The 191,573-nt window shown below is 67.5% G+C and carries 173 protein-coding genes and 1 pseudogene; 108 read left to right on the top strand and 66 right to left on the bottom strand.

The genetic code is table 11. From position 1 onward, the window contains the following. Positions 1–448: 448 nt before the first annotated feature. The 4 genes from AAIL17_RS02770 to AAIL17_RS02755 all read left to right on the top strand — a co-directional run bounded on the left by AAIL17_RS02770 (position 449) and on the right by AAIL17_RS02755 (position 8,461). Positions 449–4,003, top strand: a complete 3,555-nt coding sequence (locus AAIL17_RS02770; protein ID WP_424681283.1) for a methylmalonyl-CoA mutase family protein — start codon at positions 449–451, stop codon at positions 4,001–4,003. 68 nt (positions 4,004–4,071) lie between these two features. Beyond that, on the top strand, positions 4,072–4,848 hold the full coding sequence (locus AAIL17_RS02765; RefSeq protein WP_424681282.1) for a hypothetical protein: 777 nt from the start codon (positions 4,072–4,074) through the stop codon (positions 4,846–4,848). Beyond that, positions 4,848–6,977, top strand: coding sequence for a UvrD-helicase domain-containing protein (locus AAIL17_RS02760; RefSeq protein ID WP_424681281.1), 2,130 nt, complete (start codon positions 4,848–4,850; stop codon positions 6,975–6,977). Before AAIL17_RS02765 ends, AAIL17_RS02760 begins: the two co-directional genes overlap by 1 nt. A 140-nt stretch (positions 6,978–7,117) precedes the next feature. After that, positions 7,118–8,461 (top strand): hypothetical protein, encoded by a 1,344-nt coding sequence (locus AAIL17_RS02755; protein ID WP_424681280.1) that lies wholly within the window; start codon positions 7,118–7,120, stop codon positions 8,459–8,461. A gap of 453 nt (positions 8,462–8,914) precedes the next feature. Here the strand turns inward: AAIL17_RS02755 and AAIL17_RS02750 are convergent, their stop codons facing one another. From AAIL17_RS02750 to AAIL17_RS02740, 3 genes are all read right to left on the bottom strand, one after another. Beyond that, positions 8,915–9,463: a hypothetical protein gene (locus tag AAIL17_RS02750; RefSeq protein WP_424681279.1), complete on the bottom strand. Its 549-nt coding sequence runs from the start codon at positions 9,461–9,463 to the stop codon at positions 8,915–8,917. An 11-nt stretch (positions 9,464–9,474) separates the two neighbouring features. After that, positions 9,475–9,867: an AHH domain-containing protein gene (locus AAIL17_RS02745; RefSeq protein ID WP_424681278.1), complete on the bottom strand. Its 393-nt coding sequence runs from the start codon at positions 9,865–9,867 to the stop codon at positions 9,475–9,477. Positions 9,868–9,929: 62 nt separating this feature from the next. Next, positions 9,930–10,430, bottom strand: coding sequence for a hypothetical protein (locus AAIL17_RS02740; RefSeq protein ID WP_424681277.1), 501 nt, complete (start codon positions 10,428–10,430; stop codon positions 9,930–9,932). Between the two features lie 327 nt (positions 10,431–10,757). Between AAIL17_RS02740 and AAIL17_RS02735 the strand changes: the two genes are divergently transcribed. Then, positions 10,758–11,849, top strand: coding sequence for a diguanylate cyclase domain-containing protein (locus AAIL17_RS02735; RefSeq protein WP_424681276.1), 1,092 nt, complete (start codon positions 10,758–10,760; stop codon positions 11,847–11,849). Between the two features lie 474 nt (positions 11,850–12,323). Next, positions 12,324–13,823 carry a hypothetical protein gene (locus tag AAIL17_RS02730; protein WP_424681275.1) on the top strand — a complete coding sequence of 500 codons (1,500 nt, stop codon included), beginning with the start codon at positions 12,324–12,326 and terminating at the stop codon, positions 13,821–13,823. A gap of 240 nt (positions 13,824–14,063) precedes the next feature. Here the strand turns inward: AAIL17_RS02730 and AAIL17_RS02725 are convergent, their stop codons facing one another. After that, entirely contained in the window at positions 14,064–14,906 is an 843-nt protein-coding gene (locus AAIL17_RS02725; RefSeq protein WP_424681274.1) for an energy transducer TonB, read from the bottom strand. 453 nt (positions 14,907–15,359) lie between these two features. On the opposite strand from AAIL17_RS02725, the gene AAIL17_RS02720 reads away from it, so the two are divergent. The 4 genes from AAIL17_RS02720 to AAIL17_RS02705 all read left to right on the top strand — a co-directional run bounded on the left by AAIL17_RS02720 (position 15,360) and on the right by AAIL17_RS02705 (position 19,898). Further along, positions 15,360–17,441, top strand: coding sequence for an alkaline phosphatase D family protein (locus AAIL17_RS02720; protein ID WP_424681273.1), 2,082 nt, complete (start codon positions 15,360–15,362; stop codon positions 17,439–17,441). Between the two features lie 169 nt (positions 17,442–17,610). Next, positions 17,611–18,873 carry a glycoside hydrolase family 2 gene (locus tag AAIL17_RS02715; RefSeq protein WP_424681272.1) on the top strand — a complete coding sequence of 421 codons (1,263 nt, stop codon included), beginning with the start codon at positions 17,611–17,613 and terminating at the stop codon, positions 18,871–18,873. 219 nt (positions 18,874–19,092) lie between these two features. Then, positions 19,093–19,422: an ArsR/SmtB family transcription factor gene (locus AAIL17_RS02710; RefSeq protein WP_424681271.1), complete on the top strand. Its 330-nt coding sequence runs from the start codon at positions 19,093–19,095 to the stop codon at positions 19,420–19,422. Next, complete coding sequence (locus AAIL17_RS02705) at positions 19,419–19,898, top strand: SRPBCC family protein (protein WP_424681270.1); 480 nt, start codon at positions 19,419–19,421, stop codon at positions 19,896–19,898. The genes AAIL17_RS02710 and AAIL17_RS02705 overlap by 4 nt, the downstream gene beginning before the upstream one ends. Before the next feature lie 190 nt (positions 19,899–20,088). Here the strand turns inward: AAIL17_RS02705 and AAIL17_RS02700 are convergent, their stop codons facing one another. The 4 genes from AAIL17_RS02700 to AAIL17_RS02685 all read right to left on the bottom strand — a co-directional run bounded on the left by AAIL17_RS02700 (position 20,089) and on the right by AAIL17_RS02685 (position 26,908). Then, a complete protein-coding gene (locus AAIL17_RS02700) occupies positions 20,089–21,555 on the bottom strand; it encodes a serine hydrolase (protein ID WP_424681269.1) in 1,467 nt (488 codons plus the stop codon). A 626-nt stretch (positions 21,556–22,181) separates the two neighbouring features. Beyond that, the gene (locus tag AAIL17_RS02695; RefSeq protein WP_424681268.1) at positions 22,182–22,592 is read right to left on the bottom strand and encodes an ExbD/TolR family protein; all 411 of its coding nucleotides are present in this window, start codon (positions 22,590–22,592) and stop codon (positions 22,182–22,184) included. A 203-nt stretch (positions 22,593–22,795) separates the two neighbouring features. Then, entirely contained in the window at positions 22,796–24,595 is a 1,800-nt protein-coding gene (locus AAIL17_RS02690) for a phosphoethanolamine transferase (protein ID WP_424681267.1), read from the bottom strand. A 621-nt stretch (positions 24,596–25,216) separates the two neighbouring features. Beyond that, positions 25,217–26,908, bottom strand: coding sequence for a TPR end-of-group domain-containing protein (locus AAIL17_RS02685; protein ID WP_424681266.1), 1,692 nt, complete (start codon positions 26,906–26,908; stop codon positions 25,217–25,219). Positions 26,909–27,283: 375 nt separating this feature from the next. Between AAIL17_RS02685 and AAIL17_RS02680 the strand changes: the two genes are divergently transcribed. Further along, entirely contained in the window at positions 27,284–27,790 is a 507-nt protein-coding gene (locus AAIL17_RS02680) for a hypothetical protein (protein WP_424681265.1), read from the top strand. A 216-nt stretch (positions 27,791–28,006) separates the two neighbouring features. Here the strand turns inward: AAIL17_RS02680 and AAIL17_RS02675 are convergent, their stop codons facing one another. After that, a complete protein-coding gene (locus tag AAIL17_RS02675; RefSeq protein ID WP_424681264.1) occupies positions 28,007–28,891 on the bottom strand; it encodes an AraC family transcriptional regulator in 885 nt (294 codons plus the stop codon). 104 nt (positions 28,892–28,995) lie between these two features. Then, the gene (locus tag AAIL17_RS02670) at positions 28,996–29,901 is read right to left on the bottom strand and encodes a hypothetical protein (protein ID WP_424681263.1); all 906 of its coding nucleotides are present in this window, start codon (positions 29,899–29,901) and stop codon (positions 28,996–28,998) included. 215 nt (positions 29,902–30,116) lie between these two features. Here AAIL17_RS02670 and AAIL17_RS02665 point away from each other — a divergent pair, with 215 nt between their 5' ends. Both AAIL17_RS02665 and AAIL17_RS02660 read left to right on the top strand, forming a co-directional pair. Then, positions 30,117–30,620: a hypothetical protein gene (locus tag AAIL17_RS02665; RefSeq protein WP_424681262.1), complete on the top strand. Its 504-nt coding sequence runs from the start codon at positions 30,117–30,119 to the stop codon at positions 30,618–30,620. Between the two features lie 185 nt (positions 30,621–30,805). Beyond that, positions 30,806–33,310: a TIM-barrel domain-containing protein gene (locus AAIL17_RS02660; protein ID WP_424681261.1), complete on the top strand. Its 2,505-nt coding sequence runs from the start codon at positions 30,806–30,808 to the stop codon at positions 33,308–33,310. Positions 33,311–33,451: 141 nt separating this feature from the next. On the opposite strand, the gene AAIL17_RS02655 is transcribed toward AAIL17_RS02660, so the two are convergent. Continuing rightward, positions 33,452–33,973 carry a lipocalin-like domain-containing protein gene (locus AAIL17_RS02655; protein ID WP_424681260.1) on the bottom strand — a complete coding sequence of 174 codons (522 nt, stop codon included), beginning with the start codon at positions 33,971–33,973 and terminating at the stop codon, positions 33,452–33,454. 119 nt (positions 33,974–34,092) lie between these two features. Here AAIL17_RS02655 and AAIL17_RS02650 point away from each other — a divergent pair, with 119 nt between their 5' ends. Together AAIL17_RS02650 and AAIL17_RS02645 are read left to right on the top strand one after the other, a co-directional pair. Further along, positions 34,093–34,983, top strand: coding sequence for a LysR substrate-binding domain-containing protein (locus tag AAIL17_RS02650; protein WP_424681259.1), 891 nt, complete (start codon positions 34,093–34,095; stop codon positions 34,981–34,983). 167 nt (positions 34,984–35,150) lie between these two features. Further along, the gene (locus AAIL17_RS02645; protein ID WP_424681258.1) at positions 35,151–35,498 is read left to right on the top strand and encodes a zinc ribbon domain-containing protein YjdM; all 348 of its coding nucleotides are present in this window, start codon (positions 35,151–35,153) and stop codon (positions 35,496–35,498) included. A gap of 223 nt (positions 35,499–35,721) precedes the next feature. Here the strand turns inward: AAIL17_RS02645 and AAIL17_RS02640 are convergent, their stop codons facing one another. Further along, positions 35,722–37,611, bottom strand: a complete 1,890-nt coding sequence (locus AAIL17_RS02640) for a glycoside hydrolase family 76 protein (protein WP_424681257.1) — start codon at positions 37,609–37,611, stop codon at positions 35,722–35,724. Between the two features lie 468 nt (positions 37,612–38,079). Here AAIL17_RS02640 and AAIL17_RS02635 point away from each other — a divergent pair, with 468 nt between their 5' ends. From AAIL17_RS02635 to AAIL17_RS02625, 3 genes are all read left to right on the top strand, one after another. Further along, on the top strand, positions 38,080–39,012 hold the full coding sequence (locus AAIL17_RS02635) for a GlxA family transcriptional regulator (protein ID WP_424681256.1): 933 nt from the start codon (positions 38,080–38,082) through the stop codon (positions 39,010–39,012). 164 nt (positions 39,013–39,176) lie between these two features. Next, entirely contained in the window at positions 39,177–40,274 is a 1,098-nt protein-coding gene (locus tag AAIL17_RS02630) for an alpha/beta fold hydrolase (RefSeq protein ID WP_424681255.1), read from the top strand. A 124-nt stretch (positions 40,275–40,398) separates the two neighbouring features. Further along, positions 40,399–41,424 carry a VOC family protein gene (locus AAIL17_RS02625; protein WP_424681254.1) on the top strand — a complete coding sequence of 342 codons (1,026 nt, stop codon included), beginning with the start codon at positions 40,399–40,401 and terminating at the stop codon, positions 41,422–41,424. Positions 41,425–41,488: 64 nt separating this feature from the next. Here AAIL17_RS02625 and AAIL17_RS02620 read toward each other — a convergent pair whose 3' ends face one another. Together AAIL17_RS02620 and AAIL17_RS02615 are read right to left on the bottom strand one after the other, a co-directional pair. Next, on the bottom strand, positions 41,489–42,265 hold the full coding sequence (locus tag AAIL17_RS02620; RefSeq protein ID WP_424681253.1) for a LytR/AlgR family response regulator transcription factor: 777 nt from the start codon (positions 42,263–42,265) through the stop codon (positions 41,489–41,491). Beyond that, positions 42,262–43,374: a sensor histidine kinase gene (locus AAIL17_RS02615; protein WP_424681252.1), complete on the bottom strand. Its 1,113-nt coding sequence runs from the start codon at positions 43,372–43,374 to the stop codon at positions 42,262–42,264. Before AAIL17_RS02615 ends, AAIL17_RS02620 begins: the two co-directional genes overlap by 4 nt. A 207-nt stretch (positions 43,375–43,581) precedes the next feature. Here AAIL17_RS02615 and AAIL17_RS02610 point away from each other — a divergent pair, with 207 nt between their 5' ends. The 4 genes from AAIL17_RS02610 to AAIL17_RS02595 all read left to right on the top strand — a co-directional run bounded on the left by AAIL17_RS02610 (position 43,582) and on the right by AAIL17_RS02595 (position 45,457). Continuing rightward, positions 43,582–43,935 (top strand): hypothetical protein, encoded by a 354-nt coding sequence (locus tag AAIL17_RS02610; protein ID WP_424681251.1) that lies wholly within the window; start codon positions 43,582–43,584, stop codon positions 43,933–43,935. 232 nt (positions 43,936–44,167) lie between these two features. After that, positions 44,168–44,377: a hypothetical protein gene (locus tag AAIL17_RS02605; RefSeq protein ID WP_424681250.1), complete on the top strand. Its 210-nt coding sequence runs from the start codon at positions 44,168–44,170 to the stop codon at positions 44,375–44,377. Positions 44,378–44,492: 115 nt separating this feature from the next. Continuing rightward, positions 44,493–44,903, top strand: a complete 411-nt coding sequence (locus AAIL17_RS02600; protein WP_424681287.1) for a DUF120 domain-containing protein — start codon at positions 44,493–44,495, stop codon at positions 44,901–44,903. Between the two features lie 113 nt (positions 44,904–45,016). Beyond that, complete coding sequence (locus AAIL17_RS02595; protein ID WP_424681249.1) at positions 45,017–45,457, top strand: barstar family protein; 441 nt, start codon at positions 45,017–45,019, stop codon at positions 45,455–45,457. A gap of 21 nt (positions 45,458–45,478) precedes the next feature. On the opposite strand, the gene AAIL17_RS02590 is transcribed toward AAIL17_RS02595, so the two are convergent. Further along, positions 45,479–47,332: a family 43 glycosylhydrolase gene (locus AAIL17_RS02590; RefSeq protein ID WP_424681248.1), complete on the bottom strand. Its 1,854-nt coding sequence runs from the start codon at positions 47,330–47,332 to the stop codon at positions 45,479–45,481. Positions 47,333–47,593: 261 nt separating this feature from the next. Here AAIL17_RS02590 and AAIL17_RS02585 point away from each other — a divergent pair, with 261 nt between their 5' ends. Next, positions 47,594–49,867 carry a glycoside hydrolase family 3 N-terminal domain-containing protein gene (locus tag AAIL17_RS02585; RefSeq protein ID WP_424681247.1) on the top strand — a complete coding sequence of 758 codons (2,274 nt, stop codon included), beginning with the start codon at positions 47,594–47,596 and terminating at the stop codon, positions 49,865–49,867. 59 nt (positions 49,868–49,926) lie between these two features. Here the strand turns inward: AAIL17_RS02585 and AAIL17_RS02580 are convergent, their stop codons facing one another. After that, complete coding sequence (locus AAIL17_RS02580; RefSeq protein WP_424681246.1) at positions 49,927–50,412, bottom strand: hypothetical protein; 486 nt, start codon at positions 50,410–50,412, stop codon at positions 49,927–49,929. Between the two features lie 131 nt (positions 50,413–50,543). Here AAIL17_RS02580 and AAIL17_RS02575 point away from each other — a divergent pair, with 131 nt between their 5' ends. The 5 genes from AAIL17_RS02575 (at position 50,544) to AAIL17_RS02555 (ending at position 54,861) form a co-directional block, all read left to right on the top strand. Beyond that, positions 50,544–51,143 (top strand): glycine zipper 2TM domain-containing protein, encoded by a 600-nt coding sequence (locus AAIL17_RS02575; RefSeq protein ID WP_424681245.1) that lies wholly within the window; start codon positions 50,544–50,546, stop codon positions 51,141–51,143. A 61-nt stretch (positions 51,144–51,204) separates the two neighbouring features. Next, complete coding sequence (locus tag AAIL17_RS02570) at positions 51,205–51,846, top strand: DUF3313 family protein (RefSeq protein WP_424681286.1); 642 nt, start codon at positions 51,205–51,207, stop codon at positions 51,844–51,846. A gap of 99 nt (positions 51,847–51,945) precedes the next feature. After that, a complete protein-coding gene (locus AAIL17_RS02565) occupies positions 51,946–52,230 on the top strand; it encodes a hypothetical protein (RefSeq protein WP_424681244.1) in 285 nt (94 codons plus the stop codon). An 88-nt stretch (positions 52,231–52,318) separates the two neighbouring features. Beyond that, positions 52,319–53,098, top strand: a complete 780-nt coding sequence (locus AAIL17_RS02560; protein ID WP_424681243.1) for a sterol desaturase family protein — start codon at positions 52,319–52,321, stop codon at positions 53,096–53,098. Positions 53,099–53,568: 470 nt separating this feature from the next. Then, a complete protein-coding gene (locus AAIL17_RS02555; protein ID WP_424681242.1) occupies positions 53,569–54,861 on the top strand; it encodes an MFS transporter in 1,293 nt (430 codons plus the stop codon). 12 nt (positions 54,862–54,873) lie between these two features. On the opposite strand, the gene AAIL17_RS02550 is transcribed toward AAIL17_RS02555, so the two are convergent. Continuing rightward, positions 54,874–55,761 carry an endonuclease/exonuclease/phosphatase family protein gene (locus AAIL17_RS02550; RefSeq protein WP_424681241.1) on the bottom strand — a complete coding sequence of 296 codons (888 nt, stop codon included), beginning with the start codon at positions 55,759–55,761 and terminating at the stop codon, positions 54,874–54,876. Positions 55,762–56,036: 275 nt separating this feature from the next. On the opposite strand from AAIL17_RS02550, the gene AAIL17_RS02545 reads away from it, so the two are divergent. Beyond that, positions 56,037–56,876 carry a hypothetical protein gene (locus AAIL17_RS02545; protein ID WP_424681240.1) on the top strand — a complete coding sequence of 280 codons (840 nt, stop codon included), beginning with the start codon at positions 56,037–56,039 and terminating at the stop codon, positions 56,874–56,876. A gap of 78 nt (positions 56,877–56,954) precedes the next feature. Here AAIL17_RS02545 and AAIL17_RS02540 read toward each other — a convergent pair whose 3' ends face one another. Further along, a complete protein-coding gene (locus tag AAIL17_RS02540) occupies positions 56,955–57,629 on the bottom strand; it encodes a LuxR C-terminal-related transcriptional regulator (RefSeq protein ID WP_424681239.1) in 675 nt (224 codons plus the stop codon). Between the two features lie 180 nt (positions 57,630–57,809). Between AAIL17_RS02540 and AAIL17_RS02535 the strand changes: the two genes are divergently transcribed. Further along, entirely contained in the window at positions 57,810–58,613 is an 804-nt protein-coding gene (locus AAIL17_RS02535; RefSeq protein ID WP_424681238.1) for a hypothetical protein, read from the top strand. Between the two features lie 439 nt (positions 58,614–59,052). Next, positions 59,053–60,912, top strand: coding sequence for a hypothetical protein (locus AAIL17_RS02530; RefSeq protein ID WP_424681237.1), 1,860 nt, complete (start codon positions 59,053–59,055; stop codon positions 60,910–60,912). Between the two features lie 64 nt (positions 60,913–60,976). Here the strand turns inward: AAIL17_RS02530 and pyrC are convergent, their stop codons facing one another. After that, on the bottom strand, positions 60,977–62,017 hold the full coding sequence (gene pyrC, locus AAIL17_RS02525; protein ID WP_424681236.1) for a dihydroorotase: 1,041 nt from the start codon (positions 62,015–62,017) through the stop codon (positions 60,977–60,979). Positions 62,018–62,265: 248 nt separating this feature from the next. Between pyrC and AAIL17_RS02520 the strand changes: the two genes are divergently transcribed. Continuing rightward, complete coding sequence (locus tag AAIL17_RS02520) at positions 62,266–63,108, top strand: hypothetical protein (protein WP_424681235.1); 843 nt, start codon at positions 62,266–62,268, stop codon at positions 63,106–63,108. A gap of 51 nt (positions 63,109–63,159) precedes the next feature. Here AAIL17_RS02520 and AAIL17_RS02515 read toward each other — a convergent pair whose 3' ends face one another. Beyond that, complete coding sequence (locus AAIL17_RS02515; RefSeq protein ID WP_424681234.1) at positions 63,160–63,915, bottom strand: zinc-dependent peptidase; 756 nt, start codon at positions 63,913–63,915, stop codon at positions 63,160–63,162. Positions 63,916–64,098: 183 nt separating this feature from the next. Here AAIL17_RS02515 and AAIL17_RS02510 point away from each other — a divergent pair, with 183 nt between their 5' ends. The 6 genes from AAIL17_RS02510 (at position 64,099) to AAIL17_RS02485 (ending at position 73,741) form a co-directional block, all read left to right on the top strand. Beyond that, positions 64,099–65,406: a M24 family metallopeptidase gene (locus AAIL17_RS02510; protein ID WP_424681233.1), complete on the top strand. Its 1,308-nt coding sequence runs from the start codon at positions 64,099–64,101 to the stop codon at positions 65,404–65,406. 829 nt (positions 65,407–66,235) lie between these two features. Further along, the gene (locus AAIL17_RS02505) at positions 66,236–69,490 is read left to right on the top strand and encodes a TonB-dependent receptor (RefSeq protein ID WP_424681232.1); all 3,255 of its coding nucleotides are present in this window, start codon (positions 66,236–66,238) and stop codon (positions 69,488–69,490) included. 132 nt (positions 69,491–69,622) lie between these two features. Then, complete coding sequence (locus AAIL17_RS02500; protein ID WP_424681231.1) at positions 69,623–70,375, top strand: SapC family protein; 753 nt, start codon at positions 69,623–69,625, stop codon at positions 70,373–70,375. 6 nt (positions 70,376–70,381) lie between these two features. Continuing rightward, complete coding sequence (locus tag AAIL17_RS02495; RefSeq protein ID WP_424681230.1) at positions 70,382–71,404, top strand: cupin-like domain-containing protein; 1,023 nt, start codon at positions 70,382–70,384, stop codon at positions 71,402–71,404. A gap of 113 nt (positions 71,405–71,517) precedes the next feature. Continuing rightward, positions 71,518–73,035 carry a tryptophan halogenase family protein gene (locus AAIL17_RS02490; protein ID WP_424681229.1) on the top strand — a complete coding sequence of 506 codons (1,518 nt, stop codon included), beginning with the start codon at positions 71,518–71,520 and terminating at the stop codon, positions 73,033–73,035. Between the two features lie 10 nt (positions 73,036–73,045). Next, complete coding sequence (locus AAIL17_RS02485; protein WP_424681228.1) at positions 73,046–73,741, top strand: DUF6445 family protein; 696 nt, start codon at positions 73,046–73,048, stop codon at positions 73,739–73,741. Between the two features lie 111 nt (positions 73,742–73,852). Here AAIL17_RS02485 and AAIL17_RS02480 read toward each other — a convergent pair whose 3' ends face one another. Then, entirely contained in the window at positions 73,853–75,055 is a 1,203-nt protein-coding gene (locus tag AAIL17_RS02480; RefSeq protein ID WP_424681227.1) for an HD-GYP domain-containing protein, read from the bottom strand. 242 nt (positions 75,056–75,297) lie between these two features. Here AAIL17_RS02480 and AAIL17_RS02475 point away from each other — a divergent pair, with 242 nt between their 5' ends. The 7 genes from AAIL17_RS02475 (at position 75,298) to AAIL17_RS02445 (ending at position 83,238) form a co-directional block, all read left to right on the top strand. Beyond that, positions 75,298–75,855, top strand: a complete 558-nt coding sequence (locus AAIL17_RS02475; RefSeq protein WP_424681226.1) for a DUF3228 family protein — start codon at positions 75,298–75,300, stop codon at positions 75,853–75,855. 85 nt (positions 75,856–75,940) lie between these two features. Further along, positions 75,941–76,801: an alpha/beta fold hydrolase gene (locus AAIL17_RS02470; RefSeq protein ID WP_424681225.1), complete on the top strand. Its 861-nt coding sequence runs from the start codon at positions 75,941–75,943 to the stop codon at positions 76,799–76,801. A 367-nt stretch (positions 76,802–77,168) separates the two neighbouring features. Next, positions 77,169–78,332 (top strand): ScyD/ScyE family protein, encoded by a 1,164-nt coding sequence (locus tag AAIL17_RS02465; protein ID WP_424681224.1) that lies wholly within the window; start codon positions 77,169–77,171, stop codon positions 78,330–78,332. 235 nt (positions 78,333–78,567) lie between these two features. Then, positions 78,568–79,680 carry an ABC transporter substrate-binding protein gene (locus AAIL17_RS02460; RefSeq protein WP_424681223.1) on the top strand — a complete coding sequence of 371 codons (1,113 nt, stop codon included), beginning with the start codon at positions 78,568–78,570 and terminating at the stop codon, positions 79,678–79,680. A gap of 100 nt (positions 79,681–79,780) precedes the next feature. Continuing rightward, positions 79,781–80,431 carry a YdeI/OmpD-associated family protein gene (locus AAIL17_RS02455; RefSeq protein ID WP_424681222.1) on the top strand — a complete coding sequence of 217 codons (651 nt, stop codon included), beginning with the start codon at positions 79,781–79,783 and terminating at the stop codon, positions 80,429–80,431. A gap of 187 nt (positions 80,432–80,618) precedes the next feature. After that, positions 80,619–82,229, top strand: coding sequence for a S53 family peptidase (locus tag AAIL17_RS02450; protein ID WP_424681221.1), 1,611 nt, complete (start codon positions 80,619–80,621; stop codon positions 82,227–82,229). A 190-nt stretch (positions 82,230–82,419) separates the two neighbouring features. Then, a complete protein-coding gene (locus AAIL17_RS02445; protein ID WP_424681220.1) occupies positions 82,420–83,238 on the top strand; it encodes a class I SAM-dependent methyltransferase in 819 nt (272 codons plus the stop codon). 9 nt (positions 83,239–83,247) lie between these two features. Here AAIL17_RS02445 and AAIL17_RS02440 read toward each other — a convergent pair whose 3' ends face one another. The 3 genes from AAIL17_RS02440 to AAIL17_RS02430 all read right to left on the bottom strand — a co-directional run bounded on the left by AAIL17_RS02440 (position 83,248) and on the right by AAIL17_RS02430 (position 86,883). After that, positions 83,248–85,191: a CocE/NonD family hydrolase gene (locus tag AAIL17_RS02440; RefSeq protein WP_424681219.1), complete on the bottom strand. Its 1,944-nt coding sequence runs from the start codon at positions 85,189–85,191 to the stop codon at positions 83,248–83,250. A 91-nt stretch (positions 85,192–85,282) separates the two neighbouring features. Further along, positions 85,283–86,533, bottom strand: coding sequence for an RNA polymerase sigma factor (locus tag AAIL17_RS02435; RefSeq protein ID WP_424681218.1), 1,251 nt, complete (start codon positions 86,531–86,533; stop codon positions 85,283–85,285). Positions 86,534–86,535: 2 nt separating this feature from the next. After that, positions 86,536–86,883, bottom strand: a complete 348-nt coding sequence (locus tag AAIL17_RS02430) for a YciI family protein (protein WP_424681217.1) — start codon at positions 86,881–86,883, stop codon at positions 86,536–86,538. Positions 86,884–87,072: 189 nt separating this feature from the next. On the opposite strand from AAIL17_RS02430, the gene AAIL17_RS02425 reads away from it, so the two are divergent. Together AAIL17_RS02425 and AAIL17_RS02420 are read left to right on the top strand one after the other, a co-directional pair. Continuing rightward, positions 87,073–87,972, top strand: coding sequence for a bifunctional helix-turn-helix transcriptional regulator/GNAT family N-acetyltransferase (locus AAIL17_RS02425; protein ID WP_424681216.1), 900 nt, complete (start codon positions 87,073–87,075; stop codon positions 87,970–87,972). 206 nt (positions 87,973–88,178) lie between these two features. Continuing rightward, positions 88,179–88,658, top strand: coding sequence for a hypothetical protein (locus AAIL17_RS02420; RefSeq protein WP_424681215.1), 480 nt, complete (start codon positions 88,179–88,181; stop codon positions 88,656–88,658). A gap of 47 nt (positions 88,659–88,705) precedes the next feature. On the opposite strand, the gene AAIL17_RS02415 is transcribed toward AAIL17_RS02420, so the two are convergent. The 3 genes from AAIL17_RS02415 to AAIL17_RS02405 form a co-directional block, all read right to left on the bottom strand. Continuing rightward, the gene (locus tag AAIL17_RS02415) at positions 88,706–89,641 is read right to left on the bottom strand and encodes an alpha/beta hydrolase (protein ID WP_424681214.1); all 936 of its coding nucleotides are present in this window, start codon (positions 89,639–89,641) and stop codon (positions 88,706–88,708) included. 114 nt (positions 89,642–89,755) lie between these two features. Beyond that, on the bottom strand, positions 89,756–90,517 hold the full coding sequence (locus AAIL17_RS02410) for a TerC family protein (RefSeq protein WP_424681213.1): 762 nt from the start codon (positions 90,515–90,517) through the stop codon (positions 89,756–89,758). Positions 90,518–90,592: 75 nt separating this feature from the next. After that, the gene (locus AAIL17_RS02405; RefSeq protein ID WP_424681212.1) at positions 90,593–90,877 is read right to left on the bottom strand and encodes a zf-TFIIB domain-containing protein; all 285 of its coding nucleotides are present in this window, start codon (positions 90,875–90,877) and stop codon (positions 90,593–90,595) included. Between the two features lie 453 nt (positions 90,878–91,330). Between AAIL17_RS02405 and AAIL17_RS02400 the strand changes: the two genes are divergently transcribed. From AAIL17_RS02400 to AAIL17_RS02380, 5 genes are all read left to right on the top strand, one after another. Beyond that, positions 91,331–92,035 (top strand): GNAT family N-acetyltransferase, encoded by a 705-nt coding sequence (locus AAIL17_RS02400; protein WP_424681211.1) that lies wholly within the window; start codon positions 91,331–91,333, stop codon positions 92,033–92,035. 172 nt (positions 92,036–92,207) lie between these two features. Next, positions 92,208–94,964: a Calx-beta domain-containing protein gene (locus tag AAIL17_RS02395; protein WP_424681210.1), complete on the top strand. Its 2,757-nt coding sequence runs from the start codon at positions 92,208–92,210 to the stop codon at positions 94,962–94,964. Between the two features lie 210 nt (positions 94,965–95,174). After that, positions 95,175–95,618: a lysozyme inhibitor LprI family protein gene (locus tag AAIL17_RS02390; protein ID WP_424681209.1), complete on the top strand. Its 444-nt coding sequence runs from the start codon at positions 95,175–95,177 to the stop codon at positions 95,616–95,618. A 38-nt stretch (positions 95,619–95,656) separates the two neighbouring features. Further along, the gene (locus AAIL17_RS02385) at positions 95,657–97,183 is read left to right on the top strand and encodes an XVIPCD domain-containing protein (protein WP_424681208.1); all 1,527 of its coding nucleotides are present in this window, start codon (positions 95,657–95,659) and stop codon (positions 97,181–97,183) included. Positions 97,184–97,281: 98 nt separating this feature from the next. Further along, complete coding sequence (locus AAIL17_RS02380; RefSeq protein WP_424681207.1) at positions 97,282–97,494, top strand: DUF2945 domain-containing protein; 213 nt, start codon at positions 97,282–97,284, stop codon at positions 97,492–97,494. A gap of 112 nt (positions 97,495–97,606) precedes the next feature. Here the strand turns inward: AAIL17_RS02380 and AAIL17_RS02375 are convergent, their stop codons facing one another. After that, positions 97,607–98,233, bottom strand: coding sequence for a hypothetical protein (locus AAIL17_RS02375; protein WP_424681206.1), 627 nt, complete (start codon positions 98,231–98,233; stop codon positions 97,607–97,609). Between the two features lie 294 nt (positions 98,234–98,527). Here AAIL17_RS02375 and AAIL17_RS02370 point away from each other — a divergent pair, with 294 nt between their 5' ends. After that, entirely contained in the window at positions 98,528–100,477 is a 1,950-nt protein-coding gene (locus AAIL17_RS02370) for a M61 family metallopeptidase (protein ID WP_424681205.1), read from the top strand. Positions 100,478–100,746: 269 nt separating this feature from the next. Here AAIL17_RS02370 and AAIL17_RS02365 read toward each other — a convergent pair whose 3' ends face one another. Genes AAIL17_RS02365 through AAIL17_RS02355 form a run of 3 tightly spaced genes read right to left on the bottom strand, consistent with a single transcriptional unit; the run spans position 100,747 to position 103,011 of the window. Then, complete coding sequence (locus AAIL17_RS02365) at positions 100,747–101,247, bottom strand: hypothetical protein (RefSeq protein ID WP_424681204.1); 501 nt, start codon at positions 101,245–101,247, stop codon at positions 100,747–100,749. Then, positions 101,247–101,708 carry a hypothetical protein gene (locus AAIL17_RS02360; RefSeq protein WP_424681203.1) on the bottom strand — a complete coding sequence of 154 codons (462 nt, stop codon included), beginning with the start codon at positions 101,706–101,708 and terminating at the stop codon, positions 101,247–101,249. The genes AAIL17_RS02365 and AAIL17_RS02360 overlap by 1 nt, the downstream gene beginning before the upstream one ends. Position 101,709: 1 nt before the next feature. Then, entirely contained in the window at positions 101,710–103,011 is a 1,302-nt protein-coding gene (locus AAIL17_RS02355; protein WP_424681202.1) for a DUF6861 domain-containing protein, read from the bottom strand. A 195-nt stretch (positions 103,012–103,206) separates the two neighbouring features. On the opposite strand from AAIL17_RS02355, the gene AAIL17_RS02350 reads away from it, so the two are divergent. The 4 genes from AAIL17_RS02350 (at position 103,207) to AAIL17_RS02335 (ending at position 108,426) form a co-directional block, all read left to right on the top strand. Further along, positions 103,207–103,584 carry a PadR family transcriptional regulator gene (locus AAIL17_RS02350; RefSeq protein WP_424681201.1) on the top strand — a complete coding sequence of 126 codons (378 nt, stop codon included), beginning with the start codon at positions 103,207–103,209 and terminating at the stop codon, positions 103,582–103,584. Then, the gene (locus AAIL17_RS02345) at positions 103,581–104,948 is read left to right on the top strand and encodes a permease prefix domain 1-containing protein (RefSeq protein ID WP_424681200.1); all 1,368 of its coding nucleotides are present in this window, start codon (positions 103,581–103,583) and stop codon (positions 104,946–104,948) included. The genes AAIL17_RS02350 and AAIL17_RS02345 overlap by 4 nt, the downstream gene beginning before the upstream one ends. Before the next feature lie 100 nt (positions 104,949–105,048). Next, on the top strand, positions 105,049–107,712 hold the full coding sequence (locus tag AAIL17_RS02340; protein WP_424681199.1) for a DUF3857 domain-containing protein: 2,664 nt from the start codon (positions 105,049–105,051) through the stop codon (positions 107,710–107,712). A gap of 135 nt (positions 107,713–107,847) precedes the next feature. Then, positions 107,848–108,426 (top strand): redoxin domain-containing protein, encoded by a 579-nt coding sequence (locus AAIL17_RS02335; protein ID WP_424681198.1) that lies wholly within the window; start codon positions 107,848–107,850, stop codon positions 108,424–108,426. Between the two features lie 56 nt (positions 108,427–108,482). Here the strand turns inward: AAIL17_RS02335 and AAIL17_RS02330 are convergent, their stop codons facing one another. Next, positions 108,483–109,283 (bottom strand): DUF2884 family protein, encoded by an 801-nt coding sequence (locus AAIL17_RS02330; RefSeq protein WP_424681197.1) that lies wholly within the window; start codon positions 109,281–109,283, stop codon positions 108,483–108,485. Between the two features lie 243 nt (positions 109,284–109,526). On the opposite strand from AAIL17_RS02330, the gene AAIL17_RS02325 reads away from it, so the two are divergent. The 4 genes from AAIL17_RS02325 (at position 109,527) to AAIL17_RS02310 (ending at position 112,841) form a co-directional block, all read left to right on the top strand. After that, positions 109,527–110,363, top strand: a complete 837-nt coding sequence (locus AAIL17_RS02325) for an SAM-dependent methyltransferase (RefSeq protein WP_424681196.1) — start codon at positions 109,527–109,529, stop codon at positions 110,361–110,363. Positions 110,364–110,470: 107 nt separating this feature from the next. Next, positions 110,471–110,743: a hypothetical protein gene (locus tag AAIL17_RS02320; RefSeq protein ID WP_424681195.1), complete on the top strand. Its 273-nt coding sequence runs from the start codon at positions 110,471–110,473 to the stop codon at positions 110,741–110,743. 19 nt (positions 110,744–110,762) lie between these two features. Continuing rightward, positions 110,763–112,541, top strand: a complete 1,779-nt coding sequence (locus tag AAIL17_RS02315; RefSeq protein WP_424681194.1) for a GGDEF domain-containing protein — start codon at positions 110,763–110,765, stop codon at positions 112,539–112,541. 90 nt (positions 112,542–112,631) lie between these two features. Then, the gene (locus tag AAIL17_RS02310) at positions 112,632–112,841 is read left to right on the top strand and encodes a DUF4287 domain-containing protein (protein ID WP_424681193.1); all 210 of its coding nucleotides are present in this window, start codon (positions 112,632–112,634) and stop codon (positions 112,839–112,841) included. Between the two features lie 86 nt (positions 112,842–112,927). Here AAIL17_RS02310 and AAIL17_RS02305 read toward each other — a convergent pair whose 3' ends face one another. From AAIL17_RS02305 to AAIL17_RS02280, 6 genes are all read right to left on the bottom strand, one after another. Further along, entirely contained in the window at positions 112,928–113,764 is an 837-nt protein-coding gene (locus AAIL17_RS02305; RefSeq protein ID WP_424681192.1) for a class I SAM-dependent methyltransferase, read from the bottom strand. Positions 113,765–113,914: 150 nt separating this feature from the next. Then, positions 113,915–116,473 (bottom strand): DNA ligase D, encoded by a 2,559-nt coding sequence (ligD, locus tag AAIL17_RS02300; protein WP_424681191.1) that lies wholly within the window; start codon positions 116,471–116,473, stop codon positions 113,915–113,917. 79 nt (positions 116,474–116,552) lie between these two features. Then, complete coding sequence (locus AAIL17_RS02295; RefSeq protein WP_424681190.1) at positions 116,553–117,230, bottom strand: class I SAM-dependent methyltransferase; 678 nt, start codon at positions 117,228–117,230, stop codon at positions 116,553–116,555. An 81-nt stretch (positions 117,231–117,311) separates the two neighbouring features. Beyond that, positions 117,312–117,497, bottom strand: a complete 186-nt coding sequence (locus tag AAIL17_RS02290; RefSeq protein ID WP_424681189.1) for a hypothetical protein — start codon at positions 117,495–117,497, stop codon at positions 117,312–117,314. Positions 117,498–117,685: 188 nt separating this feature from the next. Continuing rightward, positions 117,686–118,438, bottom strand: a complete 753-nt coding sequence (locus tag AAIL17_RS02285; RefSeq protein WP_424681188.1) for a siderophore-interacting protein — start codon at positions 118,436–118,438, stop codon at positions 117,686–117,688. Between the two features lie 89 nt (positions 118,439–118,527). Beyond that, positions 118,528–119,175, bottom strand: coding sequence for a PadR family transcriptional regulator (locus AAIL17_RS02280; RefSeq protein WP_424681187.1), 648 nt, complete (start codon positions 119,173–119,175; stop codon positions 118,528–118,530). A gap of 196 nt (positions 119,176–119,371) precedes the next feature. Between AAIL17_RS02280 and AAIL17_RS02275 the strand changes: the two genes are divergently transcribed. Both AAIL17_RS02275 and AAIL17_RS02270 read left to right on the top strand, forming a co-directional pair. Then, positions 119,372–120,424, top strand: coding sequence for a sensor histidine kinase (locus tag AAIL17_RS02275; protein WP_424681186.1), 1,053 nt, complete (start codon positions 119,372–119,374; stop codon positions 120,422–120,424). A gap of 201 nt (positions 120,425–120,625) precedes the next feature. After that, the gene (locus AAIL17_RS02270) at positions 120,626–120,805 is read left to right on the top strand and encodes a hypothetical protein (RefSeq protein ID WP_424681185.1); all 180 of its coding nucleotides are present in this window, start codon (positions 120,626–120,628) and stop codon (positions 120,803–120,805) included. 90 nt (positions 120,806–120,895) lie between these two features. On the opposite strand, the gene AAIL17_RS02265 is transcribed toward AAIL17_RS02270, so the two are convergent. Together AAIL17_RS02265 and AAIL17_RS02260 are read right to left on the bottom strand one after the other, a co-directional pair. Next, positions 120,896–121,609, bottom strand: coding sequence for a DUF899 family protein (locus AAIL17_RS02265; RefSeq protein ID WP_424681184.1), 714 nt, complete (start codon positions 121,607–121,609; stop codon positions 120,896–120,898). Between the two features lie 36 nt (positions 121,610–121,645). After that, entirely contained in the window at positions 121,646–122,308 is a 663-nt protein-coding gene (locus tag AAIL17_RS02260; RefSeq protein ID WP_424681183.1) for a glutathione S-transferase family protein, read from the bottom strand. 145 nt (positions 122,309–122,453) lie between these two features. Here AAIL17_RS02260 and AAIL17_RS02255 point away from each other — a divergent pair, with 145 nt between their 5' ends. The 4 genes from AAIL17_RS02255 to AAIL17_RS02240 all read left to right on the top strand — a co-directional run bounded on the left by AAIL17_RS02255 (position 122,454) and on the right by AAIL17_RS02240 (position 125,176). Further along, on the top strand, positions 122,454–123,002 hold the full coding sequence (locus AAIL17_RS02255) for a hypothetical protein (protein WP_424681182.1): 549 nt from the start codon (positions 122,454–122,456) through the stop codon (positions 123,000–123,002). Between the two features lie 283 nt (positions 123,003–123,285). Beyond that, on the top strand, positions 123,286–123,678 hold the full coding sequence (locus AAIL17_RS02250; protein WP_424681181.1) for a YciI family protein: 393 nt from the start codon (positions 123,286–123,288) through the stop codon (positions 123,676–123,678). Between the two features lie 61 nt (positions 123,679–123,739). Then, positions 123,740–124,378 (top strand): glutathione S-transferase N-terminal domain-containing protein, encoded by a 639-nt coding sequence (locus tag AAIL17_RS02245; protein ID WP_424681180.1) that lies wholly within the window; start codon positions 123,740–123,742, stop codon positions 124,376–124,378. Between the two features lie 72 nt (positions 124,379–124,450). After that, positions 124,451–125,176 carry a glutathione S-transferase family protein gene (locus AAIL17_RS02240; protein ID WP_424681179.1) on the top strand — a complete coding sequence of 242 codons (726 nt, stop codon included), beginning with the start codon at positions 124,451–124,453 and terminating at the stop codon, positions 125,174–125,176. A gap of 21 nt (positions 125,177–125,197) precedes the next feature. Here the strand turns inward: AAIL17_RS02240 and AAIL17_RS02235 are convergent, their stop codons facing one another. The 3 genes from AAIL17_RS02235 to AAIL17_RS02225 all read right to left on the bottom strand — a co-directional run bounded on the left by AAIL17_RS02235 (position 125,198) and on the right by AAIL17_RS02225 (position 126,618). Further along, the gene (locus AAIL17_RS02235) at positions 125,198–125,746 is read right to left on the bottom strand and encodes a sugar O-acetyltransferase (protein ID WP_424681178.1); all 549 of its coding nucleotides are present in this window, start codon (positions 125,744–125,746) and stop codon (positions 125,198–125,200) included. 7 nt (positions 125,747–125,753) lie between these two features. After that, positions 125,754–126,050, bottom strand: a complete 297-nt coding sequence (locus tag AAIL17_RS02230) for a hypothetical protein (protein ID WP_424681177.1) — start codon at positions 126,048–126,050, stop codon at positions 125,754–125,756. Between the two features lie 64 nt (positions 126,051–126,114). Beyond that, on the bottom strand, positions 126,115–126,618 hold the full coding sequence (locus tag AAIL17_RS02225) for a hypothetical protein (RefSeq protein WP_424681176.1): 504 nt from the start codon (positions 126,616–126,618) through the stop codon (positions 126,115–126,117). A gap of 111 nt (positions 126,619–126,729) precedes the next feature. Between AAIL17_RS02225 and AAIL17_RS02220 the strand changes: the two genes are divergently transcribed. After that, complete coding sequence (locus AAIL17_RS02220) at positions 126,730–128,019, top strand: nucleotide sugar dehydrogenase (RefSeq protein ID WP_424681175.1); 1,290 nt, start codon at positions 126,730–126,732, stop codon at positions 128,017–128,019. A gap of 4 nt (positions 128,020–128,023) precedes the next feature. Here the strand turns inward: AAIL17_RS02220 and AAIL17_RS02215 are convergent, their stop codons facing one another. Together AAIL17_RS02215 and AAIL17_RS02210 are read right to left on the bottom strand one after the other, a co-directional pair. Continuing rightward, complete coding sequence (locus AAIL17_RS02215; protein WP_424681174.1) at positions 128,024–129,364, bottom strand: ammonium transporter; 1,341 nt, start codon at positions 129,362–129,364, stop codon at positions 128,024–128,026. After that, a complete protein-coding gene (locus AAIL17_RS02210) occupies positions 129,354–129,692 on the bottom strand; it encodes a P-II family nitrogen regulator (RefSeq protein WP_424681173.1) in 339 nt (112 codons plus the stop codon). Before AAIL17_RS02210 ends, AAIL17_RS02215 begins: the two co-directional genes overlap by 11 nt. 213 nt (positions 129,693–129,905) lie before the next feature. Between AAIL17_RS02210 and AAIL17_RS02205 the strand changes: the two genes are divergently transcribed. The 6 genes from AAIL17_RS02205 (at position 129,906) to AAIL17_RS02180 (ending at position 135,708) form a co-directional block, all read left to right on the top strand. Beyond that, positions 129,906–130,361: an SUF system Fe-S cluster assembly regulator gene (locus AAIL17_RS02205; protein ID WP_424681172.1), complete on the top strand. Its 456-nt coding sequence runs from the start codon at positions 129,906–129,908 to the stop codon at positions 130,359–130,361. Continuing rightward, positions 130,358–131,818: a Fe-S cluster assembly protein SufB gene (gene sufB / locus AAIL17_RS02200; protein ID WP_424681171.1), complete on the top strand. Its 1,461-nt coding sequence runs from the start codon at positions 130,358–130,360 to the stop codon at positions 131,816–131,818. Before AAIL17_RS02205 ends, sufB begins: the two co-directional genes overlap by 4 nt. Then, a complete protein-coding gene (locus AAIL17_RS02195; protein ID WP_424681170.1) occupies positions 131,815–132,234 on the top strand; it encodes an ACT domain-containing protein in 420 nt (139 codons plus the stop codon). The genes sufB and AAIL17_RS02195 overlap by 4 nt, the downstream gene beginning before the upstream one ends. An 11-nt stretch (positions 132,235–132,245) precedes the next feature. Further along, a complete protein-coding gene (gene sufC / locus AAIL17_RS02190) occupies positions 132,246–133,013 on the top strand; it encodes a Fe-S cluster assembly ATPase SufC (protein ID WP_424681169.1) in 768 nt (255 codons plus the stop codon). Next, the gene (gene sufD / locus AAIL17_RS02185; protein ID WP_424681168.1) at positions 133,010–134,314 is read left to right on the top strand and encodes a Fe-S cluster assembly protein SufD; all 1,305 of its coding nucleotides are present in this window, start codon (positions 133,010–133,012) and stop codon (positions 134,312–134,314) included. The genes sufC and sufD overlap by 4 nt, the downstream gene beginning before the upstream one ends. A gap of 140 nt (positions 134,315–134,454) precedes the next feature. Next, the gene (locus AAIL17_RS02180; protein WP_424681167.1) at positions 134,455–135,708 is read left to right on the top strand and encodes a cysteine desulfurase; all 1,254 of its coding nucleotides are present in this window, start codon (positions 134,455–134,457) and stop codon (positions 135,706–135,708) included. Between the two features lie 33 nt (positions 135,709–135,741). On the opposite strand, the gene AAIL17_RS02175 is transcribed toward AAIL17_RS02180, so the two are convergent. Beyond that, positions 135,742–137,058 (bottom strand): PQQ-dependent sugar dehydrogenase, encoded by a 1,317-nt coding sequence (locus AAIL17_RS02175; protein WP_424681166.1) that lies wholly within the window; start codon positions 137,056–137,058, stop codon positions 135,742–135,744. Between the two features lie 119 nt (positions 137,059–137,177). Between AAIL17_RS02175 and AAIL17_RS02170 the strand changes: the two genes are divergently transcribed. From AAIL17_RS02170 to AAIL17_RS02155, 4 genes are all read left to right on the top strand, one after another. Next, entirely contained in the window at positions 137,178–137,726 is a 549-nt protein-coding gene (locus AAIL17_RS02170; protein WP_424681165.1) for a GNAT family N-acetyltransferase, read from the top strand. After that, complete coding sequence (locus tag AAIL17_RS02165) at positions 137,723–138,049, top strand: non-heme iron oxygenase ferredoxin subunit (RefSeq protein ID WP_424681164.1); 327 nt, start codon at positions 137,723–137,725, stop codon at positions 138,047–138,049. Before AAIL17_RS02170 ends, AAIL17_RS02165 begins: the two co-directional genes overlap by 4 nt. Before the next feature lie 543 nt (positions 138,050–138,592). Continuing rightward, a complete protein-coding gene (locus tag AAIL17_RS02160; RefSeq protein ID WP_424681163.1) occupies positions 138,593–140,815 on the top strand; it encodes a M1 family metallopeptidase in 2,223 nt (740 codons plus the stop codon). Continuing rightward, positions 140,815–141,723, top strand: a complete 909-nt coding sequence (locus AAIL17_RS02155) for a hypothetical protein (RefSeq protein ID WP_424681162.1) — start codon at positions 140,815–140,817, stop codon at positions 141,721–141,723. The genes AAIL17_RS02160 and AAIL17_RS02155 overlap by 1 nt, the downstream gene beginning before the upstream one ends. Positions 141,724–142,033: 310 nt before the next feature. Here the strand turns inward: AAIL17_RS02155 and AAIL17_RS02150 are convergent, their stop codons facing one another. The 3 genes from AAIL17_RS02150 to AAIL17_RS02140 all read right to left on the bottom strand — a co-directional run bounded on the left by AAIL17_RS02150 (position 142,034) and on the right by AAIL17_RS02140 (position 143,616). Further along, positions 142,034–142,573, bottom strand: a complete 540-nt coding sequence (locus AAIL17_RS02150) for a GNAT family N-acetyltransferase (protein WP_424681161.1) — start codon at positions 142,571–142,573, stop codon at positions 142,034–142,036. Positions 142,574–142,595: 22 nt separating this feature from the next. After that, on the bottom strand, positions 142,596–143,048 hold the full coding sequence (locus AAIL17_RS02145; RefSeq protein WP_424681160.1) for an SET domain-containing protein-lysine N-methyltransferase: 453 nt from the start codon (positions 143,046–143,048) through the stop codon (positions 142,596–142,598). A 220-nt stretch (positions 143,049–143,268) separates the two neighbouring features. Further along, entirely contained in the window at positions 143,269–143,616 is a 348-nt protein-coding gene (locus AAIL17_RS02140) for a ComEA family DNA-binding protein (RefSeq protein ID WP_424681159.1), read from the bottom strand. A 214-nt stretch (positions 143,617–143,830) separates the two neighbouring features. Here AAIL17_RS02140 and AAIL17_RS02135 point away from each other — a divergent pair, with 214 nt between their 5' ends. The 5 genes from AAIL17_RS02135 to AAIL17_RS02115 all read left to right on the top strand — a co-directional run bounded on the left by AAIL17_RS02135 (position 143,831) and on the right by AAIL17_RS02115 (position 149,026). Further along, positions 143,831–145,264: a M20 family metallopeptidase gene (locus AAIL17_RS02135; RefSeq protein WP_424681158.1), complete on the top strand. Its 1,434-nt coding sequence runs from the start codon at positions 143,831–143,833 to the stop codon at positions 145,262–145,264. A gap of 4 nt (positions 145,265–145,268) precedes the next feature. Next, complete coding sequence (locus AAIL17_RS02130) at positions 145,269–145,961, top strand: YggS family pyridoxal phosphate-dependent enzyme (protein ID WP_424681157.1); 693 nt, start codon at positions 145,269–145,271, stop codon at positions 145,959–145,961. 230 nt (positions 145,962–146,191) lie between these two features. Next, entirely contained in the window at positions 146,192–146,821 is a 630-nt protein-coding gene (locus AAIL17_RS02125; protein ID WP_424681156.1) for a C40 family peptidase, read from the top strand. A 166-nt stretch (positions 146,822–146,987) separates the two neighbouring features. Continuing rightward, positions 146,988–147,638 carry a rhomboid family intramembrane serine protease gene (locus AAIL17_RS02120; RefSeq protein WP_424681155.1) on the top strand — a complete coding sequence of 217 codons (651 nt, stop codon included), beginning with the start codon at positions 146,988–146,990 and terminating at the stop codon, positions 147,636–147,638. A 26-nt stretch (positions 147,639–147,664) separates the two neighbouring features. Beyond that, positions 147,665–149,026: an amino acid permease gene (locus AAIL17_RS02115; protein ID WP_424681154.1), complete on the top strand. Its 1,362-nt coding sequence runs from the start codon at positions 147,665–147,667 to the stop codon at positions 149,024–149,026. Between the two features lie 92 nt (positions 149,027–149,118). Here the strand turns inward: AAIL17_RS02115 and AAIL17_RS02110 are convergent, their stop codons facing one another. The 6 genes from AAIL17_RS02110 to AAIL17_RS02085 all read right to left on the bottom strand — a co-directional run bounded on the left by AAIL17_RS02110 (position 149,119) and on the right by AAIL17_RS02085 (position 159,604). Beyond that, the gene (locus tag AAIL17_RS02110; RefSeq protein ID WP_424681153.1) at positions 149,119–149,811 is read right to left on the bottom strand and encodes an aspartate/glutamate racemase family protein; all 693 of its coding nucleotides are present in this window, start codon (positions 149,809–149,811) and stop codon (positions 149,119–149,121) included. Positions 149,812–150,318: 507 nt separating this feature from the next. Further along, positions 150,319–153,159 carry an RNA polymerase-associated protein RapA gene (rapA, locus tag AAIL17_RS02105; protein WP_424681152.1) on the bottom strand — a complete coding sequence of 947 codons (2,841 nt, stop codon included), beginning with the start codon at positions 153,157–153,159 and terminating at the stop codon, positions 150,319–150,321. A gap of 160 nt (positions 153,160–153,319) precedes the next feature. After that, positions 153,320–153,997, bottom strand: coding sequence for a Fe2+-dependent dioxygenase (locus AAIL17_RS02100; RefSeq protein WP_424681151.1), 678 nt, complete (start codon positions 153,995–153,997; stop codon positions 153,320–153,322). A gap of 43 nt (positions 153,998–154,040) precedes the next feature. Further along, the gene (locus AAIL17_RS02095) at positions 154,041–156,350 is read right to left on the bottom strand and encodes a catecholate siderophore receptor Fiu (RefSeq protein WP_424681150.1); all 2,310 of its coding nucleotides are present in this window, start codon (positions 156,348–156,350) and stop codon (positions 154,041–154,043) included. A gap of 209 nt (positions 156,351–156,559) precedes the next feature. Then, positions 156,560–158,683 carry a M13 family metallopeptidase gene (locus AAIL17_RS02090; protein ID WP_424681149.1) on the bottom strand — a complete coding sequence of 708 codons (2,124 nt, stop codon included), beginning with the start codon at positions 158,681–158,683 and terminating at the stop codon, positions 156,560–156,562. 267 nt (positions 158,684–158,950) lie between these two features. Further along, positions 158,951–159,604, bottom strand: a complete 654-nt coding sequence (locus AAIL17_RS02085) for a DUF502 domain-containing protein (RefSeq protein ID WP_424681148.1) — start codon at positions 159,602–159,604, stop codon at positions 158,951–158,953. A 130-nt stretch (positions 159,605–159,734) separates the two neighbouring features. Between AAIL17_RS02085 and AAIL17_RS02080 the strand changes: the two genes are divergently transcribed. Together AAIL17_RS02080 and AAIL17_RS02075 are read left to right on the top strand one after the other, a co-directional pair. Continuing rightward, positions 159,735–160,253 (top strand): RNA polymerase sigma factor, encoded by a 519-nt coding sequence (locus tag AAIL17_RS02080; RefSeq protein WP_424681147.1) that lies wholly within the window; start codon positions 159,735–159,737, stop codon positions 160,251–160,253. Positions 160,254–160,255: 2 nt separating this feature from the next. Continuing rightward, positions 160,256–160,912: a hypothetical protein gene (locus tag AAIL17_RS02075; RefSeq protein WP_424681146.1), complete on the top strand. Its 657-nt coding sequence runs from the start codon at positions 160,256–160,258 to the stop codon at positions 160,910–160,912. Positions 160,913–160,917: 5 nt separating this feature from the next. Here the strand turns inward: AAIL17_RS02075 and AAIL17_RS02070 are convergent, their stop codons facing one another. Together AAIL17_RS02070 and trxA are read right to left on the bottom strand one after the other, a co-directional pair. Further along, positions 160,918–161,376: a DUF4442 domain-containing protein gene (locus AAIL17_RS02070; RefSeq protein ID WP_424681145.1), complete on the bottom strand. Its 459-nt coding sequence runs from the start codon at positions 161,374–161,376 to the stop codon at positions 160,918–160,920. 131 nt (positions 161,377–161,507) lie between these two features. Beyond that, positions 161,508–162,371 (bottom strand): thioredoxin, encoded by an 864-nt coding sequence (gene trxA / locus AAIL17_RS02065; RefSeq protein WP_424681144.1) that lies wholly within the window; start codon positions 162,369–162,371, stop codon positions 161,508–161,510. A 264-nt stretch (positions 162,372–162,635) separates the two neighbouring features. Between trxA and AAIL17_RS02060 the strand changes: the two genes are divergently transcribed. From AAIL17_RS02060 to nadD, 8 genes are all read left to right on the top strand, one after another. Next, positions 162,636–163,310: a paraquat-inducible protein A gene (locus AAIL17_RS02060; protein WP_424681143.1), complete on the top strand. Its 675-nt coding sequence runs from the start codon at positions 162,636–162,638 to the stop codon at positions 163,308–163,310. Next, positions 163,307–163,927, top strand: coding sequence for a paraquat-inducible protein A (locus tag AAIL17_RS02055; protein WP_424681142.1), 621 nt, complete (start codon positions 163,307–163,309; stop codon positions 163,925–163,927). Before AAIL17_RS02060 ends, AAIL17_RS02055 begins: the two co-directional genes overlap by 4 nt. After that, positions 163,920–165,587 carry an intermembrane transport protein PqiB gene (locus AAIL17_RS02050; protein ID WP_424681141.1) on the top strand — a complete coding sequence of 556 codons (1,668 nt, stop codon included), beginning with the start codon at positions 163,920–163,922 and terminating at the stop codon, positions 165,585–165,587. The genes AAIL17_RS02055 and AAIL17_RS02050 overlap by 8 nt, the downstream gene beginning before the upstream one ends. Continuing rightward, on the top strand, positions 165,584–166,186 hold the full coding sequence (locus AAIL17_RS02045; protein ID WP_424681140.1) for a PqiC family protein: 603 nt from the start codon (positions 165,584–165,586) through the stop codon (positions 166,184–166,186). Before AAIL17_RS02050 ends, AAIL17_RS02045 begins: the two co-directional genes overlap by 4 nt. A gap of 190 nt (positions 166,187–166,376) precedes the next feature. Further along, positions 166,377–169,124 (top strand): leucine--tRNA ligase, encoded by a 2,748-nt coding sequence (gene leuS / locus AAIL17_RS02040; protein WP_424681139.1) that lies wholly within the window; start codon positions 166,377–166,379, stop codon positions 169,122–169,124. 4 nt (positions 169,125–169,128) lie between these two features. Beyond that, positions 169,129–169,659, top strand: a complete 531-nt coding sequence (gene lptE, locus AAIL17_RS02035; protein WP_424681138.1) for an LPS assembly lipoprotein LptE — start codon at positions 169,129–169,131, stop codon at positions 169,657–169,659. 1 nt (position 169,660) lies between these two features. Continuing rightward, the gene (holA, locus tag AAIL17_RS02030) at positions 169,661–170,671 is read left to right on the top strand and encodes a DNA polymerase III subunit delta (RefSeq protein WP_424681137.1); all 1,011 of its coding nucleotides are present in this window, start codon (positions 169,661–169,663) and stop codon (positions 170,669–170,671) included. 201 nt (positions 170,672–170,872) lie between these two features. After that, the gene (gene nadD, locus AAIL17_RS02025) at positions 170,873–171,505 is read left to right on the top strand and encodes a nicotinate-nucleotide adenylyltransferase (RefSeq protein ID WP_424681136.1); all 633 of its coding nucleotides are present in this window, start codon (positions 170,873–170,875) and stop codon (positions 171,503–171,505) included. A gap of 128 nt (positions 171,506–171,633) precedes the next feature. Here nadD and msrB read toward each other — a convergent pair whose 3' ends face one another. Both msrB and AAIL17_RS02015 read right to left on the bottom strand, forming a co-directional pair. Continuing rightward, the gene (gene msrB / locus AAIL17_RS02020) at positions 171,634–172,242 is read right to left on the bottom strand and encodes a peptide-methionine (R)-S-oxide reductase MsrB (protein WP_424681135.1); all 609 of its coding nucleotides are present in this window, start codon (positions 172,240–172,242) and stop codon (positions 171,634–171,636) included. An 18-nt stretch (positions 172,243–172,260) separates the two neighbouring features. After that, positions 172,261–173,979, bottom strand: coding sequence for a cytochrome c biogenesis protein DipZ (locus AAIL17_RS02015; protein WP_424681134.1), 1,719 nt, complete (start codon positions 173,977–173,979; stop codon positions 172,261–172,263). Positions 173,980–174,433: 454 nt separating this feature from the next. Between AAIL17_RS02015 and AAIL17_RS02010 the strand changes: the two genes are divergently transcribed. The 6 genes from AAIL17_RS02010 (at position 174,434) to rlmH (ending at position 178,698) form a co-directional block, all read left to right on the top strand. Beyond that, positions 174,434–174,958 (top strand): RNA polymerase sigma factor, encoded by a 525-nt coding sequence (locus AAIL17_RS02010; RefSeq protein WP_424681285.1) that lies wholly within the window; start codon positions 174,434–174,436, stop codon positions 174,956–174,958. Positions 174,959–174,962: 4 nt separating this feature from the next. Next, the gene (locus AAIL17_RS02005; RefSeq protein ID WP_424681133.1) at positions 174,963–175,631 is read left to right on the top strand and encodes an NrsF family protein; all 669 of its coding nucleotides are present in this window, start codon (positions 174,963–174,965) and stop codon (positions 175,629–175,631) included. A 44-nt stretch (positions 175,632–175,675) separates the two neighbouring features. Next, positions 175,676–176,287 (top strand): HD domain-containing protein, encoded by a 612-nt coding sequence (locus AAIL17_RS02000; protein WP_424681132.1) that lies wholly within the window; start codon positions 175,676–175,678, stop codon positions 176,285–176,287. Positions 176,288–176,326: 39 nt separating this feature from the next. Next, a complete protein-coding gene (locus AAIL17_RS01995; protein WP_424681131.1) occupies positions 176,327–177,391 on the top strand; it encodes an NAD(P)H-dependent flavin oxidoreductase in 1,065 nt (354 codons plus the stop codon). Between the two features lie 105 nt (positions 177,392–177,496). Further along, positions 177,497–177,874 carry a ribosome silencing factor gene (rsfS, locus tag AAIL17_RS01990; RefSeq protein ID WP_424681284.1) on the top strand — a complete coding sequence of 126 codons (378 nt, stop codon included), beginning with the start codon at positions 177,497–177,499 and terminating at the stop codon, positions 177,872–177,874. Positions 177,875–178,227: 353 nt separating this feature from the next. After that, positions 178,228–178,698: a 23S rRNA (pseudouridine(1915)-N(3))-methyltransferase RlmH gene (rlmH, locus tag AAIL17_RS01985; RefSeq protein WP_424681130.1), complete on the top strand. Its 471-nt coding sequence runs from the start codon at positions 178,228–178,230 to the stop codon at positions 178,696–178,698. Positions 178,699–178,707: 9 nt separating this feature from the next. On the opposite strand, the gene AAIL17_RS01980 is transcribed toward rlmH, so the two are convergent. Together AAIL17_RS01980 and AAIL17_RS01975 are read right to left on the bottom strand one after the other, a co-directional pair. Next, complete coding sequence (locus AAIL17_RS01980; protein WP_424681129.1) at positions 178,708–179,223, bottom strand: hypothetical protein; 516 nt, start codon at positions 179,221–179,223, stop codon at positions 178,708–178,710. Positions 179,224–179,370: 147 nt separating this feature from the next. Continuing rightward, positions 179,371–179,550 carry a CsbD family protein gene (locus AAIL17_RS01975; RefSeq protein WP_424681128.1) on the bottom strand — a complete coding sequence of 60 codons (180 nt, stop codon included), beginning with the start codon at positions 179,548–179,550 and terminating at the stop codon, positions 179,371–179,373. A gap of 225 nt (positions 179,551–179,775) precedes the next feature. On the opposite strand from AAIL17_RS01975, the gene AAIL17_RS01970 reads away from it, so the two are divergent. Both AAIL17_RS01970 and AAIL17_RS01965 read left to right on the top strand, forming a co-directional pair. After that, on the top strand, positions 179,776–180,978 hold the full coding sequence (locus AAIL17_RS01970; RefSeq protein ID WP_424681127.1) for a zinc-dependent alcohol dehydrogenase: 1,203 nt from the start codon (positions 179,776–179,778) through the stop codon (positions 180,976–180,978). Between the two features lie 13 nt (positions 180,979–180,991). Further along, positions 180,992–181,414 carry a hypothetical protein gene (locus AAIL17_RS01965; protein ID WP_424681126.1) on the top strand — a complete coding sequence of 141 codons (423 nt, stop codon included), beginning with the start codon at positions 180,992–180,994 and terminating at the stop codon, positions 181,412–181,414. 49 nt (positions 181,415–181,463) lie between these two features. Here the strand turns inward: AAIL17_RS01965 and AAIL17_RS01960 are convergent, their stop codons facing one another. Beyond that, a complete protein-coding gene (locus AAIL17_RS01960) occupies positions 181,464–181,718 on the bottom strand; it encodes a hypothetical protein (RefSeq protein ID WP_424681125.1) in 255 nt (84 codons plus the stop codon). Positions 181,719–181,842: 124 nt separating this feature from the next. Further along, a complete protein-coding gene (locus AAIL17_RS01955) occupies positions 181,843–182,367 on the bottom strand; it encodes a hemerythrin domain-containing protein (protein WP_424681124.1) in 525 nt (174 codons plus the stop codon). A 380-nt stretch (positions 182,368–182,747) separates the two neighbouring features. Between AAIL17_RS01955 and AAIL17_RS01950 the strand changes: the two genes are divergently transcribed. From AAIL17_RS01950 to AAIL17_RS01935, 4 genes are all read left to right on the top strand, one after another. After that, positions 182,748–184,061, top strand: coding sequence for a DUF418 domain-containing protein (locus tag AAIL17_RS01950; protein WP_424681123.1), 1,314 nt, complete (start codon positions 182,748–182,750; stop codon positions 184,059–184,061). A gap of 96 nt (positions 184,062–184,157) precedes the next feature. Beyond that, positions 184,158–184,970, top strand: a complete 813-nt coding sequence (locus AAIL17_RS01945; protein WP_424681122.1) for an SAM-dependent methyltransferase — start codon at positions 184,158–184,160, stop codon at positions 184,968–184,970. Positions 184,971–185,090: 120 nt separating this feature from the next. Then, entirely contained in the window at positions 185,091–185,360 is a 270-nt protein-coding gene (locus AAIL17_RS01940) for a hypothetical protein (RefSeq protein WP_424681121.1), read from the top strand. A 151-nt stretch (positions 185,361–185,511) separates the two neighbouring features. Beyond that, positions 185,512–187,173: a diguanylate cyclase gene (locus tag AAIL17_RS01935; RefSeq protein ID WP_424681120.1), complete on the top strand. Its 1,662-nt coding sequence runs from the start codon at positions 185,512–185,514 to the stop codon at positions 187,171–187,173. 3 nt (positions 187,174–187,176) lie between these two features. Here AAIL17_RS01935 and AAIL17_RS01930 read toward each other — a convergent pair whose 3' ends face one another. The 3 genes and pseudogenes from AAIL17_RS01930 to AAIL17_RS01920 form a co-directional block, all read right to left on the bottom strand. Beyond that, entirely contained in the window at positions 187,177–187,554 is a 378-nt protein-coding gene (locus AAIL17_RS01930) for a Mut7-C RNAse domain-containing protein (RefSeq protein ID WP_424681119.1), read from the bottom strand. A gap of 32 nt (positions 187,555–187,586) precedes the next feature. Continuing rightward, positions 187,587–187,676, bottom strand: a pseudogene (locus AAIL17_RS01925) (Mut7-C RNAse domain-containing protein); the annotation flags it as partial. A gap of 139 nt (positions 187,677–187,815) precedes the next feature. Beyond that, on the bottom strand, positions 187,816–188,280 hold the full coding sequence (locus tag AAIL17_RS01920; RefSeq protein WP_424681118.1) for an NUDIX domain-containing protein: 465 nt from the start codon (positions 188,278–188,280) through the stop codon (positions 187,816–187,818). 79 nt (positions 188,281–188,359) lie between these two features. On the opposite strand from AAIL17_RS01920, the gene AAIL17_RS01915 reads away from it, so the two are divergent. The 3 genes from AAIL17_RS01915 (at position 188,360) to AAIL17_RS01905 (ending at position 191,395) form a co-directional block, all read left to right on the top strand. Beyond that, positions 188,360–188,626, top strand: coding sequence for a DksA/TraR family C4-type zinc finger protein (locus AAIL17_RS01915; RefSeq protein ID WP_424681117.1), 267 nt, complete (start codon positions 188,360–188,362; stop codon positions 188,624–188,626). 157 nt (positions 188,627–188,783) lie between these two features. Next, positions 188,784–189,647, top strand: coding sequence for an aldo/keto reductase (locus AAIL17_RS01910; protein WP_424681116.1), 864 nt, complete (start codon positions 188,784–188,786; stop codon positions 189,645–189,647). Between the two features lie 350 nt (positions 189,648–189,997). Further along, positions 189,998–191,395 (top strand): replicative DNA helicase, encoded by a 1,398-nt coding sequence (locus AAIL17_RS01905; RefSeq protein ID WP_424681115.1) that lies wholly within the window; start codon positions 189,998–190,000, stop codon positions 191,393–191,395. Positions 191,396–191,573 lie beyond the last annotated feature (178 nt).

The following is a 191,573-nucleotide window of genomic DNA, read 5'->3' as shown; positions in this document are numbered from 1 at the left end:
CCGAAGCGCGTCGCTTCGCTCCCTCTCCCCGCCGGGGAGAGGGCTGGGGTGAGGGGCCAAGGCTTGCGGGCAAACCCGGCCGAAGCGCGTCGCTTCGCTCCCTCTCCCCGCCGGGGAGAGGGCTGGGGTGAGGGGCCAAGGCTTGCGGGTAAACCCAGCCGAAGCGCGTAGCTTTGCTCCCTCTCCCCGTCGGGGAGAGGGCTGGGGTGAGGGGCCAAGGCTTGCGGGCAAACCCAGCCGAAGCGAGTCGTAAAGAATCAAGTCGCGGTAATTCCCCACGCGAACCGCGCCCGCCTCACGTCCTGACCCATCCGCTGCTCGAACGTTGCGCCCCTGGCCCCGCCAGCACACCGCTGCCCGAGCCACCAGCACACCCACCCCGACTCCCGCGCCCTTAACCCCGATCCACTAGAATCGAGAGGTTCAGAGCACCGATGTCGGAGTCCCCATGAGTTCCCCCGCCAGCCACGTCCCCGCCACCGCCGCGCAGGCCGAAACCACCCCGCTGCGTTTCGTCACCGCCGCCAGCCTGTTCGATGGCCACGACGCGGCGATCAACATCATGCGCCGCATCATCCAGAGCCAGGGTGCCGAAGTGATCCACCTGGGCCACAACCGCTCGGTGGAAGACGTCGTGCGCGCCGCGCTGCAGGAAGACGCCGACGCCATCGCGCTGTCCTCCTACCAGGGCGGCCACGTCGAGTACTTCAAGTACATGGTGGACATGCTGCGCGAGCGCGGCGCCTCGCACATCCGCGTGTTCGGCGGCGGCGGCGGCACCATCACCCCGGAAGAAATCCGCGAGCTGCAGGCCTATGGCGTCGAGCGCATCTACCACCCCAACGACGGGATGAAGATGGGCCTGACCGAGATGATCGAGGACGTCATGCAGCGCACCCGCGCCGCCCAGGCGCAGCGCCTGAAGGCCGAGCAGCCGGGCGTGCCGCAGGTCGACATCGACGACGAAATCTCCGTCGGCCACATGCTCACCGACATCGAGGAAAGCCGCCTCGGCGAGCCCGAGCTCGCCCGCCTGCGCAAGGAATGGGATTTGGCCGGCCGCAAGACCCCGGTGCTCGGCCTCACTGGCACCGGCGGCGCCGGCAAGTCCTCCGTGGTGGACGAACTGCTGCTGCGCTTCCTGCACGCCTTCCCCGGGATGCGCATCGCCGTGCTCGCCGTCGACCCGACCCGCCGTCGCTCCGGCGGCGCGCTGCTGGGCGACCGCATCCGCATGAACTCTCTGCGCTCGCACCGCGTGTACATGCGCTCCATGGCCACCCGCCGCCAGCACATGGCCACCAACGAGGTGCTCAAGGACTGCATCGCCTTCCTCAAGAGCCAGCCCTACGACCTGGTCATCGTGGAAACCGCCGGCATCGGCCAGAGCGACTCGGAGATCGTCGACTTGGTCGACTTCCCGATGTACGTGATGACGTCCGACTACGGCGCCGCCAGCCAGCTCGAGAAGATCGACATGATCGACTTCGCCGAGCTGATCGTGCTCAACAAGTTCGACAAGCGCGGCGCCGAAGACGCCCTGCGCGACGTGCGCAAGCAGTGGAAGCGCAACCGCACCGCCTTCGCCCTGAAGGACGAGGACGTGCCGGTCTACCCGACCATCGCCAGCCAGTTCAACGACCCGGGCGTGACCTGGATGTTCTCCAACCTGTGCCGCCTGCTGCAGGAAAAGGTGAGCGCCAAACACGGCCAGCCCATCGGCAGCCCGCACTGCGATTTCGCGCCGGAAGTGAACACCTCGCTCAAGGAACCGCGCGCCACCGTGCTCATCCCCGGCAGCCGCGTGCGCTACCTCGCCGAGATCGCCGAGCAGGGCAGGGGCATCAACGGCTCCATCGCCCGCCAGGCCGAAGCCGCCAGCAAGGCGCAGCACTACTACGAATCGCTCAAGGAACTAGGCGACGAGTCCCTCCCGCGCCCGTTGGACGTCTACGACCACGCCCAGCTCCACCCGTCACATCCGGCCCAGATCCTTCCCCCGCCCGCGGGGGAAGGTGCCCGAAGGGCGGATGGGGGAAGCCTTGCCCCAGACCGCACCCTCCTGCTCCTCCGCCAGCGCTACAACGAAGCGATCAAGGAACTCTCCAACGAGTCCCTCCACCTCCTGCGCGACTGGCCCAAGCTCCGCGAATCCGTCACCAAGGACGTCAACGAATACCAGGTCCGCGGCAAGACCATCCGTGTGGAGAACTACCGCGAATCCCTGAGCCACCAGAAGATCCCCAAAGTCGCCCCGCCCAAGACCAACAACTGGGGCGACCAGCTCCTCTTCCTCGGCAAGGAAAACCTCCCCGGCCACTACCCCTACACCGGCGGCGTCTACCCCTACCGCCGCACCGGCGAAGACCCCACCCGCATGTTCGCCGGCGAGGGCACCCCGGAGCGCACCAACCGCCGCTTCCACTACCTGAGCCAGGGCGGCGCCGCCACGCGCCTGTCCACCGCGTTCGACTCGGTCACCCTGTACGGCGAGGACCCGGCCCCGCGCCCGGACATCTACGGCAAGATCGGCAACTCCGGCGTCAACATCGCCACCCTGGACGACATGAAGAAGCTCTACTCGGGCTTCGACCTGTCCGCGCCGACCACCTCGGTGTCCATGACCATCAACGGCCCGGCGCCGATCATCCTCGCGATGTTCATGAACACCGCGATCGACCAGAACGTGGAGAAGCACCTCAAGGCCGACGAAGCCCGCTGGGCCCAGGCGCAAGAGAAGATCGCCAAACTCTACGAAGGCCGCGAGCGCCCGCGCTACTCGGGTGATCTACCGAAGGGCAACGACGGCTTGGGCCTCGGCCTGCTCGGCATCACCGGCAACCAGCTCGTCGACGAGGAAACCTACGCCAGGATCAAGGCCGACACCCTCGCCGCCGTGCGCGGCACCGTGCAGGCCGACATCCTCAAGGAAGACCAGGCGCAGAACACCTGCATCTTCTCCACCGAATTCGCCCTGCGCATGATGGGCGACATCCAGCAGTACTTCGTCGACCACAAGGTCCGCAACTTCTACTCGGTGTCCATCTCCGGCTACCACATCGCCGAAGCCGGCGCGAACCCGATCAGCCAGCTCGCCTTCACCCTCTCCAACGGCTTCACCATCGTCGAGTACTACCTCGCCCGGGGCATGCACATCGACGACTTCGCGCCGAACCTGAGCTTCTTCTTCAGCAATGGCATGGACCCGGAGTACACCGTCATCGGCCGCGTCGCCCGCCGCATCTGGGCTCGCGCCATGCGCGAGCGCTACGGCGCCAGCGCGCGCAGCCAGATGATGAAGTACCACATCCAGACCTCCGGCCGGTCACTGCACGCGCAGGAGATCCAGTTCAACGACATCCGCACCACGCTGCAGGCGCTCTACGCGCTTTTCGACAACTGCAACAGCCTGCACACCAACGCCTACGACGAAGCCATCACCACGCCGACCGAAGAGTCCGTGCGCCGCGCCGTGGCGATCCAGATGATCATCAACAAGGAACTGGGCCTCAACTTCAACGAGAACCCCTGGCAGGGCAGCTACGTGGTCGAGGGGCTGACCGACCTGGTGGAAGAGGCCGTCTACAAGGAGTTCGAGGCGATCAGCGAGCGCGGTGGCGTGCTGGGCGCCATGGACACGATGTACCAGCGCGGCAAGATCCAGGAAGAGTCGCTGTATTACGAGCACAAGAAGCATGATGGGTCGCTGCCGTTGATCGGGGTGAACACGTTCCTGCCGAAGGAGCATGGTGGCGAAGTGGCGACCGAGATCGAGCTCATTCGCTCCACGGAGGAGGAGAAAGGGCAGCAGATTGCGAACGTGCGGGCGTTTGGGGAGGCGCGGAATGGGTTGGCGCCGGAGAGCCTGAAGCGGTTGCAGCAGACGGCGCGGGAGCGGAAGAATGTGTTCGAGCAGTTGGTTGAGGCGGTGAAGTACAACTCGTTGGGGCAGATTAGCCACGCGTTGTATGACGTGGGTGGGGAGTATCGGCGGAATATGTAGCTCGCGCCGAGACAAGGGAGCGTTTGCGATAGTGCTTGCTCGTCGCAGATGGAGGGGAGGGAGAGAGCATGACAGTCGCTACAGAAGTTGAGCCAACTAGCATATGGGCGCTTTATGAATCAGTCGCGCCTGGCGATTGGCTTCAACAAGGTGACCTCATAAGGTTTAAAGAAGAAGATAGGCCCGCTTACTACGGTGTTGTAGTGACGGCGGATTGTGACCTAGGGAATCGTAAGCACTCAAGGTTGGTGACGCTAGTTCCCCTGTTATCCATCGAAGAGATAATCTGCAAATGTTTGGCGTATGACGCTTTTGAGAATTACAAAGACGCTCTTCATCAATACTGCAAAAGACAACTATCTATAGATGATGTCCCCCTGACGCCTGCTTTCCTAGGAAAGGTAAAGGCGCTCGTCCGTGAGGGGAATATCAGTGACGAAGTGGTAGAGACAGCTGCCAAAGCGATCACGCATGAAGATTGGGTGATCTGCGTGCCTAAGTTGCGTGCGATGTTCACGGCTGCAGGAATTTCCTGGCCGAAAGCCTTGGATCGCTTTGCAAAACAAATTGATTCTAGGGGGGACATCCTCCGTTTATTGGCGCCGCCGCTAACCCCGGACAGGGTTTCGGTGGTGTGGTTGCGAGCGATGTGGCAGGCACGCGTATCGGACATTGCAATCAGGACATCGGAAGCGCAGGAACGAAGTGGTATTCGAGTTGCAAGGCTCAATTCCCCATTTCGTTACCGCTTAACTCAGATGCTCGGGCAAGTGTTTGCTGATATCGGTCTGCCGGATGTGCCCGCTGCGGTACTTACTAGAGATATTCAGGAGTTTGTGCGCTAATGGAAAACTATCTTTTGGTTAGCGAGTCCGCTGCGGATATGCTCGCCAGTAGTCGTCATGGGCGCGTATCCAAGGTTCCGTCCGATTCGCTGCCAGGGTTGCACTCCAAAACTTTGGTGGAGGACCTAAAGGCATATGCAACTGGCCTCGAGCGAGCGGATGAATACCGAGCAGTTATTTGCGTAAAGGCACTAAGTGAACTGCACGGCGATGCCGATACTGTATATGCGCGCATTGCGAGGGTGCTTAAAGCTGCATCAATGCCACCCGTGCATCTTCCGCGCAGTTGGTCCGAATATCATTACAAAAACCGGCTAGCATTCTTCGCCGTCGGTGAGAATGATGGTGACCAACGCTGGCTCGCCGAAATAGACGGGGCGTCCCGCACCGTCCGGTTCTTGGAGATTTCAGACTCGAATAAGCGAATCTTGCTCCAAGATTGGCTACCTCCCGCCGTTCCTGATTCATCCAAGTATATGCAGTGGGCCGCGACCATATCTGCAAAGGTAGAGCGGGAGCGCGAGGGAGAAAGTTTTTCCGATCAGGTTGATCTCAAGGCTATTGGTAGTGAAGCAGTAGTTCAAGGGTATTCTTACGACTACTGGCGTACGCTTCTTAAACCAGAGCAGCTCCAAATCGTGGATGCACCCCTCAACTCATCAGTGCGTGTAATAGGCCCTGCGGGAAGCGGAAAGACACTGGCCTTATGCATGCGTGCAATCCGGCTATCCAGAGATGAGAACGTCGTGGGCGGACGGAAGAAGATTTTGATCGTTACTCACAGCTGGGCGATGGCTGAGCGTATTGATGGAATCCTTCTGTCCCTGAATGACGGTCGGCCATTGGCGAACATCTCCGTGTTGCCTTTGTTATATGTACTTCAATATCACGCAGGTAACGTGGGGCAGGGTGCTAGTGCTGTACTTGGAGAAGATAGTTCGGATGGACAGCGCCGTGTTATTGAACTACTTGATCGATTTATTGCAGATGTCGAGCCGCGCCTAAGTTCTGCTGCTAAGTCAGATATGTCGCCTGGCATCGTGCGGGCCCTAAATGCTCCATCTGGATCTCATGCCAGAAACGAGCTAGTCCTCGATTTGTACGAAGAAATTATCGGTGTCCTCTCCCCTCAGGGAGTGATGCCGGGAGATAGTGATAAGGTTGCTGATTACTTGAGTGAGGCTCGAGACCAAACGATGCCTCCGTTTGTCACAAGAGCGGATCGCGAGTTTTGTTTGCGTGTTTTCGAGCGCTTTTTGGAACAGCTGATAGATCTTGGCGTAATTACAACCGATCAGCTGGTTCTCGATAGCATACGTATCTTCGAGACATTCACGTGGAATGTGAGGCGCGAAACTGACGGATATGACTTTATATTAGTGGATGAATTGCAGCTATTTGACTCCCAGGAGCGTTTAGCGGTTTCCCTATTGTCGCGCGCTAAACCTGGCATGGTTTTCCTGTCGGTGGAGGATCCCTCTCAGGGGCTGTTTTCGGCGGTTAACGCTCGTTCGGAAGCGCTTAAAACTCAAAGTAGTGTGTATTTGAGCGAAACGCACAGGTTCCGCGCTGGCCTCTTTGAGCTGATTAGCTTCCTCTATGGACGGTTTCCCTTAAATGCGGCAGCAATTCGCGTGGCGAAGTCGGAAGCGAAAGCACGAAAACCAAGGTTGGTTCAGCTGTCCAGTGTTGATAGCGTCGCCGACTATTGCGTGGCTAAAGCACAAGAAGTTGCTGCGTCTAAGGAGAGAGGCCGTAGGTTGTGCGTAGTGTGCATTAGCGAAACGGAGCGGCAGATCTTCGCCGCTATCAAACAGGCCGGCATAGCTGCCGTCCGGCTCACTAGCTTTGATGATGTGGAGCTTCTTACCTATCAGCGGAGGGCCGCGGTCGTTGCATCGTGGCAGTTTGTGGGTGGAACGCAGTTTTCGGATGTAGTGCTGGTGGTCTCCGGGTTGCCTCGGGCAAGCAGTGCATATGCTCAGCTAAGGGAGTTGACTGCGATATATCTCGGTGCTAGCCGAGCTAGTTCTGCGTTGGACATCGTTTGCGATTCGCGCATTCCAGACGCATTGCAGGCAGCACATAAATCCAAGCTGCTGACGAAAGCCGCGTTGAAGGCGTTGTAGGTGCGGCCGTTGGTCAGGGCAAAGGTGACGATGGGAATTAGCTGGGGTTAATTTCCTTCGTCCCACCTGTCGCGTTCGTCGGTCTGATGAACTGGTCAAGTTGGCTGCCTGACTTCCACAACCCAAAGTCAAGGAGCGGCATGAGTGACGAGCCAAAAATTCCGGAGAAAATTGAACGGCGTCTTAGGCTTAAGACGCTTCGGCCCGACCTTGAACCCTTGGCCCGCGAGTTGGTGGAACTCGCTTGTACAGGCAGTCGCGAACTGTGGGGTGAGCTAACTCCCGACCGGCTCAAGCAAGACACGCAGCTTCGGCGCAGGTTTTATGAGCTGGCGCACGAGGGGATGTTTGCGGCCCAAGAGAAGATGGCTGGCCGTGTTGGCACCGGCGAGCGCTGGGATGTATCTGAGCAGCTGCTATTTCGTGCAGTGGCCGACACCATCGCCTGGGCCATGCTGGGTGGGCAGCTCTGCTACGCCCGCAGAATCTATCGGTTCCAGAAGCAGCCAGACTTGTCCGCGTCCAACTTTGCGTCGGTGCTGCGGGCGTGTCAGGAACTTCGGGAGAGGGCCCCCGGCTGCATGCCGCTCATCTCCGATCTCACATCTTTTGTCCAGGTGGGTGACATCATCAGCGTCTCCGCAGAAAGGCGTATATCGATCATCGAAGTGAAAGAAGGTGAGCACAACAAGCACGTGCTGGACTTGGCGATGTTCTACGCGGCGTCTGGCTGCGAAACATTCCGCGAGGTCGTCGAGCGGACCGAGAGCCGCAAGACCGTAAAGCAGATGGGGCGCGTCCTGCGCCAGAAGGCGCGGATGACCCACGTTAGCGAGGTCATGTCGCAGGGCTCAGCGCTGGACCCAGATACGGGAGAGTTGGTGAGGATCCCGGAGCCCTTTTTCCCAATCGAAACGTGGGATGAGGCGTTAGCGGACCTGACCGAGCAGGCAAAGGAAAGGAACTGGGCGTATAACGTGCAAGGCCCAATCTTCTTGGGCGCATACGCAGGCGATATCGCGCCTCGCGGGCACCTGATGTTCCTCATGGCGCTGAGCCTTCAAGGGGATGTGGAGCAGGACTATCACATCATTCGCTTGGCGGACTGTATGCAGATCCCCTTGGCGCCGCCAGTGTTCTCAAGAACTCTGGCTGATGATGTCAAGATGGACATACTTTTCGGGCGCATGAATGTCTGTATCGCGGTCTCAATACCTGCGCTGATCGAAGCGTGTGAAATGGCGGGCATGGACGTCCGTCACGCGACACGGAAGGAGTTGGGCCGAGCCAAGGTCGCCGGTGCCCGTCCCGTCGTTCACCAGGGAAAGGGTCTGATGTTTTCGCTCGAAGGCAGGGAGATGATGCTCCTGGAAGGGGTGATCTTCCGGGCCCTCTTCCACGGTCAGCAACCCGAGTCCGTCTTATGGCATTACCTCAAGAACGGCGAACTTGGCCTAGCGAAAAAAGGGGACGTGGCTAATTAAGTCCCCTCCCGTTCGCCCGCTTGGCGGGTCGGCCGCGCGCGCGGCAGGTGGCGGGCCGTCCCAGCGTGGTTTCGACCATGCGCTGGGAAAAACCCAGGTCAGAGTGCACTTTCCTTACGCGCTCCAAGACGGGGTGGGTGGGACGGAAAAAGGGGTCAGGTTCATATTCCCTCGGGGGGCGAGGGCTTTTCGTGGCCGACCTCAAGGGTAACTAACCAACCAAAACGGGGTCAGGTTCACTTACCGGGTGAGGTGAGCTTGGGTGGGCGGTGGGCTGGGCGGGTGCCGGCGAAGCGCCGGGTCTTCGCAACTAACGGAACTAACGGGGTCAGAGCCCCTTCCTGACACGGGGTGGGGCGGCAACCGAGAGGTGCGTTCGGTGAGGCGCGACACGCTGGAGTGAATCCGCCAAGCATTCGAATGCGGTTTGGTCGGAGGCGCGATTCTAGAGGCTCACAGCGGCCCAGGCTCCCCACACTCAATCCCGGTTAAGCCCGCGTTTGCGGCCGCGCGTTCGATCACGGCCTTGCCTGCATCGTTGACGTACATCCGAACCGACGCAGTGCGCGGATCCTTGAACACGAGAGGCTCGCTGGGAACGGCGGATTCGTCGAAGGCCTCGCGCGCAATGCCGCCGTCTTCGAAGGTTTCGGAGCGCCGCGCGTCCACGCAGGCAATCATGCGCGTCACGTTGTAGAACCAGCGCGGTTCGCCCTCGCAATCGAGTTCAAGCAGTTGGCCGAAGCGCAGCAGGAATTCACCCAGGGTGGCCCGTGCTTTCTCGTCCAGGACCAAGGCTCCCGGAACGAGCAGGCTGACGTTGGCACGCGGCTTCTGCACCTTGCGGCGCTTTTCCACATGGAATGCGACCCGCGGCCGGTCGACCCATTGCTTGGGCGCGCCCGTGGCGTCGAATAGGTCCTCTTCGAGGTCGTCGCGATCGATCGGCACCAACATGGCGAAGTCGTTGGGCGCCGCGCACCTCAGTTCCCAGATGGCCATCCGTTGTCTTCTCAGCGAGGGAAGGTATCGACGAGCAGCTGTTGCCGGATGGAACGAAGGCGCTGTCTACCTGCCGCTGGATCGTTGGCACCCGCGCCGCGCAGCCTTGCGTAGACGGCGGCGTGGTACACGGGAGTGTGCAACTCGATCCCGTGGTGTGGGGCCTGAGGGTGAGCGGGCAATGGCCGGGACGTGTAGCGCGGCAGAAACACCCCGTTGTCGGCATCGTTGATGGCAATGAGCCAGCCAAACAGGCGCCGGCGCGAAAGTGCTGCCCGGTCGTCATTGAGCGCGACGATGTGGTGGGCGCATGCATCCTGTGGCCTGCTTTGCCCGCTCGCTCGGACGCAATCCGTTCGCGTGATCGGGCGCGGCAAAACGGGATGCGGCTCACTTGCGGCCATTTCATTGGCTGCGCGATGGGCGGGCGGCAGGTCGTATGCCTGCGACTTGCCGCGTTGTGCCGCTAGATCAACGTGCAGCCGCAGCCTTTCTTGAGCGTCTCGGCTTTGCGGGTCTCGGCGCTTGCGCTGCCCCTGCTTCGCCGCAAGTCGTTCTGATCCGTAGCCGACAAATCGTTTAAGGTGTCGAGAACGTCGTACAAACCACCGAAGTCCGCATCGACACGCTCCACGTGATCCGTGTGGGTCAGCCGCTGCAGGCGAGCTACCCATTCGTCGTAACTGCCCACGAAAACCCGTTCGTCGCCGCCGAATTGCTGGATCGTGGCGTCCACGAGCACCTCGTCGCCGGTGGCGTGCCAGCGCAGGAGCAGGCCCACGTGGGAGGTCTTTTCCCGCAGCGGGATGCGGACGGCCTTCTTTGTCCGCTCGTCCGGCTCCTCGCCGGCGTAGCCTGCGAAGGGCGCTTTCTTAAGCTGCTTGGTCACGCCGAAGCAGTCGCCTTTTTCGTGGGTGGAATACGGCAGGGCCCAGGACTTCAACTGCTCATTGGTCAATCGGGGCATGGCACGCTCCGCGGCTTTGGGGGCGATCCGGCAACGCAACGTGCCACAGCTTACTCCCTGGAAACCGGGGCGGAGCAGGCGATGCCGTGCGTACGAAGATGCCGTGTGTACTCCGCGACCGCGAGGTTTGCTGCGCTGCCCTGTGAGTTGCCCGATCCACTGATCTGGGGAGAAGGGGCCCTGACCCGCTTTTGTGTGGGCCTTTTTTGCGACCAGCACTTCATTTGCCGCCCCGCTCGCCGATAACGCGGAGACCCCGTTCTCGCCAGCGACCGGATCGTGGTGAAAGCGGCCTCGACTGACTCAGTCGCCCCTCAGGTTTTCCGGATGTCCGCGCAAGATCCGAACGATCGTTACGTCCGCGTCGCGGTGCTGGCCCTGCTTTCGCTGGCCCTGCTCGCGGGCGTCTGCGCGACGGCCATCCATTGGCTCGGCCGGGTCCATCGCCCCATGGATCTTGTCGTTCCGCCCACCGCCAGCGTGCTGTTCGCCGGCCTGATCGTCGCACTGCTGCGGCGGCCGGCGTGGGTGCTCGGCATCACGTGGACCGCGCTGGGCGCCTCGGCCCTGGCACTGATCGCGCCCGCGTGGCTCTACACCACGCAGGCAAGCCTGTCGCCGGACGTACGGCTGATCGACACCCTGCCGCCAGTCTCGTCGCTGTTCGTGGTGTTCCTGGTGATGCTGATGATCTTCATCCCTGGGCGGCGCGCCTTCCTCGCCGCCGCGCTGGGCTGGGTGCTGATCGCGTTGCCGGTGTTGCTCTATCTGCTGGGCCATCGCCAAGAGCTTTGGACGCCACGGGGCAAGGACCTGCTGATGGCATATGGCCCGGTCAGCATCATGGTCGTCGTCCTGTTGCCAGTGCAGCGCGGCTTGACGGGCAAGATCCGGCGACTTTCCTCCGAGCGCGACGTCATGGAAGTCATGTTGCACAGGGATCCGTTGACTGGCGTGCAGAGTCGCCTGCTCGGCGAGCGGGTGTTGCGCCAGGTGCTGGCGAGCGAGGCTCCTGCCGGGGTAATCATGCTCGACCTCGACCGCTTCAAGGCGATCAACGACACGCACGGCCATCCGGTCGGCGACACCGTCCTGCAGGCGGTAGCGGATGGCTGCAAGGGGCTCCTGCGCGCCAATGAATGCCTCGCGCGCTGGGGCGGCGAAGAGTTTCTGGTGATCGTGCCCGGCGTCGACGCGGCGGGCCTGCAGCGCGTAGCCGAGCGTCTACGGGCGGTAATCTCCGCCGTGCCGGTGGCCCCGGTTCCGCAGGTCACCGCCTCGCTCGGCACCACCCTATTGCGAGCCGGTGACACCTTGGACACGGTGCTTCAGCGCGCTGACGTGGCGCTTTATCGCGCCAAGGAGCTTGGCGGCAATTGCGTATGTTCCGCCGCTGGCACGGCCACGGACATGATCTAGAGCGACGGAGGTAGTTGAGTCCCCTCGGCGCGCAATAAGGGGACGGCGGGAATTAGATATCGTCCGATGGACTGTCCGGTCGCTTTCGCCTGCTGCGGAGTCTTACGTGGCGGGTGTCCGAAAGCCTTTTCGATCATGGCCCGAAACTTGGACTCGCCCAGCGTGCGCTTTTGTTCGAGGTGCGCACTGATGCTGAGCTGGAAGCGCGGACGGCGAGGCATGCAGGAAGTTTGGCGCGGGCGATTAGTCACGCAGTCGGCTAAGGGCGCTATCGCGATACGCCGCCTGTGTACGAGGTCTCATGTTCCTTCCGCCCTCTTTTGAGCGGTATGCACTGTCGGGAAGTAGCCTCAGGAACCGTCGCTGGTACTCTGGAAGCCAGGAATGTTTCCCGCTCCAGCCTTCGACGAATGGCGAATTTCGGCGGACGCTTCTCGTCAAACTTTCATTCTTGTGGCATCCAGAGGACGGATCATGAATAAGTTTTGGCTCATTGCATTGCTCTTTTTGTCGGCGGCTACGGCGAGCTGCCATAGGGCGGACGATGATCCATTGGACAACGTGTCATCGGTTCCCGCAGCAGACCGGCCGGCATTGCAGTCTTGTCTCGCTGAATCGGACCTGCCGGGCAATCATTGGCCTGCGCGCGCAGGCAAGGCCCGGTGCTGGCTTTCGCTGCCACAGAGTCCAAGCCTTGGCGAAATTGCGACATTGCTCAAAGAGCCGCACGGCGCCGTGGAGCTGGAACGCCGGTACAGGGAAATCCTTGCCGAGCATTACGCCGATCCAATGCATCGCGATGCACTTTTCCGCGCCTATAGTGACTTCCAGACCGCGCGCGGCCAGCAGCTTGCCGACATCTGGCTCAGCAAGTCGCCTGGGAGCGCCTTCGCCAAGTTGGCCAAGGGTGATGCTGCGCTCGGGGCTGCGTGGACCGCCCGGGGTGGGGCATACGCGGCCCAGACAACGGACGCGCAGTTCGCTGCAATGACGGAACACCTCAAGGTCGCCGTCGCGTTCCTGCGGGCAGCATCGGAAGCGGAACCGAAGTTGAGCCCTGCGTGCGTCGATCTCATGGATATCGGAAACATGGCTGGTGATCCATCACTGAGAGATTCGGCGGAACAGGACTGCATGAAGGCCGATCCCTTGTCCTTGCATGTCAACGACATGCGGCTCACCGCGCGGGATCCGCGTTGGGGTGGTTCCTTTGACGAGCTGGACCGTACGGTGGACGAAATACGTTCACACGTGGCGGAGAGCCCGATGCTTGCGTCTCTGTTGTCGAAGGGGATCGGGCGCAGGGCTTACATGCAGCTCGAGGATCAATCCACTCTTCTGCCAATCAGGTCGGCACTGGAAAGCGCCGCTTCGACCGCGCCGGACGTCTTCTACCTCGACAAGGCTGGCGTCGTCGCCATGCAGGCAGACGATTATGCAAAGGCGGGAAACTACCTGTCGCAGGCGATCAGATTTGCCCCGGATGATGTCGATGTCCTGATAAATCATGCCGAATGGGCCGTGCGAACGGGTAACCGAGAGCAGGCGCTGTCGGACCTTCATCACGCTCAAGCGCAGCCCGATGATTGCGGATGCGAAGACCATGCAGGTATTGCATCTGCATTGTTGGAACTGGGGCAGGTCAGGGATGGCCGGCTGGAGTTGCAGAGAGCTACGCGGAATCCAGATCAGCGGCTTTGGGCGATGACCAGCCTGTGCCAGAGCTACTTCATGGGTGGCTTCGAGCGCGAAGGCGCCCTGTCGTGCACAAGCCAGTTTGCAGCCCAATTTCCGGATAATTCGGAGGCCTTGTATCTGCGGGCACTCGCGCTGTACATCGTCCATGATCCTGCAGCGAAGGAGTTTGACTCCCGCTTTCGCCTGAGAGCGGATAGGAACGATCCAGGGCAGCAAAAAGAGATACAGCAACTGGATCAGTTCGCTCAGCCTGGTGTGCGCCCTGGGAAAAAATGAGGACGGAGGGAATTAAGCCTCACCGGCGAGCGGCCGGGGCGACACGGTCGACCGCGGTGTCGTACTCGAGCGGGGCGGCCCAAGGCTTTTTCGACCAAAGCCTGGAACTTCGCATTTCCCAGCGCACGCTCTTGTTCGAGGTGCGCGCGGGTGCTTCGAATGGACGCCTACGCCTGTCGGTCGGCAAGCGCACCCTTGAGCAGCGTGTAAAACCCGGGTCAGAGTGCACTTTCTGTGCGTTCACCCTCGGTGAGACGGGAGAAGCCGCATGGGGTCGGCGCCCTCGGTTCGCAGGCCGTCGTTGGCCACGGCATCGACCGCATCCATGTCGGGCTTGTCGCTCCAGGGCGCCTGTGTGTAAGGGCCGGGGACATAGGTGCGCCATACGCGTCCGGTATTGGGCGCGTGCATATCATTCAGGTTGTAGGTGACCGGGACGCGAGCCGTCCAGCTGTCCCGGCCGGCCAGCGGTCCGGTCGTGGGAATTTCGTAGGTCCAGCGTTTCGCCACTTCAATCGTCGCCTTGGCCATCAGGTCCCGGTATTGCCTGAGGACGCTGTCCGGACCGATGTTGACGAGGTTGACCTGCTCGGCGACGGCGTCGGTCACGTGGCCGCTGCGGTCGACACGCAGGGCGAGGTACACCGTTCCCTGTACGTGGGCGCGGATCGCATCCATCGGATACCTGGGAGCGATCCTCTTGTTAGCCTCGGTATTGCGCAGCGCGTCGGTGGATTTCCTGTCCATGTCGCCGAAGGTGGCGCCCTTGATGTATGCGCTGTAATTGCCGTCCGCTGTCTTGTGCAGCACGACGCGGACGTGCATGTCGACCTTGGCAGGAACGGGTTTGCCTTCCCTTCGCACAGGATAGAAAAGCCACTGCAGTGCGGCCTTGCGCACCATGTCCGCGATCGGTTTGCCGTATTTGGCTTCGTCCTTGACCTCTGCGGACTGCACCGTGCCTTCTGTGGACAACACGATAGTCCCGTCGACGACGGCAGACGATTCGAGATCGCTGGAAGTGCTGCCGTGGGTCGCCATCGCAAACGTGGCGAGAAGCGCTACCAATGTTGCCCTTTTCATGCGTGCTTTCCTTGAGTGTGCGCAAGGCGCAGGTGGACAGTCCGGATTCCATCCGCCGGGTAAATCGGCCCCGGTAGTCTATGCACAAAAAGGGGTGTGGCGGACACCGCGGTGCGCAGGGCCGCGAAATCAGGCGAAGGCTGCGGAAAGCGCACTCTGACCCGCCTTTGGCCCCTACCGAATTTTGTCCCAAGTTGAAGATGCGCTGGCCAAGTGGTCCTCGTGCGGCTAAATGGGAGCCTCGCTCGTGGCTCCGGCCGCCGTCGCCGAGTACTTGGCCAAAGTAGTAAACAACCTCGGTTGAAGGCTCCCGACATTCAAACCGCAACGCGGTCAGAGGGCTAGCTCGGCCTCACCCGTCGCTCTCGGTACTTCCGGCACACTCCCCAGCACGACATCAGGTCCAGCATTCTCCCGCATCGGTCATCGCGATCCGCCGCGAAAGGGGACCTCATGCCAACCATGGGCCGCCGACAGTTCCTCAAGCTCTCCGCCACGCTGGGCGCGGCGCTGGCTTTGGGTTGCACGCCCGTGCGCCCGTCGTCGAGCGGCTGGCGCGAGCGGCGGGATCTGTTCCCGCAGGGTGTCGCCTCGGGCGATCCGGATGACAACAGTGTGCTGCTCTGGACGCGGCGCCCGTATGCGGACGCGCGCACGAGCGCCACGCTGCGGGTCGAGGTGGCGGAGGATCCGGACTTCACCAGGGTGATCGCGACCACGGCGGCGAAAGTTTCGGCCGCGTCCGACTGGACCTGCCGGGTGCTGGTCGGCCATCTGTCGTCGGCCCGCGAATACTGGTACCGCTTCGTGGACGAGGAGGGCAACGGCAGCCGGATCGGCCGCACGATGACCGCGCCCGGTCCCGACGATCCGCGACCGGCGCGCTTCGCCTTCGTCAGTTGCCAGGACGTCTGCGAGGGCGCCCTGAACGCCTATCGGCGCATGATCTTCGAGGACGAGCGCGCCGCGCCCGAGGACCGGATCGGCTTCGTGCTGCACCTGGGCGACTTCGTCTACGAGGTCGTGCAATACCCTGACCAGGTCAAGAACGGCCATCGCTACGACCGCCGCATCACGTTCCCGGTCCGCTACCCGACCGGCAAGACGGTCGCCAACGACCGTTACTGGGTGCCGGCCTCGCTCGAGGATTACCGTGCCCTCTACCACGGCTACCTGCAGGATCCGGATCTGCAGGATGCGCGCGCGCGTTGGCCGTTCGTGGCGGTCTGGGACAACCACGAATTCTCCTGGCTGGGCTGGCAGTCGATCCAGGAATTTCCCGGCGCGAAGGGCTCGGTGCCCGCGCAGACGCTCAAGGTCGCGGCCAACCAGGCCTGGTTCGAATACCAGCCGGCGCGGGTCGCGGCGCCGGGTGCCCGCCTGGACACCTTCGACGCGCCACACGTCGTCGATACTCCGGTCACGCACTTCGATGACGATGGGCTTGGGCGCGAAGCCAACAACCTCGCCGCCATCGACAGCCTGATCGTGTATCGCGCCCTGCGCTGGGGCCGGCACATCGACCTGATCCTCACCGACCAGCACAGCTTCCGCTCGCGCGACCCCGGTTCGCGCGAGGAGCTCAACCCGCTGTTCGAAGGCGACGCCCTGGGCTGGGTGCCGGAGGAGCTGGCGATGCAGTTCGACGCCGGCCGCGACTACGCCGATGGCCATCCGCCGGCGACGCTCTCTTTCCGCGGCAAGAGCGTGGCCAACTTCCGCGCCCATGAATCCGCGCAGACCCTGCTGGGCGCGAAGCAGAAGGCCTGGTTCCTCGAGCGCCTGCGCGGTGCGCAAGCCACCTGGAAGATCTGGGGCAATTCGCTGGGCACGCCCGACTGGCGCGTGGACCCGCAGCACCTTCCGTCCGCGCTGGGTCCATGGTCCGGCGCGGGCTATGCCGTCCTGGGCACCAGCGACTGGGGCGGCGCGTACCACGAACGCGCCGAGATCTTCGACACCGTGCGCGATGCCGGCATCACCGGTTTCGCGATCGTCTCGGGCGACCGCCACAGCTTCTGGGCCGGCTACGCGGCCAAGGCCCTGCCGCCCGCCGCGTTCGAGCCCGTGGGCGTCACCTTCGTGGGCGGCTCGCTCATTTCCCCGGGCATGCTGGAAGCCTCCGAGCACAACCTGAAAAAGGACGATCCACTGCGCCCGTTGTACGTCGCCAACCCGGGCGGCGGACCGGCGCAACCCACCGTCAACCTGCTGCTGCACCACGGCGTGCGCTCGGCCCTGGAATTCGCAAAGAGCGGCGACCTCGAGAAGGCGCACGCCGCCAGCAATCCCGACCTCGCCCCGCACCTGACCTTCGTCGACATGGGCGGCCACGGCTACGCGACCGTCCGCGTCGACGCCAGCACGATGGTCACCGATTTCGTCTGCATCCCGCGCCCGATCGAGCGAAGTTCGAGTCCGGATGGCGGCCCGCTGCGCTACCGCGTCCGCCACGAAGTGCCCCTGTGGAAGGCCGGCGAGCGGCCGCGGATGCGGCAGACAGTGGTGGAGGGCGATCCGGGCCTGGCGGTGTGAAACCGAAAAAGCGGCCGGGGCGCGGGGTGGAATCTCTTGATTCCATCCGGCTATTTTTGCAGTGATAGCCTGCTCGACGACATCGCTATTTCGACGACGAGACCATTGCACGATGCCCCTATCGACCCTATCGACGGCACCATCGACCGACACCACGCAGCGCAGATGGATGGCCGGCATCGCTATCGTGACGCTGCTCATCCTTGCCATCATGATCGCGGACCTGGCAAGCGGCGGCCGTCCCGATCCGGCGCCGTTGCGCGCTGCGTCCACCCTGCTCGACGGCCCGTGGCGATTCCACACCGGCGATGACCCGCACTGGGCACGTGCGGACGCAGACGACAGTGGCTGGGAAACCATGGACATGACCGCCCCGCCTGGCAGCCACGACGGCGACGTGGGGCTGCCCGATTACGTGGGCGGGTGGATGGCGCACGGCCATCCCGGCTATCACGGCTACGCCTGGTACCGGCGGGCGGTGGTCGTGCCGGCCGGAAGCGAGGCGTGGGACATCCTCGGGCCGACCCTCGTCGAGGACGGCTACGAACTGTATTGGAACGGTCAACTGCTGGGCGGCTCGGGCAGGCTCGGCCCCGAACCGCGGCTCGTCGGCACGCGGCCGCTGCGGTTCGCGCTTCCCGCCGGCGCGGCGGGCAGGACCGGCATGCTCGCCATCCGCACCTACATGCTCCCCAGCTCCGGCGCCAGCGCGGACGGTGGCGGCATGCACACCCCGCCCATCCTCGCTCCGCGGCCGGTGAGCGATGCGCTGCACCGCGCGCAATGGCAACGAACCATCGCCGGCTACATCCTCGATGCGGTCGAGCCGGCGGCCATGCTGGCACTCGTCGGTTTGGTGCTCGTGGTCGGATCGCGCAGCAGCCGCAAAGGTTTCCTGGTGTTTGCCTGCATCGCGCTCGCGCTCACGGCAGCCAGGCGGCTCAACAATGCGATCGTTGCGTGGACCGACCTGCAGGACCTGGTCACCTATGCGTGGCTGGCGTCGGTGATGTGGATACCGACGATGACCGCCTGGGTGCTGGCCTGGAACCGCTGGTGCCTGCCCGCGTGGCGGAGCATCGACGTGCTGGCCGTCGCGCTGGGCGCCGCCGGCATCGTTGGCGCCTTGGCACACCTGCCGATCTGGACGAACGTCAGCCGGCTCGGCTCGATCGCGCTCTTCGTCGTGATCGCCGCACGCATCGTCCGTGGTGGCCCGATGCGGATTCTGGCGCTCGTCACGCTGGCCTCGGTCCTTGCCTCGTTGTTCGGCCCCGAGCTGCTCGACACGATCGGCGTGCCGGGCATCTGGTTCCCGTTCAATATCGGCGTGGCGCGAACCCAGTACATCTACGCGATCAGCATCCCACTGCTGGCCTTCCTGATCGTGCGGACCCTGCAGCCGAGGACCGTGCCGCAAAAAGGGGCGTAGCTGATCAAGCCCGCGTACTGGGCCGCTGGGCGCTCGCGTGGACAGACGCACGTTGAATCGCGCCGGGCATCACGGGCCGCCAGGATGGCGGGCTACCTCCCGCCGCGGGCACCGTCCGCATCCCCTTGCCAGGAAGTGAGCCTGCTCCGATCGATTGGTTCCGTTCGGTCCGGCCACGCTTGACCTTGGGATATGGTAAGTAATAACTTACCGTAAGCCATGACGAACGCAATCGACCCCTGGGCCGCCCTTGGTGACGCGACGAGACGCTCGATCTTCGAGCGGATCGCGCTTCGCCCACGCGCAGTCGGCGAGCTGGCGGCAGAACTCCCGGTCAGCCGCCCGGCGGTCTCCCAGCACCTGAAGGTGCTGAAGGCTGCAGGCCTGGTGACCGAGCGCGCGGCCGGCACCCGGCGCATTTATCAAGTCGATCCGACGGGGGTGGACGCCCTCCGCGGAGAACTTGACCGGTTCTGGAGCAAAGCCTTGGCGAACTTCAAGCAGCTCGCCGAACACCCCGACGAAAACCCCGACGGAGGAAACTCATGACCACCCAAGCGCAGGACACGTCGATTCGGACGCAGATCGTTGTCGAAGTTCCGGTTGAGCGGGCATTCCGCGTTTTCACCGAGCAGTTCGACCGCATCAAGCCCCGCGAGCACAACCTGCTCGGCGTCGAGATTGCCGAGACCGTGCTGGAGACGCGCGTGGGCGGCCATGTCTACGACCGCGGCGTGGACGGGAGCGAATGTCGCTGGGCGCGCGTCCTGGCTTACGAACCACCCCATCGGCTCGTGATCAGCTGGGACATCAATCCGCGCTGGCAGTTGGAGACGAATCGCGAGAAGACCAGCGAGGTCGAGATCCGGTTCATTGCCGAGGGTTCCGAACGCACGCGTGTCGAGATTGAACACCGCCATTTCGAGCGCCACGGCGAGGGCTGGGAAGGTGTGCGTGAAAGCGTTCGCGGGGAAGGCGGCTGGCCGCTCTACCTGCAGCGCTATGCCCGTCTGTTCGGGGATTGAGAGCGGCTCGCGCTGGGTCATGCATGGCCCCGTGCGCGACTGTAAAAAAGGGATCAGTCGAGCCCGCCGGGTTCGAGGAACGCCTTTGAACGGGACCATCCGCCGACGCGAGCCAGATGCGTGCGCACGCCACGCCGGCGGTAGTCTTCCGGTGCGTCGACCATGGCAGCGCACGCATCGGTGGCGCGGGTTAATGGACCACGCCGCCTTTGCGGGCACTTGCCGCTTTCATCAACGCCGGAAGAACGATCTTTGCCATGATCATATTCGGCGGCGTGGACTGCGCGTTGTAACCGCCGCCGGTGAAAACGGCGACCAGGTCGTACTGCGGCACGAGATAGATCTTCTGGCCGCCATTGCCCTGGGCAGCGATCACGTCGACGTGCTGCGGGCCCGTGGGCGTTTCCACGTTCAGCCAGGGGCGCCACCAGAAGTAGCCGTAGCTGACATTGTCCACGTGGCTGTGTTCGGCCAACGACGCACGTACCCACGCTGCGGAGATGATCTGGCGGCCCCGCCAGCGACCGCCGTCCGCAAACAGGATTCCGAGCTTGAGCATGTCGCGCGGTCGCAGGTGGATCTGCGAATACTCCTTGTCGGCGTTGGTCAGGTCGTAGTTCCATTTCCAATCGGACGGCGCGATTCCCAACGGCCCGAACAAATGGGCCTGCGCGAACTCCGGAAGTGACATGTGAACCGCGTTCTCGATGAGCCTGCCCACGACGGCCACGCCGCCCGAGCAGTAATAGGCCCTGGTTCCGGGCTTGTTGATCATGGGCAGGTCGAGCGTGGCTTTCACCCAATCGGGCTTGTCGTCGATGATCGTCTCGCGCCCCGGCGAGTGCGAGCTATGGTCATTGCAATCCAATCCGGGGCTCATCGCAAGAAAATCGCCCAGCGTCATCGAGGCCTTGCGCGGATCGGGATGGTCATAGGCCGGGTAGCGCATCTGCGCCAGCACTCTCCCGTTCACCCCGGAAAGCGCGCCGCGATCGATCGCGATCCCCGCAAGCGCGCTCACGACGGATTTGGTCGCGGATCGAAGTTGATGCGGACGCTGCACGCCGTAGCCGTAGAAATATTCTTCCAACACCAGCTTGCCATGCTGGTAGAGCAGCACGCTGTGCACGTCCTTGTAGGTGCCTGCGAGGATGCCGCCAACGATGGCATGAGCGGTGGCGACGCCGAGGTCCGAGCCGGCAATATTCCCGACGTCAATGCCGTCATGCAGGTCGGCCGGCGGACGGTAGCGATAGTCGGAAGGCGAGTCCTGGCCTTCCGGACGCGGCCGCGCCAGGGCGGCCGATGCAGCCGTGATGATCGCCGACACGCGGGGATGGAACTCGCCGTCCTGCTCGTAGCCCGTCACCTTGCCGCTTGCGTCGCGCGGGAACGTGACCACCTGGCCGCCGATGGTGGTGAACCGGTCCGCGCCTGCGGCGCGAAGCGGGTACTTGGCTTCGTCCACGACGGCGAAGAGCCCGTCGCCATCTGCGATTTCAAGCGTATGGCCAGGCGCGTCCGCGTAGGTGCCGACGTAGTCGCCCAGCAGTGAACCAGGAGATTTCTGTGCTTCGGCTCCGTTCGCCAGCGCGACCAGAACGACGCCGAGCATCGCTCCACGCAGGCACCTCCTCAAACCATCGCGCAGTGGCACGTTTGCCTCCTGGTCGCCCGATCGATTTCGTGTTGAAGGACAGGCCCGGCATTAAAGAGGAGGGACTAACAGGGGTCGGTTCACGCGATCACTTCTCGCGAGATAAGGCCGATGGACTGATCGCGCCAGGCAGCACAGTCCGCAGGAACGAGAGGCCGCTTCACGCCCTAGGCGTTCACTTTCCTTGGTCAGGAAGTGAACCTGCCCCGATCGGTTGTTCCCTCCGCTCCAGCGTTTCACCCAATCGCACACGAGCGCAAGTGCACGCGGGCGGGATGGTGAAAGCCTCTGGGCACAACCTGAAAAGGACGCGATGGTGCCCAGGTCGCCAAACGGTTGGCGGCCGTGAACGACAGGGCAGTCACGCCCGTGCCGCCGTCGTGAGCGGGAATTCGGACGAGAGTGCACCTGCCCGCGCGGGAAAAGGGTCGCGAAAAAGGAGGTTCATTACGTCTCCACCCGCAGTGGCAGCACGCCCCCGACCAGATTCATGCCGTGGTCGACGAACGGCTGGGCCGCTTGCTGGGCCATCCGAAAATCGGTCTACCCGGAAGACGGCAGAACGTGGCCGACCTTTTGGGAAGCGAACGCCTCATCTGCGAGGCGTCGCCGCGATGCTACGCCATTCAGTCCGACGCGAAATCGATACCAGCGACGCCGTGTGCCTTCACCAACGCCAGCACACGCGCGACATCGTCGTACGATGCCTCATCTCGCGCGTGGAGCTCGACATGGGGGATCCGGGCCGCGTCGTTCTGGCCCGCACTCGCGGCAATATCCAGTTGCGTAGCCAGCGTGGCGTCGCTCACCAGCGTACCGTTGAGGAACACCATGCCGTCCGGGTCCACCGTGACCCGCAACGGCTCGGGCCTTTCGCGTGACGCGTGGTCCGCTACAGGCAGATCGACACGGTTCCTGTGAGCGACGACCTGCGCGGAAATCATGAAGATGATGAGCAACACCAGCAGCACGTCGACGAGCGGGGTGATGTTGATGCTGGCGATGGGGGACGATTCGATCTTCGCAGAGAAAGCCATACTTCCTCCTGACGTTGTCGATGTGGATGTGCCCTGATGCCGGCCAGTCGGGGATGCCGGCGGCCCGACTATGCCGTGCCGAAGGGGACTTCCCGCAAGGGCCCGGGCGGGCGCATGATCCGCAGATGGGTTCGCTCCCTCCTGGAGTTGGACCACGAGGGCGACATGGCTCGCCAGCACGTCGAGCTTTCCGAGTCAGGGCCTCATCCCGCCGCCCCCTTGAGCCTCTGCTTTTTCGATTCGGCGCTCCGAACCTCGGCAGGTTCGCTTCGCACCAGTTCGCAGCCGTTTCCCAGCTCTGCATGGTCGTAGTCGACCCACGCGTTCTCCTCTTGCCACACCGGATGGACGATGCGCGGCTGATAGCGCCATGCCGGGCTGAACAGGCTTCGTGAACTGTCGTGGCTGGAAAAGTCGACGCCGGCCATGTCGGTGAGCGTGGCGAAAGTGTCGGCGCTGGTGGCCGGCTTGCCGGCGTTGGCGCGCAACGTGGCGACCTTTGCCGGGAACGCCTGCGCATAGGCGTCGGAGTACCAGAACACCGTCGGTACCGGGAACTCGTAGCGGAAGCCGTGGCCATGTTCGGTCATGGAACAGGTCGCCGTCGGCAGTGTTTCGCCGTGATCGGACTGGTACCACATGGCCGTGATCGCGTCGGTCTGCTTCAGCACGTCGATGACCTGGCTCAACACGTAATCGGTATAGCGGATGGTGTTGTCGTAGCTGTTGGTGATGCGCTGATAGTTGGTGCGGAGCGCCCGATTGTCTTGGATGGTGGGCGCGAAATACTTGAAGGCGGGCGGATAACGGCTGTCGTACCGCCCGTGGCTTCCGATCGTGTGCAGCACGACGAAGAGGTCGCCGTGCGATCCGCGCACGATCTTGGCAAGGCCCTCGGCCAGGTGGCTGTCGTACCTCTGCAGGGTCAGCCATTGGAGGTGTTGCGATTCCTCGGCGTAGACGGTGATGGGCGAATTCCAGTCGCCGGTGGGATTCTGGTTGGAAAGCCACCAGGTATCGAAACCGGCTTCCCGCATGAGGCCGACGATCGACTGCTCTCCGAACGGCTCGAACAATCCCAGTTGCGCCGGCCTGCGTGTGAGCAAGGCCGGCACGCCGCCGAGCGACATCGGCCAGGGTGACACCATGTTCGTGATCGTGACCAGGTTCCTGGTGTGCGAGAGTTCCGGATTGGTGGGGCGGTCGTAGCCGAACAACTGCCAATGATTGCGTCGGCTGCTTTCGCCGATCACCAGCACGTAGATCTGCCGCCGACCGGGATGGGCGGCACGGTAGGCATGAAACCGGAAGTCCCTCGTTCGGGCGCTGGCCGCCTGCGCGCGGACGCGGTCCTTCCACCAGGCGGCCAGCGTGAGCGGAATGCCGAACGGGTAGCTGTCCTGCGCGATCCGGAACGAGCGTGCATCGACATCGTTGCCACCCGCGAGCCTGGCCGCAGGCGGGCGTCGGTCCGCTACCACCTGCATGCTGGCGAATGCGACCACCGGCACTGCGGCCAGTGCGATCAGCGTGGAATGGACGCGTCGGGACGTCACCAGTTGCAGGCCCGCACGCGCGCTGAGCCAGCCGGCGAGGACGGCGAGCGCGCAGGCAGCCACGGACAGGACGGTCAGGGCCCACAACCAGGGGCCCAGGAAGTCGGCAGCCTCCGCAGGGTTGGTCGCCACCACCGTACCCAGCACCGCTTCGGTGATGGGTGACCGATAGCTGAGAATGTAGAACGCCGCCGTCGGCACCATTGCGGCAAACGGCGCCATCAGCAGGCACGCCAGCCCGGGTCGGCGCCCCAGCACGGCGAAGTAAGCAAGCAGCAAGAGCGCGGGCGCGGCGAGGCGGGCAACGATCCATGGTGGCTTCTTGATGTGCACGCTCACGAACACGAGCGCGGCGTCCGGAACCATCAACAGCAGGGCAAGCAACGCTATTGAGGCGAGCGCGAGCCATCGCGCAGGCAGCCATCCCTGGTTAACCGTTCCGCTCATCATGGTCACCGCACTCGAAAGATAGGACAGGTCAAGATCGGCAGCAGCGGCCGAGGCAGCTGACCGCAGCGCGGATCAGCGTGCTTCCTGGAGAGGTAGCGTCCGGTTCGCGGACAGTCTCGACGCTGCTGGCAGCAGCAGGCTGGAGGCCCGGTCAGTGGTTGCCAACGATGAGCCTCGGGTCTGAGTTTCCGGTTAGCTATGACGACGTTGTGGCGAAGCGCCGTGAAAACGCGAGTCACGGCGATCCGTCAGAGGTGGCGAGGGTCTTCGCGTTGAATGTTGCGACCACGCGCGAGGGCAAGCGCAATTCGCTCGCCAGGGGACGTATGCGTTCACCAACAGGCCGTGATCGCCTGGAGGGGCCAGCGATCCGTGGGCGAACGATCGTCGTGGCGGAAGCCATCTGGTTCCGCATCACCTCGACGTGCTCGACCGATTTTGCGGTTGGGACCAGATCACGGGGAACTGACAAACCAGGACACGCCGGTCTGTGACTGACGAACCGAGGTCGCGCATGGGCCGACTCAGAACCCTTGGTGGCTCAATGGGCGATGCGCCGACGCTCGGACGGGCGTTGCCACGCGGACCCGGCGGTTCCGGTGGCGAGCGCCCTCCCGCTCAGTTCAAGCTGGTCAGCAGCGCCTGGAAGCGCGGCTTGCCGCGCAGCGAAGCGAGATCGCTGTCGTTCGCCATCCAGGCACGATCGCCCCAGCCGAGCTGCACCGCGCGCTCGAGCAGGTCGATGGCGCGGTCGTGTTCCTCCAGTACCGCGAACGTGCACGCGGCGTTGTAGAACACCATCGGCTCGTCCTCGCTCGACCGCAGGGCCAGGTTGGCCCACTCGATCGCCTTGGTCTTGTCGCCCATCGCCGCGAAGTTCGCGGCGCCCATGTAGCGGGCGCGTGCGTCGTCGGGATTCACGCTGAGGGCGCGTTCGATCAGCTCGATCGCGCGGTGGCGCGACTTGCGTTCGTCGTCCTTGCGGCCCATCTCGCTGTATGCCTGGCTCAGGTAGACCAGCGGCAGGTAGTCGGCGGGGCTGACTTCGGCGGCGCGCAGGTACAGCCAGGCGGCCTTCTGGAAGTTGCCCAGCGAGCTGCAGATCATGCCGTACAGGAAATACGCCTCGAGCAGGTTCGGGTTGAGCATCATGGCCGTCTCGAATTCCCGCTCGGCCTGCTTGAACCGCTTGCTGACGTATAGCGCCAGGCCGCGCGAGGCATGCGCCTCGGCCGACTCCGGATCCATCTGCAGGGCACGCTCGCTGGCCTCCATGGCCTGGGCGACGTGCTCGGGATTGGCATCCAGGAAGCGATGCCGCATGACGTACGCATCCGACAGGCCGGCCCAGGCCGCGGCGTACTTCGGGTCGCGTGCGATGGCGCGCTCGTACATGGCGATGGCGCGCAGCGAATCGCGCCGGTTCCACGCATAGAAATACTTGCGCCCGCGCAGGTAGTCGTCATAGGCCTGCACGTCGGCGGTGGCGACGTACTGGATGGCGCGGCGCTCCTTCGGCGACAGGGTGACCTTCAGCGCATCGACGATGCTCTGGGCGATATCGTCCTGGATGGCGAACACGTCGCGCAGTTCGCGGTCGTACGTCTCCGCCCACAGGGTCGAGTCCGACGCCACGTCGATCAGCTGTGCGGTGAGGCGCACGCGGCTGCCCGCCCGGCGCACGCTGCCTTCGAGCACGGTGCTGACGTCCAGCTTGGCCGCGATCGTCGGAAGATCGATCTCCTTGCCCTTGAAGAAGAACGAGGAGGTTCGCGAGGAGACTTTCAGTTGCGGCAGCTTGGTCAGCAGGCTGAGGATTTCCTCGGCGATGCCGTCGCTGAAGTACTCGTTCTCCACGTCGCCGCTCATGTTGACGAACGGCAGTACGGCGATGCCGCGACGGTCGTGGTCGCCATCCGGATGGCGGGGTGGACGTCGCACGTCGCTCGTGGCCAAGGCGGCATCCATCGGATTTCTCGCGGTGACGCCGGCGATCAGGCGGTAACCGAGGCCGTGCACGGTCTGGATGTAGCGCGGCTCGGCAGCTTCGTCGCCGAGCTTCTGGCGCAACTGCGAGATGACCCGGCTCAGCGATGCCGGCGTGACGCACTTGTGCCCCCATACGTGTTCCAGCAGGTCGTCGTGCTGGATCAATTCGCCCGGATGGGTCACGAACTGCAGCAATACGGAGTAGGCCTTGGGTTCCAGTTCGAGTTCGTGGCCATTACGCAGTACGCGGTGTGCCGTCGGCTCGACGCGGATATCGCCGAACGCGTAGTCCACGCGCGGACTGTTCGATTCAGTGGCCACGCGGCCGCAATATCACAGCGGTGGTTAAGGATCGATAGAGTCCGCCGGCCGGCGAAAAGCGGGCCCGGCACAGCACTTCCACTCAGCACAGGCGCGCGCGTTGCCGTGGACGCCAATGCGGTGCAGGCGGGGTAGGTCGTTAGTCATGGATCGCAGTGGGCTTCGCAACGGCCGGACGCGTCGACCGCGGCAAGTGTCGATCGACATGGCCCGCAGCGGTGGAAGCCGTGTTCGGAGTGCGTTTGCGACCTGCGGAATGGCCCGCCGGAAATCCTCATGGAATCCGCTCGGATTCCTCCGAAGTTCCTCAAGCAAGCGGCGTTGCCCCCAGCCCAGAATCATTCCACGGACATCGGCGTCCGTCTGGAGGCTTCCATGAAACACCTGATCAATGCCACCACACTTGCGTTCGGTCTTGTCTTCGCCGGCGGCGCCAGCGCGGCCCAGGACCAGACGCGGCCCACCAACCTGCGCGATGTCACCGTCACCGCGGCCCCGGGCCAGTACGAAACCTACGTGGCCAACCTGCACACGGGCTACACACTGCACGCCCTCGTCGGCAACACGCACAGGCAGTACGTACAGGCGCAGAAGGCGGCCGACCAGTCGGAGTCGGTGCGCAAGAGCGGCACCCCCGTCACGCATATCGCCGTAGCCATCGACAATTTCTCGAGGCCCGGCGTGGCGAAGCAGATACGGCTGATGGACGCCGACCAGAACACGGTTGCCATCGTCAATGTGTATTGCAAGCGGACGATGCCTTCGGGAGCCGCGCGTTGCAATCTGGCTCCCCGCCTGATGCAGGCCGGCAACCAGGGCGAGCGCGTGGCATCAGCGCAGGCGGTTTATTCGCAAGTCGCGATGGTGAACCCGCGCGACTAGTCAGGATGTGCATGAAAGGCGCCGGATGCACTGATCGTGCGGACCCCGGTGATTTCCCCCACTTTGCCGGCCCGCCCGGAAAACCGGGGCAGGCTCGACCACCCACTCGAGTGCTGCCCCGGCCGGTCATGAACACGCGCTGGCAAAGACTCCACCGGGCCCGATGCCCGGACTGCTGCATCCCTCACGAGAAGGGATGAGTTCGACTCGACGGTGCTATTTCAGCGGCAGGAACAGTTCCACGACAGCCTCGTATGCGGGTATCTCCGGAATGCGCGAGAGCGAGCGTCGGCTATAGATCGGGAAGTCACCGGCCTCCTCGCCGCTGGCGGGAAGCCACTCGCGGTAAAGAAAGAGTGCGGCCGGTTCGAGGTTGTTCGTGTTGCCCGGGTAGCGCAGCACCGCGCAGCGTCCGCCCGGGATCAGGCCAGCCTTCGCCTGCATGGGGTTCGCTTCGACCGGATGGTCGGCCGCGACACACAGGTCCGCACGATAGTCGTCCGGGTTGTCCGGACACCGCTCCGAGCGGAAGACCATGAAGGTGGGGCTTGTCTCGGGCGACAAGCCCGCGGCCTTGCGCCAGGCGAGGAACCGATCGCGGCTGGCGCCGAACGTCGCGCGGTCGCCCCGGTGCTCGATGACCGCCACCGGTACAGGGGCCACCTCGCGGATGGTTACGTCGTGTTCGTCGAAAATGATCTGCATGAGCTTGTTCCTCGCGTTGTCGAGAGGCCCGAAGGCCGCAAGCCACGGCGCCCAGTCGGGCGAGCTTCGGAACGAGGAAGGCGACTGTCCCAACCGACGCCGGAAGGCGCGGGCAAAGGCATCCGGTGTCTCGTAGCCGGCATCCATCGCTATCGCGGTGACGCTCTGGGTTGCCTCGCAGGCGAGCCGGGCCGACGCCTGCTTCATGCGGGCGAGCTGGACGTAGCGATGCATGGGCATCCCGAAGGTCGCCGCGAACTGTCGATGGAAATGAAACTTCGAGAAGGCGGCGACGCGGCTCAGCGTGTCCAGGCACAGGTCAGCGTCGAGGTTCCGGTCGATGTAGTCCAGCACCCGCTGCATCCGGACGTTGTAGTTCTGAAGCGTCGCCTTCATCGTTCCATCCGTCGTGGCGGGACCATTTGATCCCGCATCACCGCGGTGCGCTCGACCGATCTTGCGGTTGGACGCGAAAAACCGGATCACGGATCAGACAGGCTTCAAACCGCATACCCGTGCTCGCGCAACGGCAGTCCATATTGTTCGGCCAGTTTCCGGTTCCCTTCCCGGTAGAGATCGCCCAGCTTTTCCGGCCACCCGGCGGGAAATTCCAGCTGCTGCGTGTCGCCCCGCTTGAGGAACCCGCCGCCGAGCGCGCGCAGCCCGGCCGGCAGGTGCGCGGCGATGCGGCCGGCGGCGGGGAAGCGCTTGCGCAGGCGGTCGTAGTGCACGTAACGCGCGGTCTCCTGCCCATGCGTGCGCCGATCGCCGAGCAACTGTCGCGTGTTCGCGGCGTCGATCCCCAGGAGGGCCGACAGGCGATCGGCGAAGGCGTGCGGGTCGGCCTTCCACTGCTCCAGCAGCACGACCGCGATGCGATCGGCACCGAACAGCGCGCGATAGATCTCGATGGTGCGCTGGTAGTCCGCCACGCCGAGCACGCCTGCAGGACGATTCCGGTACGCATGTTCCAGCCAGTCCGCAAAACCCACGTGCCGGTCGCGGTAGGGCGCCGGAACGTTGAAGAGCACCCTGCCGTGGCGGCCATAGAACGACCGGATCATGTCCTCCTGGCGCCTGATGGTGAAGAGGATCCGTGCCTGCGGGAAATGGCGATGCAGGCGTCGGGCGACCGTCGCGGTCAGGTGCGGCTCGGCGGTGAGCGTCTCGTCGGAAAGGACCGGTATGCGATCGCCCGGGCAGGCTTCGAGTGCCGCGGCCAGCGCGCTGCGCAACTCCTCGGGATCATCGTCGAAGCCGTCGATCCGCCGCAGCGCCTGCGAAATGCGGACGTCCACGGGCGACCGGTGAGGATGGCCCAGCGCATGGATCTGCGGATGGACGAAGAACAGGAAATCCTGCAGCGATGTCGTCCCCGTCTTGATGAAACCGGGATGGATGATCATGGCGAAGGCGCACCGATTCCAGTGAGGGACGGGAGTGGGCTGGGCCAGGAGCCGCGGGCCAGTCCTGCTTTCCCGGCCAGTCTCTCAAAGGCCTCGGGCGAGCGATAGCCAGGCTTGGCAGGCCGATGGAAGAAGCGAGGCGGGTGCAGCGGCGTGCCGTAGGTCGCTGTCGCCCCATGTTACTTTGCCGTCCACCTGTCCAACGGTGGCATCTGATGAAAGCTATTTTCGTCGTCCTGCTGGTTGCCGGGGTGATGTCCGGCCCCGCCGTTGCTGAGCAGCCTTCGGGCGCGTCACCGCTGCTCGGCAGTTGGGCCGTCGATGTGTCGCGCCTGCCGATGCCGCCGGCGGCGCGGCCGAGAAGCGTCACGATCACTTTCAGCGATACCGGGGCGGAAGGGTGGACGACGTGCGTCGACATTGTCGACGCGGACGGAGCGGCGAGCCATGCCATCAGCACCGCCGCCCTCGACGGCACCGCGGCCCCCGTCAAGGACAGCATCGAGGCCGACACCGTAGCTCTCGAACTGCCCGCTCCCAACGTCCTGGTCATGGACCTGGTGAAGGGCGGTATCCCGGCATCGACACGCGTCTATACCGTCGCGGTGGACGGCCGGTCTCTCACCGAGACCGCCTCCTATGCCGGCGGCCATGGTTTGCCGATGATGCGGACGAACCATTTCACGCGCATTCGCAGGCAGGATTGCCCAGCGCCCTGAACAGGCGAACATCCACGACTACCATATGGTGGCTTCCGCGCCACTAACGGGGCTACCGTGTCGGGGCAAGTTCATTGGCCATGCCCTTGTTCATGCGTACGCCAGCCCGGGACGGGCTTCCGGCGTTGGCCATGCCAGCCCAATGGACGGACGAAAAGACCCGTCACCACAGCGGAGGACATCCAATGGCCGTGCCCCCTTCCGGGCCCTCGTTGAGTCGCCGCGATTTCATCAGGTCCGTCTCGCTTTTCGGTCTCTCCGTCGCCTTTTCCAGTCCGGCGAAAGCGCTGCGGCCCTCCGGCGGGAAGTTCACGACCGGGAATGGATTCCTCGTCGTTTCGTTCGACACCGGTTCGGGAACGTTCGACGTCCACAGGCGTGATGGCCGACCGCTGCTGGTCGGCGCCACCTCATGCGTGAACTTCGCCACCGGCCCCATCGGTCCCGCTGGCGCCAGGCGCCGGGTTTCCGACGGCGGTTTCCATTACGCGGCCCAAATCCAGGCCTTTACGGACCGGCTCGGCCGGGGCGTGCGGCTCACCATCCGCTGCACGGATTCCCGCAGGCTGGCAGACGTCGAGATCCATCTGTCGCTGTACGAGAACTTGCAGGCGCTCACCTGCGAAGCAATCTGTACGAACACTTCGCAGGGAGACGTTTCGATCCACAGCCTGGAGCCGGTGCGGGCGGCGGTGAACGAAGGCGGCGTGCTCTACGCCGACGACGTATCGAAATGCCTGACCAACGGCGAGATGTATTTCGATGCCGGTGCCGTCCACACGTTCGGCAGCAAGGAGGGCGCGATTTCGTCCGGGCACTTGAAGGGAGTGGACCTCGCCAACGGACCCTTCGCCGGTGCGAGCGAAACCATCCACAGCTGGTGGAACGCCGGCCTGTTCAGCGGCCACGGGCGGGAAGGCATCGCACTGGGCTACCTGGAAAACACGCTGAGCCTGGGAAACCTGCTGATCGCCCGCACCGGGAAGGACGAGATTTCCTTCGTCGCAGAATCGGTTTACGCACCGACGATCACGCTGCGGTCCGGCCACTCGGTCCGTTCGAACCGGTTCATGATCGAAATCGCGGAAAGCCCTTACCAGGCGCTGGAACACTACGCGGCCGCGGTCGGCAAGGCCAACGACGCGCGGACGCATTCCATACTCAACGGGTGGTGCAGCTGGTTCTACACGCTTTCCTTCGTCTCGCAGGACGAAGTGGTCGCGAACGCCGCGTTTGCCGCCGAACACCTGAAGCCCTATGGACTGCAATACATCCAGGTCGACGAGGGCTACCAGCGCTGGCACGGCGAATGGGAAGGCAACGAACGATTCCCCAACGGCATGAAGTGGCTGGCCGACCGGATCAAGGGCTTCGGCTTCAAGGCGGGCATCTGGATCTCGCCCTATGTCGTGGAGGAACCCACGAAGCTGTTCCGGGAACATCCCGACTGGCTGCTCAAGCGCCGCGACGGAAGCCTGCAGCGCATCGGCAACTGGCCCGAGGGTGCCGCGCCTCCGGCCGACGAGAACCCGAAAAAATACGCCCTCGACATCACCCACCCCGGCGCGGCGAAATGGCTGCACGACCTGGTCGACACCATCGTCAACGACTGGGGCTACGAGATGATCAAGATCGACTTCGTCGCCTGGTCGCTGCTCGCCGCCGAGCGATACCACGATCCGACCATGTCGGCGGCCGGCGCGTACCGCAAAGGCATGCAGATCATGCGCCAGGCGGCCGGGGACCGATGCCACATCCTCGACTGCGGCCCGGGCGCGATCACCACGGGGCTGATCGACAGCATGCGCATCGAGGTCGACGTGAACTACGGCTTTCATGAGGCCGCGTGGGCCACGTATTTCACCCATCCCGCCGGCAGCGCGTCCGCCATGGCGAAGCGCTACTACTTCCACGGGAAGACCTGGGTCAACGATGCGGACCATCTGTGCATGGACCTGCTTACCGATGCCCAGTCCGAGGCGGCTGCCACGCTGATCGCCATGAGCGGTGGAAACCTGTTTTCCGGTGACCGGCTGACGCAGCTCGACCCGTCCAAGCTGGAGATCCTGAAGAAGATCACGCCGTCGCTGGGCGAAGCGGCCGTGCCGGTGGACCTGTTCGACCACGACATGCAGTACGCCTTTGCCATGACGGTGGAGCGACCGTTTGGCCACTGGACGCTCTTCGCCGTGTTCAATCCCAGCCTGACGGACGCCGTCACGCGGATATTCCGGCTCGACAGGCTGGGGCTCGTCCCTGGCCGCAGGTACATCGCATACGACTTCTGGAAGCAGCAATTGGCCGGCGACGTGCACGGAGGCGAGCTGGCGGTCACCGTGCAGCCCGGAAGCGTGACGCTGCTCGCCCTGCACGAGCGATCCGGAAAGCCCCAGTTCGCTTCCACCGACCGTCACGTGTCCCAGGGCGCACTGGAACTCAAGCAGCTGCAGTGGGACGAAAGGACGAAGACGCTTTCCGGAACGTCGACCGGCCCCCTGCATTCCGCCCACCAGGTCTTCGTGTACGTACCCGATGCGCTGGACTGGACCTGGGATGGCAGCGCGCTGTTCCGTGACCATGGTCCCTACAGCCTGAAGCTGGTCGACCCGCACCTCATTCGCGTGCACGTGCGCTTCGATGCAAGCGACGAGGTGCGGTGGGAGGTCCGGTACGCGGAATTCCTGGCGTGAGACGGACGCAGGTCGGTGGTTTCCCGGTGCCGGCTTCCGGCGTCCTGAAGGGTTCTATCGGAAGTGCAGGATCCGGTTCACCGAAGGTATCCCGCATGGAGCGTGACTGACTGACGGGATCGGCCGGCTCCGAAAGGCCGCTCAGTCGCCGATGCGCCGCCAGACCGACACGGGCACGTTGCCGTCCGGACGCGGCGGCACGCGGTAGCTCAGCGTGTCGCCGTGCAATTCGTACGCGCGGCGTTGCTGCTGCCCCTCCCAGTTGGGGAAGGAGGCGCCTTCGATATGGAACACCAACTGGTGCTGGCCCGGCTCGACCGCGATCGTGCCGTAGTGGGTGCTCGAGCCCATCACGGCTGCCCGGTATTCCAGCGCGGTGGCCTTGGCCTTGCTCGGATCGGCGAAGCGCGGGCGGTCGGTGCGGTAGAGCTGCAGCGAGTAGTGCCCCCGGCGGTCGATCAGCAGCAGGCCCTTCGGCGCATCGCCATAGTCGTGCGAGCGCGAGCCATCCGGATGCAGCACGTCGGCCGCCACCAGCGTCCAGGTGCCGGCCAGCGAAACGTTGCCGCGAGTGTCGGCCGCCGCGGCGCCGGAGGACCAGGCCAGGCCGGGCAGCAGGCAGGCGAGGGCGGCAAGGCGGGAGAGTGTGCGGTGCAGGCTCATGGGGTTTCCTCGTTCGGATCGGGTGGTGCGCTCGTGGGTGAGGCTTCGCCGATCGTAGGGCTTGCCGTCATGCGGAAAAATCGAATAATTCGAGGCCGACACTTTCGAATTGCTTACCGATGTCGCTCCCCAATCTCGACATGGACGCGCTGCGCAGCCTGGTGGCGATCCTGCACCTGGGCGGCCTGGCCCGTGCCGCGGAACGGATCGGGCGTTCGCCTTCGGCGCTCAGCCAGCAGATGCGCAAGCTGGAGTCGCAGCTGGGCGAGCCGCTGTTCCGCAAGCAAGGCCGCCGCGTGGTACTGACCGAGGCGGGCGACCGCGTGCACGCCTACGCGCGCCGCATCCTGAAACTCAACGACGAGGCGGTGCACGCGGTGCGCGGCGCGGCGATCGACGGTGCGGTGCGCTTCGGCCTGCCGGGCGACTTCGCCGAATCCTGGTTGCCGGCAGCGTTGGGGCAGTTCCGCAAAGCCTATCCGGCGGTGCGGGTGGATGTGCTGGTCGAGCCCAACCGGCTGCTGCTCGAACGGCTCGACCGCGGCGAGCTCGACCTGGTGCTTGCCATGAACCAGGGCGCTCGTGCGGATGCCGAGCGCCTCGCCACGTTGCCGATGGCCTGGATCGGCCCGGCAGGCACGGGCGAGGTCGTGCGGCCCGATGCCGTGCTGGACCTGGCGCTGTACCAGCCGCCGTGTTTCTTCCGCAAGGCGGGTACGTCCGCGCTGGATCGGGCCGGCATCGCCTGGCGCCCGGCCTTCGTCACCGCCAGCCTGCACAGCCTGTGGGCCGGCGTGGCCGCGGGCCTGGGCATCACCGTGCGCACGGGCGCCGATCTGCCGCCCACGTTGATGCGCCTGGACGAGCGCCATGGCCTGCCGCCGCTGCCTGGCGTGGACCTGTGCCTGCATGCTGCGCCTGGCGCACCGTCGGCGGCGCTGACCCATCTGCGGCAAGCGGTGATGGCGCAGGCACGCACACACCTGGGCCAAGCGCGGCGGCCGAAGTGATCCTTGTCGGGAACCAGGCTGGCCATTGCGCCGCCAGGAAGGGATCTGGCTGGCCAGGTCCCCCCGGCTTCGCCGGCCGGCTGGCTGGTGCGTCATCGAAACGCAGGCGCGCCCATCACGGCCGGCGCCCCCTAGAATGCGCGGCTTCCTCGCCGACCGATCTGGCCATGCCGACCTTTCCTCCTTGCCCCCGGTGCGGGCTCGACGACACCTACCCGGACGGAATCCAGCTCGTCTGCCCGCACTGTGCACACGAGTGGGTGGCAGGAGAGGAAGCGGGCAGCACGTCAGGGGAGCAACCCGTCGTGCGCGACTGCAACGGCAACCCGCTGGCGCAGGGCGATAGCGTGGTGGTCATCAAGGACCTGAAGGTTCGTGGCAGTTCGATTCCGCTCAAGCAGGGCAGCCTGATCCGCAATATCCGACTGGTTCCGGACGATGCGGAACACATCGAAGGCAACTCGGACAAGATCAAGGGACTGGTGCTGAAGACCTGCTTTCTGCGCAAGGCTTGACCTGCCGATGAGGAGCTCGGGTCCGCTCTTCCCGAAGCGTTGATGCCGGGACGCGACGGTTGGCTGACAACGCTGCCTGTGCCTGCCTTCGCCTGAGCCGGATCGATCTTCGCGATGGCGCGAGCCATTGATGGGCCGAGCAACGCCTGGCATTCGAATCGCCGCACCGCGGACGCTGCCGGGCGAGCGGGGCCGGTTTCACCCGGCCCCGCCTGCCACGCGGCTATTCCACGAAGTTCGCCTTGACGTGGTAGACCCGGCCGCCCCAGCCGTCATCGGGGAAGGCGTCCGATACCTTGACGTAGACCGGCCTGGCGCTGTTGCCGGCGGCCCCGAGGTAAGGCGTCAGGTCGATGGTGCGGTCGGCCTTGTTCGAGCCGTCGGTCACCCGCTGGTCTTCCTGCAGCACCGTCGTCCACGTCTGACCGTCCGGGCTCACCTGCACCACGAACTCGGCGTCGATGGTCAGGGTGGCGTGTGCCGAGGTCGTGTCGGACGGAAACGGGAAGCGGTAGGTGAAGTGCGCGTTGCCATCGGCGAAACGGTTCTGCACGCCGTTGCTCTGCGAGTGGTCGGCATTCCACAGCCACGGGTTCTCGTCGGTGGTGCCGGTGTCGAAGTCGATCGCATGCGCGACCAGCACGTCGGCCTGGGTCGTGAAGTGCAATCCGGCAGCCGTGACGTCGGCGATGATGCGATGGTGGCCATCGGTGGCCATGCTCGGCACGGTCACCTGCAGCGGTAGCGTGCCGCTGACCGGGCTGGCGATGCCGTGCGGGTAGAGCCAGAGATCGCCCACCGCGGGGGTCACGCTCCACCCCGCCGGTGCCTGGGCGGATGCGAGGGTGTGCAGCGGAAGCCAGCCGGTGGCGGACAGGCCCAGGTCGATGCCGATGGTGGTGGCGCCGCTTGCAGCCGGCATGATGACCGGTTGTGCCGGGGACATCGTGGCGGCGAGCGATTCGCGCGGCATCGGGGTGGGCACCGCGCCGATCAGCGCGCTGAGGGCGCTGGCCTGGGTGCGCCAGTCGAAGACGTTGGGATGCCCGTCGCTGGTGGCGCCGGACCAGCGTGTGCCGAGCCGGCCCGCTGCGTCGCGATCGTCGTTCCAGACGGCCTGGGCCTGCGCATCGAGGAACGCTGCGTAGCGACGGTCATGCGTGGTGTCGACCAGGTCGGTCCAGTAGCGCATGAAGATGCCCTTGAACTGCTTGGCGTTGTCGTCGCAGGTCTGGTCGAGTGCATCGCAGCGCTCGGTCAGCACGCCGTGGGTCGCCAGCCCGCCCGGGGCGATCGCGGCATCGGCCAGGCGGCGCACGGTGGCGAGGATGGACGGGTCGCGCGTGGCGCGCCACAGCTCCAGGCCGGCGCCGATCGCCAGGCCCTGGTTGTAGCTCCACACGGTCTGGCCGTTGTTGGCGCAGGCGTCGGTGAGGCCGTCGTTGACCAGCCCGTTGTCGTTGATCATGCCGCTGCCGGTGAACCAGGCCCAGGCGGTGCGCGATCGCGCGAGCCACATCCGGTCGCCGCCGATCCGGTTGTGCAGTTCGGCGGTGAGCCGGATCCACAGGCCGTTGGTGACGGCGTTCTTGTAGGTGCGCTCGGCATTCCACCAGACGCCGCCGCCGCAGGTGCTGGTGTCCCAGTAGCCGTGCACGTAGTCGGCGATGGTGACCGCCATGTCCAGGTACTTCGGATTGCGGGTCAGGTCGTAGGCCTGGATCCAGGTCAGCGCCCACCATTCGGAATCGTCGATGGCGCGGCTGGTGAAGTTGCCCAGCAGCGGATCGCCCGACAGCACGCCTGCCGGGAACGCGCCCTTGTCCTTCTCGAACGTATTGTCGAGCTGGCCGAGGTAGCGGCGGTCGCCGGTGCGTTGCATGTAGTCGCCGACGGTCTGCAGGGTCACCGCGGAATTCCACCAGCTGGACGGGAACCAGGCCTTGTCCGGGTCGTACGAGCCCATCAACACTTCGGCCGCCACGCGGGCGCGCGCGACGGTCGTCGGCCCGTCGACTGCGTGCGTGGTGGAGGCCATGGCCGAGCTGGCGCCGCCAGCCACCGTCATCACTGCGGCCGCGATGAGCGCGAACCAGGAACCTGCCCGACGCACGCCGGGATGGTTCCCGGACCGCCGTCGATTGGATCGATCTAAATTTCGCTTGCACGAGAACATCGCAATCATGATCAGGAGCTCTCCTCGTTGGGATGCCCAGGAAACGGGTAGACCTTGCGTCTTCCCCCCCCATGGCCGGAGCGTGGGCGGTCCGCCGGCGTGAAAAAAAATGCGCGCACGACCGTTTCCTTGAGGTGAGGAATCAAGGGGACGGTGGATCAACCCTCGTCCCATTCGCGCGTCTGGCCATGCGGGCGTCAGCCGATGACCGACAACGCTGCCGATCGATCGCCACGGTGCCGGACGCCCGTGCGCGGTTCGCCCGGGGCGGCGCACGGGCGCCGGAAGCTCGTGCCACGCCGGTCGCACCCGCATCCCGCGACGTGAACCGGACCGGCCGGGTTTGACGTCCGCCCCCGCCCTACGCCACTTTCCGCAACTGCGAAAAATTCAACGGCCGGCACCATGCGACGCGAAATCGCCATCGTCGTTTTTCCTGGATTCCAATTGCTGGATGCCGCTGGCCCGATCGCGGTGTTCGAGATGGCGGAGCGCTTCAGGCCGGACAGCTACGCGATCAACGTGCTGGCGCTCGGCGGCGGTGCGGTGCGCAGCTCCTCGGGTGTGTGCCTGACGGCCGCTCCGCTGGAGCAGGGCCATTTCGATACGGTGATAGTCTGCGGCGGAACCCTGTCGCAGGTCGAGAACCAGCGCGGCATCAAGGCCTGGCTTGGCCTCGATGCGTGGCGTCGGACGGCGGGCGTCTGCTCCGGTGCGTTCCTGCTTGCCGAGGCGGGGCTGCTCGACGGTCGGCGTGCCACGACGCACTGGGGTGCCGCCGAACGATTCCGGCAGCTTTACCCGAAGGTGCGGCTGGATGCCGACCGCATGTTCGTCAGGGATGGCGAGGTGTGGACGTCGGCGGGTATCTCCGCCGGCATCGACCTGGCGCTGGCGCTGGTCGAGGACGATCTCGGCCCGGGCATCGCGCGGCGCACGGCCCAGCAACTCGTGGTGCACCAGCGCAGGCACGCCGGGCAGTCGCAGTATTCGGCCCTGGTGGAACGGGGCGGTCGGACCGGCCGCTTCAGCGAGCTGATCGGCTGGATGCGCGAGCGCATCGCCGAACCGATGACCGTCGAGCGACTCGCCGAGCGTGCCGCGATGAGTCCGCGGAACTTCGCCCGCGCTTTCGTGCTGGAGATCGGCGCGACGCCCGCGAAGGTGGTGGAAGGCCTGCGACTGGAGGCTGCCCGCATCGCCGTGGAGACGAGCCACGTGGGCCTGGACCATATCGCCGCGTCGACCGGATTCGGCGATGCCAGCCGCATGCGCCGCGCCTTCGTCCGCGCCTTTGGCATGTCGCCGCAGTCGCTTCGTCGAAGTGCGGGTGCCTGATCGCGCGATGCGGCTGCGGCAGGCGGCGCGGCGTGATGCGGGTGCGCCGGGATGCTCGCGTGCTGGCAGTTTTCGTCCGGAAGTTGTCCTTGCGGAGCGAGGGGCGTACCGCCCATAAAAGGGCGCCCTGAACACGCCGGCCGACCCAGCCGTCGCGAGGAGGCATGCCTGCCGGTAACGGAGCGGCCGCTCCGCCCACCAGCCCGTCCTCCTTGCGGCATCGACTGGCCCTGCCCGTGCCAGGTCAACCCATTTCGACCCGGGAGTTCTCCATGGATCGCCGCAACTTCCTCCTGACTGCAGGAACGCTCGCCGCCGCCATCGTGGCCCGCGGCGCGACGGCCGCCCGGTTCGCCGCGGATCATGCCGACGGCGCGGGCGGGCCACCGCCAGCGGGCGAAACCGGCGTCGCGGCCTTTGCCGCCGAACGCCGATTCGCCCACCTTCCGCAGGGCCGTATCGCCTACGTCGATCGCGGCAGGGGAGCGGCCGCGCTGTTCCTGCACGGCTTCCCGCTCAACGGCTACCAGTGGCGCGGCGCGCTGGACCGCTTGTCGATGCATCGCCGCTGCATCGTTCCGGATGTCATGGGGCTGGGCTACAGCGAGCCGGGGCCCGGGCAGGACCTGCGCGCGCCGGCACAGGCGCGGATGATCGTCTCGTTGCTGGACCGGCTCGACATCGGCAGCGTGGACCTGGTGGCCAACGACAGCGGTTGCGCCATCGCCCAGTTGCTCCTCGCGCGTCACGGGCAGCGCGTACGCAGCGCACTGCTCACCAACGGCGATACCGAGCCCGATTGCCCGCCGCAGGCCGTGCTCGGCGTCATCGAGGCGGCCAAGGCCGGCACGTTCGCCGATTCGTTCAAGCCCTGCCTCGACGACAAGGACCTGTGTCGCCGTCCCGGCCAGTTGGGTGGCGACACGTTCACCTTTCCTGGGCGGCTGCGCGACGACACGATCGACATGTATCTCGCTCCGCTGGCGGCCCATCCCGCCCGCTCCAACGCGTACGGGCGGGCGGCCGAAGGCAATCCCCTTGCCGGCATCTCGACGGCGTTGCGCCGGGTGAAGGCGCCCGTACGCATCGTCTGGGGCACCGGCGACACGATCTTCAAGCCGGACATGCCGGACTACCTGGACAGGCTGTTCCCGAATTCCCGGGGTGTGCTGCGCGTGCCCGGCGCCAAGCTGTTCTTTCCGGAGGAATTCCCCGACCTGATCGCCGGCGAACTGCGCACGCTCTGGGGTGTGGACGGCTGAGCAAAGGGTTGCGACCCGGTCGCCCGCGTCCACCGGAGTTTTCTCGCGCAAACCGGCATCGCGGATTCCGACGGTGCCATCGCTCCCATCGCCGTATCTCTGCACTTTCCAACCGAGGATTGAAATGCGCCTGATCTCGATCGTCCCGGCCATGCTCTTGTGCGTGGCTGCCGCGCAAGCCGCCACGCCGCGACCGGCTCCCGCGGCATCCCGCGCCCGGCTCGACCACATTCTTCTCTGGGGCCACGGCATCGACCAGGTGACGGCGGTCATGGCGGTCAAGCTCGGTTTCCAGGTGCGGCCCGGACACGACCCGGGCGGCGTCGCCAACCGATACGTCCGGCTGGCCGACAGCAGTTTCATCGAGCTGCTGGGCATCACCCGGCCGGATCCCGCGTTCGACCCGGGCATGAAGGAGGACCAGCAGGCTCTCAAGGGAGGACCGGGATCGCGCAGCTTCGGTTTCCGCTCTGACGGGCTCGATGCGATCCATCGCCGGCTCGAGGGTCTGCACTACGCGGTCACGCCTTTCTTCACCGGGCCCGACAGCGCGCGGCCGGGCTGGCGATTGTTCGCGTTCGACCGTGCGCCGCTGTCGAGCAATACCTTCTTCATCGACTATGCGGCGGACTACGCGCCCGACCAGTTCGATCCGGCCAATGCCGACGACTACCGGGTGACGCGCGAGCATCCCAACGGCGCGCGTGAGCTCTCCGCGATATGGCTGGTATCGGGCAACGCGGAAGCCGACCGCAGGGAGCTGGAAAAGATGGGCTTTGGCCATGCGGTGCCGGTCGAGTTGCCCGAGGTCGGCGCCGCCGGCTTCTGCGTACCGGTCGGGCCGACGGCGCTGCTGGCGCTACAGCCCAAGGGCAAGGGCATCGCCGCCCGCACCATGGCAAGCGGTGGCCCGCGCGTGCTGGGCGTGAGCTTCGGCGTGGTCGACCTGGGGCGTGCGCAACGCTGGGCCGAGCGCGGTTACGAGCGCAGGCTGCCGACCTATCGCGGCTTGTCCGGCGAATCCTTCCTCGCTCCGACGCAGGAGGATCTCGGGCTGTCGGTCGAATTCCACGCGATATCGCCAGGGCGGGCGCCTTGTGCCGGCGCGACGGGGGAGAGCGCGGCGGCCGGGTCCACGACCACACCCTGACCGGCTTTGTGTGGTGCTGGCGTCGGTGGCGGCAGGACTTGCGGGCGGCCTGTGACGCTTCGCGTCAACCCTTTGCCCTGCCGGTGACCAGCTGCAGGAACGCCTCGTGCTGGTAGCGGCTCATGCGCAGTTTCTGCCCGGTGTCCATGGTGACCACGTGGTGGCCGTTGAACCAGGGATGGATCGTCTGCACCCGTCGTACATTGATGATCGCCGAGCGATGCACGCGGACGAAGCGTCGCGGGTCCAGCCGCTCTCCCAGGCCAGCCATCGTTTCGCGCAGTTCGTGGACGCGATCGGCGAGGTGGATCAGCACGGTGTTGCGGCTGGCCTTGATCCACACGATGTCGTTCACGTCGACGAATACCACCTGCTCGCCCACGCGCACCGGGAGGCGTTCGAGGTAGTCGTCGCGCCGGCGCAGCGACTCCAGCGCCTGCATGATGCGCGCGGACACGACGTTGCCCGCGCCGCCGTTGGCCAGCCGCATCTTCGCCCTGGCCAGCGCATCCGCGAATCGCTCGCGCCCGAACGGCTTGACCAGGTAATCCACCGCATGCGTCTCGAAGGCGCGCACCGCGTATTGCTCGAACGCCGTGACGAAGACGGTCGCCGGCATGCGCTCGACGCCGATCGCCGCGACCACGTCCAGCCCGCTCATCGCCGGCATCTGGATATCGAGGAACACCAGGTCGGGCGAGCGGCTGCGCACGGTCTGCACTGCCGTCGCCCCGTCGCCGCACTCGCCCAGTTCCCGCACGTCCGGATCGTCGCGCAGCAGCCGCACGATCGCCTGCCGCGCGATCGGCTCGTCGTCCACCACCAGTACGGAGAGTTTCATGACGAGGCGACCTCCGGCGCGTCATCCGACGCCTCCATCTCGCGGAACGGCAGGCGCAGCCGGCACGCCACGCCCTGCGGCCACAGCATGTCCAGCCGGACGTCGGCATCGCCGCCATAGAGCTCGTGCAGGCGCAAGGCCGTGTTCGACAGGCCGATACCGTGCCCGGGGCTGGAGGTCGCGGCGGCGCTCAGTGTGCTGTTGCGGTTGCGCACTTCGATGCAGAGCGTATCGCCCTCGCGCCGGCTTTCGATCTCGATGCAGTCCGGGCCGACGCGCTTGCCGATCCCATGCTGGATCGCGTTCTCCACGATCGGTTGCAGGATCAGGCTCGGCACGGCGCAATCGGGCGTATCGGGCGCGACGTAGATGCGGGTGTCGAGGCGGTCCTTGAAGCGCGTGCGCTGGATGCCGAGGTAGAGATCCAGCAGCACCAGTTCCTGCCGCAGGCTGATCTCCTGCCCCTGGCATTCCTCCAGGAACGCGCGCAGCAGGTCGCTCAGGCGCAGCAGCATCGCCTCCGCCGACGGCGTGTCCTCGTGCAGCAGCGTCGCGATCGCGTGCATGGTGTTGAACAGGAAATGCGGCTGCAACTGCGTGCGCAGCACCTGCAGCCGCGATTGCGCCAGCTCCGAGGCGAGCCGGCCCGCTTCCAGTTCGCGTCGGCTCTTTTCCTGCTGGAACTGCATCGCCTGCTGGATCGCGAACAGCGCCCAGCAGGTCAGCATGCCGGTGGCGCCGTGCTGGCCGAGGAACTGCCGCCATTGTTCCGCGAGGCCGCTGGGCTCGAACAGGGTGGACACCACGGCGCCGATCAACAGCGCCAGGAAGGTGAAGCCCACGCTGGCGAGCAGCAGCCAGCCGATCGACTGCCGGCGCAGGGGAAGACGCAACGGATAGTGCAGCCCGAGCCGGAACACCTGCGGCGCCAGCAAGGCCCACGTGTACCACTGGATCGCCGCCCAGCGCAGGTAGTCGAACATCGACCAGGTGTGTCCACCCAGGTCGTCGCGCATGTAGCCCTGGACCGCGAACACCACCGCCACCACGCCCCACAAACCCAGGTAGCGCGCCAGGCCGATTTCCGTGGTGCCAAGGCGGACTTTCATGCCGTGTGTCCAGGCGGGTGACGATAGCATCCTAGGCACACTCCGCGTCGGCGGAAAAGGGAAGGACGGCATGGCTGCGATTCGTCCCGTCGCCATGACGATTCGTCCCGACGCCGTTTCATCGCAGGGCTTTCCTGCGGCCAGATCGCGGTGCCGGACCGCCTCGCGCGCGGCCGCGGCATCCGTCATCCAAGCCGGAGCGCCCTCATGACCTTGCACCGCTACATCCTCGCCGTCGCCGTCATGGCCGCGACCAACGCCTGCGCCGCCAACGCCACCCGCCGCGATCCCGTCCGCCAGGTCGCCCCGACCTTCCATCTGGTCAACGCCGCTTTCGACAGCATCACGTCGCTCGCGATCGCCCCCGCCGGCAGCAACGCCTTCACCAACGTCGACCTTGGCCGTCCACTGCAGGGTGGGTTCTCCGAAGCCACGTTCGAAGTGCCGGCCGGCGGGTGCCGGCGCGACCTGCGCATCACCTTCCGCAATGGGCGGACGACCCGGCTCGGTCCGATCGACATGTGCCGCACGCATGGGCTGCGCCTGGGTGCACACCGGTAGCGCCTAACGGACGCGGCCAGGCAGGTAGGCTAGGGACGCAGGTGACCGGATGCGGGATTTTTTGCTCGGAAGAACACCGGCGGCGGCACCACCCTGCATGATGCGCCGGGCCGGTTCGGGTACAGCCAATGTCGCTGCTTCTCCGTGCCGGGGGAAGCGGCATGAGCGGCGACTGGCCGTGTCACGAGGAGAGAATGTCCACATGCCAGAAATAAGCGCACGATCCCTGGTCTTGATCATCCAGGCGGTGGACCGGGAGATCAATCGCCTGACCAGCCTGCCGGATGACGCCATTACGCCAGCCGAGGAACTCCGGTTGGTCGATTACGAGTCTCTCGCCGACGAGCTGGAAGAGGCTTATACGAACGCGACGAAAGGCCAGACGAATCTTCCCGCCTATAAGCTTCTGGTGACTGGCCGGAGCGCCCCGGACGACGATTGACGGAAAGAGGAGGCTGACGAGCAGCCTTGGAGGCTATCCTGCGGCTGCCCGCAATAAGCCGTTGGCGCGATGGACGGCCGCCCGCGCTGGCTACCTGGATCAGGCGTTGTACAAGATGGTTGAACTTCTTCGGGGCAGAGTGCAGGCCGGCAAGGGAGATGCCTCCCATTGGCTGCATCTCTTCAATGCCGCATACAGCCGGAAGCTTCGGATGCCCGTCTATCCGGGCTCGCTCAACCTTGCGCTCGACCATGCCTTCGATTGGTTTGCCACGCGCCACGCAGGTAACGTGATCTGGTTTGGCCGGGAGGAATATGGCGGTGAGCGCGACATCCTGATGCTCCCCTGCGAACTCGTGGATTTTGATCGCCGCAGGGCATTCCTGTGGACGCCCACCACGGCTGCGCGCAACCGGTCCGATCCGTGGGTCGTCGAGCTCATTTGCGAGGTCAAGCTTCGCGAAACCTGCGGGCTCGAGGATGGGGATATCGTGGCGCTTGCGTTGTCCGTGGATGCAGTCGACTAGAGAAAATCCGGATCGGCGCCAGCCTCCATCCGGATGATCACGAGCCCTTTCGCCCAACCCACACGCCCCGCGGCGTATGAGACGATGATTCTCCGCCTCCATCCGGTTTGCCGATGACCAGCAAAGTTCTGCAGATCGACCTGCACGATGCCGGACGCGATGGCATCTACCGCGTCGTGCCGGATGACCCGACCACGCTGGCGGATGACGCCGCCCGCGCCGGGCTTCGCTTGAGCCGCATCGACCTGCGCGACTGCGCGAGCCAGCAGCTCGCGGTGCAACGCCTGGCGCAGGCGTTCGAATTCATCGTGTCGGACGCCGACTGGCCCGCAGTCACGGCGAAGCTGCGCGACCTGGGCTGGCTTTCCGCGCCCGGCTACGTGCTGGTGCTCGACCACGCCGACGTGCTGCGCGCCCAGGCGCCCGAGGTTTACGCCGCACTTCGCGATCACCTGGCCAGCGTGGCCCGCGACTGGCACGCGCGGGGCGTGCCGTTCTTCGTCTTCATGGTGTTCCCGGACACCGAGACGCTCGACGCTGCGATCGACGCCTGATCGAAGACGCGGGTCACCGCGTCAGGGCTGAAGCGTCGCCACCCGCGACAGCTTCGACACCCCGTGCTCGTCGAACGCCTCCACCGCCACCACGTAGCGCACGCCCTTGTTGAGCGAGCGAAGCTGCAGGTGCGTGGGCTGGTCGGCGAAGCGCTGGTAGGTCTCGTGCAGGCGGTCGGCGGCGAGCCCCCAGCGCACGTTGTAGCCCACGGCGCCGGGCACCGGCTTCCAGGCGATCTCGGCGTTGCGTGCGTCCGCATCGCGGGTGGCGGAGACCAGTTCCGGTGCCGGCGGCGGTGCGCCGTCCGCATTGCCGAACACGCGCAGGTCGGAGATCGCCAGGTACTTCGCGCCGACGTGTCCGTGCACGTAGCGCACGTAGCGAACATGCGCGGGCTGGTCGAGCTCCAGGTAGGCGTTGGGACGGTCACGTTGCTCGTGGGAGAGGTCGGCCAGCGTGGTCCAGTGCGTGCCGTCGGTGGAGCCTTCAAGCTTGAACTGCGTGACGATGTCCGGCGCGTCGCCGTAGCGGCCGGCCTTGTAGTCGGTGAAGTTGACCTGCACCGCGCACACGGTGCGCATTCCGCCGAGATCGACGGTCAACGTCTGCCCCGGTGTGTTCTGCGCGGCGACCCAGTAGGTGCGCGGGTTTTCGTCGGTGACCTCGGCCGGCCCGTGGTCGGGCAGCTGCGATGAGGCGGTGGCGTGCTTGTGCCAGGACAGCAGCATCCAGCCAGTGAAGGTGCTCTCGCCGGGCTTGAGCTTGTGATCGGGCATGCGCTGCGGGAAATCGCCGAAGCGGGTGTCGACCCACATCTGCCCGTCGTCGTGGTAGCCGGCCGGGAACAGGTCGACGCGCCGTTCGAAGTTCCAGTTCACCGCCACCCACATGGTGCCGGTGTTCCAGCTGTTGCCGTAGGCGTCATCGAAGGTGGAACCGTGGCCGGCGCCGACCACGAAGCCGCCGGGCTTGTAGCCGACCGGGTTGTAGGGCGCGTAGTGGAAGGGCCCGAGCGGCTTGTCGCTGGTGTAGACGCCGGTGGCATAGACGTTGAATTCGGTGCCCGGCGCGCCGTATTGCAGGTAGTAGGTGTCGCCGTGGCGGTTCATCCAGGCGCCCTCGACGAACGGCTTGGTGCTCTCGTCGGTGTGGTCCTGGCCGAAGCGCTCCCAGCCGTGCTGGTCCGGGTGCAGGCGCAGCAGGGCCTCAGGTCTGCTGGCGAAGGTGACGCGCTTGCCTTCGCCTTCGTCTGCATGGTCCAGCGCCAGGTCGATCTGCGCGCCATAGATCGGGAAGACGTTCGACGAATCCCAGTACAGGTAGGTCTTGCCGTCCTCGTCGCGGAACAGGCCCGGATCCCACGGGCCGGGCGGCTGGTCGCCCGGCTTCATTTCGCTCTCGTGGCCGGCCCAGACGGCGCCGGGAATCGGCGGCAGCAGGCGGGTCCAGAAGTTCCAGCGGCCGTGCGCGGGGTCGGTGGAGTAGAGCAGCGGCACCGGCTCCATCGCCGACTGCATCAGGAACAGCTTGCCGTCGGCGACCAGCGTGGCTGGCGCGACCGGGCCGTTGAACGGCCAGCGGTCCGGCTTGACGAAGTCCCAATGCACAAGGTCGGTGGAGCGCCAGTAGCCGTCGGCCAGGGTCAGGAACAGGTAGTAGGCGTCGCCGTAGCGCACCACCGCCGGATCGGCGCCGGTGCGGTAGGAGATGCCCTGGTTCATCTGCTCGTAGTTGTAGCGGTAGTCCACGTCGACCGGGTTGGCCCAGGTGCGCGCATGCGGGTTCACCGCGGCGCCGGCCGCGGGGGCAACGAGGCCGCCGGCGACCAGCAGGGCGAGGGCGAGACGAGAACGGACAGGGCGGGCGTGTGGCATGGCATGCGGCCTCGGCTGGACGGGAAATTCACCGGTGAGTCGGAATCTTTGCTTTTCTACCCCGGTCGTGTAAACGTTTTCATGCCCTCCGGCGCTGCGCTGCCGCCCGCATTCGAGTCCTCCCCCATGAAACGATCGCCCCTTTGCTCCCTGCGTCCTGCCACCCTGCTGCTGGCGGGCACGTTTGCCTGCGCAGGCGTCCATGCCCAGGCGAGCGGGGCCGGGGCGAGCGGGCAGGCGCCCGGCAGGATGCCGAACGCCGTGGCGCCACCCAACGCGCAACTGGCTTCGCCGGAGATCGAGCGGCGCGTCGATGCCCTGCTCCAGCAGATGACCCTGGACGAGAAGATCGGCCAGCTCGTGCAGTACAACGACCAGGGCTTCAGCGCGCCGACCACCGCCAACGGCGACAAGGCGCTGGCCGCCAACCCCGAGACCAAGACCCAGGTCGACGCCATGGCGCTGGCGAAGCAGGGCCGGCTCGGCTCGATGCTCAACGTGATCGGCGCGCAGAAGACGCGCGCCTTCCAGGAGGCGGCGATGCACAGCCGCCTGCACATCCCGATCCTGTTCGGCGCGGACGTGATCCACGGTTACCGCACCATCTATCCGGTGCCGCTGGGCCTGGCCGCGTCATGGGATACCGCACTGGTCCATGACCTCTCCCACATGGCCGCGACCGAAGCCACCACCGCCGGCGTGAAGTGGTTCTACTCGCCGATGGTCGACATCTCGCGCGACGCGCGCTGGGGTCGCTCCACCGAGGGCGCGGGCGAAGACCCGTACCTCGGCGCGGCGATGGCGCGTGCCTACGTGCGCGGCTATCAGGGCACCGACCTGTCGAGGCCGGACAGCGTCGCCGCCTCGGTCAAGCACTTCGCCGCCTACGGCGCGGCCGAGGCCGGGCGCGAATACAACACCACCGACATGTCCGACATCCGCCTGCGCCAGGTCTACCTGCCGCCGTACAAGGCCGCGGTCGAGGCGGGCGCTGCGACGATGATGAGCTCGTTCAACGCGCTCAACGGCGTGCCCGCCACGGCCGATCCGTACCTCATGGACGAGATCCTGCGCAAGGAATGGGGCTTCGACGGCTTCGTGGTCAGCGACTACACGGCGGTGATGGAGCTGACCCACCACGGCATCGCGCTGGACGCCGCCACGGCGACGAAGAAGGCGCTGGAGGCGGGCGTGGAAGTGGACATGATGTCCCACTTCTACGACACGCAGATCCCGAAGTTGCTGGAGGAACACAAACTGTCGATGGCCACGGTGGACGAGGCCGTGCGCCGCGTGCTGCGGGTCAAGTTCGCGCTGGGATTGTTCGAGCATCCCTACGCGCACGGCACCGAGGTGACGCACGCGGTGCCCGCGCATCGCCCGCTGGTACGCCGTGCGGCCGAGGAATCGTTCGTGCTGCTGCGCAACGCGCCGGTCGGGGGCAAGGCGGTGCTGCCGCTGGGCAGCGGGGTGAAGTCGATCGCGCTCATCGGCCCGCTGGCCGATGCCGCCAACGAGATGCAGGGCGCATGGGGCGGCGGCAACCAGGCGCCCGACGTGGTGACGCTGCGCCAGGCACTGGAACGTCGCATGCAGCAGCGCGGCGGCCACGTGTCGTTCGCGCACGGCACCGACATCCTGGGCGATTCGTCCGCCGGTTTCGACGCTGCCGTGCAGGCGGCGCGCCAGGCCGACGTGGTGGTCATGGCGCTGGGCGAGTCCTCGGAGATGAGCGGTGAAGCCGGCTCGCGCGCCCACCTCGACCTGCCGGGCAACCAGCAGAAGCTGCTGGAGGCAGTGGCGGCAACCGGCAAGCCGGTGGTGCTGCTGGTGTTCTCCGGCCGGCCGCTGGTGCTGGACTGGGCCGCCCGCCACGTGCCGGCGATCATGGCAGTGTGGTTCCCGGGCACCGAGGCGGGCAACGCGCTGGCCAACGTGCTGTTCGGCGACGTGTCGCCCAGCGGCAAGCTGCCGATGAGCTTCCCGCGCGCGGTCGGGCAGGAGCCGCTGTACTACGCGCAGTTCCCGACCGGCCGCCCGGCCGGCGACGCCGATCTGTCCAGGCCGCCCAACGACGGTGAAACGCGCTTCGTCTCGCGCTACATCGACGTGCCGAACGATGCACTGTTCCCGTTCGGGTATGGGCTCACCTACACGAGCTTCGCCTACTCCGACGTGCGCGTTTCGCGCAGCACGCTGCCGCTCGCCGAAGCCAACCGGCCGGACGCCCGGTCGCTGGTGACGGTCACCGCCACGCTGACCAACACCGGCAAGCGCGAAGGCACGGAAGTCGCCCAGCTCTACGTGCGCAACCTGGGCGCCAGCGTCGAGCAGCCGGTGCGCAGCCTGAAGGGCTTCCAGCGTGTGACGCTCAAGCCGGGCGAGTCGCGGCAGTTGCGCTTCGAACTGGGCTTCCCGGAGCTGTCCTTCTATGACGTGCACAGCCGCCAGGTCGTGGAGCACACGCACTACACGGTGTGGGTCGGCGGCAGCTCGCAGGCGATGCAGCAGGCGGAATTCGACGTCACGCCGTGATCGCGGGTAACCGATGGTCGGATGCAGCGCTGTGACCGGCGCCTGCGCCGCTGTCGGCCTTACGCCCGCGACCGCCGCTGCGCCCGGGTCGGGTAGGCCCGTTTTCGTACCAGCTCGCACCCATTGCCCAGATCCGCGCCGTCGTAATTGACCACCGCGTTGCCGTCCTGCCATTCCGGGTGGACGAGGCGGGGCGGGTGCGGCCATGTCCGGCTGAAAAGGCTGCGTGACTCGACGTGCACCGGGAAGCCGACGCCCGCCATGTCGGCCAGCGTGGGGTGTTGTCGTAACTGTTGGTGACGTGCTGGTAGCTGGTGTCGAACCCGCCGCCATCCTGGACGGTGGCTCGAAATACCTGAAGGGGAAGGGTAACGCGCGTCGTAGTTGCCGTGGCTTCCGATCGTGTGCGGTACCACGAGAAGATCGCGGATCGGCGACCATCGAGAAATGATGCGACGGGTGTGTTTTTGCAGCCGGGCGCGGTGATCGTACGCACGCCGGTACTGACGCAGCCGATCGGCGCACCATCGAGTCTGCAAGCGCATGTTGCCAGCTGGCGTAGCGGAAAAACCTCCTTACAAGCTCGTCAATTCGAGATACACGTTGGCGCGGCGATATCGATATTTTTCAACGGCGCACTCGATGCGCGGCTTCGATATCACGAGAGGGATCGACCATGCCGGCAGATTCATTCCGTCGCCGAATCACGCAGGCCTTGCTGTTGTCGGCAGTCCTGCCTTTAGCTTTCCAGGCTCGTGCGGCGACCGTGGTGGTTTCGCGCGTGGTGCGGCCCGTCGTTGTCTCGCGTCCAGCGCCCGTCGTAGTGGTGAACCGCGTAGTGTCACCGCCTGTTCATTACGGCTGGGCCGATGTACTGCGTGTCAGTCCGGTCTATGCGACGGCGGGCGTGGAGCGGCATCATCAGGAATGCGTTGATGAGCCGGTCGTGGTGCAGGAAGGCCACCGTCCCGGCAGCGGGCTTCTCGGAGCGGTGGTCGGTGGGGTGCTGGGAAGCACGGTAGGCAAGGGCGACGGGCGCACCGCCGCCACAGTGGTCGGTGCGGTCGCCGGCGCTGCGGTCGGCAACGCTGCAGGACGCCGCAGTGCTTATGAAACGACGGCCACGAATTGTCACGACGTGGTGACGGTCGGTGAGCCGGAGATCCTGGGTTACGACGTCGAATACCGCTACCACGGCGATGTCTACGCTTCGCGTCTGAGCTACGACCCCGGCGCGCGCATGCGGGTGCGGATCGATGTTTCGCCGGAGGGTTGATGCGGTTCGGCCGACGCAGCGATGCAAATCTCGTCGTCTCCATGGTTTGAGCCCGGTGCTGATGGTTTTCGCACTCGTGGGCTGCAGCCACGCGACCAGGCCCGATCATGGAACCTTCCTGACGGATTATGCGCAGCTCAGGCAAACCAGGGATGCGCAAGGCCACGTCTACTTCGCGCATCAAATCACCGCGCAACCGGCCAACCCGCGCGCGACGTATGCGGTATCGACCGAGTACTTTCCCGCCGGTACGCACTTCAACGGGTTGAGCGCGCAAGCACAGGCAAGCCTGCTTGCCTACCTGGATCACGTCATCCGGGAACAATTGCAACAGCGCTCGATGCTGGCGAGCGACGGTGCACAAGCCGACATACGGCTGCGCGTGGCGATCACGTCGGTGGTGGCCGCGGACCCAGGCCTGAGGCCATGGGATTTCCTGCCGATCCATCTGCTCCTGGAGCCCTTGAAGGACAGCGTGTTAGGTGCACCGAAAGTGGCCTCGGCAACGCTCGAGGTACAGGCGATCGATGCGCACACCGGGACGGTATTGAACGAATCGGCGCGCAAGGACGATGGAAAAAGTATCGGACGCCAGAAGAACGGCGTGAGCGTGGTGACCTTCGGCTCACTGCACAAGGTGCTGGACCAGTGGGCGACCAGCGTGGTGTCCGAGCAGGATCCGACCCGTTCTCGCAAGAAGTAGAGAGTGGGAGAGCGTTGTTGGTGGCTGCTTGGCGTAGTCGACGAGCAGATCTTCTGCAGCGCCGGGGTTCGGTTTCAGTAACGATCAACAGGTAAAGCCATGTCCATCGGCACCAGAACAATCGCAGCCACTGCCATGGCTGCGCTCCTGATCTCATTGAGCGCTTGCGCGCAGGGCGACGGTCATTCGCAGATGGCCGGAAAAGCCAAGGACCGATTCAACACCGCCGATGTCAATCACGACGGTCTGCTCAGTCGTGACGAAGCCAGAAAAGGCATGCCTCGCCTGGCCGATCACTTCGACGAGATCGATACCGACCACGACGGTGAACTGGCCGCGGCCGAGATCGTCAGTTACATCAAACAGCGCCGTGCCTCGCGCTGACGGTTGACGACAAACAGCGCGGCCACAGCCGCGCGTGAGGAGCGCAGGCCCGACCATGAGACATTTCGGACGTTCACCTGTCTTTTTAATGATCGTGCTGCTCTGCATCCTGATCGAGTGGTTTTGGCGCGAAAGCACCGCCAAGGGTTACGACCTGCGCGGCGCCGGCGCTTCGATACTGGTCGGCATCGGCAACGCGATCAGCGGTGCGCTGGGCGCGCTGGTGTTTGGCGGTGTGTTCGCTCTCACCAGCCGCCTCGCGCCAATCCACTGGCCGATGCGCGACTGGCGCGTGTGGCTGGTCGGCTTTGTCGCGGTGGAATTCGTCTACTACGTCCACCACCGCGCCAGCCACCACGTGCGCTGGATGTGGGCCACGCACGCGGTGCATCACACGCCGGAGCAGATGACCTTTCTTTCGGCGCTGCGACTGGGCTGGACCAACGTGCTGTCGCTGGGCTGGCTGCTCTATTTGCCGCTGATCCTGGCGGGACTCCCTCCGTTCATGGTGATAGCGCTGCTGGCCTTCGATCTGCACTTCCAGTTCTTCCTGCACACCGAAGCGGTGGGCCGGCTTGGCCCGCTGGAATGGGTGTTCAACACGCCGGCGCATCATCGCGTGCACCACGGTTCCAACGCCGCGTACCTGGATTGCAATTTCGGTGGCGTGCTTATCGTGTTCGACCGGCTTTTCGGCACGCTGCGCACCGAGCAACCCCATGAGCCGCTGCGCTACGGTCTGGCGCATCCGCTGGGCACGCTGCATCCTCTAAAGCTGGTGTTCGGCGAATGGCATCGGTTGCTGAAGGATCTTCGCGCGGCACCCAGTTGGAGCAAGGCGATCCGCATTGCCGTCGGCAGACCATGACGCACGGCGGGCAGATCGAAGCTGTCGTTGTTCCATCGCTTTTCGCCCGGGATACTGAATGCCGCGCCACCCTGTAGGGTACGCAAGCGGGCCGTCCGCCATACCAGCACCATCCGACGCGGGGCGCCACGCTCCTTTCATTCCGGGCCAGGGCCGGCCTGCCGATCCGGCAAGCGAAACAGAGGAGATCCCAGGTTCTGGATGTGCTTTCCTTGTCGTCGCTCACCCCTCGTTTCACCCACCCCCGGTAAGTTGTGTGCGTTGAAGCGGCGCACGATCCACATCGTTGCAAAGCGCGTGTACCCGGCCGATTGCCAGGTTTCCGCGCGGATGGCTCTTGCGTGCGTACCGCAGCGAAAACAAGGAACGCCGCAGGGAGGGTGCCGACGGTCCAGACACACTTGGCCTCATCCATCCGTTCCGTTTTATCGATTTGTCCGGACGGAGTTGTCACGCACGCAATGAACGGCATGTTCGATTCGCTCAGGAGCTACAACTACCGTCTGTGGGCCGCCGGTGCGCTGGTGTCCAACGTGGGCACCTGGATGCAGCGCATCGGGCAGGACTGGCTGGTGCTTACCGTGCTTACCCGGCACAACGCCACGGCGGTGGGTACGGTGATGGCGCTGCAGTTCGGGCCGCCGCTGCTGCTGTTGCCGCTCTCAGGCCTGGCTGCCGATCGTCTCGATCGGCGCAAGTTGCTGCTGTGGACCCAGGGCGCCGCCGGCGTGCTGGCGTTGGGGCTTGGCCTGCTCACGATCTTCGGCGTGGTGCAGCTGTGGCAGGTGTACGGCTTTGCTTTGCTGCTGGGCTGCGTCACCGCGTTCGACGCGCCCGCCCGCCAGGCATTCGTATCGGATCTGGTCATCGACGACGTCCTCGCCAATGCCGTGGCGCTCAACTCGGCATCGTTCAACGCGGCGCGGATGTTGGGTCCTGCGGTGGCGGGCGCCTTGATCGCGGCGGTGGGCGAGGGTTGGTTATTCCTCATCAACGCCGGTTCCTACGGCGCCGTGCTGGTGTCGCTCTGGTTCCTTCGCCTGCACGAGCTGCATACCGAAGCGCGGCCCGAACGTACGCACGGAAGCCTGTCGGCGGGGTTTCGCTACGTGGGGCAGCGGCCCGACCTGATCGCCGTGCTGGTGATGCTTTTCCTGCTGGGAACCTTCGGCTTCAACTTCGCCATCTTCATCTCGACCATGTCGGTGACCGTGTTTCATGGCAACGCCAGCCAGTACGGCCTGCTGACCTCCGCGATGGCCGCAGGCACCATGTGCGGCGCCCTGTTTTCGGCGCGTCGCCCGTTCCCGGGCATGGTCTTGATGGCCGTGGCCGCGGCGGCGTTCGGCGTCTCCGTGGCGGTCGCCGCGGTGATGCCCGGCCCGTATCTTTTCGCCGCGGTGTTGTTCGTCGTCGGCTTGGCAGCGCTCACCTTCATGACCGCCAGCAATTCCATGATGCAGCTCACCACCGAACGCGCCATGCGCGGTCGCGTGCTGGCGCTGCGTATCGCCGTGGTCATGGGCGGCACGCCGATCGGCGCGCCATTTGTCGGTTGGGTCGTCGACCATTACGGCGCGCGCTGGGCGCTGGGCGTCGGCGCGCTGGCAGGCCTGGCGGCAACCGCGGTGGCGGTCGACTATCTGGTAAGGCATCGCCAACTGCGGCTGCGCGCGGGTGCCGGGCGCTGGCGGCTCGTCATCCAGCCCGCGCCGCAGGACATCACGGCCGCCCGCGCGGCGGCCGGGGAACGCGTGACCTGAACTGGGCTTGGCCTACCAGCTGAAATCGGCGACTACCGGGAAATGATCCGACGGGTAGACCTTGCCCTCGTGCGTGGTGATCGTGCGCACGTCGTCGGCTGTCACGCCGCGATAGAGGATCCAGTCGATGCGCTTGTCCGCATGGCCTGTGAAGTTGTGGAAGGTGCCCTCCGGGCCTTCGTGCCGAGGCGCCGACGTGCGCGCATCGTGCAGGACTTCGGTCAGCGACGCATGCGTCTTGCTGTCCGGCGTGGTGTTGAAGTCGCCGGTGAGGATGAACGGCAACGTCGTGGGCAGCCGGGCCAGGCGCTGCCGGATCTTCGCGGCGCACCACTCGCGGGTCGCTTCGGCCGCCTTGCCGTCCTTGTAGGGAAAGTGCGTGTCGTAGTAGTAGAACTGCTTGCCGCTGCGGCGGTCCTGGAACTTCGCCCAGGTGACCATGCGCGGCATCAACAGGCCGGGGCCTATGCTTCCCGGCTTGTCCGGCGTATCGGAGAACCAGAAGTTGCCGGACTCGAGCACCTCCAGCCGCGTCTTGTCGTAGAAGACGCCCATGTGCTCGTTGCCGTTCTCGTTGATCTCGTTGCCGTTGCGGCCCATGCCGAACCAGGTGTAGCCAGGCAGGTGCTGCTGCAGGAAATCGGCCTGTGGCGAGAGCAGTTCCTGCGTGCCCAGGATGTCGGGATGTTCCTGCCTGATGACGCGGACCATCAGGTCACGGCGCTTGGGCCAGGCGTTGATGCCATCGTCCGCTTCGCCGTAGCGCACGTTGAAGCTCATGACACGAAGGTCGTGCGTGCCAGGTAGAGGAGCGGCGCTGGCGATGGTGGAGGCAATTGCGAGTCCGGAAATCAGGAAGACGCGTGGCAGTAGGCGCATGGAGCAACTCCCGTGGGGCATCAGGTGACATGGCATCGGAGGCAGTACACACCGAACGGCACAGGTTCACTTACCACTAGTTCACGTGGTGCGAAACCCGTGGGGTCGGATCGCGCTCGGCCGGTTGCGTCCTGTCCCGTCTCTGGATTCCCGCAGGCGGCCGCGTGGTCCTGCCGGGTTGATGGCCCGCCGGGCCCGGGCGCATGCTCGGCAAGGCTGACTGAAGGAGCAGGCTCATGTCTGGTGCAGGCTTTCGGCTTCGCCACGTGGTCGCGTTGGCGTGCCTGATGGTTGGAATGGGGTTTGCTCCGCCGTCGCTGGCCGTCGCGCCCGCTAAGGACGACTCCATCAAGGCATGGTCGGTGATCCTCGATCCGCAGCAACCGCTGGCCGCACGCCAGCAGATGCTTGCAGGGATCGAGAAGCACGCGCAGGACGCCGACCAGGGCGAGCTGTACCTGCTCGGATCGCTGTACCAGATGGGGCCGCACGCCTCCGGCGCACTGGTGGCCCAGGACCTGGACAAGGCGACGCTGTACCTGGGCAACGCGGCGCTGCGCGGCAGCCTGCTCGCGATGGCCAAGATGGCCGAGATCAAGCTGGCCACCCGCAAGTATCGCGAGGCCATGATCTGGGCGCAGGTCTTCGCCCACTACGCCATGCTGCTGCCCGACGGCGAGCGTCCGCCGGAGGGTTACACCGCCGAGCTGGTGCAGCGCATCCTCGACAAGCTGGGACGCTCGAGCATCCCGCAGGTGATGCCGGACGTCGCGAGCTTCATCGCCCAGCACGATGCGGGCATCCGCGCGGGTACCAGCAGCCACTTCGGCGGAAAGTCGCCCCGGCCCAAGCCGAAAGAGCGGTCCGTGGTCACGCCGGAAGGACGCTTCGCCGCGCAGTCGGGTTTCGCCGACTACCTGCTGGCCTTCCGGCCGGACGGTTCGCTGGCGCACGCCTGGTTGCTCGATGCGGTGCCCGATCCTGCGCTGGGAGAAACCCTGCATCACTACGTGAGCGAGATGACCCTGCCGGCGCAGCCCGCCGGCACGGAGGCGACGCTGCGTTATGCATGGCTGCCGGCGATGTTCGACGACCACCGGTATCGTATGTCGGGCGCATCGAAGCACCGGCCGTGAGCCCTGTGCGGATCGGATAAAGCGGCTGGCGGGACTCCATCCGGCGCCGGGCCGTCGTCGGCTGGCGGGCGTGGACGTCTATCGGTCGTCCATGTTCCGGCTCGCCGCTTGCTCATCCGGCGCGGGACTCAGCGCACGGACCGCCAGTTGCTGCCTGCCGCTGATGCCCGCTCGCTCGAAGATGTTGTGCAGGTGGGTCTTCACCGTGGTGGGGCTGATGCCCATGTGCCGCCCGATCTCCTTGTTGCTCAGCCCCTGCGCCACCCAGCGCACGATCTCGTGCTGGCGCTGGGTGAGCTGGTCCATGGGCGCCGAGGCCAGCAGCGGCGCGGACAGCCATTGCCTCATGCAGGCCAGGGCCTGGGTCATCAGCCCGCGCGGGATCCACGCTTCGCCCGCGTGCACGGCCTGGATCGCCTGGGCCCACAACGCGGGGTGCGCATCGCTGGGCAGGCAGCCGTGCACGCCCTGCATCACGGCCGCAAGGATTTCCGGCCGATCGAGGCTCGCGGCGTGCAGCAGTACACGCGGCGACGCCGGCCGCGTCAGCAGTTCGCCGAGCAGATGGCTGCCGGCCTGCACCCAGCGGGCATCGAGCACGAGCACGGTAGGGCGATGGCTGGCCAACAGCATCTGGAGGGCGAGGGGCGTGGCCGCCTCGCCGCGCAGCTCCAGGCCATCCACGCGCCGCACGACGGACGCCAGCAGGCGTCGGAGAACCAGGTCCGGACCGCCGAGCACGATGGGGATCATGCCGCCCTCCCGCGGTGTCTCCCACGCCTGCGCGAAGTATTGGTTTCCTGCGTGAGAGCGGTGTGTAGCCATTCCGGCCGTGTCCGCCTGGCGTACTCCGATCGGAGTATTAACCCGGCCCTGCCGCGCGCAGCATGCTGCGCCCTCCCCACGCCATGGCGGCGTCGAAGGAGCACATCCATGAAAATCACACGCGTGTTCGGCGCGCCCGTGCTGGCGCTCTTGCTGACCCTGCTGGCGGCACCGGCCTGGGCGACGACCGTCGTCACCTACACCGGCCAGGGGTTCTCCTGGGACGGCAACACCCACAACCTCAACGACGAGCGCTGCGGCCTGGTCGGGCAGGAAATCGCCGACGACGGCGGTACCGGCCAGTTCGCGAACTGGCACGGCCCTGGGCTGCCTTACCGGACCGGCGACGGCTACCTGGTCTGGGTGCTGACCGCCAACGGAGCGACCTCGGCCACGCTGCACCTGCCGAACAAGACCGTGCAGATGATCAAGGTAGGCGGCACGTTCAAGTATGCCAGCAGCTACTACCTCTACAGGAAGCTGGTCGGCACGCCGGTGACGGCGACCTACGAGGGCTACGTCAAGGGCAACGTGCAACTGGTGGTCAGCCACGGCTGTCAGCCGCTCAGGACGCCGGGTGCGTGGTGCTCGCCGGGCTTCTGGCGCAACGCCTCGCAGGGTGCGTGGGATCTGGTTGGCGTGGACAAGTACGCCGCGTTCAACGACACCGTCGTGCCCAGTTTCTACATCACGCCTTCGCCGGCCATGCCCACGCTCATCCAGGTGCTCACCACGCCGGGTGCCAACACCTTCGGCTCGGCCGCGCCTCCGTACGGATTGAACGCCTACCGGGCGACGGCGGCCTATCTCACCAGCCGGATCCCGCTGTTCAAGTTCGATCCGAAGCTGGTCGGCAATGAATGTGCCTGCCCGATCGACAACCACGGCAACTACAAGATTCCCGTCAACTGATGCGCTGACAGGCGACGCACCGCCCCGGCCTCGTACCGGGGCGGTTGCGTTCTGCTGCTGACGACCTCGGCTGGGGGCAATGGACGGCACTCGTGCCCTCCCTTCGGGCGCAGGAACGTGCGCTACATCGACCACCATCGCCATCGCATCGCAACGCTGTGGGATTACGTCGCAAGACGTGCTTGCCGGTCGCGCCCGGTGTGCTGCCCCGGCCACAGAGAGGCCGATGCGCTGCCGCTGACCGGCGCCGGATCGGCAAGCGTGGAGCGCCACCGGAAACGCTTCCCGCGAACGAATGCAACTCGCCGACCGCGCGAGTATCGTGGCGCGCGCGCACCTGCGTGCGCACTTGCGTAGACGCTCGTCGGCCCGATCGACGGCGGCGCCTGACAGGGGGACGCGGTCACCTAGCCTGTATGGATCAAAGGAGACCGTTCACATGAAAACGCGACTGATCATCGCCCTTGCGGCGATGGGGTTTGCCACCGGTGCGATGGGAGCCACTCCCATCACGCTCAAACTGCACAAAGGCGATACCACGGTACCCACGAGCACGACCGTGGGCGGAGCACCCCTGACCAGCCTGGAGCAGGATCCGGCCATGACGGCCGGAGACGCCGACTCCGGCGACGGCGACGACCTCGGCGAGGAGCCGGTGGTCAACCGCACCCTCTCTCACGGGCATCATGCCGGCCTCAACAGCATGGGCCATGCGTGGCGCGCCAAGTCGAACCCCGAGCTCACCGGCGGTTTCGACGGCCTGGATTTCTTCGACCAGCGCTACGCCAACAACGGCAACCAGTTCTCGGTGGAGCCGCCGGACCAGGGCCTGTGCGCCGGCAACGGCTTCGTGGTGGAGAGCGTCAACGACGTATTCGCAATCTATGACCGTGCCGGCCATGAACGGGTCGGGCCGGTCGATCTCAACACGTTCTACCACTACCCGGCGGCGATCAACCGCACCACCGGCGCCTACGGGCCGAGCATCACCGATCCGTCCTGCTACTACGACGCGGACACGCGCCGCTGGTTCCATGTCGTGCTGACGCTCGACCGCGTGGGCACGACCTCGGCGCTGTCGGGCACCAACCACCTGGACCTCGCGGTCAGCCAGACGGCCGATCCCACCGGTGCGTGGACCATCTACCACTTGCCGGTGCAGAACAACGGCACGGACGGGACGCCGGACCACGGCTGCAGTGAAGGCTTCTGCCTGGGCGATTACCCGCACATCGGCGCGGACGCGCATGCGATCTTCCTGACCACGAACGAGTTCTCGCTGTTCGGTCCGGGGTTCTACGGGGCGCAGATCTACGCGATCTCCAAGCAGGCGCTGGTGGCGGGCGATCCGGAGCCCAATGTGGTGCTGTTCAACGCCGGCGATCCCAGCGTGCCGGCGCCCGCGTTCACCGTCTGGCCGGCGGTCTCTTCGGGCGGGCAGTATGCCGGCGCGCATGGCGGCACCGAGTATCTGCTCAGCTCCGACGCGGTGTTCTACGACGAGGGCGTCTCCAACACCGTGTGGCTGTGGGCGGTGTCCAACACGCAGGCCATCGACAGCGATCCGATGGCGCTCACGCTGAACGTGTCGCCGGTGAGCGTGCAGACCTACGGCGTGCCCACCAGCCTGGCCCGGCAGCGGCCTGGCAGCGCGCCGCTGCGGGACTGCTTTGCGGCACCCGGATGCGCACCGACCTACCTGGGCTACCCGACCATCGTGTATCCCGCGCCGCGCCCGCTGGCGGTGAACGACTCCCGCATGCAGCAGGTGAGCTTCGCCAACGGCAAGGTATGGGGAACGCTCGATACCGACGTGCTGCTCGGTGACGGCAGCCATGGTTCGGGCATCGCCTACTTCGCGATCGACCCGAAGGCGGGCGGTGTCTTCGCCAATGGGACCCTGGCGTTGTCCGATGCCAACCTGACCTACGGCACCTCGGCGGTGACGCAGAGCGGGCGGGGCGTGATCGCCTTCACCGTGGTGGGACCGGGCGATTATCCCAGCGCCGGTTATGCCAGCTTCGATGCGAAGAAAGGCGCTGGCGACGTGCACATCGCCAAGGCAGGCGCCGGTCCGTGGGACGGCTTCACCGGCATTCCCTACCTCGGGGGCGACCGGCCGCGCTGGGGCGATTACGGTGCGGCCGCGGCCGACGGCAACACGATCTGGACAGCCTCGGAATACATCGCGCATTCCTGCACGCTGGCCGAGTACCTGACCCCGCCGATGTTCCAGTGCGGTGGCACCCGTGGAGCCCTGGGCAACTGGGCGACGCGGATTTCGAGCTTCCAGCTCTAGGTCCTGGCGATGACGACAGGCGCGGTGGACGATCCATTGCGCCTGTTCCGCCGCTAGGAGCCGCTCAGCCCTGCAGCCGCCAGGCAATCGTTTCGCCCGCGCGCATCGGCACGCCGGGCACGCCGCCGAAATCGACCTCCTCGGGCACCGTCCACGGCTGCCTGTGCAGCGTGATGGTGCCGGTGTTGCGGGGCAGGCCGTAGAAATCGGGACCGTGGATACTGGCGAAGGCTTCCAGCCTGTCCAGCGCACCGGCCGCCTCGAAGGCCTCGGCATAGAGCTCGATGGCCGCGTGCGCGGAATAGATGCCGGCGCAGCCGCAACTGCTCTCCTTGGCGTGGCGCGGATGCGGCGCGCTGTCGGTGCCCAGGAAGAAGCTCGGGTCGCCGCTGGTGGCCACCTCGATGAGCGCCTGGCGATGGGTTTCGCGCTTGAGCACCGGCAGGCAATAGGCATGCGGGCGCAGGCCGCCGGCGAAGATGGCGTTGCGGTTCATCAGCAGATGTTGTGGCGTGATGGTGGCGCCGAGGTGCGCCGGCGCGCCGCGCACGAACTGCGCCGCCTCGCGCGTGGTGATGTGTTCGAGCACCATGCGCAGCGCCGGGAAGTCGCGCAGCAGCGTGGTGAGGTGGCGTTCCACGAACACCGGTTCGCGGTCGAACACGTCGACGTCCGGGTCGGTGACCTCGCCGTGCATCAGCAGCGGCAATCCATGCTTCTGCATCGCCTCGAACACCGGGTAGCAGCGGCGCAGGTCGGTGACGCCGCTGGCCGCGTTGGTGGTGGCGCCGGCCGGGTAGTACTTGACCGCATGCACGAAGCCGCTGGCGCGCGCCTCGGCGATGTCCGCGGGCGTGGTCGCCTCGGTGAGGTACAGCGTCATCAGCGGCTCGAAGGTCATGCCTGCCGGCAGCGCGGCAAGGATGCGCTCGCGGTAGGCGCGGGCCAGCGCCACGGTGGTCACCGCCGGCTTCAGGTTCGGCATTACGATGGCGCGCGCGAAGCAGCGTGCAGTGTGCGGCAGCACGGCAGCCAGCAAGGCGCCGTCGCGCAGGTGCAGGTGCCAGTCGTCGGGACGGATGAGGGTGAGGGCGTCGGTACTCATGTGCGTAGTCTAGCGTGCCCCCAACCCGGCTCGGCTCGCTTCGCCCTCGCCGTGGGGCGGTCCAGGCCGCCCGCCTGCTCATTGGCGCCGCGGACGGCGCCAGCGTCGAGGGCGGGCGGCTGGGACTTTGGCGAAAGGGTGGGTAAGGAGTTCCTAAAGCCTCCGTCAAGCGCGCCACGGCCTTCTTGCGCTTCCATGTGCATGGGCGCGGCGTAGGTCGCCGCATCATCAAGGGAGCCGATATGTGCATGCGTTCGCTGGTCATCGTCCTCGGCCTGCTCCTGGCGCCTGCCGTGCGGGCCGCCGAGGTGCTGCTTGCACCGGTATACCCCGGCGCCATGCACGACACGCTGGCCGACGACGACCACTACCAGTTCTTCTTCACCCATGACTCCATCGAAAGCGTGCGCGCGTATTACGCGGGCCAGAAGGTGGCGCTGGCGGACGGCACCCGGCAGGGCGACTTCGCCGCCCAGGGGCTGTGCATGCGCAACGTGCCGCTGGGCACGGTCAACCGGTGCTACTCCAGGGTGCTGATGCCGCAGGGCGTGGTCGCGCGCTACCTGAAGGACATGACGCTGGCCTACGATGCCGGCCTGGTGATCCAGGCCAAGGCGCCGGAACCGAAGGCTGTCGAACGGCCGCCGCAGAGTACGGGCAATGCCGACCTGGACAAGCTCCAGGCCCAGGTAGCGGCGGCCCAGGTTCAGTTGCAGGCGCAGGCCGATGCCGAGGCCGCGGAGCTGGGCTTCAAGCCTGGCGAACTGGACATCATGAACCACATGTCCGACCTGTTCGACGGCCTGAAGAACGGCATCATGCCGCCCTCCGGCCACTCGAGCACCGAACTGATCGGCCTGTACCGGCGCTACCAGTACCTGGAGACCGCCGAATATCCCTTTGCCAAAGCGGACGACGGGCAACTGGTTCCTTACGACCGCTGGCTGCTGGCGAGGGACAAGGCCGCCTTCGCCGGCCACGGCGACCATTGGAACGACTGGATCGGTTTCCTCAAGGATCTCGATGCGCACGCCTACCGCACCCGCATCGTCATCCCGATCGATCCGAGGAGTTGGGGAGGCCGGCGTTGAACCGCAATCCGGCTGGGTTGCGCCGGTGCGATACGGCCCGGACGCCCGCACTCAGTACGGGTGCTGCCGGTAGAACTGTTCGAGCTGTCGGTAGACCTCGGGCAGATGCTGGCGCAAGGCCGCCGGTGCCTCGAAAAACTGCTCGCTGACCACCGCAAAGAACTCAGCTTCGTTTTCCAGGCCATACGGGTCGATCGGCAAGGGAAGCCCGTTGCGATGGTCGTCGGCCAGGCGCTTCCACGCACCCGAGAAGGCCTGCGTCCAGGCGCGGCGGTCCATGCGCCGGTGCAGGGGCGGGAAGCCGTTGGCGTCGCCGTTGAGCATGTCGAGCTTGTGCGCCATTTCGTGGATGACCACGTTGTGGCCGGGCCGCTTTCCGGCATCGAGCACGTCCGCCCAGGACAGGATCACCGGCCCGCGTCCCCATGCCTCGCCCGCCATCACGTTGCGGGTCTGGTGAACGACGCCTGCCACGTCGGTGTGCGTGCGGTCGGGAATGAACGCGTCCGGGTACACGATGACGCTGTACCAGCCGTCATACCAGTCCAGCCCCAGTTTCAGGATGGGGATGCACGCGTGGGTCGCGAGCAGGACGCGGTCGGCATCGTCCAGTTCCAGCCCCTGGACCGGTTCCAGCGCCTTGTCCTGCAGGAACAGCGTGGCCAGCACGCGCAGCGCGGCCTGGTCCGAAGCGCCCAGCCGTCGCGCCGGGGCGCACCGGCGAAGCGCGTATTGCCATGACGATTCGGCGATGGGGTGCCGGGCGACGGTGCGGTGTACGCGCCAGTTTCGGATCTTGTCGAGCATGGCCCTGTGGAAAGAAGTCCTGGTCTTCCAAGCATCAGGGCGATGTGTGCTTTCTCAAGAACGTCCGGCAGAGGGAAGCGGTCGGCTGGTTCGGGCCTGCCGGCGCCTCCATGCCTTTTGCCAGTGGCGAACCGTACCGCCATCATGCCGAATGTCCCTTTTTGACAACACGGGAGTGAGCCCATGAGCAACCGCCAAGTCGACACGATGCAGCCGGGCCGGCGCCGCTTCCTCAAGACCACGGCCCTGGGCGCGGCGGCGCTGCCGGTGGCGGCACTGGGCGCCGGCGCGGCCGCGTCCGAAGTGGGCACCGGCGGCGTCAAGCTGCCCCCGTCGATCCTGGCCCTGACGTCGGTGAAGCCGCAGATCGTGCCGATCACCGATGACGAGCGCCGTGGGCGGCTGGCGAGGGCGCAGGAGCTGATGGGGCGCTCCGGGATCGACGCGGTCTACCTCGACGGCGGCACCACGCTGGACTACTTCACCGGCATGCGCTGGTGGACCAGCGAACGCCTGATGGGCATGCTGCTGCCGCGCTCGGGCGATCCGGTGTATGTCGTGCCCGCGTTCGAACGCAGCCGCGCATTGGAGCAGATCCGCTTCGGCCACGACGTACGCACCTGGCAGGAAAACGAAAGCCCCTATGCGCTGGTCGCGCAGGCGATGCGCGAGAAGGGCGCCGGCACCGGTGTGCTTGGCATCGAGGACAAGGTGCCGTTCTTCCGCTCCACCGGCCTGGCGCAGGCCATGCCGCAGGTCCGGCTGGTGCCGGCCACGCCGGTCACCGCCGGCTGCCGTGCGATCAAGAGTCCCGCGGAACTGGCGCTGATGCAGGTGGCGTGCAACGCCACGCTGGCCCTGTACAAGGCGATCTGGCAAGGGCTGGAACCGGGCATGACCCAGCAGCACATTGCAGCCTGGGTCGAGGCCGGCTACGCGCGGATGGGTCTCAAGGGCGACGCCAGCATCAACGTGGGCAGCTACACCGCCCAGCCGCACGGCTCGCGCGAGCCGCAGGTGATCCGCGAGGGCACGCCGGTGATGCTGGACGACGGCTGCTACGTGGAGGGCTACATGAGCGACCTGACCCGCACCTTCACGCTGGGCAAGGCCAGCGACAAGATGAAGCGGGTGTTCGACATCGTGCGCAAGGCGCAACAGGCGGCGCTCGCCGCCGCACACCCGGGCGCGACGATGGAGTCGGTGGATGCCGCGGCGCGCAAGGTGATCGCGGACGCCGGTTATGGTCCCGGCTACACCTATTTCTCGCACCGCCTCGGCCACGGCATCGGCATGGACATGCACGAGTGGTACTACCTCGTGCAGGGCAACACGCGGCGCATCGAGCGCGGCATGACCTTCAGCGACGAGCCCGGCATCTACATCCCCGGCGAGTTCGGCGTGCGGCTGGAGGACGACATGCACGTCACCGCGGATGGGGCGCACTGGTTCACGCCGCAAAGCCCGTCCATCGAGCAGCCGTTCGGGTGATGACGGCCAGCGGGGCTTGTCCAAGACGCGTCTGCCCTGGCGCGAACACAACGCCATTGCCGTGAATCGTCGTGATCGACCACGGCTGATGCGGCTACGGGTGGGGAGGGCTGCCGCTCGTCAGGCACTTTCGGCCGATCGTCACGGCAGCCACGTGTTTGGACGTCCGATTGTTGTCCGGGCCGGATGCGGCAGGCAGGCTGGGGCGCTCTTCCCGTGCGCGTCGCTGTGGACGCGCGCCGGCATGCCCGTCGATCTCCTGGCACCGCCATAAACCCCTGACAGAAACGGCCTGCCTTCACGCTGTGCCCTTCAACGCCTGCAGAAGGTCCGCAGCGGCGAGGATCCCGGCGGCGTGCCGTTGCGCTTGGATCGATCCAGTCGCGGTCCGCCGTATTTTCCTGTCTCGACAGGCTGTTTCACGCGAAAAAGCGTGTGTCGTCGGTATCCGGAGCTTTGCCTGGACAAACAAATTTCCGTGTGTTAGATAGTCAAAATGATAGCGCTAACATAGTGCTTACTGCAATGCAACATGCGCAAGGGGAAAGCGCCGGTCCGTCGGGAGCGGATCGGGGGTGACGGGCGTCCGACGGGCATCCGTTTCGAGGTGTTCAGGGGTAGCAGGGAAGAGAAAGCCGGGCATGGCCCGTAGGCGTTCCGGGGCGGAGAGGTCCATAGGTCAGCCAGTCGATCACCTGATCAAAAAGCTCGGCATTCACGGGTGACGTGCACCGGTTGAGTCCACGACGGCAAACGCCGTGGCGTGGGTCGGGAAACTCCGTACGTACGATTCTTTGACGAGTTCAACTATTGGAAGGGGAGTGCACGTATGGACCATGAAAAGTTGAAGCACCTCAGGTCGAAGGTGATGTTCACCATCGTCGGTGGTGCGATCATCATCAACCCGCTCTACGCGCAAGACTCGCAGAACCCCCCGCCGCCACCGCAGGTCGCTTCGGCGGGAGGGCAGCCGACCTCGCGGCCATCGCAGGGCGGTCCGTCGCCGGACGATCCGCAGACGCGACAAAGCGACTCGAAAAAGGCCACCACGCTGCAGACCGTAGTGGTCAGCGGCGTGCGCAACAGTCTCGAGCAGTCGATGAACGTGAAGCGCTACGAGATCGGCGTGGTCGATGCGATCAGCGCAGAGGACATCGGCAAATTCCCCGACACCAACATCGCCGAATCGCTACAGCGCATCACCGGCGTCTCGATCGATCGCCGCGACGGCCAGGGCTCGCAGGTGACGGTCCGCGGCTTCGGTCCGGAATTCAACATGGTGACCGTCGATGGCCGGACGATCCCCGGCGCGGACGCCTTCGGCGCGTCCGGCCAGGTGCCCATCGGCAACGTCAACGGCGGCACGCGCGCTTTCAACTTCGCGCAGCTGTCGCCCGACGCGATCAACATGCTGGAGGTCTACAAGAGCGGCCGCGCAGACACCGCCAGCGGCGGCATCGGCGCGACCATCGACATCAAGACCGACCGGCCGTTCTATCACAAGGGCGGCGAGGTGATCGCCACCTTCGGGGCCAAGGGCATCTACGACACCTCCGAGCCGTTCGGCAACAGCATCACGCCCGAATACTCCGGCGTCTTCAGCTACGCCAACCCCGACAAGACTTGGGGTATCGGCCTCACGGCCAGCTACCAGAAGCAGCACGGCGGCTCGGCGCAGGCCTCCGAGAACGCCTGGAACGTGCAACCCTGGACCGGCACCGATCCGGCGCTGCGTGCCGGCGCCAATGTCGTCAATGCCCCGGCGATCGGCCAGCTCTACTCGCTGCCCAACGACCTTCGCTACGCGTATTACGACTTCCGCAGCGAGCGCAAGAACGCCCACGCGGTGTTCCAGCTTCGCCCGACCGACAGCCTCACCATGACCCTGGACTACCTCCTGTCCAGGTACCAGATCGAGGCCGACCGCGGCGAACAGAGCATGTGGCTGCAGCGCGCCAACAGCTTCACCGACATCACGTTCGACACCGGACAGGCGGTCGCGACGCCGGTGTACCTGCGCGACGTGCCGGACGGCTCCAAGGATTTCGGCATGGAGCAACAGCACTACGCACAGGAATACAAGCTCGATTCGATCGGCTTCAACGCCGAATGGAATGCCACCGACGACTTCGTCCTGAAGTTTGACGCGCACGACTCCAAGACCCAGAGCCTCCCCAATGACCCGTTGACGGGTGGTGGCGGCACTTTCATCAGCATTGCCGGCACCAACAACTGCGCCTCCGGTCCGCAATGCGGCGGCGCCTGGGGACAGGAGTTCCGATTCAACAACGGCCTGCCGATCGGGACTCGCACCTGGTATCCGTCCCAGGCGCTGGCCATCGCCAACGGTGCCGGTGGCCTGGTCAACCAGCCGTTCGCCGCCAACAACATCGGCACCCAGCCCCTGCGCATCGATGCGCAGTCGCAGGTGACCGAGATCAAGGAAGCGCGCATCGACGGCGAGTGGGATTTCGACAACGGCCGTTTCCAGTTCGGCACCGATTTCGCCAAGACCGACCTGCATCGCACGCAGGCGGTGCAGAACTTCCAGAACCTGGGCAACTGGAGCGTGACCGACGCCGGCCAGTACCCCGACCTGATGGACCATCTCTTGGCGACCAATACCGCCGGGCTGTTCGACGGGTACGACATCAGCGGCATCGCCACGGGCACCTGGCGCGGCAATGCCGATGACCTGGCGCAGTGGGCCGCCGGGAAGTATCCCGGCATCAGCGTCAGGGTCAGCCCGCAACTGGCTGCGGACAACCATGTCGAGGAAAACACCAAGGCGGCCTACACGCAGCTGGTGCTGGAGGGCCAGTTGGGCGACATGCCGACGACCACCCGCTTCGGCGTGCGCTACGAGAAGACCGATGTCACCTCGACCTCCGCGATCGCGATCCCGAGCGCGGTCGTGTGGCAGTCCAACAACGACTTCAACACGACCACGTCCCCCACGGTCCAGCCGTACAGCGTGAAGTCCAGCTACAGCAACGTACTGCCCAGCGTCGATTTCAGCATCGACCTGACCGACTCGCTCAAGGGCCGTGCGTCGTACGGTAAGACCATGGCCCGCGCGCCCTACGAGAACCTGTATGCGGGTGCGGCCCCGGGCAACCCGACCGGTTCGATCCTGGTCAATCCGTCCAGCCGCGCCAGCGGCACGGACCAGAACCCGACGCTGAAACCGCTGTTGTCCGACAACCTCGACCTGGGTCTGGAGTGGTACTTCGCCCCGTCCAGCTACGTCTCGCTGACGTTCTGGAACAAGGAGGTCGAGAACTTCATCGGCACCCAGGTCACGCGGGAGAGCCTGTACGACCTGCGCGACCCGACCTCGGGCCCGCGCGCGCAGCAGGCGGCGGCCTTCCTGACGAGCGCCGCGTGCCAGAGCCAGGTGGCGGCGGCGGGAGGCGATGTCGCCTCGGCATGTTCGCTCAACGACACCTCGCTGTTCACCACGGTGGCTCTGTTGACCAACGCGGGGGCGACCGGCGGCCTGGCGGCCTACAACGGCAGCTCGGCGCAGGGGCTGGCGATGGAGAACCAGTACGACATCACCGCCAACGCGGACGATCCACTCTACGAGTACGACGTGTCCCGGCCGGTCAACCTGCACAAGGCCAAGCTGCACGGCTGGGAATTCGGTGGCCAGTACTTCTTCGGCCAATCCGGCTTCGGCGTCCTGGCCAACTACACCAAGGTCGACGGCAACGTGCACTTCAACGACGCGGGCGATCCGTCGGTCGACCAGTTCGCGCTGACCGGCCTCAGCGACACGGCCAACGTCGTGGCCATGTACGAGAAGCACGACATCTCGGTGCGCCTGGCCTGGAACTGGCGCGGCGAGTTCCTGACCCTGGCCAACCAGGGCGGTTCCAACCGCAACCCGTACTACGTCGATGCCTACCACCAATTCGACCTGAGCATCGGCTACAACTTCAACGATCATTTCTCGATGCAACTGGAAGCCATCAACCTGACAGGCGAGGACGTGCGCTGGCACGCTCGTTCGTCCAAGCAGATGGTCAGGCTGGTGGACCAGGCGCCGCGCTACGCGCTCGGCTTCCGCTACCAGTTCTAGACTGGAAAAGCAGGCGGGAACCGGGGGACACTGCGCTTGCAGTGTCCCTCCGTTTTCCGGCCGACCGGGACGCGCCCGACCGGTGGCCGTGTTTTTCCCGACAGGGCGGCAGGCGATTCCTCGGGGAGCCGAATGGCACGGTACGAGTTGCTCAACAACGTGGCGCACAAGGACCTGCGCGTCGTCCAGCGCTTCGGCGGCGCGTTCGGTGAGGACGTCGGGATGATCCCGGCATACCCTACCGAGTACGCCGAGCTGCAACGCGAATACCCGATCTTCTTCCGCAGGGACGCCGAAAGCGGCGAATACCAGTCCGTGGCGCTGCTGGGTTTCAGCCGGGACGAGAATCTCTATCTGCGGGATGGGCGCTGGGAAGCCAGCTACCTGCCCGGGCACGTCGCCCGGGGGCCGTTCCTGATCGGCTTCCAGGAACGGCAGGTCGACGGCGAGCTGCGCGACGAGGCAGTCGTCCACGTCGACCTCGATCATCCGCGCGTCAGCTTCAGCGAGGGCGAGCCGGTGTTCTTGCCCAAGGGTGGGAACAGCCCGTACCTGGAGCGCGTCACCACCGTGCTGCGCGGCATCCATGACGGCGCCGAAGGCGGCAAGGCGATGTACCGGGCCTTCGATTCGCTGGGCTTGGTCCAGCCGGTCCGGCTCGGCATCCAGTTCGACGGCGAGCACGGCGCCAACGTCACCGGCCTGTTCGGTATCGACCGCGACCGCCTGGCGGCGCTGGACGCCGGCTCGCTGCACGCGCTGCATCGTGCCGGCTACCTCGAGGGTGCCTACCTGGTGCTGGCGTCGATGCACAACCTGCGCAGGCTGATCGCGGAGAAGCAGCGACGCCTGCAGCAGGAGGAAGTCCCCGCGAACGCGGTGTGACCTGCGATGAGCGAATCGCTTGCCAGCGTCGAGGAACGAACGGATGTGCGGGCCGACGCGCTGCCGGTCGGCGGCTTGTGCGAAGCCGGGCAGCCCATGGTGCTGCGGGGGCTGGCGCGCGACTGGGAGCTGACCCGGGCGGGGCAGCGTTCGTCGATGGACGCCATGGCCTGCCTGCGGCGCTATTACAACCAGCGTCCGGTGCAGTATTCGCAGGGTGGACCGGAGATCGGCGGGCGGGTGTTCTACACCGCCGATTTCACCGACATCAACTGCGAGGTCCGGCGCGGCAGCCTGGATGATCTGCTTGCCGCGATCGCGGCACATCTGGACGATCCGCATCCGCCCACCTGGTACATGGCCTCGGCGCCTGCCGACGCCTTCCTGCCGGGCTTTCGCCAGGCCAACGACCTGTCGCTGGAGGCCTGCGGCATCCATGCGCCGCCGCGCGTCTGGATCGGCAACCGCACCATCGCCTCGTGCCATTACGACGGCATGAACAACATTGCCTGCTGCGCCGTCGGCCGCCGGCGATTCACGCTGTTTCCGCCCGAGCAGATCGTCAATCTCTACCCGGGTCCGCTGGATCCCACGCCCGGCGGACAGGCGGTGAGCCTGGTCGATTTCGCCGCGCCCGACTTCGAGCGCCATCCGCGCTTCAGGGACGCGCTGGCTGCCGCGCAAAGCGTGCTGCTGGAACCGGGCGATGCGCTGTTCATCCCGAGCATGTGGTGGCACCACGTGGAAGGCCTGGACCCGTTCAACGTGCTGGTCAACTACTGGTGGAGCAGCATGCCGGACTACGTGCCGACCCCGATGCACACGCTCTATCACGCACTGTGGACAATCCGCGATCGCCCCGAAAGGGAAAAGCGCGCATGGCGGGAGGTCTTCGACTACTACGTCTTCGGCCCGTCCGAACGAGCCGGCGCCCCGCTCCCCGAGCGCGCGCGCGACGTGCTCGGGCCCCTGGACGAGACGATGGCACGACGGCTGCGGGCGATGTTGATCGGCTGGCTGAACCGGTGAGGGCGTCGAAGGACGATCCGTGAGCCATCGTTCGCGCCAAGGGCGGTGACGCGCGCGGGCGCCATCAGGCATGCGGCGATGGCGATGCAGGACGGACAAGGGGAGGGCGAGACGTGGGTACCGACAGGATACGCAGGGTGGTAGTCGCCGGTGGCGGCACCGCGGGATGGGTGGCGGCCAGTGCACTGGCGTACCAATTCCGCGAGCAGCTGGAGATCACCCTGGTCGAGTCGACACAGATGGGCACCATCGGCGTCGGCGAATCGACGGTGCCGCCGGTCCGCAACTTCCACCGGTTCCTCAACATCGACGAGCAGGAGTTCCTGCGCGCGGTGGCCGGCACCTTCAAGATGTCGATCTCGTTCGAGAACTGGAAGCGTCCGGGCGATCGCTACATCCATCCGTTCGGCGTCACCGGTGCGGGCACGCTGGTGTGCGGCTTCCAGCATTTCTGGTTGGAAAGCGTGCGCCGCGGCATGCGATCGCGGCTGGACGACTATTGCCTGGAAGCGGTGGCTTCGCGCGGCGAGCGGTTCGCCTTCCCGGAGAACGCCGAGGTCAACTACGCCTACCACATCGATGCCGGGCTTTACGCCAAATTCCTGCGCGAAAAATTCCAGCGTCACGGCATCCGGCACGTCGACGGCAAGATCCGCGAGATTCGGCAGAACCCCGACAGCGGCTACATCGAAGCGCTGGTGCTCGACGACGGGCAGGTGATCGAGGGCGACCTTTTCATCGATTGCACGGGCTTCCGCGGCCTGCTGATCGAACAGACGCTGCATACCGGCTACGAAGGCTGGGGCCAGTGGCTGCCCTGCGACCGTGCGATCGCCGTGCAGGTCGAATCGACCGATCCGTCGCCGGTTCCCTACACGCGGGCGATCGCGCACGAAGCCGGCTGGCGCTGGCAGATTCCCGTGCAGCACCGCGTCGGTTGCGGACTGGTATTTTCCAGCCAGCGCATGTCGGACGACGAGGCGCACGCCAAGCTGCTGCGCGAGGTTACCGCCAAGCCACTCAGGGACCCGTTGCTGGTGCCGTTCCGTACCGGCCGCCGACTGAAATCCTGGAACAAGAACGTGGTCGCCATGGGCCTGTCCAGCGGCTTCATGGAGCCGCTGGAATCCACCAGCATCCACCTGGTGATGAGCGCGGTAATGCGGCTGATCGAGCTGTTCCCGTTCGAGGGCATTCCGGACGAACTGGTCGCCCTCTACAACGACGCCTGCCGCCGCGAGCTGGAGCACGTGCGCGATTTCATCATCCTGCACTACCACGCCAACCAGCGCGACGAACCGATGTGGAGGGAATGCCGCGAAATGGCGCTGCCCGATTCGCTCAAGAGCCGCATCGACGCCTGGCGCGAGCGCGCGCACGTGTGGAGCGAAGCCGGCGAGCTGTTCACCAGGGATTCGTGGATGCACGTGATGCTCGGCCAGGGCCTGGCCCCGCAGCAGCATCACCCCTTGCCGCGCGCGCTGTCCGACGCCGACCTGCGCCGCGTGCTGGAGGGCGTACGCCGTCCGATCGACCAGGCGGTTGCGCGGATGCCGCCACAGCAGGGTTTCATCGATCGCTACTGCAAGGCCCCGCCGGAGGTATGGGGCATGAAGCGGGCGACGGTGTGAGCAGGCGCCGATGCTGATCGAGCGCCACCCCGCGATGCGCATCGAGAAGCGCACGTTGGGGCACGAGGGCGCACCCTTGCTGGTCATCGACCATCTTGTCGCTGATCCCGAGCGGCTGGTGGCGAGGGCCGCCCGCCGGGCGTTCGATGCCAGGAGCGACTACTTCCCGGGGCCGCGCACGCGGGCGCCGGCGATGTACGAACAGTTCCTCGAGTCGGTACTGAACCCGTTGTTGCCGGAATATTTCGGCATGCGGTCTGGGCGCTTCCGATTCCCGATGTGCCACTACTCGCTGGTGGCCACGCCGCCGGCGCAACTGCGGTTCCTGCAGCGGGTGCCGCATATCGATTCGGTCGGCACGGACGGACTGGCCACGGTGCTTTACCTGTTCCATGGCCACTGGGGCGGTACCGCTTTCTACCGCCATCGCCAGACCGGATTCGAGACCATCGACAAGCCGCGGTGGGAGACCTACTTTCGTCGACTGGAGGCCGAAAGCCACGGCAACGATGCGCCAGCTCCCGGCTACATCAACGACAGCACCGCGCTGTTCGAGCAGATCGACAAGGTCGATGCCGTTTTCAATCGGCTGCTGGTCTACCGGCAGAATTCGCTGCATTCGGCGTGCATCGACGATGACGATGTTCCCCCGCCCGATCCGCGCAGGGGACGGCTCTCGATCAACACCTTCATCGACGTGATGTAGCCGGCCCAGGCAGGACCCTCGCCGCGAGGCTGGCGTCGGATGGCGATACGCAGGCCGCGGTTTGCGGTGTGGCGCGCTCGACTGGGCAGGGCACCGTTGAAGGGAGCGGAGTCAGGCCCGTAGCAGTTGCGGTACCTGCAGGCCCCATTGGACAGCATCCTCGATGCCCACGATCCGATCACTGCCGTCATCGAGTTCCACGACCTCGGCATCAAGCGGCTCGCCATCCACGGTGCAGACCAGCCGTACGGTCGGCGTGAGCGAACTGCCGCCGCTCTGGCTGAGCACCACTGCGAGGCGATCGGAGGCCAGGCGCACCACGGTGCCGGTGGGATAGATGCCGATCAGCCTGACGAAGGCGTGGAAGATGGCGCGGTCGAAATGGCCCTCCTGCCATTCGGCCATGCGGCGGATGGCCTCGGCCGGTTCCCAGCCGCGCTTGTAGGGGCGGTCGGAGGTGATCGCGTCGTACACGTCGCAGATCGCGCCCATGCGCGCGACGCGGCTGATCGCGTCGCCATCGAGCTTGTGCGGGTAGCCGCTGCCGTCGATCTTCTCGTGGTGGTGCAGGCACACGTCCAGCGCCACCGGGCCGGCGGCCGATTCGCGGCTCAGGATGTCCCAGCCGATCTCCGGGTGCTGCCGCACCGAGGCCCACTCCAGCGGTTCGAGCCGGCCCGGCTTGTTGAGCGTCGCGTCGGGGACGCCGACCTTGCCGATGTCGTGCAGCAGGCCGGCCAGCCCGAGCTCAGTGAGCGCCGCGCCCTCGTAGCCGAGCCGGCGGCCCAGCGCCATCATCAGCGCGGCCACGGCGACCGAATGCAGGTAGGTGTAGTCGTCCTTGTTCTTCAGGCGGACCACGCTGAGCATCGCCGCCGGGTTGACCGCGATCGCGTGATCCACCTCGTCGATCACGCTGGCGAGGTTTTCCATGCGCAGCGCGCGACCCATCCGGGCATCATCGAACAGCGCCTTGGCGGCGGCCTTGGCGCGGTCGCGGATGGCCTCGGCGCGGACGATGTCGTCGCCGAAATCGGTGCGCGGAACGTCCGGGTCGGGGGGCGGATCGGCGGCGACGGCAGCGGCGTCGGGCGGCGGCGCGGGCGATGCATGCCGACTCTCGTCCACGCCCTTGTTCGTGTCGATCCAGATCTCGTGCGGGCCGAGCGCGTGCAGCAGTTCCAGCGTCGCCGCATCGGCCACCCGAAAGGAGCTGCGCCAGAACGGATGGTTGCGCCACTTGCCCTCGATCCGGCGCACGTACATGCCCAGCCTGGCCTGGGAGGCGGGAATCTTCTTCAGTGGCGACCCCATGTCTCGTCGTGCTCTCTACCGTTGGCCGGACGGGAGCGCCGCGCCGGCCGGCTGGCCGGGAACCGTCCTCCCCGCGGGACTGACGTTGCGCGCGCAATCACGGGACAGGTATCGGCCGCAGGCCGGCGGACTTGAGAGCGGCCCGGCGCGCGCGGGATGCCGCCGGAGACGGGCATGCGTTGCCGCGGTGCGGACGGGCCGATGCCGCGATAATGCAAACCCCGAACCATGGCCGGCGCCGCATGTCCATCGTCCTCACCGATTTCGCCCTTCCTCGTCTGTTTCCGCGCGAACCGCGGCGCAACACCATCCAGGACTGCACGCCCGGAGAATTCGAGCGCCACCTCAACCGGGTGAGGCCGGTGAAGGTGCTGGACGGCTATGCGCCGTTCTGCAAGTTGCACGTGCACCGCAACTGGACTTCCACGCGTTGCCTGGCGGTGCCGATCACCGACGGCAACCGGCACCTCCTTCGCGCGGACTACGAAGCCCGCACGCGGGAGGAACTGCCGGTGCTGGTGCGCTGGTTCGAGGGACTGGAGCCGCCGGTGGCGGGCTACCTGATCCCGATTCTCTACAGCCGCGACCAACTGGCGAAGGAGGGCTCGCCCATCGAGGCCGACTGGGGCGTCGTCGGCTGCATGTACACCGCCGAGCCGGAGGAAACGCCGATGGCGCCCATCACGATGATGCGCAATGCGCTGGGCGTGGATGAGGGCGGCTCGGGCGTGCCGCTGGACCGTGAGGCCTATCGCCGCAGCGTGGAGTTCTGGCGTACGCACGCCAACTGGCGGGGATAGCCGAAGCGGTGCCGGTGCGACGAACACGGCCGGATCACTCCGCGCTCCCTAGCTTGCGCCCGTTCGCTCGAACGGAGAGCCGCACATGGGCAGCGCTGCGATACGCCACCGGTTGCTGGATGTCGAGGCAGGCACCATCCACGTGGCCGAAGCCGGTGATACCGGCCGCCCCGCGATCCTGTGCCTGCACGGCTGGCCGGAGAGCTGGTGCGCGTTCGAGGCGCTCATGGGCGAGCTGCAGCACGATACCCACGTGCTCGCCATCGACCTGCCCGGCATCGGGGATTCCACCGTGCAGCCTGCCCCGGGCGACAAGCGCACACTGGCGGCATGCGTGCGCAGCGTGATCGCCGCCCTGGCGCTGCGCGAGGTCACCCTGGTGGGCCACGACATCGGCGGCATGGTGGCGTACGCGTTCCTGCGACGGTTCCCGGACGCGGTGGCGCGTGCGGTGATCATGGACACGGCCATTCCGGGCGTGGCGCCGTGGGACGAGGTCGTCCGCAACCCGCACATCTGGCATTTCGCTTTCCACGCGGTGCCGGACCTGCCCGAGACGCTGGTGGCCGGACACGAGGCCGACTATTTCGCGTTCTTCCAGCGCGCGCTGTCGGCGCGGCCCGACGATGCCGCCACGCGCGCACGCCGCCACGCCCAGGCGTATGCGCGCGCCTCGGCGCTGCACGCGGGATTCCAGTGGTACCGCGCCTTCGAGCGTGACGCGTGCGACAACCGCGCGGACGATGGGCAGCGCATCGGCACGCCGGTGCTCTACCTGCGCGGCGAACAGGAGAAGGGCATCGCGCTGGACGACTACGTGGAAGGGCTGCGGGCCAGCGGCCTGGTGGACGTGCGTGGCGGGCTGATTGCCGCCGGCGGCCACTTCGCGCCCGAGGAGCAGCCGCGGGCGGTGGCCGATGCGCTGCGGGCGTTCGCCATGCACTGACCTCCGGTGAAGCGGGCGGGGCCGATGGAGCCGCCGCGCCCGGCTTAACCACGCGCTGCACGCCGCGTCACGCCGGGGTTACCTCACCCGAGTAGGATCGCCGCGCCGAGGGCCGGGTAGTCCGGGGTTGGGAGGCCGACAGGCCGGTGCGCCGTGCAAGGCATGGGCGCTCCCTACACGCCGTACCACGCGGCCCCCGCACATCACGAGGCCGGGCGCCCGTGCCCGTGATGGCTTCGCGTGTCGGCCCCGCTCCGCAGGTGCGGGGCCGTGTTCTGCCGGTCGTCGACGGACCGCTCGACCGGATGTGTGCGAGGCGAACGCGGCACCGCCGGTTTCTGCCGCACTCCTCCCGGAGGATCACCCCATGACTCCACGTACGCCCCTCGTGGCCGGCGCGCTCGCGCTCGCCATCGCCCTTGCCGTGCTGCCCCGCGCCGCGGCAGGCGCCGCGCCCTTGCCCAGTGCGCAGGCCATCGCCAGCCTGGTGCAGACCCATACCGGCTATCCGGTGAAGGTGTCGGTCTATGCGAGTGGCCTCAACAGCCCGCGGGGCCTGAAGTTCGGACCGGACGGCTATCTCTACGTGGCCGAGGGCGGCCTCGGCGGCACGCACCAGACCACGCCCATGCAGTGCACGCAGGTGCCCGGCGTCGGGCCGTACAGCGGCAGTCCGACCGGCGGACGGATCTCGCGGATCGATCGCCACCATCACCGCGTCACGGTCACCGACAAGTTCCCATCCAGCCAGACCAGCCCGGCGCTCGGATCGCTGGTCAGCGGCGTGGCGGACGTCGCCTTCATCGGGCACACGCTGTATGCGCTCACGGCAGGCGCCGGTTGTTCGCACGGCGTGGCCGGGACCCACAACGGCATCGCGCGCGTCAGTCCGGACGGGACGATCTTCTGGATCGCCAACCTCAGCCGGTACCAGAAGCACCATCCGGTGCAGAACCCGGAGCCGGACGATTTCGAACCCGACGGTACCTGGTACAGCATGGTTTCGCTGCGCGGCAACCTGTATGCGCTGGAGCCCAACCACGGCGAGCTGGTGCGGGTCCGCCCCGACGGCGACATCAGCCGCGTGGTGGACGTCTCGGCCTCGCAGGGACACATCGTGCCGACCGCGCTGGCGTACCACGGCCGTTTCTTCATCGGCAATCTCAACACGTTCCCCATCGTGCCGGGCTCATCGAAGATCCTCGAGCTGACCCGCAACCACCAGTTGTGGCCCGTGGCGGGCGGACTGACCGAAGTGGTCGGCCTGGCCTTCGATTGCCGCGCGCGGCTGTACGTGCTCGAAAGCACCACCGGCAAGGGCAACCTCGAGCCGACCCCGGGGACGGGCAAGGTGGTGAGGATCGAACCTTCGGGCGCGCGCAGGACCATCATCACCGGGCTGTCGCTGCCGACCGCGATGACCTTCGGCCGCGATGGCGCGCTGTATGTGTCCAACATGGGCTTCGGCTTCCCGCCGGGCATGGGCCAGGTGCTGCGGTTCGACCTGGACGGCTGGCGCCACGGGCACTAGCAGGTTACCGGAGCGGTTCGCGCATGACGGGGGCCGCTCCGGCCTTCCAACCGCAGTTCCGGTGAGGACGTACTCGTTGCGCGCGACACCTCCGGTAAGCTGCCGCGAGAAGCCATCGCGAGAGCCGCCATGATGTGCGCCTGCCTTCCCCCACTGCTGCCGTTCGCCACGCTCTGATGGCGCGTGCAACGTCGAAGTCCTTCGTCGGCGCCATGGGTCGCCGGTACGGACGCACATGAGCGCGCCATCGCTACCCGGCTCGGTGCGAGCCGGTGCATCGTCCATCCCGATCGGCGCGCTGGCGCCGCTCACGCGGCCCGGCTGGGTCGAGGCGGGCCGGCATCTGCTCGCCGGACTCGAGCTGGCCGTTCGCGACGTCAACGCCGCCGGCGGCATCGCCGGTCGATCGCTGCGCCTGGTGGTCCGGGACACGGCGGCCGATCCGCAACGCGCCGCGGCAGCCGTGGAGGAATTGGCGGACCAAGGTGTGGTCGCCTTGGCGGGCGAATACCACAGCGTCGTCGCCCGTGCCGTGGCCGCCAGGGCCGATGCGCTCGGCGTGCCGTTCCTGTGCTCCTCGGCGGTGCTCGACCTGCTTGCCGATGTCCCGAGCGAGCGCATTGCACGCCTCGCCGCGCCGCAGTCGCGCGGCTGGCGGCTCTACGCGGATTTCCTGCTCGGCGCAGGGCACCGCCACATCGCCGTGGCCGCCGACCCGGGTGTCTACTGGGCCTCCGGCGTGCGCATCCTGCGCGAGCACCTCGCGCCGCGCGGCGGCACCCTGGTCGAGCTCGATGCGCGGGTGCTCGCCCCTGCGGCCGTGCGCGACGCGCTGGTGGAGCAGCGCGCGACGGCGCTTCTCCTGCTGGTCGGCTTTCCGGAGCCGGCGGTGTCGATCGTCAGGTCGGTCCGTGGTGATCCCCGTCTTGCCGGCCTCTGCATGGGCGCGCCCGCCGGCCAGCCGGAGTTCGCCGAATGGACGGAGTTGCTGGGCGACGACGGCGCCGCGATTCCGTTCCTGCGCTACCTGCCCGAGCGCCTCACGCCGCTCGGGGTACGCGTCGATGCCGAACTCCGCGAGCAGTTGGGCGAAGCGCCTTCCTTCGTCGGCCTCGAGGGCTATGACACGATTACTGTCCTTGCCGATGCGCTGCGCTCCCACGGCGTGGACCGGGCCCGCCTGGCCGAGGCCTGGCCGTGCATCGCCGTCGAAGGCACCCGCGGGACGATCCGGTTTTCCCGCGCACCCGGTGCGAACGTATGGCAATGGGCGTCGGCACCGATCCAGGTTGCCGACCGGGACCCGGCAGAAGCCGGCCGCTTCCGGGTTCTCCACGTCAGCGCATAGGCATGTCGGGAAGACCGGCCGGGTGCCGCGCGGGTGGGTTGGAGTGAACGGAGCCAGAGCGGCCTAGTACCCTTCGGGTTCCCCTCGCGGACGATCCGGGATGGCAAAGAAGAACATCGCATCAAAGAGCAGCGCATCAAAGAGCAGCGCACCGAAGAGCAGCGCACCGAAGAGCACCGCATCCCGATTCGAGACGAAGCTGCTGCGGCCGGCCGAACCCCGCGATGCCTCATGGGCGTTCGTGGTGCTGCCCGCAGAAGCCAGTGCGCGCCTCCCGCGCAGGGGCAGGACGACCGTGGAGGGCACGCTCAACGGCCAGGCGTTCCGCGCCACGCTCGAACCGGACGGCAAACTCAGCCATTGGCTCAAGGTGGACGAAGCCCTGCGCGAAGCCGCCGGTGCCACCGTTGGCGACACGGTCGCGCTCGAGATCGCCGCGGTGGCCAGGGAACCGGAGCCGGAACTTCCATCGGACCTGCGCCAGGCGCTGGACGACGCGCCCGCGGCCTGGGCGGCCTGGGAAAGCACCACCACCCTGGCACGCGTGGACTGGATCCACTGGATCGTCTCGGTCAAGCAGGCGGCCACCCGCGCCAAGCGGATCGCCGAAGCCTGCGACAAGCTTGCTTCAGGCCAGCGGCGGGTCTGCTGCTTCGACCCGTCCGGCTATTACAGCAGGGCGCTGGGGGCGCCTGAAGCAGCGGATCAGGAAGTGGCAGGAACACGGCTTGCCGCCGACGCATCGAAATAATTTGCGTCCATTCAAGAACTTACGATAGTCCATTCACCCTGGATTCGCCTTTTCCCGTGCTAGCGTCGCGAGGGTAGCGCTCGCCGGCAAGGGGCCGATGGCTGTCTGCATCGGGGCGGGTGCACTCGTGGGCGGCGGCGGGGGCCGACTCCCACGGTCACCATGATCTCTACGGGAGAACTGTTTCATGCAGATGAAGATTTCGACGCTGTGTCTGGCCCTGGGGGCCGCGCTGGGCATGGCGACAGTGCCGGCCATGGCCGCGCCCGCCAGCACCGCCTGGGTCACCACCGCGACACATGCCCACGCCCTTGCCGCGACGGCCTCGGCGAAAGACCTGGCCGAGCCGGGCATGCCCATCCATATCGCCGTCGCGCTCAAGCTTCAGAACCGTCCGGTGCTGGACGCCTTTATCGCTGACGCGCACAACCCGCACAGTGCGATGTTCGGTGCCAAGTTGCTGCCGCAGGACGTCACCGCGAACTTCTCGCCCAGCACGTCGCAGGTGCAGGCCGTGGTCGACTATCTCGCCAGGTCCGGCTTCACCCACATCAGCGTGGCGCCGAACCGGCTGATGGTCTCCGCCGACGGCACGGCCGCCAGCGCGCGCACCGCGTTCGGCGCGCGCCTGGTCCACGCGCGCGACAGCGAAGGCCACGCGGCCTACGCGAACATCGACGACGCCAGGGTGCCGGCCGCGCTGTCCGGCACGGTGCTCTCGGTGCTGGGCCTGCAGACGGTCTCGCACGCGCACACCATGATCCGCACGGCCGGCAAGCCGGGCGGCGGCGGTGGCGGCGGCACCATCACCGGGCACAACCCGACCACTTTCCCGAGCATCTACAACGCCGGCGGTACGCCGACCGCGTCGACGGTGACGGTGGGCATCATCAGCGACGGCGACATGACCCAGCCGCTGAAGGACCTGGCCAGCTTCACCAGCAAGAACGGGCTGCCGGCGGTCAACACACAGGTGGTGACGGCTGGCGCGGCCGGCACCGACACCAGCGGCACGGCCGAATGGGACCTGGACAGCCAGGACATCGTGGGCATGTCCGGCGGGGTGGGCAAGCTGATCTTCTACACCGCCACCTCGCTCAGCAACAGCGCGCTCACCACGGCGTACAACCAGGCGGTCAGCGACAACCAGGCGCGCGTGATCAACGTGTCCCTGGGCGAGTGCGAGACCTACACCTACCAGGACGGCACGATGGCGGCCGACGACCAGATCTTCGCGGTCGCGGTGGCGCAGGGACAGACCTTCTCGGTGTCCACCGGCGATGACGGTTCGAACGAGTGCGGCGGCAGTCCGCGCGGCACCACGCCGAGCTATCCGGCCAGCTCGCCCTACGTGGTGGCGGTCAGCGGCACCACGCTGGGCACCGGCAGCAACAACAGCTGGGCGAGCGAGACGCTGTGGAGCAAGGCCGGCGGCAGCCCGAGCACGGTCGAGCCCAAGCCGAGCTGGCAGACCCAGGGCGGCGGCACCACCCGCGACGTCGCCGACGTGGCGTTCGACGCCGATCCGAACTCCGGCTCGATCATCATCGTCAACGGCGCCAATGCGCAGTACGGCGGTACCAGCCTGTCGGCTCCGCTGTTCGCCGCCACCTGGGCGCGCATGCTGGCCGGGCATTCGTCGCTCGGTTTCGCCGGCCCGCACCTGTACCAGGTGCCGTCGAGCGTGTACCACGACGTCACCTCGGGCAGTAACGGCGGCGAGACGGCCACGGCCGGCTGGGATTACGCCAGCGGCTTCGGCAGCATCATCGTGAGCAACCTCAACGCCAGCCTGTAACTGGAAACCGCCCGGCGGCGCAATGCCGCCGGGCGGACACGCCTGGCCCGTCGCCTGGCTCACCTCGGAACGAACCGGTTTGATCGCGGATTCGTTTGAGACCCAATGAGTCGATGGGCCGATGGCAGTTCCCGGCACCCGTTTCCAAAGCAGCGTAGGCTCCGTGCCTCACCCGGCTGGAGCGCGCGCCATGCCAACGCCCGGAAACGATGCCCGATTCGACGGCGCCGTCGCCGCGCTCTACCAGTCTCTCCTCGTGCCTCTGATCTTCGAGCCCTACGCGGTGGATCTCGCCGTGCGGCTCGCCCGCCTGCCGGCGGCAAGCGTGCTGGAGCTGGCGGCGGGCACGGGCGTGGTGACGCGCGAGCTGGCTGCGCGGCTGGCACCTGGCGCGCAGTTGGTCGCTACCGATCTCAACGAGGCGATGCTCGCGGTGGCGCAGGCGCAGGGAACCGCCCGCGCGGTGACCTGGCGCCAGGCGGACGCGATGGCGCTGCCGTTCGACGATGCCTCGTTCGACGCGGTGGCCTGCCAGTTCGGCGCGATGTTCTTTCCGGACAAGGCGCGCGCGTTTGCCGAGGCGCGTCGGGTGCTGCGCCCGGGCGGCACGTTCCTGTTCAACGTGTGGGACCGGATCGAGGCGAACGATTTCGCCTGGGTCGTGAGCGATGCCGTCGCAGGGCTCTATCCTGACGATCCGCCACGCTTCCTCGAGCGGCTCCCGCATGGCTATGGTTCGGCCGCGACGATCGCGCACGACCTGACATCGGCGGGTTTTGCCACGCAGCCGGTGATCGAGACCGTCACGGCAAGCAGTCGTGCCCAAACGCCCTATCTCGCCGCGCTGGCCTATTGCCAGGGCACGCCCTTGCGGGGCGAGATCGAGGCCCGCGATCCGACGGGCCTGGAGGCGGCCACCCTGGCCGCCGCCGAGGCCCTTGCAGCGCGCTTCGGTGCCGGCCCGGTAGCCGGCAGGATCCAGGCGCTGGTGGTGGCAATCACCCGCTGACCCGAGCGGTCAGCCGCCGCTGCCCGAGTTGGATACCACCGGCAACAGCACCGCGCTTCGCCCCTCGGGACCGTGCTCGATGGTCACCGTCGCCTTGCGGTAGTCGGCCGGTTTGGCGAACAGGATGTTGGGCACGTAGGTCTGCGGGTTGCGGTCGTAGAGCGGGAACAGGCTGGACTGGATCTGCACCATGATCCGGTGGCCCGGCTTGAACGCGTAGTTCACCGTCGGCAGGCGGAATTTGTATTCCTGCACGCGGTTGGCCGGGATCGGCGACGGGTCGGAGAAGCTCTTGCGGTAGCGGCCGCGGAAGATGTCCAGCGAGACCGGCAGCTCGTAGCCGCCCATCGCCGGGTCGCTCGGATAGCTGCCCGGATAGACGTCGATCAGCTTGACCACGAAGTCGCCGTCGGTACCGGTGGTGCGGGCGAACAGGTCGGCGATCGGGGCGCCCTGGACCGTCACCGTCTGGGTCAACACCGGCGTGACGTAGGACAGCACGTCGGGACGGTCCGCCACGAAGCGCTGGTCCTGCACCAGCCAGGTGCGCCAGCGGTCGTTCTTCTGCGGGATCGGCCGCGGCAGGTAGGGCACCGGCTTGGCCGGGTCGGAGACGTAGCTGTCGCTGCCGCCGGAGGGCTGCTGGAAGGCCAGGCCCATGCCGGCCTGCAGGTAGAGCGGGGTGAGCGATTGCTCGCTGGCCGGCTTCCAGTTCGAGAAGCTGTCCCAGCGCTGCGCCACCGGGTTGTAGATCATCGCCTCCGGCAGCGGCGTGGCAAGAGGCGTGCCGCGCAGGTAGTGGTTGAACCAGGGGATCATCACGTTGCGGCGGAACTGCGCGGTGGTGTCGCCGGGCCACTTGAGCGGGCCCATGGTCCAGCCTTCGCGGTTGATCTGGCTGTGCCACCAGGGGCCCATCACCAGGTGGTTGTTGGCGCCGTGTCCTGCCTTCTCGAGCGCTTCCCAGGCATGCACCGCGCCGTAGATGTCCTCCTGGTCCCACAGGCCCTGCAGCCACATCGTCGGCACGGTGGAGGGATGGGCGACGAGCAGCCTGTCGAGCGCCTGCAATTGCCAGAACGCGTCGTACGCCGGGTGCGCCGAGAAACGGTTCCACCAGGGCAGCTGCTTGAAGCCGTTCGCCTCGGCGTAGGCGCCGGCCGAACCCGCTTCGAGGAAGTTGGTGTAGTCGTCGTAGTTCTCGCGCGGGATGTTGTCGCCCTCGCCCTTCTTGCTCATCTGGCCGGTGAAGTAGTCGAGGTTGACCTGGCGTAGGGCGCCGTAGTGGTACCAGTCGTCACCCATCCAGCCGTCGATCATCGGGCTTTCCGGCGCCGCGGCCTTCAGCGCCGGATGCGGGTCGAGCAGGGCCATGGCGACCGTCCAGCCGTCGTAGGACGAGCCGATCATGCCGACGTTGCCGTTGGACTCTTTTATGTTCTTCACCAGCCAGTCGATGGTGTCCCAGGCGTCGGTGGTGTCGTCGGTCTTGGTCGGGTTGAGCGGCCCCATCGGCGGGCGCGTCATGATGTAGTCGCCTTCCGATTTGTACTTGCCGCGCACGTCCTGCCAGACCAGGATGGTGCTGCCGTCGGCCCAGTCCTTGTCGCCCGACCACACCGCGTCGGCCATGTGCGGGCTGTTCTCCGGCATGAAGCCGCTGGCGTTGTAGGGCGTGCGCTCGAGCAGCATCGGCAGGCCGTGCGCGCCCTTGGGGATCACGATCACGGTGTGCAGCTTCACGCCGTCGCGCATGGGGATCATCACGTCTCGCTTGACGTAGTCGAAGTTGCCTTGCGGCTGCTTCCAGCTCGATGGGATGTCCGATCCGGTCTGGATCATATCGGGCGTCACCTTCGCGTTGTCGACGCCCGGCGTGGGCGCGGCGAACGAGGCGAGGGAAAGGGCGCAGGCGAGCGAAGCGATTGCCGAAGCCAGGGCGGCTTTTTTCATGGGCGTGGATCCTCATGGGGGGCAGGGCGGCAACCCGCGGGGTTGCTCCGCCCACTATGGGAACGTTTGCCTAGGTATTGCAACCGGCGCTTCAGCGCGGCAGTTCGGCCTGGCGCTTCTGCAGGAAACGCCGCACGGCCGGATCGCCGGCAAGGCCGATGGCGATCTCGAAGGCATCGCGGGCTTCCCGGTGCGAACCGATCCGGGCCAGCAAGGCGGCGCGCGCGGCCCAGTAGGGCTGGTAATCGACGAGCCGGCCGTCCTCGGCGAGCGCATCGACGATCTCCAGCGCCGTGTGCGGACCCTGCGCCTCCGCGATGGCCAGCGCCCGGTTGAGGGCGACCACCGGCGAGCCGGAGATGGCCAGCAGCATGTCGTAGAGCTGCACCTCGGGCGTGCGGTCGGTGCGTCCGCTGCGGCGGCGCTCGACATGCGCGGACTGCAGCGCCGCCTCGAGCTGGTAACGACCGATGCGGCCCAGCGTGCTCGCGCGCAGCAGCAGCGCTTCGGCCTCATCGATCATCGCCGCGTCCCACAGGGCGACGTCCTGCTCGTCCAGCGGCACGTAGTCGCCGTCGGCACTGCGGCGTGCGCGCCGCCGCGCCTCCGCGTAGAGCATGCAGGCCAGCAGGCCCAGTGCTTCGGGTTCCTGCGGCAGCAGGCCGGCCACCAGGCTGGCGAGGAACAGCGCCTCGGCGGTGAGGTCGCGGCGGAGCAGATCGGTACCGCCGGGATCGCTCCAGCCTTCCGCGAAGGCGGCATAGATCGCGTCGAGCACACCGTCCAGCCGACCGGCCAGTTCGTCGCGCTCCGGAACGGCAAACCGGATGCCGGCCTGGCGGATCTTCTGCTTGGCGCGCCCAAGGCGTTTGCCCATGGCGTCGGGCGAGGCGAGGAACGCCGCGGCGATGGTCTTCGCATCCAGCCCGAGCACCGCCTGCAACATCAATGGCGCGCGGATGCCGGGGTCGATCGCCGGATGCGCGCAGGCGAACAGCAGCGCCAGCCGCCGATCCGGAAGAGCCGCATCATCGGTCGTCGCCGACACTGCTTGGTCGAGTTCCGCCAGCACCTGCAACTGCGCGCTTGCGGCCTCGCCGCTGCGCCGGCGCCGGATGCCGTCGATACCCTTGCGCCGTGCCACGGTCAGCAGCCAAGCCTCCGGATTCGCCGGACAGCCGTTGAGCGGCCAGTCCACCAGCGCGGCGGCGAACGCATCGGACAGGGCATCCTCGGCCGCCGCCACGTCACGCATGGCGGCGGCCAGGAAGGCGACGAGCTTGCCGTAGCTGCGGCGCGCGACGGCGTCCGCGGTACGGTGTGCCTGCGTCGCGCCGTCCAACGCTACATGCTCCAGACCGGCCGCACTTCGATCGTGCCGTGGCTCGCGCCGGGGCAGCGGGCGGTCCACGCGAGCGCGGCGTCCAGGTCCGGCACGTCGATCAGGTAGTAGCCAGCCAACTGTTCCTTGGAATCCACGTAGGGGCCATCCAGTACCTGCGATTTCCCGTCCGCCACGTGCACCGTGGTCGCTGTCGAACTGTGCTGCAGACGGTTCAAGCCGACCAGCACGCCCGCGGTCTTCAGCGCCTGCGTGTACGCGCCATAGGCCGCGACGGCCTGTTGCTGTTCGGCCGGCGTCATGTCCGACCAGCCGTTCTCGTTTGAATAAAGCATCAGCAGGTATTGCATCGGGATTCTCCGCAGTGGGTGATCGGCGGGCGAATGCGTCGCCGTTCCGATGACGCGCGAGGTTCGATCATTTGGACAAGCCCGATCTTATCGGCGCGGAAGGCCGCATGAGCCAGCCCGACGAGAAAGCCTGACCGAGGTGGCTTGCCCGGACTTGACCGCCCGCATTTTGCTGACTAAAGTCAGGAAATGGACGAGCATCAGGTCGAGCAGGTCCGCAGCTTCAACCGCGCGGTGACGCGCCGGATCGGCGTGCTCACGGACGACTACCTCGGCCGTGGCCGGCCGCTCGCCGAATCGCGGTTGCTGTTCGAGATCGGCCGCGGCGGCGCCGAAGTGCGCGAGCTGCGGTCACGCCTGTCGCTGGACTCGGGCTACCTGAGCCGCATGCTGCGCTCGCTCGAGGCGCAGGGCATCGCCCGGTCGCGACCCGCACCGGGCGATGCGCGCGTGCGTCGGGTGACGCTGACCGCGAAGGGGCGCCGCGAATTCGACCTGCTGGACCGCCGCTCGCAGGAGTTGGCCGACGGGCTGCTGGCTCCCCTGCCGGAAACCCAGCGCCAGCGCCTCGTCGCCGCGATGGCGGAAGTGGAGCGGCTGATGCGTGCCGCCTCGGTCACGGTGGAAGTGGCCGATGCCGCCGGTGCCGACGCCCGGGCATGCATCGACGCCTACCTCGCCGAGCTCGCCGTGCGTTTCGACGCCGGCTTCGATCCGGCCCGCGGGCCATCGGCCGATCCGCGGGAACTGGTGCCGCCGTCGGGATTGTTCCTGCTGGCCCGGTTGGACGGCGAGGCGCTGGGTTGCGCCGCGCTCAAGCGCATCGGCGAGGGCGTCGGCGAGATCAAGCGCATGTGGGTGTCGCCCGCCGCACGCGGACTGGGCATCGCGCAGCGCCTGCTCGATGCGCTGGAGCATCACGCCGCCGCGATGGGGCTGTCCATGCTGCGGCTGGATACCAACCGCACGCTCACCGAGGCGCGCGCCCTGTATGCCCGCAACGGGTATCGCGAGATTCCTGCGTACAACGACAACCCGTACGCGGATCACTGGTTCGAGAAGCCGCTCCAGGCATCCGTACGCAGCTAGCGGAGGCGCTTGCTGACCGACGCCGGTGGCCGCCCCCGCTGCGCGTCGACCATCGCGATATCCCGCGCGGCCCACACGGTCCGCATCGTTTCCGGGCGCCATTTACGCCGCAGCATGGATCGAACAGCGCTGGACCCTGCTGACGGAAGGTGCCTGCGTTTTTCGCAATAGGAATTGCAGCCATCGTTACAGCAAGGAGCAACGCGATGCCGACCCCGCTCGAAACCTACCTCATCGACCTCCGGGCAGCCGGCGGCCTCGCCCTCGACCGATCGCGATTGGCCATCGGCGCCGACAACCAGTACGCCACTCTGCTGCGTGCCGGCGTCCAGGCGCATGTCAATGCAAGCTCGGGCGGGAAGATCGTCCCCAATTGCCTCGCCTGGTTTCTTCTGGAAGCGGGAAAGGCATGGTCGCAGGAGGCGAACGACCAGTGGCTGGACGGCGCACTGGCCGACTCGTCCGGAGCGGTGCCGACGCACTGTTACGTCTACCACGCCAAGATCAATGAGGCATTGAACGCCGGCAAGGTGGATGGGGCCGTTACGGTTGCGGCCTTCAACGAGAAGTACGCCGGCAACAAGAACTCGAGCTACGGCGAGATCGTCAAGGTCCTTGGTGCCGGCTATACCAAGGTCAAGAGCCCCTGCAAGGGAGGCGGCGTCCGGCTGAGCAAGCCGGCGTGAGCCACGCAGGCCCTGTGCCGGAGGGGTGAGCGCCGCTCCCTGCGTCGCTACTGCGGCAACACGCCGATGGTTACCAGCCAGGTCTTCGCCAGTTCGGGCCAGCCGGAAACGGGAAGCTTCGTTTGGCGCAGGCCGAAGGCATGGCCGCCGTGGGCGTACAGGTGCATCTCCGCGGGCGCGCCCGCCTTGGCGAGCGCGGTGTAGTAGACCAGCGCCTGTTCCACGCCATCCACGTGGTCGTCCTCGGCCTGCAGGACGAAGGTCGGCGGCGTGTCGCGGGTGACCGGCACGTTCGGGTTCAGCTTGCCGTCCATCGCCAGGTGGCCCGGATAGATCGCCAGGGCGAAATCCGGGCGGATGCTTTCCGTGTCCGCCGTGTCGACCGGCTTGTACAGGCGCTGCTTGTAGCGGGTGCTCGCTTCGGCGACCAGGAAGCCGCCGGCGGAAAAGCCCATGACGCCGATCCTGTGCGGATCGACGTGCCACTCCCTGGCGTGGTGGCGCACCAGGCCGAGCGTGCGCTGCACATCCTCGAGCGCAAGCGTCGGCACCATGTAGTTGTGCGGGCGGCAATCGCAGTGCCAGTCGTAGGGCGGGCCCGGCACGCGGTACTTGAGCAGCACGCAGGTGATGCCGTTGGCGGTCAGCCAGTCGCAGGCCTCGGTGCCTTCCAGGTCGATGGCCAGGATCTCGAAACCTCCGCCGGGCAGCACCACGACCGCGGCGCCGCTGTTCCTGCCCCTGGGCGGATAGACGGTCATCGTCGGGCGCGTCACGTTGGTCACCGCGGTGGCCGGCCGTCCCGCGATCAGGCCTGTGCTGACCGTCGCCTTTTCCGGCCCAGGCACCGGCTGTTCGTCCGGTACCGCGCCCGGCCAGATCGGCACCTGGGTGTGGCCCGGCGCGGGTTGCCAGGTGCCAGGTCCAGCCTGCGCGCCGGTGGCGGCAAGCAGCGTGCACAGCGTTATCAGCAACGTCCTCATCGCGCGTCCCTCCCCAGGAAAGGCTGGATCATGATCTCCCGGCGAGGCGGCGAGCGGGCGCAAATCGGGCACGAACGGGCAAGCGGACGCCGGGTCGTCGCCGATCCGGACGTTTCAGGCCGGGTCGTCCGATCCGGCCTGCTGTTCCTGGAGCTTCGTCGGCCGTCCGCTGCGCTTGCGGATCCACAGGTTGATCAGCTCGACGAACACCGAGAAGGCCATCGCCGCGTAGATGTAGCCCTTCGGGATGTGCCGGCCGAAACCGTCCGCGATCAGCACCAGCCCGATCATGATCAGGAAGCTGAGCGCGAGCACCTTGACGGTCGGATGCCGCTCCACGAAATCGCCGAGCGGCCTGGCGAAGGCCAGCATGAAGCCGATCGAGATCAGGATCGCCGCGACCATTACCCAGCGCTCGTCCACCATGCCTACGGCGGTGATGATCGAGTCGAGCGAGAAGACGACGTCGAGCAGCATGATCTGCACGATCACGCCCCCCATCGAGGCGGCCGCCGCTCTTGCCGGATTCGCGTCCGCCGCCGCGCCCTCGAGCTTCTGGTGGATCTCGTGGGTGGCCTTGGCGATCAGGAACAGGCCGCCGCCGATCAGGATCAGGTCGCGCCAGGAGAACGCCTGGCCGGCGACCGAGAACAGCGGGGCGGTCAGCCCGACGATCCAGGCGATCGCCATCAGCAACGCGAGCCGCGTGACGGCTGCCAGCGCGATGCCGAGCCGGCGCGCCTTGTCGCGCTGCCCGGGCGGCAGCTTGGCGGCCAGGATGGAGATGAAGATGATGTTGTCGATGCCCAGTACGAGCTCGAGCGCGGTCAGGGTGGCCAGCGCAATCCAGATCTCGGGGTTCAGCAGTGCGTCCATCGATATTCCACTCGCGGGATGGGCTCAAGGGGTGCCGGCCCCGGGGAGAGGGCCGGCGGCGCGTCGCAACGGCAACTAGAAATCGAACAGCTCGCCCAGCAGCGACTTGTGCCGCTTGCGGCCGTGCTTGTGGCCGTCGTGGTAGCCGTGGTCGTGGGCGGGAGGGTAGGGCCGTCCGTTGTACGGCGGTGCGGTCCCGGCCGCCGTGAAGGGCGCGGCAGGCGGTTCGGCCCGCTCGATGAGGCGGTCGAGCTCTCCGCGGTCCAGCCAGACGCCGCGGCAACTGGGGCAGTAGTCGATCTCGATGCCTTGGCGGTCGGTCATGGCGAGGTTCACGGTCTTGCATACGGGGCACAACATGCGTCTGTCTCCGGAGTCCTGCCGGATCTGCGGCACGGCTGCCGCACGGTCCGGTGTCGACCTGCGGGCGTCGGCATGCATGGCGTGGTGGCATGCCGGAACCCGCGGGCCAGGCCGCAGCGGACATGCATCGGATGGACGCACCTTCGCCGCGGAACGGCGAAGGTCTTGCTCACAGGCCGGATCGGCCTGCTGCTGCACCGGAGCCTGGGCTAGTCAGCCTGGCTCGTCATGACGGCGTCAGCACGTGGGAGCTACTCCCCTTCGGGATCGAAGGCTAGCACGGAGACCAGCGCCGATGGCAACCGTCGACGACGGCGATTCACGGCGGAGTCCGGCAAGTGCTGCGCTGGCGACGCGCGCACGTCCGGTCGGTTCGTGCGGCCTAAGCTTGCAGGCAAGCGGGCTTTGGCGCAGGTTTCCGTGTCGATCGACACGATGGAGGACCGTGGCATGAACCTGCTCGACCGGCCGGTCTGGTCCAGCCTCTGCACGGCCCACGCGGAACTCTCGCTGGGCGACGACCTGGCGCGGCGATACGAGCCGGACGTCAATCGCTTTGCATCCGCGCGCGACGACAGCGAGGCCGCGCTGCAGGCTCTGGCGCGGCTGGTGCAGCCATCCGATCCCGTGTTCGTCCTGCAGGTGCCGGATATCCGCATTCCCTCGGACCTGATCGCGATCAGGCAGGCCACGGGTGTGCAGATGATCGCCGAGGCGGCGGTGGCGCCGCCCGACGAAGCGGCCGACATCGTCGCGCTGTCCGATCGTGACGCGGCGGAGATGCTGGCCCTGGCCACGCTCACCGAGCCTGGCCCCTTCCTGCGCCACACGCATCGCATGGGGTGCTTCTTCGGCATCCGCATCGACGGGCGACTGGCGGCGATGGCCGGCGAGCGGTTCCACTTTCCGGGATACACCGAGGTCAGCGGCGTCTGCACGCATCCCGACTTCCGCGGGCGCGGCCTGGCCAAACGCCTGTCCCGGCATGTGGCCGCGGGTATCGCGGCGCGCGGTGAAACGGCTTTCCTGCATGCGTGGAAAAGCAACGAGGCCGCGATAGCGCTCTACCACGCGCTCGGTTTCCGGTGGCGATACGACGTGAACGTCGCCGTGCTCGAACGCGTATCGGACAGCCCCGCTCGAGGGCACGATTAGCGACGTCTCAGGGCACTGCATCTCCCTGCCGTGACGCCGCACACACCCGGTTCACGCCGCAGTTCCGTTACTGGCGGCGCGCCCGCGATGGCGCGCCGTTACGATGCCATCGCGCTGTCATCAGGCGCTGCAAGGCTTGGGGGAATACATCCACAACGAGGGGAGTCTCGACATGCATGGATCACGTCGCGCCATGGGGATGGCGCTATGTCTTTTTGCGGCCTCGCTGCCTGCGCTGGCCGCCGACCTCACCATCAGCAATTTCCGGGTGCGCGGGCCGGCGGGCGGCAACGACGAGTTCGTCGAGCTGCACAACGGTTCGGGTGCGCCGCTCGCGGTGGGCGGCTACGCGCTGCTCGCATCCAACGCCTCGGGCACCACAGGCACCCGCGCGACGCTGCCCGCGGGCACCACGATCGCGCCGGGCTGCTACCTGCTGCTGACCAACAGCGCCAGCGGCGGCTACTCGGGCAGCGTGGCTGGCGATGTCAGCTACAACACCGGCATCACCGACACGGGCGGCCTGGCCATCGCCGACGCCGGCGGCCAGGTCGTCGACCAGGTGGGCCTGAGCAGCGGCTCCGCCTATGGCGAGGGCACGCGCCTGGCCTCGCTCGGTTCCACCAACGCCGACCAGTCCTACGCGCGTATCCGCGATGCGGCGGGCAACGTGCAGGACACCGGCGACAATGCCGCCGACTTCGCCTTGCAGGCGCCCTCGCAACCGCACAACAGCAAGGGCGGTTGTTCCGACGTGGGCCTGAGCGTGTCGGTAGCCGACGCGGCGGTCGACGAGGGCGACAGCGGCACCACCGCGCTGGTGTTCACCCTGAGCCTGAGCAAGCCGGCGCCGGCCGCGGTGCAGGTGCGCTTCACCACCGCCGACGGCGCCGCCACGGTGGCCGATGGCGACTACGACGCAGTGGACGAAGTCGTGCCGTTCGCGGCCGGCGATTCGGAACAGAAAGTCACGGTCGCCGTGCACGGCGACACCACGGTCGAGCCGGACCAGGATTTCGCCGTGCACCTCAGCGAGCCGTCCGCCGGTCTTGCCATCGCCAGAGGCGATGCGATCGGCGGCATCCTCAACGACGACGCGGCACAGGTGGAAATCTTCCAGATCCAGGGCAGCGGTGACCGCTCGCCGTTCGTCAGCCAGCCGGTGATCACCCGCGGCAACGTCGTCACCAGCGTCGGCCCGTCCGGTTTCACCATGCAGACGCCCGATCGCCGCGACGACCACGACCGCTACACCTCCAATGGCGTCTACGTGTTCACCGGCAGCGCGCCGCAGATGGCCGTGGGCGACGCGGTGGACGTGCGCGCAAGGGTGTCCGAGTACTACGGGCTGACGGAGCTGACCGGCGCCACCATCACCGTAACGGGCACCGGCCAGCGCCTGCCGGCGCCGGTCGTGTTCGGGCGCAAGCTGCCGTCGAGCGACCCTGGCCACCTGTCCTGCGGCATGACCAACTTCGAATGCTTCGAAGGCATGCGCATCGTGGTGCCCAACGGTATCGTCGACCGCGGCAACCAGCGCTACGGCAGCGACCCGTTCGCCGAGGTGTTCGTCAGCGCCAACGGCACCCGCTCGCTGCGTTCGCCGGGCGTGCCGTTCGGTACCGAGCCGTCGGACATCCACTCCGGGGTGTGGGACGGCAATCCCGAGGTGTTCGAGATGGACGCCGACGCGCTCGGCGCCGTACCCGAAGGCACCGGCATCAACGGCGGCGCGCGCTTCATGGCCGAGGGCGTGATGAGCTACAGCTTCGGCGACTACGACTTCCAGCCTACCAAGCTGCGCATCCTCGATCCCAACACCTTGCCGCGCCCGGTGCATGACCTGAACAACGCGCACGGCTTGCGCGTGGGCAACCTCAACATGCTGCGCCTGTGCGATACCGACGGCGGCAACAGCCAGTACGAGTGCGGCGACGACGGCACGCCGACCGAGGCGGACCTGAAGCTCAAGCTCGAGCGCCTGTCAGCCTACATCGGCGGCGTGCTCGAACTGCCCGACGTGCTGGCCGCCGAGGAAGTGGAGAGCCAGGCGGTGCTGCAGCGATTGGCCGACCAGTTGGCCGCAGACTGGCACGTCACCTACAGCGCCCACCTCGTGGACGGCCACGATCCCAGCGGCATCGACGTGGGTTTCCTGGTGCGCACCGACCGCGTGCGCGTGGACGAGGTGACCCAGCTCGGCGGCGACGCCACCTGGACCGACCCCGGCACGGGCAAGACCGACTTCCTGCACGACCGTCCGCCGCTGCTGCTGGAAGCCACCATGCTCGACCGCAACGGGTTCTCGTTCCGGTTGATGGCGGTGCACCCGAAGTCGCGCATCGGCGTGGACAGCGGCGCCGACGCTCCGCGCAATCGCGAGAAGCGCTTCGAGCAGGCGAAGGACATCGCGCAGGACGTGCAGAACCTGCAGACCGACGCCAAGTCGGCCTACGAGCCGCTGGTGGTGCTGGGCGACTTCAACGCCTATCAGTTCACCGACGGCTGGGTCGACGTGGTCGGCGCCATCGCCGGCACCTACGACGACAGCGCCAACCTACTGAACCTCGGCGGCAACATCGTCAAGCCGGCGCTGTGGAACGCGGTGCAGTCGGTGCCGGCGAACGACCGTTACTCGTTCATCTTCACCGAGCAACTGGGCGCCATCCAGGGCTACGCCCGCAACGGCTCGTTCGACTCCGGCCGTGACGTGCCGGTGGCGCAGGTGCTCGACCAGGCCTTGCTCGACCGCCTGGCCCAGCGCTGCTTCCGCAGCTTCCAGTACGGCCGTGCCAATCTGGATGCGCCGGACCAGACGCAGGACGATGCCGCCGGCTATCCCGACATCCGCAAGGCCATCGGCGTGTCCGACCACGATGGCTTCGTGCTCGACCTCGCCTGTCCGGGGTTGTCGCACAGCGCCCACTGAGGGTGGCGTCGAAACAGTGATGAAGGAAGGCCCGCCAGCGATGGCGGGCCTTTTTTTGGCCAGCGGAAGCCGTCGATCGCGGTCGATGTGCGCGAATCCTGACGTCCTTGGCATTACCGGCCGCCAATCGTAGTCATCGGCTGACAGACACGCGCACCGGGCCGCGGCAAGCTTGTTTCTCCTACGGAAAGCCCGCCACCAGGAGCTGCCATGAAACGCATCAGCATGACCGCCATCGCCTTCGCCCTGCTTGCCTGCGGGGCGAAGGCAGGGGCGACCGACAGCACCAGCGAATTGATCCGGCGCGATGCGCCGAAGGGGATCACCGAGGCGTTCTATGCGTGTATCGACAAGGCGGGTTCGGCCGATATTGAGCAAGCTGCGTGCCTGTCACAGGAACGGGAGCGGCAGGATCACCGCCTCAACAGTACATATCAGGCGCTGCTGCGCAAGCTCAATGAGAATCAAAAGAAAGGCCTTGTCGACGCAGAACGCAGCTGGCTTAAATTTCAAGACAAAACTTCTGAATTTGAAGGGTCGATCTATGGGAGCAACCTTGTCGATAACCTTCAAATTGAAGAGAACGAGCTTTTTTCGATTTGTCGTCGAGCAAACGAGCTAGACGAGTATTCGGCTATCGCTGACGGTTTGTAACACCGCATTTCAGTCTCGCTCGTTAAAGGAGTAACGGCATGCCTGGACCGAATACGCACGACCTTGATGCCCTTGCCGGCGCCATGTATTTCATTGTGGGGCGAGCTACGGAGGGTGGCCCCTTTCCGTATCATCTGACTATCGCGGGCATCACTTTTAAAGGAGCGGAGCCGAACTGGGGCGATACCGCTAGGGTCGCGGTCAACAGTGGCTACTCGCTTGGCACCATTCAGGTCGACCTCGGACAGCGTGGGACCTGGCCTCTAGGGGCAACGAAGGACGCGCCCCTGCAGCCCGGTCAAGTCACTTATGTGGATGGTCTCATCTCGCAGGTGGCGAGCTACGCAAAAGCACACCATCTCAAATTCCCTTCAGACACTACGGAACTTCGTGCTCAACTGCTCTCGCACGGAGACGGCAAGCGGCACAGGAGCACCCTGGTTTTCATTGACCCGGACGTGCGAGACAGCATCAACGCCTGGGCCGGATCAGGGGAGGGACAAAGCTGGATCCATCGGAACATCGACTACCCGCAGATTCGCAGTGCCACGCAGGCAGCTTTGGAAATACTGGATGCCGCAGGCCGAAATATTCCTGAAGATCGACGTTTGGAAACCATTGCCATACTTACTAAGACGGCGAATCAAAGACCCGCGGCATTGGCCGAATTCCGCAGCGTCCTGTTGCAGGGAGGGGATTATGATGACGTAGTCGCTAAGGCTAACGAAATTACGCGCCGCCATCACAACTACGCAGCCCCCGCAGCTGCCGCTGCGGCTAGTCGTTATGTGAATAGCTACGCCGATAGTGATACATCTGCCGCGCTGGATCGCGCACAAGCCAAAGTGGCCTCCGTGGGTTTCAATCCTTCCACTGCCTCGACAGATCCCGATATCCGGAAAACATTGAAGACCCTTGGCCTTGATGACTCGGTTCACGTTCTACGCCAAGGCTCCCGCGGCGATCAGGTCATCGCTCTGCAAACCGATCTTGCCAAGCTGGGCTTCACCGATGCGCGCGGCATCGTACTCAATGCGGACGGCGCGTTCGGCCCCGGCACTCGGGCGGCGGTCGAGACGTTCCAGCGAACGCACGGGCTGAAGCCCAATGGTCTTGCTGGTCAGGAAACGCTGAGGGTCCTGCACGAAGCCACGCGCCGGCAGGCGGCCAGTCTGGCGGATGCCGGCCATCCGGGGCATTCGATGTTCTGCCAGGCGCTCGAACGGGTCCACGCCATCGATGCACGGCACGGGCGAACCCCCGACGCCTTCTCGGCCAATCTCGCCGGATCCCTGGCAACGGCGGCTCATGTCCAGGGCCTCGAACGGATCGACCACGTGACCCTGGGCGAGGGTGCAACGCGCGCTTTTGCGGTCCAGGGAGATTCGCGCTCGCCGCTCAGGCAGATCGCCTGCGTGGATGTCATGCAGGCCATCACCACGCCGCTGGCGCTCAGCAGTAGCGAGTTCCTGGCAGCTTCACGGACGAGCGACGAACAACAGGCGCAAGGTGTCCAGCCGCAGTCGCCGCTGGTGCAGTCGCCACTCGAGGGCATGCATCGATAGCGGTCGTGGCCGCATTGGCATGGCGGTGATTTGCGCGCGACCATGTTCGTCGCACCGCATAGCGATCGCCGTCCAAAAAGGCGGCCAGGGAGAGAACCATGAAGCACAAGTTCAAGGTGGGCGACCACGTGCGCTGGAACTCCGAAGCCGGCCACGTCGAAGGCACCATCACCAAGGTGCACACGCACGATACCCAGTACAAGGGCCACACGCGCCATTGCAGCGAAGAGGACCCGCAGTACGAGATCAAGAGCGACAAGACCGACCACATTGCCATGCACAAGGGTGGCGCCTTGCAGAAGGTCGATTGAGCTTCCCTGGCCGAATAGGATTTGGTCGGATCGGGCGCATCTGACTCGGGACGCGCGCAGGCAGGTTATCCGCGGAGACAGTCCCGCCAAGGAACCGCCGCGCACACGATGGTCAATGGCATTCGGGCGGGACGTAGATCGTGGCGCGCTGCTTCACCAGCGGCAGCCACGCGGGTGAGTTGTCGATGCCCGGATTGAGCTCGAAATCGCGCTCCCCATCCGTGATGCCCAGCTTGCTCCAGCCGATCTCGCCCGGTCCCGGCGCCGACAAGGGCTTGCACTTGTTCTCGCGCATCAGGTTCTGCAGGGCGTTGCCGATCGGCGGGCAGGCTTCCCGGTAGAAGGCGTCGAACGGCTTGTCGCCGGCGTGGTTGCGCATGCCCACGAAGCCGACCGCCACCTTCTTCACCGCGTCGTAGGTATTCATCTGGATGGTGGCCTGCAGCCGACCCATGCCCAGGCCGCAGTGGGTGCGCCGGTCGAGGTAGTGATCGGCGTAGGCCAGGTTGATGTCGTTGACCTTGGAAGTGATCGGCGGCAGGCCGTCGACCGCCCAGGCGGGATCCTTTTTGTCGTCCCAGTTGCGGTTCCACATGATGCACATCAACGCGATGTAGCTGACCACGCCGCAGGACGAGCCGCGCCACGCATAGCCATGTTGCCTGGACACCGCGGACGCCCTGTCCAGCGCGGCTGAGACGTACTGCCAGCACGGATCGGTGGGACTCTTGCTGGCCATGGCTCCTCCTGTGGCGTTTGCCGGCCTGGGTCAACGCGACGGATTAGAACACTTCCGGTTCTGCCGTGTCCCTCCCGGAACAGGACGCCTGCTGACTTCGGCAGGCGGTGCTACGAGTGTGCAGGATGGTCCCAAAAGCTTTTGTTGGCTGACCACCGTCAGCGGCGCGCAGTAGGGAAGGGACCTAAAAGGCGCACGATCCTGCGTTCACTTTGGAGGCTGGCTTCCGGCGGATGCCCACGGGTGCACGGAGTGCTAAGTTCCGGGGCTTGCCCACCTGCTGTCGGAGCTCCCATGTCCCGTGCCACTCCCACTGGTTCGCCGGTCGCCAGGCTTCGCCGCTTTCCGGCGCTGGCCCTTGCCGTGTCGATGGCTTTCGCTGCAGGCACCGCCTGCGCGCAGTCGCGCAGTGCCGACGTGCCGCCGCCGCAGGACACACCTTATCCCGGCACGGTGGCGATCCACGTCGATGCCAGCGACACAGCGCAGGGCATCTTCCGTGTCCACGAAACGGTGCCGGTGCAGCCGGGCGCGTTGACGCTGCTGTATCCGAAGTGGATCCCCGGCGACCATTCGCCGAGCGGTCCAGTCGCCATGCTGGCGGGGCTCAGGGTCAGTGCCAACGGCAAACCGCTGAAGTGGACGCGCGACAAGTACGACGTATATGCCTTCCACCTCGACGTTCCAGCCGGCGTCTCCTCGGTCGACGTGGACTTCCAGTACCTGTCCAGCCGCGACGGCGGCTACGAGATGACCGACCGCATGCTGGACCTGGAGTGGAACAAGGTGGCGCTGTATCCGGCCGGCCATTTTTCGCGTGGCATTACCTTCAAGCCCAGCGTAACCCTGCCGCAGGGATGGCAGTTCGGCAGCGCGCTGGAGACGGCCTCGCGCTCGGGCGATACCACGACCTTCAAGCTGGTGCCGTTCAACACGCTGGTCGACTCGCCGATCTATGCAGGGCAGTACTTCAAGCGCGTCGACCTCACCCCCGCGGGCGGTGCGCCGGTGCACCTGGACATCGTCGCCGATGCGCCGAAATACCTCGAGATGACGCCGGAGCAGGTCAAGGTGCATCGCGCGCTGGTGGCGCAGGCGGCCAAGCTGTTCGGCTCGCACCATTACGACCACTACGACTTCCTGTTCTCGCTGTCGGACCAGTTGGGCGGCAATGGCCTGGAACACCACCAGTCCAGCGAGAACGGCCTGGGCGCCGACTACTTCACCGCCTGGGCGGACTCCGCGCCCGGCCGCGACCTGCTTGCGCACGAGTACACGCATTCGTGGAACGGCAAGTTCCGCCGACCGGCCGACCTGTGGACGCCCAACTTCAACGTGCCGATGGGTGATTCGCTGCTATGGGTGTACGAGGGACAGACCCAGTACTGGGGCTTCGTGCTGACTGCGCGCTCGGGCATGTGGTCGCCGCAGGAGTTCCGCGACGCGCTGGCCATGGTCGCGGCGAACTACGACCGCAACCGCGAAGGCTTCCAGTGGCGCACGCTGGAGGACACCACCAACGACCCGACCGCCGCGCACCGCACCGGCCTGCCGTACCGCAGCTGGCAGATGAGCGAGGAGTACTACAGCGCGGGGCAGATGGTCTGGCTGGAGGTGGACGCCAAGCTGCGCTCGCTCACGCATGACAAGAAGTCGCTGGACGATTTCGCGCGCGCCTTCTTCGGCGTCGACAACGGCAGCTTCGTCACCCGGACCTACACCTTCGACGACGTGGTGGCGGCGCTGAACGGCGTGGCGCCCTATGACTGGGCGAGCCTCCTGCGCGCGCACGTCGATACGCTCGACCCGCCGCTGCTGGACGGCCTCGAAGGCACCGGTTGGAAGCTGGTCTACACCGACCAGCCGAGCGCCTACGAGAAGCAGTACGACAGCCGGCCGCAATCGCCGCGCCACCTGTTCAACGTCACCTGGTCGATCGGCCTGACCATGGGCGCGGATGGCGAGATCAACGACGTGCGCTGGGACGGTCCGGCCTTCAGGGCCGGCGTGAGCACCGGCGCCACGATCGTGGCGGTGAACGGCAAGGACTATTCGAAGGACGTGCTCAAGGACGCGATCGCGGCGGCAAAGGGCGGCAAGGAGCCGATCAAGCTGCTGCTGAAGTTCCAGGGCGGCTACCGGACCGCGGCGGTGGATTACCACGGTGGCCTGCAGTATCCGCACCTGGTGCGGGTGGAGGGCACGCCGGATTACCTGAGCCAGATCATCGCACCGCGCCGGTAGGGCTGGCGTCGTTCGGGCGAGGGGGTTCGTCGCGCCTTTTTTTTACGCCGCCAGCGGGCGATAGTGGGCTGAATCACCACCCAGGTCTTTTCTGGTCGAAGGCCCCGGGATCCAGCGACCGTATAAGTTAGCGCGTCGGGCTTTTCGGCTCCATGCGAAGCGTCAAGGCAAAACCCGTCCGGCAATTGGTGGAGTGGAATGCGTGGTGCCGTTGCACTCTATCCGCATGGTGTCTGGCCTGGTTTCGGAAGGGGCAAAGCGCGGATGCCTCACGTCCAAGGCACCCACTCCAGCTTCGTCAGCTTCAAAGTCGCAGGATCGTAGTGGGCCTCATAAAGCGGTAGCGCGTCGCGCGGTTTGCCTTGGAGATGGCGTCGAACCTGGATGCCCAGGACAATTTTCCCGCCGCCCACGCCAATCGAATCGAAACAACAGCTGTCTCCTGGCACGAAGAAATTCGAGTCCCGATAGGGATTGGTGATGCGTGCGCGAATTTCGCCGGGCGGACTCAGCACCACTACGTTGTCGCTACCGAATCGATCGGCGCTTTGAAGCACCACGATGCCTTGTCCATCCGGCAGCGGTTGAGCCGTCAAGGTAGCGCTGCCATCGACAGGTCGGGTGTACACCCGACCTTCGTGCGTCCACTCGAACGCCTTCGGATGGAATGCCGGGTCGTTGATCTGGTCCAGCAGCAGGACCGACGCGATGTATCGTCCTTGTTCGCTTCTGGCACCATTGAATCGGACGACGATGAAGTCGCTGACCATTACAGACCGAGCGACTTCAGGAGGTCACGTTCTTTCGCCGCGTATTCGGCAGGAAAGTCCGACCGTCCGGATGCCAGTCCGTCGAATTTCGAGGCGAACTGGATCAACTGCGTCATCGCCACCTTCGCGTAGATGAAAAGGCCGCTGGACCGCGGCAGGTCCGAGCCGAGGATCGAGTCCAGCCTGTACTTCTTCCTGATTGCATCGAGCTCGTGCATGTCGGCTTCGAAGGAGCGGTTCGCCAATATCCGTCGCGCCATGCCGAGTTCGTATACCTTGCCGTTCCGGTCGGTCACGTTCGCACGAATGGAGGGGTGGTAATACTGTTCGGTACCGATCACCAGCCCAATGGAACCGTCAGACAACACGGCCTGGTAATCCTGGTCGTCTTCCACCGTGAAACCGAGGCCTTTGAGGTCCTGTAATGCGGATTTCAGGGCCGTGCCGTAGGGCTCGATCATTTCATTCTCCCGGTTTGGCCATCAAACCCGTACTTGCATCATAGCGGTAGCCATTTTTCGCCAGGTACTGCATTTCACGGCCGAAGCCTGTGAGGCTCCCATCCTGCTTGACGAGCACGTCCAGAGTCGGTCGCGTTGCGATATAGATGGGGTCGCCGCGACGCATGGCCGCATCCAGGAAGGGCGCGTTCACCTGTGTCCAGAACTGTTCGGGCGTCCGGGTGCTGAACATGGAGTCAGGAACGTTCAGGACGTTGAATCCGCCCGGCTTTGCGCCGAAGTTCGTCGTCTTCGGATAGGCAAGCTGGCCGTTGATGATGCCGTTCATGTCCGAGGAAAAGCTGCCCAACACAGTGGTTGTCTTTCCTTCGGACGGCCGAATGGAAATACCGCTCGAGGTGGAGATGCTCTCCGGGACCTTTCCGTATTTGCCGCCAGCAGAGGGCTTTTTGGAGTCGCTGGCAGGGGGCGTTTTCGTGCCTGATGTGCCGGCGTCCTTGGGGCGTGCTTTTCGAACTGGGGGCGATGCGCGTGGTGCATCGGTCGCGCTTCCCGTGGCGACCGGTGACTCGGCGGGCTGCAAGCGTGGTTCCGCTTTGAGCTTGCCCTCGTTCTTCACCAGCCACCGGGAGAATTTCGGCCCGAGCTTGCTGGCGCGCACGCTCTGGGCCAGTTCGCCGACACTGCCGCGCCCTTTGGACAGATAGGCCACGATGCCGACGAGCAACAGCACGAACATCGCCACGTGGCCGCGGGCCAGGGTCTGCGCGGCGCGGCCGATCGCGGCGTGGTCCTCGTGCACGGCCTGCCGTGGCAGCGACGCTGGCCGCGCGGCGCGCCAGGCTTCCTGGATGCCTCGCCAGTAGATGCGCACGATCCGCGGCATGTCGCGCACGATGTAGGTGGCGATGGCCTCCAGGCCCATGAAGGCGAGGATCCACTCGCCCAGTTGCGCGCCGGCAGTGGCGCCCAGTGCCGCGCCAGGCAGGGCGCCCACGCCCGCGCCGCCGAGGCCGCCTGCGATGCCGCCGATGAGCGCGCCTCCCCCGGTGGTGGCGACCATCACCAGCAGGCATTCGCGGAGGATCGCGACGATGCCGCCGATGACGTCTTCCAGTTCGAGATCATGGAACTCGCGCAGGATCTCGCGTACCGCCAATCCCTCGGACTGTGCGAGTGCCCGGCGCAGGCAATCGGTGCGGGCGAGCAGCAGCCCGGCTTCGTCGCGCGCGCTCGCGATGGTGCTGGCGACCTGGTGTTCCAGTTGCTGCCACGAGCTGCGCATCCCGCCTGCCATCGTCATCCCTTCCGTGGGCGTGCGGCCCGCTACGGGCCGGCGCGCAGGATACATGGGCATGCCGGTTGCCTGGCAAATCGCTGCTCATGGCATGTCGATGGGCAGGCAATTCAACGGGATCCGCTTGAATACCTTGCACAGCAATGTATAGTGCTGCCAGGTAAGTACCTGCACCCATCCCGCCACTCGCCAGGCGACGCCATGGATTTCAGCAAGGACCTGATGGCCGCTTCCTCGACCCCGATCGTGCTGGCGATCCTGGCCGAGGGGGACAGCTACGGCTACGCGATCCTCAAGCGCGTGCAGGAGCTCTCCGGCGGGCACATGCAATGGACCGACGGCATGCTCTACCCGGTGCTGCACCGGCTGGAGCGGCTCGGCCATATCGAGGCCCGCTGGGAGGTCGCCGAAAGCGGCCGCCGCCGCAAGTACTACCGCATCACGTCCGGGGGCCGTAAGCAGCTCGCCGAGGAACGCCGCCAATGGGAGGCGGTGGACGCGACGCTGCGCGGCATCTGGCACGCGCTTTCCATCCCGATCGCACGCACCGCGCCACTGCTGGGAGGAGCTCTCCGATGACCACGCCGGCCAACGCACTCTCGCTGGAAGAACAGATCGACCGCTGGCGCAGCTACCTGGCCCGTCGGCGCGCCATCCAGGCCGTCGACGTGGCGGAGCTGGAGGACCACCTGCGCGAGCAGATCGCCGGGTTGACCGAAGCGGGGCTTGCCACCGACGAGGCGTTCCTGATCGCGGTCAAGCGCATGGGCGACCTCGATGCGATCTCGCGCGAGTTCGCGCGCGAACATTCCGAGCGGCTGTGGAAGCAACTGGTGATGCCCGGCGTCGATACCGCCGCCGCGTCGGCCGTGCGCAGCGACGCGGTCGCCGCGTTCGGCTGCGCGATCATCGCGGCCGTGCTGATGAAGCTGCCGGCGTTGTTCGGGCTGGACCTGCAGGCCGATGCCGACTTCTACGCGCGCAACGTGAGCCTGTTCGTACTGCTCCCGCTGACCGCATACTTCGCGTGGAAACGCAGGCTCGCGCCCGCCACGCTGCGCTGGCTGCCGGTGGCGTTCGCGCTGGCCGCGGTGTTCGCCAATGCCTACCCGTTCGCCCCCCGCGGCGACACGCTGGTGCTCACCGTCCTGCACCTGCCGATCGCGCTCTGGCTGGTCGTGGGCATCACCTACGCCGGCGGTCGCTGGAACCAGGTCGATGGCCGCATGGATTTCATCCGCTTCTCCGGCGAGCTGTTCATCTACTACGCGCTGATCGCGCTGGGCGGCGCCGTGTTGATGGCCTTCATGGCGATGATCTTCGAGGCCATCGGGATCAAGGTCGAACCGTTCTTCCAGTACTGGCTGCTGCCCTGCGGGGCCACCGGCGCGGTGCTGGTCGCGGCATGGCTGGTGGAAGCCAAGCAGAGCGTCATCGAGAACATGGCGCCGGTGCTCACGCAGTTGTTCACGCCGATGTTCGCGGCCGTGCTGATCGCGTTCCTGGGCATCTGGCTGTTCGCCGGGCAGGGGCTGCCGATCGACCGCAACGTGCTGATCGCCTTCGACGTGCTGCTGGCGCTGGTGCTGTGCCTGCTGCTGTATTCCATCTCGGCGCGCGATCCGCGTTCGCCGCCGGGCGTGTTCGACGTGGTGCGCGTGGTGCTGGTGATCAGTGCGCTGCTGGCCGATGCGGTGGCGCTGTCGGCCATCGCCGCGCGCATTTCCGAGTTCGGCTTCACTCCCAACCGCGTGGCCGCGCTGGGCGAGAACGTGATCCTGCTGGTCAACCTGGCATGGTCGGCGGTGCTGTACATCCGCTTCCTGCGGGCGCGCGGATCGTTCGGTGCACTGGAGCGCTGGCAGACCGGCTACCTGCCGGTCTATGCCGGCTGGGCGGCGCTGGTGGTGATCGTGTTCCCGCCGCTGTTCGGCTACATCTGATCTGCCGCGCCGGGATCTTGCCCGGCGATGGCGATCCGCTAGCATCGGGGCCCTGGGGGAAAACCGGAGCGGAACATTGGCCAGGTATGGGGCGCACCCCGTGCGCGGTGCTGTGGGCGTGTGGCGGGGTGCCGGGCGGTGGCTGCTGGCGGCGCTGGTCGGGGTGGCGGCATGGGCGCCCTCGTTCGGGCAGGCCGCTGAGTACACCGTCGGTCCGGTACCGGCCTGGGTGGTTGCAGGCAAGCCCGGCATCGCCACGGCGGCCCAACGGGGCAAGAGCAGCGACGGGGTCGCCTACCTGTTGTCCGACAGCCAGGTGCTGGCTGGGGAGAACGAGCGCGTGGCCTACCACCGGCTGGTCAGCACGGCGCTCAACGCCAGCGGCGTCGAATCGATCGCGGACATCGAAATCCCGTTCGATCCGTCCTACCAGACGCTGGTGCTGCACTCGATAGACATCGTGCGTAACGGCCGGGTGATCCCGAAGCTCGCTACCGCCCGCATCCATGTCCTCCAGCGCGAGGCCGGCCTGGAAGCGCGGATCTACGACGGCAGCAAGACGCTCAACGTGTTCCTGGACGACGTCCGCGTGGGCGACACCGTCGACTATGCCTACAGCCGGATCGGCCGCAACCCGGTGTTCAAGGGGCGCGACTTCGGCGCGGTCGCGTTGCAGTACGGCACGCCGGTGGCGCGCATCCGCGCGCGGCTGCTGGTGCCGCAGGGCGAAAAGCTCACGCTGGCGCAGCGCCACACCGCGACGCCGGCGGTGGTGAGCGAGCACGATGGGTTGCGCGACTACCGCTGGAACGTGGCCGACGCGCCCGCGCTGACGGTGGAGGAGGGCGCGCCGGACTGGTACTCGCCCTACGCCGAGGTCGCCTGGAGTGAATTTCCCGACTGGGCGGCGGTGGCCCGCTGGGCGCAACCGCTCTACCAGCCACCGGCCACCCTGGACCCGGCGCTACAGGCACAGGTCGAACGCATCCGCGCGAGCGCGCCCACGGCGGCCGAGCGCATGCTGGCCGCGCTGCGGCTGGTGCAGGGAGAGGTGCGCTACCTGGGCATCGAGATCGGCCAGAACTCGCATGCGCCCACTCCCCCGGCGACGGTCTTCGCGCGCCGCTTCGGCGACTGCAAGGACAAGACGCTGCTCACGCTGACCCTGCTGCAGCGGCTCGGCATCGAGGCCCACGCGGCGCTGGTCAACACCGGCCTGCGACGTGGCATCGCCGACCGCTTGCCGAGCCCCGGCGTGTTCGACCACGTGCTGGTGCAGGCGCGCATCGGCGAGCGCACCTGGTGGCTCGACCCGACCCGCGAAACGCAGTTGGCCGACCTCGCGCACCTCTACCAGCCGGACTACGGGCTGGCGCTGGTCGTCGATGCGCGCAGTACCGGCCTCACTGCCATGAAGCAGCCGGATGCGCCCTCCGTCGCGCGCGACATCCACGTGGTGCTCGATGCCAGCGCAGGCCTCGACAAGCCGGTGCGCTACACGGTGGAAACCGTCACCCGCGGCGGGCCGGCCGAATCGCTGCGCGCGGCGCTGTCCTCGAACAGCCTGGACGACCTGCAGAAGCGCTATCTCAACTTCTACGCCAACGACTATCCGCACATCGCTGTGGCCGCGCCGATGCAGGTGCGCGACGACAAGCCGGGCAACCGCATCACCACCACCGAGAACTACACCATCGCCGACATGGCCAAGCCCGCCGCCGACGGCAAGGGCAAGGTGGCGGACATCTACACGCCCGACATCGTCGAATCGCTGCGCGATCCGCGGGTGACCATCCGCAACGCACCGCTGCAGATCGCCTTCCCGGTGGAGGTGAGCCAGCGCACCGAGATCCTGTTGCCGGAAACCTGGCCGGTCAAGGCGGAAACCACCACGGTGGCCGACCCCGCGTTCCGCTACGAGAGGAGCGTGAAGCTGGATGGCCTGCGACTGGTCATCACCCAGCATCTGCAGACGCTCACCGACGAGGTCGCGGCGGCCGACATGCCGCGCTACCTCGCCAACCTGCAACGCGCCCGCGAGCAGACAGGCTACGAGCTGTGGTGGAACAAGCCGCTGGCGGGGCCGTCGGTGCCCAGGGCATCCGGGCTGGACCGCATGAACTGGCCGGTCGCGCTGCTCGCACTCGCCATGCTCGGGTTCTTCGTATGGCTGGCCCGGCGCGTCTACCGCTACGACCCGCCGCCGGCGCTGGATCGCGGCAACCAACTGGTCGGCATCGGCGGCTGGCTGGTCGTGCTGGCGCTGGTGCTGCTGCTGCGGCCGCTGGTGTTCGGTTCGTCCCTGATCCAGTTGGTGCACGTCATGTCGGTCGACCAGTGGACGGCGCTGACCACCTACGGGGGCCCGTCGTACAACGCGCTGTGGGCTCCCCTGCTGCTGTTCGAGCTGGCCGCGGCGATCGCGCAGCTGGTGTTCTCGGTGTTGCTGCTGGTGCTGTTCTTCCGGTGCCGCAGCAGCTTTCCGCGCGTGGCCATGGTGCTGCTGGCGGTGGCGCTGGTGATCCAGGTCGGCGATCTGCTGCTGGCGAAGCTGCTGCCGACCATCACGGTCAATCCGAAGGACGTATCGCAAGCGGTCGGCGCTGCTGTCGGCGTGGCGCTGTGGTCGGGCTACCTGTGGCAGTCCGAACGCGTGAAGTCGACGTTCGTCCGGCGCCATCGCGTGGATGTGCCGCCGCCCTTGCCGCAGGCGAGGCGCGTGGTCGCGGAAGAGCCGGTGGCAGTGGTCGATGAAGCCGGTTGATCGTTCCCGTACGGCAGTGGTGCTGGCCAGGCCTGCCCCTCCGCGCAACCGATGGCCGGTTTCGAAGCACCCACGGTGCTGGCCTGCCACGGCAGCCACACGTAGTCCGATCCAGCCAGGAACAGGGGAATTCCGATGAGACTGAACGCACCCTCCAAGGCACCGCTTTTGCACTTCGTCGACATCTACGGCAAGCGCGTCGACATCGGCGGATCCGGGCGCCGCACCCTGCTGTGCTTCTTTCGCGACGCCGCCTGTCCGTTCTGCAATTTCCGCATCTACGAGCTGACCAGCCAGCATGCGGCATTGCAGGCGCTGGGCCTGGACATCGTCGCGGTGTTCACCTCGACGCCGGAGGCGGTGCAACGCTTCGTGGCGCGCAAGCCCAGGCCGTTCAGCGTGATCGCCGACCCGACCTCGCACGCCCATGAAACCTACGGCATCGAGCGTTCGCTCTGGCGCAAGCTCAAGGGCATCGTCACGCGCGTGCCCACGCTGATCAAGGGCCTGCGCATCGTGGGACTTGCGGGCCTGAACACCACCAACCTGATGCCCGCGGACTTCCTGATCGACGAGCACGGCAACATCGCCGAGGCCTACTACGGCGGCGATGCCGGCGACCGCATCCCGCTCGATCGCGTGGAGCTGTTCCTCGCGCGGGGCCTGATCGCGCGGGTGTCGGGCAAGCCGGCCGAGTCCGCCGTTTCGCCCTGAAGCAGGAGCGGGCGAGGCGGCCGCCGGAGGTCCCGGCGGGCGCGTGCGCGCGGGCGTCAGCGGCTCTCGTGCCCGGCGATCGCGGTGGCATCTGGCGGCGTGTCCGCCGGCCGCGGTTCGATCATCACCAGCGGCGCGCCGGCATAGCGGTAGTCCAGCGCATCCTGCAACTGGCGCAGCTTGTCGACCCGCGCGCAGAGCGCCTGGGCCTGGCGCTGCAGCACGGCGCTGCGTGCTTCGACCAGCTTGTCCACTTCACGGTCCACGCGGTCGGCGCGCTCGTCCAGCCGGTGCGCGCGTCCGGTGAACACTGCCCACAAGGCGCTTCGCACGAGGCCGTGGGCCGCTTCCTCGGCCGCCTGCGTGACGTCCGCTTCGAACGTTTCGGCGAACTCCTGCTGGTTCCAGCGGCCTTCGCCGAGGCTGCCTCTGATGTCGTCCAGCGCGCGGTCGCGATGGCTTTCGATCCGGCGCGCCTTGCGCTCGCTCCCGGTCATGGTGCGGATCACCCCGGCCAGCGCATCGAAGGTGAGCTCGACCGAATCGTGGGCGATGCCCGCGACCTCGGGCATCAGGACGCGCGCTTCCTGCTCCATCTCCCGCAGGCGCAGCGCGTCGTCGTCGTCGATGGGCTGCGGCTGGCGGTCGACGCTGAGCGAGCCGTCGTGGATGAAGATCTCGCTGGGCGAACCGCCGTCGCGCCGTAGCCAGACGCCCGCGTCATCGATCCGCACGTCGTAGGGCGTGGCCAGGCCGCACGATTGCGCGGAAAGGTCCGGCGCCTTCGCAGTGTCGGCGCGCGCCGCACCGGCGGCGAGCGCGCACAGGCCGGCGACGATGAGGATGGCGTGGCGCATGGCATTCCATTGGGATCGATGGTGGAACGATCCTGCCCCGCCCAGCGCGGGCGCACGCGTGCGAAAAGTCATCCCGCCGTCCGGCGCCATCACGGCGGTTTCCCTGTATGCCCGCCGGCACGCTGGCATCCGGCGGCCCGACCGAGGTGCAGCACACCCCGTGAGCCTTCCGGCCCGCCGCCGGACCACCTGCAACGATGGCCGCGATCGCGTTCTCCGCCGCAGTTCCCCTACTATCGCGCCATGAATAATCCCGCTTCCCTGGCGACCAACGACACGCGGCGCGGCAGCCTTGCCTGCGTCGGCATGGGCATGACCCTCGGCTCGCACCTCACGCCGCTGGCGCGCAGCCACATCGAGCAGGCGGACGTGGTGTTCGCCGGGCTCTCCGACGGCATCGTGGAGCTGTGGCTGCAGCGCATGCACCCGGACGTGCGCAGCCTCCAGCCCTATTACCGCGAAGGCAAATCGCGCCTGCAGACCTATCGGGAATGGGTCGAGCTGATGATGGCCGAGGTACGCGCCGGCAAGCGCGTGTGCGGGGTGTTCTACGGGCACCCGGGCATCTTCGCCTGGTCGCCGCACAAGGCCATCGAGGCGGCCCGCGCCGAGGGCTTCCAGGCGCACATGGAACCGGGCGTGTCCGCCGAGGATTGCCTGTACGCCGACCTCGGCATCGACCCGGGCCGCTTCGGCTGCCAGCACTTCGAGGCAAGCCAGTTGCTGTTCTATGAGCGGCGCATCGATCCCACCGGCTACCTGGTGCTGTGGCAGGTCGCGCTGGTCGGCGACCGCTCGCTCGGGCGGTTCGCAACCGGCCCGGCCTACCGCCAATTGCTGGTCGACCTGCTGGTCCAGGACTATCCGCCGGAACATGAGGTGATCATCTACCGGGCTGCCACCCTTCCGATCGAGGATCCCGGCATCAGGCGCGTCGCCCTGCGTGACCTTCCCCACGTGCCGATGAGCGCGGAGGAAACGCTGGTGCTTCCTCCGGCCTTTCCGCTCAGGCCGAACCGGGCCATGCACACGCGCCTTGCTGAACTGGATTCGATGGAGCAGGCCGGATCAATCGCATAATAATGGACAGGGTCCGAACGGACGCCGGGGGGCGGCCCACACGGACACGTTCCGAATCAGGGGGCCCATACGGGGTCTTCGCTACTGCCACGCACAGGGGAACAACGATGACAGACACTATCGAGCTGCTGGAAGCGATCGGCCGCGACGCCACCTTGCGCCACACGCCAGCTGGCGAGATGGCGCAACTGCTTGAGCGCGCGCAGGCGTCCGCGGCGCTGGTTGCGGCGGCCGCATCGGGCGACAGCTCGAAGCTCGCGGCGGAATTCGGTCAATTCCCCAACCAGTCGCCGCAGGTCAGCCAGATGCCTGCCCGCGAAGACGAGGAGCCGGCAGAAGACGAGCCGCTCGAGGTTCCTGTTCCCGGCAGCAAGTCCTAGTCTGCCAGGGCACTTCGCCATGACCCGGCCATCAAGCCGCGTCCGCGCCTGGCCCATATGGGCTGGGCTGGCTTGGTGCCTGCTCGCTCAGGCTGGCCATGCCGGTGCACCTGCCCTGGATCCGGGTCCGTTTCTCGAACAGGCTGAAGGTCTTCGGACCCGGGACCACCCGCAATTCGTGGCGATGCTGACCCGGATCCACCGTGAAGCACCACCTCTCACGCCGGCCCAGCAATGGCAGCTGCGTTACCTCGATGCCTGGGAAGCCATGTTCGAGGGCGACTACGCCTCCTCGGAAACGCGGCTGCGCGAGATCATCGAGCACTCCGGCAACGACGTGCTGGCAGCGAAGGCGTCGGGGTTGCTGCTGAACAATCTGGCGCTCAACCGCCGCTACGAAGACGCGTTCACCCTGGCCAATAGCCAGGCCTCCGGCCTTGTCCGGATCAAGGATCCACAGGCTCGATTCCTGCTCCTGTCGGACCTGTCGCAGATGCTCAACCTGGCTGGCCAGACCGATCTGGCGATCCAGTACGCACGCATGGCCGAGCAGGCCATGCCGCCCGGCGAGGATCTGTGCCGGCCGTTTTCGAGAGAGGTCGCTGCGCTGTACAACGGCAAGCGGTTGACCTCGGCCAGCCCGGAACTGCAGCGTGCCATCAGCGTGTGCGAGGTCGCCGGGCAGCCGGTTTTCACCCATACGATGCGACTGGTCCTGGTCAGCCTCTATCTGGAAGAGGGCAAGCCGTCCTCGGCGCTGGCGCTGCTCGATCGACTCTCCGCTGGCATCCGTGCCAGCGAATACTATCCGCACATCCTGTCGGCCAAGGTGCAGCGCGCGCAGGCGCTGGCCGCGCTCGGTCGCGACAAGGACGCGAGAGCCGCCGCCCTCGCCGCTGCGGCAATGGTCAAACCCGGCAGCATCGACGAGCTGTTGGCTGAGGCCTACGAGGTGCTCTACCGGATCGCGAAGAGGCAGGGCAACGATGCGGCCGCGCTAGCCTACTATGAGAAATACGTCGTCCAGGACAAGGGCTACCTCGATGACATCAGCGCCCGGACGCTGGCCTATGAAGTGGTCCAGCAGCACACGCTTGCCCAGAAGCTCGAAACGGAAAGGCTGAGCAAGCAGAACAACATCCTGCGCCTGCAACAGGCGCTGGACACCAAGGCGGTTGAGACCAGCCGGCTCTACATCGTGCTGCTGCTCTTGGGCCTCGCTTCCATCGTGCTGTGGCTGTTCCGGCTCAAGCGCTCGCAATTGCGCTTCAAGAAGCTCTCGCGGCAGGACAGCCTCACCGGCATCCTCAACCACCAGCATTTCGTCGGCCAGGCGGGCCGCGCCCTGCAGACGCTGGAGAGGCGGGTCGGCCATGCCTGCCTGGTGGTGTTCGACCTCGACCACTTCAAGCGCGTCAACGACACCCACGGGCATGCGATGGGCGACGAGGTGCTCAAGCGCGCGGTCGCCGTCTGCCAGCAGCAATTGCGCCCGTCGGACGTGTTCGGCCGGCTGGGCGGCGAGGAGTTCGGCATCCTGCTGCACGAGTGCTCGCGGCACCAGGGCATGGAGATCGCCAATCGCGTCCGTGCGGCGATCGCGGAGATGCCGATCCGTGGCGACGACTGCGCCATCGCCGTCTCGGCCAGCGTGGGCCTGGCCTCGACGGACACCTCCGGCTACGAACTGCAACGGCTCTGCAAGGAGGCGGACGCGGCGCTCTATCGCGCCAAGCGCGCCGGCCGCAATTGCGTCATGGGCGATATCGAGATCGACGGCGCGATGGCCCGGGCCTGAATCTGGGGCCGGTTGTCGATTCCTCCGCCTGCTTTTCGTCGTTCCTGCGCCCGCGGCTGATGGCCGCTTCCTGATGGACGGAGATTTCCCATGAGCGAGCAGACCAGGGTGCAAGGCCCGGCCTCGTATTTCCCCTCGATCGAGCAGCGCTACGGAAAGCCGGTCAGCCACTGGTTGGAGCTGCTGGCCAGCCTTGGCGAGCGCAAACACGCCGAGCAGGTGGCATGGCTGAAGGCCGAGCACGGCATGGGACATGGCCACGCCAACGCGCTGGTGGCCTTTCATCGCACGCGGGCGTGATTGCGCTGTCGCCGTCGCCCACGCATGCCGGCGATTGTGCTGCATCCTGCGCCGGGCGGATGCGACCCGGCGCATGAGCGCCGGCGCTAACGTCGTATCGCCAGCACGCCATCGAGCGCCAGCTGCGCCTTGAAGCCGGCTTGCTCCAGTCGCCTGGCCACCTCGCGAGGCACGTCGCGGCCGCTGGTGAGCCGGTTCGGGCTGCCGGTGTAGTGGAACAGGCGGCCGCCGCGGCGGAGCACGCGCGCGAGCTGGCCGTAGAACGCCTGCGAGTAGAGCTCGCCGGCGATGCCGAAGCGCGGCGGGTCGTGCAGCAGCGCGTCGACCGAAGCGTCGGCCATCTGCGTGATCGCTTCGGATATGTCGGCATGGGCCAACCGCAGGCGGCCATCGCTGGCGTCCGGATCGGACGACCACGGGTTGAGCGTGCGCAACCACAGCACGTCGGGGTTCTTCTCGAACGAATGGATGCGCGCCACGCCCGCCTCCAGGCAGCAGGCGGCGAAGTAGCCCAGCCCGCCGCAGGTATCGAGCACCACCTTGCCGCGCGGTTCGACCAGCGCCACCTTCGCGCGTGCATCCTCGAGCGGCGACTGCTTCGCCGTCGGCAGCATCTTGATGCCGTCGATCTCGAAGGTGGGCGTGCCCCATTCGGTCGGCACCAGTTTGATCAGCGAGCCGGCGTAGCGCGACACCGGCTCGAACGATTCGCCGTCCCAGTGGTAGATGGTGCGGTCCTTGAGTCTGTCGGGGTACGGGTAGGACCGGCCGAGCCATTGCCACGCGTCCGGCTGCAGCTGCGCGCGGGTGCGCGAGCGCTCCAGGTCCAGCGAGCCCTGCCACTCGTTCGAGCTCGCCTCCCGCGCGGCGAGCAAGGCATCGGCGACAGGGCGCGTGAGCAGGGGGCCGGAATAGTGCGGCACGTTGGGCGATCTCCTGGGCTTGCGCGTTGCAGCTGCGCGGGACTGCGCATCGTAGAGCAGGGCGCGTCCGCACTGCTGTTCGTTCGCAGGAGCGGTTGTCACTTGTCGCTCCACTCCTCTGCGAAGAAGTGAGGGGAACCATCGCGGTCGTCAGTCGCCCAGCTTCTCGATGACGTTGTCCAGGCTTTGCTTCACCCCGTCGATGCCCGCCCACGGGTCCTTGCGCAGGCGTTTGAGCCGGGCCGGCAGGCTGCGGATGTCGAACTGCGCGCCGCTCCTGATCCTGCCCAGTTCCTCCCAGCGCAGCGGCACCGCCACCGGTGCGCCGGGACGGCCGCGCAGCGAGTAGGACGCCACGGCGGTGGCGCCGCGGCCGTTGCGCAGGTAGTCGACGAAGATCTTCCGGTTGCGCAACGACTTGGTGCTGACCGCGACGAACTCCAGCGGATGGGCGCCGGCCAGCGCATTGGCGAAACCTTGCGCGAACTGCTTGACCGTCGCCCAGTCCGACGGCGGATCGAGCGGCAGCACCACGTGCAGGCCCTTGCCGCCGGTCGTGCGCAGGAACGACTGCAGGCCGAGGTCGGCCAGCAGCTTGCGCACCAGCCGTGCCGCCGCGACCACGCGTTCCCAGCCCACGTCCGGTCCGGGGTCCAGGTCGAAGACCACGCGGTCGGCCAGGTCCGGCGTGTCCACCCTGGCGCCCCAGGGATGGAACTCCAGCGTGCCGTACTGCACCAGTTCCATGATCGACTCGGGCGACTCGGGATAGAGGTAGACGGCCGCGGCGCCCGTTTCTTCCTTCAGCTTCACGCTGCCGACGTGCTTCAGGCCGCCGGAGGGAATGTGCTTCTGGAAGAACGAGGGCTTGTCGATGCCGTCCGGATAGCGGATCACCGAGGTGGGACGGTTCAGCACGCCGGGCAGGAACCAGTCCATCACCGCGCGGTAGTAGTCGGCCACGTCCTGCTTGGTGTAGCCGTCGGCCGGGTACACCACGCGATCGGGATGGGTGATCGTGATGGCCGCCGGCTCGGCCGCGGCCGGTTTGCGTTTCGTCGTCTTGCGCCTCGTCGCAGGCGGCTCGGGCGAGGGTGCGGCGCGATCGCTGTCGCGCAGGTCCCCCGGCGTCTTGTCCGGGCGCATGGCCTTCAGGCTGGGTTGGCGCAGCAGGCCCTGGTTGCCGATGCCGCGGTAGTTGATTTCGGCCACCGCGGTGGGCTCGATCCACTTGACCGCGCGCGGCGCATCCTGCGGATTGCGCACGCTCGGCTTGCTGCCGCCGCCGGTGGCCAGCGTGCGGCTCAGTTCCAGCAACTGCCGGTGGCTGAAGCCGCTGCCGACCTGGCCGACGAAATGCCAGCCGCCGCCTGGCGCCGGCTTCGCAAGCAGCAGCGCGCCGAAGCCCTGCCGCCCACCCTTGGGCGCGGTGTAGCCGACCACCGCGAACTCGTCCGACTCCACCCGCTTGATCTTCAGCCAGTCGTCGCCACGGCCAGGCCGGTAGCGCGAGTCCACGCGCTTGCTGAGGATGCCCTCGAGCTTCTGCGCGCTGGCCATCGCGAACACCTGGTCGCCGTTGCCGATCACGTGGCTGCTGTAGGAAAGATGCGCGGGCGCGTCTTCCAGCAGCGCTTCGAGGATCGCCTTGCGTGCATGCAGCGGAGTGCCGGAGAGGTCATGGCCCTCCAGGAACGGCAGGTCGAACAGCATGTAGGCCAGTGGCGCATTGGCCTCGCCGGAGAGCGTCTTCTGCAGTGCGTTGAAGTCCGACTGCCCCTTGGCGTCCAGGGCGATCAGCTCGCCGTCGAGCCGCGCCGAGTCCAGCCCGAGCGATTCGATCGCCTGGCGGATGTCGGGGATCTTGTCGGTCCATGACAGGCCGTTGCGCGACCACAGTTCGACCGCGCCTTTGTAGACCGTGGCGAGGATGCGGTAGCCGTCCCACTTCACCTCGTGCAGCCATTGCTCGCCGACGGGTGGATTCTCGCGCAGGGTGGCCAGCTCGGGCTTGAAGAACTCGCCGCTGGCCTTGGCCTTCTTCGCGCCTTCGGCGCCGGCCGCCAGCTTGGCCGCGCGAGAGGTGCGGTGTCCGGCGACCGGCACCTTCCTGCGCTTGCGCGTGTCCAGCGTGGCGGCCACTTCCTTCGCGCCACCGCTGCGGCCGGCGGCCGCCTTGGTGCTGGCGATCATGCGTGCGTCGAGCAGGTCGTCCGCTTCCACGTCGCTGGCGTAGGCGTCCTTGTCGTGCATCAGGAACCATTGCGGCTGCTTCGCCGGCTTGCCGCTGCGCACCAGGTGCCAACTGCCCTTGAGCCGGGTGCCGAACAGCTCGAAGCGCAGGTGGCCTTTTTCCAGTTGCGCCTCCGCGTCGTACGGGGTCGACCACACGCCGCTGTCGAAGGTGTCGACATGCCCGCCGCCGTAGGCGCCTGCCGGGATGTCGCCCTGGAACTTCGCGTACGAGATCGGGTGGTCTTCCACTTCCACCGCCAGGCGCTTGACGTTCGGGTCGTAGCTCGGCCCCTTCGGGCAGGCCCACGACTTCAGCGTGTCGCCGACCTGCAGACGGAAGTCGTAGTGACGGCGGCTGGCGTGATGCAGTTGCACCACGAAGATCGGCCGCCCGCCGTTCGCCGCCGAACCTTCCGAACGTGGTTCCGGCGTGCTGTCGAAACGCCGCTTGCGATCGTATTCCCTGAGGCTCAACCGGTGGCTCCGCGAAGGCGACCCGGTTGTTGTGGCATCGGCGTCGTGAACCCCGGGTGGAGCGGGTGCAACGCCCTTGCTACGGAGCTGCGTATGCGATCCAGCCCTTGAACGTCAGGCCTGCATAGAACAGTTCAACCGCCTCGAAGCCCGCTTCGTGCAGCAACGCGACGTCCTGCTCCGGGTCGAGCAACGGTAGCCGCGTGCCTATCGCATCGCCCGCGTGCCTGGCGTCGGATGGCGGGACGCCGGATGATGCGGCGAAGGCGGCGTATCGATGCAGCCAGCGCGCCTTTTCGCGGCCGCCCTGGGGAAAGCTGTGGTGCGCGACAACGAGCGGCGCACCCGGCTTCAGGCGCCGCCGCAATTCCCGCAGCGTGTGCAGGCGCTCCGCGGCAGGCAGGAAATGCAGGGTGAGCAGGCAGGTGGCGCCATCGAAGGGACCTTCCGGCGCCGTGTCGACGTAGCCCTCGACGAGGTCGACGTTCGCGGCGAGCGACCCCAGCGTGGCCTTGGCCAGCTTCACCATTTCGACCGACGGGTCGACGCCAACGAAGCGCCACGACGGCTGCGCCTGGACGAACACCTTCAACTCCAGGCCGCCGCCCGCGCCGAGTACCAGAACGCGTCCATCCGCGGGCACGAACTCGGCGAGCAGCAACGCTGCCATCTGCTGAAGCGCATGAAAACCGGGTACGAGCCTGACGGGGCCGTCGGCATACCGGGCGACCGCTTGCGGATCGGAGAATGGGGACACGTTGCGGACCTGCCTCTGAAACCAGTGTTCGGACGTGCCGGATCCCGACGGGCCAGCTTGCGGATGCGCCAGCGAGCGTCGTCAGCGGTTGCGCGGCTTGGTGTCCGGAGGCAGGCGCGGCGGCGGCGAGCCAGGATGGTCCGCCTCGCGGACCGAGAACGATGCCTTCCGGTAGGTTGCCGAATCCTGCGGCCTGGCGGCGGGCTGCTTGCCGCCGTAGATGCTGTGGATGTCGGCGACCGAAACCGGGCGTTGCTTGTGCGGCATGGAAGGCTCCTGGCCGGAGTGGCCGGTGGCGAAACGATGGGAAGACCGCAGACACGGAGGAATGACGGCGGGTGCCCGTGCCCGTCGCCCGACCATGCGCCTCCTGCCGTTAGCAAAGAGGTAAGCCGGCAGCATCGGCCCGGTCGTCCGGTCGTCCGGTCGTCCGGTCGATGGTCGATGGTCGATGGTCAGGCCGGAGCGTCGGACGATCCGGCCTTCCAGTAACCGGTTGCCCTGATCCAGTCCTTGGACACGCCCCGCTGGTCCAGCCATTGGCGCATGGCGCGGACGCGCGTGGATTCGGCTGCGATCCAGTAGAACGTGTCGCCCTGGCCGGTCGGCAAGCTGCGCAGCGCGTGTTCGAGCGCGCCTTGCCCCGCGGCGGCGGCAGGGTCGCGTTCCAGCCAGAGGATGCGGGCCTGCGCGCGCGTGGACAGCGGCTGGCGGTCGCGCGCATCGGCGACCTCGACCCACACCGTCGCTTGCATGCCGGCAGGCATTTCCTCCAGCCAGCGGCCGATCGCGGGCAGAGCGGTTTCGTCGCCGACGAGCACGTAGCGCTCGAAGTCGTCGGCAACGACGAATGAACCGCGCGGGCCGCCCAGGCCGACGCGCTGGCCCGGCGCGGCGTGTTCGGCCCAGCGCGCAGCCGGGCCGTCGCCGTGCAGCACGAAGTCGATGCACAACTCGTTGCGCTCGGTGACATGCCGGCGCGGCGTGTAGTCGCGCATGGGCGAGGGCTCGCGTCCCGGCGGGAAAACCAGCCCCTCGGGCCCCATGGCCGGCAGTACCAACTCGCCGAGACGGTTGGGAAAGAACAGCTTGACGTGGTCGTCCGGCGCGCCGCTGTGGAAGCCCTGCAGCCCATCGCCGCCGAAGGTGATTCGCTGCATGTGTGGCGTGAGCCGCTCCACGCGCAGGACCTCGAGCGTGCGCAGCATGACTTCCCTGCGGAGGCGTTGGTGCGCGTGTGGAGGCGTCGGCGGAGCGTCGCCCACGACGCTGACTGCCGCCCGGGTGACGGGGCCGCTCATCCGCGCTTCCTGCCCGCAGCGATGTCGGTGGCGGCGCGATCAAGGATGGCGGCGACGCGCTGCGCTTCTTCCTTGTCCCAGTCGGTGCGCATCAGCAACGCGTGCTTGAGCGCATGCATCGCCTTGCGCACCGTCATCGGCGCGGCCATCTTGGCGGCCATGCGGGCGCTGTGCTCGGTGCGCTCGGTGACCGCTTCCACCGCGTCCCGGTTCTCGTCCAGGAAGGCGCGGCCGGCATCGGTGATGCCGTAGAGCTTGCGGTTCCCCTGGGCGTCCTGGATCTCCAGGTGACCCATCTCCTCGAGCATGGTCAGCGTGGGATAGATCGCGCCGGGGCTGGGCGTGTACTGGCCGTGGAACATGTCCTCGATGATGCGGATGAGCTCGTAGCCGTGGCGCGGCTGCTGTTCGATAAGGGCCAGCAGCAGCAGCTTGAGATCGCCATGCCCGAACATCCGGCCGCCGCCATGACGACCGCCGCCGCCGCGCAGGCCGCCCCAACCGAAGACGTCGTCGCCGCCGTGGCGTCCGCCGAACGGACCGCGGCCGGCGTGGCGCGGATGCCGGTCACCGTCCCAGTCGCAGCCGTGGCCCGGGTGGTAGTGGTGGCGCATCGCCCTGAAGAACCGATGGTGCAGGTGCATGAGTATTCTTCCGATATATCTTTAGTGTGAGAAAACGATATATCGAAAGAATGACGATGACAAGGGCGTGCAGATCTGTCCCGCGCTCGCCGGTCGCGTCCGCCGCCATGGCATTCCCAACGGCATGCCTTCATGTCATGTTGTGGACTTGCGCGCGCATGGGGTGGCGCGCGTACCGACCGCAACCGGAGCATCCGTGAATCGACCGGAACACAGCCAGCCCGGCCTTGCCTGGGTGCCCGACCGGGGCGGCATGGCGCAGCGGGTGAGGGCATTCGACTGGGCCTCCACGCCACTGGGGCCGATCGCGCAATGGCCGGTGGAACTGCGCACGGCGGCCGGCCTGGTGCTGGAGTCGGGGTTCCCCAAGGCGCTGATGTGGGGGCCTTCGCTCACCACGATCTACAACGACGCGTTCCGGCCGATCCTCGGCAACAAGCCGGAGGCGCTGGGGCGCAGCTTCCGCGAGATCTGGGCCGAGGCCTGGGACGTGCTCGGTCCCATCGCCGATCGCGCGTACCAGGGCGTGCCGACCTACATCGAGAACTTCGAGGTGGAGCTCGACCGGTTCGGGCGCCCGGAGCCGGGCTGGTTCACCTTCTCCTACCATCCGGTGCGGATGGCCGACGGCCGCGTCGGCGGCGTGATGGATACGGTGGTCGAGACGACGGCCATGGTCCGCGCCCACCGCGAAGCGGAAATGCTCCGCGACGAACTCGCGCACCGGTTGAAGAACACGCTGGCGATGGTCCAGGCGATCGCCGCGCGCAGCTTCACCGGCCATCCTGGGATGGACACTTTCCAGGCGCGGCTGCGCGCGCTCGGCGAGGCCTACGACGTGCTGCTGCAGCAGCGCTGGGGCGCCGCGCCGATGCGGCGCATGATCGACACGCTGCTGTCGCCCTACGGCGACCGCATCGTGCTTGCCGGCCCCGACGTGCCGCTCGGTCCGCGCACGATGGTCGCGCTCTCGCTGGTGCTGCACGAGCTGGCCACCAACGCGATCAAGTACGGCGCGCTGTCGGTGCCCGACGGGAGCGTTTCGCTGCGGTGGGAGCTGGACGCGGACGGGTTGGTGATCCGCTGGCGCGAAGCGGGCGGCCCGCCGGTCGCGGCGCCGGAACGCACGGGCTTCGGCTCGCGCCTGATCGACCTGGGCTGGTCGGGCATCGGCCGCGTCGAGCGCCGCTATCCGGCCTCGGGCGTGGAAGTGGACCTGCGGGTGGCGGGCGCCGACCTGGGCGCCTGAGCCGCCCACGGCGCGCGGCTGGAGCGTGCCTGACGTTTGCGAATCGCCATGCCGGCTGCATGGCTGCGCCCGGCTTCACCCGTGGCGTGCGGCGTGGTCACGCCCATCCAACCGAGCGTTGAGCAGTCTTGCCCTGCCGGCAGGGCGGCCGCCGTCATCGCCGGTCCATCGTGACCCCATCCGTTCACCACCGGAGGATGCATGCGCCCCGACCACCAGAAACTCAATGCACAGCACAAGGAAGGCCTGAAGAACGACGCGAAGGACATCGAGAGCCGGCACCAGCCGCAGGCAGCGTCGAAGCAGGGCTATCACGCGGACGAGAGCGGGCAGGGCCTGGTCCGCCGCCGCGATGGCGATCACGACGGCAAGCGCGGGTAACCATCACGCCAACGCATGGAAGGGCCGCATCGCGGCCCTTTGCCGTGTGCGCCGGCTGCTGTCCCCATCACTCCGGCGATCCGCGCCCGCCTAGCTGCCGTAGTCCAGCTTCGGGTACCAGTCGGTGCCGCGGCCTTCCGGCGTGCAGTCGAGCACCGTCCACAACGGCATCAGATCGGGGGCGCCGCGCGGGTCCTGGCCCGGGTCGGCGCTTTCGAAACCCATCTCGCCGCTCCAGAAGTGGCGGATCACGCCATCGCGGCGGGTGAACACGTTGAAGCCGGCCTGGTCGCCGTCGCTGCCGTCGGCCGCCACCCCGAAGTAGTCGCGGCTGAAGGCGCCGTCAGGGTCCGAGTAGAGCCGGAGGTGGCGCCAGCCGCGCTCTTGCTTGAAGTCGGCCAGCCGTCCGATCGGCGAGCGCGCCACCACCGCCAGCGCGATGCGCTGTTCCATGTCGCGCGCCTCGCCGTCCCAGGCGCTGAGCAGCGAGGTGCACATCGGGCAGGGACGCGCGCGCTGCGGCCCGAACATCCAGCTGTAGACCACCAGCGTCTGCTTGTCGCCGAACAGGCCGGCGAAATCGACCGGTCCGCGCTCGCCCTGGAAACGGTAATCGCCGGTGACCTCGCCGCCCGGCGGCAGCGCGCGGCGTTGTTCGGCCACGCGCTCGATGTGGCGGCGCAGTTCGATTTCCTCCGCGAGCAGGGCCTGGCGGGCGTGGCGGTAGGCCTCGCTTTCGTTGGGGAAACGCATGGGGTTGCGCTGGGCCAGTTCGGTGGCGGGCACGAGGGATGGCTGGGTCATGTGGGGTCTCCGGTAGTCGATCAATCGCGTAGTCGATCAATCGCGATCGGGTGCGCCGAGCGGGAAATAGGAGCGGTAGGGTCGTGCCTCGTCGACCGCACGGGCGAACGACGGACGCGCCAGCAGCCGGGCGCGGTAGGCGCGTACGTGGGCGAACGACGGATCGATCGGGTGGGTCCAGTCGGCGTAGAACAGGAACGGCGCGGCCGCGCAGTCGGCCAGGCTGAAGGCGTCGCCCGCGGCCCACTCGCGGCCGGCCATGTGGCGGTCCAGCCAGGCGTAGGCCGTTTCCAGCATGGTCCGGCCCTCGGCCACGCCGTAGGCATCGCGGTTTTCTTCCGCGCGCAGGCGGTCGAACACCACCTTCTGCTGGGGCGTCGATACGTAGTTGTCGAAGAACCGGTCGAGCATGCGCACTTCCAGCGCCGCCTCCGGGTCCGCCGGGATCAGGCGCATCGGGCCGGGGTAGTGCAGATCCAGGTACTCGACCACGCAACTGGCCTCCAGGATGGTGCGGCCCTGGTCGACCAGCACGGGAAAGCGGCGCATCGGCCACAGCGCCGCCAGTTCCTCGTTAGCCTGGGGATCCTCCAGCGAGCGGTATTCGAACGGCGTGCCGTTCTCGTACAGGGCGATGAGCGCCTTCTGGCTGTAGGACGAGAACGGATGGGCGTAGAGCCGGGGCAGGGACACGGACATGGCGGATTCCTTGGGGTCGTGCATCCATGACGATCGGGCCGGCGGGAAATCGACAGTCCCGGTCGCGGACGAGCCCGCTGGTGACGCCCACCGGTGCGGGATTACTATCCGCCTCGGGGTGGGCCACGAAAACACGGAGGTCTCCATGAAAAGGTTCTGTGCGTTCCTCGTGTTGGGCACGCTGGCCGCCGGCCAGGGCGTGGCGGCAACCTCGATGTCCATCAACCACTTCACGCCCAGGGTGCTGCCCGTGCTGGTCCAGGTGGACAGCCACGGCAAGGTGACCGACGTCTCGCCCTCGGTGGAGCTGGCACCGCGCTACGACCGGCTGTTGCGCCAGACCCTGGACGAGATGATCACCAAGCCGGCGAACGACCACGGTAAGGCGGTGGCAAGCCAGTTCGTGATCAACCTGGGCCTGGAAACCGCCTCCCGGCCGGACGGCAACTACGATGCCCGTTTCGTCTACGTGTCGACCTCGCCCGTGCCGCCCGGCTCCTGGTACTGGGTGCACATCGACGGCCACCGGCTCGCGTTGAGGAGCCGCACCGACATGTCGCCGCGGCAGCGGTTCTACCAGCGTTCGCCGAGCTACTACTGGCCCACCCAGCGCAGCTACAACCCGCCGACGCAGAACGCCTCGCGCAGCCTGGCGCCGGTACGGGCGCCGGCCCAGCCGCCGCATCACCGGTAAGCCGGTCGCGTTCAGGCATCCCGGCCCGTGCCCGGGCCGGGATGATTCGAGAACACCCGGGCAGCCGCGGGCGCCGGTCGCAGCCGATCGATCGCCTCCTTGCCGCGCCGCCGTTCCGCGAAGCGGTCATTTCCGAATGTCATCAGGTCGACCTGCGCGTCGCGGGCCGGCGCGGCTTCGTGCGCGCTGCAGCCGGGCGTGTCGATTTCCCGGTGCCTCGCCCGTCGTGCCTGCAACCGCTGCAACTGCCGCGCAGCGATCACCCTGTCGAAGGAGAACCACCATGCGCTTCCTTTCCATGATCCGTTTGCAGGAAGCCGGCCGGATGCCCAGCGAACAACTGATGGCCGACATGGGCAGGCTGATCGAGCAGATGACCCGCGAGGGCAGCCTGGTCGACACCGCCGGCCTGCGCCCCAGCGCCGAAGGCGTGCGGGTAAGGCTGCGCCAGGGCCAGCTGTCGGCGGTGGACGGTCCGTTCACGGAGAGCAAGGAGGTGATCGGCGGCTACGCGATCCTCGAGGCCACATCCATGGCGCACGCCGTCGAATTGACCAAGCGCTTCCTCGCCCTGCACGGCACCGAATGGGACCTCGAATGCGAGGTGCGCCAGATGGAAGGCCACGACAGCGGGCACTGCCGCGCCGCGGAGGCGATGGCGGCCGGCGCGGCCTGAGGCGGCTGCCGCGAGGCGGTCCTTGCCCTACATTGGTGGCTCCGCCCATCGGATGCTTCCCATGCCCGAGCAGCCCCGCCTCGTCGGCCGCAGCAGTTCCCACTTCACCCGGCTGGCCCGGTTGTTCGCCGAGGAGCTGGGCGTCGCATACGCGTTCGCGCCCGTGCACGACCTGGCCTCGCGCGATCCGGCCGACTACGCAGGCAACCCCGCGCTCAAGCTGCCGGTGCTGGTGCTGCCGGAAGGGCCGGTGTTCGGCGCGGAGAACATCTGCCGCGCCCTGCAGGCGCGGGCCAGCCGGCCGCAGCGCATCGTGTGGACCGAGCAGTTGCCCGACCTGCGCGCGCGCAACGCGCAGGAACTGGTCTGGCTCGGCATGAACGCGCAGGTGCAACTGGTGTTCGGCATGCAGGTGGCGCGACTGCCCGGCGAGAACGTGTATTTCGCCAAGGCGGCCGACGGCTTCCGCAACGCCCTCGCCTGGCTGGACGCGAACCTGGAGGCGGTGCTGCACGCGCTGCCGCCGCATGACCTCAGCCTGCTCGAGGCCTCGCTGTTCTGCCTGCTGGAGCACATGGAGTTCCGCGACACCCTGCCGGTCGCGCCCTACCGGCATCTCGCGGCGTTCGCCGCGACCTGGCGCGAGCGTCCCGCCGCGGCGCGCACCGCCTACGCCTTCGACGTGGCGGCCGCTGACTGAACGCCCGCACTGCTGACACGACGATGTCAGCAGCGCCTGCGCATGCTGGGCGCGTTTCCCCGGGAGCCATCCATGTCCGCATCCAGCCTGACCCTGTACGCCACCCGCGCCGGCTTCGACCTGCCCGACACCAGCCCGTTCGTGCTCAAGACCGAGGTGCAACTGCAGATGGCCGGGCTGGCGTACGAGCGCGCGTCGGCGATTCCGCCGCAGGCGCCCAAGGGCAAGCTGCCCTACATCGACGACCACGGCGTGGTAGTGACGGACTCGACCTTCATCCGCGCGCATATCGAACGCACCTACGGCGTCGACCTGGACGCGAGCCTCGATGCGACGCAGCGCGCGCAGGCGTGGGCTATCGAGCGCATGCTCGAAGACCATCTCTACTTCGCCATGGTCTGGTTTCGCTGGCTGGAGCCGGGCAACTTCGCCAAGGGACCCGCGCACTTCGCCGACGCGGCGCCGGAAGACCAGCGCGAGCGGCTGCGTGGCGAACTGCAGGCGCGCAAGCAGGCCGAACTGCACGCGCAGGGACTGGGCCGGCACGCGCCCGCGGAGATCGCCCAACTGGGCATCCGCTCGATCGATGCGCTCGCGGTGCTGCTCGGCGACAAGCCGTGGCTGATGGGCGCGGCGCCCAGTGCCGTCGACGCCACCGCCTTCGGCATGCTGGCCTGTGTGCTCACGCCGTTCTTCGACACCCCGCTGCGGCGTGCGGCGCAAGCGCATCCCAACCTCACCGCCTACGTCGGCCGGCTGATGGCGAGCTACTACCCGGAGCACCGCTGGAACGCGTAGCGCGCGGTGGCCGCGCCGCGGTCAGTCGCGCACGCGCGCCGGGTTGCCCACCACGGTGGCGCCGGCCGGCACGTCGCGGGTGACCACGCTGCCGGCGCCGATCACCGCATCGTCGCCCACGGTGACGCCGGGCAGGATCAACGCGCCGGCGCCGATCCATACGTTGCGGCCGATCCGCACCGGACGGCCGAATTCCAGGCCGGTGGCGCGCCTGGCCGGGTCGCGCGGATGGTCGGCGGCAAGGATCTGCACGCCGGGACCGATCTGCGTGCGTTCGCCGATGCGTACCTCGACCACGTCCAGGATCACGCAACCGAAATTCAGGAACACGCCCGGACCCAGGTGGATGTTGAAGCCGTAGTCGCAGTGGAACGGCGGGCGGATGACCGCGCCGTCGCCGACCTCCGCCAGGCGCTCCCCAAGCAGTGCATGCCACCGCGCGGGGCCCTCGGCCAGGGACGCGTTGTAGCGGTCGAGCCAGCGATGGTTGGCGGCGAGCTCCGCCTGCAGCTCGGGAGCGCTGGCGTCATACAGATCGCCGGCGATCATCTTCTCCTTCTCGCTGCGCACGCCGCCTTCAGTCCTTCAGCGCACCGTCGCGCGGGTCGGTCGCGGCGTACACCGAGTCCGGATACTCGGAGTCGTGCGGATGGTGCAGGGCCTTGCGCATGGCTTGCGGCAGGTGGTCGACGTCGAGGATCACCTTGCCCTCGTGCACGTCGCGGATCGCCTCGGCCGGCAGCGTGAAATCGCCGCCGTTCTCGATGTTCACCACCAGCTCGCGATTTTCCGCGTGCACCTCGCGCACGGCGCCCACACCCAGTTCGCCGTCAGCGACGAAGACCATGAAGCCCGGTTCGATCGGTTCTTGCATAAGGCTGACCTCGCTGGGAACACCGCCCGAGTGTGGCCTCGGGCCCGTGCTGGCCGGGTGATGGTCAGGGCGACACGTCGCGGACCTTGAGTGCCTGCAACGCGCGAATGTCCGGTACGCCGATGCCGTTGGGATCGCCGCGCACGTAGTGGGTCACGTGCGGCACCGGGTCGACGAAAGCGTCGCCCAGCACGCGGGCAAGTTCGCCGCGGAAGGCGAGCATCGCGGGCAGGTCCAGGTGTTCGATCAGCGACCAGCATTCGAGCATGCCGGTGCCGGCGGGCTTGGCCTGGTGGAGCAGGGCATAGCGGCCGGTGCGGCGTGGTGTCCACTGCTGCGATTCGTACAGCGCGCGCAGCCGCGCCTCGCCGAGCCCGGCGGCGGCACGCGACATGTCCTGGCCGAGCACCGTGACGTGGAACTCCGACTTGCGCCCCAGCTCCACTCCATCGATCAGGCAGGCGCCGCCGAAAGGCGTGGCCATCAGCGCGGCCTGCAGGGGCAGCACGAACGAACGCTCCGGCGTGAAGCCGGGCCAGGGGAGGGCTGGATGGATGTTTTCGTCCATGCGCGGATGCTCGGACGGATGACGTCGATGATCGGCGAAACGCGGTCAAGAGAGGCACCCGAGGTCCGGCATCCTGTACGCTCAGCGCACTTCGGTTGCCTGCCAGGACCCATGGAACCCAGCACCCCCGCACACATCGGCCTCGCACACATCGGCGTCGTCGGACTGGGTTATGTGGGCCTGCCGCTGGCGGTGGAATTCGGGCGCCATTTCGACACGCTGGGCTACGACATCGATGCGGCACGGGTGGCGGAACTGCGCGGCGGCAACGACCACACGCTGGAGACCACCTCCGAACAGTTGCACGCCGCCACGCGGCTGTCCTTCACCGACCGGGCCGAAGACCTCGCACGCTGCAACGTCTACATCGTCACCGTGCCCACGCCGATCGACGAGGCGCAGCGGCCGGACCTGAAACCGCTGGAGTCGGCCTGCCGCATGCTCGGTCCGTTGCTGGAGCGCGGCGACCTGGTGGTGTTCGAGTCGACGGTGTATCCCGGCACCACCGAGGAAGTCTGCGTGCCGCTGCTGGCCGAGGGCTCGGGCCTCACCTTCAATACCGACTTCTTCTGCGGCTACAGCCCCGAGCGGATCAACCCGGGCGACCACGCACGGCGGGTGACCGACATCGTCAAGCTCACCTCCGGTTCCACGCCGGAGGCGGCCGAGCGGGTCGATGCGCTGTACCGCACGATCATCCGTGCCGGCACGCACAAGACCTCCTCCATCCGCGTGGCCGAGTCGGCCAAGGTGATCGAGAACGTGCAGCGCGACGTAAACATCGCGCTGGTCAACGAGCTGGCGCTGATCTTCCACCGGCTGGGCATCGACACCGAGGAGGTGCTCGCCGCCGCCGGCACCAAGTGGAACTTCCTGCCGTTCCGCCCGGGTCTGGTCGGCGGCCACTGCATCGGCGTGGACCCGTACTACCTCACCCACAAGGCCGAGGTGACCGGCTACCACCCGGAGCTGATCCTCGCCGCGCGGCGGATCAACAGCCGCATGGGCAGCGTGGTGGCCGACCGCGTGATCCGCCTGATGAGCGAGCGGCGCCTGCACATCGTCGACGCGCGTGTGCTGGTGCTGGGCTTCGCCTTCAAGGAAAACTGTCCGGACCTGCGCAACACGCGGGTGATCGACATCGTGCGCGAGCTGGAATCCTCCGCCGCGCAAGTGGACGTGTACGACCCTTGGGTGGATGGGGCCGAAGCCGAGCGCGCCTACCGCGTGCGGCTGGTGGGCGAGCCCGGGCAGGGCTACGACGCCATCATCGTGGCGGTGGCGCACCGGCAGTTCCAGGAGATGGGAGCCGCGCGCATCCGTGCGCTGGGCAAGCCCGGGGCGGTGATCTACGACGTCAAGTCGGTGCTGCCGCAGGACGCGGTCGACGGGCGCCTTTGAACGCTCAGGACAGGTTGTAGCCGCGTTCCTCGTGCAGCGCGAGATCCAGGCCGACCAGCTCCTGTTCGTCGGTGACGCGCAGGCCGATCGTGCGGTCGATCAGCTTGAGCAGGAGGAAGCTCAGGAGTGCACTCCAGGCGAGGGTGAAGCCGACGCCCTCGGCCTGGATCCACAACTGCGCCCATGGCGAGGCGACCTGGCCGAACCCGCCGAACACGGGTGACGCCAACGGCCCGGTCAGCAGCCCGCCGAGGATGCCGGCGACCGCGTGCACGCCGAACACGTCCAGCGCATCGTCGTAGCCGAGCCGGTACTTCAGGCGCGTGGCGGTGAAGAAGCACACGATCCCGGCGGCGATGCCGAGCAGCAGCGCGCCACCCGGCCCAGCGGTGTCGGCGGCGGGCGTCACCGCCACCATCCCGGCCACCGCGCCCGACACGATGCCGAGCACGCTGGGTCGGCCATGCAGCACCCATTCCGCGGCCAGCCAGCCCAGCGCCGCGCCGGCGGTGGCGATCTGCGTGACCAGCATGGCCATGCCGGCGCTGCCGTCGGCGGCCAGCGCCGAGCCGGCGTTGAAGCCGAACCAGCCCAGCCACAGCAGGCTCGCGCCGACCACGGTGTAGCCGAGGTTGTGCGGCGGCATCGGCGTCGCCGGCCAGCCGCGGCGCTTGCCGATGACCAGGCAGGCGACCAGCCCGGCGACGCCGGCATTGATATGCACCACCGTGCCGCCGGCGAAGTCCAGCACGCCCAGGTCGCCCAGCAGGGAACCCGGCCCGCTCCACACCATGTGCGCCATCGGCAGGTAGACCACCGTCAGCCACAGCCCCGCGAACCACAGCAGCGCACCGAACTTCATCCGCTCGGCGAAGGCGCCCACGATCAGCGCCGGCGTGATGATGGCGAAGGTGAGCTGGAACATCACGAACAGACTTTCGGGAATGCTGCCGTGCAACGAATCAGGCCGTAGTCCCGCCAGCAGCGCCCGGTCGAACCCTCCGATGAACGAGCGCAGGTTGACCACGCCCGCCTGCATGCCCGCCGTGCCGAAGGCCAGCGAATAGCCGTAGAGCAGCCAAAGCACCGAGACCAGCGCGGTGATCGCGAAGCACTGCATCAGCACCGAGAGCAGGTTCTTCGCACGCACCATGCCGCCGTAGAAAAGCGCCAGGCCGGGCAGGGTCATCAGCAGCACCAGCATCACCGCGGTGAGCATCCAGGCAGTGTCGCCGCTGTCGGGACGGACGGGGGCGGCCTGTGCGAGTACCGGCATCGCGGCGGCCAGCGCCATCGCCAGGCGCGGGGCGCGGCGCGTCTTCCGCGTGGCGGCTTCAGAGCGCATCGGCGTCGACCTCCTGCGTGCGGATGCGCACCACGTGTTCCAGCGGCAGCACGAAGATCTTGCCGTCGCCCATCTTGCCGGTGCGCGCGGCCTCGGCAATGGCCTCGATCACCCGATCGACCTGGTCGTCCGCCACCGCGATTTCGATCCTGAGCTTGGGCAGGAAGTCGACCACGTACTCGGCGCCGCGGTAGAGCTCGGTGTGCCCGCGCTGGCGGCCGAAGCCGCGGACCTCGCCGACGGTCATGCCGCTGACGCCGGCATCGGCCAGCGCCTGCCGCACGTCCTCGAGCGTGAACGGCTTGATGATCGCTACGAGCCACTTCATCGCGCACCTCGTCTGCCGGCGTTTGTTGCAGCACAGCACGAGGCATGCCAGCGCCCGCGAGTCCGCGCGGCGCCCGCTGTCGCTCGCGCGGCGACCGGTCTGCCTCGTCGCGGTGCGGACCGTGCACTGTCGCGGTGCAGCGGCCTGTCGGCGTTGACGCGCGGCCGCTTAATCCGTACCATTTTGGTCTGGATTCAACCGGCCTCGCTCCCCATGCTCCGCGTCAGCCGACTCACCGATTACGCCACGGTCGTGATGACCTGCATCGCGGCGCATCCGCACGACGTGCTGAGCACGGCGCAGATCGCCGACGAGACGCGGCTGGAGCTGCCGACCGTGAGCAAACTCCTGAAGTCGCTGGGGCACGCGGGCCTGGTCGAGTCGTTCCGCGGCGTCAACGGCGGCTACCGGCTGGCGCGCCCAGCGGGCGAGATCAGCCTCGCGCAGATCGTCGAGGCGATGGAAGGACCGATCGGCATGACCGAATGCAGCGTCGAGGGCCAGTGCGGCCGCGAGTCGCAATGCGGCGTGCGCGGCAGCTGGCGGCGCATCAGCAACGTGCTGGACAGCGCGCTGCGCGCGGTGAGTCTGGCCGACATGCTGCAACCGCCGCGTCCGGCGGTGGCGACCGTGGCGCTGAGCGAACTGAAGGGCAGGACCCACGCATGACCGAAACTGTCGAAAACGCCCTGCGCGACAACGCCGAGGTCGCCGAAGCCCTGGGCCGCAACTATGAGGCCGGCTTCGTCACCGACATCGAGAGCGTCAGCCTGCCACCGGGCCTGAATGAGGACACCATCCGCCAGCTCTCGGCGATCAAGCGCGAGCCCGAATGGATGACCGAATGGCGCCTGCAGGCCTTCCGCCACTGGCAGGCCATGCCCACGCCGGACTGGGCCAAGCTCAAGATCGACCCGATCGACTACCAGGCGATCAGCTACTACTCGGCGCCGAAGAAGGCGCCCAAGTCGCTGGACGAAGTCGACCCGGCGCTGCTGGAGACCTACGAGAAGCTGGGCGTGCCGCTGCACGAGCGCGCCGCGCTGGCCGGCGTGGCGGTGGATGCGGTGTTCGACTCGGTGTCGGTCGGCACCACCTTCCGCAAGAAGCTGGCCGATGCCGGCGTGATCTTCTGCTCGATGAGCGAGGCGATCCGCGAATATCCGGAGCTGGTGCAGAAATACCTGGGCAGCGTGGTGCCGCAGGGCGACAACTTCTTTGCCGCGCTGAATTCCGCGGTGTTTTCCGACGGCAGCTTCGTGTTCGTGCCGGCTGGCGTGCGCTGTCCGATGGAGCTCTCCACCTACTTTCGTATCAACGCGCAGAACACCGGCCAGTTCGAGCGCACGCTGATCGTCTGCGAGGACCGCGCGCACGTCTCCTACCTGGAAGGTTGCACCGCGCCACGGCGCGACGAGAACCAGCTGCACGCGGCGGTGGTGGAACTGGTCGCGCTGGAAGGCGCCACCATCAAGTATTCCACCGTGCAGAACTGGTACCCGGGCGACGAGAACGGCGTCGGCGGCATCTACAACTTCGTGACCAAGCGCGGCGACTGCCGCGGCGCGGACAGCAAGATCAGTTGGACGCAGGTCGAGACCGGCTCGGCAGTGACCTGGAAGTACCCGTCCGTGGTGCTGCGCGGCGACCGCTCGGTCGGCGAGTTCTACTCGGTGGCGCTGACGCACCACTTCCAGCAGGCCGATACCGGCACCAAGATGATTCACCTGGGCAAGGACACCAAGTCCAAGATCGTGTCCAAGGGCATCTCGGCCGGGCGCAGCTCCAACAGCTACCGCGGCCTGGTGAAGGTGGAAAAGGGCGCCGAGCGCGCGCGCAACTACACCCAGTGCGACTCGCTGCTGATTGGCAAGAAGTGCGGCGCGCACACCTTCCCGTACATGGAAGTGAAGAACCCCAGCGCGATCGTCGAGCACGAGGCGACCACCTCGAAGATCTCCGACGACCAGCTGTTCTACTGCCGCAGCCGCGGCATCGGCGAGGAAGACGCCGTGTCGATGATCGTCGACGGCTTCTGCAAGCAGGTCTTCCGCGAGCTGCCGATGGAGTTCGCGGTCGAGGCCAAGAAGCTGCTGGAAGTCTCGCTGGAAGGCGCGGTCGGATGACCACCGCCGCCACCCGCATGCACCCCGGCGGCACCGACCTGCGTGCCCTGCTGGCCGGGCTGAATCCGCGCCTGCACCCGATGCCGCGGCGGTTCCTGTTCGTCTCGCACGACAAGGCGGCCGCGCGCATGCAGGATGCCCTGATGATGTTCCGCGAGGACGAGGGCGCCACGCTGATCGTCGACCACGATCTCGAGGGCCCCGAACTGGTCGCCGACCGACTGCTGTGGGCGCAGATCACGCTCGGCGTCGAATCGAGCCTCGATGCGGTCGGCATGATGGCCGCCGTGTCCGCTGCGCTTGCCGAGCGCGGCATTTCCTGCAACCCGGTTTCCGCGTTCCTGCACGACCACGTGTTCGTGCCCTGGGAGCGCCGCGAAGACGCGCTCGACGCGCTCGCGCACCTCTCTGCCTGATGGATTCGAACATGCTGAAGATCGACAACCTGCACGCCCGCGTCGAGGGCAAGGACATCCTGAAGGGCCTATCGCTCGAGGTGAAGCCCGGCGAGGTGCACGCGATCATGGGGCCCAACGGCGCCGGCAAGTCCACGCTGGGCAACGTACTCTCCGGGCGCGAGGGCTACGAGGTCACCGAAGGCTCGGTGCTGTTCGAAGGCCGCAACCTGCTGGAACTGGAGCCGGAGGAGCGCGCCGCGGCCGGCGTGTTCCTGGCCTTCCAGTATCCGGTCGAGATCCCGGGCGTGAACAACACCTACTTCCTGCGCGCGGCCTTCAACGCGCAGCGCAAGGCGCGCGGCGAGGCCGAGCTGGACTCCATGCAGTTCCTCAAGCTGGTGCGCGAGAAGCTCAAGATCATGCAGCTCTCGCCGGACCTGCTGAACCGTGCGGTGAACGAAGGTTTCTCCGGCGGCGAGAAGAAGCGCAACGAGATCTTCCAGATGGCGCTGCTGGAGCCGAAGCTGGCGATCCTGGACGAAACCGATTCGGGCCTGGACATCGACGCGCTCAAACAGGTGGCCGAGGGCGTCAACGCGCTGCGCTCGCCGGAACGCTCGTTCATCGTGGTGACGCACTATCAGCGCCTGCTCGACTACATCGTGCCGGACTTCGTGCACGTGCTGGCTGGCGGGCGCATCGTCGAGAGCGGCGACCGCAGCTTGGCGCTCCGGCTCGAAGAGCATGGCTACGCCTGGGTGACCGAGCACGGCGAGCCGGCCGGGGCCTCCGCATGAACCAGCCGGCACGCCCGCCGTTCGTGGCATCGCTGGCCGAGGCGCCTTTGCCGGCCAGCGGCATCGCCTGGCTGGACCAGGCGCGACGCGAGAACCTCGAGGCCTTCGTCGCCGCCGGCCTGCCGGACACGCGCGTGGAAGCGTGGAAGTACACCGCGCTGCGCGCGCTGGCCCAGCGCAGCTTCGCCGTCGGCGATGCGCAGGCGGCCGGCCGTGCGGTCGATCCGGCCATGCTGGTGCTGGCGGGCGTCGACGGCCCCACGCTGGTCTTCGTCAACGGCATCTTCCGCGCCGATCTCTCCATGCTCGACGCGCTGCCGGCCGGCGTGAGCCTGCAGCCGCTGTCGCACGCGCTGGCCAGCGAGGCCGAGCCCTTGCGCTTCGCGCTGTCGCGCCACTACCGCGAGCCGGGCGACGCGTTCGCGCGGTTGAACGGTGCCTTCGCCCGCGACGGCGCGGTGCTGCGCGTGGCGGCCGGGGCCAGGGTGGCGACTCCGCTGCGCCTGTTGTTCGTCGGTGCGCCTGCCGGGCACGATCTGGCCTGGCACGTGCGCAACGTCGTCGACCTCGGCGAGGGCGCCGAACTGACGCTGGTCGAGCAGCACCTGGGCGCGGGCGGGCAGGCGCACCTGGGTACCCAGCTCGGCGACTTCACCCTGCACGCGGACGCGATCCTGCACCACGTCGTGCTGCAGGAGGCGGATGCCGGCAGCAGCCTGGTCCGTCGCAGCCATTACCGGCTCGACGCGCGCGCACAGGCGCACCTGCACGCGCTGGAACTCGGCGGCGTGTTGGCGCGCCACGACCTGCGCGCGGAGCTGGTGGGCGATGCGGCCGGCTTCCACAGCCATGGCGCGTTCCTGCCCGACGGGCGCCAGCACATCGATACCCAGCTGGCGATCCACCACCAGGCGCGCAACACCGTGTCCGCCTCGACCTGGCGCGGCGTGGCCGGCGGCCGCGGGCGCGGGGTGTTCCGTGGCGCCATCGTGGTGAACGCCGGCGCCGACGGTGCCGACGCCTCGCTCGCCAACAAGAACCTGTTGCTGTCGCCGCAAGCCGAGATCGACACCAAGCCGGAACTGGAAATCTATGCCGACGAGGTGAAGGCCGCGCACGGCGCCACCGTCGGCCAGCTCGACGAGCGTGCGCTGTTCTACCTGCGTTCGCGCGGCATTCCCGGCGCCCAGGCGCGCACGCTGCTGACCACCGCTTTCGCGCGCGCGCCGTTCGAGTCACTGCCGCACGAGGCATTGCGCCGGCATATCGACCAGTTGCTGTTGTCCCGGCTTCCCGCCTGAGCCTGCTCCTCTCCCGGCCGGGGGAGAGGGCGGAGCATCAGACCGGAAGTCGCCATGATCTCCATTGGGGCGAGCCCAGCTTTCCTTCACACCCGGCAGGCTAAAACGTCGTGATCCCTTCTTCACACAACGAGGCACCGATGTCCGCCACCGCCGCCCACGTGCACCCGGCGCCCGCCTTCGACGTCGCGCGCATCCGTGCCGATTTCCCGCTGCTCGCGCGCAGCGTGCACGACAAGCCGCTGGTCTACCTGGACAACGCCAACACCAGCCAGAAGCCCGCCGCGGTGATCGAGGCGGTGGATGCGCACTACCGCATGCACAACGCCAACGTCTCGCGCGCCGTGCACCAGCTCGGCGAGGAGGCGACGCTGGCTTACGAGGGCGCGCGCGACAAGCTGGCCCGCTTCATCAACGCGCCTTCGCGCAACGAACTGGTGCTCACCTCCGGCACCACCCAGGCGATCAACCTGGTGGCCTACAGCTTCGCGCTGCCGCAGCTCGAGCCCGGCGATGCGATCCTCACCACGCTGATGGAACACCACGCCAACATCGTGCCGTGGCAGCTGGTGGCCCAGCGCAGCGGCGCCGCGGTGAAGTTCGCACCGATCGACGAGCGCGGCGAGCTGATCGTCGAGCGTTACCTGGAGATGCTCACGCCGGACGTGAAGCTGGCCTGCCTGGCGCACGTCTCCAACGTGCTGGGCACGGTCAACCCGGTGCGCGAGATCGCGCGCGAATGTGCGCGCCGTGGCATCCCGCTGCTGGTCGACGGCTCGCAGGCGGTGCCGCACCGGCCGGTCGACGTGCAGGCGCTGGGTTGCGATTTCTACGCTTTCACCGGGCACAAGATGCTCGGTCCCACCGGCACCGGCGCACTGTGGGCACGCCGTGCGCACCTGGATGCGATGCCGCCTTTCTTCGGTGGCGGCGACATGATCCGGCAGGTGCGTGTGGACGGCACCACCTTCGCCGATCCGCCGCACAAGTTCGAGGCCGGCACGCCCAACATCGCCGGCTTCGTCGGCCTGGGCGTGGCGGTGGACTACTACCAGTCGATCGACCTGGCCGCGAGCCACGCCTGGGAGCAGGAACTGCTGGCCTACGCCACCGGGCGGTTGCGCGAAGTGCCCGGGCTCCGGCTGTTTGGCGAGGCGGCGCAGAAGGAGCCGGTGATTTCCTTCCTCATCGAAGGCACGCAGTCGACCGACCTGGCGACGCTGCTGGACCTCGAAGGCGTGGCCGTGCGCTCGGGCCACCACTGCGCCCATCCGCTGATGCAGTACTACGGCGTGCCCGCCACGCTGCGTGCCTCGCTGGCGTTCTACAACACGATGGAAGAGGTCGACGTGTTCGTCGCGGCGCTGCAGAAGGTGCGCAAGCTGCTGATGTGACCGCTCGCCATCGCAGGGTGGGCTGAAGCCCCCCTACGGGTTTGCCGGGGCCACTCGCCATACGGTGTTCCCCACGTCGTCGGCGACCAGCAGTGTGCCGTCCTTCGCCACCGCCACGCCGACCGGCCGTCCTTGCGCGCGCCCGTCCTTGTCGACGAAGCCGGTCAACACGTCCTGCGGCGGGCCCGCGGGCTTGCCGTCGGCGAACGGCACGAAGATCACCCGGTAGCCGCTCAACGGCTTGCGGTTCCACGAGCCGTGCTGTCCCACGAAGGCCCCGCCGCGGTACTGCGGCATCAGTCCGGCGTCGTAGAAGGCCAGGCCCAGCGAGGCGGTGTGCGCGCCCAGGGCGTAGTCGGGCACGACCGCGCGGGCGACCAGCGCGGGATCCTGCGGCTTCACCCGTTCGTCCACGTGCGCGCCGTAGTAGCTGTAGGGCCAGCCGTAGAACGCGCCCTCGCGCACCGCGGTCATGTAATCGGGCACCAGGTCGCTGCCCAGTTCGTCGCGTTCGTTGACCGCCACCCACAGCGCACCGCTCTGCGGCTGCCAGGCCATGCCGACCGGATTGCGCAGGCCGGTGGCGTAGACGCGGGTGGCGCCGGTGGCCGGATCGATCTCGAGGATGCGCGCGCGATCGCGTTCCACCGCCAGGCCGTTCTCGCCCACGTTGCTGTTCGAGCCGACGGTGACGTACAGCCGCTGGCCATCGGCGCTGGCGACCACGTTCTTGGTCCAGTGATGGTTGATCGGGCCGGCCGGAAGCGCGGCGACCTTGGTGCCGGCGCCATCGATGCGGGTTTCGCCGTTGCGGTAGGAGAAGCGCAGCAGCGCATCGGTGTCGGCCACGTACAGCGCATCGCCGACCAGCGCCATGCCGAAGGGCGAATGCAGGCGGTCGAGCAACACGCTGTGCGTTTCGGCCACGCCATCGCCGTCGGCGTCGCGCAGCAGGGTGATGCGGTCGGCGCTGGGCACGCCGGCGCCGGCGCGCTTCTGCACCTTGCGCATCACCCAGCCCTTGAGGCCCTTCGCATCCTGCGGCCGCTGTGGCGCGTTGGTCTCGGCCACCAGCACGTCGCCGTTAGGCAACACGTAAAGCCAGCGCGGATGGTCCAGACCGCGGGCATAGGCCTGCACGGCCAGCCCCGGTGCGGCAGCGGGCATGGCGCCCGGTGGCCAACCTTCGGCCGGGGCGATGTGCACCGTGGGAATGAGCGTGCGATCGGGCGGCGGCAGCGTGGGATCGGGGCCGATGCCGGCGGTGACCGGCAGCCGCGCGCGGACGCCGCAGGCAGCCAGCACCAGCAGGCAGGGGACCAGCCACAACGGGCGGCGGATGGATGGCACCGGAACGCCTCCAGGGGAGCGGCCAGTGGAGCGTTTGCGGCAGGAAAGCAGCGTGAAGCGCCGGCCGTGGTCCTGTCCCAGGTCATCGCCCGCTGCACTGCCGTCGCTATCATGGGCGTATGACGACGCCTGTCCCGCCCCGCTTCCGCACGGCCACCGAAGCCGATATCCCTGCCATCGTCGCGCTTGTCGAATCGGCCTACAGGGGCGATTCGGGCCGTCGCGGCTGGACCACCGAATCGGACCTGCTCGACGGCCAGCGCACCGACGCGGCCGATGTCGCCGACGCGATCTCCCGCCCGGACAGCCGCATTGTGCTGCTGGAACGCGACGGGCGCCTGCTCGCCAGTTGCCATGTCGAGCGCAGGGGCGAGGCCAGCTACTTCGGCATGTTCGCCGTCGATCCCGCGCTGCAGGCCGGCGGTCTGGGCAGACTTTTGCTGGGCGAGGCCGAGCGCATCGCGCGGGCGGAGTGGGGCTGCCGCCTGATGGAAATGACCGTGATCGTGCAGCGCAACGAGCTGATCGCCTGGTACGAACGCCGCGGCTACCGCCGCACCGGCACCTACAAGCCGTTCCCCTATGGCCAGGAGCGCTTCGGGGTTCCGCGCCGCGACGACCTGCGCTTCGAACTCCTGGTGAAGGAACTGGCCGGGGTGGCCGCATGAGCCTGGCCGCGCAGGGTTGGGTGCGCGTATGCGCGGCAGGCGAACTGCTGCCGGGCGAGTTCCGCGTGGTGTTCGACGGCGACACGCCGATCGCGGTCTACAACATCGACGGCGCGCTGTACGCCATCGAGGACGTCTGTACGCACGACGGCGGCGATCTTGCCGGGGGCGAGGTGTTCGGCTTCGAAGTCGAGTGCCCGCGCCACGGCGCACGCTTCGACCTGCGCACCGGCGCGGTGACCCGGCCACCGGCCTACGAGCCGATCGCGAGCTTCCCGGTGCGCGAGGACGCGGACGCCATCTGGACCCGCGACGACCGCTGAGCATGCCGCGCCTTGGAGCCCTCTCCCCTCCGGGGAAAGGCAGGGTGAGGGGCCGGGGCTCGCGTCGAAATACATCGGAGCCAAGGGCTGTTTGATCAAGAGCCGAACTCGGCTGGCTCCTCGCCAGGGCGCCCCTCACCCCAACCCTCTCCCCGGAGGGGAGAGAGAGCTGAGCTCGCTGTCCGGGTCCGCGACGCTCGCTGAGCGTGCCCCGCGCCAGAACCCTCTCCCCTCCGGGGAGAGGGCAGGGTGAGGGGCTGGGGCTCGCGTCGAAACCCATCGAAGCCAAGGGCTGTTGATCAAGAGCCGACTCGGCTGGCCCGTCGCCAGAGCGGCACCTCACCCCAACCTTCTCTGCGGAGTGGAAGGGGAGTTGAGCTGGCTGTTGGTCACATCGTTGCCTTGCCTGGGCATGACCTTTGGCCTATGTGGCCCAAGCAGGGATGCCGCACGCTGCGCGCCTGCGGCAGTCGCTTTGGGGGCGGCTGCCAGCATCTTGGATAGCGGCGGCCGTTGGCCCGCCCGGACAGGGGGAATCGCCAGATGAAACCGATCGTCACCGGATGGCTGGGCGCGCTTGCGTTGTGCGGCGCGGTCGCCATGCCGGGCCTGCTGCACGCCCAGGCCGCGCAACCTGCGGCTCCGGCCCCCGCAACCAGTGCCGCGCCGGCGTATACGCCGATTCCCTTCGCGCCCGCGAACGCCGCCGCAGCCACCACGCCGAGCGCGCCCGACGCCTGGGGTGGCCCGCGCACCGGCAACGAGCCGACGCTGTCCGACCGCGTGGTCGATTACCGCATCGACGCCGCGCTCGACGCGGCGAAGCACGCGGTGAGCGGCAAGGAACAGCTCAACTGGCGCAACCGCAGCGACCGCGAGGTGCGCAGCATCTACGTGCACCTCTATCTCAACGCCTTCCAGAACGAAGGCAGCACCTTCTTCACCGAGCGCGAGGTCCTCACCGCGCACGGCAGCTCGCGCGGCGAGGCCCGGCTGGAGAAGGGCCAGTGGGGCTGGATCGACCTCAAGCAGGTCACCCAGAACGGCGCCGCGCTCAAGTGGACCTTCGTGCAGCCCGACGGCGGCCCCAAGACCGACCAGACCGTGGCGCGCATCGACCTGGCGCAGCCGGTGCCGGCCGGCGGCACGCTGACGCTGGACATCGACTTCCTGAGCCAGTTGCCGCGCGTGGTCGAGCGCACCGGCTGGTGGGGCGACTTCAACCTGGTGGCGCAGTGGTTCCCCAAGATCGGTGTGCTGGAACTGCCCGGTGAGCGCGGCGCCACGCAGGTGCGCTGGAACGTGCACGAGTTCCATTTCAACAGCGAGTTCTACGCCGACTTCGGCCGCTTCGACGTCACCTTGACCGTGCCCAGCGACTACACCGTGGGCGCGGTCGGCGAGCAGCAGGGCGAGCCGGTTACCGCCAACGGCAAGACCACCTACCACTATGTGCAGGGCGACGTGCACGACTTCGCCTGGATGGCGGCCAAGGGCTACAAGGTACTCGACGGCAGCTGGCAGGGCCCGGGCAGCCCGAAGGTGGCGGTGCGCGTGCTCTATCCGCCCGAGTACGCCGCCAGCGCGCAGCCGGTGCTCAAGGCCAGCACCGATTCGCTGACTTATTTCTCCGACACGCTCGGGCCCTATCCCTACCGCACGCTTACCGCGGTGGTCCCGCCGTACAACGCGGCCGAGGCCGGCGGCATGGAGTACCCGACCTTCTTCACTACCGAGGGCTACAAGGAAGTCACGCCGGGCACAGTCAGCCAGTACGCGATCGACTTCGTGACGATCCATGAGTTCGGCCACGGCTACTTCTACGGCCTGCTCGCCTCGAACGAGTTCGAGGAGCCGATGCTCGACGAAGGCCTCAACGAGTACTGGGACCAGCGCATGCTGCGCGCACGCGACCAGGACATCGACCTGACCTCGCCGGGCCTGCGGCGCCTGGGCTTCGCACCCTCGATCAGCGGCTTCGCGATGGAGCGGCTCACCGCCGGCCTCAAGCACCCCTACGATCCGCTCGGCGAGAACGCGTGGGACCGCTATTCCAGCAGCAGCTACGGAACCGTCTATTCGCGCACCGCCACCGCCATGCACGACCTGGAGGAGCGGCTGGGCAAGGAGGTTACCGAGCGTGCGTTCCGCGAGTACTACCGGCGCTGGCACTTCCGCCATCCTTCGGCAGCCGACCTGCGTGCGACGTTGATCGATGTTTCCGGTGACGCCAGGACGGTCAACGAGGTGTTCGATCAGTACGTCTACGGCACCGCGCGCATCGACGACCGCATCGCCAGCATCGACAGCGAGGAAGTGCTGCCGCCGGCCGGCAGCACGATCGTCGACGGCAAGCACACCGACGGCGACAGCAAGGCGCTGGATCAGCAGATCGACAAGCAGCGCAAGGACTGGGCCAAAGCCCATCCGAATGCCAAGCCCGGTACCGGGCCGTTCCCCTGGCACAGCACGGTGAGCGTGGTGCGTGACGGCGCACCGGTGCCGCAGACCCTGCGCGTGACCTTCGCCGACGGCAGCCACCAGGAACTGCGCTGGAACGACGACCGCCGCTGGGCGCGCTTCGAGTTCACGGGTCCGGCAAAGGTGGTTTCCGCGGAGCTCGATCCGCAGCAGAAGATCTACCTCGATGCGGACAAGCTGAACGACAGTCGCACGGTCGAATCCGACGGCGCCGCCTCGCGCCGCTGGAGCGCCGACTTCGCCGCCCTGGTGCAGGCCTTCTTCTCCTTGCTGGTGTCGCTGTGATGATGACCTCGACCCGACGTACCGACGTGGGCGCCGTGCTGCGTGCCCCTGTGGCGGCCCTGCAATGGCGGCTGTTGCTGCTGTGGCTGGTGCTGCTGTTGCTGCCCACCGCGCTGGCCTCGTTCCCCGTCTGGCGGGCGCTGGCCGACCTGCTCGACCATTCCGTGCATGCGCAGGAGTGGGCCCACCGTTTCGACGGCATGGTGTTCGGCGACACGATGAGTGCGCTGGGCGAGAGCAGCGCCTGGTTCCATGGCTCGCTGGTGCTCTCGGTGGCGTTCGCGCTGCTGCTTGGACCGTTCCTGAGCGGCATGGCGGTGGCCACCGGTCGCGCCGGCCGCTCCCTGGCATTCGGTCAGTTGCTGCAATCGGGCGTGATCGAATACGGCCGCATGTTCCGGCTGATGCTTTGGTCGGTCTTGCCCTATGCGATCGCCATCGGGCTGGGTGCCATGGCCATCGGCGCGGCGCACAAGTCGGCCGATCGCGCGGTGCTGGAGAGTGTTGCCGACCGCTACCAGCACACCGCCATCTGGGTGCTGGCCGTGCTGTTCGTGCTGGCCCACGCGGTGGTCGATTCGGCGCGCGCCGCCTTCATCGTCGACCCTGGGCTGCGCTCGGCGACGCGCGCGCTGGGGCGCGGCTTCATGCAGCTGCTGCGCCGGCCGCTGGGGACGCTGCTGAGCTACCTGCTCATCGATGCCATCGGCCTGGCGATCGCGCTGGCCTTCGGTGTGGCCCGCGTGCAGACCACCGCGATGGGGCTGGGCGGCTTCCTGCTGGCACTGCTGTTCGCCGAACTGGCGGTGCTCGCGCTGGGCTGGATGCGCATCGCGCGGCTGTTCGCGCTGGCGGCGGTGGGGCGTTCGCTGGTGTCGCGGCGGAGCGGGTTGTCACCGGCGTTGTAGGTCGTTCGGCAGCACGGCAACTACGCCTCCGGCGCTCGCCTGGGCGCGGGGCGAACGGGGCCAGTACGTGCCACCGACGGTTCGTGCAGCCAGCGGATCGCCGCGGGTTCGCGACGCGCGCAGGCCGCAAGCCGGAGTCGGCGCGGAGCGGAATGCATCCTTCCGTTTCGGGCACGGCAACACCAGCACATCTGTCGCCGGGTGTCATCGGTAGGGTGGGCTTCCGCCCACCACGGGCGTACGGCATGGGGCGGTGGGCTGAAGCCCACCCTACGACCGCTGGAAGGCTCCGCTGTCGGCGGTCGCCTGCCTAGGCCCAGGCCCGTCGCGGCTCGCGGTAGGGCGGGTAGTAGGCGAACACGTGGTTGTGGTTGCCGTAGAAGTCCATGTCTTCGATGTGCTCGCCGCCCAGCCGTTCGGCCACGCGGTCGGAAGCCTCGTTGCCGATCCGTACCAGGCTGATCACCCGTACCGCGTGCAACTGGTTCCAGGCGAAGTCGAGCACGGCATGGCCGGCCTCGGTGGCGTAGCCACGATGGCGGAACTCGGGCTTGAGCATCCAGCCAAGTTCCAGGGCCGGCCAGCCCTCGGGGTACATCAGCCCGGCGCGGCCGATGAACTCGCCGGTGTCCTTCAGTTCCAGCGCCCACATGCCGCAGCCGCGCAATTGCCAATGCCCCAGCAGCATGGCCAGCGAGCGCCACGCGCCGGTGCGGTCCAGCGGCTGACCATCGCCGATCCAGCGTGTGCTGTCGGGGTCGGCCAGCATGGCGGCGTAGTCGTCGAAATGGCGGGCGGTCAGCGCGGTCAGGCGCAGGCGCGGTGTTTCGAGAGTAGGAATGTCGGACATCATCGGTCGAAATGGCAGGCCGTCACTTCAGCAATCGGCTCAGCGCATGCGTACTTGAAGCCAGGCTCTCGGCCCAGCCGAACCCGATGATTTTCTCACCGGTGGCCGCGTCGATAAAGTCCTCGGCCTGGCCAGGGGGCAGCAGGTGGCGGTAGTCCACGGTCAGCTCGGTGCCGGCCGCCAGATCGGCCAGCGCGAACACGAAGCCCAGATGCCACAGCCCGTTGGGTTCGAAGCTGTGGTTGATGTAGCACTCGTCGGGCCAGTCGGGCGAGAGCGTGTAGCGGTCCTCGAACCAGCGCGCGCTGGCGTAGGCCAGCTCCGGCCGCGCGGCCAGCTCGGCCGGGCTCCAGGTGCGGTCGATCGCGTCCGGCGCGGTGATGATGCGCCCCGCGGCCACGTCCTCGTCCAGGAACAGGCCCTTGCCGGCGCCGCCGATGGTGGAGGCGGCAATGCGGTAGCGCGGGAGGATCATGGCGGGCCGGCGGCGTGGAGAGCGCGCGAGTGTAGCGCAAGCACGGCGGCATGCCGGGGCGGGGCCAAGGTGCCCATCCGTGGGCGTGGCCGCTGCCATGGCGGGAGGAGCGCTCCGCGCTCCCGACGAAGGATCGTGAACCGGCGAGGGGAAGCCGGTTCACGACCCTTCCAGGCCCTTCCCCGGGGCTGGCCAGGAGAGGGGCCGGGACCTCGGCCGATCAGCTCTTGGCGATGGCCTTGGCCTTGTGGTGTGCAGCCTTCTTCGCCGGCGCGGCCTTCGGCGGCGGCAGGTCGCCGCTGAAGCGGATGGCGTCGCGGTTACGCTCGAGCGTGCCCTTGCCGATGCCCTTGACCTGGGCCAGGTCCTCGACCTTCTTGAACGGGCCATGCGCCTGGCGCCAGGCCACGATGGCCTGCGCCTTGGACTGGCCGATGCCGTCCAGCGACTTGGCGATGATGGTCGCATCGGCCTTGTTGACGTTCACCGGCGTGGCGGCGAACGCGGGCAGCGCGAACGAGGCCGCGAGGGCCAGCGCGACGAGCAGGTTGCGGAACTTCGACTGCATGGGTTTCCCTCCCTGGGATGTTTGGACGGCACCGTTGCCGTCCGGCAAGTGTGGCCATGCGCGCGGCGGGCCGCCGTCGGCGTGCGGCGTGACGTTGCAGGTGGATCGCCCGCGTGCGGCTGTGGGCGATGGCCGACGCCGTGTCGGCGTCTCGGGCCGCGGCGGTGCCGCTGGTACACTAGACGGCTTCCCGTATGTCTAAGGAGTCTGCCCCATGGATACCGCGCGCCTGTCCGGCTTCATCGGTGGCTTGTGGGACGACGAGATCGTGCCCCAGCTCGTCGAGTACATCCGCATTCCCAACAAGTCGCCGATGTTCGACGCGCAGTGGGTCGAGCACGGCTACATGGACCAGGCGGTGGCTCTGCTGGAGCGCTGGGCGCGCGGCAAGCTGGCCTCGCTCGCGGGTGCGACTCTCGAAGTGGTGCGGCTGCCGGGGCGTACGCCGCTGATCTACATCGACGTGCCGGCGACCCTGGCCGGCTGCGATGAGACCGTGGTGCTGTACGGCCACCTCGACAAGCAGCCTGAAATGACCGGCTGGGCCGAGGGCCTGGGCCCGTGGACGCCGGTAATCAAGGGCGACAAGCTCTACGGCCGCGGCGGCGCCGACGACGGCTATGCGATGTTCGGCTCGCTCTCGGCGCTGCTGGCGCTGGGCGAGCAGGGCGTGCCGCACGCGCGCTGCGTGATCCTGATCGAGGCCTGCGAGGAATCGGGCAGCTACGACCTGCCGCATTACGTCGACCATCTGTCCGACCGGATCGGCAGCCCCTCGCTGGTGGTCTGCCTGGATTCGGGCTGCGGCAACTACGACCAGCTGTGGCTGACCACGTCGCTGCGCGGCATGACCGGGGGCGAGCTGACCGTGCAGGTGCTGGAGGAGGGCGTGCATTCGGGCGACGCCTCCGGCGTGGTGCCCTCGAGCTTCCGCATCCTTCGCGAGATCCTTTCGCGGCTGGAAGATCCGGCCACCGGCCGGATCAAGCCGGAGGAGCTGTACGTGGAGATCCCGCCGCAGCGCGTCGAACAGGCGCGCCGCTCCACCGAAGTGCTGGGCGAAGCGGTGTACGACAAGTTCCCGTTCGTCGAGGGCATGCAGCCGGTCACCAGGGACCTGGTCGAACTAGTGCTCAACCGCACTTGGCGCCCGCAACTGGCGGTCACCGGCGTGGGCGGCATGCCCGCGCTGGAGAGCGCCGGCAACGTGCTGCGCCCGTTCACCGCGGTCAAGCTCAGCCTGCGCGTGCCGCCGACCCTCAATGGCGCCAAGGCCGGCAAGTTCCTCAAGGAACTGCTGGAGAAGGATCCGCCCTACGGCTCCAAGGTCACCTTCAAGCTGGAAAAGGACGGCAGCGGCTGGAACGCGCCACAGCTTTCGCCGTGGCTGGAGCAGGCGGTGGCCGAGGCCTCGGCGCATTACTTCGGCGCACCGGCGGCCTACATGGGCGAGGGCGGCTCGATCCCGTTCATGGGCATGCTGGGCGAGAAGTTCCCGCAGGCGCAATTCCTGATTACCGGCGTGCTGGGCCCGCATTCCAACGCGCACGGACCGAACGAGTTCCTGCATATCCCCACCGGCAAGAAGGTCAGCATGGTGGTGGCCGAGGTGGTGGCGCGCCACGGCGAGCAGGCTAGGCGCGGCTGATCGCATGGGCGAGCCGGCCGACACGCTCGCCGCGCGCTGGGCCGCCGTGCGCCGGCGCGTGGACGAAGCCTGCCGCGCGGCCGGGCGCGATCCGGCCGGCGTGGCCGTGCTGCCGGTCAGCAAGACCTTCGGCCCGGAGGTGGTGCGCGAGGCGGCGGCGCTGGGCCTGAACCGCTTCGGCGAGAACAAGGTGCAGGAACTGCGCGAGAAGACCGCGGCACTGGCCGACCTGGCGCTGGAATGGGTGCTGATCGGCCACCTGCAGACCAACAAGGCCAGGGACGTCGCCCGGCTCGCCAGCGAGGTGCAGTCGCTGGACCGGCTGGAGCTGGCCGAGGCGCTGCACCGGCGGCTGCAGGCCGAGCACCGCGCGATCGACGTGCTGGTGCAGGTCAAGACCTCGCCGGAAGAAAGCAAGCACGGCTTGCCGCCGGAGCAACTGCCGGCCTTCCTCGACCGCCTGCGCGATTACCCCACCCTGCGCGTGCGCGGCCTCATGACGCTGGCCGTGCAATCGGAAGACCCCGCCGCCGTGCGCGCCTGCTTCCGCCAGCTGCGTGAACTGCGCGATGCCGCCACCGCGGCGGGCCACGACCTGCCGCGGCTGTCGATGGGCATGAGCGGCGACTTCCCGCTGGCCATTGCCGAAGGTGCCACCGAGGTGCGCATCGGCACGGCGATCTTCGGGCACCGCTGAATCCGGTCCGGTAGGGATGCGCGTGCGCTTGCGGTCCGTTGCGCCGGCAGGTGCCGCGGTGCCCGCCAACGTGCTCCCGGTCACGCGCCTGTGTGAACGTTTCGAAACGCCGGGGTTCAATTAACGTCAATCGAACATCCCGGTCGGATGGCTTTGCTAACTTCGGTCCCTTGCCAGGCCGCCACCGGTGGCCGTCGCTACAGCCTTAAGCAGCAAAGGGATTTTCCCGCATGCCCTTCTACCGCCCGATCGTGACCGCCGCCCTGTTTGCCGCGCTGTTCGCGATCGTGCCTGCGCATGCTGCCGAACCGGCCACCCCGGCTCCGGCTCCGGTCGCTGCACCGCTGCTGGCGCTGCCGTTGGCCAACCTGGCGCCGGCCGTGGCCAACGCCGTCCTGCCGGTCGACCCGTCGGCGCTGCTGACGGCACGGGAAAAGGCATCCGCCCCGGCCAACGAAGTCGCCGACCTGCGCCAGGAACTGGTCGCGCTGGCGATGAAGCTGCGAGACGTGCGCTACGTCCGCGGCGGCCGTTCGCCCTCTACCGGTTTCGATTGCAGCGGTTTCGTCCGCTACGTGTTCGCCCACGCGATCGGCCTGCGCCTGCCGGCCAATTCGGCGCGCCAGTTCCTGGCCGGCATCAAGGTCAGGCGCGACGACATGCAGCCGGGTGATCTGGTGTTCTTCCATACCCGCGGCAAGAAGCGCATCTCGCACGTGGGCATCTATCTGGACAACGGACGCTTCATCCACTCGCCCTCGGCGGGCAAGTCGGTGGAGGTATCCAGCCTCGATGAGGCCTACTGGGCCAAGCGCTTCGCCGGCGCTCGCCGCCCCGAGGGCATTGCGCAAAACGGTTGAATGGGAAACACCACGGGGGTTTCCGCAGTCGGGCCGCCAGCAGGCGGCCTTTTTTCATGCACGAACGCCGGCGCGTGCCTGCGACGGGACGCCAAAGTCGCCTCGTGCAGCGCCCGTGTGCCAGCACCGTTTGCGCTACCCTCACGAGGCCGCCACCGGATCGACCATGCCCTACCAGCTTCCCCCCGTCACCCGTAACCTGCTCATCGCCAATATCGCCGTCTACCTGCTGCAGATGCTGCTGGGGGACGTGTTGGTGCTGCATTTCGCGCTGTGGCCGTGGGGTCCGGACCAGTGGGCGCAGACCGCCGATGGCCTGGTGGCCATCGGTTTCCGGCCCTGGCAACTGGTGAGCTACGCCTTCATGCATGGCGGCTTTCAGCACATCGCCTTCAACATGCTGGCGCTCTGGATGTTCGGCGGCCCGATCGAGCGCCTGTTCGGCGGGCGCGAGTTCCTGCTCTACTACTTCGCGTGCCTGATCGTGGCTGCGATCTCGCAGTTGCTGGTGGTGCACTGGTTCACCCATGGCTTCTATCCGACGCTGGGCGCTTCCGGTGCGATCTTCGGCCTGCTGCTGGCGTTCGGCATGATGTATCCGCACGAGAAGATGATGCTGATCTTCCTGCCGATCCCGATGCCGGCCTGGCTGTTCGTGACCGGCTATGCGGTGATCGAACTGGTGCTGGGCGTGACCGGTACGCAGGCGGGCGTGGCGCATTTCGCCCACCTCGGCGGCATGCTGGGCGGCTACGTGCTGATCGAGTACTGGCGCGGGCGGCTTCCGATCAAACCCAAGCGCCGCTTGATGCGCTGACCCTTTCCCTACCTCACGGGCCTTACATGAGCGAGCAACTGCAGCGGCAGCTCACGCCGCGCCACATCACCTTCATGGCGCTGGGCATGTGCATCGGCGCCGGCCTGTTCCTGGGCTCGGCCAGCACCATCAAGCTGGCCGGCCCGTCGGTGCTTTTCGCCTACGTGTTCGGCGGCGCGATGATCTTCATCATCATGCGTGCGCTGGGCGAGATGGCCGCGCACGAGCCCATCGCCGGCTCCTTCAGCGCCTACGCGCACAAGTACCTGGGGCCGTATGCCGGCTACCTCACCGGCTGGAACTACTGGGTGTTGATGATGGGCGTGGGCATCGCCGAGAGCACGGCGGTGGGCATCTACATGAAGGACTGGTTCCCCGAACTGCCGCAGTGGATCTGGGCGTTCGCTTCGGTGGTGATGATCGGCGGACTGAACCTGATGGCGGTGAAGGTCTACGGGGAGATGGAATTCTGGTTCGCGCTGATCAAGGTGCTGACCGTGGTGCTGATGATCCTGGGCGGCCTGGGCATCATCTGGCTCGGTTGGGGCAACGGCGGGCAGCCGGTCGGCGTGTCGAACCTGTGGACGCACGGCGGCTGGTTCCCCAATGGCTTTACCGGCATGGTGCTGGCCTTGCCGGTGCTGGTGTTCTCCTTCGGCGGCATCGAGACGATCGGCATGGCGGCGGCCGAGGCGGCGCATCCGGAGCGCACGATCCCGAAGGCGGTCAACTCGGTGATCTGGCGCATCCTGATCTTCTACATCGGCTCGCTGTTCGTGATCATGGCGATCTACCCGTGGAACGAGCTGGGCACGCAGGGCAGCCCGTTCGTCACCACCTTCGCCAAGCTGGGCATCCCGCAGGCCGCGGGGCTGATCAACTTCGTGGTCATCACTGCGGCGCTGTCGAGCTTCAACTCGACCACCTTCAGCGGCAGCCGCATGCTGCACAGCCTGGCCACCAAGGGCCAGGCGCCGGCGGCGATGGGGCGCCTGAGCGCCAGTGGCGTGCCGGTGCGCGGCGTGCTGGTGACGATCTTCTTCCTGCTGCTGGGCGTGCTGATGAACTACCTGGTGCCCGAGCGCATCTTCGGCATGATCATGTCGATCCTGGCGTTCAACACCGTGTGGACCTGGGGTACGGTGCTGGTGGCGCACTGGCGCTTCCACCGCCGGCAGCCGCAGCCGCTGCCGTTCCGGCTGCGTTTGTGGCCGCTTTCCAGCGTGCTGGCGCTGGCCTTCCTCGCCTTCGTGCTGGTGATGCTCGGTTACAGCCCGGATACCCGCGTGGCGCTGTACGTGGGCGTGGCGTGGGTGGTGCTGCTGACCGTGGCCTACTGGCTGTTCGGCGTCGGCCGGCGCATGCGCTCGGCACTGGTTACGGTCTGATCCGGCAGCGCCCGTGAACCACGCGTAGGGTGGGCTTCAGCCCACCGTCGATCTTGCGGGAAGCGAAGGTGGGCTGTAGCCCACCCTACGTCCTACGCCAGTGCAAAATCCACGGCGGCCGCGGCATGCAGCGCAGCGGTGTCGAAGACCGGAACGCCCGCGTCGGCGTCGCCGAGCAGCAAGCCCAGTTCGGTGCAGCCCAGGATGGCGCCTTGCGCGCCGGCGCGCACGCCGTCGGCAATGAGATGCAGCAGATACTCGCGCGCCTGCGGGCTGAACTGCCCGGCGCAGAGTTCCTCGTAGATCACCCGGTGCAGCTCGGCGCGTTCTGCCGGCTCCGGCATCAGGCAGCGCACGCCATGATCGCGTTGCATGCGTTCGCGGAAGAATGGCTGCTCCATGGTGAAGGCGGTGCCGAGCAGCAGCACCGTGTCCAGTCCCTGCGCGCGGATCGCAAGGCCGGTGGCATCGACGATGTGCAACAGGGGCAGTGGCGTCGCGGCCTCCACCGCGTCGGCCACGCGATGCATGGTGTTGGCGCCGATCAGGACGCACTCGGCGCCACCCGCCTGCAGGCGGCACGCGGACTCGGCCAGCAGCGCGCCCGCACCGTCCCAGTCGCCCTCGCGCTGGCACGCGGCGATCACCGAGAAGTCCAGGCTGTCCAGCAGCAGGCGTGCGGAATGCAGCGGACCCAGGCGGTCGCGTACGCCGCGGTTGATCAGGCGGTAGTACTCGACGGTCGATTCCCAGCTCATGCCGCCGATGAGGCCGATGGTGCGCATGCCTGTTTCCTTTGGGTGGGGGCGTGCAGTGTGGACCCGCGGGTATGTTGGCCTCAACGGTACGGCCGTCCTACGCCAGGCCTTGTCGCGAGCCCCGGCCCCTCACCCCAGCCCTCTCCCCGGAGGGGAGAGGGAGCAGAACGTGGCGCGCCTGCGGGCATCGGCCCCGCACGTCCCGGTGCGCACTGCTCGCGCACGAGCCCACATGCCTCCCTCGCCTCAACTCCCGAGCGCCCGTGGGTAAAGCGGCGGCAGCTCCTCTAAGAGCAGGTGCGTACCCATCAAGGCGAGGTGGTACCTAGCTCTTATCCCTCACCGGGCTGAGCAGGCCGTTTCTTTTGGTTACTTTTCTTTGGGCCAGCAAAGAAAAGTGACCCGAGCGCCGACAGGCGATCGGAAGCCCGCCGCAGGCGAGCCAAGTCGCCGAACGACCGCAAAAACGGCGGCCATGACGAACACACCCGCCGATACCACCGAATCCGTTCCCCAAGGAAGAGAACAGGCCACTCAGCGCAGGGCGAGGAAATCGGGGCTGGCGATGAAGCGGACAGCGTCCAGGCGCAGGCGCGATTGCGGCAGCGCGGCGAGCAGGGCCGTGCGCTCGGTCTCCAGCAGCGCGATTTCCGCCGGGTTGATCGAAGGATTGACCTCGCGCAACGCGCGCAGCCGGGACAGCTCCGCATCCAGCGTGGCGGTGGCCTGGGCAACCGCCTCGGCGATGTGCTCCTGCGCACGTTCCCCGGCGATCACCTCGGCCTTCTCCAGCATCGGCGGCACCAGCTTGGCGAGGAACTTGCGATAGCGCGGCACCTCGATGTTGCGGTCGGCCGCCTTGCGCACGGCCGCTTCGCTGGGCTCGAAGCCGGCACGCTCGGCCAGCCGCGTGTCGATGGCCACCGCCAGCGGCAGCGTGGGCAGGAAGCGCTCGGCATCGAGCGTGCGGTCGGCCACGCATTCGAGCAGGAACACGGCCTGCAGCAGCGCGCTGCGCGGCGGCAGCGCATCGTCGACCATGAAGGCGGCGTTGCCCTGTTCGCCGGACAGCGCCAGGTCCAGCGCGCCCTGCACCAGCGGGTGGTCGAAGCGCAGCAGCGGCAGTTCCTCGCGCGCCAGCGCCACCTCGCGCGCGAAGGTGGCCGAGATCGGGCCCTCGGCGAAGCCGGGCAGAGCGTCGGTGGAGAGGTATTGCGGATCGAGCAGCAGCACCTGGCCGCCGAGCTCCTCGGGGTGAATGCCGAAGGCTTCGAGCAGCCGCTGCACGTAGGCGTCGCGCGACGGGTCGACATCCTCGCGACGGAACGCCTGGCCCAGTTCATCGGCGTGGGGGTCGCGGCTGGCGGCCAGCTCCAGCAGGTGGTCGCGGCCGGCGCGGATCAGCGCGGCCAGATCCTCGTGGGTGGCGCGGGTCTCAGCGATCAGTGCATCCAGCTCCTGGTCGCGGCTGTCGGCGTTGCGTGCATGCTCCCCGGCCAGTTGCACCAGCGGTTCGCCGTAGCGGCGCAGCAGTTCGCGGCCGTCGGCGGGGCTGGAGCGGAACGCGTCGACGCCCTCGTCGTACCAGCGCGCGAGCACGTGTTGCGCGCTGTCCTCGACGGCGAGGACGTGGATGGCGATGTCGTGGGTCTGGCCGATGCGGTCCAGGCGGCCGATGCGTTGCTCGAGCAGATCGGGATCCAGCGGCAGGTCCCATAGGATCAGCCGGTGCGCGAACTGGAAGTTGCGACCTTCGGAGCCGATCTCCGAGCAGAGCAACAACCGCGCGCCGTCGGGCTGCGCGAAATAGGCCGCGTTGCGGTCGCGCTGCACGATGCCAAGCCCTTCGTGGAAGCGCGCGATGCCGGCGCCGGTGCGCGTGCGCAGCGCTTCCTCCAGCGCCAGCACCTTGGCCTGGCTGCGGCAGATCAGCAGGAACTTGTCCTGCGGGTGCGCATCGAGCAGGGCGACCAGCGCGTCCAGGCGCGGGTCGCTGGCGTAATCCAGTTCCAGTGCCGGCGGTGGTTGCTGGATGTCGGCGTGGAACTCGGCGAGCAGCGCCTGGCGGGCGTTCTCGTCCAGCGCATCGGCGTCGATGAGCTGCCACTGCGGCACGCGGCGCGGAAAGCCGCCGATGCCGGCGCGGCGGTTGCGGAACATGGCGCGGCCGGTGCCGTGCCGGTCGATCAGCGCATCGAGCAGTTCGCGGGCGGCGGACGGACGGGTGGTGTCCTCCAGCAACGCGAGCAGGCCGGCGTCGCCGGCGAAGATCCCGCGCAGCGTGTCGCGCTGCGCTTCATCGAGCGGCTCGCCCGACTGCAGGCGATCGGCGATCGGCGAGAGTGCCTGGAAGCCCTCGGCTTCGGCCAGATAGACGTCCAGGTCGTGGTAGCGCTGCGGATCGAGCAGGCGCAGGCGGGCGAAGTGGCCGCTGCGGCCGAGCTGCTCGGGCGTGGCGGTGAGCAGGATCACGCCGGGCGTGGTGGCCGCCAGCTGCTCGACCAACGTGTAGCGCGGGCTGGCCGCCTCGGGCGTCCAGGCCAGGTGGTGCGCCTCGTCGACGATCAGCAGATCCCAGTTGGTTTCCTGCAGTTGCCGCGCGCGCTTGGGGTTTTCTTCCAGGAAGCGGAAATCGGCGATGACCAGTTGCTCGTCGTCGAACGGATTGCTGCCGTCGCCGGATTGCTCCAGCGCCTCGCAGCGCTCCTCGTCGTAGATGGCGAAGCTCAGGTTGAAGCGGCGCAGCAGTTCGACGAACCACTGGTAGACCAGCGTGTCCGGCAGCAGCACCAGCACGCGCGAGGCGCGGCCGGTGGCAAGCTGGCGGGCCAAAATCATGCCCGCCTCGATGGTCTTGCCCAGGCCGACCTCGTCGGCCAGCAGCACGCGCGGCGGGCGGCGCGAGGCGGCGATGCCGGCGACGCGCAACTGGTGCGGCACCAGACCGATGCGCGCGGCTTCCAGGCCCCAGGTCGGCGAGCGGCGCGCCTGCGCGCGGCGGCGCAGGCCTTCCAGGCGCAGCTCGAACTGCGCCACCGGATCGGTACGCCCGCCGACCAGGCGATCGTCGGCCTGGCTCACGCTCTGCTCATCGTCGAGCTGGCCCTCGTGCAGTTCGCGGCCCTCGCCGCGGTAGATCAGGAGCTCGTCCTTGATCTCCACCCGTTCGACCAGGAACGCCACGCCCTTGCCGGCCACGCGCTGGCCGGGACGGAACTCGGCGCGCACCAGCGGCGCCGAGTCGGCCGCGTAGGGCCGCAGCACGCCGGCCTTGGCGAACAGCACCTGCACGCCGCGGCCCTCTACGCGCAGGACGGTGCCCAGGCCCAGTTCGGGTTCGGCGGTGGAGATCCAGCGTTGACCAGGTACGAACATCGTGCCGCCGCGCGTTGCATGAAGGGGCGCCGATTATCCGCTCCCGACCGTGTAGAGGGAACCGCCGGGGCCTCGCCCTTGCAGGAATGCCCTTGGGCGCGACCGTGAAGGCGGCCATAGGAGCATCTGCGGTTGTTCCCACGGGCAGGGAAGGCGTTGCTCAGGCTTCGGACCAGCGCCGCAGCAGGTTGTGATAGACGCCCGTGAGTTGCAGCAGCGCGTCGGCATCGGCGCCGCTTCGGCTCAGGCGCTGGATCGCACCGTCCAGCTCCAGCAGCAACTGGCGTTGGCCGTCGTCGCGGACCAGGCTCTGCGCCCACAGGAAGGCTGCGATGCGAGCGCCGCGCGTGACCGGACACACGCGATGCAGGCTGCTCGACGGGTACACGATGGCGTCGCCGGCGGGGAGCTTGACCTCGTGCTCGCCGTAGAGATCGTTGATGACCAGCTCGCCGCCGTCGTAATCCTGCGGATCGCTGAGGAACAGTGTGCACGACACGTCGGTGCGCAACTGCCCGCCCTCGGACAGCGCCATCACCGCGCCGTCGACGTGGAAGCCGTACTGGCCGCCGCCCGTGTAGCGGTTGAAACGCGGCGGCAGCATGCGTTGCGGCAGCACGGCCGCGTGGAACAGCGGGTGGCGCGCCAGCGCATCGAGCACCTCGCGGCCGAGCGTCGCGCGCAGCGGCGAGGCTTCCGGCAGTTGCTCGTTGCGCTTGACCCGGGCGCCCTGTGGACCGACGGTCTCGCGGCCGTCCGCCCATTCTGCGTTCTCCAGTGCGCCGCGCATGCGCAGGACCTGCGCGGAATCCAGGACGTTGGGGATGTGCAGCAGCATGGCGGTCTCCTGCCGTTCGGTCCGGACGCGAAGGCGATCAGGCTCAGAAGCGGATGTTGGCGGTCAGCATCGCGCTGCGCGGCGTGCCCGGCGTGTAACGGTAGCCGCTCTTGTTGATCGCCGCGACGTAGTCGCGGTCGAACAGGTTGTAGAGGTTGAGCTGCAGGTCGAGATGGCGGTTGACCGGATAACTCGCCACGGCGTCGAACACCCAGTACGAGCCGGTGTAGGCGGGCGTGCCCACCGCGCCGTCGGTGCCGCGCTTCATCGAGCCGGCGTAGCGCGCGCCGCCGCCCACGGTGAGCCCGAACGGCAGGTGGTAGGTGCTCCACGCGGTGAACGCGCTGCGCGGCGTGTAGGCCAGGTCCTGCGAGCCGTCGTTGCTGACCGCCTGGCCCGCGGTGACCTTGGCGTCCATGGTGGTGAAGCCGGCGCTGATGCCCCAGTCGTCGGTGATCCTGCCGACCACGCCCAGTTCGACGCCCTGCACGCGCTTGCGGCCGGTCTGGTAGTACTGCTGGTCGACCGGATCCTGGGTCAGTTCGTTGCGCACCACCGTGCGGTAGAGCGCCGCGGTGAACAGCAGGCGCTGGTCGAGCAGGTCCCACTTGGTGCCGAGTTCAGTCGTGCTGGCGCGCTGCGGATCGAGGTCCGGCTTGTCGGCGCTGCGCGCGGAAGTGCTGAACAGCAGCGTGTTGCCGCCGGGCGGCTCCTGCGCCACGGCGAAGTTCGCGTAGATGCTGCCGTTGGGCGCGGGTTTGTACAGCACGCCGAGCTTGCCGTTGGGCAGGGTGTCGACGACGCGCGCCTTCAGGCCGGGCACCGGCGTGGCGTCGGGCAAGGTCCCGCACTCGGGCGCATTGCGGCCGCCGCACAGCGCCACACTGTCGAAGCGCGTGGTGTAGCGGTCCACGCGGGCGCCGGCGGTGACCTGCCAGCGCTCGCCGAATTTCAGCGTGTCGAACAGATAGGCCGCCGCCGTATCGGTGGTGCCGCTGCTCCAGGCCCCGGTTTCGCCGTAGCGCAGGCCGCCTACGCGCGGGTCGGGGCGGTAGAGGTTCGCTGCCGGCCAACTGGTGCCGTCGAGCGGTGCGACATCGACGTCGGTGGCCTTCTCCTCGGTCAGCTCCACGCCGGCGCTCAGGTTGTGGATCACCTGTCCGGTGGCGAAGTTCGCCGTGAGGTTGGTCTGGTTGGTGAGGATGCGGTTGGACTGGCGCTTGAAGGTGGGATTGGAGCGGGCGACGGTCCAGGTTGCGGGATCGTCGAGGTCCGGCGTCAGCAGGTTGGCGGCGCTGGCCATGAAGGAAGTGAGCAGGTAGTCCTGGTGCGTGCGGCCCCAGCGCGTGGTGTTGCGCAGCGCGAGGTCGTCGCTGAAATCGTGCTGCACGATCAGCGTGAGCATGTCCACGGTGACATGGTCGTGGTCCTGCACGGTACCGTAGAAATTGTCGCTGTCGACGCGTGGCGCCAGGCCAATCTGCGGACGCGTGGGATCGGGCGAGGCGTAGCCGGTCAAGCCCAGGGTCGGTACGCCGCCGTCGGGGACGTTGTTCTGCTTGACGTGCAGCGCATCCAGGTAGACCCGGGTGGGCGTGCCCAGGCCGAACGCCAGCGAGGGCGCCACGCCCCAGCGGCGGTGGCGCACGCGGTCGCGGCCCGGCACGCCGCTGTCCTGGCCGACCGCATCCAGGCGGAACGCGCCGTGGTCGCCGAACTGCCGGTTGAGGTCGACCGTGGCGCGCTGCTGCTGGCTGCTGCCGTAGGCCACCGACGCGCCGGCCCGATCGCCGCGCATCGGCTGGCGGGTCACCATGTTGACCGCGCCGGTCGGTGCGGTGCGGCCGTACTCGGTGCCGTCCGGTCCCTTGGTGACTTCCACCTGCTCGATGTTGAACAGGTCGCGCGAGATCGAGCCCAGGTCGCGTACGCCGTCGACGAAGATGCTGCCGGAGGTATCGAACCCGCGCATGTAGATGCCGTCGCCGGTGGTCGTACTGCCGTTCTCGCCGGCGTAAAAGGTGCCCACGCCCGGGCTGTTGCGCAGCGCTTCGGTGAGCGTGGTGGCGCCCTGCTGCTCGAACAGGTCGCGGGTGATGATGCCGATGGTCTGCGGGGTGTCCAGCAGCGGCTGGGTGAACTTGGGCGAGTCGACCATGTCCGCGCGGTAGTCCGCGCCGCGGGTCGCGTTGACCTCGACGCCAGGCAGGCGCTTGGCGTCGCGCACCTGTGGATCGGCGGTGGCGGTGGTGCCGGCATAGGCGGGCAGGGCGAGTGCCAGCAGGCTGGCGGCGGCGACACTGCGGGGCAGCGAGGGGGGAGTCGGGTGCTTGCGGCTGGTGATGCAGGCCATGGGAGTCCTTGTCTGGCGAATGCTGCAGGCTGCGAACTTTAATGAGAATGATTTGCAATAACAAGCCTGGGTGCGGGAAGGCGTCTGGTGTGCCGCGTCCGCACGACTGCGAAGCGTCACGGCACGGGTGCCCGACCAAAAAAAAAGGCCCCGCCGGAGCGGGGCCTTCGTGCATCACTGGAACGTCCCTCCCCGTGGGGAGGACCGGCTTACCAGATCTTCACCTGCTTGTCGCCGGACCGCACCATCGCATCACCCGGCTTGCACTGGAACGCGGCGGCGAAGGCGTCCATGTTGGACGGCGCACCGATCGCGCGCAGCGAGGCGGGGGCGTGCGGGTCGGTGTTGAGCTGCAGCACCGCCTGCTTCTCGCGGATGTTGCCGCGCCACACGCGGGCCCAGTTGAGGAAGAAGCGCTGGTCCTGGGTGTATCCGTCGATCTTCTCGCCGGCTTCCTGCGGGTTCTTCTTCAGCGCCGCCTGCAGTGCGTCGTACGCGGCGTTCAGGCCGCCCAGGTCGCCGATGTTCTCGCCCAGGGTCAGACGGCCGTTGACGTGCGCGTCCGGCTTGTCCTTGATCGGCGTGTAGTCGTTGAACTGCGCTACCAGCTTGTCGGCGCGGGCGTCGAACTTGGCGCGGTCGTCCTTGGTCCACCAGTTCTCGTTGTTGCCTTCGCCGTCGAACTGGCTGCCCTCGTCGTCGAAGCCGTGGCTGGCCTCGTGGCCGATGACCGCGCCGATGCCGCCGTAGTTGATCGCGTCGTCGCCGTTGGCATAGAAGAACGGCGGCTGCAGGATCGCGGCCGGGAAGTTGATCGTGTTGTCGGTCGGGTTGTAGTAGGCGTTGACCGTCTGCGGGGTCATGCCCCACTCCATGCGGTCGGTCGGCTTGCCGATCTTGTTGATGTCGTATTCGTAGTTGAACTTGTTGGCCGCCATCACGTTGGCGTAGTAGTTGTCGGGCTTGATCTCGAGGCCCGACCAGTCACGCCACTTTTCCGGGTAGCCGATCTTGGGCAGGAAGGTGTTCCACTTGGCGATCGCCTTGGCCTTGGTCTCCGGGCTCATCCAGTCGAGGTTCTCGATGCGCGCCTTGAGGGCGTTGCGCACGTTGTCGACCAGCACCTGCGCGCGCTCCTTGGCCTCGGGCTTGAACATCTTGTCGACGTAGAGCTGACCCAGCGCCATGCCCATCGAACGGTTGACGGAGTTGAGCACGCGCTTCCAGCGGGCCTTCTGCTCGGGCTGGCCGGAAAGGGTCTTGCCGTAGAAGTCGAACGAGTTGTCCTGGAACGCCTTGGACAGCAGCGGCGAGGCATCGTCGATCACGTGGAAGCGCAGGTAAGCCTGCCACTGGGCGATCGGCGCGCTGGCCAGCAGCTTGTCGAACTCGGCAAAGAACTTCGGCTGCGACAGCGAGAAGCCCTTGTCGACCTTTACGCCCTGGGCGTCGAAGAACTGCTCCCAGCTGAAGTGCGGGGTGATCTTGTCCGCTTCCTTCACGCTGACGAAGTGGTACTGGTGTTCGGGCGTGCGCAGATCGACCGGGGCGAACGAGGCGCTGGCCAGCTTGGTCTCGAAGGCCATCACCTGGTCGGCCTGCTTCTTGGCATCGGCCTCGCTCACGCCGGTCAGCTGCAGCGCCTTGGCGACGTAGGCCAGGTAGGCCTTGCGCTCGTCGGCGTGCTTCGGATCGGTGTAGTAGTCCTTCGTCGGCAGGCCCAGGCCGCTCTGGAAGGCGTAGCCGATCTGCATCTTGGCGTTCTTGAAGTCGGCCTCGGAGCCGAACGAGAACACCTGCTCGTCGCCCTCGCTGAAGCTCTTGTTGAGGTAGTTCGCCACGTCCTTGCCGTTCTTCAGCGCGGCGATGGCGTCGAGCTTGGGCTTGATCGGGTCGAAGCCGGCCTTCTCGATGGCCGCCTCGTCCATGCCCGAGGCGTACAGGTAGCCGATCTTCTGCTGGATCGAGCCGGCCTGCGCACTGGCAGCGCCCTTCGCCGCAGCGTCGACGATGTCGTGCTGGGTGTTGAGGCTGTCCTCGGCCAGCTTGTCGAAGGCGCCCCAGCGGGTGCGGTCGGACGGGATCGGATTGGCAGCGACCCACTTGGCGTTGACGAACTGGTTGAAGTCCGTGCAGGCCTCGCCCATCGGGCCCAGTTCACTGACGTCGAACACGCTCTTGGGCGCGGCGGCCATGGCGGTCGTGCCGGCGGCGGCCGGCGCGGTGCTGCTGGCGGCGGGCTTCTGGTCGGCGGCCTCGTGCTTGCCGCACGCGGTCAGCGAAAGCGCCAGGCTGACCGCCAGCGCCAGCGGCTTCAGATACTGCTTGGACATGGATTTCCCTCTGTGTGGATCGCCCATCGGCGGGTGCGTTGTTGCCGGCCGCGTCCCCTCACGGCACGGCCATGGCCGGCCAAGCTAGGCCATTGGTCATGGGGCAGACAGTGTCAAAGGTCAGGGGTCGGACGAGGGCAGGGGGGCGAAAGGAAAAGTGACGAGGAGGAGCATTGGGCTTCTCGAATCGACGAAGTCGCCCGGGCCTGCGCCCCGCTACTCGCCCCTCGTCCCAAGTCCTTGCAAACCCGGTTCCCCTCTCCACTCCTACGGCGTTTTCGGGCTGGCCTCGGGCAACGTGTCGGGCGCCACTGCGCCGCCGGAAATGATGAAGGCCATGCCCTGGTCCATGGTCCAGTCGGTCGGCGTGACGGCCTCCACCGGCAGCGTCAGCAGGAAGCCGCCGGTGGGGTTGGGCGTGGTCGGCACGAACACCGCCGCCATCTCGCGGCCGCTGCCTTCCTCGATCATCAGCCGCGTGACGAAACCGATCGCCTTGGCGCCCGGATGCGGAAAGTCGACCAGCACCACGCGCTGCACACCCGAGGGTTTCTGCTGCAGCACCGCCATCAGCTTCTTGGTACCGCCGTAGATGGTCTGCACCAGCGGAATGCGCTGCAGCAGCGCGTCAAATGCATCCAGCAGCCGCTGCCCGATCACCCGGCTGGCCAGGAAGCCGAGCAGGTACAACGCCAGCAGCGTGATCAGCAGCGCCACGATCGAGGTGAACCATGTGCTGCCCAGCGCGGAGGCGGTGTCCGGCGCCACCAGCGCCAGCGCGCCCAGCGCCGCGGCCACCATCGGCGCACCGATGCCCGCCAGGAAACCGAGCACGAACTTGAACACGGTCCAGGTCACCCATAACGGGATGAAGGTGAGCAGGCCGGTGAGCAGGTAGCGTTTGAGTCGCAGGCGCGGCATGGCAGCGGGGTCGGAGAAGGAGCAGCCATTGTAGGCACGGACATCCGCAGGTGGGCCCGCCCGCAGGGCTGTGATTTTTTTCGCGGCCGCGCGAATCATGCAGGGGACAGGGGAATACGACGCACACGCCATGACGGATCGCCAACGCCAACGCCAGTTCGAAGCGCTGTTGCAGGAACACCGCGGCATCGCGTTCAAGGTGGCCAGCATCTACGCCCGCGGCGGCGAGGACCGCAGCGACCTGGCGCAGGAGATCGCCGTCCAACTGTGGCGCTCCTTCGGCAGCTATGACGCGGCGCGCGCGAAGTTCTCCACCTGGATGTATCGCGTGGCGCTGAACGTGGCGATCTCGCATGCCCGCCACGCGGCGAAGGACGAGCGCCTGGAGCCGCTCGATGCGGTGCACCTGGAGCTGCCCGGCGACCCGGACGTGTCGGCTCCGGACGAACGCCTGGCGGCGCTGTACGCCTTCATCGGCAAGCTCGATCCGCTCAACCGCGCGCTGATCCTGCTGTATCTGGACGACCGCAGCCATGTGGAGATCGCCCAGGTGCTCGGCATCAGCGAGACCAACGTGGCCACCAAGATCGGGCGCGTCAAACAGAAGTTGCGCGGGCAGATGGCCGCGGCAGCAGCCACCGGAGCATGAGCATGGAACTGGACGAAATGAAGCAGGCCTGGCAGCAGCTCAACCAGCGGCTGGAGCAGCAACAGGCGTTCAACCTGCGGCTCTATCGGGAGGGACGGCTCGACAAGCTGCGCCACGGCCTGCGGCCGCTGCTCTGGGGGCAGTCGATCCAGCTCGCGTTCGGCGTGCTGTTCATGCTCCTGGGAACGGCCTATTGGACCAGCCACATGGACGTCGCCCACCAGGTCGTGCTGGGCGTGATGGTGCAGGTGTTCGGCATCGCGATGGTGGCGTTCGCCGGCCGCATCCTGCATCTGATGCTGGGGATCGACTACACCGCACAGGTGCTCGACATCCAGCGTCGTCTGGCGCAGCTGCGCGCGTGGCGGATACAGGTCGAGGCGCCGGTATTCGCCGTGATCGGCAGCTTCGTGTGGATTCCCCTATTGCTGATGGAAATCCATTGGGAGATCGGCGTCGACGTGTGGGCGCGCTGGCCGCGCTTCGTCGGCTGGCTGGTGCTCTGCGGCTGGATATCGCTGGCGCTGGTGCTCGCCGTGGTCGGGCTGGCCCGGTGGACCGGGCGCATGCGCTGGATCACCGACAACGCCGCCGGCAAGGCCGTGCGCAAGGCCGAGGCGGCGCTGGAAGAGATCGCCCGCTTCGAGCGGGAGGCGTAGGAAGCTTATGCCACGCGGGCCTTGGGCTTGAGCCGCACGTAGAGCTGCTTGCGCACCCGGGCGACGACTTCGCCCGACGCGGTCGCCACTTCGGTCTCGAACCAGCGCAGCACCTTGTCGCCGCCGGCCGCGGCGGCGCGCAGCTCGTCGACCATGGCGTCGGTGAGGTGGAAGGACGCATAGACGTCTTCGCGGCCGGGCGCCACGAAGTCGATCGCGCCGGCCTTGTCCCATACGTAGTAGTCGCCGCCCAGGCGGTGCATCGCCAGCAGCATCCAGAACGGATCGGTCATCGAGAACAGGTTGCCGCCGAACTGGCTGCGCACGTAGTTGCGGTTCCACGGCCGCAGGCGCAGCACCACGCGCGCTTCGGTCCAGTCGTCCGCCAGGTGCAGCACGCGGATGCTGTTGAACAGGAACGGCGGCCAGAGGTTGAGCAGGCGGCGGAAGGTGGAGGCGCGCATGGGGATGCTGGCGGGGAAAAGGCCAGTCTAGCGTACGCGAGCGTATGGTGAGTCGATCCCACCGCGGCGCCCGGGCTGCAGCGCGCCACGCAAGGCCCGCATGACCCCGTCGCGCTCGGATGCTCGCCTTGTCAGAACAAAAGCGACGCCATCCGCCGGCGATAGCGGCCGACCAGCTCGACGTCGTCCAGCGTCGCGAAGGCGGCCAGCAGACGCTTCTTCGCGGCGTTGTCGTTCCAGTCGCGGGCCTTTTCCAGGATCGCCAGGAACTGGTCCAGGCCGGCGGCCGGGTCGTCTTCCAGCAGCAGCCGCACGCCGAGCAGGTCGCGTGCGGCCCAGTCGGTGGCATCGGCCTGCACGCGCTGGCGCAGCTCGGCCAGCGAGGGCGCGCCTTCCAGCGCGCGAGCTAGGTCCAACTGGCTGCGCAGGCGCACGGCGCGCGCGTCGGTGGCCAGGTTGGCCGGCAGCGCGTTGAGCTCGGCCTCGGCGGCGTCGGCCTGGCCATCGCGCATCAGGGCGAGTGCGAGGTCGAGCTTGAGTTCGGCGCGGTCCGGTTCGGCGGCGATTTCCTGCTGCAGGCGGTTGATCGCCTGTGCGGGATCTTCCGCTTCTTCCGGCTCGGGTTCGGCAGGCGCTTCGCCGTCCAGCGGCTGCACGTGGCGCGACAGGAACTCGCGCAGCTGGCCCTCGGGCAGTGCGCCGGCGAAGCCGTCGAGCAGTTGCCCGTCCTTGACCAGCATGACCGTGGGAATGGAGCGGATGCCGAACATCGCGGCCAGCTCCTGGTTCTTGTCCACGTCCACCTTGCCCAGGCGGAAGGCGCCGTTGTACTCGGCGGCGAGCTTCTCCAGCATCGGACCCAACGTCTTGCACGGGCCGCACCAGGTCGCCCAGAAGTCCACCAGCACCGGCGTGGTCATCGAGGCCTGCAGCACCTCGGTCTCGAAATTGGCCGTGTCGATGTCGAAGACGTGGGCTTGGGCGGCGGCGGTCACGTGGGCTCTCCTTGAGGGGAACGTTGCAGATCGGGGTGCCGGCCAGCATATCAAGAGGCCCGGCGCTCTCATCAGATACAAGCGTGCGCAAGGCGCACACGTTCGCCTCCTCTCCCTCGAGGAGAGGATTGAGGTGAGGGGACATTCTCGCAGGGAGCCCATCTTCGCCTCCCCTCATCTCCGGGAGCACGAAGCGAGGGCCTCCCTCGCGACGAATCTCCACCCGCACCTACGTCCCCACGCCCGATTTGCGAGAATGGACCGATGAGTACGCCAAAGCCCGGCCTCGCCCACATCCGCGCCGCGGACAACGCCGCAGCCGCGCGCCTGCATGCGTCCTCCGGCCGGCTGCTGGTGTGCGAGCACTGCGACACGGTGCATCGCGGCCACGTGCTCGGGCACGGCGAGGAGGTGTGCTGCGTGCGCTGCGGCGCGGTGCTGGCGCGCTACCACACGCTCGACGCCGGCGGCATGCTGGCGCTGGTGCTGACCGCGCTGATCGTTTTTTTGATCGCCAACGTGTGGCCGGTGGTCACCCTGGGCCTGGGCGCGCAGCAGAGCAGCGCGACGCTGTGGGGCATGATCCTGATGATGTGGGGGCAGGGCGCGCAGGTGGTTTCGGTGGTCGCGGCGGCCACGCTGTTCTTCTTCCCGCTCAACAAGATGCTGATGCTGGGCTGGGTGCTGCTGTTCGCCCGCGCCGGCCGGCGCGCGCCGGGCTTTGCCGCCATCATGCGCACGCTCTACTACCTGCAGCCGTGGACGATGACCGAGGTGTTCGTGCTCGGCGCGCTGGTGTCGATCGTCAAGGCGCGCGCCTACTTCGACGTGCAGGCGGATCCGGGCATCTGGGCCTATGCCGTGCTCACGCTGCTGATCACGATCTTCTCGGGCATCGACCTGCGCCGGCTGTGGGACATGACGGAGCCGGACGCATGAGCCGGGCGCCGCGGGCACACGAACTGGGCGTCATCGGCTGCCACGTATGCGGGCTGGTCTGCCGCGAGCCGGCGACCGACGACGCAGCCTGCCCGCGTTGCGGCGCCGCGCTGCACCGGCGCAAGCGCGACAGCATCCGGCGCACGTGGGCGCTGCTGGTTGCCGCGTTCATCCTGTACATCCCGGCCAACGTCCTGCCCATCATGCGCACGGTGAGCCTGGGCGACATCGACGACAACACCATCATCAGCGGCGTGGTGGAGCTGTGGGTCAAGGGTTCGCCCAGCCTGGCGGTGATCGTGTTCACCGCCTCGATCGTCGTGCCGATGACCAAGTTCCTGGTGCTGGGCACGCTGCTGACCAGCACCCAGCGGCAGAGCCGTTGGGCGCTGCGCCAGCGCGCCCGGCTGTACCGCGCGGTGGAGTTCATCGGCTACTGGTCGATGCTGGACGTGTTCGTGGTGGCGCTGCTCACCGCGCTGGTGCGCTTCGGCTTCTTCAGCCAGGTCGAGCCGCTGCCGGGCGTGGTGTTCTTCGGCCTGACCGTGATACTTACGATGTTCGCCTCGATGAGCTTCGACCCCCGACTGATGTGGGATGGCCCCGACGATGACTGAGCAGACCCCGCGCGAGGAACTGCCCGAACCGGTGGTGCGCAAGCACCGCTTCAGCCTTTCGCTGATCTGGCTGGTGCCGGTGCTGGCCGCGTTGGTGGGCCTGTCGCTGGTGGTGCACGCCTGGCTGCAGGCCGGGCCGGACATCACCCTCACCTTCCAGACCGCCGAGGGGCTGGAGGCGGGCAAGACCCCGGTCAAGTACAAGAACGTGGTGATCGGCAAGGTCACCAGCCTGGACCTGTCCGAGGACCGCAAGCGGGTGCGCGTGAAGGTGGCGCTCAACAAGAGCGCCGAGAGCTTCGCCACCAAGGGCACGCGTTACTGGGTGGTGCGCCCGCGCATCGGCCTGGGCGGTGTGTCCGGCGTGGACACGCTGCTCTCGGGCGCGTTCATCGGCGCCGACGTGGGCGACTCCAAGGATGAACAGTACGAGTTCACCGGCCTGGAGACGCCGCCGGCCGTGCTGCACGGCGCGCCTGGCAAGAGCTTCGTGCTGCACACCGACGACCTGGGCTCGCTCGACACCGGCTCGCCGGTGTACTACCGGCGCATCCAGGTCGGCCGCGTGTCGTCCTACACGCTGGACAAGGACGGCAAGGGCGTCTCGCTGCGCATCTTCGTCGACGGCCCCAACGACCGCTTCGTGACCCGCTCGACACGCTTCTGGAATGCCAGCGGCGTCGACGTCTCGCTGGGCGCCAACGGGCTGAAGCTCAATACCCAGTCGCTGGCGACGGTGCTTGCCGGCGGCGTCGCCTTCGAGGAACCGCGCGGCCCGCACGATGACACGCCCGCGGCCGAGGATGCCGACTTCGCCCTGTTCAACGACGAAACCACCGCGATGGCGCCGCCGGACGGCCCGCCGCGCTACATCCGCATGCGCTTCAACCAGTCGCTGCGCGGTCTGGCGGTGGACGCGCCGGTGGAGTTCCTGGGCGTCAACATCGGCAAGGTGGTCTCCATCACCATGGACTACGACGCGAAGGACACGCGCTTCCCGCTCACCGTCGGCGCGGTGATCTACCCGCAGCGGCTGGGCAACGCGTACGACAAGCTCGCCGCGCAGGCCGGCACGAAGGACGGCCGCGTCGACCTGGCGCGCATGTTCGGCCCGCTGGTCGCGCACGGCCTGCGCGCGCAGGCGCGCACCGGCAACCTGCTCACCGGGCAGCTCTACATCGCGCTGGACTTCGTGCCCAAGGCGCCCAGGGCGAGCTTCGACGTGGCCGCCACGCCGGTCGAACTGCCCACGGCGCCCGGCAGCTTCGACAAGCTGCAGGAACAGTTGGCCGACATCGTCACCAAGGTGCAGAAGATTCCGTTCGACAGCATCGGCCGCAACCTCGACCGGACGCTGGCGGACCTGGACGGCACGCTCAGGCAGGTCAACACCGGCGTGTTGCCCGAGCTCCAGGGCACGCTCAAAGGCGCGCAGCGCACGCTGGGCAGCGCCGACAACGCGCTCTCGGCCGACTCGCCGCTGCAGCAGAACCTGGGCAGCACGCTGGGCGAACTGCAGCGCATGGCGCGCTCGCTGCGCGCGCTGACCGACTACCTGGGCGTGCATCCGGAAGCGCTGATCCGCGGCCGGCCGGATGACGCGCCGCCGGCGCAGCCGGAGCGCGCCAACCCGCCTGCACGGCAAGGGAGCAAGCCATGATCCGCACGCGACACCTGCTGGCCGCCGCGCTGGCGCTGGGCCTGGCCGCCTGCGCTTCGCAGCCGGCGCACTACTACACCTTGATCGCGCCTGCGCAGGCCGGGCAGCCGGCACCGGCGGCGCCGTTCCAGTTCGAGCTGTTGCCGGTGGGCATTCCGGCCCAGGTCGACCAGCCGCAACTGGTGATCCGCCTGGGCGGGCAGGGCGCCGTCCCGCTGGGCGGCGAGCGCTGGATCGCGCCGCTGGCCGACGAAGTGCGCGGCGCGTTGTCCGCCGACCTCGCCCAGGCGCTGCATGCGCAGGACGCCACCGGCCTGCCCAGCGGCGGCAAGCCGCGGCTGCGCATCAAGGTCGACCTGCGCCGCTTCGACTCGTCGCCGGGCGAGTACGCGCTCATCGACGCCGCCTGGAGCGTGCGCCAGTTGCAGGGCGACGCCATGCTCGCCTGCACCAGCCAGGTCCGCGAGCCGGTCGGGCCCGGTTACGACGCGCTGGTCGAAGGCCACCAGCGCGCGCTGGCGGCGCTCGCCGGGCAGATCGCCCAGGCCGCCGGGCCGGTCGCCGCCGGCCAGACGCCCGCCTGTCCGTCAGTGCCATAGCCGGAGTAGGGTGGGCTTCAGCGCAACATTTCCGCTCCGGACAAGCCGGTGGGCTGAAGCCCATCCTATGGCCAACCCGCGTCATCGACGGCCTCGTCTTGGCTCCGGCCGGGCGCTGGGCTAGGCTGACGGGTTCATCGCCGCCGCAGCCACGCGGGCCGCGCGTACCCCACAGCAAGGCACCGGAAACATGCAGGACTCCCACGAACAGGCTTCGAACGAACAGGGCTACCAGCCGCAGGCGGTGGAAACCGCCGCGCAGCGGTACTGGAGCGAAAACCGCGCCTACGAGGTGGTCGAAGACCCCTCCAAGCCGAAGTTCTACTGCCTTTCGATGCTGCCGTATCCGTCCGGTGCGCTGCACATGGGCCACGTGCGCAACTACACCATCGGCGACGTGATCAGCCGCTACCAGCGCATGAACGGCCGCAACGTGCTGCAGCCGATGGGCTGGGACGCCTTCGGCCTGCCGGCCGAGAACGCCGCGATCAAGAACAGGACCGCGCCGGCCAAGTGGACTTACAAGAACATCGAGCACATGCGCGAGCAGTTGAAGCGCATGGGCTTCGCCTACGACTGGACGCGCGAGTTCGCCACCTGCACGCCGCAGTACTACCGCTGGGAACAATTGATGTTCACGCGGCTGATGAAGAAGGGCATGGCCTACCGCAAGAACGCGGTGGTGAACTGGGATCCGGTCGACCAGACGGTGCTTGCCAACGAGCAGGTGATCGACGGCCGCGGCTGGCGCTCTGGTGCGCTGGTGGAGAAGCGCGAGATTCCGCAGTGGTTCCTGAAGATCACCGACTACGCGCAGGAGCTGCTCGACGGCCTGGACACGCTGCCGGGCTGGCCGGACGCGGTCAAGATCATGCAGCGCAACTGGATCGGCCGCTCCGAAGGCCTGGAGATCCACTTCGCCGTCGAGGGCGAAGCCGAACCGCTGACCGTGTTCACCACGCGCCCCGACACCCTGATGGGGGTGTCCTTCGTTTCCATTGCCAGCGAACATCCGCTGGCGATGAAGGCCGCGAAGGGCAACGAGCGGCTGGCCGCGTTCCTGGAGGAACTCAAGCACGGCGGCGTTTCCGAGGCCGAGCTGGAAACCCAGGAAAAACGCGGCATGGACACCGGCCTGCGCGCGATCCACCCGGTCACGGGCGAGAAGATCCCGGTCTGGGTCGCCAACTTCGTGCTGATGGGCTACGGCACCGGCGCGGTGATGGCGGTGCCCGGGCACGACCAGCGCGACTGGGAATTCGCGCAGAAGTATTCGCTGCCGATCCGCATGGTGATCGTCGACCGCGGCGTGGTCGACGCGTTGGCGGAGATCGGCCATGACCTGCGCCAGGGCGTCGGCGCCAATCCGATGCGCGCCGCGCTGCACGGCAGCGATACCGATGCCTATGAAACCTCCGCTGCGCTGCGCACGGTGCAGGAATTCGAGCGGCGCATCCATGAGGACGCTGCGTATACCGAGCGCGGCATCCTGGTGAATTCCGGCGATTGCGACGGCCTGGACTTCGCCCAGGCCTTCGAGGCGATCGCCGACCGCCTGGAGCGCGAGGGCAAGGGCCAGCGCCGCGTGAACTGGCGCCTGCGCGACTGGGGCGTCAGCCGCCAGCGCTACTGGGGCTGCCCGATCCCGGTGATCTACTGCAGCCAGTGCGGCGCCCTGCCGGTGCCGGAAGACCAGTTGCCGGTGGTGCTGCCCGAGGACGTGGAATTCTCGGGCGTGCAGTCGCCGATCAAGGCCGATCCCGAATGGCGCAAGTGCGCCTGCCCGCAGTGCGGCGGCCCGGCGGAGCGCGAGACCGACACCTTCGACACCTTCATGGAGTCGAGCTGGTACTACGCCCGCTACACCAGTCCCGGCGCCGCCGGGCAGGTCGACGCGCGCGCCAACTACTGGCTGCCGGTGGACCAGTACATCGGCGGCATCGAGCACGCGATCCTGCACCTGCTGTACTTCCGCTTCTATCACAAGCTGCTGCGCGACGCGGGCCTGGTGCATTCGGACGAGCCGGCCACCAACCTGCTGTGCCAGGGCATGGTGATCGCCGAAACCTTCTACCGCGAGAACGCCGACGGCTCGAAGGACTGGATCAATCCCGCCGAGGTCGAGATCGAGCGCGACGAGCGCGCGCGCGTGGTCGGCGCGCGCCTGAAGGCGGACGGCCAGCCGGTGCAGATCGGCGGCATCGAGAAGATGTCCAAATCCAAGAACAACGGCGTCGATCCGCAGGCGATGGTGGAGAAGTTCGGCGCCGACACGGTGCGCCTGTTCTCCATGTTCGCCGCGCCGCCCGAGCAATCGCTGGAATGGAGCGAGGCGGGTGTGGAAGGCATGGCCCGCTTCCTGCGCCGCTTCTGGCGCGAGGTGACCACGCACGCCGCGCAGCCGGACCATCCGGTGGTCGACCCCGCCAGTCTCGACGCCGGCCAGAAGGCGCTGCGCCGCCAGCTGCACGAGGCCATCCAGAAGGTCGGCGACGACCTCGGCCGCCGGCATGCCTTCAACACCGCCATCGCGGCGCTGATGGAACTGCTCAACGCGCTGGGCAAGTTCACCGACATGAGCGAGCAGGGCCGTGCCGTGCGCCACGAGGCGCTGGAGGCGATGGTGCTGCTGCTCAACCCGGTGGTGCCGCACGTCAGCCACGCGTTGTGGCAAGTGCTGGGCCACCCCGAAACGGTGCTGGAGAACGTGCCCTGGCCGCAGCCGGACCCGGCCGCGCTGGTGCGCGACTCGGTCACCCTGGCGGTGCAGGTCAATGGCAAGCTGCGCGCTACCATCGAGGTGCCGGCCAATGTCTCGAAGGAAGACGCCGAAGCGATGGCGCGCGCGCACCCCAACGTCGTCGCGTTCCTGGAAGGGCAGACCGTGCGCAAGGTGATCGTGGTGCCCGGCAAGATCGTCAACATCGTCGCAGGATGACTCCATGAACCGTCTGTCCCGAGCCCCGCTGCTGGTCGCCGTACTCGCGCTGTCGGCATGCGGCTTTCACCTGCGCCAGAGCGCCGCGCTGCCCTCGTCGATGCAGCGCGTGCACCTTGCCGTCAACGGCGGCGGCGAACTGCAGCGCAACCTGGCCCGCGCGCTGGAGGACTCCGGTGCCACGCTGGAGGACGAAAGCGGTCCCGGCGTCGCCGAGCTGAAGATTCCGTTGGCCGCGTTCGACACCGATACGCTGAGCGTCAGCGGCGGCGCGCGCGTCACCGAGTACACGATCCGCTACCAGGTGCGCTTCGAGGTCGACGACAGCAACGGCCAGGTGCTGGTGCCGCAGCAGCGCGTCGACATGTCGCGCGACTTCAGCTACGACGCCACCAACACCATCGGCACCGACGCGCAGGTGGAGGAAATCCGCCGCAGCCTCAACGACGACATGGTGCAGGCGATCCTGTTCCGCCTGCAGGCCGCCGGCCGCAACCAGCAGGCCGCACCGGCCGCGGCATCCAGCGCGGGCTGACATGCCGATGTCCGCCGCCCAGTGGAGCAAGGCGCTGGCGTCCGACCGCCTGGCGCCGGTGTACCTGCTCGCGGGCGAGGAACTGCTGGTGCTGGAAGCCGCCGACGCGCTGCGCGCGCGCGCGCGCGAACTCGGCTATGCCGAGCGCGAGGTGCTCGAGGCCGGCCAGCACTTCGACTGGGACGACCTGGCGCGCTCGGCCGCCGGCATGTCGTTGTTCGCCAGCCGCCGCCTGCTCGACCTGCGCCTGCCTACCGGGCGGCCCGGCGTCGAGGGCGCCAAGGCGATCACCGCGTTCTGCGCCGACCCACCGCCGGATGTGACCCTGCTGATCACAGCGGTGGAGTGGAGCAACAAGCACGAGGGCGCCTGGACCAGGCAGGTCGACGCTGCCGGCGTGCTGGCCGTGTTCAACGCGCCCAAGCCGCAGGAATGGGCGTCGTGGATCGGTGCGCGGCTCGCCTCGCGTGGCCTTGCCGCCACACCCGACGCGGCCGCCCTGCTGGCCGAGCGCGTGGAGGGCAACCTGCTCGCTGCGGCGCAGGAAATCGACAAGCTCGTCGTGCTGCACGGCAGCGGCCGCATCGACGCGGCCGAGATGGAAAACCTGGTCGCCGACAGCGCCCGCTACGACGCCTTCAAGCTCACCGACGCCGCGTTCGCCGGCGACGGCGGTCGCGCGCTGCACATCCTCGCCGGCCTGCGCGGCGAGGGCGAGGACCTGATCCCGCTGATGGGCTGGCTGGTCAACCAACTGCAGCTTGCGCTGCGCCTGGCCAACGCGCGCGACTTCGCCGCGCAGGCGCGCGCCGAGCGCCTGTGGCCGGCGCGCGAGCAACTGTTCCGCAAGGCGCTGCGCCGCGCCCCGCGCGATCACTGGCTGGCCTGCCTGGCGCGCGCCTCTCGCATCGACCGCATGGCCAAGGGCCGCGAACACGGCGAGCCGTGGCTGGAGGCCGAACGGCTGATCGCCGCCATCGCCGAGCCGCGCGCCGCCGCGGCGCTGGCATGAGCGCGCCTCTTGCTCCCTCTCCCCTCCGGGGAGAGGGTTGGGGTGAGGGGCCGGGGCTCGCGGTGCTGTTCGTTTTTGCTAGCAGCAAATCATCAACGACACATCGCCCCGCGCAACTGCCGCTTCGACCTAGCGTGACCCCTCACCTCAACCTTCTTTCCCATTTCTGGCAAGGGGCAGAGGAGCGGGAGTAATGGCGACATGCGCCCACTAGCCGTCCTCGGCGGCACCTTCGATCCCATCCACATCGCCCACCTGGCGGTGGCGTGGGAAGCCTCCGAATTGCTCGACGCCGACGTGCGCCTGATGCCCGCCAGCGTGCCGCCGCACCGGTCGCCGCCGATCGCGGACGCCACCACGCGGGTGGCGCTGCTGCGCGCGGCCCTGCGGGGCCAGGACCGAGTCGGGCTCGATACGCGCGAGCTGGCGCGAGGCGGCCCTTCCTACACGGTGGACACGCTTGCCGAACTGCGCGGCGAGATCGGCGAACGGCCGCTGGTGCTGCTGCTCGGCGCCGATGCCTTCGCAGGCCTGCCAAGCTGGCACCATTGGCACGAACTGTTCGAACTCGCCCACCTCGGCGTGCTATCCCGCCCGGGCCACGCCGGCGACTGGACGGCGGAACTGGCCCGTGAAGTTGCATCGCGCCGGGTCGCCGATCCGCGCCTGCTGCATACGGCGCCCGCGGGCATGGTCGCCGCGCTGGAAGTCACCCCGCTGGAAATCTCGGCCACGCGCATTCGCGACCTGCTGCAGGCTGGCCGCGATCCCCGCTGGCTGCTGCCGCCCGGCATCCGGGACGACGCAGGTCTGCTCGACGCCTATCGAATGTAATCGGCGCGCACCTGGCGGATCGCGCCGGCCGTAGGGTGGGCTTCGGCCCACCTGCCGCCCTTCGCGTCGAGCCCGGCGAAGAGCGGTGGCTGAAGCCCACCCTACGCAGGGAAGCGTACGGGCGAGCCTCAACCCGCCCGTGGCACGAAACGCAGCGCCACCGAGTTCATGCAGTAGCGCAGCCCGGTCGGTTCGGGGCCGTCGGTGAAGACGTGGCCCAGGTGGCTGTCGCAGCCGGCGCAACTGATCGCGGTGCGCACCCAGCCGAACATGCGGTCGGTGCTCTCGATGACGTTCTGCTTCGCGATCGGCTGCCAGAAACTCGGCCAGCCGGTGCCGGAGTCGAACTCGGTGGCGGCGTCGTACAGCGCGGTGTCGCAGGCCAGGCAGCGGAACAGGCCGGGCACCGGCGGCCTTTCGTGCGGGCCGCTGAAGGCGCGCTCGGTGCCGTCGTGGCGCATCACGTAGTACGACGCTTCGGGCAGCCGCTCGCGCCACTGCGCGTCGGTGAGCACCAGCTTGCGCACGTGGCAGGGACCCAGGCGGTGGCCGTCGTCGGCGAAGCATTCGAGCAGCATGTCCTTGCCGTTCGCCGCGACCGGTTCGACGGGCGCCGAGCGCGCCGACAGGCGCGGAATCAGCAGGCCGCCGCCTACCGCGGCGAGCGCGCCGCCGGCCAGTGCGGCGCTGAGGAAACGGCGCCGCTCCATGGCGATGATGTCGTTGGTGCGGGACATGGCAACCTCCGAAACGGATCAGCCGAAGGTGAAGGCGTACGCGTGCACGCCCGGGTCGAGGAAGGTGATCTCGAACAGCCGCTCGCCGCTGCCGTGCTGCTGCCGGACGAGCTGGTACAGGCGCTGCTCGGTGACGGTGCCGTAGCCGTCGGCATCGACGTCCATGCCGTGGTCGGCGCCCGGCGGCTTGCCGTCGAGGGTGACGCGGATGCGGATCGGCTTGCCGTCCGCGCCGGGGCCCAGCACCAGGTGCAGGTCGCGTCCGCGGAAGCGATAGGCGATGCGGCCGTTCGCGCGCTCCAGCGCGGCGTTCTCGGCGTGCACGGTCCAGCGGCCGTCCAGCGACCACTGGCCGGAGAGCAGCGTGGCCGGCGCGCGGTAGTCCCAGGCATCGTCGTGGGCGACCTGGTCGCCGGCGAAATGCTCGCTGCGGGCGTAGCCGACGTAGGTTTCCGGCGAGCGCATCGCGTCGCCCGAGCCGGCCGCCTGCGCGCCCCTGGCGCCGGGCTGCACGTAGCCGCCGGGCAGGTCGGTGTGACCGGCCTCGGCGAGCAGTTGGCGGATGGTGTTCTCGCTCTCCTTGTAGTTGCCTTCGCCGAAGTGGTGGGCGCGGATGTTGCCCTTGGCGTCGATGAAGTAGTGCGCCGGCCAGTACTGGTTGTTGAAGCCCTGCCAGATGGCATAGTCGTTGTCGAGCGCGACCGGGTAGTCCACACCCAATTCCTTCACCGCGCGCGCCACGTTGGCCGGTTCTTTCTCGAAGGCGAACTCCGGCGCGTGCACGCCGATGACCACCAGCCCGTGGTCCTTGTACTTGTCGTACCAGCCGTGCACGTAGGGCAGCGAGCGCAGGCAGTTGATGCAGGAGTAGGTCCAGAAATCGACCAGCACCACCTTGCCGCGCAACGCCTGGCGGGTGAGCGGCGCCGAGTTGAGCCAGCCGGTGGCGCCGGCCAGCGAGGGCAGCTCGCCTTCGACCGGCAACGGCGCGCCGGCCCGGCGCACCGGTTCGGGCGCGGGCGGCGGGCGGGTAGCGTCGAGCAGCTTCTGTTCCAGGCCGCCGGTGTTGGCCAGCGCCGCGCGGGTGAGCAGGCCGGTATCCAGCCCCAGCGCGATCGCCGCCACGCCGGCCAGCACCAGTACGCCGAGTGCGCGACGCACCCATTCGCCGGCGCCGAGCGAGCGCTTCATCAGGGCGAACACCTTGCCGCCGATCAGCAAAGCGAGCGCCAGCGAGGTGGCCGCGCCCGCGGCATAGGTGAGCAGCAACAGCGTCGTCTGCACGCTGGCGCCGTTGAGTGCCGCACCGGTCAGCAGCAGGCCCAGGATCGGGCCCGCACAGGGCGCCCACAGCAGGCCGGTGGCGATACCAAGGCCAGCGGCGGACCACACCGAGCCCTCGCTGTCCGAGCGCTGCGACAGCCGGTTGCCCAGCGCCACGAACGGTCGCGTCAGCCACTCGGCGACGCGCGTGGAGAGCAGGGTCAGCCCGAGTAGCGCCAGCACCACCAGCGCGATGGCGCGGCCGTACTGGTTGGCGCGGATCGCCCAGCCTCCGCCGACCGCGGCCAGCGTGGCGACCAGCGCGAAGGTGAGCGCCATGCCCAGCAGCATCGGCAGGCCGTTGCGCGCGAACGGGCGGTCGGCGCGCGCGAATACGAACGGCAGCACCGGCAGGATGCAGGGGCTGAGGATGGTCAGCACGCCGCCCAGGTAGGCGAGGATCAGCAGCAGCATGGGATGAGGTTTCCGCTGGGATGTGACGGGTATTCGATGGCCAGGCCGAGCCGGTTACGTGGCCTCGATTGCATTGTCGGAAAACGGCGCAAGAGCGTGGGTTCCTTCCCCCGTTCACGGGGGAAGGTGCCCGAAGGGCGGATGGGGGAAGCTTGGCGAAAGGCTCACCCGGCTATCCCGCCCAAGAGCGCCCCCATCCGCCTGTCGGCACCTTCCCCCGCGGTCGCGGGGGAAGGACCGGTAGCGGGGTATCCGGGTTCGTAAGGGCCTCGAGGTAACGATACGACCGGATACGGCGAATGCCCGGCATGAGTCGCACGTTCCCGCCATGCAGGGCTTGACCGCCACCGGCGCCATGGTCCTAGATGATCGCTCCTCCTCCTGGGCGAGCATCGACCTGGCCGTGCCAGCCGACCCTGCCAGCGACACCCCCGAACGCCGCCGTGCGGCGTGGATGGCGGCTGCCCAGGCGGGCGACCGCCGCGCCTACGAGCGCGTGCTGGCCGATTCGGTGGCGCTGATCCGCGCGGTCGCGCGCCGCCAGGGCGTGGCCCACGACCAGCTCGACGACGTGGTGCAGGAAACCCTGCTCACCATCCATCGCGTGCGCCACACCTACGACCCGGCCCGTTCCTACGATGCCTGGCTGGCCGCGCTGGCCGGCCGCCGCGCGATCGACGGCCTGCGCCGCAGCGGCCGGCAGGCGCACCGCGAGGTCGGCGACGAGGTGGCGGTGGCGCTGCATCCGGACGAGCACGACGCCAGCGCCGAGAGCGAACGCGAGCAGCAGGCGCGCCGCCTGCGCGCGGCGATCGACGCGCTGCCGCCGGGCCAGCGCGAGGCGGTCGAGCAGCTCGGCCTGAAGGAGCTGTCGCTGGAGGAGGCCGCCGCGCGCACCGGCCGCAGCACCGGCGCACTCAAGGTCAACCTGCACCGCGCACTGAAAGCGCTGCGCGGCCGCATCCACGGAGACGACTAGACCGATGGCCGACCCGCACGCCCACGACCGCCTGATCGCCGCGCTCGGCGCCGAGCTGGCGCCGGTGCGCCGATTGCGCCCGCCGTGGCTGCGCATGCTGGGCTGGCTGGCGGTGGTGGCGGCCATCGCGGTGGCGCTGTTGGCGCGCTACGGAACCGCGCCGATGCTGGCGCGCTGGGCAGGTGCGCCAGACCTGGGCTGGGCCGGGCTGGGCGCGGTGCTGACCGCGGTCGCCGCCGCCTGGGCGGCGTTCGCGCTGGCGGTGCCCGGGCGCCGGACCGCCTGGGCCTGGTTGCCGCTGGCGCCGGCGTTGCTGTGGATCGGCGCCAGCGGGCTGGGCTGCCTGCGCAGTTGGATCGCACCGGCCACGCGCGTCGCCAGCGCGCACGAAGCGGGCGACTGCCTGTTCTTCATCATTGGGTTCTCGGTGCCGCTGTCGGTGCTGCTGATCGCGCTGTTGCGTCGCGCCTGCCCGCTGCGGCCGGTACTCACCGCGGTGCTGGTAGGCCTGGCCAGCGCCGCGGCCTCGGCCAGTCTGCTGGAGATCTGCCACGCCTTCGATGCGGCGGCCACCGATCTGGCGATGCACGCGCTGGCGGTGGGGCTGGTGGTCGCCGTCAATGCCGCGCTGGGCGGACGGTTGCTTTCGCGGGACATCGGTCGCGTGGCCTGAGACGCATCGCCGGCAGGCTTTGCGCTTCACAGGGAGGAACCGCCATGCTCACCGAACGCTTCACCGCCGCCGTCGACTACGCGCGCATCGCCCATGCCGGCCAGCTCCGCAAGGGCACGCGCATCCCCTATATCCAGCACCTGCTGGGCGTCGCCAGCCTGGTGCTCGAGCATGGCGGCGACGAGGACCAGGCGATCGCCGGCCTGCTGCACGACGTGCTGGAGGATTGCGGCGAGGCGCACGCCGCGACGATCGGGGATCGCTTCGGCGCGCGCGTGCTGGCGATCGTGCGCGGCTGCACCGACGGCACCGCCGAAGGCAAGGCCGCCGTGACCGATCCCGACGCCCGCCGGCGCGACTGGCTCGACCGCAAGCAGGCCTACCTCGCGCACCTGACCCTTGCAGCCGACGACGTGCTGCTGGTCTCCGGCTGCGACAAGCTGCACAACGCCCGCGCGATCGTCGGCGACCTCGAGCGCCTGGATGTCGGTCGCAGCGTGTTCGACCGCTTCACCGGCGGGCGCGACGGCACGCTGGCTTACTACCGCCAGCTCGCCGGGTTGTTCACGCGACGCGGCGCGGCGATGGCGGGCGCGCTGGAAAGGGAGGTCGAGTACATGGCCGTGCTGGCCGGCGAGCCGTCGCGCGTGGCCTGATCCGGCGCGACAATGGCGCGTCCCGCCGAGGAGTCCGCTGTGTCCGCCTTTCTTCGTTCGCTGGGTGTCCGCCATCCGCTGATCCAGGCGCCGATGTCCGGCTCCAACACGCCCGCGCTGGTATCCGCGGTGAGCGGCGCCGGTGCGCTGGGCTCGCTCGGCGCCGGCTACCTCGAACCGCAGGCGTTGCTCGACCAGGCCGCGCAGATCCGCGCCGCCACCGACCAGCCGTTCGCCCTCAACCTGTTCGTGCTGCCGGATGATTTCGTCGTGGACGAGGCGCAGGTGGACGCGATCCGTCGCCGACTCGACGCGCTGATGGAAAGCGAGGGCCTGGCCGTGCGCACGGAACGTCCCGCGCGCTGGGCACCGCGTTTTTCCGACCAGCTCGCCGCATTGCGCGAGGCGCGCCCGGCCGTGGCGAGTTTCGCCTTCGACCTGCTCGGGCACGCGCAGATACAGGAGCTGCAGGCGCTCGGCATCCGCGTCGTCGGCACCGCCACCAGCGTGGCCGAGGCGCGCGGCTGGGCCGCGCGCGGTGCCGATGCGGTGAGCGTGCAGGGCGCCGAGGCCGGCGGCCATCGCGGCACCTTCCTGCACGCGCCCGAGGAGGCGATGGTCGGGCTGTTCGCGCTGGTGCCACTGACCGTGGCGGCGGTGGACATTTCGGTGATCGCCGCCGGCGGCATCATGGACGGGCGCGGCATGGTCGCCGCCGAAGTGCTGGGGGCCGATGCCAGCCAGCTGGGCACGGCCTTCCTCGCCTGTCCCGAATCGGCTGCGGCGGAGGCGTGGAAACAGGACCTGCCGCAGGCGCAGGACCATCGCATCGGCACGATCTACAGCTTCTCCGGCCGTGCCGCGCGGGGCCTGCGCAACCGCTTCGTCGAGGCGATGCAGCCGTTTGCCGGAGAACTGCCGCCGTACCCGATCCTCAACGCCTTGACCGCGCCGCTGCGCCGCGCCGCCGCCGCGGCCGGTCGCGGCGACCTGCTCTCCGAATGGTGCGGCCAGGCGGCCGCGCTGGTGCGCCCGATGCCTGCCGCCGAGCTCGTCCGCGTGCTGATGGACGAGTACGCCGCCGTCCGCTGCACGGCCACTTGACGTGGCATTGAGCGGTGCCGGGTATACTTGTCTCGCGCCATTCCGCGCCCGATGCACGCTCCGAGGCACCCCCACTTGAGTACGTCTTCCCGTAGCCAGCCGTCCATCGCCGCAGCGAAAGCGGCCGATTCCACCAACCTGCGCAAGCACGTGATCGATGCGCTGGAAGAACTCAAGGCCAAGGACATCCGCGAGATCGACGTCCGCGGCAAGACCTCCATCGCCGACTTGCTGGTGATCGCCTCGGGCACCTCGGCCCGCCACGTCAAATCCATCGCCGACGAAGTGGTCAAGTTCGCCAAGAAGGCGGGCGTGATGCCGCTGGGCGTCGAGGGCGAGCAGGAAGCCGAGTGGGTATTGGTCGACCTGGGCGACGTGATCGTGCACGTCATGCTGCCCCGCATCCGCGAGTTCTACGGCCTGGAGCGGCTGTGGACGGTCGGCGACCGCGAGCCGGGAATGGATGCGGCCAACGTCGGTTGACGCGGTTTTCTCCGTCTCCCCTGCGGGGAGAGGGCCGGGGTGAGGGGCCACTCTTGCGATTTACTTGCTACGAAGCGAGTGCCTTTGCCCCCTCTCCCCTCCAGGGAGAGGCTGGGTGAGGGCCCATCCTTGCGACTCACTTGCTACGAAGCGAGCCTCTGCTCCCTCTCCCCTCCGGGGAGAGGGTTGGGGTGAGGGGCCACTCTTGCGATGTGCCTGCTATGAAGCGAGTGCTGCTTTAGGAGCATCCTTCCCATGAGCTTCCCCACGAGCCCCGCCCCCTCACCTCAATCCTCTCCCCGGAGGGGAGAGGAGGCGAACGTGGCGCTGCGCGCCGCTTTTATCGTTTGATCATGCGCACGCGCATGATCGCCATCGGCGAACGCATGCCCGCCTGGGTGGCTGAAGGCTTCGCCGAATACCGCAAACGCCTTTCGCACGACCTTCCGCTGGAACTGGTCGAACTGAAGCCCGGCGCCCGCGGCAAGGGTCGCGACGACGCCCGTGCGATGCATGACGAAGGCCAGGCGATCCTCGCCGCGCTGCCGCGCGATACCCACGTGATCGCCCTCGACGGACGCGGCAAGGCGTGGTCCAGCGAGGAGCTGGCCGCCCAACTGGCGAACTGGCGAATGGCCGGGCGCGACCTGGCCTTTCTGATCGGCGGCCCGGATGGCCACGCGCCCGAAGTGCTGGCGCGCGCCGACCAGCGCTGGTCGCTCGGCCCGCTGACGCTTCCGCACATGCTGGTGCGGCTGGTGCTGGCCGAACAGCTCTACCGCGCCAGCACGCTGCTGGCCGGTCATCCCTACCACCGCGCCTGACGGGCCGCGCTAGGCGGCACCCGCCAACTGCGGCACCTCCGGGTGCGCGTGCAGCGGCAGGTGCCTGGCGCCCGTGGCGAGCAGCGCCGGGCACGCGTTGCCGAGCGCGTCGCGCGAGGCATCGATGACTACCAGGATGCGGCCTGAGTCGATCTCGTCCTTGAACTTGCGGTGCACTGCATCGGGCACGTCGGTGCCCACCAGCGCACCCGTCCAGCAGCCGACCGCCGCGCCCGCCAGTGCGATGGCGGCGGCGCCGGCCAGCGTCACCCCCAGCGGCGGCACGGCGATCGCGACCAGGCCCAGCAGCACGCCGGTACCGCCACCACAGGCGGCGCCGCGGGCGGCGGCCGGATAGAAATCCGTGCGCCCGGTCATCAGGTGGTCGGGAATGTGTTGCAGCTCGATGTCCTCGCGCGCGATCAACGAGATGCCATCGTCGGGAATGCCGGCCTGGCGCGCGGCCGTCATCAGGGCACGCGCGGCGGTGAGGTCGGGAGTGCTGAATACGCAGCGGGTCTTCATGGGCGCCTCCCCGGTAGGGGCCCCGGCCGGTATGGCCGACGGCCATACCGTATGTTTCGCGCGCGCCGGTGATGGTTGCGTGGGTCGGTTGTTACGCGGGGCCGCCCGTCGCCCGGCACCGGGGCGCGGGCGACGGGTCGGGCAACGTCAGTCGTCCAGATCCTCGATCTCGTCCTGGGCCTCGCCGATGTTCTTCTGCGCCTTGCCCGCGTTCTTCTCGAGGTTGCCGGCGACTTCCTTGGAGGTGTTGCCGGTCAGCTTGCCGACGCCTTCCTTCACGGCGCCCTTGACCTGGTGCTCGGTGCCTTCGATGCGGTTGTCGTTCATGCGTGTTTCCTCCTGGCCTGCGGGGTGCAGGCACTTCCTGTATAGGCCGGCGCGCGTTCAGCACGGGTGAGGGCGGCGCAAGCATTTCGCAGCCGTCGCCTGCCTGCCGGACACGCAGGCGCACGCGCGGTGCAAAGGCAAATCGATGCACGGCGTTCCCGCGCCGACGACACGCTCCCGGCTAGCTTCCCGCCATATCACGCGCGTACATCGCGGAGGACGACCATGCTTGCCACCACCTATCGCCGGCCCTACCGGGTGCGCGCTGCCCACGTGCCGGAGCCGGCGATCGAGCATCCGGAGGACGCCATCGTGCGGGTGACGCGCGCCTGCATCTGCGGCTCGGACCTGCACCTCTACCACGGCCTGGTGCCGGACACGCGGGTCGGCTCGATCTTCGGCCACGAGTTCACCGGCATCGTGGAAGATGTCGGCTCGAACGTGCGCAACCTGAAAGTGGGCGACCACGTACTGGTGCCGTTCAACGTCTTCTGCGGCACCTGCGGCTCGTGCTCGCGCGAGCTCTACGGCAACTGCGAGAACGTCAACCCCGAGGCGACCGCGGTGGGCGGGGCCTACGGCTACTCGCACACCGCCGGGGGTTACGACGGCGGCCAGGCCGAATACGTGCGCGTGCCGTTCGCCGACGTCGGGCCGACCGTGATCCCGCCGGATATCCACGTCGAGGATGCCGTGCTGCTCACCGACGTGGTGCCCACCGGCTACCAGGCTGCCGAGATGGGCGACATCCACGAGAACGATACCGTGGTGGTATTCGGTGCCGGACCGATCGGCCTGATGGCCGCGCGTTGCGCCTGGCTGATGGGCGCGGGGAGGGTGATCGTGGTCGACCAGGTCGACTACCGCCTCGATTTCGCGCGCCGCTTCGCGCAGGCCGAGACGGTCGACTTCCGCGAGGTGGAAGACGTGGCCGCGCACATCAAGAAGATGACCGATTGGCAGGGCGCCGACGTGTGCATCGACGCGGTCGGCTGCGAGGCCGACGGCAACTTCATGCAGACGCTCACCGGCCTGAAGCTCAAGCTGCAGGCCGGCGCCGCCACCGCACTGCACTGGGCGATCAATTCGGCGCGCCGCGGCGGCAACGTGTCGATCGTGGGCGTGTACGGGCCGACCTTCAATGCCGTGCCGATCGGCAGCGCCATGAACAAGGGCCTGACCCTGCGGATGAACCAGGCGAGCGTGAAGCGCCACTTGCCGCACCTGATCGAACATGTGCGCGCCGGCCGGCTCAAGCCGCGCGAGCTGATCACCCATCGGGTGCCGCTGGAGGAGGTTGACGAGGCCTACCACCGTTTCTCCGCCAAGCAGGACGGCTGCATCAAGACCGTGCTGATCCCGCCGCACGCCGGCCACGTCGACAGGCCCGTGCCGATCGCGCGCCCGGCGTCCAACCACTTGCATTGAAGGCTTCAGACCGATGAACCAGGCGACCGATCATTCGCACATCCCCGACTGGGGCGTGGACCTCGACCCGGCCCGGCGCCCAGGCGTACCGATGGAGCGCACGCCGCCGCGGCTGGAGAGCGTGCATCGGGACCGTCCCGCCCAGCAGCCGCATACGGTGGAGGTGCTGCACTCGATCGAACGGCTCGGCATCACCCCCGTGTTCGGCACCAGCGTGCCGCCCAGCGGCGTGAGCGGCTGGATCCGCCGGCGTGCGTTCCGCCGCAGCGAGAGCGACCTGCGCCACTGGATGCTCCTGCTGCTGGCCGACCGCGTGAACGTGGTCGAGGGCCTCGCGGACGACGTGCGCCGCTCGCCGCGCGCGCGTGCCGCCGCCTTCGGCGTCGCCGGCGCGGCGCTGGCGTTGTGGATGCTGCGGCGCCGTCGTCGCGCCTGAAGTTACGGCTTCTTCGATGATCGACGGCGAGATGCCGTCGCGGTCCGGATCAGCCCGGCTCCGTCGCCGGCGACTCGTCGTTCTTGCGGACCCCGCGCAGGTTGAACAGGAACAGGCCGACCTGCAGCCCGATCAGCGCCCAGGCGCGGTCACGCCAGCCCCAGGCCACCCACAGGACGTTGCTCAGCACGAAGCACCAGAAGCCCCAGGTGCGCTTGCGCCGCGACAGCGAGCCGACCAGCCAGGCGGCCACCAGGGTGACCGCCATGGCCGGCCACTGCAGCGCGTCGATGAGGTCGCTCAAGGCCAGCGGCGCCCTGCCGTACGTTTGCTGCCGCGGGGGCCGGATCGCCGTGGACTCGTGCCGACGCCGCCACGCGCGCCGGGACCGCACGGGAACATGGGATGCAGTCGCACGCGTGCCGCTGTCAGGCCGGCGAATCCGGGTTGCGCAGGAAGGCCATCGCCGCGGTCTTCACCTTGGCGTAGCTGGTGATGGCGTCGGCGCCGGAGGATTCCTTCCAGCTTGCGTACTTGCGGTCGAAGTCGGCCAGTTCTTCGGCGCTGAACAACTGGCGCACCGCGTCGAACATCTTGGTCTCTTCCTCGTGCGCGTGATGCTTGATCAGCTCGCCGCACACCTGCACCGAACCGGCAAACTGCCGCGAATCGACGTCGGCGGCATGGATGTCCGGCAACACCGCGAGCTCCACCGCGCGATGTTCCTGGATCGCCTCGGCGTAGATCAGCTTCTGCTCGTGGTCGGCGCGATCCTCGAAAGCGGGGTAGAACACCGTTTCCTCCCACTTCGCGTGCGGGATCAGCAACGTCTCGATCTGCTTGAGCAGGTCGTGGCGCGCATCGGCCTCGGAATCGGCGGTCTTGTTGATCTGCGCGAACAGCTCGCGCAGGCGGTCGTGTTCGGTCTTGAGGGTGTCGAGGATGTCAGGCACGGTGCGTCTCCGGATCGATTTCGGCTATTGCACATCCTCCCGTGTGGCACGGCCGTGAACCGCCGGAAGGTCCTCCGCCACGTAGAGGATTGGCGAGCGCACTGCGTGCCTTCGTCCGATCCGTCCGCCGGGCAGGATGGATGCGGTGGAGAAGGCATTGGGCCGTCTCCGGACGTGGCAGGGGGCGATCAGCTCGCATCAGGCTGCACGGTGTCACTGCACGCCGCTACTGGCAGTGCGCAGCGGAGTCACTTGGCACAGGATGCCGCCCGCGCGGGACCTGCCCCTACAGAGCGCATCGCGCGGGGGAGTGCCAATCCCGGAAAAAAAGGCGCAGCCTGAAGTGGCAGAATCAAGCGAGCACCTTCAAGGATCCACGCATGCAGGCATCTCTTGAAAGCCCCGTCGCGCCGAAGGATCGCTACACGGTGGTCGATGCCTTGCGTGGATTCGCGCTGGCGGGCGTGCTGCTGGTCAATCTCGAATACCTGAGCCTCTACGCCCTGCTTCCCGCTTCGCGCCAGGCGGCGTTGCCGACCGCTGCGTTCGATGCCGTCGCCGTCGCGCTGACCGAACTGCTGGTCAACATCAAGTTCATCACCTTGTTCTCCCTCTTGTTCGGTCTGGGTTTCGCGCTGCAGCTCGAGCGTGCCCGGGCGCGCGGCGCGGGCGGCATCGCCCGCTACGCCCGGCGGCTGGTGGTGCTGGCCGGCATCGGCGCCGCGCATGGCTTCTTCGTCTGGTGGGGGGACATCCTGCTGACCTATGCGGTGGTCGGCCTGCTGATGCTGGCGTTCGTGCGGCTGCCTGATCGCGTGCTGGTCGTACTGGGCATCTTGACCGCGGTCGCGTTGCCTTCGCTGCTCAAGCCGTGGATGCATCCACTGCTGCCGGCCATGCCGGGGCCGGCCGAGGTCTCCGCAGCCAGCGTCGCGGCGTTCACCTCGACCTCGTGGACGCGCACGCTGCATGCCAACCTGATGTTTTCGGGCTGGGAACGCGTATCCAGCCTGGCGCTGGTGAGCTTCGTATTGGGCCGTTTCCTGCTCGGCCTCTGGGCAGGGCGGCGCGGCCTGCTGCAACGGCCGCTCGAACATCTGCCGCTGCTGCGTCGGCTGTGCGTGTGGGGGCTCTCGATCGGCGTGGCCACGTGTCTGCTTTCATGGGCGGGAACGGCGCCGCACACGGTGCTGCCCGGGCTCCACGGCGGCGCGCGGTTACTGGTTCTTCGCCTACTCGATGGCATGGCTCCGCTGGCCCTGGGCATCGGCTATGCGGCTGGCTTTGTGCTCCTGTACCAGCGCCCGACCTGGCAGCGCCGGCTGCGCGTGCTGGCGCCGGTGGGCCGCATGGCCTTGACGCACTACCTGTCGCAGAGCGTATTGGGCGTGATGCTGTTTTACGGCATCGGGCTGGGCCTTGGCCCGCGTTGGGGCATGCCCGGCGTGCTCAGCGCCTGCGTCCTGATCTTCGCTACGCAGGTGCTCTTGAGCCGATGGTGGCTGGCGCGCTTCCGCTACGGCCCGCTGGAGTGGCTGTGGCGCTGGATCACCTATGGCGGGCCGCCTCCGCGGATGCGGCAGGGGCCCGACGGCACGCCTGAGCCTGCGGCGATGCGGTCGCGCCTGCCCGCAACGCGCGACTCCGTCGCCTCCCTCGGCGAGCTATCGCGGGAAGAAAAGGCGGCCCCTTAGGAGCCCTGCGCGCACTGCGTTGCATGACGCGCGTAACGTTGTTTTGGCACACTCGACGCTCTCGGCCGTTGCGCCGTCCGGACGGGGGAGCCGGGCATGAGTACGCACCAACCCGCGGGCCGCCTGGTCTGCGTCGGCATCGGCATGACCCTGGGCTCGCACATCAGCCCGCTGGCGCGCAGCTACATCGAACAGGCGGACGTGGTCTTCGCCGGCGTGTCGGACGGCCTGGTCGAGCGCTGGTTGCAGCGCATGCACGCGGACGTGCGCAGCCTGCAGCCATACTACGCGCATGGCAAATCGCGCATGCGCACATATCGGCAGATGGTGGACGCGATGCTCGTCGAGGTGCGCGCGGGCAGGCGCGTCTGCGGCGTGTTCTACGGTCATCCCGGGGTGTTCGCCTGGGTGCCGCACAAGGCCATCGAGATGGCGCGCAGCGAGGGTTACCACGCGCGCATGGAGCCGGGCATCTCGGCCGAGGACTGCCTGTACGCGGACCTGGGCATCGATCCGGGAACCTGCGGTTGCCAGCACTTCGAGGCAAGCCAGTTGCTCATCTACCGCCGCCGCATCGATCCGAGCGCGTGGCTGATCCTGTGGCAGGCCGGCCTGGCGGGCGACCGTTCGCTGAAACGCTTCTCCACCGGCGCCGCGTACCGCCAGGTGCTGGTCGACGTGCTGGCGCGCGACTATCCGCTGGAGCACGAGGTGATCGTCTATCAGGCCGCGACATTGCCGATCGGCCAGCCCCGGATCGAGCGCACGACGCTGCGCGCGCTGCCCGGAGCGGAGCTCGGCATGGCCGACACCCTGGCCATTCGGCCGGCGCAGTCCATGGAGCCGGACGAGGAGATCCGGGCGCGACTGGCGGCGCTGGATGCCGTTTCGGAGCCGGCTGCGACCTAGCCGGCAGGATTTTCCGCCGGTGGCCGCTCAACGGCAGCGAAGCAGGATATGATCGGCGAGGGCGTACGGTTGCCGCGGGGGCGGTACCGGACCCCGGCTATCACAGTATTGGGGACACCTATGACGGACGTGATCGATATCCTCGAAAGGATGGGGAGCGACGCCGCGTTGCGCGATGCGCCTCGGGATGCGCTGGAGCAGGCGCTGGCGGCGGAACGGATCGACGAAACCATGCTTGCGGCGATGCTGTCGGGCGATAGCGCGAAGCTCCAGTCCTTGATGGGAGCGGGTGCCCAGTTCAGCGTGATCATGCCGAGCGAAGAGGAAGAGGCGCCGGCCGACGGGGAGGAAGGCGAGGAATTGCCTCCTGACGGGGATGGCGTCGTCTGACCGGTCTCGGTTGCGACTTCCCGTTGTGGCCCGAATCATGTCTGGGTCTCGCCGCAGCCGGCTCTGGTTTCCGGGCGGCGTGTGTTGCCTGGCTCTTTTCCTCGGTCCGGTCATCGGGTCGACCGTACCGGAATCCGCTGAAATCACCCGGATGCTGGTGCGGGCGGACCACCTGAAGGCGTCCGACAACCCGGCCTTCGTTTCCCTTCTCGACCAGTTGCACCTTCGCGAAGCCAGCCTGAGCGACGAGCAGCGCCTCCTCCTGAAGTACCTGGACGCATGGCAGCTCGACTACCGGGGCGACTACAGTGCGGCGCGAGCCTCGCTGACGGCCATCATCCGCGAAGCGCCGGACGCCACGCTCCGGTTTCGTGCCACGGCAACGCTGGTCAACGTTCTCGGTGCGGTGCACCGCGACGAGGACGCGTTCGTCCAGCTGAATCAGTTGATCGAACAACTGCCCGGGATCACCGAACGTGAACTGCGTTGGCAGGGGCTCGGCGAGATCGCCCAGTTGCTGACCGCGGCGGGCCAATACGATCTCGGCACGAGTTACGCCAAGCAGATGCTGGACCTCGTCCCGCCGGGGGAGACCGCGTGCAAGGCCTCGTATTTCATCGAGCACGCACGCTACAGCAGCGGCCAGTTGAGCAAGGGCGACCCGCAGGCAGAAGCGGCCATCGACGCCTGTGCTCAAGCTGGAGAGTCGGTGTTCGCCAATGCGCTGCGCGCCGATATGGCCAGTGTGCAGATCAAGGCCGGGCATCCGACCGAGGCAGCAGCCCTGCTCGAGAAGCACTATCCGAGCGTGCGCCATGACCAGTACCTGATCACCATCCTGCGCTTCGACGCGCTGCTCGCGCAGGCGTATCTGGCCATGGGGCAATCCAGCAGGGCGCGAACCTACGCCCTGGCGGCGGTGCAGGCGAGTACGCCCGGGGAGTTCACCGATCCGCTGCGCATGGCCTGCAAGACGCTCTACCAGATCGATCAGCAACGCGGCGACTTCAAGTCCGCCCTGGGCTGGCACAGGCGCTACATGGAGGCCGACAAGGGGTATCTCGACGACGTCAGCGCCAAGGCCCTGGCCTTTCAGATCGTCAAGCAGCAAGTGCAGGCGAAGAAGCTGCAGGTCGACGCGTTGGACAAGCAGAACAAGATCCTGCAGTTGAAGCAGGCGCTCGACCGCAAGGCGGTGGAGGCCAGCCGGCTGTACATCGCCATACTGGCACTGGGGCTGCTGGCGATCGGCCTATGGTTGCTGCGGCTGAAACGTTCGCAGTTGCGGTTCATGCGCATGGCACAGTGCGACAGTCTCACCGGCATCTACAACCGCAAGCATTTCATGAACGAGTCGGAGTACTCGCTCCGCTACGCCCAGCGCACGGCCCGGGGCGCCTGCCTGGTGCTGATCGACCTGGACCATTTCAAGCTCATCAACGATACCCACGGGCATGCGACCGGTGACCAGGTATTGCGCCGCGCGGTGGCCGCCTGCCAGGAGTTCATGCGCTCGACCGACGTGTTCGGTCGGCTGGGCGGTGAGGAATTCGGCGTACTGCTGCCCGAGTGCGGGCTGGACAGCGGCATCGAGCGCGCTGAAGCGATTCGCCGCGGCATCGCCCGGCTGAGCGAGCAGGCGGATCCGGGCATTCCCGTATCGGCCAGCTTCGGCGTGGCATGCACCGGCGAGTCCGGTTACGACCTCCGGCAGTTGCTGGTGGATGCCGACCAGGCGCTCTATCGCGCCAAGCGCGCCGGGCGCAACTGCGTGGTGGCCGGCAAGCAGGGCGAAGGGGTCGTGGTCGCCTGAGGCCTACGCGCCGGGTCCGGTCCGGGCCAGCGCGTGCCATTGCCCGAGCCGGGCCTGCATGCGCCGTACATGGCTGCCCGGCCAGTAGATCCGGCCGCACAGCGGGCAGGCGCGGAACGGTCCCGGCAGGTCCCGGGCGCGCGACGGCACGCGCCCGCGCTCGTCCGGCGTGGCCTCGTGCAATGGTGTGTTGTCGAGCAGGCAACGGGTGAACGGTGCCCAGGTCCAGTCGATTCCCAACGCCGTCGTCAGCTCGCTCGCCTGGGCATCGAGGCTGTTGGCCACCAGCAGCGATACGCGAACGTCTGCGCCGGCATGCGCGGCCAGGTGCCGGTCGCGCGTGACCAGGACCCGCTGCTGCGCACGGCAGGCATCCAGCACGGCCGGTCCGTCGAACTGGCCGGCGCCAATCCCGTGTCGTAGCCCGCCGCGCGCAGCCACCGCGCGAGGCTGGCCAGCATGGCATCGCAGTACAGGCGGTGCGCTTCGGTGATGGCGGACATATTGCGATTCAAGCGGCGCACGGGCCGAGGCGATGTGATCCGGCGACAGCGGACCGCCGTCACCAGGAGCCTTTCACCGGTTAATCAAGAAGCGGGCGGACTTCGAGCCGTCGAGATGCATCGCGGAGAGTGCCCGGTGTCATCCCCCTTGCGTCAGGCCGGCCTCCAGCCGATCAAGCAATTCCGCCTGGCTGGGCAGGATCTTCACCCGCGCCTGCACCAGCGTGAACCAGCCGACCCGGTCGATCTCCGGGAACGGAACAAGGCGCCCGCTGTGTGGCGGCCACTCCAGCTCGAACAGGTTGCTGCGCAGCGAGTCCGGATCGAAGTCTCCTTCCAGCGCGAACGCCTCGACCCACTTGCCGCCACGCTGCCGCAGCCGTCCCAGCGCCTGCAGCGGGCCCACGGCCGGCATGCCCAGCTCTTCCTCGAACTCGCGCCGCGCCGCGGCCTCGGCGTCTTCGCCGGGCAGCAGCTCGCCCTTGGGCAGCATCCAGGCACCCTCGTCGCGGCGGCGCCAGAACGGGCCGCCCGGGTGCGCCAGCAGGACCTGCGGTCCTTCGCGCAGGCGGTACATCAGGATGCCGGCGCTGGTGACGGGCATGGTTCCTCCGGCGCAGCCGATCCCGCGTTCACTTCGGTCGCGGTAGCATCCATGTTCCCGTGAATTCCCGGAGACCGCCATGGCCATCGGTTGGGCCGGCGACGGCGCCGTGCAGGACCAGATCGACGCGACCGTGAAGGACGCGATCAAGCGCGCGCGCAGCAAGCTGCCGCAGGGGCCGAGCCTGAGCCACTGCGAGGAATGCGATGCGCAGATTCCCGAGGCACGGCGCAAGGCCGTGCCCGGTGTGCGGCTGTGCGTGGCCTGCCAGGAGGCGCAGGACAAGGAGCAGCGTGCGGTCAGCGGCTACAACCGCCGCGGCAGCAAGGACAGCCAGCTGCGCTAGGGCGGCACGCGCGGTCGCCCGGCAGGCGCCGCGAACCACCGCCGGCAGGCTGTTCCTCTACCGCTTTCGTCAACGCGCGAGGGCCATGGGCGCGCAATGCGCTTGCCGTGTCGTCCCGCGTCCCCATAACGGGACTTTCCCTGCAAGGACATCGGCGATGGTCAGCTCTCCCAACGCAGCGTCCTCCGGCCAGTTCATGGTCGGCGGCGACATATCCGTAAACCGCTTGGGTTTCGGTGCCATGCGCGTTACCGGCAAGGGCATCTGGGGCGATCCGGCCGATCCGCAGGAATCCCGGGCGACGCTGCGCGCGCTGCCGGAACTCGGCGTCGACCTCGTCGACACCGCCGACAGCTACGGGCCAGAGGTGAGCGAAGACCTCATCCGCGAAGTGTTGCATCCGTATCGCGGCCTGCTGATCGCTACCAAGGGCGGCCTGACCCGCCATGGACCAGACATCTGGGCACCGCTGGGCCGCCCGGAGTACCTGCGCCAGTGCGTGCTGATGAGCCTGCGCCGGCTAGGTGTGGAGCGCATCGACCTGTGGCAGTTGCACCGCATCGATGCCAAGGTGCCGCGCGAGGAGCAGTTCCAGGCCATCGCGGACATGCGCAAGGAAGGCCTGATCCGCCACGTGGGCCTGAGCGAGGTGAACGTGGAGGAGATCGAGGCGGCGCGCCGCTACTTCCCGGTCGCCACCGTGCAGAACCTCTACAACCTGGCCAACCGCAAGAGCGAGGCGGTGCTCGACTACTGCGCCGGGCAGGGCATCGGCTTCATTCCCTGGTATCCGCTGGCCGCCGGCGACCTGGCCGCGCCCGACTCGGTACTGAGCCGCATCGCCCAGCGCTTGGGCGCCAGTAACGGCCAGGTCGCGCTGGCCTGGTTGCTCAAGCGGTCGCCGGTGATGCTGCCGATTCCCGGTACCTCGAAGGTGGAACACCTGCGCGAGAACGTGGGCGCGGCGCAGCTGAAGCTTTCCGACGAGGACTATCGGGCGCTGGAGGCCTCTGCCCGCTGACGGGCGCGTCCGGCGCAGAGCGCCCCCATCCACCTGTCGGCACCTTCCCCCGCATTCGCGGGGGAAGTCTCGGGAATGCGGCGATGCGCTTTGGTCCTCCCCGTTCACGGGGAAGGCTCGGGAACGAGGCGCTGCCTTTTTGATCCTTCCCCCGTTCACGGGGGAAGGTGCCCGCAGGGCGGATGGGGGAAACCTTGCGAGGAACCTTCCCCCCGGGTTTATCCACCTCTCCCCACAGCTTATCCACAGACTTATTGTCTCGTCGGCTGAGAGGCCGCCGCGTATCCTCTTCGCTCATGTGCCTGTCCCAAACCAGCGGCGGCACGGCAGTCTGCGAGGAAACCCGACCCATGTCCTTCGTCCCCGAGCGCAAGAGCGGCCACGGTTCCGCCATCGAGGCGCTGCGCGTGCCGCCGCATTCGATCGATGCCGAGCAGGCGGTGCTGGGCGGCCTGATGCTCGCGCCCGACGCGCTGGACAAGGTCGCCGACCGGCTGGGCGAGGGCGACTTCTACCGCAAGGACCACCGCCTGATCTGGCGCGCGATCACCGAGCTGGCCAACAAGGGCATGCCCTGCGACGCGGTGACCCTGGGCGACTGGTTCGAGGCCAACGGCCTGGCCGAGATGGTCGGCGGCGCCAGCTACCTGATCGAACTGGCCAACGCCACGCCGAGCGCGGCCAACATCGGCGCCTACGCGGACATCGTGCGCGAGAAGTCCGTGCTACGGCAGCTGATCGATGCCGGCACCGGCATCACCGAGGACGGCTATCGGCCCGAAGGCAAGAGCGTGCAGGAAGTGCTGGAGAACGCCGAGCAGGCGGTGTTCAAGATCGCCGAGTCGGGCGCGCGCGGCAAGAAGGATTCGGTGTCGATGCGCGAGGCGGTCAAGGACGCCTTCCGCCTGCTCACCGAGCGCTACGAGAACCGCGGCCAGCTCACCGGCATCTCCACCGGCTTCAACGACCTGGACGAGCTCACCTCCGGCCTGCAGCCCTCGGACCTGATCATCGTCGCGGCGCGTCCCTCGATGGGCAAGACCGCGTTCTCCGTGAACATCGCCGAGGCCGCCGCGCTGCGCGCGAAGAAGCCGGTGGTGATCTTCTCGATGGAAATGTCCTCCTCGCAGCTCGCGCTGCGACTGATCTCCTCGATTGGCCGCATCCATGCCCAGCACCTGCGCAATGGCGACCTCTCCGAGGAGGACTGGCCGCGCGTGACCAACGCCATCGCGATCCTCTCCGAGGCCAAGATCTTCATCGACGACACCCCCGGCCTGTCGCCGGTGGAGCTGCGCTCGCGCTCGCGCCGCCTGCACCGCGAGCACGGCGGTCTGGGGCTGATCGTGATCGACTACCTGCAGCTCATGCAGGTGCCCGGGAACAAGGAGAACCGCGCCACCGAGATTTCAGAAATCTCGCGTTCACTCAAGGGCCTCGCCAAGGAACTGAACGTGCCGGTGATCGCCCTGTCGCAGTTGAACCGCTCGCTGGAACAGCGCGCCGACAAGCGCCCGATGATGTCCGACCTGCGCGAGTCGGGCGCCATCGAGCAGGACGCGGACGTGATCATGTTCATCTACCGCGACGAGTACTACAACAAGGAATCGCCCGACAAAGGCCTGGCCGAGATCATCATCGGCAAGCAGCGAAACGGCCCCACCGACACGGTCAAGCTCACCTTCCTCGGCCACTACACGAAGTTCGAGAACTACGCGCCGGATTCGTTCGTAGGGTCGTTCGATTGAAGGCGGGGAACGGGGAACAGGGAACGGGGAACGCGCGGTCCGCGTACGCCGGTGGCTCGTCGCCCGATGTGGCCGCGGTGGCTCGGTGGTGCGCCGGCGCGCCGGCTTGCCGTGCACTCGACGTTCCCCGTTCCCCGTTCCCCGTTCCCCGCTGCACCCCATGAGCCGCACCACGACC

Origin of the sequence: Frateuria sp. YIM B11624 (assembly GCF_049727805.1) — a bacterium.
Taxonomy (GTDB): Bacteria; Pseudomonadota; Gammaproteobacteria; order Xanthomonadales; family Rhodanobacteraceae; genus Frateuria_A.
Note: the sequence above shows the minus strand (reverse complement) of the source record. Positions and strands in the feature narration are given on the sequence as shown.

Bases quoted from the DNA above. Each gene is read 5' to 3' on its own strand.
- AAIL17_RS02080 (WP_424681147.1), top strand. From the start codon at position 159,735: ATGACGGATCGCCAACGCCAACGCCAGTTCGAAGCGCTGTTGCAGGAA.
- AAIL17_RS02260 (WP_424681183.1), bottom strand. From the start codon at position 122,308: ATGTCCGTGTCCCTGCCCCGGCTCTACGCCCATCCGTTCTCGTCCTAC.
- AAIL17_RS02545 (WP_424681240.1), top strand. From the start codon at position 56,037: ATGGGGTTTGCTCCGCCGTCGCTGGCCGTCGCGCCCGCTAAGGACGAC.
- AAIL17_RS02750 (WP_424681279.1), bottom strand. From the start codon at position 9,463: ATGGCCATCTGGGAACTGAGGTGCGCGGCGCCCAACGACTTCGCCATG.
- AAIL17_RS02060 (WP_424681143.1), top strand. From the start codon at position 162,636: ATGAGTACGCCAAAGCCCGGCCTCGCCCACATCCGCGCCGCGGACAAC.
- AAIL17_RS02010 (WP_424681285.1), top strand. From the start codon at position 174,434: ATGGCGGCTGCCCAGGCGGGCGACCGCCGCGCCTACGAGCGCGTGCTG.
- rapA (WP_424681152.1), bottom strand. From the start codon at position 153,159: ATGTTCGTACCTGGTCAACGCTGGATCTCCACCGCCGAACCCGAACTG.
- AAIL17_RS02075 (WP_424681146.1), top strand. From the start codon at position 160,256: ATGGAACTGGACGAAATGAAGCAGGCCTGGCAGCAGCTCAACCAGCGG.
- AAIL17_RS02760 (WP_424681281.1), top strand. From the start codon at position 4,848: ATGGAAAACTATCTTTTGGTTAGCGAGTCCGCTGCGGATATGCTCGCC.
- AAIL17_RS02110 (WP_424681153.1), bottom strand. From the start codon at position 149,811: ATGCGCACCATCGGCCTCATCGGCGGCATGAGCTGGGAATCGACCGTC.
- AAIL17_RS02580 (WP_424681246.1), bottom strand. From the start codon at position 50,412: ATGCGCTTGCAGACTCGATGGTGCGCCGATCGGCTGCGTCAGTACCGG.
- AAIL17_RS02350 (WP_424681201.1), top strand. From the start codon at position 103,207: ATGGATTTCAGCAAGGACCTGATGGCCGCTTCCTCGACCCCGATCGTG.
- AAIL17_RS02015 (WP_424681134.1), bottom strand. From the start codon at position 173,979: ATGCTGCTGCTGATCCTCGCCTACCTGGGCGGCGTGCTGACCATCCTC.
- AAIL17_RS02120 (WP_424681155.1), top strand. From the start codon at position 146,988: ATGCCCTACCAGCTTCCCCCCGTCACCCGTAACCTGCTCATCGCCAAT.
- AAIL17_RS02675 (WP_424681264.1), bottom strand. From the start codon at position 28,891: ATGAAGGCGACGCTTCAGAACTACAACGTCCGGATGCAGCGGGTGCTG.
- AAIL17_RS02410 (WP_424681213.1), bottom strand. From the start codon at position 90,517: ATGGACGCACTGCTGAACCCCGAGATCTGGATTGCGCTGGCCACCCTG.
- AAIL17_RS01975 (WP_424681128.1), bottom strand. From the start codon at position 179,550: ATGAACGACAACCGCATCGAAGGCACCGAGCACCAGGTCAAGGGCGCC.
- AAIL17_RS01910 (WP_424681116.1), top strand. From the start codon at position 188,784: ATGGTCAGCTCTCCCAACGCAGCGTCCTCCGGCCAGTTCATGGTCGGC.
- AAIL17_RS02265 (WP_424681184.1), bottom strand. From the start codon at position 121,609: ATGACCCAGCCATCCCTCGTGCCCGCCACCGAACTGGCCCAGCGCAAC.
- AAIL17_RS02550 (WP_424681241.1), bottom strand. From the start codon at position 55,761: ATGCCCCACGGGAGTTGCTCCATGCGCCTACTGCCACGCGTCTTCCTG.
- AAIL17_RS02510 (WP_424681233.1), top strand. From the start codon at position 64,099: ATGAGCAACCGCCAAGTCGACACGATGCAGCCGGGCCGGCGCCGCTTC.
- AAIL17_RS02610 (WP_424681251.1), top strand. From the start codon at position 43,582: ATGACCTTGCACCGCTACATCCTCGCCGTCGCCGTCATGGCCGCGACC.
- AAIL17_RS02100 (WP_424681151.1), bottom strand. From the start codon at position 153,997: ATGCTGCTGCACATCCCCAACGTCCTGGATTCCGCGCAGGTCCTGCGC.
- AAIL17_RS02005 (WP_424681133.1), top strand. From the start codon at position 174,963: ATGGCCGACCCGCACGCCCACGACCGCCTGATCGCCGCGCTCGGCGCC.
- AAIL17_RS02575 (WP_424681245.1), top strand. From the start codon at position 50,544: ATGCCGGCAGATTCATTCCGTCGCCGAATCACGCAGGCCTTGCTGTTG.
- AAIL17_RS02635 (WP_424681256.1), top strand. From the start codon at position 38,080: ATGCGACGCGAAATCGCCATCGTCGTTTTTCCTGGATTCCAATTGCTG.
- AAIL17_RS02115 (WP_424681154.1), top strand. From the start codon at position 147,665: ATGAGCGAGCAACTGCAGCGGCAGCTCACGCCGCGCCACATCACCTTC.
- AAIL17_RS02145 (WP_424681160.1), bottom strand. From the start codon at position 143,048: ATGATCCTCCCGCGCTACCGCATTGCCGCCTCCACCATCGGCGGCGCC.
- AAIL17_RS02555 (WP_424681242.1), top strand. From the start codon at position 53,569: ATGTTCGATTCGCTCAGGAGCTACAACTACCGTCTGTGGGCCGCCGGT.
- msrB (WP_424681135.1), bottom strand. From the start codon at position 172,242: ATGTCCCGCACCAACGACATCATCGCCATGGAGCGGCGCCGTTTCCTC.
- AAIL17_RS01920 (WP_424681118.1), bottom strand. From the start codon at position 188,280: ATGCCCGTCACCAGCGCCGGCATCCTGATGTACCGCCTGCGCGAAGGA.
- rlmH (WP_424681130.1), top strand. From the start codon at position 178,228: ATGCGCACGCGCATGATCGCCATCGGCGAACGCATGCCCGCCTGGGTG.
- AAIL17_RS02400 (WP_424681211.1), top strand. From the start codon at position 91,331: ATGAACCTGCTCGACCGGCCGGTCTGGTCCAGCCTCTGCACGGCCCAC.
- AAIL17_RS02045 (WP_424681140.1), top strand. From the start codon at position 165,584: ATGATCCGCACGCGACACCTGCTGGCCGCCGCGCTGGCGCTGGGCCTG.
- AAIL17_RS01915 (WP_424681117.1), top strand. From the start codon at position 188,360: ATGGCCATCGGTTGGGCCGGCGACGGCGCCGTGCAGGACCAGATCGAC.
- AAIL17_RS02515 (WP_424681234.1), bottom strand. From the start codon at position 63,915: ATGCTCGACAAGATCCGAAACTGGCGCGTACACCGCACCGTCGCCCGG.
- AAIL17_RS02725 (WP_424681274.1), bottom strand. From the start codon at position 14,906: ATGAAAAGGGCAACATTGGTAGCGCTTCTCGCCACGTTTGCGATGGCG.
- AAIL17_RS02650 (WP_424681259.1), top strand. From the start codon at position 34,093: ATGTCGCTCCCCAATCTCGACATGGACGCGCTGCGCAGCCTGGTGGCG.
- AAIL17_RS01935 (WP_424681120.1), top strand. From the start codon at position 185,512: ATGCTGGTGCGGGCGGACCACCTGAAGGCGTCCGACAACCCGGCCTTC.
- AAIL17_RS02655 (WP_424681260.1), bottom strand. From the start codon at position 33,973: ATGAGCCTGCACCGCACACTCTCCCGCCTTGCCGCCCTCGCCTGCCTG.
- AAIL17_RS02085 (WP_424681148.1), bottom strand. From the start codon at position 159,604: ATGCCGCGCCTGCGACTCAAACGCTACCTGCTCACCGGCCTGCTCACC.
- AAIL17_RS01950 (WP_424681123.1), top strand. From the start codon at position 182,748: ATGCAGGCATCTCTTGAAAGCCCCGTCGCGCCGAAGGATCGCTACACG.
- AAIL17_RS02450 (WP_424681221.1), top strand. From the start codon at position 80,619: ATGCAGATGAAGATTTCGACGCTGTGTCTGGCCCTGGGGGCCGCGCTG.
- AAIL17_RS02240 (WP_424681179.1), top strand. From the start codon at position 124,451: ATGTCCGCATCCAGCCTGACCCTGTACGCCACCCGCGCCGGCTTCGAC.
- AAIL17_RS02715 (WP_424681272.1), top strand. From the start codon at position 17,611: ATGGCCGGCATCGCTATCGTGACGCTGCTCATCCTTGCCATCATGATC.
- AAIL17_RS02430 (WP_424681217.1), bottom strand. From the start codon at position 86,883: ATGCAATACCTGCTGATGCTTTATTCAAACGAGAACGGCTGGTCGGAC.
- AAIL17_RS02520 (WP_424681235.1), top strand. From the start codon at position 62,266: ATGCGTTCGCTGGTCATCGTCCTCGGCCTGCTCCTGGCGCCTGCCGTG.
- AAIL17_RS02705 (WP_424681270.1), top strand. From the start codon at position 19,419: ATGACCACCCAAGCGCAGGACACGTCGATTCGGACGCAGATCGTTGTC.
- AAIL17_RS02215 (WP_424681174.1), bottom strand. From the start codon at position 129,364: ATGCGCTCTGAAGCCGCCACGCGGAAGACGCGCCGCGCCCCGCGCCTG.
- AAIL17_RS02395 (WP_424681210.1), top strand. From the start codon at position 92,208: ATGCATGGATCACGTCGCGCCATGGGGATGGCGCTATGTCTTTTTGCG.
- AAIL17_RS02140 (WP_424681159.1), bottom strand. From the start codon at position 143,616: ATGCAGTCGAAGTTCCGCAACCTGCTCGTCGCGCTGGCCCTCGCGGCC.
- AAIL17_RS02165 (WP_424681164.1), top strand. From the start codon at position 137,723: ATGAGCCTGGCCGCGCAGGGTTGGGTGCGCGTATGCGCGGCAGGCGAA.
- AAIL17_RS02485 (WP_424681228.1), top strand. From the start codon at position 73,046: ATGCTGATCGAGCGCCACCCCGCGATGCGCATCGAGAAGCGCACGTTG.
- AAIL17_RS02495 (WP_424681230.1), top strand. From the start codon at position 70,382: ATGAGCGAATCGCTTGCCAGCGTCGAGGAACGAACGGATGTGCGGGCC.
- AAIL17_RS02335 (WP_424681198.1), top strand. From the start codon at position 107,848: ATGAGACTGAACGCACCCTCCAAGGCACCGCTTTTGCACTTCGTCGAC.
- AAIL17_RS02000 (WP_424681132.1), top strand. From the start codon at position 175,676: ATGCTCACCGAACGCTTCACCGCCGCCGTCGACTACGCGCGCATCGCC.
- AAIL17_RS02645 (WP_424681258.1), top strand. From the start codon at position 35,151: ATGCCGACCTTTCCTCCTTGCCCCCGGTGCGGGCTCGACGACACCTAC.
- leuS (WP_424681139.1), top strand. From the start codon at position 166,377: ATGCAGGACTCCCACGAACAGGCTTCGAACGAACAGGGCTACCAGCCG.
- AAIL17_RS02210 (WP_424681173.1), bottom strand. From the start codon at position 129,692: ATGAAGTGGCTCGTAGCGATCATCAAGCCGTTCACGCTCGAGGACGTG.
- AAIL17_RS02385 (WP_424681208.1), top strand. From the start codon at position 95,657: ATGCCTGGACCGAATACGCACGACCTTGATGCCCTTGCCGGCGCCATG.
- AAIL17_RS01965 (WP_424681126.1), top strand. From the start codon at position 180,992: ATGAACCAGGCGACCGATCATTCGCACATCCCCGACTGGGGCGTGGAC.
- AAIL17_RS02665 (WP_424681262.1), top strand. From the start codon at position 30,117: ATGAAAGCTATTTTCGTCGTCCTGCTGGTTGCCGGGGTGATGTCCGGC.
- AAIL17_RS02415 (WP_424681214.1), bottom strand. From the start codon at position 89,641: ATGAGGACGTTGCTGATAACGCTGTGCACGCTGCTTGCCGCCACCGGC.
- AAIL17_RS02195 (WP_424681170.1), top strand. From the start codon at position 131,815: ATGACCACCGCCGCCACCCGCATGCACCCCGGCGGCACCGACCTGCGT.
- AAIL17_RS02370 (WP_424681205.1), top strand. From the start codon at position 98,528: ATGTCCCGTGCCACTCCCACTGGTTCGCCGGTCGCCAGGCTTCGCCGC.
- AAIL17_RS02590 (WP_424681248.1), bottom strand. From the start codon at position 47,332: ATGCCACACGCCCGCCCTGTCCGTTCTCGTCTCGCCCTCGCCCTGCTG.
- AAIL17_RS02470 (WP_424681225.1), top strand. From the start codon at position 75,941: ATGGGCAGCGCTGCGATACGCCACCGGTTGCTGGATGTCGAGGCAGGC.
- AAIL17_RS02205 (WP_424681172.1), top strand. From the start codon at position 129,906: ATGCTCCGCGTCAGCCGACTCACCGATTACGCCACGGTCGTGATGACC.
- AAIL17_RS02155 (WP_424681162.1), top strand. From the start codon at position 140,815: ATGATGACCTCGACCCGACGTACCGACGTGGGCGCCGTGCTGCGTGCC.
- AAIL17_RS02070 (WP_424681145.1), bottom strand. From the start codon at position 161,376: ATGCGCGCCTCCACCTTCCGCCGCCTGCTCAACCTCTGGCCGCCGTTC.
- AAIL17_RS02310 (WP_424681193.1), top strand. From the start codon at position 112,632: ATGAGCGAGCAGACCAGGGTGCAAGGCCCGGCCTCGTATTTCCCCTCG.
- AAIL17_RS02150 (WP_424681161.1), bottom strand. From the start codon at position 142,573: ATGTCCGACATTCCTACTCTCGAAACACCGCGCCTGCGCCTGACCGCG.
- AAIL17_RS02255 (WP_424681182.1), top strand. From the start codon at position 122,454: ATGAAAAGGTTCTGTGCGTTCCTCGTGTTGGGCACGCTGGCCGCCGGC.
- AAIL17_RS02595 (WP_424681249.1), top strand. From the start codon at position 45,017: ATGACCAGCAAAGTTCTGCAGATCGACCTGCACGATGCCGGACGCGAT.
- AAIL17_RS02480 (WP_424681227.1), bottom strand. From the start codon at position 75,055: ATGGGGTCGCCACTGAAGAAGATTCCCGCCTCCCAGGCCAGGCTGGGC.
- AAIL17_RS02245 (WP_424681180.1), top strand. From the start codon at position 123,740: ATGCCCGAGCAGCCCCGCCTCGTCGGCCGCAGCAGTTCCCACTTCACC.
- sufD (WP_424681168.1), top strand. From the start codon at position 133,010: ATGAACCAGCCGGCACGCCCGCCGTTCGTGGCATCGCTGGCCGAGGCG.
- AAIL17_RS02355 (WP_424681202.1), bottom strand. From the start codon at position 103,011: ATGACGATGGCAGGCGGGATGCGCAGCTCGTGGCAGCAACTGGAACAC.
- AAIL17_RS02565 (WP_424681244.1), top strand. From the start codon at position 51,946: ATGTCCATCGGCACCAGAACAATCGCAGCCACTGCCATGGCTGCGCTC.
- sufB (WP_424681171.1), top strand. From the start codon at position 130,358: ATGACCGAAACTGTCGAAAACGCCCTGCGCGACAACGCCGAGGTCGCC.
- AAIL17_RS02455 (WP_424681222.1), top strand. From the start codon at position 79,781: ATGGCAAAGAAGAACATCGCATCAAAGAGCAGCGCATCAAAGAGCAGC.
- AAIL17_RS01905 (WP_424681115.1), top strand. From the start codon at position 189,998: ATGTCCTTCGTCCCCGAGCGCAAGAGCGGCCACGGTTCCGCCATCGAG.
- AAIL17_RS02740 (WP_424681277.1), bottom strand. From the start codon at position 10,430: ATGCCCCGATTGACCAATGAGCAGTTGAAGTCCTGGGCCCTGCCGTAT.
- AAIL17_RS02735 (WP_424681276.1), top strand. From the start codon at position 10,758: ATGTCCGCGCAAGATCCGAACGATCGTTACGTCCGCGTCGCGGTGCTG.
- AAIL17_RS02315 (WP_424681194.1), top strand. From the start codon at position 110,763: ATGACCCGGCCATCAAGCCGCGTCCGCGCCTGGCCCATATGGGCTGGG.
- AAIL17_RS02460 (WP_424681223.1), top strand. From the start codon at position 78,568: ATGAGCGCGCCATCGCTACCCGGCTCGGTGCGAGCCGGTGCATCGTCC.
- AAIL17_RS02125 (WP_424681156.1), top strand. From the start codon at position 146,192: ATGCCCTTCTACCGCCCGATCGTGACCGCCGCCCTGTTTGCCGCGCTG.
- AAIL17_RS02535 (WP_424681238.1), top strand. From the start codon at position 57,810: ATGAAAATCACACGCGTGTTCGGCGCGCCCGTGCTGGCGCTCTTGCTG.
- AAIL17_RS02325 (WP_424681196.1), top strand. From the start codon at position 109,527: ATGAATAATCCCGCTTCCCTGGCGACCAACGACACGCGGCGCGGCAGC.
- AAIL17_RS02345 (WP_424681200.1), top strand. From the start codon at position 103,581: ATGACCACGCCGGCCAACGCACTCTCGCTGGAAGAACAGATCGACCGC.
- AAIL17_RS02090 (WP_424681149.1), bottom strand. From the start codon at position 158,683: ATGTCCAAGCAGTATCTGAAGCCGCTGGCGCTGGCGGTCAGCCTGGCG.
- AAIL17_RS02170 (WP_424681165.1), top strand. From the start codon at position 137,178: ATGACGACGCCTGTCCCGCCCCGCTTCCGCACGGCCACCGAAGCCGAT.
- AAIL17_RS02745 (WP_424681278.1), bottom strand. From the start codon at position 9,867: ATGGCCGCAAGTGAGCCGCATCCCGTTTTGCCGCGCCCGATCACGCGA.
- AAIL17_RS02405 (WP_424681212.1), bottom strand. From the start codon at position 90,877: ATGTTGTGCCCCGTATGCAAGACCGTGAACCTCGCCATGACCGACCGC.
- sufC (WP_424681169.1), top strand. From the start codon at position 132,246: ATGCTGAAGATCGACAACCTGCACGCCCGCGTCGAGGGCAAGGACATC.
- AAIL17_RS02660 (WP_424681261.1), top strand. From the start codon at position 30,806: ATGGCCGTGCCCCCTTCCGGGCCCTCGTTGAGTCGCCGCGATTTCATC.
- AAIL17_RS02130 (WP_424681157.1), top strand. From the start codon at position 145,269: ATGGGCGAGCCGGCCGACACGCTCGCCGCGCGCTGGGCCGCCGTGCGC.
- AAIL17_RS02380 (WP_424681207.1), top strand. From the start codon at position 97,282: ATGAAGCACAAGTTCAAGGTGGGCGACCACGTGCGCTGGAACTCCGAA.
- AAIL17_RS02055 (WP_424681142.1), top strand. From the start codon at position 163,307: ATGAGCCGGGCGCCGCGGGCACACGAACTGGGCGTCATCGGCTGCCAC.
- AAIL17_RS02445 (WP_424681220.1), top strand. From the start codon at position 82,420: ATGCCAACGCCCGGAAACGATGCCCGATTCGACGGCGCCGTCGCCGCG.
- AAIL17_RS02500 (WP_424681231.1), top strand. From the start codon at position 69,623: ATGGCACGGTACGAGTTGCTCAACAACGTGGCGCACAAGGACCTGCGC.
- AAIL17_RS02540 (WP_424681239.1), bottom strand. From the start codon at position 57,629: ATGATCCCCATCGTGCTCGGCGGTCCGGACCTGGTTCTCCGACGCCTG.
- AAIL17_RS02225 (WP_424681176.1), bottom strand. From the start codon at position 126,618: ATGGACGAAAACATCCATCCAGCCCTCCCCTGGCCCGGCTTCACGCCG.
- AAIL17_RS02505 (WP_424681232.1), top strand. From the start codon at position 66,236: ATGGACCATGAAAAGTTGAAGCACCTCAGGTCGAAGGTGATGTTCACC.
- AAIL17_RS02220 (WP_424681175.1), top strand. From the start codon at position 126,730: ATGGAACCCAGCACCCCCGCACACATCGGCCTCGCACACATCGGCGTC.
- AAIL17_RS01940 (WP_424681121.1), top strand. From the start codon at position 185,091: ATGACGGACGTGATCGATATCCTCGAAAGGATGGGGAGCGACGCCGCG.
- AAIL17_RS02375 (WP_424681206.1), bottom strand. From the start codon at position 98,233: ATGGCCAGCAAGAGTCCCACCGATCCGTGCTGGCAGTACGTCTCAGCC.
- AAIL17_RS02615 (WP_424681252.1), bottom strand. From the start codon at position 43,374: ATGAAAGTCCGCCTTGGCACCACGGAAATCGGCCTGGCGCGCTACCTG.
- AAIL17_RS02630 (WP_424681255.1), top strand. From the start codon at position 39,177: ATGCCTGCCGGTAACGGAGCGGCCGCTCCGCCCACCAGCCCGTCCTCC.
- AAIL17_RS02425 (WP_424681216.1), top strand. From the start codon at position 87,073: ATGGACGAGCATCAGGTCGAGCAGGTCCGCAGCTTCAACCGCGCGGTG.
- AAIL17_RS02765 (WP_424681282.1), top strand. From the start codon at position 4,072: ATGACAGTCGCTACAGAAGTTGAGCCAACTAGCATATGGGCGCTTTAT.
- AAIL17_RS02730 (WP_424681275.1), top strand. From the start codon at position 12,324: ATGAATAAGTTTTGGCTCATTGCATTGCTCTTTTTGTCGGCGGCTACG.
- AAIL17_RS02770 (WP_424681283.1), top strand. From the start codon at position 449: ATGAGTTCCCCCGCCAGCCACGTCCCCGCCACCGCCGCGCAGGCCGAA.
- AAIL17_RS02670 (WP_424681263.1), bottom strand. From the start codon at position 29,901: ATGATCATCCATCCCGGTTTCATCAAGACGGGGACGACATCGCTGCAG.
- AAIL17_RS02440 (WP_424681219.1), bottom strand. From the start codon at position 85,191: ATGAAAAAAGCCGCCCTGGCTTCGGCAATCGCTTCGCTCGCCTGCGCC.
- AAIL17_RS02230 (WP_424681177.1), bottom strand. From the start codon at position 126,050: ATGCAAGAACCGATCGAACCGGGCTTCATGGTCTTCGTCGCTGACGGC.
- AAIL17_RS02530 (WP_424681237.1), top strand. From the start codon at position 59,053: ATGAAAACGCGACTGATCATCGCCCTTGCGGCGATGGGGTTTGCCACC.
- AAIL17_RS02250 (WP_424681181.1), top strand. From the start codon at position 123,286: ATGCGCTTCCTTTCCATGATCCGTTTGCAGGAAGCCGGCCGGATGCCC.
- AAIL17_RS02710 (WP_424681271.1), top strand. From the start codon at position 19,093: ATGACGAACGCAATCGACCCCTGGGCCGCCCTTGGTGACGCGACGAGA.
- AAIL17_RS02280 (WP_424681187.1), bottom strand. From the start codon at position 119,175: ATGCACCTGCACCATCGGTTCTTCAGGGCGATGCGCCACCACTACCAC.
- AAIL17_RS02695 (WP_424681268.1), bottom strand. From the start codon at position 22,592: ATGGCTTTCTCTGCGAAGATCGAATCGTCCCCCATCGCCAGCATCAAC.
- AAIL17_RS01945 (WP_424681122.1), top strand. From the start codon at position 184,158: ATGAGTACGCACCAACCCGCGGGCCGCCTGGTCTGCGTCGGCATCGGC.
- AAIL17_RS02465 (WP_424681224.1), top strand. From the start codon at position 77,169: ATGACTCCACGTACGCCCCTCGTGGCCGGCGCGCTCGCGCTCGCCATC.
- holA (WP_424681137.1), top strand. From the start codon at position 169,661: ATGCCGATGTCCGCCGCCCAGTGGAGCAAGGCGCTGGCGTCCGACCGC.
- AAIL17_RS02755 (WP_424681280.1), top strand. From the start codon at position 7,118: ATGAGTGACGAGCCAAAAATTCCGGAGAAAATTGAACGGCGTCTTAGG.
- AAIL17_RS02160 (WP_424681163.1), top strand. From the start codon at position 138,593: ATGAAACCGATCGTCACCGGATGGCTGGGCGCGCTTGCGTTGTGCGGC.
- AAIL17_RS02360 (WP_424681203.1), bottom strand. From the start codon at position 101,708: ATGATCGAGCCCTACGGCACGGCCCTGAAATCCGCATTACAGGACCTC.
- AAIL17_RS02365 (WP_424681204.1), bottom strand. From the start codon at position 101,247: ATGGTCAGCGACTTCATCGTCGTCCGATTCAATGGTGCCAGAAGCGAA.
- lptE (WP_424681138.1), top strand. From the start codon at position 169,129: ATGAACCGTCTGTCCCGAGCCCCGCTGCTGGTCGCCGTACTCGCGCTG.
- AAIL17_RS02420 (WP_424681215.1), top strand. From the start codon at position 88,179: ATGCCGACCCCGCTCGAAACCTACCTCATCGACCTCCGGGCAGCCGGC.
- AAIL17_RS02050 (WP_424681141.1), top strand. From the start codon at position 163,920: ATGACTGAGCAGACCCCGCGCGAGGAACTGCCCGAACCGGTGGTGCGC.
- AAIL17_RS02600 (WP_424681287.1), top strand. From the start codon at position 44,493: ATGGTTGAACTTCTTCGGGGCAGAGTGCAGGCCGGCAAGGGAGATGCC.
- AAIL17_RS02625 (WP_424681254.1), top strand. From the start codon at position 40,399: ATGCGCCTGATCTCGATCGTCCCGGCCATGCTCTTGTGCGTGGCTGCC.
- AAIL17_RS02330 (WP_424681197.1), bottom strand. From the start codon at position 109,283: ATGCGCCACGCCATCCTCATCGTCGCCGGCCTGTGCGCGCTCGCCGCC.
- AAIL17_RS02680 (WP_424681265.1), top strand. From the start codon at position 27,284: ATGAAACACCTGATCAATGCCACCACACTTGCGTTCGGTCTTGTCTTC.
- AAIL17_RS02135 (WP_424681158.1), top strand. From the start codon at position 143,831: ATGGATACCGCGCGCCTGTCCGGCTTCATCGGTGGCTTGTGGGACGAC.
- pyrC (WP_424681236.1), bottom strand. From the start codon at position 62,017: ATGAGTACCGACGCCCTCACCCTCATCCGTCCCGACGACTGGCACCTG.
- AAIL17_RS02570 (WP_424681286.1), top strand. From the start codon at position 51,205: ATGGTTTTCGCACTCGTGGGCTGCAGCCACGCGACCAGGCCCGATCAT.
- AAIL17_RS01970 (WP_424681127.1), top strand. From the start codon at position 179,776: ATGCTTGCCACCACCTATCGCCGGCCCTACCGGGTGCGCGCTGCCCAC.
- nadD (WP_424681136.1), top strand. From the start codon at position 170,873: ATGCGCCCACTAGCCGTCCTCGGCGGCACCTTCGATCCCATCCACATC.
- AAIL17_RS02720 (WP_424681273.1), top strand. From the start codon at position 15,360: ATGCCAACCATGGGCCGCCGACAGTTCCTCAAGCTCTCCGCCACGCTG.
- AAIL17_RS02475 (WP_424681226.1), top strand. From the start codon at position 75,298: ATGTCCATCGTCCTCACCGATTTCGCCCTTCCTCGTCTGTTTCCGCGC.
- AAIL17_RS02560 (WP_424681243.1), top strand. From the start codon at position 52,319: ATGATCGTGCTGCTCTGCATCCTGATCGAGTGGTTTTGGCGCGAAAGC.
- AAIL17_RS02285 (WP_424681188.1), bottom strand. From the start codon at position 118,438: ATGCTGCGCACGCTCGAGGTCCTGCGCGTGGAGCGGCTCACGCCACAC.
- AAIL17_RS02290 (WP_424681189.1), bottom strand. From the start codon at position 117,497: ATGCCGCACAAGCAACGCCCGGTTTCGGTCGCCGACATCCACAGCATC.
- AAIL17_RS02620 (WP_424681253.1), bottom strand. From the start codon at position 42,265: ATGAAACTCTCCGTACTGGTGGTGGACGACGAGCCGATCGCGCGGCAG.
- AAIL17_RS02390 (WP_424681209.1), top strand. From the start codon at position 95,175: ATGAAACGCATCAGCATGACCGCCATCGCCTTCGCCCTGCTTGCCTGC.
- AAIL17_RS02320 (WP_424681195.1), top strand. From the start codon at position 110,471: ATGACAGACACTATCGAGCTGCTGGAAGCGATCGGCCGCGACGCCACC.
- AAIL17_RS01980 (WP_424681129.1), bottom strand. From the start codon at position 179,223: ATGAAGACCCGCTGCGTATTCAGCACTCCCGACCTCACCGCCGCGCGT.
- AAIL17_RS02095 (WP_424681150.1), bottom strand. From the start codon at position 156,350: ATGGCCTGCATCACCAGCCGCAAGCACCCGACTCCCCCCTCGCTGCCC.
- AAIL17_RS02690 (WP_424681267.1), bottom strand. From the start codon at position 24,595: ATGAGCGGAACGGTTAACCAGGGATGGCTGCCTGCGCGATGGCTCGCG.
- AAIL17_RS02270 (WP_424681185.1), top strand. From the start codon at position 120,626: ATGCGCCCCGACCACCAGAAACTCAATGCACAGCACAAGGAAGGCCTG.
- AAIL17_RS02180 (WP_424681167.1), top strand. From the start codon at position 134,455: ATGTCCGCCACCGCCGCCCACGTGCACCCGGCGCCCGCCTTCGACGTC.